Source organism: Pseudomonas sp. KU26590, from assembly GCF_026153515.1.
Classification (GTDB): Bacteria; Pseudomonadota; Gammaproteobacteria; order Pseudomonadales; family Pseudomonadaceae; genus Aquipseudomonas.
In genome coordinates this window covers 2,358,343-2,589,028 of record NZ_CP110644.1, presented here as the reverse complement: position 1 = coordinate 2,589,028, position 230,686 = coordinate 2,358,343, and the positions used below count along the sequence as shown (strand labels likewise).

Sequence of the window (230,686 nt, the reverse complement as noted above, 5' to 3'; positions counted from 1 at the left end):
GCGCACTGGCCGCAAGGTCGGCCGGGTTGCTGCCGCCCAGTTGCAGGGCCAGCGGATGCTCCGTCTCGTCGTGGCGCAAGAAGCGCTCGGTGTCGCCGTGGAGCAATGCGCCGGTAGTGACCATCTCGGTGTACAGCAGCGCCTTTTTCGACAGCAGACGCAGGAAGAAACGGCAGTGACGGTCCGTCCAGTCCATCATGGGGGCCACGGAAAAACGCCGCGAGGGCTCGGACGACAGGCGGTCGGTACGGGGTTCTGTGATAGGCAGCATGGGAGCAATAAGCAGGTCGGGCGAAGAGGACGCGCATTCTAACAGCTCGCACGCCCGGCTGAAGCCGATCCTGCTGAAAACACGCGCCCTGCAGAACCGGGCTTCAGCCAGAAAGTAATTACGCAGGTGGTCAAAACTTATGACAACTTAATTCACACCCCACAGCCTTACACTTAACGATCACCCTAAGCATTAGTAAGCTAACAACCCTCTTTCAAACGCACTTCTTTACACATCAATAGACACTGACTTTATTAAGCTATCTTCCGGCAAATTATTTGACGCCATTAATTCGCACCCCTGTTACTCCACTACGCCCTGAACAGTATTAGTTAAATAAGAACGGAAGTTGACGCCAACAAAATAAATGAACTTTATTTTAATCAACCACTGGCAAAGTATTTTTATTGAGATATAACAAGTAACAACCTGCACACACGAACGTACAAACATGACAACCCTAAAGGTTATTTGCCTGTGGCTGTTGCTCCTGTGCGCCGCCACCACGGCGTTTGCCCAGCCCAGCGTGAACACTTCCGCGACGGTTGAACAACACAGGACGCTTAACCACCGGGACGTCGGCGGCATTGTGATCGGGCAGACCATGACCCTGGCAGGTCGGACGTTTTATGACAGTTTCGCCAATACCTGGCGTGAGAAAGATGAAGCGGAAACGTTCACCGTCACCATTACTGAACGACCCACTGCGCGCTTAGGCAGTCAGGTGTTCGTGGATTACGGCAATCGCCGGTTGTTTCAAATGTTCCTGCCACCTAACCGCACGCTTATTCCGGCCATTGCAGCCGACGCGGCCGGTCAGGTGTACCAGGCCATTCTTGATTATCAATTGGCACAATTCTTTGGCGACCCGGACATGGGGCGAGACGAACTATGAAAGCACTCACTATTAACCGCAGTGTGTGGGTTGTTGGCAGCCTCGCCTTTATGGCCGGTATCTGCTCAAGCGTCCAGGCCAGCGAACTGGCGTATGTGCCGAACAACCCGTCGTTTGGCGGCAATCCGTTGAACGGCCCGGTGCTGCTCAATCAGGCCCAGGCGCAAAACCATTACGTCGAAAAGTCTTCATCGTCCGGCGCCTACGCCGGGCAGACCGCGCTGACCCAGTTCAACAGCATGTTGCAGAGCGCCATTCTCAGCCGGGTGTCGTCGGCAGTGACGTCCAGCATCGTCGGCGCCAACGGCCAACTGGTGCCGGGCACCGTCGAAACCACTGACTTCCGCATCGCAATCACCAACCTGCAAGGCGGCCTGCTGCAGATCGTCACCACCGACAAGAACACCGGCCAGACCACCCAGTTTCAAGTGAATCAACCGTAAGACCCGTCGCACTCGCAATACCCACAACTACAACATTGAATAAGGAAGATCACCATGCAAGCACGCAAATCCTTACTGTCTCTGGCCATCCTGTTTGCTGTCTCCGGTGCGGCCATGGCCGACTCGAGCACCGTCAACACCACCCAGGCAGGTTCCGACAACAAACTTGGCGTCGAGCAGCAAGGCGCCACCCAGTCCACTGTCACCGTCAATCAGAACGGCGGCCGTAACGGCGCAAGCGCTATCAACCAGACGGCCACTTACAGCAACCTGACGATCAATCAGACCGGCTATTACAACATCACCAGCGCCAAACAGGCGGGGAACAACAATACGGGCTCCATCACTCAAAACGCTGGCGGCCCTCAACCGCAGATCGCCAGGCTGGATCAATCCGGGGGCTACAGCAAAGCGACGATTGATCAACAAGGCAACTACAGCACCGGCGCCTACGTCACCCAGGGCGGCGGCAACAACAACACCGCCAGCACCTCGCAAACCGGCAACAGCTCGCGCGTCAGCGCGTCCATCTCCCAGGCCGGCAGCTACAACCAGGCGAGCGTTTCGCAGCAGAAAAACAACAACACCGTGACAGGCACAGTCACCCAGGCGGGCAACGGCAATACCGGGACTGTTTCGCAACAGAATAACTCCCCTCTGGTGTCCGCTACCCTGCAGCAGAACGGCAACAATAATAGTGGCTCGATTCAGCAGACGGGCACTTCCTTCACCACCGTCGCCAACGCCCAGCAGCGCGGCGACTTCAACACCCTCTCGATTTCCCAGACCGGCATGTCGATGAAGGCAGACGTGCAGCAGTCCGGCAACAACAACTACGCGTCCAGCACCCAGACCGGCCTCAACAACGAAGATACCCTGCTGCAGACCGGCAACAACAACCGAGCGATCTTGAGCCAGAGCGGCGCCGGGACGTATCAGTCCGTCAACCTGATCGGCGTGACTCAATCCGGCAACAACATGGTCGCCAACGTCAGCCAGACCGGCGGCAGCGGCAACGTGGCAACGATCTACCAACACTAAGATGATGTACCCCGCCAGGGTCTGGCGGGGTTTTCTTGCGGGAAGAGAAAGTATGCGCGTCCGTCCCCTCATGTTGATGTTCACCGCCGTCATGCTGATTGGCGGCTGTACCACGTCTCGGCCTGCCGCGACCATTTCCCCGGCCACGCTGTCACCTGCGACCCAGAGCCTGCGTGACCTGACCCACCTGCCGCCCCCCGCTGGCCCCATCAGCGTTGCGGTGTACGGCCTGCGCGACCAGACCGGGCAGTACAAACCGTCGCCCGACAGCTCGTTCTCCACCTCGGTGACCCAAGGCGCCGCGTCGCTGCTGATCAGCGCCCTGCGCGATTCACGCTGGTTCAAACCGGTGGAGCGCGAGAATCTTCAGGACCTGCTCACCGAGCGCAAAATCATCCGCGCGCTGGAGCAGCCCCAGGATCAGGCCCAGGTGCAACTGCCTGCGCTGCGGCCGGCGAACATGATCATCGAAGGCGCCATCGTCGCCTACGAAAGCAACGTGCGCACCGGCGGCATCGGCGTTCGTTACCTCGGTGTCGGGCCCTCGGAGCTTTATCGCCAGGATCAGGTGACCGTCAACCTGAGGGCGGTGGACATCCGCACCGGTGACATCATCCAGAGCATCACCACCACCAAGACCATATTCTCGATTCAGGTCGATTTCGGCATCTTTCGATTCGTCTCCCTCAAGCACCTGCTGGAGGTCGAGACCGGGGTGTCGCGCAACGAGCCCGTGCAGCAATGCGTGCGCGAGGCCATCGAAACCGCGCTGATCCACATGATTGCCCAAGGTGCGCGGGACGGCAGCTGGAACCTGAAAAACCCTGCTGACCTGAACAAACCGCTGCTGCAGAGCTATCTGCAGAGCTACGACGAACAGATGACCACCTTGCCGCTGGCTGATGCGGACAAGGACATCGTTGCCACAGGAGAGAAGAATGAAACGCAACGCTAAAGAATTCGGCTGGATCGCAGTGGCACTGCTGCTCACCGGCACGCTCGCCCAGGCGCAGGATCTGGTGCGCGAAGACCGCTATGCGGACATCACCGTCGGCAACAGCGTCGCCACCATTTTGCAGATCGGCACTTATAACAATGCTCGCGTTGATCAAAGCGGGGCGCGACAGAATCAGGCAGTGAGTCAGACCGGGAGTCGCAACCAGGCGGTGGTCAACCAGAGCGGCGTCAACAATGCCATCACTGCGCAGCAGACCGGCACGGCGAACACCGCGCAGGTCAGTCAGTCGGGCAACAGCAACCAGACCGGCGTGACGCAGCAGGGCTCTGACAACGCCGCGAGCGTGGTTCAGAGCGGCGCCTACAATCAAGCCTTCGTCGGGCAGTACGGCCAGGCCAACCAGGCCAGCGTTACCCAGGCCGGATTCGGCGGCGCCGTCTCCATCAAGCAGTTCGGCGACAACATGAACGCCAGCGCGACCCAACGGTGACCTTGATGATGGACTTTACGCAGCTGGTGGTGACGGTTGACGCCCAGCGCAGCGGCTCGACGGTGGTGATCCGCCCGCACGTGGAGAATCCTGCGCCCCTGACGCTGCAATACCGAATGACCGTCAGGCAGAGCAGCGCGCAGGGCACCTCCGCCATCAATCAGCAGGGCGATCTGCAGAGTGGCGTCGCGGCGAACAGCGTGAGCCTGAACCTGCCGGCCGATGCAACGTGTCAGGTTCATCTGGAAGTCTTCGACCAGACCACGCTGATCAAATCAGTGGACAGCGACTGCGGCGAGACGACCGCTCGCTGATTCCGACCCGAGACTGGTTTATAAGGATTAGCCGCTCAGAGCACCCTGCCCCGGCCAGTCCCTGACCGTCAGCGGATAAGATGCCAGGCGCCGGGAACATCCCGGGCGGTCCGGGCTCCAACCAGTCTGGATCGAGTATCCGCCCTCCTCGGGAACCGACAGACCATGACCCTGCGCCGCCCTCTGAAAAAGCGCGCATCGCCCGGATCATGGCTAACACGCAGGTACGCCGTTTGCGCAAATGCAGGCGTCTAAACCCACGTGTCTGTCGCGGTTTACGCCCTTGAGTGACCGGCGGCGCTCGGGTAATGTCAGCACAACCACAGGACAGAGCACGCTCATGACTTCCAAGCTGGAACAACTCAAGCAATTCACCACCGTCGTTGCCGACACCGGCGATTTCGCCGCCATCGAAAAACTGAAACCCGTCGACGCCACCACCAACCCTTCGCTCTTGCTCAAGGCCGCTTCCAGCGAGAGCAACAGCGACCGGTTGAAAGAAGCGTTCACCGGCAGCAACAACGACATCAACGTCGCCAGCGACCGTTTCGCCGTCGCCATCGGCCGTGAAATTCTGAAAGTGGTGCCAGGCCGTGTATCGACCGAAGTGGACGCGCGCCTGTCGTTCGACACCCAGGCCTGCATCGAGCGCGCCGACCGCATCGTCGGTTTGTACGAAGATTTCGGCATCGGCCGCGACCGCATCCTGATCAAGCTGGCGTCGACCTGGGAAGGCATCAAGGCCGCTGAAGTGCTGGAAAAGAAAGGCATTCAGTGCAACCTGACCCTGCTGTTCTCCTTCGCCCAGGCCCAGGCCTGTGCCGACGCCGGTGTGTTCCTGATCTCGCCATTCGTGGGCCGCATCTACGACTGGTACAAGAAAGCCGAAGGCAAAGACTACGTCGGTGCAGAAGATCCGGGCGTGCAGTCCGTGACCCGCATCTACAACTACTACAAGGCCAACGACTACAAGACCGTGGTCATGGGCGCCAGCTTCCGTAACCTCAGCCAGATCGAAGAACTGGCCGGCTGCGACCGTCTGACCATCAGCCCTGACCTGCTGCAGAAACTGGCAGAAGACAACGGCACGCTGGAGCAGAAACTCAAGCCGGGCAACGGCGGCGAACCGCGCGTGACCCTCAACGAAAGCCAGTTCCGCTGGGCTTCCAACGAAGACGCCATGGCCACCGAGAAACTGGCCGAAGGCATTCGCCAGTTCGCCCGTGACCAGGTAGCAATGGAAAAAATGCTGTCCAACAAAGCCTGACGCTTCAGTGTTCAGCCCTGGAACAGGTCTACACCTGTTTCAGCCTCAAAACGCCCGGTGCATCGCATCGGGCGTTTTGCATTTCAGCGATAGACGTGGCCGCTCTTCGTTATGGGGTTGCACTCGCAAACCTGAAGTTTCGATACTCAATTCTGCCAATGTTGTATTTCCTTTCTTCTCCGTTAACGTTAACTAGTTGCAAAAAGTTATCGATCCATTTATTAACTGAAGGTGAAGTGGCAGGCTTACAGTGCCAACTTTGGGATCCAACACTTAACATTTATATCCCTTTCGCGCCGAGGTTTTAATGAATCCAACGATGTCTCGCCGAAAAATGCTGCAGTGCGCTTGCTGCCTGCCAGCAGCTGCTGTTATGGCGCAACTCCCAATAACCGCGTTTGCCGCATTACCGGCTTCTCCGCGCACTGCGCTGACCGCTGATCAAGCGCTGGAGACGCTGCGCGAAGGTAATAAGGCCTTCGTCAGTGGCAAGGAAACCAAGATCGAAACCAACCGCGAAAGACGTCTGGAGATTGCCAAAGGACAAACACCTTTTTGCGTATTGATTTCCTGTTCGGATTCACGTGTACCACCAGAGCTGCTTTTCGGCCGTGGTCTGGGCGAGCTGTTTATTGTTCGTAACGCCGGCAATACCGTCGACACAACGGCGTTGGGCTCGATCGAATATGCAGTGAGTCAGCTCGGCGTGCCGTTGATCGTGGTCATGGGCCACGAAAAATGTGGCGCGGTGGCTGCGGCGGTTTCGGTTGTCGAAGACAACGCCGTCTACCCCGGGGCCATTGGCGAAATGATCGAGCCGATCATTCCCGCAGTGCTCCTTGCCAAGGCTAAAAATACCAACAATTTGCTGGAAGACTCGGTGAAGAGCAACGTGCAGCGAACCGTCAAGCGTTTGCGCACGGCGTCTGAGCCAACACTGGTGAACCCTATCAAGGAAGGCAAGGTTCGCGTGGTTGGCGCCTATTACTCGCTGGAAAATGGTCAGGTTGAATTCTTCGACGTATAAACAGGCTCACGCTCGGAACAATTGCCTCGAACCCATCCTAACCAGCGCGCGTTGACTGACGCGCACTGCAGGGCAAGCTTCTCGAAGGGGATATCGGGCAGTGAAATCGATAACGATGAGCGGCCACATCTACCGCTGATATACAAAACGCCCGATGCGATGCACCGGGCGTTTTAATGTGCTGAAACAAATTTAATCCTGTCTCAGGACCAGAGCGCTCTATTCAGAGGCGGGCGTGTAACTGGCGTTGCTACGGGTGTTCGAGCGCGTTGACCAGATCGCGGAAGGCTTCGCGGTTCGAGTCATTCAAGCCCATCAGGATCTTGTGGGCCTCGAGGACCTTGGCCTTGACCACCTCTTCGCACTGATCCTGGGTCGGCAGGTCGCTCAGGGCTTCAGGACGCGGAATAGGCCGACCGACGATGTTGAACACCTGATCGAAGCCCATGGACTGCAACAGGCGGGTGATGTCTTCGTGGGTGGTGACGACCGTCGGCAACAACCCGGCCTTCTGGCGCGAGAGGATCGACAGCTTGGCCAGCAAACCGAGGGTCGTGCTGTCGATGCTGCGGGTTTCGGTCAGATCGATGACCACCGTCGAGAAATTCATCGAGGTGAAGATTCGTTCAATTGTCGCATCCAACGCCGAGCACAGCGTCAGACGCACTTCACCCACAAACTTGAGGACGAATGTGCCGTCTTGCTCCGCGAACTGGATTCTACCGGTACTCATTAAAGGTTCCTGCTCAACACCAACAAGGCGATATCATCCGGCATCTCCCCTAGCGTGGCCAATCCAAACGTCTGGCGCAGACCATCCAGGCTGCCCCCCGCCGCCTTGACCAGTTCGGGCAAGTTGGCTTCTTTCTCTTTGAGTGTATCACCTGGCAGAAGGTCCAGAATGCCGTCAGACAGCAGCGTCAGACTAAAGGACTCCGGCAGATCAATGACGTGATCCGTGTAAGTGGCTTCGTTGAACAGCCCGACGGGCAGACCACGGCCTTCAAGGTAGTGCGTTTCACCCGGGGTGTAGAACACTGGCAGCGGCAAATGGCCGCCGACGCTGTAGGTCAACTGCCCGGTGTCTTCGTCGATCACTCCGCCCACCATCGTTACATGCTTGCCCAGCTTGCAGCTGATCAACCCGCGATTGATGTGGCCCAGCACGTCAGAAGGTTTGAACTCAGGCAAGCTGCCGCCGCGCTTTGATTCGAACAGCAGGCGCGTGGTCATGAATTTCAACAGCACGGTGATGAACGCAGACGATGCACCATGGCCGGACACGTCCGCCAGGTAGAAGGCGACGCGGCGCTCATCGACCCGGAAATAGTCAACGAAATCGCCCGACAGGTACAGCGACGGGATGATCTCATGTTCGAATTCGAACGCGTCGATGGCCCATGGGCTGGTGGGCAGCATGTTCATCTGCACCTGACGGCCCGCGTCCTGGTCTTCCTGCAGCAAGTGCAGGCTGGCCTCGAGTTCGCGGTTGGCGGTCTCCAGCTTCTGTCGGTATTCCTGGTTTTCGTGGATAAGGCGCGCCCGATCCAGTGCACGGCGGACCGAGTGCTCAAGCACGGCGAGGTCTTCGAGGGGTTTGATCAGGTAGTCGGCAGCACCAAGGCGCAGCGCTTCGACGGCATCGCTCATCACGCCTGCGCCAGACACCACGATGACCGGCGTTTCCGGCGCAAGGCTGGTGACCTGACGAATCAGCTCGAGACCGCCCACCTGCGGCATGCGCAGATCGCAGATCAGCAGATCGGGCTTTTCCTGCTCGAAAGTCTGTAGACCCTGCAGGCCATTACCGGCTTGCAGAACGCTGAACCCACTGTCTTCCAAATAGGCCGCGAGACTCGCGCGCACTACTTCGTCGTCATCGATGATCAGCAGCGTGGCACTGGTTTTTTGCATGTGGGCAAACGGCGCCAGATTAGGTTGGCGTAGGCGGCTGGTTGCAGTCAGCCCGCGTACTGGATTCGCTTCTAGCCTCTCTGGCTCAGGTAGCGGACTTTTGGTCAAACGCTTCACATGACAGAGCTGCCCTTCAAGGCGCAGACGGTACTCCCATCCGCCTGGCGTTTCAAGCGTGGCCCCGCTGCCGAGCGGCGTCTTTACATCGCAAATCGCCCGGAGTTATAAGAACCGTTAAATCACCAATCAAAACAAAGGATGTGCCATGGGCCAGCTCGATCGCGATTACGAAGAAAAACGGGATTACATTCGCATGCGGGTCGATGCGGACATCAGCCTGATCTACGCCGGCCAGATTATCCCGGCGGTCTGCGTGGATTTATCCAGCTCCGGCATGCAGATACAGGCGTCGCGCTCGTTTCAGGTGGGTGACAAGATCAGCGTGAGCATCGACTCCGAGCACGCCGCGCTCAAAGGCCTGGAGGCCGATACCGAGGTGGTCTGGATTGCCGACATCGACGGCGGCGAGCAGAAACTGGGCCTGACGATCCTGGCGATGAAGTGACGGCAGCCCGGAACTCCGTCACAATTTCGAAAAATAGCGAAAATAAAAAGGCGACCCTCAGGTCGCCTTTTTAGCATCGTTTTCCAGACCGGCTGGATCAGAAGTCGTCGACGACCTTGCCGTCTTTGACTTTGAACTCGCGGTTCTGCAGGTAAGCGTTGCGGATGAAGATGTATTTGTCGCCATTGATCAGCTTCTCAGCCGACAGCAGGCTGGCACGGGTATCGACAAGGCTCACGCCCAGCGCGGTGTTGCGCGTCGGCACATGATCAATGTAGCGCCAAGGCTGGGTGTAGGTGTCAGGGTACTTGGCGAAGGCGTCACGCACGGTGCTCGGACCGAACAACGGCAGCATCACGAAAGGACCGCTACCCACGCCCCAATGACCGAGGGTCTGGCCGAAGTCCTCGTCGTTGCGCTGCAGGCCCATCTTGGTGCCGACGTCGAAGAAGCCGAGCAGGCCGAAGGTGGTGTTGAAGATCAGGCGCGCGGTGTCGACGCCAGCGGCTTCAGGCTTGGCCTGGAGCACGTCGTTGGCAAAGTTGGTCACTTCGCCGACGTTCTTGAACATGTTGTGGATGCCGTCTTCGAGGAACTGCGGCGTGATGAACTCATAGCCCTGGGCGATGGGTTTCAGCGCGTAGGTGTCGACGGTGTCGTTGAAACGGAAAATCGCACGGTTGACGCCTTCCCATGGATCTTCGTCTGCCGCGTTTGCAGCCATCGGCGCCACGGCCAGACTGGCCCACACGCACGTTCGAACCAGACGATTGATAAAGCCTGCACCGTTCTCGGGCATAGCTGAGACTCCCAGTCAAAGTAATGAAGCGGGCGCTACGCCCCAAACCAAAGGCGGGAGTATAAAGCCTTCTGTGACTATTTACGTCGCTGAAATGGTCGGGGTTTTGTAGGGCAATAAACATCCTGGATCACTGTCATCATTCAGTCATCGATTTGTCATGGCAATCCCTTAGCGTCAACGGCTTTGAGAGGGAATGCCATGCTCGCCCCGGTCGCCGTCGCTGCTCCGTCGTTCACCGCTGTATTGTTCGGACTCAGCGGATGCCTCGTCGACTTCGGCGCCCAGACGCGCACGCTGCTCGACAGTGATGGCAAGTCTCTTGTCTCAAAGGACGCCCAGCCCTTCGCAATGCTAGCGCCCGGTGCGCTCAACGCGTTGAAGCATCTCAAGCAGCACGGCATTCCCTGCGCCTGGATGGATGAATACCCCTCCTCCATCACCGACCAGCTGGCTGCGCCGCTCAGCGCCCTGATTCTGCCCACGCCCGCGCCGACCAACCGCTGGCCTGCACCTGATGCATGCTGGCAGGCGCTGATGACCCTCGGCGTCAAGCAACTGGACGGCTGCGTGCTGGTCAGCGGCGATCCGCGCCTGCTCATGGCCGGCATCAACGCAGGGCTATGGACGGTCGGGCTCGCGTCATGCGGGCCGCTGTGCGGTTTGTCGCCCGAGCAATGGGCGGCCTTGAGCGATCTGGATCGCGAGCGCCGTCGCGGCCGCGCCACACTTGAACTGTATGCCGCCGGCGCGCATTCGGTCATCGATCATCTGGGCGATCTGGAGTCGTGCCTGGCCGATATCACCCTCCGCCGGCAGAAGTCGGAAAAGCCCTGAGATGACGGGGGTCATGCACAGCGGCCCGGAGTGGATTAGTCTAGGGCGGTCAAGGACCTTTGCTTGCGCATTGCGGTCCATCGAGAGACCCATCAGATTAAGGAAGACCCCATGTCCGTCAGTGACTTGCAACTACAACTCAACACCTTGCGCGAGCAACTTGAGCAGAATCCACAGCTGACTCTGGAGGAGCGCGGCAATCTGACCGAGGTCATGGAGCAGATCCAGGCACAGATCGAACTCGAGACAGTGTCCCAGGACCCGAGCATTGCCGATGGCGTCAACCTGGCGGTCGAGCGATTTGAAGTCGATCACCCCACCATCGCCACCACATTGCGCAATGTTCTGGTGTCGCTGGGCAGCATGGGGATCTGATTCAGGCATCCGCGCGCTCACCTCATTGAAACAGACCGGCTCGATATCGTAGGAGCCGGCTTGCTGGCGAATGCGGCGTGTCAGTCACCCTCGCATCGTCTGAGCATTCGGGTTCGCCAGCCAGCCAACTCCTACGGATCTTGTGTGCGCCGACGATCGCCTGCGTTGCCGAGATCCCCTGTAGGAGCGCGCTTGCCCGCGAATGCGGCGTGTCAGTCACCCTCGCATCGTCTGAGCATTCGGGTTCGCCAGCCAGCCAACTCCTACGGATCTTGTGTGCGCCGACGATCGCCTGCGTTGCCGAGATCCCCTGTAGGAGCGCGCTTGCCCGCGAATGCGGTGGGTCAGTCGACATCTTCGTTTCAGACCCACCGCGCTCACCAGCAAGCTGGCTCCAACAAGTGGGGGCAACAATGCCTCACTGCCGCGCGAGACGCCCGTTCTCCAGCGTCAGCATTTCGGTGCTGCGGTACGGGTTGATGTCCAGCCCGCCCCGCCGCACGTAACGCGCATACACCGTCAGTTTCTCCGGCTTCAGCAAGCGCTGCAGGTCCATGAATATGCGTTCCACACACTGCTCATGGAAATCCGAATGCTGGCGGAAGCTGACGATGTACGCCAGAAAACTTGCGTGATCCAGCGCCGCGCCGCGGTACTCCACCGCGACACTGCCCCAGTCAGGCTGGCTCGTCACCGGGCAGTTGGATTTGAGCAGATGGCTGTGCAGCGCGTCGTCCACCACACGCGATTCATCGCAGCGCAGCAGTTCGGGCTGAGGACGGTCGTAGCTTGAAATGCTGACGTCCAGGTTATCGACACACACACCCGGCACCGCAACGATACCCTCGGCCTCGATGTCCTTCAGACTGCGAATGCGCACCCCAACCGGTTTGCCTGCGGCGGCTGACAGGTCTTTCTCCAGGGTGGCGATCAGTTCGGCTTCAGACGCGAACGCGGTCTGGTTGAGCGAGTTCAGGTACAGCTTGAACGACTTGGATTCGATGATATTCGCCGAGTCAGCCGGAATGCTGAACTCACCAATGGCCACCACTGGCTTGCCCGACGGTAGCAGCCACGACAGCTCGTAACAATTCCAGAAATCGACACCCTGATAAGGCAGCGTCTCGGCGGTCAGTCCCAGCTCCGCCCACTTGGCGGCGCGCGGAATCGGGAACAGCAGCGACGGGGTGTACGTGGCGATGTATTCGCTGGACTTGCCCAGCGGCGAGTGTTCGGCTGCGGGATGCATGACGGGACCTGAACCTGAAAAAAGCGGCTGTTAAAACCAAGGCCGCGAAGTTTATCGGGTTCGGCCCGGGTTTTCAGCGTTTACTGACTGATCGCCACCTTGCCGACCATGCCCGCCTGATAATGCCCGGGAAGATTACAGGCGAACTCCAGGCCCGTGGCGTCGTTGAACGTCCAGGTCAGCTCCGTAGTCTCGCCGGGTTCGACCAGCACACTGTTAGGGTCGTCGTGCTTCATGGCCCCCTCGGCGTGCGACATACCATGGTCCATCCCGGCCATGTCGTGCTTCATGCCGGTCGGGGTGAGCATGCCGCTGGCAACCATCTTCAGCATTTCCTGCTGGTGGGCCGCGTGCATCGCCGCATCACCGAGGTTGAACTCGTGCAACAGCCGGCCCTTCTTGACCAGCACAAACCGCACGGTCTCGCCCTTTTTCACGTCCAGGGATTTTGGCTCGAAATAGATATCGCCCAGCGTCACGTCCACCGTACGCGTTGCCTGAGCGGCATCGGCAGCCTGCCCGAAGGCGAATTGCTCGCCAGGGGAAGCCTGCGATGAGACGCTCACACCCAGCAGCACGGCAGCAGCGAAAAGACGAGGCAACATGGGCATCTCCTATTCGTAGCGCAACGCGTGGGCCGGCTGGATCTGTGCAGCGCGGTAGGCCGGGTAGATCGTTGCCAGGAAGCTGAGGATAAACCCGGCACTGCAGATCAGCGCCACATCACTGCCTTCGAGCTGCGACGGAAGATTGCTGATGAAGTACACGTCCGAGGTGAAGATGTGCTGGCCTGTCACGCGCTCGACCCAGCCGACGATCTGACTGACGTTGATCGCTGCGATCACGCCCAGCACGCCACCTATCACAGTGCCGACGATGCCGATGACGGTACCCTGCACCATGAAGATGGTCATGATCTGCCCAGGGGTGGCGCCAATGGTGCGCAGGATTGCGATGTCGGCGCCCTTGTCGTTCACCACCATGATCAGCGTGGCGATGATGTTGAACGCCGCCACGGCAACGATCATCAGCAGCAACAGGCCGATCATGGTCTTTTCCATCTTCATTGCGCTGAACAGGCTGCCCTGGGTGTGGGTCCAGTCATCGGCCTTGTAGTCCGCACCGAGGCCGGCGGCAATGGCCGTGGACACCTGGGGCGCGGCGTACAGATCGGTCAGCGCCAGGCGCACGCCCTGCACCTGATTGGGCTGCCAGCGCTGGATGACCGCGGCATCCGCGACATTGACCAGCGCCATGGAACCGTCCAGCTCGGCGCCCACTTTAAACACGCCCACCACCGTCAAACGCTGCAGGCGCGGGGTGATGCCGCCCGGGGCACTGCTGATTTCCGGGACGATCAGTGTCAGCTTGTCGCCGACGTTCAGGCGAAAGCGCCGGGCCGTGATTTCGCCGATCACCACACCAAATTCGCCCGGCTTCAAGTCCTGCAACCGGCCCTGCACGATGTGCTGGGTGACGATGGAGACTTTGGATTCCAGCGCCGGGTCGACGCCGTTGATTTGAATCGGCTGCATCGAGCCCTTGTACGACAGCATGCCGTCCATTTCAGTGAACGGCACGGCGGCCGTCACTTGTGGGTTCTTGAGCGACGCCTTTGCGGCCGGCTGCCAGTCGTCCAGCGGCTTCACGCCGGAGATCACTGCGTGGGGCACCATGCCGAGGATCCGCGAACTCATTTCCTGCTGGAAACCGTTCATCACGGACAGCACCACGATCATCGCCAGCACGCCCAGCGCCAGCCCGATCATCGAGGTCATGGAAATGAACGAGATGAAGTGGTTGCGACGCTTGGCCCGCGTGTAGCGCGTACCGATAAAGATGGATAACGGTCTGAACATTCGTGGAGCACCGTAACTAAGCAGCTAAAAGTGAAAAAGCCGATGCCCGAGAGACATCGGTTGTGTGGGTCAGGCTTCGACCAGACGGCCGTCTTCGAGCCGCCACACGCGGTCCATCTGCCGGGCCAGCGTCATGTCGTGGGTCACCACCAGAAACGCGGTGCGCGACGACGTGCTCAGCTCCAGCATCAGGTCCTGAATCCCTTGTGCGGTGTGGGAATCGAGGTTACCGGTTGGCTCGTCGAGCATGACCAGACCCGGCTGGTTGACCAGTGCGCGGGCAATCGCCACCCGTTGACGTTCGCCGCCCGACAACTCAGATGGCTTGTGCGCCAGGCGATGCTTGAGCCCTACCCGCTCCAGCAGCGCGGTCGCGCGCTGACGGGCTTCAGGAATCGGCGTCTTGCCGATCAGCAGCGGCATGCAGACGTTTTCCAGCGCAGTAAATTCGGCCAGCAAATGGTGGAACTGATAGACGAAGCCCAGAGCGCGATTGCGCAGCAGGCCGCGAGCCTTTTCGTTCAGCGCCGAAAGCTCTTCGCCCGCCAGCCAGACACTGCCTTCGGTGGGCGTGTCGAGGCCGCCAAGCAGGTTGAGCAAGGTACTTTTGCCCGACCCCGAACTGCCGACGATCGCCACGCGCTCGCCGGGGTGCAACTCCAGTTGCAGGCCCGACAGGACGACCACGGATTCCGGACCTTCCTCGTAGGATTTGCCCAGGTTGCGGCAGCTCAGTACAGCTTTATCACTCATGCCCGACTCACTCATAACGTAGCGCCTCCGCCGGCTGGGTGCGCGCAGCACGCCAGGCTGGATACAGGGTGGCGAGGAAACTCAGGACCAGCGCCGCGCCGCATACCAGCAGCACGTCCTGGGCCATCAATTGCGAAGGCAGATAGTCGATGAAATAGACATCCGCATTGAGAAACTTGTGGCCGATCAGGCCTTCCAGCGCCGAAATCGCCGAACTGACGTTGAGCGCCGCAAGAATGCCGACCCCGGCACCGATCAGCGTCCCGACCACACCGATGACCGTACCCTGCACCATGAAGATCGCCATGATCTGGCCCGGGGTCGCGCCCAGCGTGCGCAGAATGGCGATGTCACCGCGTTTGTCGTTGACCACCATGACCAGCGTGGAAATGATGTTGAACGCCGCGACCGCCACGATCAGCAACAGCAGCAGGCCGATGATGGATTTCTCCATGCCGATCGCCTGATAGAGGTTGCCGTGGGTGCGCGTCCAGTCGCGGGAGTAATACTGGTGCTCGCCGAGGTTCTGGGCGATTTCATATGCCGTGCGTGGCGCCTTGAACAGATCGGTGAATTTCAGGCGCAAGCCCTGCACCTGATCCGGCTTCCAGCGGTGCAGGCGCGCCAGATCCTGCAGATTGGTGACGCCCAGGTAGCCGTCCAGCTCGCCGGCGCCGACATGAAAGATGCCGACCACGGTGAAGCGCTTCATGCGCGGGAACATGCCGGCAGGTGTCACGGTGACTTCAGGGGAGACGAAGGTGACTTTGTCGCCCATTCCGACACCGAGCTTGGTCGCGGCCTTGTCGCCGATCACCACGCCGAAGCCGCCCGCGACCAGATCGTCAAGACTGCCCTGCTTCATGAAGCCGTCGATGATCGACACCTTGCGCTCCTGCGCCGGGTCGATGGCATTGAGCAGGATCTTCTGCACATTGCCGTTGTTGGTCAGCAGGCCTTGCATCTGGGTGAACGGCGCAACGGCTTCAACCTGTTTGTTCTGTTTGACGCGGGCAGCCAGGGCCTGCCAGTCATTGATCGGCTCGCCGGACTCGATGGTGGCGTGGGGCACCATGCCCAGCACGCGGGTGCGCATCTCATGGTCGAAGCCGTTCATGACCGAGAGCACGACGATCATCACGACCACGCCCAGGGCGAGGCCGATCATCGACGTCAGGGAAATGAAGGAGACAAAATGATTACGGCGCTTTGCACGGGTGTAGCGCGTGCCGATGAATACAAAAAGAGGTCTGAACATGTAGGGGCTTGTTCGAAGGAATGGGAACGTCCTTGTGGCGGGCCTGGGCAAGCGGCTTTACACTCGAATCACCGCCCGATCTTGCTCGAAAAGCTGAGCTATGATTTTGAGCAATCACTCTGACAACCGCCGCTAACACGGGTTCGCCATGCCGACACTAGATGAAGAAGAACGCCGCGAATACTACCGTATCGAGGACAGCGTCGCACTGGAAATTAACCGCATCGCCGGCCCCGGCACGGGAGATGAACCTGGCCATCACGACACGTCCACGCTGTTCGATCTGCTGAGCGAATTACACGTCGCCGAGTTCGAATCCCAGCACCTGCTGCGCCAGCTGGATGATCGCGACCGCACCACCAACAGCTTCCTTCGGGCCATGAGCAAGCGCATCGACCTGCTCGGCCAAGTGGTTGCGCACACGGCGCTGGGCAAGCTCGGCGCCCCGCAGCGCGTGATCATGTCCGAAGGCGGCCTGCAATTCGAGACCCCTCAACCCTTCCCGCCCGGCACCCTGCTGTCGGTGAAAATGGTGCTGATGCCCCAGGCTTCAGGGATGATGCTGCGCGCCCGGGTGACGCAGTGTCATGCGTTGACCATCGGCGATTTTGACGTCGGCACCGAGTGGATCGACCTCACCGACGCCCAGCGCCAACTGCTCGCCCGACACATCCTGCAACGACAAGCCGCGCAACGGCGACTGGCCCGGGAGCAGACCGACCCCGACGCAAAGCCGAACTGATTCCAGCGCGACCTGTTCCAGCCCGACTTATTCCAGCGCTATGCCTACCAAGGAGTGATTGTGACCATTATTTACGGCCACCGCGGCGCCAAGGGCGAAGCACCGGAAAACACCCTGACCAGCTTTCAGGAATGCCTCAAACACGGCGTCAAACGCTGCGAACTGGATCTGCACCTGTCCCGCGATGGCGAACTGATGGTGATCCACGACCCGACGCTCAAGCGCACCACGGACCGGCGCGGCAAGGTCGTCGAACACGATGCCGCTGATCTGGTCACCTACGACGCGCGCAAGGGCGGTCCCGGTTGGGTACAACCCTGCCCCATTCCACGGCTGGAAGAGCTGTTCGAGAAATGCCCCTTCGATCACTGGCAGCTGGAGGTCAAAAGCGCGTCGCGCACCCGTGCGGCGACAACGGTGCTGGCCATCCGCGAAATGGCTCAGCGCCACGGGCTGCTGGACAAAGTGACGATCACGTCGAGTTCTCGGGAAGTGCTGCGCGCGGCGCTGGAGCTGACGCCGGACATTTCACGCGGACTGGTGGCCGAATACGCCTGGCTTGACCCGCTGAAAGTGGCGCAAGGATACGGCTGCGAAATACTCGCGCTGAACTGGACGTTGTGCACGCCAGAGCGCCTGAAGAAAGCCCAGAACCAGGGCCTGCATGTGTCGGTGTGGACAGTCAACGAGCCCGCGCTCATGCGCAGACTCGCCGACTTCGGCGTTGACAGCCTGATTACAGACTTTCCCGGTTTGGCCAGCGCCACCCTTGGGAAGTACTGAAATCGGTCTCCCCGGCCGGCTCAGGCCACCGGCCGGAGCCGCTCAAAAAAGCCGGTTGAGGCCGTCGTACGCCGCGACCCGGTAGGCCTCGGCCATGGTCGGGTAGTTGAACGTGGTGTTGACGAAGTACTTGATGCTGTTCAACTCCCCCGGCTGGTTCATGATCGCCTGACCGATGTGCACGATCTCCGATGCCTGGTCGCCGAAGCAGTGCACGCCGAGAATCTGCAGGGTTTCCCGGTGAAACAGGATTTTCAGCATGCCGACCGGCTCGTTGGAAATCTGCGCGCGGGCCATGCTCTTGAAAAACGCCTTGCCCACTTCGTACGGTACCTTGGCGATGGTCAGGTCGTGTTCGTTCTGGCCGATGGAGCTGATCTCAGGGATGGTGTAGATCCCGGTCGGCACGTCGTTGACGAACCGCCACGCGCCGTTATCGACCGCGCTACCGGACGCCGACCGGCCCTGGTCGTACGCCGCACTGGCCAGACTCGGCCAGCCGATCACGTCGCCTGCGCCATAAATGTTCGGCTGGCTGGTGCGATAGGCTTCGTCGACATCGATCTGCCCGCGACCGTTGGCCTTGATGCCGACGTTCTCCAGACCCAGCTTGTCGGTGTTGCCGGTACGGCCGTTGCACCACAGCAAGGCGTCGGCCTTGACCTTCTTGCCGGACTTGAGGTGCAGGATCACACCGTTGTCCAGCCCTTCAACGCGCTCGTATTCCTCGTTGTGGCGAACCATCACGTTGTTGTTGCTGAAGTGATAGCTCAGGCCCCGGGAAATTTCCGAGTCGAGGAAGCTCAGCAACTGGTCACGGTTGTCGATCAGTTCGATCTCGACACCGAGACCGCTGAAGATCGATGCGTATTCACAACCAATGACCCCTGCGCCGTAGATGATCAGTTTGCGTGGCGTGTGACCGAGGCTGAGGATGGTGTCGCTGTCATAGATACGCTTGTGGGAAAAGTCGATATCGGCGGGGCGATAAGGCCGCGACCCAGTGGCGATAATGATCTGATTGGCGACCAGTTTTTCCACGATACCGGTATTGCACACCACGTCGATGCTGCGCTCATCGGCAAAGCTGCCGGTGCCGAAAAACACGTCGACACGGTTGCGCGCGTAGTAACCGGTGCGCGACGCCACTTGCTTGGCGATGACCCTCTCGGCGTTCTTCAAAACGTCCGGGAACGAAAACCAGCGCGGCTCGCCAATGGCGCGGAACATCGGGTTGGTGTTGAACTGGATGATCTGCTTGACCGAGTGACGCAGGGCCTTCGACGGGATCGTGCCCAGGTGCGTGCAGTTGCCGCCAACCTCGCGACGGCTATCGACCATGGCAACCTTGCGCCCGGCCTTGGCAGCGTTCATCGCCGCGCCTTCACCCGCCGGGCCTGAACCCAGCACTACCACGTCGTAGTTGTAGACAGCCATGCGTACTCCTCAGAACTGGCCGAGACACCACTCTGGTGCCTCCGGCTGAATCATGCCGCTGCTGGCGGCATGAAGGATCGAAACTCGCGGCGCAGTCTAGTCTCACCGAACGGAAACGACCATTAACCCTTGGTCGCGTCCCCGGCAGACGTCTCTGCGCTGCCGCAGGTCGAGTGCGGGAAACCACACTCGACTGCAGAATTGCTGCGGATGATAAATCCCCTGCGTGACGAATCCTAAAAAAATCGCACGCCCAGGCATCTGTCTCTACAGCGGCTCGAGGAATTCACTCAGCCAGATGCAGGAACAAGCGCTGCGCAAGCTCCTTGCCAATGGTGCTGCGATAAATGCTCACCACTTCCTTGTTGTCCTTGGCGGCCTTGAGCAACGCCCTGTAACCCAACAGGCGTTGCTGCGGAAGCTTCAAATGGGCAGCGGTAAACTTATCCGCTGCGGCATCTGCGCTCCCATAGTGAAAGTGGGCCCACCACAGCAACTGACCGTCTTTGTCACGGATGGCATATTCCTGCACGAAGTCGTCGCGTCGAGCCCCCGACATGTTTTTTCGACCGTCGAAACTGGAGATATTCACTTCCCGCTGCCGATCCAGATAACTGACGCGGCTGGCCGTCGGCGGTTGGCGCTTGATCATCTCGATTCGCAACTGACGGCCCTGCTCACGCAGCCGAGCCTCCCCGGCCCGCAGCTGCGCCATCATCCCTTCCAGCGCTTGAGAAGCGCTCTCCCCGGCATAAGGATCATTCCCATGAACCTGCAGCTTCTGCACGAGGTCCCGAAGCTTGTCGGCTTTTTGCCCGAGAATATCTTCCATGTCCTCGGGCTCGTTGGCGCGCCTCGATTGGCGTACGGCATTGGCGATGTCCGGTTCGACGCGCTCCAGCAGGGCCTGTGCGCGGCGCATAAGCTCTGTCAGCGGCACAAGGCTGTCACGACTGACAGGCCTGGGCCTCTGCGCCTCCAGCTCGACCCACTCGCCTTCGGCGTGCTGGTGATAGGCGCCAATGACTCGATCACCTGTGGCTGCCTGGACTTCGACCACCTCGCCCAGGGCAGGCTCCTCACCCTCGCGCAGACGGCCGATCAAGGTGCGCTGGCCGCGGGTCTTGATCACTCGTTTGCGCGTCTGCATCACCCTGGGGACATACTCGGCCGGTGTGTCTGCGGGTTCCTCGCTCTCGCGAATGAGGTCCGAAAGCCGGTGCTCGGCGCGATCGGAAATGACCGACAGATCATCGAAGAAACGCTGGAAATGCTCGGTGTTCATGGCCTCCGGCTCGCTTTCGAACGCGGCCAGCGCAACCATCGACGCGCGGTCGTACTCGCGCAGTGAACTCTCCAGTACACAGATCTGTTGGGCGATCGAATAATCGTGCGGCTTCTCGAGTTCGGCCTGGGAGATGAGCGCCCCATGCAGGTCGTCGTCATTGAGCAGGCGCTTGAAGTTGACCGCTTTATGGCCATCAATGATGCTTTCAGGCTTGAAGCACAACTCAAGGGACGACCACATGCGGCTGGCCCTCCAGTCGAGCATGGCAAACATGCGGCTGTTATAGAACTCCAGCGCTTCCGTGCGCCAATAGGCTTCACCGACTTTCGGAACAGCCCGCAGCCTTTGCCACAGGCCTTCCCTGACAAGTGACCACTTCACGCCGGTCTCTTGCAGCACCAGCGACTTTTCAAACAGTGCCAGATAAAGCCCGACATTCTCGGCAGAGACCTGGTTCGACAAGGCACGCATCTGCACCAGGTCTTCCTTGGCCAGGGTCAGCATGTCGCTCAACAGCACGCCCTCCAGCAGGCAAATGCGCCGTGCAATGCCTTGCAGATCTTTTGCGTAGACCTTGTCGCTGGTTCGGTCGGCAGGCCTTAGCTGCTGGTCGAGTTCGGTTTTGCGGTCAATGATCGTGATCACTTCGCGGATGTCCGTCTCAAGCGCCGAAATCACCGCCGGGTGCTGGTCGATTGGCAGACTGTCGAAGCGGTTGTCGTTTTCGACGATCCTGGCGTAAAGCTCAGTCTGGCGCTGGATCAGCTCGGCCTTTTGCGCATTGACCCGCTTGAGCCGGGCAGCGTTTTCCAGGGCCAGTTGCCGAGCGCTACGCTTGGGCCCTCCTCCGTTAAGGCGCAGGGTCAGGTCCAGGCGCCAACGCTCGCCGTCCCGCGCAAGCCGAGGCCCGGTGCGGTGCGCATTGTGGGGATCAACAATCTGCACTTCGTTGTCGCTGACCCTGACTTGATAGACGGCCTCATCCAGGGGCGCATACAAAGCGCCGTGCCACTCATAGAGACCTTGGGTGCCAGCGGCGGATGACGCCTCTGTGAGTGGGGGTTTCGGCACGACTTCGAACGTTTGCAGGGCTGCCCGCTGGGCGGTGTTCAGTCTCAGATCGGGCCGTGCCCAGGAAAACTCCAGCCGGGCGCTGAGGCTTGCAGGCGGTGAAACAGCCACAGCGGCGGGCTTGGGTGCAGACACCGGGCGCGCTGCGAACAGCTCGGCCAGGGTCGGCCGGGCGAGCAAGGGCGTGTACCGGCGGCCCGGGCTCGCGCCATTGCCCAATCCGTTGTGCAACAACAGCATCGCCACGGTCAGCAGCAGGGTGGCCATGGATTCGGCGCGCTTGCTTGCGCCGGCATCGCTGCCGGCAGACACCGCGGCTTGCGCATCGGCCATGAGCTGCACCAGCCACAGCGCAGTACTGACCGGCCCGGAGACGAGAGGCATGACCATGCCCAGCGCCAGCCAGCCGCCACGCTTGAGCAACGCCCAGCGACTTTCGGCGTTGGAGGTTGACTGCCTGTCCGCCAGGTCAATCAGCGCTGATGTGTTTGCCCTGTACAACGCCATCAGCGGCTCACCTGCGACCTCGTCGAGCGCCAGCTGCGCAGGCGACGGCGTTTCCAGAGGCGCGAATTCCGAGCCCTGACCGAAGCGCAGCACATGCGGCTGATCGAATCCGCCATTGGCGTACACCTGCCGTGCGTGATCGGTCATCCAGGTCAGGACCTCTTCCTGAAGTTCGCCTGCTTCGGCGATTGCCCCACGCAAGGCCTCCAGGGAGCTGTATTCGCTCAACGATTGACGCGAAAGCGGCCGATACAGCACCACCGGGCCTCTGCCAGGGTCACGATCGCCGATCACGAACATGTTCGTCACCACGTCGGCCGGGGCCCCTGCGCGGGCGCGAAAGGCCAGCGGACGCAGCGTGGTGTCGCGCAGCGCCGACGGGCGCTGATCCTGGGGCAGCACCAGCGCGGCCACCAGGCCATACGCCGCGGCACAAAAGTGCGAGGCGGCGCGAATTTTCTGCTCCAATGCCTGAAGGGGCAATTGGGCGCGCAGTTGATCGATATAAAGCGCCTGGCGCCTGGCGGACTCACTGGCGTCATTCAGCAGAACTCGCGCCACCAGCGCAGGATAATCGCGCCCGATGTTCACTTGACACACCAGCAACCTCAGGTAGTCCGCCGTGAACCACGCGGGCACTGGCTTGCCGTCCCGACGCACCACCTTCAAGGCACCGGCCGGCTGACCCGAAAGGTTGTCCAGCGCAAATTCGGCGACGGTGAGGCGTATCGGCTCGACAGCACCTGAGGTGATGACCTGACCACCGCTTGGCACTGCCACGGCAACTACTTTGCTGATAACGACCTGCAGATCGGCGACCGACACATCGGTGGCCTCTGGATGGTCGGCCAGCAGTGCCCGCTGCAATTGCTGATGGGCGTAGTCGAGAAGCGGCGGCAAGCCTTCATCAAAGGTTCTTCCACCCGACCTCGCCTGAGCGTCCGCCAATGCGATCACCCGTCGGCTGAAATCCATGCGGTCAGTCGCACTGGCGCCCTGCAACCACGGCGCAAGTGTTTCAGCGCTTTCCATGCCGGGAACCCGAGGCAGCAAAAGAGGCGTGATGTCTGTCACTGCCGCGAGGCGCTGCTCGACGCTGGCGAAATCCTGCACTGCGGCACGACCCGCGTTACCGACACGCCACAGTTGCCGCTCAAGCACCGCCCCGGCCAAGGCGTCGAATATGTCGTGCTCTGGCTCACGCAGCGTCCAGGAGGCGGGCTGCGCCTCTGTGTCGACAAGGTTGAAACTCGACAGGAGGTCAGCGTGGGACGCATGCCTGACCACTACGCCCGGCGGATGCCAGGTGAGAAACACTTCAACGCCGCGCCAGACACCGATGACGACCAGCACTGGCAACGCGACGTCCTGGGAAGAACTGCCGAGACCTTGATAAGGAATGCAGGCACGAATGACGTCGTCCGCACGGGTCTTGTCGAGCGCGACCATGAAGTCCCGTTGAGTCTTGTCGGCGAAACCCGCGATGGCGCGCAGTAATTCGCGCTCGCTCTGGTGGAGGCCCGGGGTGTCGGCCAGTGCTTTCGAATAATGTTGCTTGAGCGCATCGGACATCCCCGCCCAAGGACTTTGACTGCCCGTCGTCGCCCAGAATGCAACAAGCGCCTGTTGAAAGTGCTCGATCAGCTCCAGAGAAAGGGTGTCGACCAGCAGGTTCAGTCGTTCGAAATCGATCGGCGTGCCTGTCGCGCCGGGGACCTCGGGCTGCAGCACCAGCGTGTTGACCGTGGTGTTCCAGCGCGGGGTTTTACCACTCAGAAACGCCTGCTGCATATTTCTCAAAAGGGTTTCCGCGTGCTGAGCACCGCCAGGGGTTGACCGGGTGATGACGCACGTACGAGGGTCAATATCAAGGTTCGGGAATTCCTGATCCAGCGCCTTGCGCAGCCGTGCAAGGGTGATATCGCCCAACACAGGACGTCGGGAAAAAACATGAATCAAATCGATAGTCGGGCTCATTGGCCAGTTAACTCGTGCAGTTGGGTGAGAAACACTCAACGACCCTTCGGCCACTGAGTGCATTTGCGGCGAGTTAAATCGGGAATGGGCTCATCGGTGGGATACATAGATATTGTTTTTATAAGGGCCGAGGGCATAACCCGTCGTCAGCGAGTGGGGGTTCCGATTGCCAACCGCCAGCTTTACACATATCGTTACAAATCTGCGGCACGCGAGGCCAAGCTCGGGCGCCGCAGCAGAGGACGCATAAATATAACGGATCCCCCCAGCTAGACAGCTTAAGTGAGTAATTCCAGATGGCCTCGAACACGGGCAAAGGCAAGGCGATATTTCGCGTTGTCAGCGGCAACTTCCTTGAAATGTTTGACTTCATGGTCTATGGCTTCTATGCCACGGCCATCGCCAAAACCTTCTTCCCCGCCGACAGTGAATTCGCATCATTGATGCTGTCGCTGGCGACCTTCGGCGCCGGCTTCCTCATGCGCCCGCTGGGTGCAATCTTCCTCGGCGCCTACATCGACCATCACGGCCGGAAAAAAGGCTTGGTGATTACGCTGGCGATGATGGCCATGGGCACGGTGTTGATTGCCTGCGTGCCGGGTTACGCGACCCTGGGCGTTGCCGCACCGATCCTGGTGTTGATTGGCCGCCTGCTGCAAGGCTTCTCGGCCGGCGTTGAGCTGGGCGGTGTTTCGGTCTATCTGGCAGAAATTTCCACGCCGGGCCGCAAGGGCTTCTTCGTCAGCTGGCAGTCGGCTAGCCAACAGGCAGCCGTCGTTTTCGCAGGTCTTTTGGGCGTGGGCCTGAACCATTGGCTGAGCCCGGAAGACATGGGCCAATGGGGCTGGCGCGTGCCGTTCCTGATCGGCTGCCTGATCGTTCCGGCGATTTTCGTGATCCGCCGTTCGCTCGAAGAAACGCCCGAGTTCGAAGCCCGTGCTCAACACCACCGCCCAAGCCTGGGCGAAGTGGTCAAGTCGATCGGTCAGAACTTCGGTCTGGTCATCGCCGGTATGGCGCTGGTGGTCATGACCACCGTGTCGTTCTACCTGATCACCGCCTACACCCCGACGTTCGGCAAAAACGAGCTGCACCTGTCCGATCTGGACAGCCTGCTGGTGACCGTCTGCGTCGGTATTTCGAACTTCATCTGGCTGCCGGTGATGGGCGCGCTGTCTGACCGGATCGGCCGCAAGCCCCTGCTGCTGGCGGCGACCATTCTGGCCATCATCACGGCGTACCCTGCCCTGTCCTGGCTGACCGCCAACCCGAGCTTCGGCAACCTGCTGATGGTCGAGCTGTGGCTGTCCTTCCTGTACGGCTCGTACAACGGCGCGATGGTGGTCTCGCTGACCGAAATCATGCCAGTCGAAGTGCGCACCACCGGTTTCTCCCTGGCCTACAGCCTGGCGACCGCGACGTTCGGCGGTTTCACGCCGGCGGCCTGTACCTACCTGATCCACGTGCTGGACAACAAAGCGGCACCGGGCATCTGGCTGAGCGGCGCTGCCGTAATGGGCCTGATCGCCACGCTGGTGCTGTTCCGCAAGGGCCAGACGCGGATCCAGGGCGTGACGGCGGTAGGCTGATCGCCGGGAGCTACAAGCAGCAAGCAGCAAGCAGCAAGTAAAAAAAACGCCCCGACTGGTTCGGGGCGTTTGGGTTTTGAATGACGATGAATTCCACTGTAGGAGCCGGCTTGCTGGCGAATGCGTTGGGTCAGTGCGTGCAATAGTGGATGACACGCCGCCTTCGCCAGCAAGCCGGCTCCCACAGGTTGAGGTCTCCGGTGTAATGGGCCGCGGCGCCAGCCGCAGAACAATGTAGGAGCGCGCTTGCCCGCGATGGCGGTGGGTCAGTCAAAGTATCCAGCGGCTGACACGCCCCGATCGCGGGCAAGCGCGCTCCTACAGGTGATCGGTGTTGAATCCGGAAGCCGCGCCAGGTCAGGACCAAGGAGCCGGCTTGCTGGCGAATGCGTTGGGTCAGTGTGTGCAATATTGGATGACACTGCGCCTTCGCCAGCAAGTTGGCTCCCACAGGTTGAGGTCTCCGGTGTAATGGGCCGCGGCGCCAGCCGCAGACAATGTAGGAGCGCGCTTGCCCGCGATGGCGGTGGGTCAGTCAAAGTATCCAGCGGCTGACACGCCCCGATCGCGGGCAAGCGCGCTGCTACAGATGATCGGTGTTGAAGCCGGAAGCCGCGCCAGGTCAGGACCAAGGAGCCGGCTTGCTGGCGAATGCGTTGGGTCAGTGTGTGCAATAGTGGATGACACTGCGCCTTCGCCAGCAAGCCGGCTCCCACAGGTTGAATGCGCATGGCCCGGTCTTACGCCGAGCACAGCGACCAACAAAAACGCCCCGAACCAGTCGGGGCGTTTTTTTTGCTTCGCAGTACGGCTTGCAGCTTGCGGCTTACCGCTTGCCGCTGCTTTCAACCTACTTCGGGAAGGCTGGCGGGTTGACCCCGGTCATTTCTTCCATCACGCGGACCACCTGGCAGCTGTAACCGAATTCGTTGTCGTACCAGACGTACAGCACGACGCGGTTATCCATGGCGATGGTCGCTTCAGCATCCACCACACCGGCGTAACGCGAGCCGACGAAGTCGGTGGAGACCACTTCCAGGGAGTTCACGAAGTCGATCTGTTTGTGCAGATCGGAATACAGCGCGGTGTGACGCAGGTACTCGTTCATCTCATCCCGGGTGGTTGCTGTCCCCAGGTTGAGGTTGAGGATGGCCATGGACACGTTCGGCGTTGGAACGCGGATCGCGTTACCGGTCAGCTTGCCGGCCAGCTCGGGCAATGCCTTGGCTGCAGCGGTAGCCGCACCGGTTTCGGTGATGACCATGTTCAGCGCGGCGCTGCGGCCACGGCGATCGCCCTTGTGGAAGTTGTCGATCAGGTTCTGGTCGTTGGTGTACGAGTGAACCGTTTCAACGTGACCATTGACGATGCCGAACTTGTCGTTGACCGCCTTGAGCACCGGCACGATGGCGTTGGTGGTGCAGGACGCCGCCGAGATGATCTTGTCATCGGCGGTGATCTGCTGATGATTGATGCCGTGCACGATGTTCTTCAGTTTGCCCTTGCCCGGCGCGGTCAGAACCACGCGGTCGATGCCCGGGCATTGCAGGTGCTGGCCCAGGCCCTCGGCATCGCGCCACACACCGGTGTTGTCGACCAGCAGCGCGTCCTTGATACCGTACTGGGTGTAATCCACCTCGGCGGGGTTCTTGGCGTAGATCACCTGAATCAGGTTGCCGTTGGCGCAAATGGTGTTGTTGGCTTCATCGATGGTGATGGTGCCGTCGAAAGGACCGTGGACCGAGTCACGGCGCAGCAGGCTCGCGCGCTTGACCAGATCGTTTTCAGCGCCTTTGCGGACCACGATGGCGCGCAGACGCAGGCCGTCGCCGCCACCGGTTTTTTCGATCAGGATGCGCGCCAGCAGACGACCAATGCGACCGAAGCCATACAGTACGACGTCAGTGCCCTTGCGCTCGCCGGAGTTCTGCTGGCCGATGACTTCGGCCATTTCTTCGCGGACGAACTCTTCGGCGGTGCGGCCATTGCCTTCGGCCTTGAACTTGACGGCCAGCTTGCCCAGGTCCACCGAAGCGGCGCCCAGTTTGAGCTCGCTCATGGCTTTGACGAGGGGGAAAGTCTCGTGTACGGACAACTCGCTGGCGTCGGCCTGGCGGTGACGCGCAAAGCGGTGTGCTTTGAGAATCGCGATGACTGAACGGTTGATCAGGCTGCGGCCATAGATCGAACTCACCACATTATTATTGCGGTAGAGCTGACCGATAAGCGGGATCATCGCCTCGGCGAGGGCTTCACGATCGATCCATTCACCAAGACACTGGTCGGGCTTCTGAGTCACGGGAACCTTCCACATGTAGGGGCTGAAAAAAGGGACTACATTATGCACAGGCCTTTGTTTATGAGCAATCCAGAGTTTCCTCGACCTGGAGCACTACATAATTGCGAGCGCACAAAACTGACAGCCTCTCTGCGGATTAGTTACACTCCAAGGCTTTGCCGCAACGCCTGGAGCTTTACCTTCCGTGCCCGTTCTGCGCCTTCCGATTCTGCCTGCTGCGGCAGGCAAACAACATTGGGGTAATCTCCCCGGTGCCGCCCTGAGTCTCGCCATCGCCGAGGCTGCCAGCGCCGCGAAACGCTTCACCCTGCTGCTCACCGCAGACAGCCAGAGCGCCGAGCGACTGGAGCAGGAGTTGAAGTTTTTCGCCCCTGATCTGCCGGTCCTGCATTTCCCCGATTGGGAAACCCTGCCCTACGATCTGTTCTCGCCCCATCAGGACATCATCTCCCAGCGCATCGCCAGCCTTTACCGGCTGCCGGAGCTGGTGCACGGCGTGCTGGTGGTGCCGATCACCACTGCCCTGCACCGGCTGGCGCCGACCAGCTTCCTGCTGGGCAGCAGCCTGGTCCTCGACGTGGGCCAGAAGCTCGACGTCGACGCCATGCGCACCCGCCTCGAAGCCAGCGGTTATCGCTATGTCGACACGGTGTACGAGCACGGCGAGTTCACCGTCCGTGGCGCGCTGATCGACCTGTTCCCGATGGGCAGCAAGCTGCCTTACCGCATCGACCTGTTCGATGACGAAATCGAAACCCTGCGCACCTTCGAGCCGGAAACCCAGCGCTCCATCGACAAAGTCGATTCGGTGCGCCTGTTGCCGGCCAAAGAATTCCCGCTGCAGAAGGAAGCCGTGACGCGCTTCAAGGCGCGCTTCCGCGAACGCTTCGACGTCGACTTCCGCCGCAGCCCGATCTTCCAGGACTTGAACAGTGGCATCACCCCCGCTGGCATCGAGTACTACATTCCGCTGTTCTTCGAAGAAACCTCCACGCTGTTTGACTACCTGCCCCAGGACACCCAGGTGTTCTCGATGCCGGGGATCGAAGCAGCGGCCGAGACGTTCTGGAAGGACGTGCGCAACCGCTATGAAGAGCGCCGTGTCGATCCCGAACGCCCGTTGCTGCCACCGGCCGAGCTGTTCCTGCCGGTCGACGACTGCTTCGCCCGCCTGAAAAACTGGCCGCGTGTGGTCGCCAGCCAGGACGACGTCGAAAGCGGCGTTGGCCGCGAGCGCTTTCCGGCGCAGGTGCTGCCTGATCTGGCGATCGAAGCCAAGGCCAGTCAACCGCTGGCGGCGCTGTCGAAATTCCTCGGCGAGTTTCCCGGCCGCGTGCTGTTTACCGCTGAGTCCGCCGGTCGCCGTGAAGTGCTGCTGGAACTGCTCGAACGCCTGAAGCTGCGCCCGAAAACCCTGGACAGCTGGCAGGAGTTCGTCGACAGCAAGGAGCGCCTGGCGATCACCATCGCACCGCTGGACGAAGGCCTGGTGCTGGAGGAGCCGGCGTTGGCGCTGGTGGCGGAAAGCCCGCTGTTCGGTCAGCGGGTCATGCAGCGTCGCCGCCGAGACAAGCGCGCCGACAGCCACGCCAGCGATGCCGTGATCAAAAACCTGGCCGAGCTGCGTGAAGGCGCGCCGGTGGTGCACATCGATCACGGGGTCGGCCGCTACCTCGGGCTGGCGACACTGGAGGTGGAAAACCAGGTCATGGAATTCCTGATGCTCGCCTACGCCGAGGAAGCCAAGCTGTACGTGCCGGTAACCAACCTGCACCTGATCGCCCGCTACACCGGCAGCGATGACGAGCTCGCGCCCTTGCACCGCCTGGGTTCCGAGACCTGGCAGAAAGCCAAGCGCAAGGCCGCCGAACAGGTGCGCGACGTGGCCGCCGAGCTGCTCGACATCTATGCCCGCCGCGCAGCCCGCGAAGGGTATGCGTTCGCCGATCCGAAGCTGGACTACGAAACTTTCAGCGCCGGCTTCCCGTTCGAAGAAACCCCGGATCAGCAGACCACCATCGACGCCGTACGCGCCGACATGCTTGCGCCCAAGCCCATGGACCGGCTGGTCTGCGGTGACGTCGGTTTCGGCAAGACCGAAGTGGCCATGCGTGCGGCGTTCATCGCCGTACACGGTGGCCGCCAAGTGGCGATTCTGGTGCCCACCACCCTCCTCGCCCAGCAGCACTACAACAGTTTCCGCGACCGTTTCGCTGACTGGCCGGTAACGGTTGAAGTGATGAGCCGCTTTAAGTCGGCGAAAGAAATCAACGCCGCCGTGGCCGATCTGGCCGAGGGCAAGATCGACATCGTCATCGGCACCCACAAGCTGCTGCAGGACGACGTCAAGATCAAAAACCTGGGGCTGGTGATCATCGACGAAGAGCACCGCTTCGGTGTGCGTCAGAAGGAACAACTCAAGGCCCTGCGCAGCGAGGTCGACATCCTGACCCTCACCGCCACGCCGATCCCGCGCACCCTCAACATGGCCGTGGCCGGCATGCGCGACCTGTCGATCATCGCCACCCCGCCCGCGCGTCGGCTGTCGGTGCGCACCTTCGTCATGGAACAGAACAAGCCGACGGTCAAGGAGGCGTTGCTGCGTGAGTTGCTGCGCGGCGGTCAGGTGTACTACCTGCACAACGACGTGAAGACCATCGAGAAATGCGCCGCGGACCTGGCCGAACTGGTGCCGGAAGCGCGCATCGGCATCGGCCACGGGCAAATGCACGAACGTGATCTCGAACAGGTGATGAGCGACTTCTACCACAAGCGCTTCAACGTGCTGATCGCCTCGACCATCATCGAGACCGGCATCGACGTGCCGAGCGCCAACACCATCATCATCGAGCGTGCCGACAAATTCGGCCTGGCCCAGCTGCACCAGTTGCGCGGCCGGGTCGGGCGCAGTCACCACCAGGCCTACGCCTACCTGTTGACGCCGCCGCGCAAGCAGATCACCCCGGATGCCGAGAAGCGTCTGGAGGCGATCGCCAACACCCAGGACCTGGGCGCGGGCTTCGTGCTCGCCACCAATGACCTGGAAATCCGTGGCGCCGGCGAACTGCTCGGCGATGGCCAGAGCGGTCAGATTCAGGCGGTGGGTTTCACCCTGTACATGGAAATGCTCGAACGCGCGGTCAAGTCGATCCGCAAGGGCGAGCAGCCCAACCTCGACCAGCCGCTGGGCGGCGGTCCGGAGGTCAATCTGCGGGTGCCGGGGTTGATTCCGGAGGCCTATCTGCCGGACGTGCACACGCGCCTGATTCTGTACAAGCGCATCGCCAACGCCGCCGACGAAGAGGGCCTCAAGGACCTTCAGGTCGAGATGATCGACCGCTTCGGCCTGTTGCCCGAGCCGACGAAAAACCTGGTGCGCCTGACCTCGCTCAAGCTCAAGGCCGAGCAGCTGGGCATCAAGAAAGTCGACGCCGGGCCCCAGGGTGGACGCATTGAGTTTGCAGCCGATACGCCGGTAGACCCGCTGACGCTGATCAAGCTGATCCAGAGTCAGCCCAAGCGCTACAAGTTCGAAGGCGCCACGCTGTTCAAGTTCATGGTGCCGATGGAGCGTCCCGAGGAGCGCTTCGCGACGCTGGAGGCGCTGTTAGAACGCTTGACCCCGCAGTCTTCCAAAAAATCGGTTTAAGGATTCACCATGCGTCTGTTGCGCTTCTTCACCCTGCTGCTGGTGCTGTTTGCCCCTACGGCGTTTGCCGATGGCACCTATCAGGTGGAACTGATCCTGTTCCGCCAGAACGGCGAGCCGGCGGCGACCAATCAACCCGCGCCGGAAGACTGGGCCGCCGGGGCGCAACGGCTGGGCGCTGACAGCCAGACGCCGACGGCGCTGGACACGCTGGTGACCAAGCTGGAATCAAGCGACGGCTATAAGGTGCTGCTGCACAAAGCCTGGCAACAAGACCTCAGCGCCACACCGAGCAAGGTGGCAATCAGTGACGGTCAGGAGCAGTTCGGCCACTTTCCCATTGAGGGCACGGTGAGCCTGGGTCTGGCGCGTTTTACCGACATCGATGCGAACATCTGGGTCAACCAGCTCGACAGCCACGGCGTTCTGGTGACCAGCGAGCGCATGCGTCAGGCCACCCGGGTCAGAAACGGAGAACTCACTTATATGGACAACGGAAGCCTCGCCATGCTGATCAAGGTTTCTCCCGTCCAGCCAGCGCGTTGACGCAGGCCTAGACGTGGCGTCCCTACTGGAAAAAGCCCTCGCCCTGCCGTGGGAACCGCTGTTCAAAACGCAATCAGTCGAGCGCGGTCTGGAATACGCGCGGCAGAAGCGCGTGATGCTCGACCACTTGAGCGGCGATGTCGTGCGCACGGTTTGCCGGGGCTCGAGCCTGGAGATCTACACCCAGACGCTGTTGTTCAAGGACCCGGAGCGCACGCGCAATTTCATTGTCGGCAAATGCACCTGCCCGGTTAGAAACAACTGCAAGCACTGTGCGGCGGCGCTGTTCTTTTTGCAGGACCCGGAAAACAGCCCCGGGATTCTCGCCGCGGTGGACGGCGAATCGGTTGCACGCAGGCCGAAAGTCGTCGAGCAGAAACCCAAGCTGCCCGAGCGCCTGGAAAAGAACATCAAGCCGGAGCCGCGGCTGATCCTCGCCAGCTTTGAGTACAGCGCCTACGAGCCGCGCAACGGCAAGATGCAGCGGCACATCCAGCACCGCGCGGCACTGGCGTTTCGCTACCGCGAATCCTATGTGTCCGGCGTGCCCGCCCCCGGCCGTGGCGGCGACATCCTCTGGCATCTGCCGGACGAGACGCTGCGCATGCGCCGCCATCCGGAGCGTGAAGGCGAATACCGCAAGCAGCTTCAGGAGCTGGGCTTTCGCATCGCCACCCGGCAGAGCAAGGCGCTGCCCGACAGTGCCGGCGAGATGTTCGAGCTGCCTACCGACAAGGCCTGGCTGAGCTTCATTCTCGACGAGTTGCCCCGGCTGCGCGCCGAAGGCTGGCAGATCGAGATGAGCGAAGACTTCGGCTTCGACGTGACGCCGGTGGACGACTGGTACGCCGTCGTCGACGACGAGCCGGAGCGGGACTGGTTCGATCTGGAGCTGGGGATCATCGTCAACGGCGAGCGGCTGAGCCTGCTGCCGATTCTGATCAACCTGCTGCGCACGCACCCGGAATTGATGACCGCCAGCGGCATCGCCAAGCGTCGGGACGATGAGCAGTTGCTGGTGCAGCTCAACCATTTCACCCAGCGTGGCGGCGTGCCGATTCAGGTGGCGCTGCCTTATGGCCGGCTGAAACCGGTGCTGGCGACCCTCGGTGATTTCTACTGGCGCGAGGACGGCAACAACGCCATTCGCCTGAGCACCGCTGACGCCGCGCGACTCAGGCAGCTCGATGACCTGCCGCTGGTGTGGCAGGGCGGTGACCGGCTGCGGCAGTTTTCCGAGCGACTGGTGAACATCAAGGATGTGCGCGGTGAGGTGCCGGAGGGCCTGAATGCGACGTTGCGGCCTTATCAGCTGGAGGGCCTGAGCTGGATGCAGGCGCTGCGCGAGCTGGAAGTCGGCGGCGTGCTCGCCGATGACATGGGCCTGGGCAAGACCCTGCAAACCCTGGCGCACCTGCTGCTGGAAAAACAGGCCGGACGCCTCGACCGGCCGGCTTTGGTGGTGATGCCCACCAGCCTGATCCCCAACTGGATGGACGAGGCGAAGCACTTCACGCCGCAACTCAACGTGCTGGCGCTGTTCGGCACCCAGCGCCATCAGGACTTCAAGCGTTTGCAGGATTATGACTTGATCCTGACCACCTACGCGCTGCTGCCCCGGGACGTCGAGGTGCTCAGCCAGCAACTGCTGCATGTGCTAGTGCTCGATGAAGCGCAATACATCAAGAACCCCAACAGCAAAGCGGCCCAGGCGGCGCGTCAGCTGAATGCACGGCAGCGCCTGTGCCTGAGCGGTACGCCACTGGAAAACCACTTGGGCGAGCTGTGGTCACTGTTCCATTTCCTGATGCCCGGCTGGCTGGGGGATGCCAAGCAGTTCAACAGCAATTACCGCACGCCGATCGAGAAGTTCGGCAACGAGCAGCGCCTGGAGCACCTCAACGCGCGGATCAAGCCGTTCCTGCTGCGCCGGACCAAGGAGCAGGTGGCCACCGAGCTGCCGCCCAAGACCGAGATCGTGCATTGGGTCGAGCTCAACGACACCCAGCGCGACGTGTACGAAACCATGCGTCTGGCGATGGACAAGAAGGTCCGCGACGAGATCACCCTCAAGGGCGTCGGGCGCAGCCAGATCATCATTCTTGAAGCGCTGCTCAAGCTGCGTCAGGTCTGCTGTGATCTGCGGCTGGTCAACAGCGCGCCGGTCAATCCGCGGCAGTCGAGTTCGGCCAAGCTGGACAGCCTGATGGAGATGCTGGAGGAGTTGTTTGCGGAGAACCGCAAGATTCTGTTGTTCTCGCAGTTTACGTCGATGCTGGAGTTGATCGAGGCGGAGTTGAAGCAGCGCGGGATCGCGTATTCGCTGCTGACCGGGAAGACCAAGGATCGGCGGGTGCCGGTGCAGGATTTCCAGAGCGGCAAGCATTCGATTTTTCTGATCAGTCTGAAGGCGGGCGGCACGGGGCTGAATCTGACGGCGGCCGATACGGTGATTCACTACGATCCGTGGTGGAACCCTGCGGCGGAGAATCAGGCGACGGATCGGGCGTATCGGATTGGTCAGGATAAGCCGGTGTTCGTGTACAAGATGATTGCGCGGGGGACGGTGGAGGAGAAGATTCAGCATTTGCAGCGGGAGAAGGCGGCGCTGGCGGCGGGTGTGCTGGATGGGCGCAAGGCCGGGGACTGGAAGTTGCAGGATGATGATATTGCGGCGTTGTTTGCGCCGTTGCCGGCGGTGGCGAAGAAGGTCAAGCGGTAGTCGGGTGTGCTTTAGATCAAGATCAAGGGCGTCTGCCTGGAGGCAGACTGTTTCGCCTTCGGCGAGTTACTTGGAAAAGCACCCCAAGTAACCAAAGGTGCTTGCTCCTGGTTAGGTCCCTCCTCCGTCGGGATACCCTCACTCCGACGACGCTCCGTGGGCCCGCGCCGAACGGACATCCATGTCCTAACGGCGCTCTCGCCGCATCCATGCGGCTCGGCCCACTGCGCATCGTCTACGTTCGGCCTGCACCCAAGTCGCGATTTGTGGTGTTTGGGCTTTTTGCGTATGAAGATCAAAAGCAGATCAGAAGCTTCCTGGCTAAAGCCGGTCCTACAGGGGATACCGGGTGCTTTTAGTGGGACCGGCTTTAGCCGGGAAGAGGCCAGTGTGGGCGCTGACAATGTTGCGGATGTACGGGATCGGGAAAACCGGTGTCACCCGGCAGCCAGCACTTCTTCTTCCGCCCATTTCACGTAGCACACCACCACGGGCATTTCATGTTCGGTACAGAAGTCGATCCAGCGCAGTTGGTTGTCTTGCAGGCGGTCGCCGGGGCCTTTGACTTCGATCATTCGGTAGCGGCGTTGTTCGGGGTAGAACTGGATGAGGTCGGGCATGCCGGTGCGGTTGGCTTTGATGTCTTGCAGCAGGCGTCGGAACCAGCGTTTGAGGTGTTGCGCCGGGAGGCAATGCAGCGCCTGGTCCAGCAGTTCGGGGGTTAGGGTGCCCCAGAACACGAAGGGCGATTGCAGGCCGAACTTGCTGAGGTAGGTGTCGCGGATCACCGCTTCGTAGCGCTGGTCGTCGAGCTGCGACAGGCATTCGTCGAACAGGCCCGCCCGGCGTTGGTAGAAGTCAGGGCTGTAGAGGTCGCTCGGTGCGCTGTGGAAGGGGTGGAAAAACGCCCCCGGCAGCGGCGCGAAAATCGCCCGCCAGCAGAGCAGGCCGAACAGCGAATTGACCAGCGCGTTCTCGACGTAGTGCACCTCGCTGCCCTCTTCTGCCAGGTGCTGCTGGATCAGCCGTTCAACGCTGTGATCGGGCAGCGGCAGCACGCTCAAATCAAGCCGAGTGACGGTTCGTTTCAACCGCTTCTGCACGCTGCCCTCGCCCAGCTTGCGCTTCAGACGCGGCTGGATGCGCAGCAGGTGTTGGGTTTCTTCGTCGTTTTCCGGCGCCGATTGCGCTTCCAGCAGCAACGTCATCGCCTCGATGAATTGCTCGCTGCGTTCGAGCACGCGAATCCTGCGCACACGGGCGCCGGGGTAGCTGGACTGCGCATAGACGCTGAGCGCCAGCGGCCAGTCCTGCTCGAGTTCTGCCTTCTGGCCGATCTTGAACAACAACTTGGCGCGACGCATGGCCAGCCAGGGATTGTCGGTTTTGACCGCCAGCGCCTGCGGAGCCAGGTCGGCCAGTGCCATGCCCTCGTCCAGCGCCTGTCGGCAGGTGTGCAGATGCAGGCAGATGTCGATGTCGGCGCGCTGGTTGATGCCACGGGATTCGACGGAAAATTCGACTTTTTCGTAGCGATAGATGCCCAGGTCCGCCAGCACAAACTCCGACCATTCCTGATACAGGTTGCCGAAGTACAGCAGGCGAAGCCGGTCGCACAGGGGCATGACCTGGAGGGCAAAGATCACTTCTTCGAACCCGGCAAACCAGTGCTCCAGGCGCTGGGGCGATTCGTAGATCGGCAGCAGGCGCTGCAAGAGGTCGGATTTTTTCTCGGCGCTTTTGACGCCGTGGGCCTTGAAACACTGGCCCAGCTCGTCTTTGCGCAGCAACGCGAACAGGGCGTGAAGATCCAGATGGGGCTGGCCGTCGACCCAGCCGGATTCCAGCAACGGCGCGGCAGCCAGTCGGACATCGCCAATTTCTGCGTAATCCAGCTTGCTGGCGCGAAACAGCGTGCCCTTGCGCATGACCATGCGCACCAGCAAAGCCTGTGCAGGTTGCGGCAGTTGGCCAAAGTCGTCGATGAAACGACGCTCGTCTTCATCGAGCAGATCGTCGTAGCGCTGGGCGATCCAGTTCAGCACCTGGCGGAAGTTTTCCAGGTAGTAAAACGGATTGTCGAGGGGGGAAAGGCTCACGGCGCGGTCACGTAAAGGCTGACGGAAGAGGATCAGGATACTGGTTATCCGTACAGATTCCAGCGCTGCCTGCTGTAGGATGGCGCCGGCCCGATCAACGGCGCGGACCAAAGGGCCCGGCTCACCCGCTACACTCTATCAACGCATTTTCAGGAGATCGCCATGCCTTCCGCCGGCAAACCCCTCGTTTATCTCGCTGGCTTCGACGTGTTTCGCGCCGACGCCATCGAGCACGGCCGCGCTTTGAAAGCCCTGTGCGACCGGCACGGTCTGGAGGGTTTGTACCCCTTTGATAACGAAGTGCCTGAGGAGCTGATGCCTGAAGAAGCCGCCGCCGTCATTTGCAACGCCAATATCGCGATGATCAAAGGCTGCGACGCGGTGCTGGCCAATCTGAACGCGTTTCGCGGCGCCGAGCCGGATTCAGGTACGGCCTTCGAAGTCGGCATGGCCGTTGCGTTGGGCAAACCTGTCTGGGCGTATTTCGCGGCGAATGGCGCGTTGCGCGAGCAGATCGCCCATGACGCGGCCGGCTTCGATGGGCAGGGGTTTCAGGTAGAGGATTTCGGTTTGCCGCGTAACTTGATGCTGGCGTGTACCTGGGCCGGCAGCAGCGAGACGGCCGAAGAAGCGATCGGGGCGTTGGCTGCACATCTCGCTGACTGAACCCATACCCCGGTCGCTCCTACAGGTTATCTGACGGCAGATCCATCTGCGGTGTCGTCACTAGGGTCATGCGATCGCCAACGCCCTCGCCTATTCCAGGTTCGACGAACTGATGTCCAGCTTGTCAGCGTCGGCAAACTCGTCCAGATCCAGATCGCTCAGGTCCAGCTCGCCCTCGGGGTCGCGGTCTTCGTCGGAATCGGCGTCGTTGAGGGGCGACTGGTCGCCGCCGAAATGCTCGCCATCGTGTGCCAACCAGGTCATTGCGTGGATGTCCGGCTGGCTTGTCTGTACCTGCATCTGTACCTGCATCGTTGACGCTCCGTAGGTGAATGTCTCTGCGCAGGCTAACCCACCCGACGGGGTAAAAGCACAGGTCACGACCAATTGAGGAAGGATCCGCCGTCGTCGCGCAGCATTTGCACCATGGCGTGGGCGGCAGGCGACAGGTAGCCCTGGCGGCGCAGCATGACGCAAATGGTCCGCGTCATGGTGGTCTGCTCCAGGGGCACTTCGCGCAGGTCCTGCATGTTCTTGCCGAACTCCAGCGTCTCCCGGGCGATGAAACTCAGCAGGCTGGTCTGGGCGATCAACCGGGGCAGCAAGGAAATCGAGTTGGACTCGATCTGCACTTCCGGCAGCGGCAGGTCGTGGCGGGCGAAGGCGTCGTCGACCCAGATGCGCGACGACACGCCGGACGGCGGCAACACCCAGCGGTAGCGACACAAGTCACGCATCTCGAACGGCGCCGTGAAGATCGGATGATTGCGGCTGGCGATCACCACCGCTTCGTCAGTCAGGATCGGATAATAGGTGAATTCCTCCTCGGCACTGCGCTGGGCGCAGATGATCATGTCCAGATGCCCGGAGCGCAGCTGCTCGCGCAGCATGTCGTCCTGACCGATCACCAGCTTGAGCGTGACCTGCGGCGAGCGTTTGAGCAGCGCGCTGGTCAGTTCCGGCAGCAAGTACTCGGCCATGGTCGCCGCACAGCCCAGGCGGATATCCCCTACCGCGCCACTGGCGAAATCCCGCACCTCGCGTTGGGTCTGGGCGATGCTTTGCCGCAACACCTTGCCCCGTGCCTGCAGCAGTTCGCCGACGGGTGTGAGCTTGATTCTGCGACCGTCGCGCTGGAACAGCTTGGTGCCGAAGGATTCCTCCAGCCGCTGGATGCTTTTGGTCAACGCCGGCTGGCTGCGATTGAGTTTTTCCGCCGCGCGCCCCAGATGACCGAGCTCGGCGATGGTTTCGAAATAGGTCAGGTCACGCAGGTCCATATATCAACCAAAGTTATCAATTCATGATTATTAGAAAATAGACTTGATCGATTGCGCTGTCGATACTACCCGGCATTGGAAATGCACTCGGCATGGAAGCATTCAGGTCACGCCTTATCAGGAAAAGCCAATGCTCTGGAGATCCGCGTTGCCACGCCCCGCCTCGTTCGCCCTCGCCCACCAGCACCCGCTCACCCAATGGTTGCTGCTCATCCTCATGGCCGGTAGCGCCGGCCAACTGTTCAAATATTTCCACATCCCCGCTGCACTGTTTCTCGGGCCCATGCTGGTGGCGATCAGCTTCGGCGTCGCCGGGGCCAGCGTTCGCCTGAACAAGCAGGTGTTCCGCCTCGGTCAGGGCACGGTCGGCGTGCTGGTCGCCCACTCCATGACCGTCGGCGTACTGCTTGCGGCGATGCAGTCGTGGCCTGTGATGGTCTTCACCACCGTGCTCACGGTCGCCTTGAGCGCGGTGGTCGGCATCGCCATGGCGCGCTGGGGCGGCATTCAGAGCAGCACGGCGGCGTGGGGGACTTCGCCCGGCGCGGCGTCGGCGATGGTCGCGATGGCCGAGGATGACGGCGCCGACTCCCGCGTTGTCGCCACCATGCAATACGTGCGGGTGGTGTGTGTGGTGGTGGTCGGCGCGCTGGTCAGCCGGCTGATCGGCGCCGATGCCGGCGGTTCGCAGGCCCACAGCACGGACGCGCTGCTGCACGGGATGAACCTGCTCAATCTGGGTCTGAGCCTGCTGGTGATCGTGGTCGGCGTGATACTCGGCAGCCGGTTGCCAGCCGGGGCGTTGCTGGTGCCCTTGCTGCTCGGCGGCGCGTTGCAGTTGAGCGGCGTGCTGCAGATCACGCTGCCCACTTGGTTGCTGGCGATTGCCTACGGCGCCATCGGCAGTTACATCGGACTGCGCTTCGACCGGGTGACCATCGCCTACGTCTGGCGGCGGCTGCCGGCGATGATTGCCGGCGCCCTGGTGCTGATCCTGCTCTGCGCCCTGTCGGCCTGGGGCATCGCCGAGATGATGGGCAAGGACTTTCTCTCGGTGTACCTGGCCACCAGCCCCGGCGGCCTTGATGCCATGGCGATCATTGCCATCGACACCCACTCGGACGTCGGCTTCGTATTGGCGATGCAGACGCTGCGGCTGTTCGGCGTGATTGTCACCGGTGCCTACATCGCCCGGCAGGTGATTCGGGTGTCGCAACGTTTTGCCTGACTTCGCTTAGCCAGAATCAGGCGCGCGCAGTCCGATGGAATCTTCATCGATCCGGCGGCCTCCAACCCTTCACACTCATTGGAGGGGAACGCCATGGCCACGCTGAAAATCGCCACGTTCAACATCAACGGCATCCGCGCGCGTTTGCCCATTCTGTTGCAGTGGCTGGAAAAGGAAACGCCCGACATCGTCTGTCTGCAGGAGCTGAAAGCCGCCGACACGGCCTTCCCCGCCGACGACATCCGCAAGGCCGGCTACGGCGTGATCTGGCAGGGAGAGCCCTCGTGGAACGGCGTGGCGATTCTGTCTCGGGACAGTGAGCCGCTGGAAATTCGCCGGGGTCTGCCGGGCAATGAAAAGGACAGCCACAGCCGTTACCTGGAGGCTGCGGTGCAGGGGGTGATCGTCGGCTGCCTGTACCTGCCCAACGGCAACCCGCAGCCGGGGCCGAAGTTCGAGTACAAACTGGACTGGTTCGAGCACTTCATCCAACACGCCGACTCGCTGTTCAAGAGCGAGCATCCAGTGGTGCTGGCCGGGGACTACAACGTTATCCCCACCGATGACGACATCTACAACACCCGCTCATGGCTGAAGGATGCGTTGCTGCAACCGGAAAGCCGCGCCTGCTTCGAGCGTCTGTTGGACCAGGGCTGGACCGACGCCCTGCGCGCGACATTCCCGGACGAGCGGATCTACACCTTCTGGGATTATTTCCGCAACCACTGGAAGACCAACTCCGGCCTGCGCATTGACCACCTGCTGTTGAGCCAAGATCTGGCGCCCAAGCTCAAGAATGCAGGCGTGGATGCCTGGGTTCGCGACCTGCCCCACGCCAGTGACCATGCGCCGACGTGGATTGAGTTGAAGGTGTGATGGGGTGGCGAGTGCTTTACTGATCGAGTTGAGTCAGGCACAGAGGCGTCGCCTGATTTGCTGTCGCTTCGCGCCAGATCGCGGGCAAGCGCGCTCCTACAATTGTTCAACTTCGGATGAGTAATTCTTACCGGACTCTATATACCCCGACGATTGTGTGCGTTGCCGAGATCCACTGTAGGAGCGCGCTTGCCCGCGAATGCGATCTGTCAGCGCCATAGATTCAGCCTGACCCAGCGCATTGGCCAGCAAGCCGGCTCCTACAGTGGATTTCGACAATCCCTGGCTCAGCTGCCGACTACGCCCTGTGCGCCAACGCCGTCGCCAGGCTTTGCTCCAGCGGCAACACCGGCAGCAGCGTCGCCTGATAGGCGTGGTACAAGTCCGGCTTGCCGGCCCAGATGTCGGCGCTGGGCTGGTTTTGCGGGTTGAGCTCGTGGCGCCAGCTGCCGTGTTGGAGGTCGATAAACAGGGTTTCGTTGAATTCCCAGAACGTTCGGTACCAGTCTTCGTATTGCTGCTCGCGGGTGCGTTGCAGCAGTGCGGCGGAGGCTGCGGCCGCTTCGGCGTGGGTCCAGTGCAGGCGATGGCGGACCACCGGGCGGTTTTCCCAGTCTAGGGTGTAAACGATCCCCGGCGCGCCATCGACGTCCCAGCCATAGCGGCAAGCGTTTTCGAATAATCCTCGCGCGTCTTCCAGCAACCAGTTCGGCGTCTGCAGACCGGCCTTGCGCCGCGCCGCTTCCAGGTGCAGCACCAGCCGCGCCCACTCGAAGGCATGGCCGGGTGTCGTGCCGTAGGGGCGAAAACCGTCGTCGGGCTTGTCGACGTTGTAGTCGAGAATCGGCTGCCACTGCAGGGTGAAATGCTCGATCACCTGATGATTATTGCCAGCGGCGTGCTGATGAATGACCCGCTCGACGATGCTCAGCGCGCGATCCAGCCAGCGCGCATCGCCGGTGACGTCGGCCAGGGCGAGAAACGCTTCGGTGCTGTGCATGTTGCTGTTGGCGCCGCGATAGCGTTCTTCGGTGCTCCAGTCGCGGTCGAAGGATTCACGCATGGCGCCTTCTTCCTCGCTCCAGAAGTGCCCGGTGATCACGTGGATGGCTTGTTCCAGCAGCGCCTGTGCGCCGGGGCGACGGGCAACCACTGCCGAGCTGGCGGCCAGGGAGACGAAGGCGTGAAGATAGGCGGCTTTGCCGGTGTCGGCGCTGTGCTCCAGCGGTTTGGCGAACCAGCCGCCGTGCTCGGCATCGCGCAACGGCCCGGCCAGCGCCGCGATGCCGTGATCGACCAGTGCGGCGCAACCGGGAATGCCGTTGATGTGGGCCATGGCAAAGCTGTGGGTCATGCGGGCGGTGTTCATGGTTTCGGCCACGGCATCGGCGGGGAGCCGGCCGAAGTCATCCAGATTGCCGAAGCCCTGGGGCAGCTTCGAGGCCTTGGCAAACGCCAGCAGCCGATTGCCCTCCTCCATCAGCCAGGCCTTGTGACCCGGGGAGCGCAGCCAACTGCTGAAATCGCGATTCACGTCATCCATTGCCCTTCACCTATCTCGTCGGCAGGTTCGGCCCGCCAGGAATTATTAGTCGGGGCGAATCATGCAAGCCGAGGGCAGCGACAGGCAAGTGAATGAGGTGAAACGGTGCCGTTCTTGGCCTATTCCCGGCTAAAGCCGGTCCTACTAGACACCGCGTGCAGTCTGTAGGACCGGCTTTAGCCGGGAAGCATTTAAAGCCAGCCATCAGACCCGAAAGCGTGTCACCACCTGATTCAACTCCGCTGCCAGCCGGGACAGTTCGTTGCTCGACGCGCTGATCTGGTTGGCGCCGGACGACGATTGCATCGACAGGTCACGGATGTTGACGATGTTGCGGTCCACTTCCCTGGCGACTTGCGCCTGCTCTTCGGCGGCGCTGGCGATGACCAGGTTGCGCTCGGAGATTTCGTTGATCGACGTGGTGATCCGGCTCAGCGACTCGCCGGCACCCTGGGCCAGACCCAGTGTTTCGGTGGCGCGGGAACGGCTGACCGACATCGATTCCAGCGCCTCGGTGGAACCGCTGCGCATGGTCGTGACCATCTTGTCGATTTCCAGGGTTGATTGCTGAGTGCGGTGGGCCAGTGCGCGCACCTCATCGGCGACCACGGCAAAGCCACGGCCGGACTCGCCCGCCCGTGCTGCTTCGATGGCGGCGTTCAGCGCCAGCAGGTTAGTCTGCTCGGCGATGGAACGGATCACGTCCAGCACCTTGCCGATGTCCTTGGACTGATCGGCCAGGGTCTGCACCAGGTCCGAGGTGTGTTGCACGTTGCCGGACAGGGTCTGGATCGAATTGACCGTGTCGATGACCCGGCTCTGGCCGTCGCGGGCTGCGGTGTTCGATTCGCTCGACGCCTGGGACGTCGACACCGCGTTGCGTGCGACTTCCTCGACCGCCGAGGTCATCTCATTCACCGCCGTGGCGGCCTGTTCGATTTCGGCGTTCTGCTGGTGCAGGCCGCGATGGCTGTCTTCGGTCACCGAATTCAGTTCGGTGGCGGCCGACGACAACTGGCTCGCCGAGTTGCCGATCAGGCTCAGGGTCGAGCGCAGGTTGGTCTGCATCTGCTGCAACGCGCTCTGCAAGCGGGTGACTTCGTCGTTGCCTTCGACGCGGATGTCGTGGGTCAGATCGCCCTTGGCGACGTATTCGGCGGCATCAACCGCTTCCTGCAGCGGACGCACGATGCTGCGGGTCAACCATACCGCCAGCACAACCGTCGCCAACGCCGCGATCAGCACGAACACCAGCACCACGTTTCGGGACTTGCCGTACTGCGCTTGTGCGGCGGCGCCTTCGAGCTCGACCTGATGGGAATAAAAATCGCCGAGTTCGCCCAGCTGCGCGCCGGAGTTGTCAACGGCGGTTTTCATGTCCACCAGCAGCAGCTGGTTCAGCGCCTTGAGGTCGCCGCTCTCGGCGAGCACGAAGGACTGGGTCAGACCGCGCTGATAATCGGCCAGGGTCGCGCGGAATTTGCCGTACAGCACCTTCTCTTCCGGGGTGTCGATGAAGGTGTCGAGGCTGGTGAGTTTTTCATCGAGGATCTTCGCGCGCGCGTCCATCTGACCTTTGTAGACCCCGACGTTTTTCGGATCGCCGTCAAGGGCCACCCGCAGGGAAATCGTGCGGATGCGCAGCATGGCTTCGCGGATGTCATTGACCAGACGCATGCTCGGCATCCAGTTGCTCTCGACCGCCACCTCGCTCTCGCGAATCGTCGACATCTGGCTCAAGGCGAACCAGCCCAAGAACGCGACCAACAGGGAAATCAGGGTAAACCCAAGGCCGGCGCGGCGGGCGATGGTCAGGTTGCGTAGGCTCATAACGGTGGGCTCGTTGTTGTAGGGGCGGGACGCAAAGTCGTCGTATGACTACCGCTTATCGACATTACCGCTGGGTTCTTGAGCCGCCGCCCCATGAAGAATCCGAACGCCTGTTCGAGAAAACATCGAACCCCGCCCGCTTGAGAGGTCTAGACCCTTAAGCCCGACATCCTATTTAAGCGGAGGTGAATCATGCATCTGGAAGGTTCCTGCCATTGCGGCGCCGTCGAATTCAGCCTGACGAGCGCCCATCCCTACCCCTATCAACGCTGTTACTGCTCGATCTGCCGCAAGACCCAAGGCGGCGGCGGTTACGCGATCAACCTGGGCGGCGACGCGAAAAGCCTCGACGTCAAAGGCAAGGACAGCATCGCGATCTATCACGCAAAAATGCGCGACGATGAGGGTCACCAAACCCACATCAGCAGCGCCGAACGGCATTTCTGCAAGCTGTGCGGCAGCGGGCTGTGGTTGTTCAGCCCCGAATGGCCGGAACTGATTCATCCCTTCGCATCGGCCATCGACACGCCGTTGCCGACTCCGCCGGAGCATACGCACCTGCTGCTGAACTCCAAAGCGCCGTGGGTGGAAGTCGCCGCAGGGCCCCATGACCAGCAGTTCGAGGAATTCCCTGAAGAGTCGATTGCCGACTGGCATGAGCGGCTGAAGTTGACGCAATAGCCTGGCGCGGTGGAATGAATACGGACTTCGGGCGTTCCTCTGGCAGTTGAAGCGGACGGAGCGCCCGACCGACCACCCGATATTCCCCTGAACCTCTCCCCTGACGGCTGACTCCCAACTAGAAGCCCATAAGCCCAATAAAAAAGCCCACGAGGAAGCGCACATGCCCCTGCATCGAGTCGCCACCCTGACCGATCTTCAGCGAGACCGGGGTCTCCAGGTCGAGTTTGGCGAAACCAAGGCGCTGCTGGTTCTGCACGGCGATGAAGTCCGTGCGTTTCAAGCCTTCTGCCCCCACGCCGGTGCCCCCTTGACGGATGGCGCCATCTGCAACGGCCATCTGATCTGCCCCTGGCACAAGGCTGAATTTTCCATCGACGACGGCCACCTGTGCGAACCCCCTGCACTGGATGGCCTTATTCGCTACCCCGTTCAACTCATCGATGGCCATGTGCACGTCGATGACCAGCCCATCACCGCTCGCGCGCCGACGCTGGCCGAAGACAGTCGCTGCTTCGTGATCGTCGGCGCAGGCGCAGCGGGCACAGCGGCTGCCTGCGCGCTGAGGGAAAAAGGCTTCAACGGTCAAGTGCTGCTCATCGACCGAGAGGCCGCGCCCGGCTACGACCGCACCGCACTGAGCAAATTTGTGCTGTCGGCCGAAATGGGGACCGATGAGATCCCCGCCCTGCGCGACGACGCGTTCTACCAAAGCAACCGTATCGAACGGGTCCACGGCGAAGTGATGAAGCTGGACGTGATCAACAAGCGCGTGACACTGGCGGACGGGCGCCGCTTTGACTACGACGCAGCGCTGGTCACCACGGGCGGCGAGCCCCGCGCGTTGTCCCTGGAGGGTGCTGATCTGCCGCAAGTGCTCACCCTGCGCAGCCGCGATGACGCCAGCCGGATTCTTGCGGCGGTCCACCCCGGCAGCCACGCGCTGATCGTCGGCGACAGCTTTATCGGGCTGGAAGCGACGTCCGCGTTGCGCACACAGGGCGTGAACGTGACAATTCTGGCCCATCATGAGGTGCCGTTTGCCGGCCAGTTGGGCGAGCGCATCGGCAAGGCACTGCGGGCGTTGCATGAGCAGAACGGCGTGCTGTTCCGCACCCACCTCGACGTCAGTCATTTCGAGGGCATTGAGCGGGATGGCCATCAGGTGTTGCAGGCAGCCGTGCTCAGCAACGGTGAGCGGCTGCAGGTGGATCTGGCGTTGGTGGGTGTCGGCGTGAACCCGGTGACGCACTTCATCGACGGTATTGAGCGAGAGGACGATGGCTCACTGGCCGTCGATGACGGCATGCGCGCCGGCAAAGACCTGTGGGCCGCGGGCGACATCGCGACATTCCCGCTCGACAACCGCCCGCGCCGCATCGAGCACTGGCGCCTTGCACAGCAGCAGGCGCGCATCGCCGCAGGCAACATGCTTGGCGAAGACCGGCATTACACCGACGTGCCGTATTTCTGGACCTACCACTTTGAAAAGCGCCTGGATTACCTCGGCCACGCAGAAAAGTGGGACGACATCGTCTACCTGGGAGAACCGGAGCAGTTCGATTTCCTGGCACTGATCTGCAAGCAGGGCGTTGTGGCGGCCGTGGTCGGCTGTGGGCGCGAACGGGCCATGGCGATGCTCGCCGAACGCATGAAACAACCGTTGTTCAAAGATGAAGCGCTGATGCTGATCGAACAGATCGAACAGATCGACGATTAAGTACGCACTTCAGAGTCATTCATTCAGCCGCACACCGGAGGGCGCCATGCCTGATAAAGAGTCCAACCGCGAAGACCTCGACCACAAACCTGAAAACGCAGGCAAGGTCGGCGAGGAACACAAGCAAGCCAATCAAGGTGGTGAACAGCAGCGACCACCGGAAACGGAGCATCCTGCAGACTCTACGGATGCCAAACCTTGAAATAGCGGAATCAGCCGCGGGTGGTGGCCTGCCGCCCATCACCCCGCTGCTTTGGGCAGCGGTCGGTCGCAGGCTCGGCAGCCTTGTCCACCTTCAGCCACCACGCTTCGCCCCGGCTGGGATACTGCACATAAAACGGCTGACCCATCTCCGGCGTGGTGATGGAAATGCTGCGGTCCCACGCCAGCGCGAGAATCCGGTCGAACGGCTCGTGCCAGGCGTGCATCGCCAGGTCGAAGGTACCGTTGTGGATCGGCAGCAGCCATTTGCCGCGCAGGTCGATGTGCGCTTGCAACGTCTCTTCAGGCTGCATGTGCACGTCCGGCCAGTCTTCGTTGTAGGCACCGGTTTCCATCAGGGTCAGGTCGAACGGGCCATATTGCTCGCCAATCAATTTAAAGCCGTCGTGATAACCCGTGTCTCCACTGAAGAAGATGCGCTGATCGCCGTCGAGAATCACCCACGACGCCCACAGCGTCTGGTTGCCGTCACGCAACGTCCGGCCTGAGAAGTGCTGCGCCGGCGTTGCCACAAAGCGAATGCCATGGATATCGGTCGACTGCCACCAGTTCAACTGTTGAACCTTGGCCGCCGGTACGCCCCACTCAATCAGCGTGTCCCCCACCCCCAGCGGCGTGATGAAATGCTCGGCCTTGTCCTTGAGCACCTGAATGGTCATGTGATCGAGGTGGTCGTAATGGTTGTGGGAGAGGATCACGGCCTTGAGCGGCGGCAGGTCTTCCAAGCGGATCGGCGGCTGGTGGAAGCGCTGCGGACCGGCCCATTGCACGGGCGATGCACGCTCGGCAAACACCGGATCGGTCAGGAAGTATTCACCGCGCAGTTTCAGCAGCACCGTGGAGTGGCCGAGCCGGTAGACCGTGTTGTCGGGCGCCGCGAACAGTTGCTGGCGCGACAGCGGTTGAACCGGGATCTCCCCGGCCGGGCGGGTGTAGTGGGGTTTGTTGAACACGGCGTTCCAGAAGATGCGCAGGGTTTTGCCAACGCCTGAGCGCTCCATCGGCTTGTGATTGAAATAGCGACCTTCGCGCCGAGTCAGGACCGGCAGCGCAGGATTTGAATCAAGGTTTTTTTCGATCGAGGCCATGAGGGTGCTGACTCCATGAAACGGGTGAAGGTGGCGATGCGCTGCGCGAGCTGCAAGCTGCAAGAGCATGGCGTACGCCTTAAGCTTTCGCTGTGGCTTTAGCTTGGAGCTCAAAACTTGTAGCTTCCAGCTGCTCTTACACTACACAGTGTAGTTTCAAGCTTGCACGATGGGCAAAGAGAAGTAAACTGCCCGGTGTAATTTTCTTGTCGGGAGATTTCGTTGCCCGGCTCACCTCACAGAAGCGAACCCATGACTGCCCCACTGCGACTGACCGACCGTAAACGCGAAGCCATTGTTCAGGCGGCGATAGCCGAATTCCGCGACAACGGTTTCGAGGTCACGAGCATGGACCGCATCGCCGCCAGGGCCGAGGTCTCCAAGCGCACGGTCTACAACCACTTCCCCAGCAAGGAAGAGCTGTTCTCCGAAATGCTCCATCGCCTGTGGTCCAGCGCCGCGACGCAGACCGATGCGGTGTACAAGCCCGGCGTAGCCCTGCGCGATCAACTGCGCGAATTGCTCGACGCAAAGATGAAAACCCTCGGCGACAGCAACTTCATCGACCTGGCCCGCGTGGCCATCGGCGCGACCATCCACTCTCCCGATCGTGCGCAGATCTGGGTCAGCCGCCTCAATCAGCGCGAAGAAACCTTCACCGTCTGGGTGCGCGGCGCCCAGCAGGACGGCCGCCTCAAGGCCGTCGAGCCGGTGTTCGCCGCGTCGCAGATCCATGCGTTGCTCAAGGCCTTCGCCTTCTGGCCGCAAGTGACCCTCAACGAACCCCTGCTCGCGCCGGACAAGCAGCGCGAAGTGGTGGAGTCGGCCCTTGACCTGTTCCTGTGCTGGTATGAAATCCCGCTTGATCAATCTCCGGTCCAGTAGCGCCCGTTAATCCATGGCCGCCGCGACGCGTTCGACAATCTGCCGACGGGCGAGCAGTCCGGACATGGCGCGATCGGTCGCAACGGCGAGGATATTCGCGGGGGCCGTGTCCGGTCGGCCGGAGTCGTAAGGCGGGGCCGGTGCGTACTCCAGTTGCAGTTGGATGGTACGGGACGTATCCGCGTCGAACACTTCGCTGATCAGCGTCAGCGCAAAATCGATACCCGCCGTCACGCCGCCACCCGTCATCAGGTTGCCGTCGCGCACCACGCGCTCGTGTACCGGAATCGCGCCGAATTGCGCCAGCAGCGAATGGGACGCCCAATGGGTGGTGGCGCGGCGGCCTTTCAACAGCCCCGCTGCGCCGAGCACCAGCGCGCCGGTGCAGACAGAAGTGACGTATTGCGCCGTGGCCGCCTGATGCTGGATGAACGCCAGGGTTTCCGCGTCTTCCATCAATGCATCGACGCCTACACCGCCCGGCACGCAGATCACGTCCAGGTCCAGGCAGTCAGCGAAGGTCGCGGTCGGCACCAGCGTCAAGCCGGTGCTGGACTGCAGCGGCTCCAGGTTTTTCCAGACCAGGTGCACAACCACGCCGGGCATGGTGGCGAAAACATCGTAGGGACCGGTCAGGTCCAGTTGCTGGACTTTGGGGAATACCAGCAGGCCGATATGCAGGGTCATGGTGTGTTTCCTTGTTCTAAAAGTGATTCATCTGACGGTATGAAGTGGCGCTGCCGATGGGGCTCCCGGTCAGCGACTGGACGAAACCACTGTAGCGAGCTAGCCTCTGGCGGATACGCCATAAAGCCAACGATTCACGCCAATATTAACGCCACTCCTCACGACGAGCCTGCCATGCCCCACCCGCCCAAAACGGTTCATGTTCTGGCCTTCCCCAACGTTCAATTGCTCGACGTCACCGGACCGCTGCAGGTGTTTGCCTCGGCCAACGTCATGGCGCAGGACGCTGGCCAGAAAACGCCTTACCGGCCCGAGGTGATCGCCCGGGAATCCGGTAGCGTGGTCTCGTCCGCCGGGCTCGGCCTGCTCACCCACCCACTGCCGTCCACGCCTTCGGACACGCTGATCGTCGCCGGGGTGGCGGCGTACATACCGCGCTGCTGGATCCGGTTTTGGTGGAGTGGGTGCGAACGCAATCCGCCAGCGCGCGGCGGGTGGCGTCGGTGTGTACCGGCGCCTTTTTGCTCGCGGCCGCCGGCGTGCTGGACGGTCATCGGGTGGTCACTCACTGGGACAGTTGCGACGAACTGGCGCGGCGCTTCCCGCAACTGCGCGTCGACCCGGACCCGATCTTCATCAACGAGAACAAACTGTGGACGTCGGCCGGGGTGACGGCAGGGATTGATCTGGCGCTGGCGATGGTAGAGGCGGACCTGGGACGCAACATCGCACTGGCCGTCGCGCGGGATCTGGTGGTGTTTCTCAAGCGCCCGGGCGGGCAATCGCAGTTCAGCACGGCGCTGTCGATGCAGCACCAGACCCGCGACCAAGGCAGCCGCTTTGGCGACCTGCACGCCTGGATTCTCGACAATCTGGCCAGCGACCTGTCGGTCGGCACGCTCGCGGCGCAGGTCGGCATGAGCGAGCGCAGTTTCGTCCGCCACTACCGCGCCCACACCGGCAACACGCCGGCGCGCGCGATCGAGCAATTGCGCGTCGAAGCGGCGCGGCGTCTGTTAGGAGACAGTGCGCTGCCGATCAAGCGCATCGCCGATCGTTGCGGGTTTGGTACTGAAGAGACCTTGCGCCGCAGCTTTATGCGCGCGGTATCCGTAACGCCCCAGGCGTATCGCGAGCGGTTCAGCGCGGGGTGAACCGGCTGAAATCTGAATGTTGCTCGCAGGTGCTACTGACTGACGAAATCCACTGTAGGAGCTTGCCCGCGAATGCAATTTGCCTGTGCCATTGATTTCGGCTGACCCACCGCGTTCGCGGGCAAGCGCGCTCCTACGGGATCTCGGCAAAGCAGGCAATCGTCGGCGCACTCCGAATCCAAGGAGCCGGCTTGCTGGCGAACCGGACGTAACAGCTGACGGCGATGTGCCTGGACGGACGCCTTCGCCAGCAAGCCGGCTCCACAGATCCCGTGCCTGACGCTGAACCTCGCCCAGCCAGATTCCCTGTGGGAGCGCGCTTGCCCGCGAATGCAATTTGCCTGTGCCATCGATTTTGCCTGACCCACCGCGTTCGCGGGCAAGCGCGCTCCTACGGGATCTCGGCAAAGCAGGCAATCGTCGGCGCACTCCGAATCCAAGGAGCCGGCTTGCTGCGGGCCGCGATCCGACGAACGCGGTGGGTCTGAAACGGAGATGTCGAATGACACACCGCATCGCGAGCAAGCTCACTCCTACAATAGATCACGGCAAAGCACGCAATCTTCCGCGCACACAGAATCTGTGGGAGCGCGCTTGCCCGCGAATGCAATTTGCCTGTGCCATCGATTTCGCCTGACCCACCGCGTTCGCGGGCAAGCGCGCTCCTACAAGGGATCTCGGCACAGCAGGCGATTTTCGGCGCACATAAAATCCGGAGGCGTAGCGAGCAAAATACGGGGATAAGCGTGAAGAAATTAATTTTCATTAATTGATAGTTTTATCCTGTTTCGTGTAATTTAATTTTCATCACGAAATCAGAGATAACAATAATGACTGCCTGTGATCGTCCCGCCCCCGCTTTTCTTTCGCCGTTGATGGCGCTTGCAACACCCACTGCCGAGATTGTTTTCACCACCTGGCTGCGCACCGGTTAACGCCATTGCGCGGATGAGTTCTGCCCTGTTTTAGCTCGACAGGACCAGCCCGCCGCTGCCAAAGCCCTGACCTCCTCATTCTCAGCAAGGAATCCGTTGCATGCCTCCGTCAACCGGCCTGTCTCTGTTGGTCTATGCCGCCGTCGCGATCATCGCCCTGATCGTGCTCATCGCGCGCTTTCGTCTCAATCCGTTCATCGTCATCACCTTGGTGTCCGTCGGCCTTGCGCTGGTCGCCGGCATGCCGGCCAATGCCGTCGTCGCGTCTTATGAGGGCGGCGTCGGCAAGACACTGGGGCACATCGCGCTGGTCGTGGCGCTGGGCACCATGCTCGGCAAAATGATGGCCGAGTCCGGCGGCGCCGAGCAGGTGGCGCGCACGTTGATCGACCGCTTCGGCGAGCGCAACGCGCACTGGGCGATGGTCTGCATCGCGTTTCTGGTGGGGCTGCCGCTGTTCTTCGAAGTGGGTTTCGTGCTGCTGGTGCCGATCGCGTTCACCGTCGCACGCCGGGTTGGCGTGTCGATTCTGATGGTCGGCCTGCCGATGGTCGCCGGCCTCTCGGTGGTTCACGCCCTGGTGCCGCCGCACCCGGCCGCGATGCTGGCGGTGCAGGCCTATCAGGCGTCAGTCGGCCAGACACTGTTCTACGCAATCCTCATCGGCATCCCCACTGCGATCATTGCCGGCCCGATCTACGCGCGCTTTATCGTGCCGCACATTCATTTGCCCGATGAAAATCCGCTGGCCAAACAATTTCTCGACCGTGAACCCCGCGCTCAACTGCCGAGCTTCGGCATTACCATGGCGACCATTCTGTTGCCCGTGGTGCTGATGCTGCTGGGTGGCTGGGCCAACCTGATTTCCACGCCCGGCAGCGGCTTCAACAGCTTCCTGCTGTTCATCGGCAACTCGGTGATCGCGCTGCTGCTGGCCACGTTGCTAAGCTTCTGGACCTTGGGCATTGCGCAGGGTTTCTCCCGCGATTCAATCCTGAAATTCACCCAGGAATGCCTGGCACCAACCGCCAGCATCACGCTGCTGGTCGGTGCCGGCGGCGGTCTCAACCGGATTCTCGTCGACAGCGGCGTGACCAACGAGATCGTCGGTCTGGCGCAGGATTTTCACCTGTCGCCGCTGCTGATGGGCTGGCTGTTCGCCGCACTGATGCGCATCGCCACTGGCTCGGCCACGGTGGCAATGACCACGGCGTCCGGCATCGTGGCCCCCGTGGCGCTGGGCCTGGGCTACCCCCATCCGGAGCTGCTGGTGCTGGCGACCGGTGCGGGCTCGGTGATTTTTTCCCACGTCAACGACGGCGGGTTCTGGCTGATCAAGGAGTACTTCAACATGACCGTGGCACAGACCTTCAAAACCTGGACGGTGCTGGAAACGCTGATTTCAGTGATCGCTTTCGTCCTGACCCTTGGGCTGGCGCAGGTGATCTGAGTGGACATTCTTTACCAGATCCGCGCCCGTCAGGCGTCGTTCAGCGCCGGCGAAGGCCGCATCGCCAGGCTGGTGCTCAGCGACGTGGCGTTTGCCGCCAGCGCCAGCCTTGACGACCTCGCCGCCCGCGCCGAAGTCAGCAGCGCCACGCTGTCGCGCTTCGCCCGCACCGTGGGCTGCAAGGACCTGCGCGACCTGCGCATGCAACTGGCCCAGGCCAGCGCCGTGGGCAACCGCTTCCTCACCGCGGAGCAGGCGCCGGAACAGTCGGCGTTTTTCACCCAGATCGTCGGCGACATTGAATCCACCCTGCGTCAGCACCTGGCCGGTTTCGATGAATCGCGCTTCCAGGCAGCGGTGGCCTTGCTGACGCCGGCGCGGATGATTCACAGCTTCGGCATGGGCGGCGCGTCCAGCCTGTGCAGCGAGGAACTGCAGACCCGACTGGTACGCCTTGGTTACCCGATTGCCGCCAGCCGCGACCCGGTGATGATGCGCCTGATCGCCGCGACCCTCGGCCCGGAGCACAGCGTCATTGTCTGCTCACTGAGCGGGCGCACCCCTGAGCTGCTCGACGCAGTTGATCTGGCCCGCAGCTATGGTGCGAAGATTCTCGCCATCACCCTGCCCGGCTCACCGCTGGCGGAACGGGCGGATGTCCTGCTGCCCCTGCAGATCGCCGAAACCAATTTCATCTACAAACCCACGGCCGCGCGCTACGGCATGCTGCTGACCATCGACGTGCTGGCCACCGAACTGGCCCTGACTGCGCCTGACGCCAACCGCGAACGGCTGCGGCGGATCAAGCTCGCGCTGGATGACTACCGCGGCGGCGACGACGGCCTGCCCCTTGGAGACTGACCCCATGCTTTACGACCTGATCATTCGCGACGCGCTGGTGATCGACGGCAGCGATACCCCCGGCTACCGCGCCGACGTAGCCCTCCACGAAGGCCGCATCCAGCGCATCGGTGACCTGCACGACGTATCCGCCCGCGAGGAAATCAACGCCGCCGGCCGCGTGCTGGCGCCGGGTTTCATTGACGTGCACACCCACGACGACACCGTGGTGATTCGTCAGCCCGCGATGCTGCCGAAGATCACCCAGGGCGTGACCACGGTGATCGTCGGCAACTGCGGCATCAGCGCCTCACCCGTTTCGCTGTCGGGCGATCCGCCGGACCCGATGAACCTGCTCGGCCCCGCCGCTGCATTCGTTTATCCGCGCTTCATCGACTACCGCAACGCGGTGGACGCGGCGCGGCCGGCGGTCAATGTGGCGGCGCTGATCGGCCATACCGCCCTGCGCAGCAATCACATGGACGATCTTTTTCGAACGGCGCGCGCTGATGAAATCAGCGCCATGCGCGGGCAGTTGCGCGACAGCCTGGCCGACGGCGCGCTGGGCCTGTCCACCGGTCTGGCCTATGCCTCGGCTCACTCGGCTGAAACCGACGAAGTCAAACAGCTGGCCGAAGAACTCACGGCGTTCGGCGCGGTGTACACAACGCACCTGCGCAGCGAGTTCGAGCCGGTATTGGAGGCCATGGACGAGGCGTTCTCGATTGGCCGTCACGCCAGATCCCCAGTGGTCATTTCTCACATGAAGTGCGCGGGCGCAGGCAATTGGGGCCGCAGTCCGCAGCTGCTGGCGTCCCTGGAAAACGCCGCGCTGACCCACCCGGTGGGCTGCGATTGCTATCCCTACGCGGCCAGTTCTTCGACGCTGGATTTGAAACAGGTCACCGAGGCGTTTCCGATCACCATCACCTGGTCGACGCCGCACCCGGATCAGGGCGGCCGCGAGCTGAAAGACATCGCCGCCGACTGGGGCCTTTCACTGGTGGACGCCGCGCAAAAACTGCAGCCGGCGGGCGCTGTGTATTACGGCATGGACGAGAACGACGTTCAGCGGATCTTGAAACACCCGCTGTCGATGATCGGTTCGGATGGTCTGCCGGAAGACCCGTTCCCGCACCCGCGCCTGTGGGGTGCGTTTCCTCGGGTGCTGGGGCATTTCAGTCGTGACTTGGGGTTGTTTGCGCTGCACACTGCCGTGCACAAGATGACCGGACTGACCGCCACACGCTTCGGGTTGCATGATCGAGGGTTCGTGCGCGAAGGGTATTGCGCGGATCTGGTGTTGTTCAACGCGGACACCGTTTGCGATGTGGCGAATTTCAAAGAACCAAAGCGCGCGGCCGAGGGCATTGATGCGGTGTGGGTGAACGGGCATTTGAGCTATGCCGAGGGCAAAGCGCAGGGGGAACGGCAAGGGAGGTTCTTGCCGAGAAGTGGGTCGCTGGTGGGTGGGTTTAGCTAATCTCTGTAGGACTGGCTTTAGCCGGGAAGGCTTCAGGCGGCATACCGCAAATCTGAGCTGTACACACTGGCCTCTTCCCGGCTAAAGCCAGTCCCACTATAAGGATGCGGTCTGTAGGACTGGCTTTAGCCGGGAAGACGTCAGGCGGCACTCCGCAAATCTGGGCTGTACACACTGGCCTCTTCCCGGCTGAAGCCGGTCCTACTAAAAGCATGCGCTGTGTCCGTAGGACTGGGTTTATCCAATCACCACCCCACGGCACTCGCCAAAGCCGATGCTCACTTCTCCCTCCTTGCGGCAGCGGGCTTTGAGGATCACCTCGTCGCCGGCCTCCAGAAAGGTCCGGGTCTCACCGTTGGGCAGCTCGATCGGGTGTTTTCCGCCTTCGGTCATCTCCAGCAGGCTGCCGAGCTGGCCGGGCTGCGGGCCTGACAAGGTGCCGGTGCCGAACAGATCCCCCGCTTGCAGCTTGCAGCCGTTGACGCTGTGGTGGGCCACCATTTGCGCGACGGTCCAGTACATGTGCAGCGTGTTACTCAGGCCCAGGCGCTGGGGTCCGATGCCCTGCTCTTTCATCTGCGCGGTGAGGAGCAGCACTTCCAGTTCGATGTCCAGCGCACCGCTGGCCTGATCCTGCGCGTCGAACAGATAGGCCATCGGCTGCGGGTCACCCTCGGAACGCGCCGGCTGGGCCGCGCGAAATGGTGCCAGCGCCTCGGCCGTGACCACCCAGGGCGAAATGCTCGTGGCAAAACTCTTCGACAGAAAGGGCCCCAGCGGCTGGTATTCCCAGGCTTGCAGGTCACGGGCCGACCAGTCGTTCAGCAGACAGAAACCGGCGATGTGCTCGCCCGCCTTGCCGATGGCGATGGGATCACCGGCCTCGTTGCCCTGCCCGATCCACACGCCCACTTCCAGCTCGTAATCCAGGCGCTTGCTCGGCCCGAAATCCGGGGCCTCGGCACCTGGTTTCAAGGTTTGCCCGCTGGGGCGCTTGACCGGCATCCCGGACACACCGAGCGTTGATGCCCGCCCGTGGTAGGCAATCGGTACGTATTTGTAGTTGGGCAACAGCGGGTTGTCCGGGCGGAACAACTTGCCAACGTTCATGGCGTGATGAATGCCGACGTAGAAATCGGTGTAGTCGCCAACCTGAGCCGGCATGTGCATCTGGCAGTCCGCCATCGGCACCAGCAGACGCTCGCCCATGGCCTGCAAGCGTTCCCGCTGCAGGGTTTTTTCGTCGAGCAGGTGCAGCAATTCGTTGCGCAGCGCCTGCCGGGACGACCCACCCAAGGCGAAAAAATCGTTCAACTGCCCGCGACAGGCGGCTTCCACGGCCACGCGTGCGGCGCCGTTGAACAGGCTGGCCTCTAGGGCCGTTTGCAGATCGAGAATGAAATCGCCGATGGCGACGCCGCCACGCTTGCCGAAGCCGGGGCGGCTGAATACGCCCAGCGGCAGGTTTTGCAGGGGGAAATCAGTATGGTCGTTGGCGCTGGCAACCCAGCTGCGCGAGTGCTGTGAAGTGCTCATCGTTGGCTGTCCGTGTCGAGAGGCTTGAACGTTCTGGCGATGCCGTTCCAGCAGGCATCGTAGTCGCTTTGCAGCTGCGGGCATTCCAGCGCGTGATAGCTGGGGCGCAGGACTTTGCCGGTCTCGAACATGAAGGCCATGGTCTGCTCGATCTTGTGCGGCGTGAGCTCGGCGGCGATAGCCTTCTCGGCGCTGGCGTTGTCCGGGCCGTGGGCGCTCATGCAGTTGTGCAGCGACGCGCCGCCGGGCATGAAGCCTGCGGCCTTGGCATCGTAGGCGCCGTCGATCAGGCCCATGAATTCATTCATCAGGTTGCGGTGAAACCACGGTGGCCGGAAGGTGTTTTCCGCCACCATCCAGCGCGGCGGGAAGATCACGAAATCGACGTTGGCCTGCCCCGCCACCGCGCCCGGGGAAGTCAGCACGGTGAAGATCGACGGATCGGGATGGTCGTAACTCACCGTGCCCAAGGTGTTGAACAGGCGCAGGTCGTATTTATACGGGACGTTGTTGCCGTGCCACGCGACGACGTCGAACGGTGAATGACCCAGCGGGGTCGCCCACAGTTCGCCAAGGAATTTCTGCACCAGCACGGTGGGCTGCACGCTGTCTTCGAAATGCGCATGGGGCACCTGGAAATCCCGGGGATTGGCCAGGCCATTGCTGCCGATCGGCCCGAGGTCCGGCAGGCGCAGGGCGCAACCGTGGTTCTCGCAGATATAGCCCCGCGCTGTGCCGTCGAGCAGTTCGACGCTGAATTTCAAACCCCTCGGCAACACGACGATTTCTTGCGGTTCCACATCGATCAAGCCCAGTTCGGTGGTGATGCGCAGTCGGCCCTGCTGGGGGACGATCAGCCATTCGCCGTCGGCGATGAAGAACGCGCGCTGCATGGAACGGTTGGCGGTGTAGACGTAGACGCTCACGCCCTCGGCCTGCTCGGCAGACGAGGTGCTAGCCAGTGCGTGCAGGCCATCGATGAAATCAGTGGGTTCGGTGGGGATGTCGAAGGCATTCCAGCGCAGGCGATTGGGGGTCACGGGGCCTTGCTGCTGGCCGGTAATCTGCCGCTCAAGGCGCTGAAAACGCGGATGCGCAGCGGACGGTTGAATGCGGTAGAGCCAGGAGCGTCGGGCGTCGGCGCGGGGCACGGTGAACGCGGTCCCGGAGAATTGCTCGGCATACAGGCCCAGCGGGTGATGTTGCGGCGAGTTCTGCCCGTGGGGCAAACCACCCGGCATCGCCTCGCTACTGAATTGATTGCCGAAGCCGTGCTGATAGCGCAGGGGCTCGGACCGGGGTGCTGTCGACATGGCGACCTCTTATTGTTTTTTTTCGTAAGCGTGTTACGCATAACGTAATTTGAGTTTGAAGAAGGGTCAAGCTATAAAGCAGCCTTTCCAGACCGGGGGCCTCCCTTCCATGACCGACGATTCCACCCCCGCCACCGCGCCACGCCAACAGAAAGTCCAGTCGGCAGAAGTCGGCGTCGGCATCCTCAAGGCGTTGGCCGAACTGGCGCCCGCCACCTCGCTGTCGAAACTCGCCGAGTACGTCGGCATGCCGGCCAGCAAGGTCCACCGCTACCTGCAAGCGCTGGTGGACAGCGGTTTTGCCGAGCAGGACCCGGCCAGCAATCACTATCGTCTGGGGCGTTCGGCGCTGCAGGTCGGCCTGGCGGCGTTGAGCCAGCTGGATGTGCTCAAGACCTCTGCCCCGGCATTGATCGCGCTGCGCGATGAACTCAACGAAACCTGCTTTCTGGCGGTGTGGGGCAACAAAGGCCCGACGGTTGTGTACGTCGAGCAGTCGCTGGGGGCGGTCACGCTGGTCACGCAGATCGGTTCGGTGCTGCCGCTGCTCAGTTCGTCCACCGGGCTGGTGTTCGACACCTTTCTGTCGCCGACCGAAACTGCCGTGTTGAGAGAGGCAGAATCAGCCTCGTTGAACGCAGCCCAAATGAAGGAAATTGACCGGCACATCGGCGAGATCCGCAGCACCGGGGTGCATCAGATTCATGGCTTGTTGATGGCCGGCGTCAACGCGGTGTCGTCGCCGGTGTTTGCCATGGGCAACAAGCTGGTGGGTGTGGTGACGGTGGTGGGTTCGGCGTCGGTGTTCACCGATCAGCGTCAGGCCCTTGCCGCACAGAAACTGCTGCAGACGGCACAGGCGATCAGCGCGCGAATGGGTGGGGAAATACCGCAGTTGGAATGACTCTTCAGGATCACAATCGTAGGAACGCGTGCATTGTAGGACTGGCTTTAGCCGGGAAAGCGTCGGCGGTCACACCACAACATTGATGGTGTCCAAACCGGTCCCTTCCCGGCTGAAGCCGGTCCCACTAACAGCGCGCGTGCATCTACATCAATCCACCGCCAACACACCTCTGCGCACTTGATCGCGCTCGATCGACTCGAACAACGCCTTGAAATTGCCCTCGCCGAAGCCATCGTCGCCCTTGCGCTGGATGAATTCGAAGAACACCGGCCCCATCAGGGTTTCCGAGAAGATCTGCAGCAGCAGACGCTTGTTTCCGCCGTCGGAATTGCCGTCCAGCAGAATCCCCCGCGCCTTGAGCTCGTTCTCCGGTTCGCCGTGGTTGGGCAGACGGCCTTCGAGCATCTCGTAATAGGTCTCCGGCGGCGGGGTCATGAAGCGCATGCCCATCGCCTTGAGCCGGTCCCAGGTGTCGATCAGGTTTTCGGTGAAGAACGCGACGTGCTGAATCCCCTCGCCGTTGAACTTCATCAGAAATTCTTCGATCTGCCCGGCGCCTTTGGACGACTCTTCGTTCAGCGGGATGCGGATCATGCCGTCCGGCGCGGTCATCGCTTTCGAGGTCAGGCCGGTGTACTCGCCCTTGATGTCGAAATAACGCAGCTCGCGGAAGTTGAACAGCTTCTCGTAGAAGTTCGCCCAGTAGGCCATCCGACCGCGGTAGACGTTGTGGGTCAGGTGATCGATGAACTGCAGGCCGGCGCCCTTGGGGTGACGGTCGACGCCTTCGATGAACACGAAGTCGATGTCGTAGATCGACGTGCCCTCGCCAAAACGGTCGATCAGGTACAACGGCGCGCCGCCAATCCCCTTGATCGCCGGCAGGCGCAGTTCCATGGGCCCGGTGCCGATCTCGACAGGCTGCGCGCCGAGTTCCAGTGCGCGCTTGTAGGCCATTTGCGAGTCCTTGACCCGGAAGGCCATGCCGCACACCGAAGGGCCGTGCTCCGCAGCGAAGTAGGACGCTTCGCTGTTGGGCTCGTTGTTGAGGATGATGTTGATCGCGCCCTGACGGTACAGCGACACGTTCTTGGAGCGGTGATGGGCGACTTTGGTGAAGCCCATGATCTGGAACACCGGCTCCAGCACGTTCGGGGTGGGCGAGGCGAATTCGATGAATTCAAAGCCCATCAGGCCCATCGGGTTTTCGTAGAGATCAGTCACGGTCTTGCTCCTGCTAAATAGTGAGAGGCACAGCGGCTCGGATCACGATTCAGCGGGTGGCGCGCAGGAAATCCCCCGCACGCTGCGGGCGAGGAAGTCGCCGAAGATCAATTGCAGACCGAAGCTTTTCATGGGGGAAAGATTACTCCGGCTTGTCGGATTGCGCATCGGGATGGGCGGTCCGAAACGCGGGATGCTGCAAGGCCAGCGCTTCGACCCGGCAAATACGCGGGTACGGGCTCATGTCCACGTTGAAGCGCCGCGCCGCGTACACCTGGGGCAGCAGGTACACATCGGCCAGGCCAATGGTGCCAAAACAATATTTAACGTCGCCAAGCAGGGCTTCCACTGCGGCGAAACCTTCGCCGATCCAGTGGCCGATCCACGCCGTCACATCACCTTCATCATGCCCCATGCCGCGCAGGCGATTGAGCACCGCTACGTTGTGCAGCGGATGAATGTCGCAGCCGATCAGGGCGGCAACCTGCCGATGGCGCGCGCGGTCGAGCAGCGCGTCGGGGAGCAATGGGTGTTGGGGGGAGAACTCTTCGAGGTATTCGATGATCGCCATGGACTGGATGATCACCTCACCGTCGTCCAGCCTCAGGGCGGGAACGCGGCCCTGGGGGTTGATCGCCAGGTAGTCGGCCTTGTGATGTTCGCCGCCGTTGCGGATCAGGTTGACCGGCAGTGCGTCGAACGCGAGACCTTTCAGCGCCAGGGCAATGCGCACCCGGTAGCTTGAGGTCGATCGGTAGTAGGTGAAAAGATCCACGGAGATGGCCTGTTATTGTTGTTCTGGTTTTTCACTACGGCGTAAGCGGCTTACGCAATGCGTAAACTGCGGCAATGCGGGAGGCCTGTCAAGCTCAGGTCCAGCCAGGCAAAGCGCCAGCGTGGCTCAGCTTGAGCCTAAGCCCAACCCTCCAGCCGCAGGGTAGCGCGCACCAGTCGCTGCTCCTCGCTTTCGATCTCCCGCAGGTTGTCGCAGATGTTCTGGATGTGTGCCACCGCCGCCTTGCGCGCCTGCTCGGGCAAACGCCCGGTCACTGCGTTATAGAGCCGGGCGTGGTGGCGGTCGATCTGGCGCTTCTGGGCATCACGGTGATACAGGTTGTTGACCGAGGCGAACACCGTGTTGAGCAGCAGATCCGTCAGCGAACGGAGGGTCTGCACCAGCACCGGGTTGTGCGACGCCTCGCAGATGGCCAGGTGAAACGCGTGGTCGAGCCGTGCGTGTTCGGAGGCGGGCAAGGGGTGATAATGGCCAGCCACCAGCGCGTCGTAGGCCCGGGTGATCAGCACGAAATCCGCGTCGGTGCCACGCAATGCCGCCAGTCGGGCGGACTCCCCTTCCAGCAGGCTGCGCACCTCGAACAGGTCGTACAGGGTGCGTGGCTGGGAGGCGAAGAGGTGCATCAGCGGCGAATTGGCGGTCAGCCCGAGCCCGCCGATCTGTGCGACGAACGAGCCCTTGCCCTGGCGGGTTTCGATGATGCCCCTGGCGCGCAGCAGCTGCAGGCCCTCGCGCAGAGCCGTGCGCGACACCCCGAGTTTTTCGGTCAGCCGCCGCTCGGAAGGCAGTAGCTGACCGACCTTGAGCACCCCGTCGACGATCAGCCGCTCAATGCGCTCGCTGACGACATCGGCGACCTGCTGCGGGCGTTTTGTCTGCGGATTTTCCATGGACAGATTTCCTTGAGTAAGAGCCGTGTGCGGGCTGCCGGGCCGAATCGATCCGTAGGCGCAGGCTTGCTGGCGAATGCGTTTTTTCAGGCGCCGCCAAGGCGAATTGGATACACGGTTCGCCAGCAAGCCGGCTCCTACAGGGTTCTCGTTGGCCCATTGAACGTGGCGAACGCGGGGTATTCACTGGTATGACCACAGATAGCCACCCGAACCTCAATAAGCGCGAAGAGAGCTATGTCACTGGTATTAAACGCTATTAGCCGACAATTTCACGATCCATCATCGCGAAACTGGTTCGACCACTGCTCCACCCTGTAGACACTAAGCCCCGCTGAGCCAATGATGCAAGCCAGCCATTCACGTTCCGCCATGGAACGGGCCTCCAATAAAAACAAAACAGGGTTGCGAACCCACCATGAATATCCTGTACGACGAACGCGTCGACGGCGTTCTGCCGGTCATCGACAAACAACAGCTGCTTCAAGCTCTTCAAGCCCGCCTGCCTGATCTGGACATCCTCCACCGTGAGGAAGAACTGCGCCCTTACGAATGCGACGGCCTCTCCGCCTACCGCACGACGCCGATGCTGGTGGTGCTGCCCCAGCGCATCGAGCAGGTGCAGACGCTGCTGAGGGTCTGCCACGAGCGCGGCGTGCCGGTGGTGGCGCGCGGTGCCGGGACCGGACTGTCCGGCGGCGCCCTGCCGTTGGAAAAAGGCGTGCTGCTGGTGATGGCGCGCTTCAACAAAATCCTGCACATCGACCCCGCCGGGCGCTTTGCCCGCGTGCAGCCCGGCGTGCGCAACCTGGCCATTTCCCAGGCCGCCGCGCCCTACGATCTTTATTACGCGCCTGATCCTTCCTCGCAAATTGCCTGCTCCATCGGCGGCAACGTCGCGGAAAACGCCGGCGGCGTGCACTGCCTGAAATACGGCCTGACCGTGCACAACCTGCTCAAGGTCGACATCCTCACGGTCGAGGGCGAGCACATGGTGTTGGGCTCGGACGCGCTGGATTCACCGGGCTTCGACCTGCTGGCGCTGTTCACCGGTTCCGAAGGCATGCTCGGCGTGATCACCGAAGTGACCGTCAAACTGCTGCCCAAACCGCAGGTGGCGCGCGTGTTGCTGGCCGCCTTCGACTCGGTGGAAAAAGCCGGTCGCGCGGTCGGCGACATCATCGCCGAAGGCATCATCCCCGGCGGCCTGGAAATGATGGACAACCTGGCCATTCGCGCCGCTGAAGACTTCATTCACGCCGGCTACCCGGTCGACGCCGAAGCCATCCTGCTGTGCGAACTGGACGGCGTAGAAGCTGACGTTCACGCCGATTGCGACCGGGTCCGCGCGGTGTTGGAGAACGCCGGGGCGACCGAAATTCGCCAGGCGAAAGACGAAGCCGAACGGGTGCGATTCTGGGCCGGGCGCAAGAACGCTTTCCCGGCAGTCGGTCGGCTGTCGCCGGATTACTACTGCATGGACGGCACCATCCCGCGTCGGGAATTGCCGGGCGTGCTGAAGGGTATTTCCACGCTGTCGGAAGAATACGGCCTGCGCGTCGCCAACGTTTTCCACGCCGGGGACGGCAACATGCATCCTTTGATTCTCTTCGATGCCAACCAACCCGGTGAACTGGATCGCGCCGAAGCATTGGGCGGAAAGATTCTGGAGCTGTGCGTGAAAGTCGGCGGCAGCATCACCGGCGAGCACGGCGTGGGTCGCGAAAAGATCAATCAGATGTGCGCACAGTTCAACAGTGACGAGCTGACCTTGTTCCACGCCGTAAAAGCCGCGTTCGATCCGGCCGGCACCCTCAACCCCGGGAAAAACATCCCGACCCTGCACCGCTGCGCCGAGTTCGGTGCCATGCACGTGCACATGGGCAAGCTGCCCTTCCCTGAACTGGAGCGTTTCTGATGGATGCCCAACGTCAGCCCGCCTTCGTGGCCTTGGAGCGCGATGCCAGCGATGCGCTACTGGAACAGGTCAATCAAGCGATTCAGTCCGCCCGGCCGCTGCGCATTCAAGGCGCCAACAGCAAGGCATTTCTCGGTCGCGAGGTGGCGGGGGAAGTGATCGACACGCGCATCCACACTGGCATCGTCACTTACGACCCGACCGAATTGGTGATCACCGCCCGCGCCGGCACGCCATTGTCGGTGCTGAATGCCGCGCTGGAAGAAGCCGGTCAAATGCTGCCCTGCGAGCCGCCGAGCTACAGCCATGGCGATGCAGGCGATAGCGGCGCAGGGGATGGGACGGTAGGCGGGATGGTTGCAGCGGGTTTATCCGGGCCGCGCCGGCCGTGGTCAGGCTCGGTGCGGGATTTCGTCCTGGGCACGCGGGTGATCACAGGCCTGGGCAAGCATCTGCGCTTCGGCGGCGAGGTGATGAAAAACGTCGCCGGTTACGACCTGTCTCGCCTGATGGCGGGCAGCTTTGGTTGCCTGGGCCTGATCACTGAAGTCTCGTTGAAAGTCCTGCCCAAGCCGCGACTGTGCACCAGCATTGCACTGGAGATGGACAGCGCCACCGCCCTCGCCCGCCTCGCGCAATGGGGGCAAGAACCCTTGCCGATCAGCGCCGCCAGCCACGACGGACGCGTGCTGCGCTTGCGTCTTGAAGGCGGCGAAGGTTCGGTCGCGGCGGCCCATGACCGGCTCGGTGGCGAATCCATTGACCCGGCTTACTGGCGCGCGCTGAACGAACACCGCCTGGAGTTCTTCACCGATGGGCGTCCGTTGTGGCGCTTGTCATTGCCCATCAGCACAGCCGCGCTGGACCTGCCGGGGGATCAACTGATCGACTGGGCCGGTGCGCAACGCTGGCTGAAATCAGACGCCAGTGGCAGCGAGATTCGGCGCATCGCCAGCGCTGCAGGTGGTCACGCCACCTGTTACAGCCATGGCCTGGAAGACAGCCCATTTCAGCCGTTGGCCACGCCCTTGCTGCGCTATCACCGCCAGCTCAAGGCGCAACTTGATCCGCACGGAATGTTCAATCCGGGCCGAATGTACGCGGAGATTTGAACCATGCAGACGACCCTGAGCGAACACGCTAGAAGCCTGCCCCGTGGCGAAGAAGCGGAAAGCATTCTGCGCAGTTGCGTGCACTGCGGTTTCTGCAACGCCACCTGCCCGACCTATCAATTGCTCGGCGACGAGCTGGATGGCCCGCGCGGGCGCATTTACCTGATCAAGCAGGTACTGGAAGGCAAGGAAGTCACCGAGAAAACCCAGCTGCACCTGGACCGCTGCCTGTCCTGCCGCAACTGTGAAACCACCTGCCCTTCCGGGGTCGATTACCACAACCTGCTGGACATTGGCCGGGAGGTGGTCGACGCCGCTGTGCCGCGCCCATTGGGCCAACGCCTGCTGCACGACAGTCTGCGCGCGGTGGTGCCAAACGCCGGTCTGTTCAAATCCCTGACTCAACTGGGCAACTCATTCAGGCCCCTGCTGCCCGGCGCCTTGAAGACCAAGCTGCCGGGCAATATCCGCCCGGCCAAGGCCCGGCCGACCCGGCAGCACGCGCGGCAGATGCTGATACTCGAGGGCTGCGTGCAACCGGGCTTGTCACCCAACACCAACGCCGCCACGGCGCGGGTGCTCGACCGATTGGGCATCAGCGTCACATCCATCGCCCAGGCCGGTTGCTGCGGCGCCGTGGATTACCATTTGAATGCGCAGGAACAAGGCCTGCAGCGCGCGCGCAGGAACATTGATGCGTGGTGGCCCAGCATTCAGGCCGGTGCCGAAGCCATCGTGCAGACCGCCAGCGGCTGCGGCGCCTTCGTCAAGGATTACGGCCACCTGCTGCGCCACGACCCGGCTTACGCAGAAAAGGCCGCTGCCATCAGCGAACGCACCAAAGACCTGATCGAAGTGCTGCGCGCCGAACCCCTGGAACAGCTCGGCGGTTGCACGCGCCAGACCCTGGCCTTCCATTGCCCGTGTACGCTGCAGCACGCGCAGAAACTCGGCGGCGCCGTGGAGTCGGTGTTGACCCGGCTGGGCTTCAATCTCACACCGGTGCCCGACAGTCACTTATGCTGCGGCTCGGCCGGCACCTATTCGATCACCCAGCCGGTGCTGGCGAAACAGCTGCGGGACAACAAGATGAACGCGCTAGAGAGTGGCAACCCGGACGTGATTGCCACGGCCAACATAGGCTGTCAGACCCATCTGGCCAGCGCCAACCGCACACCGGTCAAACACTGGATCGAACTGATCGAGGATGCCTTGCCTCCAAGTTGAGTGCAGGCGCCCTGGCTCCGTATCAGACCGACACTCATGACACCCTTTGCCCTTAGGATATCTGCATGAAAACCAAATCCGTACTGACCCAGACCGAAGTCACCCAGATCCTCGCCGCGGCACGCACCGAGGCGCAGAACAACGGCTGGGCAGTGTCCATCGCCGTCACGGACGACGGCGGTCACCTGCTGGGCTTCGAGCGCCTGGACGGCTGTGCGCCGATTGGCGGCTACATCGCCATCGAAAAAGCCCGCACCTCGGCGCTGGGTCGTCGCGAATCCAAGGGCTATGAAGAAATGGTCAACGGCGGCCGCACTGCATTCGTCACCGCCCCGCTGCTGACTTCGCTGGAAGGCGGCGTGCCGGTGATCATCGACGGCCAGACCATCGGCGCGGTGGGTGTGTCCGGGGTAAAAGCCGATCAGGATGCGCAAGTGGCCAAGGCCGGCGTTGCAGTGGTGAGCGCGCAGTAACGCCTGCAGCGATCCCCAGCAGCAACGGTGCAAACCCAATTCATGATGGAGACCCGAGATGACCGAGTTCGTCAATTGCCACAACCTTAAAGTGGCGGCCAACCTCAAGCGCTTTGTCAACGAGGAAGTGATTCCCGGGACAGGCCTGACCCCGGAACTGTTCTGGGCCGATTTCGACTCGCTGGTCCACGACCTCGCGCCGATTAACCGCGAACTGCTGAAAGAGCGTGACCGCATACAGGCTCAGTTGGACAAGTGGCACAAATCCAATCCGGGCCCGGTCACCGACATGCCGGCGTACATCGCGTTTCTCGACAGCATCGGCTATCTGAAGCAGGTGCCGGCGCAGGTTCAGGTTTCCACGAACAAGGTGGACATCGAAGTCAGCGAACAGGCCGGTCCGCAACTGGTGGTGCCCGCTGCAAACGCCCGTTACGCCCTGAATGCCGCGAATGCGCGTTGGGGTTCGCTGTACGACGCGCTGTACGGCACCGATGCCATTTCCTCGGCCAACGGCGCCGAAATCAAAGCGGGCTATAACCCGCTTAGGGGCGAGAAAGTCATCGCCTTCGCCCGTGCCTTGCTGGATGAAGCCGCGCCCCTGGCGTCGGGTTCCCACGTCGGCGCCAAGGCCTACGCGGTGGACAGCGGCGAGTTGCTGGTCACCCTCGCGAACGGCAGCCAGTCCCGCCTTGCCCAGCCCGAGAAATACGTCGGTTATCAAGGCGAGCCGCGCCAGCCGAATGCAATCCTGCTGAAGAACAACGGTCTGCACATCGAAATCCAGATCGACCCCGCCAGCCCGATCGGTGGCACCGACCCGGCCGGGATCAAGGACCTGCTGCTGGAAGCCGCGCTGTCGACCATCATCGACTGCGAAGACTCGGTCGCCGCCGTCGATGCCGACGACAAGCTCGTGATCTACCGCAACTGGCTGGGCCTGATGAAGGGCGACCTCACCGAAGCCCTGGTCAAGAACGGCAAGACCATCACCCGTCGCCTCAACGCCGACCGCCAGTACACGGCCGCCGATGGCAGCGATATCACCCTGCACGGGCGCTCGTTGCTGTTCATCCGCAACGTCGGCCACCTGATGACCAACCCGGCGATTCTCTACGACGGCAACAAGGAAATCCCCGAAGGCATTCTCGACGGTGTCATCACCAGCCTGATTGCCCTGCACGACCTGCACAACCGCACCAACTCCCGCGCCGGCAGCGTGTACATCGTCAAACCGAAGATGCACGGCCCCGAAGAAGTTGCGTTCACCAATACGCTGTTCAGCCGCATCGAAGACGTGCTGAAAATCCCGCGCAACACCCTGAAGATGGGGATCATGGACGAAGAGCGGCGCACCAGCGTCAACCTCAAGGCGTGCATCGAAGCGGCGTCGTCCCGGGTCGCGTTCATCAACACCGGCTTCCTCGACCGCACCGGCGACGAGATGCACAGTTCGATGGAAGCAGGCCCGATGCTGCGCAAGGGCGACATGAAAGCCACGCCGTGGATCAAGGCGTATGAGCGCAACAACGTGCTGGTTGGCCTGGCCTGCGGGCTGCGCGGGCGTGCGCAGATCGGCAAGGGTATGTGGGCGATGCCTGACCTGATGGCCGACATGCTGGAGCAGAAGATCGCGCACCCGAAATCCGGCGCGACCACCGCCTGGGTGCCCTCGCCGACTGCCGCCACCCTGCACGCGCTGCATTACCACAAAGTGGACGTGAAAGCGGTGCAGCAGGAGCTGGAACAGGTCGATCTGGACAGCATCAGCGAAGACATTCTGCTGGACTTGCTGACCATTCCCGTCGTCGAGAAAGCCGAGTGGAACGAGGATCAGATCCGCGAAGAAGTGGAGAACAACGCCCAGGGCCTGCTGGGTTATGTGGTGCGCTGGGTGGAGCAAGGCGTCGGCTGTTCGAAGGTGCCGGACATCCACAACGTCGGCCTGATGGAAGACCGCGCGACGCTGCGCATTTCCAGCCAGCACATCGCCAACTGGCTGCGCCACGGCGTGGTCTCAGAGGACTATGTGAAAGACGCTTTGAAACGTATGGCGAAGGTGGTCGACCGGCAAAACGCCGGGGACTCGGCTTACACGCCAATGGCCGGTAATTTCGAGAAGTCAGTGGCCTTCCAGGCCGCCAGCGCGCTGGTATTCAAAGGGCGCGAGCAGCCGAGCGGCTACACCGAACCGCTGCTGCACGAGTTCCGGTTGGCGTTCAAGAAGGCGCATTGATCGGCCGGTAGCTGAGGCCAGGCACCGCAGCAGCTGTGAAGGCTGCTGTGGCTTACGACCTGGCGAGCAGCAATGTGCCTGACGCAACGCGTTCGCCAGCAAGCCAGCTCCTTGGATTTTGTGCCCGACCCGGCCTCATCGCTCGCCGCAAACCACCGTAGGAGCCGGCTTGCTGGCGAACGCGTCAGGTCTGAACGCATCAACAGTCGAGGTTAAACCCAATCACCCGCAAGCCTGCCCCGCAACACCAAGTCCCGTCAGGTGCTTTCCCGCACCACCAGTTCAAACCCCAGGTCAACCTGCGCTTCGTGAACCGTGCCATCCAGCAAGCCGAGCAATAACTGCGCGGCGCGCTGACCGACCTGTTCGCGCGGGGTGCGGATGGAGGTCAGGCGCGGCACCATGTGCGCCGAACCCGGCAGGTCGTTGAAGCCGATCAGAGACACCTGCTCAGGGATGCGGATGCCCTGCCGCAGGGCTTCCAGCGATGCGCCCTGGGCCAGGTCGTCATTGCAGAAAAACACCCCGTCGACGTCAGGATGCGCGTCCATCAATCGGGCGAATAGCTCACTGCCCAGACCAATGGACGACGGCAGCGGCGAGGCCATCTGCAAGGCCTCGTCATACAGCCCTTCCTGCTCCAGCACGCCGCGAAAGCCGACGCCACGTTGGATCACCCGTGGGTCCAGTTGCGCCGACACATACGCCAGTCGCCGACGGCCACGGCTCAACAGATGCCGCGCGGCCTCGGCACCTGCCTGTTGCTGGGAAAACCCCACACACGGCTCGGCGCGGGTCGGGTCCAGCTCCATCATGTGCACGCACGGCACGCCGCTGGACGCCAGCAATTGCTGCGCCGCCGCGCTGCGGTCAAAGCCGGTCAGCAGAATGCCACGCGGCCGGTGCGACAGATGGCTGCGCAGCAGGTTCTCTTCTTCTATGGGCGAGTAGTGGTAATTACCGATCACCACGTCCAGCCCGCGCGGACGCAGAACCGTCTGAATGGCTTCAAGGGTTTCGATGAATAACTGGTTGGAAAGCGACGGCACCAGCACCACCACCGACTGACTGTGCGAAGACGCCAGCGCCCGTGCGGCAGGATTGGTGACATAGCCTAGACTCAGCGCAGCAGCGCGAACTTTTTCCACCAGCGCCGGGGCCACGGTGGCCACGCCACGCAAGGCCCGGGACGCGGTAATCGGCGACACGGCAGCCAGTTTTGCGACTTCGTTGAGAGTGGGACGACCGGTGGAGCGGGAACCAATACGTGTCATGCGTTGCCAACTGATTGGAAGAAAGCTGCGGGGGTTGCGATTGTGTGGGATGGGCTCTAAGGTAGCGCTATCTCACGGAGGCCCGCAACTTTTCGATCGATTCCACGACCGGGTTTTGCATCTCATGGATCAGCGAGATACCCATAACAATGACTACACCTGGAAACAGTCTTGCCGGACTTGCACACTATTCGGCGAAGACAGCGCTGTCTCCGGGACGAGGTTTTTATGACTACTGCTCCACATGCTATTTCCGCCATCGTGGTAATGGGTGTTTCCGGCTGCGGCAAGAGTGCCGTCGGCGAGGCCATCGCTAAAAACAGCGGCGGCCGCCTGATCGAGGGTGATGCGTTCCATCCTCCTGCCAACATCAAGAAGATGACCGAAGGCCATCCCCTCGACGACAACGATCGCGCCGGCTGGCTGACCCGCCTCGGTGAAGAAGTGGCCGCCGCTGTAAAGAACGGCGAAAAGCCCGTTCTGACCTGCTCCTCCCTCAAACTCATCTACCGCGAACGTCTGCGTGCAGCCGTGCCGGGGCTGGGTTTCGTGTTTCTGGAGCTGACCAAAGAACTCGCCACCGAACGCTGCTCCCATCGCCCGGGGCACTTCATGCCGGCCAGCCTGGTCGACAGCCAGTTCGCGACCCTCGAGCCTCCGTACAACGAAGACCGCACACTGGTGGTAGACGCGACCAAATCGATCGAGACCATCGGTCAGGAAGCAGCCACGTGGTGGAGCGAGTCTGGCGCCGAATCGCAAACCCCATCTGTCACCGCGCGCACCGGCTCTTGATCCTCGATCAGGCGTGAGCGGCAAAGGTAGCGCTGTCTCTGATGACGCTGCCCTCGCTTCACAGGGCAGAGAGCAACAGCGTTAAGCCGAAGCTCCAAAAAAACAAAATACAACGGAGAGACACCCCATGTTCGGTATGAGTCAAGACACGTATCTGCTGGTCGATGCGTTGGTGACCATCATTGGCCTTGTGCTTCTGATCACCAAGTTCAAAGTCCACCCCTTTATTGCATTGACCATCGCGGCCGGTTTTCTCGGACTGACCTCCGGGATGCCGGTCGACAAAGTGATGAAATCGTTCCAGGACGGTTTCGGCGGCGTGCTCGGTTTCGTCGGCATCATCCTTGGCCTGGGTACCATGCTCGGCAAGCTGATGGCCGACTCCGGCGGTGCTGACCAGATCGCCCAGACGCTGATCCGTCGCTTCGGCAAGGACCGCGTGCACTGGGCCATGATGTTTTCGGCGTTCCTGGTGGGCATCCCGCTGTTCTTCGAAATCGGCTTCGTGCTGTTGATCCCGCTGGTGTTCATCGTTGCCCGTCGCAGCGGCGTGTCCATCGTCAAGATCGGTATCCCTTTGCTGGCAGGTCTGTCGGCCGTCCACGGTCTGGTGCCTCCGCACCCGGGTCCGTTGCTGGCAATCGGCATCTTCAACGCAGACATCGGCAAGACCATTTTCTACGGTCTGATCGTCGCGTTCCCGACTGCCATCATCGCCGGTCCGATCTACGGTAAGTGGATTGCCAAGCGCATTCCGGGTAACCCGTCGAAAGAGCTGATGGATCAGATTGCCAAAGAATCGACCAACGACAACCTGCCAAGCTTTGCCATCACCCTGGTGACAATCCTGCTGCCGGTGTTCCTGATGCTGCTCAAGACGTTTGCCGACGTCGCGCTGCCAGCAGGTCACATCTTCCGCATCTGGATGGACTTCATCGGTCACCCGATCGCGGCCCTGCTGTTCGCCCTGCTGCTGGCGTTCTACACCTTCGGTTCGGCCCGTGGTTTCAGCCGCGACCACATCATCAAGCTGCTCGACCAGAGCCTGGCGCCCGTCGCCGCGATCGTGCTGATCGTCGGTGCCGGCGGTGGCTTCAAGCAGATGCTGGTGGACAGTGGTGTCGGTAACCTGATCGGCCACATGGCCGTGCAGGCGCAGATCTCGCCGATTCTGCTGGCGTGGCTGGTGGCTGCAGTGATCCGCATCGCTACCGGTTCCGCGACCGTCGCCACCATCACCGGTGCCGGTATTGTTGCGCCGGTGGTTGGCATGATCCCTGGCGTGAACCGCGAACTGCTGGTCCTGGCCACCGGTGCCGGCTCGCTGATCCTGTCCCACGTAAACGACGCAGGCTTCTGGCTGGTCAAGCAGTACTTCAACATGACCGTGGCCGAAACCCTGAAAACCTGGACCGTGATGGAAACCATCCTTTCGGTGGTAGGCATCATCCTGATCATGCTGCTGTCGATGGTCGTCTGATGCATTGATCGCGGCATATTGACGCGGCGATCACCCCGTTGCACCCATGCCCACCCTCGCGGTGGGCATGTTGTTTCTGGCGCCTTTGAAGCCTTCCAGCAAGATTGCCCTGGCCATGAACCTCACGCCTGCCCTCCTGTGAATGCGGTCTGATACAAAACCGTTCACCCATCCCGTCATCAATTCGATTAAAGTTACGGCGTTTTGCCGGTACTCGTTTCAGAAGTCTCCTACACTCCTTTCAGAGAACTCGTACGGGGTAATCTAATGAAAATTTCATCGCCTCCCGGCATGAGTTCTTTGCAATAAAGACCAAAGGGGTGTGGAATAGGCGCCGCCCGGAATCCGGCTATCACTGCGATAGCCGATTTGCACGGGAATTCACCGCCAGCATCAGGCAAAATTCGCATGCCGTTGGACCCAGGAGCGACGCTAACTGTGACGAGACGATGAACCTGGGGAATTAAAATCGTACCAATGGCGTCATACTGATGAACGCATTTGGATGCAATCGGCAATCACCATCACCCAAAGGCTCACGCCAGCCTCCCGGTAGAAGCGCTTCATGAGGCCATCAAGGAAAAGATTATGTTGATACTCACCCGTAAAGTCGGCGAAAGCATAAACATTGGTGACGACATCACTGTCACCATTCTGGGCGTTCAGGGCCTCCAGGTCCGTCTTGGCATCAACGCTCCGAAAGATGTTTCAGTGCACCGCGAAGAAATCTACAAACGCATCAAGGCCGAGGCTGCACCCGACCAGGATCCGCAATAAACCCACCGGTTTATGCTTATTCGATAACTGTCAGCGGCCGCCCGGAGCTGACAGATCGGCGACGGCGACTGACCAGACGCCGTTTTTTTTCGTCTGAACTTTGGATCCATTGAAAACGCCCCGCTGACAACTAAGCGTGAGCGAACACTCAGATCCAGCGTATTGGACGATGCACTTCCGGATGCCGCGACAAGTTGTCAGACATCGGGTATCGCCAACTAAAAACGGCCGACCTCCATAAGAGATCGGCCGTTTTAGTTGCTACCGTTTTTAACGCTACAAGGCCGCCGCAATCAGCTTGCCGTGTCCAGATGCCTGGCGATGGTGTCTTTGGCCTGCAGCCGCTTTTCCTTGAGTTTCTTCAGTTCATCGTCGGAGACATCGCCCGCCTGTTCGACGCTGACGATATGGCCGTCCAACTCATCGTAATGATCGACCAGGGCATTGAGCTTCGCGTCGTTGCTTTTACGCTTGGCGAGCTCTTCTTTGGTGATGCTCAGGTCCGCGTACAAATCGTGCTTAACCGGCATGGGATGCCTCTCCTCTGATGACTGACGTAGGAATGTTGAGGGTAGCCCAGCCTGAAGGTTCGGCGTTTTTGCCGATGTGAATAACGCGTTTTGACATGCACGATCCTGTACAACGGGCTAGGGTATCGGTCGAACCCCTCTCATGCCGCATCAAGGATCGACCATGACCTCGCCGCTTTCCCGTTCTCTTCTCGCCAGCGCGCTGGCCTTCGGTATCGCCTTTGGCGCAGCAGTCCCTGCCTTCGCCGAGCCCAACAAACAGGTCCAGGCGGATGCCGAGCAATCCAGGGACGAAGCGCTGAAGCTGCTGGAGCAGCTGGTCAATATCGATTCAGGCTCCGGCTACGAGCCGGGACTGACCCAAGTGCGTGACATCGTCGTCGCACAGCTCAAGGCGCTCGGCGCAACCATCGAGATGATCCCCAACACCGCGCCGGACAAGAGCGAGCATGTGGTCGCGACGCTCAAGGGCAGCGGCAAGGCAAAGATCCTGCTAATGGCGCACATGGACACCGTGTTCAAGGAAGGCTCCGCCGCCGCTCGCCCGTTCCACATCAAGGACGGCCGTGCGTACGGGCCTGGGGTGATGGACGACAAAGGAGGCATCGTCGCCGGTCTTTACGCGCTGAAGATTCTGAAGAAGCTCGACTTCAAGGACTACGCGCAGATCACCTTCCTGCTGGACGCCAGCGAGGAGACCGGCTCGGCTGCCGCCACCGCGCTGATTCAGAAGGTCGCCAAACAGCACGACGTGACCCTGAACCTGGAACCGGGACGCCCCGCCGACGGCCTGGTGATCTGGCGCAAAGGCAGCGCCACCGCAGTGGTCGAGGTCAAGGGCAAGGCGTCCCATGCCGGCGTCGCGCCGGAACTGGGGCGCAACGCGGCCATGGAAGTAGCGCATCAGATCCTGCAGCTGGGCAAGCTGGGCGATGCCGAGAAGAAGACCACGATCAACTTCACCGTACTCAACGCGGGCGATCGCACCAACGTGATCCCCGATCAGGCGACGGCCAAGGCCGATGTGCGCGCCGCCGTGCCGGAAGAATTCGACCGCATCGAGAAGGATCTGGCGCGGGTGTCGGCTGACAAACTGATCCCGGACACTGAGGTGACAACGCGCCTGGAGCGCGGTTTGCCACCGATGCCCCAGACGCCGGAAACCGACAAGCTGGTCGATATCGCCCAGGGCATCTACGGCGAGATCGGCCGCAAGCTGACCGTCGAAGGCAGCGGCGGCGCGGCCGATGCGAGCCTCTCGGCCGGGGTCGGCGTGCCCACACTGGACGGCTTCGGCATTGTGGGCGGCAACATTCACACGCCTGAGGAATATGCCGAAGTCGACAGCGTGTCGCCGCGCATCTACCTGCTGACGCGTATGATCATGGAGCTGGCGACGCACACTCCGGGCAAGTGAGCGACGCCTGCTCCCCGACCTTTAGGTGAGCCGTCGCGCCTCATAGGCGCGCAGGTGCAGATACACGTAGTCGAGTGCCGACAGTGATGCTTCAGCTGCCCTGTCGGCGCCTGGCCGCCGGGCAATCAGCTCACCGAACACATGCTGCACTTCAATCGGCGCACCGCGCTCGATGTCCCGGAGCATCGAGGCGGTCATCGTCGAGCCGGGCGCGGTCAGCATCGTCTCGAACCGTTGCCGGACCTCGCTGCGCAGCGGGTGCCCGACGTGGTTTGCCACCTCGGCGCACTCCTCCAGCAGTTTCAGAATCAGCCCTTCCCCACCACTGGCGACCACGTCGCCGATACTCGCGCGCATGGATCCGGTAATGCCGGCCCCGGTTGCGATGAAGCACCATTTTTCCCACATCTCCTGAGTGATCTGCTCACTCAGGATCGCGTCGAATCCTGCATTGCTCAGCGCCTCGGCAACGTGCTGAATGCGCGGGGTCAGTTCCCCGTCTCGTTCGCCAAAAGAAACCTGATTAGTGTCGTTCAAGTGCAGGATGGCGCCCGAGGCATCGCGGTCCAGGGAAATCAGGCATTGGCCGCCGAGCACGTTGGCGGGAGAGAACCGCTCGGCCAGGCGATCCAGATGCGCCATGCCATTGAGCAACGGCAGGATCAGCGTCTCCGGCCCCACCGCAGGCGCGAAGGACTCCATGGCGGTGCCGAGGTCGTAGGCCTTGCAACTGAGGATGATCAGGTCAAAGGGCGTGTCGAGCATCGCCGCCATGACCTGCGGCGGCGAAGGGTACTCGATGTTACCCAGCGGGCTGCGCACGATCAGCCCGTCGCGCTCCAGTTCCTGCGCGCGCGCTTCGCGCACCAGGAATGTCACGTCTCGCCCGACATCCAGCAATCGGCCGCCGAAATAGCCGCCGATCGCACCCGCGCCCACTACCAAAATACGCATTGGTCAGTTCCTGTTCGATGCAACGTCGAGGGTCAGGGAAAGAGAATAGATGAGCAGCCGGACTCTGGCGAACTGTCTATATGACGGCCCACATATATTTTGTTCAGGCTGCGTTACGGGCAAAAAAAATCCCGGGCTGCCTAACCAAAGGAGCGCCGGGATTCGCGTGTTGCAAGCAGAATCAGGATTGCGCGTTGACCAGCACGGGCCAGAGGAACGGCAGGCGTTCTTCGCTGCGACTGGACACCAGCCGCGGCGTCGCAGGGATCGGCTGCACGGCCGGGGTCTGCAAGCGGGTCAGGACTGAGTCGATCACCACGCCGCTGGCGTCGTGATGAAACTGCCAGACGCCGTAGATGCGGCCGTCAAACGACGCTTCGCTGCCCAGTCGCGGATCGACCCCCAGCCCTGCCCCGAGACCAAACAGGTGCAGGCCATGCAGACGCTGACCACTGACATCGAGCGGACAACCCGAAGGATCGGAATCCAGCCCGCCCTTGACCTCCATCAGCGTAATGGCCTCGCCACCGGCATGACTCAATGCCGGCAGCAACGGCTGATAACCGGTGCACTGAACGACAATGTCGGCTTCGGCCAGCGCTTGACGCGCGCGCTCGAATTGATCCGCCGGCCCCTGATGGGTTTGCAGCAACTGCACGCGCACACCGGTCTTGCCGATCTGTCCTTTGGACAGGGCTTCTCGCCCCACGTCCAGCGCCCGGTAGCGCAAACCGCCTGACCGGTTGACCCGACCCGACACCGGGCAGACATCCCTGGCCGCATCGAACACATAGCCCGCATCCATCGCCGCCTGAGCGGTTTCGTAAAACAGGCGGATTGGGGAACGGTGGACCAGCGTGACCTCCTCCAGGCCGGCAAACTCCAGGGCGTCGGCCAGGTTTTCCAGCACCGAGAACGCGCTGTGGGAGCCGCCTACGACGCACACCCGGCCCTTGGCCGCCAGCGTGGTCGCGAAGAGGTGGCGCAGTTGCACGGCATTCATTCTCAGCAGTGCATCGGCGCTCTGGATCTGCGCAGAAGGCGGCACTGCCAGGCTTTGATCCGCCAGGCTGTCGAGCAAGTGCTGCGGGTCCTGCCAGCCACCCAGATTGAGCACGACTGCGCGGCTGCGAATGCGCCGACTGCGACCTTCGGACTCGACCCACACTTGGTAATCGTCGCCTTCGCGCACGATTTCGGTGATCGTTGTGCTGCGCCATACCTTCACGCCGTAGCGTTCGACGATAAAGTCGAGCACCAGCTTCGAGGCTTCCGCCAGCAGTTCAGCGACATCCGCCAATTGCGGCGCGCTTTGCGCCTGACGACGGATGCGCCAGTAGGCAGGCGAATGTTCGAGGGGTTCGAAGACATCACGCAAAGCGGGGTCGCGCAGGCAATCAAGGAACACATCGCCCACCGAGTTGGCGGTGATCCGGTAATCGCCCAAACGACCCGTGCCCGGCGTGGGACTTGCGTCGACAATGATTAAACCTTCCTTGGCCAGTTCTGGCATGGCGCCACTTTTCAACGCATTGAAAAGCAGTCCCATGCCTGCAGGTCCGGCACCTCCTACTACGCAACCGCAAACGGTTTCCAGATGATCTCCTTGCATAACTGTCACTCCACGCTGGGTCGTTACCGTATCGCCGCTTGCGTTATAAACCGCCGCACTTACATGCGCGTTCAACCGCTACCGCTGAAGCGATGTCTGGACTTTCAAGTTGAAAAAATAAATAAGCCGTTACTGAACTACTGCACTTTAAGGCATGACTACCGCTGTGATTTGGGTGACGTTGGCGGCCGTGGTAGGCCGATGATCAACGCGTGGTCGAACAATCGGCGCAGGCTCTGGAACGACGCTTGCCGGGGGGCGGCTCATCTTCCGAGCCCGCACGGGTGCCGATTATTTGCGCTGTCCGTTCTCAGGTTTCCCGGGAGACGCTACCGCCAACTCATCGCGCGTCTGAAAGAATTAATCCTGGAACAGGAAGTTCGTGCGCTTGCACTAAGCGCAGTTCATCTAAGTTGAAAACGTAACGTGATGGTGGCAAAGAACAGACGAAGTGTCAATTTTCTGAAACCACATTAAAACGCACAATTCAATGACCTAACTCATTGATTTAATTTGTGATTTAAAATATGACGCCATTAAGCCGTCGCCGTGGCGTGCGCCCATGGATTAATAAAATAAGAAGGTTTGGCAATTTAATGTGAGGTGACGGGTCGCTAATTGATATAAGTGGCTTTCTTTGCAACATGCACCCTGCTTTAGCGTCAGCCTTCGTGTGCACTTTTATACTGTTGAGGTTCCGTCGTATTTATTGACGTCAGCATTATTAATCCTACTGACTACCCTCACTCTCTTCGACATCAGAGGCAGGCACAGCCATATCCGATGAAATGAAGAGGATGTTAACTGGCGATGAGGGCTATTCCCTGTTCGTGAGCACGATGCTGTTCGAGACTAAGGCGAAGAGCAGTACACGCTGCTCTTCGGGCATGAGCACCGTCGCCGGATGCATTGAGGGAGGTTGGCTCTACTGCCTGTCGTTATGCACGTGGATCGCCTGCGCGATACCCAGCGGCTTGCCGGCGCGATTATCAGGAGCGCCAAGGGGTGAAGGGTGTAGAGGCGGCGAACTGAACAGCCGCGTCGCTGCCGAAGCTGACGCTTCTTCAGGGGTGGCGTACTCGGCGCTCGTGGTTTGATTCGGCGGCAGAATGGCGGCGCCGTAGCGCAGGCCTTCCACCTGAGGCTTGACTTCCAGCACCGGCTCGGGCGGCAGCAGCTGTTCCCGCTCCAGGGACGTCATAGGCGGTCGAAAGCTGGCATTTCGCGTTTCCAGATGCTCAAGCATCGTGACAATCGTCGCCGCGCCCACCACCACAATACTCAGCAGGCAGCCGACGCCGATCATTATCTTGCGACGACGGCGCGACGGCGCGGCTCGTTCCTGCTGTTTTAACGCCTCGATCTCGGGTTGCGCGTGGGCCATGCAAATCCTCAATATCCCGCCTGGCCGCTTCGGGCCGATGCAGACCAACATAAGGCCGAACGGCGATTATTGCTAGAGCCCAGCGCTCAGCTCGCCAATGCGTGGGGGTAATGCCTGGCCTTCTCGAGTTCAGCCTGCAGGTCACGGATCAGCACGCACAAGGCGTGGCTGTTATCGAGGGAGTCCAGGGCAATATTGGAAGCGAACAGTTCAACATGCTCGGTGGCGGGGTCGACGATTTCAACCGTCATCCGATCCTCCAGCACGGTGCAGTTGCAACGCATGGGTAGAAACGCGCTTTCTATGATGCTGCGCAGTTCAAGGTTAGAGAGCGTACAGGCAATCATCGTCAATCCTCCACAGGCAGGACTGGGTGATGCGTTCAGCCACTCGCCTGACTATAAATAACCACTTCCACAACCGTGGAAATGTTTCCCATGCCCCGGTCGGCATTGCGCGCCGCATTCGGGGATATCCAAGTTATACGCCGCGCCCCAACGTGAAGCAAACAGCCGCCATCGCCCGTATTTAAGTGCGCCAGACGCAGGATGTCTCTACAAAATCGATTCACCGGAGCAGAACGTTCCGCGTTAATCGTTTAATTGGCGGGGTAAGGGGATTAATCAGCGAGACCGAGCGAAAGATTTGCTCAGCCATTCGTCGGTCATTCCTGGAACGACCGACGAATAACGTCATTTACCGGTTGCGAGGATCAGCTGCGAGGCAACTTGAGATGAATGAGGGCAACGCGAGCGCCCTTCTTGTCCAGACGCTCTTCAATCGCGAAAGGTTTGAAACCCAGCTTGGGGTAGAAGAGCAGTCCGGGGACGTTATGGTTGAAGCACGAAGCGGTCAGTTCCGCCGCTTCGTGTTTGCCAAACGCCAGTTCCATCATGCAGCCGATCATGTAGCGGCCGACGCCTTTGGAGCGAAAGCGCGGGTCAATGATGACGTTGCCCATGGAGCAACGGCCTCTGAAGTCATAGCGGGAGAAGTTCGCAAATCCTACGACCTGGCCGTCCAGCTCGATGACCGTGTTGTCCGAGCGCTGCTCAATGGATTCGTTGAGCTGATCCGGCGTCAGCGGGAAGACCGCCTTGGGGAACATATAGAAGAGCTCGTCAATGCTCTGGGGCATGTCGCAGATGAAAGGGACGTCTTTTTCTTCCAGGGGGCGATGGACAAACATGCTGGGTTACCTCTCGAAGAAACAGGAGCCGTGGGCGGACTATAGCTGTCAACCCGCGGGGCTGAGGTTATAAGACACCAATCAGGCGCAAATGTGCCGGAATGTTGCGAGTGGGCGGAATTCGCCGCAGGAGATTGTCGCAAACCTCTGACAGTCATGGAAATCCCGTCACCGGGCAGAACGCATCCGCTGTTTTGAGAGGTTCATGCAATTTGCACGGATCTTTGCAGCGCATATTTTTTCAGGTCATTGATTTAATTGGAATTTTATTAGGATTCGGGACTGGCACAGGCGATGCACCATATTGGGGAGAAGTACAACATCATTCGCACGGAGCAGCACAATGAACGTCTCACCTGATTCTTATCCTGCCGCTGTAGAAGAATCCACCTCGGTCTCAGGCGTGTCCTGGGGTGCCATCTTTGCTGGCGCTGCCGGCGCCGCCGCGTTGTCGCTTATCCTGGTTCTGCTGGGATCCGGCCTTGGTTTCTCGGCGATGTCGCCATGGGCCAACGAAGGCGCCAGCGCGAAGACCATCGGGATTTCCACTGTTGTCTGGCTCGCGCTGACGCAAATCGTCGCCTCCGGTCTTGGCGGTTACCTGGCCGGCCGCCTGCGCGTCAAATGGGCCAACATGCACGGTGACGAAGTCTACTTCCGTGACACCGCGCACGGCTTCCTGTCGTGGGCTGTCGCTACGCTGGTCGCTGCCGTGTTGATCGTCGGTTCGGTCAGCGGCATCGTGGGCAGCGGCGTAAAAGCCGGCGCCACTGCGGTGGCCGGTGTTGCAGGTACTGCCGCCACCGCGGCCGGTTCTGCAGCGGGCAATACCGGCAGTGATCAATATGGCTACTACATTGATTCGCTGTTCCGCGATGATCGCCCTACGTCAGTGAGTGATGATGCTGCCCACGGCGTTGTGGTGCGTATTTTCACCAAGACCATGGCCAATGACGGTCAGCTGGCGCCGGAAGACCGTACTTATCTGGCACAGCTGGTCGCTCAGCGTACCAATCTGAGTCAAGCCGATGCCCAGGCCCGTGTTGATCAGGTTTACGGTCAGGCCAAGCAGGCTGTTGCGGATGCCAAGTTGAAAGCTCAACAGGCCGCCGATGCTGCCGCGAAGGCCGCTGCGATGGCTGCGCTGTGGACATTCGTTTCGCTGCTCTGCGGTGCATTTGTGGCAAGCCTCGCTGCCATCTGGGGTGGTCGTCGCCGTGATGCAGTGACCTATGTCGAAACCCGTGCTTATACCAATACTTCCAGCATTCGCTGATTAAGGAGAGTCATCATGCGTTCACTACTTCTGTGGTTCCTCGGCATTCCAATCCCGATCATTATTTTGATTGCACTGTTTGTGCATTGATTGAGTGATTGATTAAAGATCCGCGCTGTTCTCTCAGAGGCAGCGCGGATTTTTTTCGTCTGATGGAAAGTGAGCTTGTGAGTGTTAGAGATCAGGAGCATCTGCCTGGGGGCAGATTGTTTCGCCTTCGGCGACTTACTTTTGAAAAGCACCAAAAGTAAGCAAAAGTGCCTGCTCTCGGTTGGGCCCTTCCTTCGTCAGGGTTCCTTCACTCCGGTCCCGCTCCGTGGGCACGCGCCGAACGGACATCCATGTCCTGACGGCGCTCTCGCCGCATCCATGCGGCTCGGCCCACTGCGCGAGACCTGCGTTCAGCCTGCACCCAAGTCGCGATTGGTGTCGTCTGAACTATTTGTGTACAAAAATCAAAAGCATTGCGCAGATCAAGAGCTTCCCGGCTGAAGCCGGTCCTACAGTCGGGGATACCGCACTTTCATTGTCTGATCGTTTCTGATCGTTCCCACGCTCCGCGTGGTAACGCAGGCCCAGACGCTCCGCGCCCCTCACACCACGCGCAGTCGACCTGGAGAGTGGACGCGGAGCGTCATGAAATGCATTCCCACGCGTAGCGTGGGAACGATCAAAGAAAGTCCTTCGGCGTGATGAAGATATTCTGTAGGAGCGCGCTTGCCCGCGAATTGCGGTGGGTCTGCGGCACCTGTGTGGCTGACAGGATGCCATCGCGGGCAAGCGCGCTCCTACAGTGAATGTGCATGCGGTCAGTGGGACCGGCTTTAGCCGGGAAGCCTTCGATCTGCTCTTGATCTTCCTGCGCAAACATTTCAGACGACGCGAAACGCGACTTGGGTGCAGGCCGAACGCAGACGACGCGCAGTGGGCCGAACCGCATGGATGCGGCGAGAGCGCCGTTGCGGACATGGATGTCCGTTCGGCGCGGGTCCACGGAGCGTCGTCGGAGTGAGGAAACCCTGAGGAACGAAGGGCCAAACCAGGAGAAGGCACCCTTGGTTACTTGGGGTGCTTTTCCAAGTAACTCGCCGAAGGCGAAACGTCTGCCCCTAGGCAGACGCCTGTGATCTTGATCTTAGCCACGCCATCCATCAAGGCATCCCCAACCAGTTCGGCAGCGCCAGAGAGATGAAGGGCACGTAGGTCACCAGCAGCAGGAACACCAGCAGGATCGACAGCCATGGCAACGCCGCGCGAATGGTCTCGCCCAAGGTCAGGCCGGTCACCGCAGACGTCACGAACAGGTTGAGCCCCACCGGTGGGTGAACCAGTCCGATCTCCATGTTGACCACCATGACGATGCCCAAGTGAATCGGGTCGATGCCGAGCTTCATCGCGATCGGGAAGAAGATCGGCGCCAGGATCAGGATGATTGCCGACGGCTCCATGAAACTGCCGGCGACCAGCAGGACGATGTTCACCATGATCAGGAAGCCGATCGGGGTGAGGCCTTCGGAGATGACCCAGGCAGTGATCTGCTGCGGGATCTGCTCCGTGGTCAGGACGTGGGCGAAGAGCATGGCGTTGGCAATGATGAACATCAGCATGATCGACAGCCGACCGGACTCCAGCAGCACTTTCGGGCAGTCCTTGAAACTCATGTCCTTATAGACGAACAGCGCGATGAACGCCGAGTAGACCGCCGCCACCGCCGCCGCTTCGGTCGGGGTGAACATGCCGCTGTAGATCCCGCCGAGGATGATCACCAGCAGCATCAAACCCCAGAACGCACGTTGCGCCGTGTGCAGCCACTGGCGAAAGGTCACCCGTGGCTGGGCCGGAAGCTTTTTGACCCGGGCGACGATGTAGATCACCACCATCAGCGCCAGGCCCAACAGGATGCCGGGGATCACGCCGGCGATGAACAACTTGCCGACCGAGGTCTCCGTGGCAGCGGCGTAGACCACCATCACGATGGATGGCGGAATCAGAATGCCCAGCGTACCGGCGTTGCAGATGATCCCGGCGCCGAACTCCTTGGGATAACCTGAGCGCACCATGCCGGCAACGGCGATTGAACCCACGGCGGCAACGGTGGCAGGCGATGAACCGGACAACGCCGCAAACAGCATGCACGCCAGCACCGCCGCAATCGCCAGGCCACCACGGATGTGGCCGACGCAGGCGTTGGCGAAATCGATCAGCCGCTGCGCGACGCCGCCGGTGGTCATGAACGCGCCGGACAACAGGAAGAACGGAATCGCCAGAAAGGTATAACTGTCGGAGGTTTCGAACAGTTTGATCGCCAGCGAACTCAACGAGTCCGGGCTGAACAGCAGGATCGAAACAGCGCCGGCCAAGCCCAGGGAAATGGCGATGGGCACGCCCAGGAACATGAAAACGAATAACAACAGGAACAGGCAGATAACGGTCATCAGTGCTGCTCCTCGGCAGGGTTGGCGAGTTTGCTCGCTTCAGCTGCTTCGTCAGCCAGACCCAACCCGGTCTGCCGGTGCGTCCAGATGCGGTAAAAGATTTCCAGGTAGCGAGCGATCACAAGGCCAAAGCCGATCGGCACGATGACCGTGATATACGCGACCTTGATGCCGAACCGATCAAGGTCCTCGGCACCGATGCCGGCGACGAACAGCGCCGACACCCACTTGTAGCTGGCGACGAGGAACAATCCGGCGTACGCCAGGCAGCAGCCGCACGCCAGCAGGGCGAGCACCCGCTGCACCGGCTTGCTGGTCTTCTTGACCAGCGCGTCGACGCCCAGGTGGCCGGCGGTACGAACGCCGTAGGAAATGCCGAAGAAGATCAGCCAGCCAAACAGGGCTTTGGTCAGCGACACGCTCCAGGTCATGGTTTGGGCGTAACCCATCAGGTGGTCGCCGATGCCGGCAAAGAAATTGCTGCTGACCGCCCATTGATCGCTGAGGGAGTAAAACACGGTGTAGATGTTGTTCAACGCCACGTAGACGAAAGTCACGAGGGTCATGGCAGCCAGCAGGAAGGCGATGATGCCCTCCTCCAGATGCTCCCAGAGTCGCGTCAGCGGGTGCATAAGCATTCTCCGAACGAAGCCGAACGTAGCCGGGTGTAGAGACGGCCGTGGAGGCGGACACGCATGATTCAAGTGGCCGCCGGGCCGTTACGGTCTGTATCGAGAAACGGCTGGAGGGCTCAAGGCGCCTTGTTCGAATCGTCAGCGGCCTTGATCAGGTCGGCACCGATTTCGTCGGAGAATTTGTCCCAGACTGGTTTCATGACATCCCGCCATTTGCCGCGCTGCTCGGGGGTAAGCGTCACGATTTCGCTGGTCTTGGCATCGATGATTTTCTGCTTGGCCGTCTGGTTCAACGCTTCGGCCTGCTTGTTCACCTCGACCGTGACCTGATCCATGATCTTTTGCAGTTCGTCACGCACGTCCGGCGGCAGACCGTTCCAGAACTTGGAATTGGTGATCACCATGTAGTCGATCAGGCCATGGTTGGACTCTGTGAAGAACGGCTGCACCTCGTTGACCTTCTGGCTTTCGTAGTTGGACCAGGTGTTTTCGGTGCCGTTGACGGTGCCGGTCTGCAGGCCCTGATAGACCTCGGCGAAGCTCATCTTGCGCGGGTTGGCGTGCAGGGCGACGAATTGGGCCTCAAGCACGCTGGACGCTTGAACACGGAATTTCAGGCCACGGGCATCTTTGGGTTCAACCAGTTTTTTGTTGGCGGACAGTTGCTTCAGCCCGTTGTGCCAATAGGCCAGACCATGAATGCCTTTGTCGTCCATCGAAGTCAGCAACGCCTTGCCCTGGGGACCCTGCTGGAAGCGATCGACGGCGGCGAGGTCGTTGAACAGGAACGGCAGGTCGAAGATTTGTACTTTCTTGGTGTACTGCTCGAATTTGGCCAGGGACGGCGCAAGCATCTGCACGTCGCCGAGCAGCAAGGCTTCCATTTCCTTGCCATCACCGAACAGCGAAGAGTTGGGATAGACCTCGACTTTGACTTTGTCTTTCAAGGCCGGGTCGGCGGCGACCATCTTCTGGAAGAGCAACGCGCCCTGCCCCTTTGGCGTGTTTTCCGCCACCACATGGGCAAACTTGATCGTGATCGGGTCCGCGGCCTGTGCGAGACTCGCCACGGACATCGCAGCCGCGCAGAAGAGCGCTTTGGTCAGCTTCAACATCGATATCACCTTTTTATTTTTGTATGAACTTATGTTGGCAGGAGCAGGTTGAGCCCATGAGCATAGTGCAACTCCACCATGACGAAGCCCCGGTGTTTAGAGAATCTGCTTTTGTGTAAACCGGCGTTCATCAAAGCCGAACGCTGACAACAGCGGGTGTAAGTCGAAAAAACCCTGGCTCATCCCGCCGCCTGCGCAAGCAAACGCTGCGCCCGCAGCAACACCGGCGCGTCGACCATTTGCCCTTCGAGCTGAAACGCACCTGCCCCCTTGGCCGCTGCGCTGGCCTTGATCACCTTTTGCGCCCAGTTCAAGTCATCGGCGCTGGGTGCCAAGGCGGCATGGATCACCGGCACCTGCGCCGGATGGATGCACAGCGCGCCGCCATAACCCATGTCGTAGGCGTGGCGAATGGCACGGTGCAAACCCTTCGGGTCGCCGATGGCCGGGTGCACGCCGTCCAGCGGTGGCAACAGGTCAGCGCCCCGTGAATGCAGTTGCACCGACATCCGCGCCTGATCGAGAAACATCTGCGCGGCGTGGGTGCCGCTGTTGAGGTTCAGGTCCAGCGCCAGGTCGAGCCCGCCAAACGACAAACGCTCGACACCCTCGGCATGGGCGATCTGCTCAAGGGCCAGCAAGCCCTTGGCGCTTTCGATGATCGGCAGGACCGGTTTGCCTGTCTGCCAGACCGCCGCGACGTGAGCCGCGCTTTCGACTTTCGGCAGGAGCACCCCGGCCACGCCAGCGTGCTGTCGGCAAAACGCTAGATCATCGGCGTGTTCGGCATGACTCGGCGCATTGACCCGCACCCACACGGAGGCTTGCGGGTTGCCGTTCAAGAACGCCGCAAGATTGTCCCGGGCCTGGCGCTTGAGGGGTTCTTCGACGGCGTCTTCGAAATCGACGATCACCGCGTCAGCGCCCGCCGCCAGCGCCTTGGCAAAACGGTCGGGCCGACTGCCGGGGACGAACAGCGCGGAGCGGATGGTGGGTTGTGGCATGGTCGAAGCTCCTGAAAAAGGGTTGTCATCGCGACGCTGTGGGCGCTTGCTCGCAATGACTGCATTCCATCCGTTAAAGCTGTGGCGGATGTTGCAGCCATTTCGCGGGCAAGCGCGCTCCTACAGTTGCGGGGGGCGACGGCGAATCCGCACGGCAACGGAGAGCTTCAGACCACCCCGCCCGCCGCCATCCGCGCCTGGTCTTCAGCCGAAAACCCCAGCTCGCCGAGGATGCTGCCGGTGTGCTGGCCCAGGCCCGGCACGCCCTCCATGCGCGGCGTGAACGCGGTGTTGTGGCCCGGCGGCAGCAGCGACGGCAGCGGGCCGGACGGGCTGTCGACTTCGCGCCAACGATCACGCGCCTTGAGCTGCGGGTGGTCCCAGACGCCTTGCATGTCGTTGACCCGGGCGTTGGCGATCTGCGCGTCTTCCAGGCGGGCAACCACGTCATTGACGCTCAAGTCGGCGAAACCATCGACGATGATCTGCCGCAGTGCCTCGCGGTTTTCCGAGCGTTTGAAATTCGCGGAAAATCGCTCGTCGTTGGCCAGCGCCGGATCGAGCAGGACCTTCTCGCAGAACAGCGCCCACTCGCGCTCGTTCTGCAGGCCCAGCATGATCGTGCCGCCCCCGCCGGTGGGAAACGGCCCGTAAGGATAGATCGTCGAGTGTGAGGCGCCAGCCCGTGGCGGTGGCGGCGCGCCGTTGTAGGCGTAATACATCGGGTAGCCCATCCACTCCACCAGGCTTTCGAGCATGCTCACGTCGATGCGGCTGCCCTCCCCGGTTTTGTCCCGCAGCATCAGCGCCGACAGAATCCCGGTGTAGGCGTACATGCCGGCGGCGATGTCGGCGATGGAGCAACCGGCCTTGGCCATCTCGTTTTCGCCGGGGCCACCGGTGACCGACAAAAAGCCGCCTTCGCTCTGGATCAACAGGTCATAGGCCTTCTTCTTCTCGTAAGGCCCGCCTTCGCCGTAGCCGGAAATGTCACAGACGATCAGGCGCGGGAAGCGCTCATGCAACGTTTCGAATGACAGCCCCATGCGAGCAGCGGCGCCGGGCGCCAGATTCTGTACCAGCACGTCAGCCTTGGCGAGCAGTGACTCAAGAATGTCGCCGGCCTCGTCCTGCTTGAGGTCCAGGGTCAGGCTTTCCTTGGAGCGATTGGTCCAGACGAAATGCGAGGCCAGGCCGTCGACGCGCTGGTCGTAGCCACGGGCGAAATCGCCGACGCCGGGGCGCTCGACCTTGATCACGCGGGCGCCCAGATCCGCCAGTTGCCGGGTGCAGAACGGCGCCGCAATGGCGTGCTCGAGGCTGACGACGGTGATGCCATCCAGAGGACGCGGGGGTTGTTGAGTCATGTTAGTAAACCTCTTCACAGTCCCTTGTAGGAGCGTGGCTTGTCCCGCGATCTGCTGCGAAGCAGCAGCAAATCAGGAAATCCGGGTATGCCTGACACCACTCGGTGTCTGGTTTTGCTGCCGGTGACCGGCAGGTCGCGGGACAAGCCACGCTCCTACAAGGGGAATGCGTGTGCTGTTAGATCAGGTCGGTCAAATCCTGCGCGTCGCGCAGCTGCCAGATCCGCTGGATCAATGCCGCGCCCTGCTCCACCGTGCGTGCGCCGGAGAACGCCAGCAGGCGCTGAACCTTGTCCTCCAGTTCAGGACGCGACAGGGTGTTGCCCGGATCGCCCTTCGGCTCATCAATACCAGCGCTCAGAATCCGGCCATCGGTGGTGGTCACGATCACCCGACCCAGCCAGCGCGCCGGATAGGCGCCATCCACTTCCGGGTCCAGCTCCATCGTGACCTTTTCGCGGAAGGCGGCGACGTCGGCATCGGTCAGGGCCAGGTCGCGGAATTCGATCAACTGCGCACTGCCGTGGACCGCAATCAGTCCGAGCACCGCGCCCATGGAAAACTTCGCCTGATGCACGGTCTGCGGCACGTCGACCCGGCCGAGCACATCAATGGCGCCCTGATGAACCCGTGTGACCACCTTGGCGATCTGCTCATGGCGCAGGCCTTCGCGCTGCATCAGGTGCAGCAACGCATCAGCGGCCGGATGGGTATGGCGGCACGAAGCGTGAAACTTGAACGAGGTCTCGACCAACGCCCAACGGCTGCCGAGGCGATCGGACAGCTTGGCGGGATCACTGTCGCTGGACATCCCTGCCGCCATGCCCTGATCGCCTTCGAGAATATTCCGTGCGCCGGTCAGGCCGTCTTCGGTGAGGTACGCCGCCAGCAGGCCATCGGCCGCAGCCTTGGCGGTGTGCAGCTGTTTGGAGTCGGCTGCGTCACGCAGAAACTCCCACAGCCCGGCGGCCTGGGTGCCCGCCGTGCCCAGCAGGTTGATGAACTGCTCTTTGTCGAAGTTCAGCAGCTTGCCGACCCCCACCGCAGCAGCCAGGGTGCCGACCGTCGCGGTGGTGTGGAAAATGCGGTAGTGGGAGCGGCCCATGAATTCGCCGATGCGGATGCCGGCTTCGTAACCGGCGACCGAGGCCAGCAATACATCCTGGCCGGTCTTGCCGAGGTCCTGGGCCGCTGCGAGCACCGCCGAGAACACCACCGTCGCCGGGTGCAGCACCGAGCTGTTGTGCAGATCATCCTGCTCGACCAGGTGCGACGACGCGCCGTTGACCAGCGCGGCGAAGTAGGCCGAGGTGCCGCGACCGCTGACCAGAATCTTCGCCTTGCCTTCTCGCGGGCCCATGCGTTCGGCGTAGCGCTCGAACAGCGGGATCGGCCGCGCGCCCTGGCTGGCCAGCGCCGAACCGATCCAGTCGAGGAACAGGTCTTCGGTGCGATCCAGCACGACGCCGGGAATCTGCTCGTAGGTCAGCTCGGCGAGGAAACCCGCCAATGCCTGGGTATGGCTCATCTCGGCGCCCTCAGAAGCTGCGTGGCAGGTCGAGCAAGTGCTCGGCGACGTAGGAAAGAATCAGGTTGGTGGAGATCGGCGCGACCTGATACAGGCGGGTTTCGCGGAATTTACGCTCCACGTCGTACTCGCAGGCGAAGCCAAAACCGCCATGGGTTTGCAGGCACGCATTGGCCGCCTCCCATGACGCTTTTGCCGCGAGGTACTTGGCCATGTTGGCGCTGGCACCGGCGTTCCTGCCGCTGTCGTATTCCTCGCAGGCACGCCAGCGCATCAGGTCCGCCGCTTCGATTTCGATGTGCGCTTCAGCGATGGGGAACTGCACGCCCTGGTTCTGCCCGATCGGGCGGCCAAACACCACGCGATCGCGGGCGTAGGCCGCCGACTTCTCGATGAACCAGCGGCCGTCGCCAATGCACTCGGCCGCGATCAGGGCGCGCTCGGCGTTAAGGCCGTCGAGGATGTAGCGGAAGCCCTTGCCTTCTTCGCCGATCAAGCTGTCTGCCGGCAGTTCGAGGTTGTCGAAGAACAGCTCGTTGGTCTCGTGGTTGACCATGTTGGCGATGGGCTGAACGGTCAGGCCGTTGCCGATGGCGTCGCGCAGGTCGACGAGAAAGATCGACATGCCTTCGGACTTCTTCGTCACCTCGGCCAGGGGCGTGGTGCGCGCCAGCAGGATCATCAGGTCGGAATGCTGCACCCGGGAGATCCAGACCTTCTGGCCGTTGATCACGTATTTGTCGCCCTGCTTCACCGCCGTGGTCTTTATCTTGGTGGTGTCGGTGCCGGTGCTCGGTTCGGTCACGCCCATGGATTGCAGGCGCAGTTCGCCGCTGGCGAGCTTGGGCAGGTAATAGCTTTTCTGCGCGTCGCTGCCGTGACGCAGCAGGGTGAACATGTTGTACATCTGGCCGTGCACGGTGCCGGAATTACCGCCGCAGGCGTTCACTTCTTCGAGGATCACCGAGGCTTCCGCCAGGCCCAGCCCGGACCCGCCGTACTCTTCGGGAATCATCGCCGACAGCCAGCCTTCATCAGTCAGCGCCTTGACGAAGGTTTCCGGGAAGCCTTTCTGTTCATCGATCTTGCGCCAGTATTCGGCGGGAAACTGCGCACACAGCGCGCGCACGCCGTCACGGATGGCATTGAGGTCTTCGTTTTCGTAGGGGTTCATGGTGTCCACTCGCATCGGCCGGCCCCCATAGGGTCGGCGCGCCTGGCTGTATAAAAGAAGGGTTCAGTCAAAAACGACTTCGGCGCTCTGGGCGACGCCGGCGTCATTGCCGGCCCACAGCTGCGCCTTGCCCGGCTCGACGATTCGTCCGCCCACGCGGAAGGCAGCAGGCACGTTCAACGGGCGCACACCGCGATAGGCGAAATGCCGCACACGCTTGTCGGGATGGGCGCGAATGAATGCACGCAGATTGAACGTAGCGATCATCGGCCCGTGCACGACCAGGCCGGAATAGCCTTCGGTGTCGGTGACGTAGGGGTAGTCGTAGTGAATGCGGTGGCCGTTGAAGGTAACGGCCGAGTAGCGGAACAGCAACGTCGACGTCGGCTCGATGACCTCGCTCCACTCGCCCTGCTCCGGCGCGTCGCCGCTGTTGAGTTTCGGCGGATTCGGCTCGCGGTAGACGATGTCCTGTTCTTCACGCACGCACAGCTCGCCGTGTTGCGAGTAGTCGTGGCGTACCGTCACGAAAAGCAGCGAGCCGGTGCGGCCGTGCTTTTCTTCTATGTGCAGAATCGTCGACAGGCGATGGGCATCGGCGCCGATTTTCAACGGCTGAATGAACTCGACGCGGCCACCGGCCCACATGCGATTACGATTGTCCGCCGGGGGCAGAAAGCCGCCACGGGCCGGGTGACCGTCGCCGCCGAGCTGCGCTTCGAACACTGGCTCCTGAAAAAAACACCACTGCCACAGCGGCGGCAATGCATCACCCACCGCGGGCGTGGGCTCGCCAAAGGTGGCCGCGATGCGCTTGATCAGGTTGACGCTCAGATGATCCTCGGCTTCTTCGGTGCGGCCAATCCAGGCGGTGAAATCCACGGGTGACTCTGCAGCGCTCATGGGCGGGAACCCTCAGGGTTTGTTGTTATGGCCCGATCATGGAAGTGCGCCGGCATTCTGTGAATTTGCATTTGCGTATAGCGGCGTTCGGGTATTGTGAACGCCCATTGCATCGCCTGGAGTCTCCCATGCATTTCGACCTGGCTGACTTGCGCCTCTTCATTCACATCGGCGAATCACCGAGCCTGACCCAAGGCGCGCGCCGGGCCTTTCTCTCACCCGCGGCGGCGAGCGCGCGTATCAAGGCGCTGGAAGGTCAACTGGGCACGCGCCTGTTGTACCGCGACAGCCGTGGCGTTGAGCTGACCCCAGCCGGTCAGCGCCTGCTCAAACACGCGCGGCTGATCATGAGCCAGGTGGACTACCTGAAAAGCGAGTTCACCAGCTACGGGACTGATTCGGCCGGGCACATTCGCATCTTCGCCAACACCACCGCCGTCACCGAGTTTCTGCCCGAAGTGCTGGCAGGGTTTCTGGCGCAACGGCCCGGCGTCACGGTGGATCTGCAAGAGCGTCTGTCCCGGGACATCGTGCGCGGCGTGCTCGACGGCAGCACCGACATGGGCATCATCGCCGGTCCGGTGGAAGCAGCGGGTTTGCAGGTCATCCACTTCAGTACCGACCGCCTGGTGCTGGCGGTGCCGGTGGGCCATGAGCTGGCGGCCGAGAAAAAGGTCACGTTCAAGCAAACCCTGGCGTTTCAGCACATTGGCCTGCATGAGGGCAGCACACTGCTGAGTTTTCTGCGCGATCACGTCGAGCGGCTGGGGCAAAGCCTGTCGCTGCGGATTCAGGTGTCGAGCTTCGAGGCCATTTGCCGGATGGTCGAAGCCGGGGTGGGCATCGGGGTCATCCCGGAATCGGCGGCGTTGCGGCATAGCCGGACGATGGAGCTGGTGACCATCGAGCTCGACGAGCCCTGGGCGGTCCGCGAGCGGAGCATTCTGGTCCGCGAACTGGACGCCCTGCCGGGGGTGGTCAGGGCATTGATTTCGGTGTTGCTGCCGGAGCCTGAAGCCGCAAAGTCTGAGGCGTGATCAGATCCAGACGTCGTTCTGCGCCGTGCGGTCGTTGGTGTCGTCGCCGGTGTTGATGACGCCGCTGGGCTCGATCAGCATCAGCTTCACTTCCTTCTCGGCGTAGGGTTTGTGCTCGACCCCCTTGGGCACGACATACAGCTCACCCGCGTTGAGCTCGACGAAACCGTCACGAAATTCGATGCGCAAACAGCCTTCGATGACGATGAAGGTTTCGTCGGTGTGAGCGTGGCTGTGCCAGAGAAACTCCCCTTCCAGCCGCGCCAGCTTGAACTGGTAGTCGTTCATCTGCGCGATAACCTTTGGCTGCCACTGCTCGGTGAACAGGCTGTATTTCTGGGCGAAATTGATGGGGCTGTGTTGGGTGTTGGACGTGGACACGAGGGCGGCTCCGATGGGGTTGATGTAGAGCCAATGTAAGCGTCAGGGCCGGCGGGGTCTTGTACGTTATTGCACGGTGCATCCGGTTTTGCGGTGTTGCAGCTGACGCTTTCCCGGCTAAAGCCAGTCCTACAAAAGCGCGCGGTGTTTCACGGGGTATGCGGTGTCTTCGTAGGACCGGCTTTAGCCGGGAAGAGGCCCTTGTGTACGCCATCAGTTTTGCGGCGTGACGCTTGACGCTTTCCCGGCTAAAGCCGGTCCCACCAGGTAATCGCGGTGTGCAGTGAGTGCTTAGCGAACCGCCAACATCCTCAACCACCGCCCTGGCGGATAGCCAAAGGTCTTCACAAAATGCCGCGTCATGTGGCTCTGGTCGGAGAACCCCGCCATCACCGACGCATCGCTCAGCGACACGCCCAACGATATCGAGTGCCGGACCAGGTCAAGCCGGCGCAGGGTCAGGTAGCGGTAAGGCGTGGTGCCGAACAGCACGCGGAAATCCCGGGACAGGCGCCAGCGGTCTGTGTCGCTGGCCTGTTCCAGATCGGTCAGGCTGACGCCCTGTTCCAGACTGGCCATGAGCATTTCCCGCGCACGTTGCGCGCCGGCGTAATTGACGGTGTGGCGGCCCTTGCGCACGCCGGCGGCCGCTTGCAGGGCAATGGCGAGGTCGTAGATGGCGTCGTCCAGTTCGAGAGGATCCAGCGCGGTGTTCAGGTCGGCCAAAAGCGTTTGGGTCGCGTTGAATAACCGCGGATCATTCGACGCCCCGCCTTTGATGAACGGCAGCGGCTTGCCGCCGAGCACCTGCTGAATCATCGCCGGCTCCAGATAGAACATCCGGTAGCGAAAGCCGTCCTCAGTCCCGGCGTGGCCGTCATGGGCTTCGTCGGGATGCAGCACCATGGTCTGCCCCGGCAGGTTATTGACCCGCTCCTTGCCGTACTGAAAGCTCTGCACCCCCGACATGGTGTGGCCGATGGCGTAGGTGTCGTGGCGGTGCATCTCGAAACCGTGCCCGTGAAAATACGCCTCGATCCGCTCGATCTGCGGCAGCGGCGCGGCACGCAGCACCCAGTCCCGCGTGGAATGGGTCAGGTGGGCGTCTTCGTCTGCGTGTGTGTCCATCGGCAGCGCTCGCGGCGATTGACGGCAGGTGCTTTGGGAAGACACCTTCCGCCGTCGTGAAAAAGGGGCTAACCGGGCTGCTTGAGCAACACCGCCGATGCGTTGGATGCATGCACCGCCGGCGGCTTCTCGCTGAGCAGATTCTGGATCGCCTGGCTGTAGGCCTCGCGCCCGAGAATCATGCTGTTGTTGTGGTTGCCGCCCGGCACCATCAGCAGGTTCTTCGGCTCCTGCGCGGCCTCGAACAGCGCTTCGCTGAACTGCGGCGCGACGAACTGATCCTCCGTGCCATGCACGATCAGCACCGGCATGTGCACGTCGGCGATCTTGTCGATGGAGTCGAATTTCTGCGAGATCAGCCACCGCACCGGCAACGAGGTGCGTTTGCTGGCGACAGAGGACGCGACATCGGCGAGGTTGGTGAAGGTCGATTCGATGATCAAGCCCCGCGCCTGAATCGGCCCGTCGCCTTTTTGCGCATCCTGGCCCAGTTCGGCGGCGAGGTCGACAGCCACGGCGCCACCCAGCGAATGCCCGTAGATCAGACGCTTTTGCGGGTCGGGTTGAATCTGCTTCAAGCGTTCCCAGGCAATGCGCGCGTCTTCATAGACCGACGCTTCCGACGGCAACTGGCCCTTGCTCTGGCCGAAGCCGCGGTAGTCGATGGCGAGGATGGAAAAGCCCAAGGCGCGCAGTTGTTCAATGCGAAACAACTGGCCGGTGAGGTTCCAGCGCGAGCCGTGAAGGTACAGGATCGCCGGGGCGTCCTTCTTCTCCGAAGGCCACCACCAGGCATGGATGTTCTGCCCGAGGCCGAACGACGGCCCCTTGAGTTCAAGCTCTTGCACATCGGACGGCAGGCCGTGGTACCAGCTTGCCGTGCCGGGCTCGATCATGAAGACCAGTTCACGCTCCTTGTGCTGCAACGCTGCGCAACCGACCGGCAGACCAACGACGATCAGCACCATGCACAGCCAGAAGAACCAGCGGGCCTTGAGCCGCGCCAGGGAGAATGTTCGCATTGAGAAAGGTGTCCGGTGCAGAAGTGAGTGCACCGGCAGTTTGCCACTCATTGGCGGGGTGGGTCCTGTTCTTTTCGGCGAAAGACCTTCTGTCGCGAGCCTCTGTCGAGAGGCCCAGACCAACCGGGAACGGTGCCACGCCGGTGGCGGCACCGAACCGCGGCAGAATCAGTAACCCGAGCCCGACGCCGCCGCGCCACTGACGATCGCGATCCCGGAACTGGTGCCCAGTCGCGTCGCGCCCGCTTCGATCATCGCCACCGCCGTCGCATAATCACGCACGCCGCCGGACGCTTTCACGCCAACGGTCTGGCCGACGACCTTGCGCATCAGGGCGACGTCTTCCAGGGTCGCGCCGCTGCGGCTGAAGCCGGTAGAGGTCTTGACGAAAGCCACGTTGAGGTCACGGCAGATCTCGGCGGCGCGGGTTTTCTGCGCGTCATCCAGCAGGCAGGTTTCGAAGATCACCTTCAGCGGCACCGCGCCACAAGCGTCTTTAACGGCAGCGATGTCGTCGCGCACTTCGTCGAACAGGCCGTCCTTCAGCCCGCCGATGTTCAGGACCATGTCGATCTCGCCCGCGCCGGCTGCGATGGCCTGCTTCGCTTCGAAGGCCTTGGTGTCGCTCAGCCCGGCACCCAATGGAAAGCCGACCACGGCACAGACTTTAACGGCCTGGCCTTTCAGCAAAGACGCGGCATAGGGCACCTGGCCAGAGTTCACGCACACCGAATAGAATCCGTGCTCCTGGGCTTCGCGGCACAGGGTTGCGATCTGCTCGCGGCTGGCGTCGGCGGCCAGCAAGGTGTGGTCGATATACTGGGCGAGTGCTGCGGGTTCGATCTTCATGGCAAATCGTTTCCTGATAGTGAGGCGGTCACAAGCGACACGCTTTAAGCTTCATGCCTGAGTGCATCATTTTATGTTGTAAATATAACAATGAATGTTATTTTTTTACCATATCCATTCGACAATCGGAATGCCCGTGGACAGTAAAAAATCCGACCGTATCAAGTTGATCCAGCAAGCCCTTCACGATCAGAAGGCCATTCACCTGAAGGAAATGGCCGCCCTGCTGGACGTTTCGGAGATGACCCTGCGTCGCGATCTGACCCGGCACCCCGACAAATTCCACTTGTTGGGCGGGCACATCACCCTGGCGTCTGATCCATCCCAGGCAAGTGACTACAAGGTCACCGAGCAAGGCACACGCCACGTCGAGGAAAAGCGCCGGGTCGGCAAGCTCGCCGCCGCGTTCATTCAACCCGGCGATACGGTGTTTTTCGACTGCGGCACCACGATCCCTTTCGTCATCGACTTCATCCCGGACGGGCTGGAATTCACCGCGGTGTGCAACTCCCTCAACGTGTTGCTCAAGCTGCAGCAGAAGCCCAATTGCTCCATCGTGCTGTGCGGCGGCACCTTTCATCGCAAGAATCAGGTGTTCGAGCACCACAGCGAAGCGACCATTCTGGATGGCATCCGCCTGACCTGGGCGTTCGTTTCCGCGGCCGGGGTCAGCGACGAGCTGGGCGTGACCTGCTTTAACTTCAATGAAGTAGAGGTGAAGCAAAAAGTCCTGCGCCAGGCCCGGCACTGCATGTTGCTGGCCGATCATTCCAAATTCGATGCCGTGCGCACGGCGCATTTCGCGACGCTGCAGGACTTTCATGTGGTGGTGAGCGACAAGAAGCTGCCCAAGGTTTATCGGGATTTGATTGAGGGGTATGGGGCGCGTTGGGTGGTTTGAGTAACACGCCACCTTGTTTTGGCGAGCGCCGAATCTGTAGGAGCCGCCGGGGTGGCGCTCCACCTTGCTGGCGAACGCGACCTGTCTGTCAGCGGATGCGCAACTGACCCACCGCGTTCGCCACTGTCGTAACCTCCAGCAGCTCCTACAGGGACCGCGCACCCACTCGACATTTGGTCGACAAAAAGGCCGTCAGCGTTTCAGATCGCTTTCCAGCTGCAACACCTCTTCAGCCCCCAGATACCCCGTCGTCACGCTGAACGACGCGCTCTCCCCCGCGCCCAACAAACGCACATTGCCTTTGGCCTTCTCCGCCAGATAACCCTCGGGCTCACAGGTCGCAGGCAACACAAACGCCGCCACTTGCTGATCAGCGTTGTGCAGGATCCACCTCGCCCCATGATCGAACTGCGCCGGCTGATAACGCGTGTAAAACGCCGGACCTTCCGGGTGTTTGAGCAGGAAATGCGCATTACCCTGTGCATCCGCGTGCACGCCGTCGAAGAAGCAGACGATCTCCGGGTCGTACAGCTCAGGCGTACTCAGGCTTTCCAGCCGCGATGGGTCTTCCGTCAATTGGGCCATGTACGCCGACCACGCCGGCGTCGGCTTCACGTGGGCCGGCACGCTGCTGCGAACCCGCGTGCGCGCCATGCCCAGTGGCTCGACGAAACGTGCGCCGTCGACGTAGGCATAGTTCATGTGCGCCATGTACATCAGCTCCATCGGCTTGCCGGCCAGGTTGCGCACGTCCATGCCGATGTCGAACAGCGCCGAACCCGGGCGCAAGGTCACGCTGGGCCTGGCGCGGTAGTGGTCGCCAAAGCCCATCACGTATTCATACTCGCCGCCGATGCGCAGAAACGCGCCGCCCGCGTCCTCGCCGACTTCTAGCCAGGCGCTGTCCATCGGCGCGCAGGGCATTTCGCCGTGCAGCGGGTGATCGTCTTCCGGCGTCGGGCAGCCATTGCGCAGCAGGCCGCTGTGGAACATGAAGCAGCCGTAGGTGCCGATCACCGTCGGGCTCGGGCGCGGCTGCTCGAACATGTTGCGCATGGTCAGGTCGCAGCCATCGAACACCGCCGACCAGACCATCTGCCCCTGATAAGGCAGCACCACGACCCGGCCGCGGTCATTCTCCAGCGCCAGGGCTTTCACGCCGCTGGGGTAGGTCCAGGCCAGCACGCGGAACTCCGCGGACTCCAGCAGCGTTTTTTCATCGCCGCTGAACAGCTCCGGGTACAGCGAAATCGTGGTGCGCTTTTCGCTCGCTCTCATGATGCCGTCACCGCACCCACCGATGCCTGGGCCGGCAGCGGATCACGCATGCACTTGATGGCATACGCGACGATCGCCACGAAGCACAGCAGCGGCACGGTGTAGGCGATCTGCATGTTGCCGCCGGTGGCGTCGGAGAGCAGGCCCTGGAAGATCGGCATCACGCCGCCGCCCACGATACTCATCACCAGCAGCGAACCGCCGACGCCGGTGTCTTCGCCCAGACCGTCGATGGTCAGGCCATAAATGGTCGGCCAGCACGGACCCAGGAAAATACTCACACCCACCGCTGCATACACCGCGCTGATGTTCGGCACCAGAATCGTGTAGGCCAGCAGTACGATGGCCAGCACGCCGTAGATCGCCAGCACCTTGGCCGGGGACATTTTGCGCATCAGCAAATTGGCGACCATCTTGCCGACGAAGTAAGCGGCGAATGTGGTCAGCAGGAACCACGAGGCGCTGCGTTCGTTCATCCCGCCCATCTGCATCGCCAGGCGAATGGTGAAACTCCACACGCCCACTTGCGCGCCCACGTACAGAAACTGTGCCAGCACGCCGAAGGTAAAACGCGGGTTGCGCCACAGACGCGACAGGCTCTGGCCGATGCTGCTGGATTTGACGTTGGCCGTGACCTTGCCCTTGCACGCCGGAAACTTGGTGAAGGCGATCAGCACGAACATCAGGACCAGCACCGCGATCATCCATTTGTACGGCAGCAGCGTGGACTGGATCATCTGCAACTGCTGGATCGCCGCATCTGACGCGCTCATCTGCGTCAACTGCTCGCGGGTGGCGTCGGTGTCTTTGAACATCACGAAGCTGCCGACGTACACGCCAGTCATCGCGCCGAACGGGTGGAAGGTCTGGGAAATGTTCAGGCGACGGGTGCCGGTTTCACGCGGCCCCATCAGCGTCGAGTAGGTGTTGCAGGCGGTTTCGAGGAAGGCCAGGCCGGCCGCGATGACGAACAGCGCCATCAGGAACATGCCGTATTTGGCCATCGATGCCGCCGGAAAGAACAGCGAGCAGCCCGCCATGTACAGCACCAGACCGATGAGGATGGTGGTCTTGTAGCTGAAACGTCTGACGACCATCGCCGCCGGAATCGCGACGAAGAAGTAACCGAGGTAGAACGCCGACTGCACGAAGGAGGTCTGCACATCGCTGAGCAAAAAGGCTTTCTTGAAGTGCGCGATGAGTACGTCGTTCATGCTCGCGGCCGCCGCCCACAGCGCGAAGCAGCAGCACAGCAGCAGGAAAGCGAACCACGGCGTGCGGTTCAGGTAGAACCCGTCCGAGGATTGTTGGAGCGCGGGCTTTGTCATTGTTGTTCTCCGGGAAGTACAGGAAATACCCCGCCCCGCCGATCAAGGGATCGGCAGGGCGCGGCGGCTCAAAGGGTGTCGAGAAAGTGGCTGAACGCGGCAGCGTCCGGGTAGGAACTCTGGGTGCCAAGGCCGGTAACCGAGCAGGCGGAATAGGCCACCGCATGGGTCATGGCGTTGCGCATGTCGCCGTCCTCGCTCCAGTGGCGGGCGAAGCAACCGATGAAGGCATCGCCAGCGCCAGTGGTGTCGCGGGCATCGACCTTGATGCCTTCGACGCGAAACTCGCCTTCTTCGCCGACATACAGCGCGCCCTTTTCGCCCAGGGTGACGATGACGTGACGAATGCCGTCCTGCACCAGTTGCAGGGCGGCCGCGCGGGCCGATTCGATGGAGTCGACGGTCTGACCAGTGATCAGCGCCAGTTCGGTTTCGTTGGGAATGAAAAAGTCCAGCTGCGACAGGTGCTCGCGGCTCAAACCCTTCACCGCAGGCGCCGGATTGAGCAGCACCGGAATGCCGTTGGCTTTGGCAAAATCGATGGCGTAGTAGACGGTTTCCAGCTCGATTTCCAGCTGCAGAACCATGAGCGTGCAGTCGCGCAGCGCAGCCTGGGCAGCGTCGACGTCCGCAGGTTTCAGGTGCGCATTGGCGCCTTTGACGATGAGGATGCTGTTGTGGGAATCGCTTTGCACGAAGATCGGCGCGACGCCGCTGGACACCCCAGGCACGCGCTGGACGAACTGGGTATCGATGCCATAACGCTTGAAATTGGCCAAGGTGTTGTCGGCGAACATGTCGTCGCCGACCTTGCTCAGCATCAACACATCAGCGCCCAACTTGGCCGCTGCAACGGCCTGATTGGCGCCCTTGCCGCCGCAGCCCATGGCGAAATTCGGTGCTTCAAGGGTCTCGCCCTGCGCCGGCATCCGGTCGATGTAGGTGATCAAATCCACCATGTTGCTGCCGATGACCGCGATCTTGTTCATGTGTGTGAGTACCTTGTTCACGCGCTGGGCCCGAAAAATGAGCCACTGTCGCTGTTTTATTTTTGTTATTTAAATAACATTTTGTGTGACTATTCAACCTATTTCTTCGGAGCAAGACATGCGGCTTGTTGTCTTGGTCAGAAAGCACTACCCGAAAGCGTGTGGTAAGCCCTGAGGCAGAGGGTTTGCAGCCACTGGTCGTACAGACCACGGATTCGCGCAAACGTTTGCGATGAGGGGATTTATTACGGGATGAAGGAGTGTGTGAACCGCAAGGAGCAGCGTTGGTAGTGCTCCAAAATGACGAGGTCGCCTGGTTTTTGCTGCCGCTTCGCGCCAGATCGCGGGCAAGCGCGCTCCTACGGAGGACCGCGTTCAACTGTAGGAGCGCGCTTGCCCGCGAAAGCGTCCGGGCAAGCGCTGCAACTGCATCAGGAAATGAGGTCACTACATCAGGAAATACAGCAGCAGAATATTCGCCACCAGCATCGCCAGCGCGGTGGGGATTTGCGCTTTGATCACGGCGTACTTGTCGGGCAATTCCAGCAGCGCCGCAGGAATCAGGTTGTAGTTGGCCGCCATCGGCGTCATCAGTGTGCCGCAGTAGCCCGAGAACATGCCGATCGCTGCCATGACCGCCGGGTTGGCGCCGTACATGCCCACTAGCACCGGCACGCCGATGCCGCCGGTCATCACCGGAAACGCGGCGAAGCCGTTGCCCATGACAATGGTGAACAGCGCCATGCCCAGCACATACACCATCACCGCGACGAGGCGGAAATCCAGATTGATGTAGGCCGTCGCCAGGTGCGCCACCGCCTTGCCGACACCGGCATCGTTGAACACCAGGCCGAGCATCGCCAGCATCTGCGGCAGCACCAGCGCCCAACCCAGCGCTTCGGTCAGGCGGCGCGATTCGCGCATGGCCTGCACCGGCGTGTCGCGGGTCAGCCAGCAGGCCAGTCCAAGCGCCACCAGACTGCCAATGCCCAGCGACACGAACGTACTGTTGGCCGGGTCCAGCAAAAAGACATCGCCAAACTTGATGTTCTTCAGCAGCACTGCACCGATCACCGTGACCAGAGGAATCGCCAGCGCCGGAATGAACAGCTTGTTCTTAAGGCGCCCTGCACTCTCGCGCCGCGCCCGATCGTTGAGGTTCTCATGCTGACCAAAACCCACGCCGCCGAACCCTGCGATCACCGCCATGACGATCACCCCGACGCCCACCCACACCGGTGGCAGCTTCTCGCCGACCAGAAACGCGATGGCGAACAGCCCCCAGAACAAGCCCGTGGTCCAGCGCTTGGGATTAGTCCGATCGGTCGCGGTCATGAACGCCGTGATCGCCAGAATCACGCCTGCCAGCCAGTACAGGTATTGAATGGAAATAATCATCGCACCAGCTCCTTGTCGACAGCGGAGGCCGGCGGCAGCACCGTCAGCTCACGGTTCAGGCGCTGATCGAAACGGTGCAGGCGGATGGCGTGGATGACGAACGCGCAGATCGCCGTCGGTATCCCCCAAAAGGCGATGTGCATCGGGTCGACATCAATGCCGGAGCCGAGCAGAAAGGTGTGCATCAGCGCGATCGCGCCAAACGCGACGAAGATGTCTTCGCCGAAGAACAGCCCGACATTGTCGGTCGCCGCGCACAACGCCAGCAGTTTGATACGCAGCGTCTCGGGGAGCTTGCCGAAACGCGATTCAGCGGCGCCTTCGGCCATGGGCGCGAGCAGCGGCCGCACCATCTGCGGGTGGCCGCCAAGGCTGGTCAATCCAAGGGCGGCGGTGGTTTCACGCACGAAGAGGTACGCGATCAACAGCCGTCCGGCCGTGGCGCCGGTAAAGCGGGCGATCCAGTTCTGCGCATGCAACCGCAGGCCGTGGCGCTCCAGCAGGCCGATCACCGCCAGCGGCAAGAGGATGATCAGCGGCAGCGTGCGGGTCTTGATGAAGCCCGTGCCGATGGTAGCCAGAATGGTTTCCAGCGGCATGCTGGCGGCAAGGCCGGTGGCCAGGGCGGCGAGCGCCACGACCAGCATGGGATTGAAACGCAGGACGAAGCCCAGAACGATGACCAGCACGCCAAGCAGCGGCCAGAGGTTGATAGCGGTTTGCATGATGGGGTTCTCGTTGGCAGTGGCGGTACCTTGCTGGGGCACGAAGGAGAAACAGGATTGAGAAACGAGCGGATGGCAGCACGTATGCTCAGGCCAGGCTCAGCCCAGGCTCGACGAGTTCACCGTGCCGCTGCCCCATGGCACCGCAGTCACGCCGGGGCGTCCAACGGGAAAAACCCGCTATGGGCCATAAGATTTTCTGTTGCCGGGGTGGCATGTAACCTGCTGTTCCCGTGCTCAGTTTGCACAGGTCGTGCCGGCCAGGATGTGTCGATCGCAGGTCATGCTGAATGTCAGCCGGCGCTCAATTGCTCAAGGAACCCCCTCGGTGAATCTCAAGTTTCTGGAAACCTTCGTCTGGGTCGCACGGCTGAAAAGCTTTCGTCTGACGGCGGAAAAACTGTTCAGCACCCAGGCCTCCATCTCCAGCCGCATCGCCGCGCTGGAGGACGAAATGGGCGTGCGGCTGTTCGTCCGGGATTCCCGGGGGGTGTCGCTGACGCACGAGGGAACGCGCGTGCTCGAATACGCCGAGCACATCATGGACACCATGCAAAGCATGAAAGCGGCGATCAGGGACCCGAGCCAGGTGCGCGGCCGCATCCGCATCGGCGCCATGGATACGGTGATACACACCTGGCTCAGCCCTTTGGTAACACGCCTGATGAAGTGTTACCCGAACCTGGAAATCGAGCTCACTGCCGAGACCGCCAGCAACCTCTGCTCGCAGCTGGAAAAGGGCTATCAGGACATCATTTTCCAGACCGATGTGCTGCGTTTCGACAGCGTGCGCAACGCGATACTGGCACGCTACCCCCTGCGCTGGGTGGTGCCGACGGGCTCTGCATTCGACCGCCCGGACGTGACCCTGGAAGAGATCGCCGAAGCGCGCATCGTCACGTTCTCGCGCAACTCGCGGCCGCATCAGGACATCCTGAACATGCTCCACACCGCCAACATCGTCACGCCGCGGATCAATTGCGTGAACTCGGCGTCGGCCATTACCCGGTTGGTCCGTGACGGCTTTGGCATCGGCGCGCTGCCAGTGACGCTGGTGCACGGCGAACTGGCCCAGGGCGCGTTGACGCTGATCGACAACGTGCCCCTGCCGCCGCTGATGGACATCGTCGCCAGCTGGCGCACAGGCGCGGGCATGGAGTTGGTGGAAGACATCGTCGGCCTGACCCGCGAGGTGGTGAACGCGTTCGCCCAGGAGATGCCGGCGGGGTTTGTGCTGGAAGGAAGTCAGGATTAGACCTGCAGCTGTAGGAGCGTGGCTTGTCCCGCGATCGGGGACGCAGTCGCCGTAATGACTGGCGCCGGAATAGCCTGGTAAATCTGATTGACCCATTTGCTGCCACTTCGCGGCAGATCGCGGGACAAGCCACGCTCCTACAGGACAGGGTCGCAGGTGCAACATGCAGCCTCTTTCAATACCCGCCCCGCCCCTCCAGCAGCGTATCCAGCAACCACGTCCCCGCCGGGCCCAGGCTTTTTTGCCGGGACCAGATCACGTCGACCGCTGAACTGCGCGGCCAGCCCGGCACCTTGAGCTCCTTCAACCGGCCCTGAGCGCAGGTGCTGACCAGCCAGCGCGGCAGCGCCGACCAGCCGAATCCGAAGATCGCCATGTCCATCAGCAGCAGGTAATTGGGCGCCGACCAGCTGCGTCGCGCGCCGCTGGGCAGGTCGTCGGTGGGCACGCTCTCGTCGACGATGGTGTTCAGGCGTAATGCCCGATGCTGCGCCAGATGGCGGTAATCAACGGCCTCTTCAGCGGCCAGCGGGTGGTTGTGGGAAACAAAGATGCCGAAGTCGGCGCGCTCGACGATGGTCGCGTAACCCACCTCCGGCGGGTACGAGGCCTGGGCCGACAGCAAACCCAACGATGCCCGACCGGTCTGGATCAAGTTGATCGCGTCGCCGTGTTCGGCAAACACACATTCCAGCTCCAGCTCCGGAAAACGCTGATCGAGCTCGGTCATGCGTGTCTGGAATTCAGCGAACTGGTTGGCGTCGGACAGCACCAGCGTCAGGCGCGGCTCCATGCCCTCGGCCAGACGCCCCGCCGCGCGGCGCAACGTATCGGAGGCGGCGAGCACGTCCTCGATGCGCCCTTCCAGCGCCCTGCCCGCCTCGGTCAACGCGGGGTGGCGGGTCGAGCGATCAAACAGTTCCAGGCCCAGGTCGATCTCCAGCCGCGAAATCGCCTCACTGATGGTCGACTGGCTCTTGCCCAGGCGCCGTGCGGCGGCGCTGAACGAACCCAGCGCGATGGTCTGGGCGAATGCTTCGAGTGCTTCGGGGGAATAGCTCACGGTGGACACCTCAGAGGAGCGTGTGGCGTCGCCATCGGTTTTTCCGATGGGACCGATTTTCACTCTAGCCCATCGCACCACGACAATGCACACCTGCCCCGAAAAAGTGATTATTCACATGCCCCTGCACACCCTGACGTCCAACAAGACCGCGAAGCCGGTGGTTGCGAAAAAGTCCCTCAAAGAGCGCGCCCTCCATGCGCTGCTGTTCGAGCTCATCGGCGTGCTGATGTTCGCGCCCGGGCTGGCCTGGGTACTCGGCCAGTCCATCGGCAAGATGGGCGCGATGACGGTGATGATTTCCACGGTCGCCATGCTCTGGAACATGGTCTTCAACGCCGGGTTCGACCGTCTGCGCGCCCGCCTGGGGTTCGCGCTGACGTTCAAGGCGCGGGCGCTGCATGCCATCGGCTTTGAAGCGGGACTGATTTTTTTGGTGGTGCCGATGGTGGCGTGGTGGTTGTCGGTCCCATTGCTGGAAGCCTTCCTTCTGGACATCGGTCTGGTGCTCTTGTATCTGCCGTACACGATGCTGTTCAACCTGGCGTATGACCGGATTCGCGAGCGTCTGCTCGCCCGTCCGCAACAGTGCGCCGCTGATCGATAGCGGCGCAATTGGTCTCCGGTAAACCTCCTTGATTGGCTATTCGACGGGCCGCAGCGCGGGCGTAACATTTCGCCACGTCCAGCGGCTTCCGCCGGCCACTTTGAAGAGAGCACCCACCATGAACACCCGAATCGCCTGGGCCCAGAAATCGCCGGAAGCCTACAAAGCCATGGTCGGTCTGGAGACCGCGCTGAGCAAATCCGGGCTGGACCATTCGCTGCTGGAGCTGATCCGTCTGCGTGCCTCGCAGCTCAACGGCTGCGCCTATTGCGTCAACATGCACGCCAATGACGCACGCAAGGGCGGCGAAACCGAGGCCCGTCTGCAGACCCTCAGCGTGTGGGAAGAAACCGAATTCTTCACCGAAAAGGAAAAAGTCGTACTTGCCTGGGTTGAAAGCCTGACCCTGCTGCCCGTGCACCGCGCGCCACAGCATCAATACGAAGCGCTGCTCACGCATTACAGCGGAGCCGAGGTGGTCAGCATCACTTTGGCCGTCGCCACCATCAATGCCTGGAACCGCTTCGGCGTGGGCTTTGCGATGATGCCGAGCTGATTCATCATTCGCGGGGAAACATCGCCGGCACGCGCGCTTTCAAACAAACGCGTCAGCCTGCGATGAGCATCAAACCCGCAAAAACCGCCCGCTGACCGCCACACCCAGCAGCATCACGGCGATGATCATGAAGGCCGCGCCGAGGCTGCTGAGGTGGGCGACGAAACCGATCCCCGCCGGCCCCATCAAAATACCGATGTAGCCCAGTGTAGTAATCGCCGGCACCGCGACATTCTCCGGCATGGTTTTCTGCCGACCGACCGCGCTGTAGAACACCGGCACGATGTTGGAGCAGCCTATTCCTACAAGCGCATAGCCGCACAGTGCCGCTTGCCACACCGGAATCAACGTCGCGACGGTCATCCCGGCAGCCGCGCACAGCCCGCCAAACAGGATGATCTTGTGCACACCGAGACGCCGGACGATCGGATCGCCGCACAGACGCCCGATCGCCATGGCCAGCGCGAACACCGCATAGCCGAACCCTGCGTAAGACGGTTCCACCCCGCGTTGAGCGCTGAGGAACACCGCACTCCAGTCGAGCATCGCGCCTTCGGTGAGGAATACCGTGAAGCACATCAGGCCGATGAACAGCACCACGCCCCGGGGAATCGCAAACGCCGGTCCTCCCGGTTCGCTGCCGTACGGCAACAAGTGGGGCGCGGCTTTGTACAGCGCGAAGGCGATGAACAGCCCAACGACGGCCATCGCCAGCCACGGCCAGACGCCGACGCTCAACAACGCCGACACGCCCGCCGCCCCGAGAATCCCGCCGCAACTGAACAGGCCATGAAACCCCGACATCATGGTCTTGCCGCTCGCCCTTTCGACGATGATCGCCTGAATGTTGGTCACGCAGCCAAGGGCGCCCATGCTCGCACCGTAGACGAAAAGCGTGGCGACCATCAGCGGAACCGAGCTGAGGGTCGCCAATAAAGGCAGGCACACACAGGCGATGAGCCCCGTCATCACGATCAAACGCCGACAGCCATAACGCACCGTCATCGCCCCGGCCAACGGCATGGAAACGATCGAACCAATGCCCAGGCACAACAGCAACAGCCCAAGGCCGGCGTCGTCCAGACCAAGGCGACTTTTCGCATAAGGCACCAGCGGCGCCCAGGCCGACATGCTGAACCCGGTGACAAAAAAAGCGATGCGCGTCGAAAACTGCTCCAGCCGCCCCGGCAAAACGGGCGCTGCGGTGCTGATGGACGTCATTGCCGCTCCCTTGAAAACAGCGGCCCGTCATGGCCCGCTTCAGGACCAGCCTAACAAAGCTTGGAACAATGCCGAAGAAAGGATATTGAAGGGAATGCCCTCAGGAACCCCTCAACCGACCTTGAAAACACCGACGCGGAGCGTCAAAGGGTGCATTACCACGCGGAGCGTGGGAACGATCAACACGCCTCACATTGCTTCAGCCGGGAAGAGGCCTGTGTGCTCGCCATCCATTTTGCGGCGTGACGCTCGACGCCTTCCCGGCTAAAGCCGGTCCCACTAAACACCGCCTACACCTGTGGGACCGGCTTCAGCCGGGAAGCTATTGCTCTGCTGTTGATCTGCTTTTGATCTTCGTACACAGAAAGTCCAGACACCGCCAATCGCGACTTGGGGGCAGGCTGAACGCAGACGACGCGGAGTGGGCCGAGCCGCATGGATGCGGCGAGAGCGCCGTTGCGGACATGGATGTCCGTTCGGCGCGGGCCCACGGAGCGTCGTCGGAATGAGGGAATTCCGACGCAGGAGGAACCCAACCAGGAGCAAGCACCCTTGGTTACTTGGGGTGCTTTTCCAAGTAACTCGCCGAAGGCGAAACAGTCTGCCCCCAGGCAGACGCCTTTGACCTTGATCCTGAAAAGCGCGGGATCAACTCCCGCTAAACCAGTTGTACCCCTGATCCTCCCAATACCCCCCGGGATTATCATTACTCACCACAATCTCGACGATATGCTTCGGATTCTTGAACCCCAACTTCGTCGGCACCCTCACCCGCAACGGATAACCATACTCCGGCGGCAGCGCCACCTCGGCAAAATCCAGCGCCAGCAGCGTCTGCGGATGCAACGCCGTCGGCATATCCAGACTCGAGTAATACCGATCCGCACACTTGAACCCGACAAACTTCGCCGTCGTATCCGCCCCCACATGCTCCAGGAACGTACGCAACGGCACACCGCCCCACTGCCCGATCGCGCTCCAGCCCTCCACACAAATCAACCGCGTGATGTCGCTGCGCTGCGGCAGCTTGCGCAGCCCTTCCAGCGTCCACGGCGCCTTGTCCCGCACCAGCCCCGATACACCCAGCTTCCAGTCCGCCGTGTCCAGCTCCGGAATATCATCCTCGCTGTAAAACGCGTTGAACGGAAACGGATTGCGGACCTGATCCTTGCTGAACGTCGGCGCCAGCTTCTGCCCGCTAAACAGCCAGGCCTGAACCCGATCGTTCCAGCGCGACATGCTCCACAGCACCTTGTCCACCTGATCGCCGTCCTGCAGATTGCAACCGGTGAGCATCGCCATCGCGCCCACGGTCAGGCCGCCTTTCAGGAAATGCCGACGCTGCAGGCTTTCCAGCTGGATCTGCTGGGCCGGCTCCAGCTTGATGCGCGCAATGGCGCGTTTTTTTGGCTCAATCATGCTCGACCTTCCCGCTCTCAATCCCACGCGTGCCACCGGTGATCATCGGCATCAGGGTTTTCGGCACCATCAGCACCAACGCCAGATGCACCACCACGAACGCGCCAATGAACGCCATCGCCGCAAAATGCACGTACCGGGCGAAGTCGTATCCGCCGAACACCGCAGTCAATTCCTGCAACTGAACCGGCTTCCAGATCGCCAGCCCGGTCAGCACGATCAACACGCCCGCGGCCAGCACCAGCCAATACATCAAGCGCTGCACGGCGTTGTAGACGCCCTTCTCGTGCTTGAGACGAAAGCGCAGGGCGTCGAGCATGTCGCGCTTGACCGCTGTGGGAGTGACCGGCAGAAAGTCGCGCTTGAAGTGCCGCGTGAACAGGCCATACAGCACGTAGATCAGGCCGTTGACGACCAACAGCCACATCACGGCGAAGTGCCACGCCAGCGCGCCGCCCAGCCAGCCGCCCAGGGTGAAATCCCGGGGGAAGGAGAAGCTGAACAGCGGTGACGCGTTGTAAATGCCCCACCCGCTCATGAACATGCAGACCATGCCGAAGGCATTGATCCAGTGCGTCAGGCGGATGGGCCATGAATGAATTCTGGTTTTTTTCATGGTGCGAGACTCATCACGGATTCGGTGAAAGCGGCGCCGTGAGACGCCGCGACCCGCTTACATCGGCGGCTGGAAGCCGTCCTTGCCGACCGCGACACCGCGTGCGGTCTTGCCGTCTTCGCCCGGGAACACGACGATTTTCGCGCCCTTGACCAGCTCATCGACCTTGCCTGGCTGCACGTAGGCGATTGGCACGTCTTCCGGCACGACCAACTGCTTCTCGCCGCCTTTGTAGCCGACGCTCAGGGTACGGCCGTTGGCCTTGCTCAGCTTGCCGACGGTGCCGTTGGTCATGGTGCCGGTGCTGCCGTCAGCGTTTTCCCAACCGTAGTGACCTTCACCGCTGCCTTTCAGGCTCGGTTCGAACACGGTCACTTCCAGCGCCTTCAGCGTGCCATCGGCCTGGGGGATCGCGGCGGAGCCGATGAAGCTGTCGGCTTTGATCGATTCGATGTCAGTCTTGGAGACCAGACGGATGCCGGTCTTGTCGGTCAGGCCGATGCTCTGATGGGCGCCGGAGCGGGTGGTGAAATTCAAGGTGTTGCTGTCGACGCTGTCGACCGTGCCGCGCAGTGGCTTGACCACCGGCATATCAGCGGCAGACGCCATGACGGCGGCGCTGAGCATCAGCATGCCGAAGGTGGTGGACAGCGTTGTCTTCATCTTCATCGGTGACTTCCTTGGGGCAGTGAGTAAGGGTGAGCCTGAGTGTGACTGTGTTGCATGACGGCCATCCTGTACCCGCCACCGGCACCCGACAATGACCGCCCGATTACATTTTTGTCATTCAAGCACACCTCCGTGGAGTGCGCCGGTTCCAGCGTCGATCAATGACAAAAATGTAACCGACCGCGCGCCGTCCGTTGGTTACACTCCACACCCGGCGCGGCCTACAGCGCTTGCCGCCTCATCTGTCCAGTCTGACACCCTATCCTGACAGCCCAACCTGACACCCCACGCCGGCGACGCTGCCAATGACGTGAAGCGAGCCTGACCGACGATGCACATTCTGCTTATCGAAGACGACACCAAGACCGGCGAGTACCTGAAGAAGGGCCTCACCGAGTCCGGCTACAACGTCGACTGGACCCAGCACGGCACCGACGGCCTGCACATGGCCCTTGAGCACAGCTACGACTTGCTGGTGCTCGACGTCATGTTGCCGGGCATCGACGGCTGGCAGATCATCGAAATCCTGCGGGCGAAGCAGGACGTGCCGGTGCTGTTTCTCACCGCCCGCGATCAGTTGCAGGACCGCATTCGGGGCCTGGAACTGGGTGCCGACGATTACCTGGTCAAGCCGTTCTCGTTCACCGAATTGCTTCTGCGCATCCGCACCATCCTGCGTCGGGGTGTCGTGCGCGAGGCCGATCATTTTCACCTCGCCGATCTGGAACTGGACCTGCTGCGCCGTCGGGTCACGCGCCAGCAACAGGTCATCACCCTGACCAACAAAGAATTCGCGCTGCTGCATCTGCTTCTGCGTCGCGAGGGCGACGTGCTGTCCAGGGCGCAGATCGCTTCGGAAGTCTGGGACATGAATTTCGACAGTGACACCAATGTCGTCGACGTGGCGATCAAGCGCCTGCGCAGCAAGGTCGACACGCCTTACCCGAGCAAACTCATCCACACCGTGCGCGGCATCGGTTACGTCTGCGAGGTGCGGCCATGCGAGCCCGACGCCAGCCATCCCTGACCCTGCGCGCGACCCTGGCGTTTTCGGTGGTGGCCATGCTCGCTGTCGGCAGCGCCGGGATGTACCTGTACGAAACCATGAAGGGCGCGGTGATGACCCGCAGTGACCATGCGGTGCTGGCGCGACTGGATCACTTTCGCAAACTGCTGCAGTACGACCTGACCCTGACCACGCTGCAAAGCAGCCCGCAGCTGTTCGAAAACATGCTCGACAGCGAGGACGACATTTTCATCATTTCCGAGCCGGGCAAGCCGCCGGTGATCATGGTCAATCCGCTGCACGCGCCGCTGCCGCCAATGCCGGTGGTGCCGGCCAATAGGCCGCTGAGCGTGGCCGACATGCGCAGCGGCATGCTGGACTCCGGAGTGCCGATGCGCGCGGCGACGGTCGAGGCGGTGTCCGGCGGCAAGATTGTGCACCTGACGGCGGCGCACATCGCGGTCAAGGAAATGGCCACGCTGGCAGGTTTCCGCAATCGCATCCTGCTCGCCGTTTCACTGGCGTTCGTGCTCACTGCGCTGCTCGGTTATGTGTTGCTGCGCCGGGGTCTGCGGCCACTGCGCAGGATGGCCAGCCATGCCGCGGCCATCACCCCGGCGCAACTGGACAGCCGCATGGACAACCGCGACACGCCGGTGGAGCTGCAACAACTGGGTGAGGCGTACAACGCGATGCTCGACCGGCTCGCCGATGGCTATCAGCGGCTGACGCAGTTTTCCGCCGACCTGGCCCACGAGATCCGCACACCGGTGGGGTCGTTGATGGGGCATTGTCAGGTGGCGCTGCGCCAACCGCGCACCGAGGACGAATATCAGGCGCTGCTGGCCTCGAACCTGGAGGAGCTGGAACGCATCTCGCGGATGGTCGAAAGTATCCTGTTCCTGGCGCGCGCCGATGAAGCCCAGTCGGCGCTCAATCGCCAGACGCTGAATCTGGCCGACGAGATGCAGCGGGTGGCGGGTTATTTCGAGGGGCTGGCGGAAGAACGTGAAATCACCCTGCACACCGAAGGCGACGCGCAGATCGAGGCCGATCCCTTGTTGTTGCGCAGGGCGCTGAGCAATCTGGTGGCGAACGCGATTCGCTACGCCGATGAAGGCAGTGCGATCAAAATTCGTGTGAGGGAAAGCGCCAGGCACTGCCGTCTGGAAGTGGAGAATCAAGGGCCGACGCTGGACGACGCGACCCTGGGCAAACTGTTCGACCGCTTCTATCGCGGCGATGCCTCACGCCACCAGAGCTCCGACTCCAACGGCCTGGGCCTGGCGATCGTGGCTGCAATCATGCAGCTGCATGGGGGCGACGTGAGCGTTGACCAACCTGCGCCGGGGCGGATCTGTTTCGGGCTGGTGTTTCCACGCTAGCCCGCAGGCCGACTGCAGCAGATTTAAATCTTCGCTACCCGTAAATCCATTGCCAGGCCGAGGACCCTGTAGGAGCGCGCTTGCCCGCGAAAGCAGTGGGTCAGGCAACACTGATAGCTCAGGCATATCGCATTCGCGGGCAAGCGCGCTCCTACACGGGTTTTTGTGTCGGCCAATATTTCGGGATGTGCCGCTAACTGATCACTCCCGCATCCGCACCGAAAACCTCACGCCTTCTTGTCGTGGGTCGCCACCAGTTTGTAGAACGTCGCCGCCCCGCCTTCGGTGGCGTAGCCGGTGTTGTCCTGGGTGTACACGCCCGCTTTGAAGTACAGCGGCTTGCCGCTCCACGACGGGTCGAGCTTGGTACCCCATTGCATTTCGTGGGCGTTGACCGTGAGGTTGCCGGCGGCGGTCAGGTGGATGGTGTAGGTGAAGCGCTCCTTCATCAGCACGCCGGTCGCGACCTGAATCACTTCAGGCTCGGAGGTCGGCGTCAGGCGAAACTTGACGACGATGTTGCCGCTCTTGAGTTTTTCCTTGTACTGGTACTCGAGCTTGATCAGCGGCTCGGTGCTGCCGTAGCAGTGGATCTGGCCGATGACGATCTTGCCCGTCGATGGCACCTGATCCACGGTCAGCGCCGCGCGCAGGAAATTGTCCCCCTGGGAGTAGACCCAGTTGTGCACCGCACCGTTGGCGTAGGTTTCACGCAACTCGGTACGGGGATAGATCGCGTTGTCAGTCCTTGACCCGGTGACCGGAGCCCAGAAGAACAAAGTGTCCCCTGAACGGAAGTAACCATCCTGGTAGCCGCCGACCAATTTTGGTGTGTCGATGGTGGCGGCCGGGATACCGACCGGTACAGAAAGATTCCAGATGGCGAGATCAATCATGGTGCACTCATGGTGCGCGATGCGCACAGCAAAGAAGGTGTCTGGAACAGGGCTGTCACTGCCGTTCCCGTCATCTTTGCTATCGGCTGAACCGTTTGATCTTTAGTCGTCCCCGGAGTCAAGAAACCGCCGAGGCGACTGGAGACATGCATAAGGCCATCATAATGCCACCAGCCACTCAAAGTGGCCTATTGCCTCCCATTTTTGCCAAACCAGCGGAACTAGAGGCGTGATGGCTAGAAATTTGGCGCCATTTTTTTGGAGACCGCTTAGACGGTGCTGAAAAAATTAGTTCAGCCAGTGAAGACGCACCCGACAGACGGTATCGGAAAATTCCCACCCCACTGCCCTCCTTCGCCTTACTCAGCAGCCAGAAGCGTCTGGCGCGCCCCTGGCGTGCAACTGAACTTCCGGCCAACCCCACCTGCGGCAATCCGCCCGACCCGACCTACCCAGATTCCATTTGACGAGACCATGGTGTAACAAGATATTATTAGTTAGCAGCCTAATAATGCAGCGCCTAATCATTCAGCTCCTAACCAAACCCACGTCCCGCTTCAATGGCCCTTCATGAACCCTGACACCCTGCAAATGCGCATCACTGGCGGCGTCGTCGCAGCCTCCCGGCAGTGGCGTCGCGTCTGCCAGACCACGCTGATCAACGTTGGCGTCACCGAAGCCTGCGCCGGCCCGTTGCTGATGATCGCGCGCCTGGGTGAAGGCGTGCGTCAGGTCACGGTGGCCCAGGCCTGCGGGCTGGAAAGCCCGTCACTGGTGCGCCTGCTTGATCAACTGTGCAAAGCCGGGCTGGTGCAGCGAACCGAAGACCCCACCGACCGCCGCGCCAAGGCCTTGAGCCTGACCGACGAGGGCCGCGCGCTGGCCAATTCCATCGAGGAGGAGTTGATCCGCCTGCGTCGCGACATCTTCAGTCACGTCGACCCGGCGGACCTGGAAGCGACGTTGCGCGTGTTCAACGCCATTGCCCAGGCCACGCCGATGGCGCCGGAGTCGTCATCTTGAGCGGCATGTTCAAAGGCTTTTTCGACGGTGTACCGCCGGGCCGCGACTGGTTCTACGGCGTGCGCACGTTCGCGGCGTCGATGGTGGCGCTGTATATCGCGCTGATGATGGAACTGCCCCGCCCTTACTGGGCGATGGCGACGGTCTACATCGTCTCCAGCCCGTTCGTGGCGCCGACCAGTTCCAAGGCGCTGTACCGCGCCGCCGGCACCCTACTCGGCGCGGCCGCTTCGGTGGTGCTGGTGCCGATGTTCGTGCAGACGCCGTTTTTGCTGGCGGTGGTCATCGCGCTGTGGACCGGCACCCTGCTCTTCCTCTCCCTGCATTTGCGCACCGCCAACAGCTACGCTCTGATGCTGGCCGGCTACACCATGCCGCTGATTTCCTTCCCCGTGGTGGACAACCCGCAAGCGGTATTCGACATCGCCGTCTCGCGCACCGAGGAGATCTTTCTCGGCATCGTCTGCGCCGCGGTGGTCGGCGCGATGTTCTGGCCACGTCGGCTGGCGCCGGTGCTGGTCGATGCCATGGGCAAGTGGTTCAAGGACGCCTCGGCCTACAGCGATCTGTTCCTGTCCCGCGGCGCCACCCCGGAAGCGGTCGGCGGCCTGCGCACGGCCATGGTCGGCACGTTCAACAGCCTGGAGCTGATGATTGGCCAGTTGCCCCACGAAGGCGCCCATCGCCAGACCGTGCGCAACGCCAAGGAGCTGCGCGGACGGATGATTCACCTATTGCCCGTGATTGATGCCCTGGACGACGCGCTTTGGGCGCTGGAACGACGTTCGCCCGAGCACGTAGCCGACCTCGCCCCGCTGTTGATCGAATGCCGCGACTGGGTCGAGCAGACCGCCGAAGGCGCGCCAATCAAGTATTGGAAGGCCCTGCACACCGAGCTCGACCGCCTGCAACCGACGCCCGTGCAAATCGACGATCGCCGGCAACTGTTGCTGTCGAACGCGCTGTATCGCCTGGGCGAGTGGATCGACCTGTGGCAGGACTGCCGTAGCCTGCAGCACGCCATCGAGACTGACGATCATTCGTCGTGGCGCGCGGTGTACCGCCATTGGCGGCTGGGTCGGCTGTCGCCGTTTCTTGATCGCGGCATGATGCTGTATTCGGTGGCCACGTCGGTCAGCGCCATCATAGTCGCCTCGGTGCTGTGGATCCTGCTCGGCTGGCAGGACGGTGCGAGCGCGGTGGCCTTGGCGGCGGTGTCGTGCAGCTTCTTCGCGGCGATGGACGACCCGGCGCCGCAGATCTACCGGTTCTTCTTCTGGACCATGATGTCGGTGATCTTCGCCAGCCTCTATCTGTTCGTGGTGCTGCCCAACCTGCACGACTTCCCGATGCTGGTGCTGGCGTTTTCGGTGCCGTTTATCTGCGTCGGCACCCTGACCGTGCAGCCGAAGTTCTACCTCGGCACGCTGCTGACCATCGTCAATACCTCGTCCTTCATCAGTATCCAGAGCGCCTACGACGCCGATTTCGTCAACTTCGTCAATTCCAACCTGGCCGGGCCGGCGGGCCTGGCATTCGCCTTCGTCTGGACGCTGATCGTGCGGCCGTTCGGCACCGAAGTGGCGGCCAAGCGCCTGACCCGTTTCAGCTGGCGCGACATTGTCTCCCTCAGCGAAGAAGCCAGCCTGGCCGAGCACCGCCAGATGGGCGTGCGCATGCTCGACCGCCTGATGCAGCACCTGCCGCGCCTGGCGATCACCGCGCAGGATTCCACCAGCGCACTGCGCGAAGTGCGCGTCGCCCTGAACATGCTGGATTTGCTGGCGTACATGCCGCGGGTCGACACGGCGCCGCGCCAGTTGCTGCGCCAAGTGGCGACCGAAGTCGGCGCACATTTCCGCGACTGCCTGAAAGCCCGGGAGCGTTTGCCCGCCCCTAAAGGTCTGTTGATGACCATGGACCGCGCCCGTCGCGCCCTGACCTTCAACGGCGTGGGCGACGACGACGCGCGGATGAATCTGCTGCACGCCCTCAGTGGCTTGCGCCTGGCGCTGCTGCCGGGTGTGGAGATTGTCGATGTGCTCGCCGAACAGGAAGAACAACCGCCCTATGGCATCGATGGAGCGCCGTTATGATCGGTGACGTAGACATCAACGGGATTTTCCTGCCGACCTTTCTGGTGCTGATGGGCATCGCTTACCTGATTTTTCTGGTGGTGCACGCCGTGTTGACGCGCGCCCGCTTCTACCGCCTGGTCTGGCACCGGGCTTTGTTCAACGTCGGTCTATACGCTCTGTTGCTCGGCGTCGTGGATACCCTAAGTCGATACCTGATGAAATGAAAAAACCTCTACTGACGCTGGGCCGCGTGGTCCTGACCCTGCTGGTTGTCACCCTCGCCGCGATCGTCGTCTGGCGCATGGTGATGTATTACATGTACGCGCCCTGGACCCGCGACGGGCACATCCGCGCCGACGTGATCCAGATCGCCCCGGACGTTTCGGGGCTGATCGAGAAGGTCGCGGTGAGCGACAACCAATGGGTCAAGAAAGGCCAGTTGCTGTTCACCATCGACCAGGACCGCTTCCGCCTTGCCTTGCGCCAGGCCCAGGCCACGGTCGCCGAGCGCAAGGAAACCTGGGAACAGGCCCAGCGCGAGAACCGCCGTAACCGCAGCCTCGGCAATCTGGTGGCCCGCGAGCAATTGGAAGAAAGCCAGTCCAAGGAAGCCCGCGCGCTGTCGGCCCTGAACGAAGCACAGGTGGCCGTCGATTCGGCGCAACTGAACCTGGACCGCTCGGTGATCCGCAGCCCGGTGGACGGCTACCTCAACGACCGCGCGCCCCGCGACCGCGAATTCGTCAGCGCCGGGCATCCAGTGCTGTCGGTGGTGGACAGCAACTCGTTCCACATCGACGGCTACTTTGAAGAAACCAAGCTGGACGGGATTCACATCGGCTCCGGCGTGGACATCCGCGTGATCGGCGACAACGCGCGCCTGCGTGGCCATGTGGTGAGCATCGTCGCGGCCATCGAAGACCGCGACCGCAGCAGCGGCTCGAACCTGCTGCCCAACGTCAACCCGGCGTTCAGCTGGGTGCGTCTGGCCCAGCGGATTCCGGTGCGCATTGCGTTTGATGACGTGCCGGCGGACTTCCGCATGATTGCCGGGCGCACGGCGACGGTGTCGATCATCGATGACGCACGGGCGAACGATTCCTCGCGCGCTCAGGCAAATGACCAACCCGTCCAGCCAGGAGCGCTGAAATGAAACACCGCGCACGCCTGCTGACCGTGGGCATGGGCTTGCTGCTGTCGGCTTGCACCGTGGTCGGCCCGGATTACACGCTGCCCGATAAAGCCGCCGTGAATCGCCCCGATCTGCAAGGCGAGCTGGCCGGCTCGTCGACCAACGTGATCTCGGCGCCGGTGCCGGCTGACTGGTGGCGGCTGTATCACGATCCGAAACTCGACGAGCTGGTGGGTCAGGCGCTGGTGTCGAGCACTGACTTGCGCGTCGCGGCGGCGAACCTGCAACGGGCGCGTTTCCAGATGAGCGAGGCGGATGCCGCGGGTGGCTGGAGCGGCAAGGCCAAAGCGGGGGCGCAGCGCTTGCAGGAGTCCGGTCAGGCTTATCTGCAACCGGAGAAAGTGCCGGTGGCCAACGTCGGCGATGTCGGGCTGACCACGTCGTACCAGTTCGACCTGTTCGGCGTGCTGCAGCGCGGCATTGAAGCGGCCCAGGCCAACGCCGACGCGACCCAGGCTGCGGCCGACACGGCGCGCATCACCTTGGTTGCCGACGTGGTGCGCGCGTACACCCGGGTGTGTGCCGCCAACGAAGAGCGTAACATCGCCCTGCACTCCCTTGACCTGCAGAAGCAAAGCCTGAACCTGACCCAACGCCTGCGCGATGCCGGCCGTGGCGATGAAACCCAGGTGACGCGCTCGCAAACCCAGTTCCGCTCGCTGCGTGCCGATTTGCCGCGTTACGAAGCGGCGCAGAAGTCGGCGCTGTATCGCCTGTCGATGCTGCTCGCCCGTCCGCTGAACCAACTGCCTCAAGGGGTGGCGGAATGCGCCGAGCTGCCGCACATCGCCCAAGTCATGCCGGTGGGCGATGGTGCTGCGCTGCTCAAGCGTCGCCCCGATGTGCGCCAGGCAGAACGCCGGCTGGCCATGTCGACGGCGGCCATTGGTGTGGCGACGGGTGAGTTGTATCCGGATATCAGCATCGGCGCGACGGTGGGCACGGTGGGGATTCTCGATGAACTCGGTGACCCGTCGACCAACCGCTGGGGCTTTGGTGGGGTGATCAATTGGACCATCCCGTCCAATGGCGCGCGGGCGCGGATTCATGTCGCCGAAGCGTCGAATCAAGCGGCGCTGGCGCGCTTTGACGGCGTGGTGTTGAACGCCATACGCGAGGCCCAGACCGGGCTGTCGCAATACACCGCGTTACTGGAACGCCGCGATGCGTTGATTGAAACCGAGGAGTCGGCGCGCCAGGCGGCGGACCAGACCCACCGGTTCTTCCTCGCCGGCCGCGAATCCTTCCTCGCCGACCTGCAAGCCACCCGCACCTACACCGACATCACTGCGCAACTGGCGACGGCAAATACCCAAGTGGCGATGGGACAGATCGACCTGTTCCTGGCATTGGGCGGGGGTTGGGAGAATGGGCATAAGTGAAATGTACGGTGCTCATGCTGGCCTCTTCCCGGCTGAAGCCGGTCCCACTCATTGACCGCGTGCATCCAGTGATAATGGCGGGAACACCATTGTAGGACCGGCTTTAGCCGGGAAGGCGTCATGTGTCACACCACAAAATGATGGTGCTCACACAGGCCTCTTCCCGGCTGAAGCCGGTCCTACTCATTGACCGCATGCATTCAGCGGGATCGCGCGCATGTTGTAGGACCGGCTTCAGCCGGGAATGCGTCGGTGGTCACACCGCAAAATTGACTTCGCTCAAACGGACCTCTTCCCGGCTGAAGCCGGTCCTACAATGGATAGGCGATCGCACTCACTCGCCGCGTATTCGCTTGGAATTGAACCCCTGCCGGCCAGCACTGCCTGAGTTTTTAATCACACAGTCCTATCCGCCCGGAGGCACCCCCGATGCGCACGCTTGAACTGGCAGACAAAACCGTCCCCGTCATCGGTCAGGGCACCTGGCACATGGGTGAGGATCGCCATCAGTTCGAGGCGGAAGTCTCGGCGTTGCAACTGGGCATTGACCTGGGCCTGACGCTGATCGACACCGCCGAAATGTATGGCGAGGGCGGCGCCGAAAAAGTCGTCGGCCAAGCCATCGCCGGGCGCCGCGACGAGGTCATGCTGGTGAGCAAGGTGTATCCGCACAACGCCAGCCGGGCGGGCATTGCCGCGGCGTGCGAGCGCAGCCTTCAGCGCATGAAGACCGATTACATCGACCTGTACTTGCTGCACTGGCCCGGTCAGTACCCTCTCGAAGAAACCGTCGAAGCCTTCGAACGTCTGCGTGAAGCGGGCAAGATCGGCCGTTGGGGCGTCTCGAATTTCGACGTGTCCGACCTGCTGGAGCTGGACGCGCTTGGCCTCGGCGGCGGCTGTGCCACTAACCAGGTGTTATACAACCCGGAAGAACGCGGCATCGAGTACGACCTGCTGCCGTGGATGCAAACCGCGCGGATGCCGCTGATGGCGTACTGCCCGATCGGCCAGGCCGGCAATCTGTTGATGAACCCTGCCATCCTCGAAGTCGCCGAACGACTCGATGCCACCCCGGCGCAGATCAGCCTGGCGTGGGTGCTGCGGCAGGACGGCGTGATCGCCATTCCCAAGGCCGTCACGCCCCATCATCTGGAATTGAACGCCGCTGCGGTGGATATCGAGCTCTCGATTGAGGATGAATTGTTGATTGATTCCTCCTGGCCAGCGCCACTGCGCAAGACGCGGTTGTCCATGGTCTGATGGCCCCGCGTTTGTAGGAGCGCGCTTGCCCGCGAATGCAGACTGCCCGCCAACATATATTTCGCTGACTGAATCTTTTCGCGGGCAAGCGCGCTCCTACAATGAGCGCAAGCGAATCGTAACCATCTGATACAAACCGTCACAAAACTGTCAAAAAGCCTTGCGATGATGCCGCTTTCGATCTCGTGCCCTGCGGGGCACTCTCCGTCTGCGAGCCTTCATGAATCAACGCATTGCGCACCATCAGGATTCCGATCTGTTTGGCTTGCTGTACGGCTACCGTTTTCGTCCCGGCGATCCTGGTCGCGAGCTGGATTCGACGGCCGCGCTGGAATGCCTGCGCCAACCGACCGAGCCCGACGAGTTCGTCTGGCTGCACCTGAACCTGGCCCACGCCAGTTGCGAGCGCTGGCTGAAAACCAACCTCGACCTGCCCGACGAGTTTCTCGAAGCCCTGCACGAAGGGTCACGCTCCACGCGCATCGAACACGTCGACTCCGCCCTGCTCGCGGTGGTCAACGACGTAGTCTTTGACTTCAACCGCATCTCCACCGACATCGCCACCTTGTGGGTCTGTGTGCGCAGTAACCTGATGATCTCCGCGCGTCATCAACCGCTGCGCTCGGTGGACCGATTGCGTTCCTCGGTCAAACAGGGCGAAACCTTCCGCTCCCCGCTCGAATTGCTCGCCCACCTGCTGCGCGACCAAAGCGACGTACTGAGCCAGTTCATGCGCAAGACCAGCCTCAGCGTCGACAAGATCGAAGACCAACTGCTCTCGCAACGCCTGAGTAACAACCGCTCGGAACTGGGCGCCATGCGTCGGGTACTAGTGCGCCTGCAACGGCTGCTGGCCCTGGAGCCCGGCTCGCTGATGCGCCTGCTGCATCGTCCACCCCAATGGCTGCTGGAGGACGACTTGCAAGAACTGCGGCAATCCACCGAAGAGTCGGCGTTGGTGATCAGCGACCTCACCGCCCTCGGCGAACGAATCAAACTGCTGCAGGAAGAAATCGCCGCCAACCTCAACGAACAGAGCAGCCGCACGCTGTTCACCTTGACGGTGGTCACGGTGCTGGCGCTGCCCATTAATATCGTGGCTGGTTTTTTCGGGATGAATGTCGGGGGCATTCCACTGGCCAGCGATCCCCACGGGTTCTGGGTACTGGTGGCGCTGGTAGCGACCTTTACGTTTATCGCCGGCCGCTGGGCGTTTCGAAAAAGTCGGGAGTATTAAACGCCGTTAATCATAAATCTGACGACCTGCCCCGACCGTCATGGGTAAAGGCGAGAAGTCAGACTTATGTGAGTGGGGCGAACTTATGCCGCAGGAAGCCGGGACCTAAGCTCGCTGATAGCTACTTAACAATATAGCTGTCACCCTCAAAGTTTTTCCCAGAATTAAATGTTCTGAGATCTTTGCCTTGCTTGATGAACTCTTGAAATTCGTGCTCAGCGCCCTTGGTGTTCTGGATAAAAATAAAGTAAGCCGTCACCTTGCCGGGTTTGACATCGGACCGCAGCTGGATGGATTTAGATTTGATTGGCTCGTCAGGGCCAACGGGCGTTTCCGGTGCAATCAGTACCGGGTCGGTGGAAGCAGCACGACCATCGTCGTCAATCAGGCAAAGTACATACTTGTAGATCTGAATTTGATTGGTAAATACTTCAACCGTGAAATCAACGTCTCGTTCAATAACATCTCCCGGGTTCTTCCCTGTCACGTAGGGCTTATCGTATGGGTGTTGGGTTTTATCATTAGCGACCATGACTGCAATCCTTAGCAAGTAACATAATTAGATAAATTGAGTGAGGACTGAACCTCGTTTTCACACTAGCCTATTGAGCCATACAGGCTTCAAATTTCCCGTCAACAAGGACGAATGGTTAGAACAATTCGCGATGACTTAAATAACTAAACATTAAACCTTGAGCGAGCTTTAATACTGGCGGTATCCGTCTGCGGACCTGAAAGCCGGTCTAGACAACGCATCCGTTGGTCTGGATCTCGATCTATCCACGCATTGCTTGATCAACGTCGCATTTTTGTCACATTTTGAAATGATCATGTCTGCCATCCCCCCTCGACAGGATCGTGACCCATGGCAACCCCCACACTGGCTCAACGCCCCCTGCAACAGGGGCCCGGACTGAGTGCTCAATTCGGCCGCAAGCCTGGCGTGACGACGATGGTGATTTTCTTCGTCGTGCTGGTATTGGGCCTGTTTTACACCGGCTACAGCCTCAAGCAGGACATGGACGATCTGGGCACCGTGGTGCTGACCTGGACGCCGTTCATTTTGCTGGGCGTGGCGCTGGTCATTGCGCTGGGCTTTGAGTTCGTCAACGGTTTCCACGACACCGCCAACGCCGTCGCGACGGTCATTTACACCCACTCCCTGCCGCCGAACTTCGCCGTGGTCTGGTCGGGAACGTTCAACTTCCTGGGTGTGCTGTTTTCCAGCGGCGCGGTGGCGTTCGGCATCATTGCCCTGCTGCCGGTCGAGCTGATCCTGCAAGTTGGCTCGTCGGCGGGCTACGCGATGATCTTCGCCCTGCTCATCGCGGCGATCCTGTGGAACCTCGGCACCTGGTGGCTGGGTCTTCCGGCGTCGTCTTCCCACACGCTGATCGGCTCGATCATCGGTGTCGGCATCGCCAACGCATTGATGCACGGCCGTGACGGCACCAGCGGCGTGGACTGGTCCCAGGCGACCAAAGTCGGCTATTCGCTGCTGCTCTCGCCGCTGGTGGGCTTTACCTGCGCCGCGCTGTTGCTGATGGCGCTGCGCATGTTCGTGAAGAACCGCGCACTATATAAAGCGCCGGAAGGCAACAAGCCGCCGCCGATCTGGATTCGCGGTCTGCTGATCCTGACCTGCACCGGTGTGTCCTTCGCCCACGGCTCGAACGATGGCCAGAAAGGCATGGGCCTGATCATGCTGATTCTGGTGGGTACGCTGCCAATGGCTTACGCGCTGAACCGCGCGATGCCGGCCGATGAGTCGGTGCAGTTCGCCGCAGTCGCGCAAGTCACGCAACAGGCTCTGACCAAAGCGGCGCCACTGCCCGCGCCGGCCGATTCCCGCCAGACACTGTCCGTTTACATCCGCGACAAGCAGGCGACCCCTGACCTGATCCCGGCGCTGGCGGTGATGGCCGGCAAGATCGGTGATCAGGTTGCCAGTTACGGTTCCCTGGCCAAGGTGCCCGCCGAGGCCACCGCCAACGTACGAAACGACATGTACCTGACGTCGGAAGCCATCCGCGTGATGGACAAGAACAAGGTCGGCAACTTTGACGCCGACACTCAGGCCAAGGTCGATCAGTTCAAGCAGCAGATCGACACCGCGACGCGCTTCATTCCGCTCTGGGTCAAGGTGGCCGTAGCGATCGCGCTGGGCCTGGGCACCATGGTGGGCTGGAAACGCATTGTGATCACCGTCGGTGAGAAGATAGGCAAGACCCACCTCACCTACGCCCAGGGCGCTTCTGCTGAAATGGTCGCGATGCTGACCATTGGCGCGGCGGACATGTATGGACTACCGGTGTCGACCACCCACGTCCTGTCTTCCGGGGTGGCCGGCGCCATGGTCGCCAACGGCTCAGGGCTGCAGATGCGCACGCTGCGCAACCTGGCGATGGCATGGGTGCTGACCCTGCCTGCCGCGATCCTGTTGTCGGGCAGCCTGTACTGGTTGTTCACCCAGATTTTCTGATTTCGAAGAGTCTCCCGTACTCTCTTTCAGGCGCTTCGGCGCCTGTTTTTTTGCGTGCCGTTTACCAGGCCTGCGGTTGATCAGAGGGCTTATAACCCTGTAGGAGCGCGCTTGCCCGCGAAGAGGTGTGTCAGACGACGCAGCGGTCACAGGTAAATCGCATTCGCGGGCAAGCGCGCTCCTACAGGTTGTAGCCCGGCAGGCGTTCTCCAAAGGCCCCTCAGAACGAAGAAACCGGGCATATCTCTAACGGTTATAAAAATATGGAATTCAGTTCTTTTACGGAATAAATCGAAGCCTTTATAACGGGTGCACTTGTCAAAAGCCCACCGATTCCGCTCGAAGGATTTCTCATGGATGTTTTCTGGTTTCTACCGACACACGGCGACGGCCATTACCTGGGCACGACCAAGGGCGCGCGCCCGGTCACGCTCAATTACCTGAAACAGGTCGCCCAGGCGGCGGATGATCTGGGTTACCACGGCGTGCTGATTCCGACCGGTCGCTCCTGTGAAGACTCCTGGGTGATCGCATCGGCCCTTGTGCCGTTGACCGAGCGTTTGCGTTACTTGGTGGCGATTCGTCCGGGGATCATCTCCCCCACCGTTTCGGCACGCATGGCCGCGACGCTGGATCGTCTGTCCGGCGGACGCCTGCTGATAAACGTCGTCACCGGTGGCGATCCGGACGAGAACCGTGGCGATGGCAGCTTCCTCGATCACAGCGAGCGCTACGAAGTCACCGACGAATTCCTGCAGATCTGGCGCCGCGTGTTGCAGGGCGAAGCCGTGGACTTCGAAGGCAAGCACCTGAAAGTCCAGAACGCCAAAGCCCTCTACCCGCCGATCCAGAAGCCCTATCCGCCGCTGTATTTTGGTGGCTCCTCCGAGGCGGCCCATGAACTGGCCGCCGAGCAGGTCGACGTTTATCTCACGTGGGGCGAGCCCCCTGCCGCCGTGGCCGAGAAGCTGGCGGACATCCGTGAGCGCGCCGCGCGCAATGGTCGTACGGTCAAGTTCGGCATCCGCCTGCACGTGATCGTCCGTGAAACCAGCGAAGAAGCCTGGAAAGCCGCCGACACCCTGATCGAGCACATCAGCGACGACACCATTGCCGCTGCGCAAAAATCCTTCTCGCGTTTCGATTCCGAAGGGCAACGGCGCATGGCCGCGCTGCACGACGGTCGGCGCGACAACCTGGAAATCGCCCCGAACCTGTGGGCGGGTGTCGGCCTGGTAAGAGGCGGTGCGGGCACAGCGCTGGTCGGTAATCCGCAGGAAGTCGCGGAGCGAATCAAGGAGTACGCGGACCTGGGCATCGAAAGCTTCATCTTCTCCGGCTACCCGCACCTGGAAGAAGCCTATCGCTTCGCCGAGCTGGTCTTCCCGCTGCTGCCCGAGCCGTACCGCAGCCTGGCAGGCCGCGGCATCACCAACCTCACCGGCCCGTTCGGCGAGATGATTGCCAACGACTTGCCGCCGCAGAAATAGCATCGCAATCGCCCCACCTGTAGGAGCGCGCTTGCCCGCGATCGCGGTGTGCCTGAGAGGACATCATTGCCTCATAGGCCGAATTCGCGAGCAGGGTGGAGCGCCACCCCGGTCACTCCTACAGGGACTGCCCGTTTGCTGTGCGACCGCGACAAGGAGTCCTTCATGACAGCCAGCGTACCGTTCCAACCACAAGTGATCCCCATGCAGCTATTGACCCTACCGCCCTCGCCGGCCCTGGCCACCTCGATCCGCGCCACCGCGCAGGTGTTCGAAGACCCGAGGTCCCAGGCGCTGCTGGCCCACATCCAACAAGTCGCGCCCAGCGACGCCAGCGTGCTGATCATCGGCGAAACCGGCACTGGCAAAGAGTTGGTGGCGCGCCACATTCACAACCTGAGCAGCCGCCGTCACCAGCCGTTCGTGGCGGTCAACTGCGGCGCGTTTTCGGAATCGCTGGTGGAAGCCGAGCTGTTCGGCCAGGAAAAAGGCGCCTTCACCGGCGCCCTCACGGCCAAGGCCGGCTGGTTTGAAGAAGCCAACGGCGGCACCCTGTTTCTCGACGAAATCGGCGATCTGCCCCTGGCGATTCAGGTCAAACTGCTGCGCGTCCTGCAGGAGCGCGAAGTGGTGCGGCTGGGCTCGCGCAAGAGCACGCCGATCAACGTGAGGGTGCTGGCGGCGACCAATGTACAACTGGAACGCGCCATCAATGCCGGGCACTTTCGCGAAGACCTGTTCTATCGCCTGAACGTCGTCAATCTGGCGCTGAGCACGCTGCGCGAACGGCCGGGCGACATCATGCCGCTGAGCCGGCACTTCATCGACGTCTACAGCCAGCGACTGGGGTGCGGACCGATCCAGATCAGCCCCGATGCCGAGCACAAGCTGCGCACCTACGGCTGGCCGGGGAACATCCGCGAGCTGGAAAACGTCATTCACCACACCCTGCTGATCTGCCGCAACGGCGTGATTCAGGCCAGCGATCTGCGCCTGTCGAACCTGCGCCTTGAGCGTCAGGAAGACTCAGCCCCCGCCGTCGATGATTCAACCGAAGCACTGCTCGCCCGGGCGTTCCAGCGTCTGTTCGAGGAGCAGGCCGGCGCGTTGCACGAGAAGGTCGAAGACGCCCTGTTGCGCGCGGCCTATCGCTTCAGTCACTGCAATCAGGTGCACACCGCCCAGTTGCTCGGATTGAGCCGCAATGTCGTGCGCGCGCGGCTGATCAAAATCGGCGAACTGGCCGTCAACAAGCGCCGCCCCGGCGAGCAGACCCAGGGTGAACGGATGCTGCACTTGTCGGTGTGAGCCCACAGCGACGCAATGTATGGGACTGCGTTCACCCCTAACGCGGTCCTACGACTTCACCCGCCACTTCGTACGCATTAAAGATCATCGACGTCGCCCGGTGTCGACGAATCAACTCCCAAATGTCCCCTTCGCCCTGCTCGGCGTTCTCGAACGCGCGCTCGCAGTCGGTCTTCGACAGCCATTGCACATGGCTCAGCACCCGCTGACGGTCTTCGCTGACCTGCACGCTGGCGCGGACAAAGCCTGGGTAGGTGCGCGTGAAGCGCTCGAAACGTTCGTTGAGCGCCCCGACCAGCCCGGCCTGATGCTGCGGGTCGACGGCGAACTCAACGAACTGACTGAACGGAAGATGAGCGGCTGCTGGTGTCATGAAGGTTCTCCACGGATGACGGTTGTTGCTGAACAGGATGCTGCGCAAACCGGCGTTGACCCATACGTTTCTTGCGCCGGTGCGCCACTTGCCAAGTCCATCGGGGCAAGGGATGCTGCGCAGGGTAAAACCTCCAGTTAACTGGAGGTCAAGCGTCATCTGGCACACAGGAAGATTGCATGCTCACCCAGGACATCCCGCCCACCGCCCGCGAACTCACTGTTGGCCAGTTGTCCGCCCGCAGCGGCGTGGCCATCACCGCGCTGCGCTTTTATGAGGCGAAAGGCCTGATCAGCAGCCAGCGCAACGCCGGTAATCAGCGTCGCTATCCCAGGGATGTGCTGCGTCGGGTGGCGTTGATCAAAACCGCCCAGCGCCTGGGCATTCCGCTGGCGACGATACAGACCGCGCTGCAGACCCTGCCCCAGGGCCGCCCGCCCAGCCTTGACGACTGGACGCGGCTGTCCGAGCGCTGGAAAACCGATCTGGATGAACGCATCAACCGCCTCACCGCCCTGCGCGACCAACTCAATGGCTGCATCGGTTGCGGCTGCCTGTCGATGGAGGCCTGCCCGCTGCGTAACTTCGGCGACAGCTTGAGCGAGCAAGGCGCCGGGCCGCGACTGCTGGATCAGGATTGAAGGTTTTGCGGACTGACCAGGGTGCCGGCAAGGGTCTGATCGGCCAGTGACAGATGCATCTGCTGCATCGCTTGATTGAGCTGGTTGGTGGCCTGCATGAGCGAGTTGGTCATGGCCATGATTTCCATCTGCAACTGGCGCATTTTGCCTTCCCGGGCGCGGGGCGAGAGCGAGCGATCGCTCATGAACGCCTGCATGTCCTGCATGCGTTTGGCAATGCGCTCCTGAATCGAGCGGATCAGCTTGAGCTGCTCTTTGATCCGGTCAGGCAGGTGCGTGGCGTCGATGTCAGCGTTCTTGTCGCCCTTCTTCGCCGCCTTCTGCGCGTCTGCGGAAAGCAGCACTTCGATGCCCTGACGCACCTGATCGGCGGCGCTGAGGTTTTGCTGCGGATCGTCAGTGCCGAGGGGGTTTGACGCAACAGTTGGCGGCAGGAACAGCGCTGCTTCTGCGGGATTTCTGAAACTCAAGCTCAACATGAAAGATGGCCTCCATAGCCCTGTGCAATCGCTGACGTCCCTGTCGCCTCGCGATGCAAAGCTGGCGGTCTTACCGGGTCGATAATGGGCTTTCGGCCCGTTCGGAGGGTGCTTGAGGAGGGGCCGCGGAAATTGTGTCGCAGTCGACACAATCTCCTGTCCATTCAGCTCGGCACGTTGCTCGCCGCCGCCAGTCGCGCCGCCAGCAGCTTGGCCTGCAGGGCCACGTCGGTCACGGCGGTGCTTTCCCACCACAGCCCGCGCAAGGGCGGGCCCATGGCGAACAACCGCGACGAGTGGCGCCCATCGGCGTCCATGACGGCGCCTGCAGCATCGGCGGCGATCCCCAGCGCGAGCGGCCCCGGCTGAATCAGGCCGCGCGCCAACAGGTTACGCGGCAAGGGACGATCGACACGGCGCCAGTCGTATTGAATGCCGGTCGAGTTGATCAGCGCTGCGCCGCTCTCCGTGGTGGCGTTGTCCTGGCCGCGATAGCGAATGCTTATGCGGACTTGTCCGGCCTCGGCGCCCTCCACGCTGAGCAATGAGGCGGCGTGGATGTTCAAGCGCCCTTCACCGATCAGCCGATCCAGCAAGTGCGCACTGGGCGGTGGCGAGCGGTGGTGATGGCTTTCCCACCACGGCCGGACGTGGCGTACGAATTGGCGCCGTTGCAAGTCAGACGCCTGACTCCACAGCCGTGGAATGTGCACGCGCACGGTGTCGAGCGGCGCCTGCCAATCGATGCCCTGCTCCGCCGCTCGGGCGCACTGCTGGCGCAAGGCCCTGACCAGTTGCCGGGTGCTGCGAATGTTCGGATCAGCAGCGAGGAAATCCGGCCACGTCGGCGGCTGACGGCGCACGTGGGGCAACAGACCGTGGCGGGAAAACACGCCGATGGGCCCGCGATGCCCTGCTTGTTCCAGCGAGACCACAGCGTCGACCATGGTCAGGCCCGAGCCGATGATCAACACCCGGCCCTGAGGATCGAGCTGGCGCATGGCGTTTACGTCCCACGGATCAACGGCGGCGGCGTTGAGGCCGTTTGAATCACGCTGAGGCGTGCGGGCGGCGGCGAACATGCCCGTGGCCAGTACGCCAAAGCGGCCGGTCAGGTGCTCACCATTGGCGAGGGTCAGTCGCAGGCCGGCGGCGTCAGTCTGCAGGTCGGTGACTTCGCCGCGCACGTGCTTGACGGTCGAGCCGTGCCGCTCGCCGACCACCCGGGCCTCTTCCAGGCGCTGCTGAACGTACAGACCGAAAATTCCGCGGGGCGGAAACAGCTCGGCCACCGGCACCTGCTGCTGATCAGACTCCGGCCAGCCGCCGGCGGCGATATAGTCGGTCAGCCAGCGGGTGAGATCGTCGACATCGTCCGGGTCGACACTCATGCGCGCGGCGTTGCCGTTCAACGTATGGCCCAGCTCGGTAGCGCTGTAGGCCTCGCCCCGGCCCAACTCGCTGCGTGACTCGACGATCAGGATCCGCCGCTGGCCCGGCAAGCGCAGCAGCTGCACCGCGAGCATCGTGCCGCTGAGGCCACCGCCGACGATGAGGATGTCGGCGTCAGGCCCATTGTGTTCAGCGCTCATTGCTTCTCCCTTTCTCTTCGCCACCAGGGCGCACCCGGCTGATTATGGACAGCGTGTCCGTGCGCGTCGATCAGAGACGATTTGAGATAACGCCTGGCGCGAAAAAACGTCACGCCAAATAGTCAACTCCGTAGGAGCCGGCTTGCTGGCGAACGCGATGGATTAACCACGAATTTTGACCTGACACCCCACAAACAATTGTAGGAGCGCGCTTGCCCGCGAATGCGGTGGGTCAGGTGTAAGGAGGTCGTCTCATCAACCGCGTTCGCCAGCAAGCCGGCTCCTGCGGGGACCGGCGCACTATCGAGAATCGTCAGCGTGAGCGAGGTCGTCGCACTACCGAAATCCAAAGGCGTCTACGGGTCCGTAGCAACACGTGGGATCGTCGTCATACCCACCGTCCGTAGGAGCCGGCTTGCTGGCGAACGCGATGGATTAACCACGAATTTTGACCTGACACCCCACACACAATTGTAGGAGCGCGCTTGCCCGCGAATGCGGTGGGTCAGGTGTGAGGAGGTCGTCTCATCAACCGCGTTCGCCAGCAAGCCGGCCCCTACGGGGAACGGTGCACTATCGAGAATCGTCAGCGTGAGCGAGGTCGTCGCACTACCGAAATCCACAGGCGTCTACGGGTCCGTAGCAACACGTGGGATCGTCGTCATACCCACCGTCCGTAGGAGCCGGCTTGCTGGCGAACGCGATCGTTCTGTCACTCACGCAGCGCCTGAAACACCGCATTCGCGGGCAAGCGCGCTCCTACAATGATCGGCGTCTGGCGCGATGTGTCAGACGCGTGATGGGCGGATCAGCCCTTGCGCTTCATGTCCAGCCTGCGCAAATGGCAGGTCACTTCTTCGCGGTCGTGGTACAGCTGCTTGCAACCGATGGCGACCTTGACGCCGCGCGCCTTGAAGCCGTCTTCGATGCGCTCCAGCAGGCGTCGCACTTCGGCGTAACGTTGCTTCATCGGCAACTTGAGATTGACCACCGCCTCGCGGCACAGACCTTCACCCAGCCAGGTTTCCAGCAGCGCGGCGTTGCGTGCGGGCTTTTCGACGATGTCGCAGACCATCCAGTCCACCGGCTGACGCGGCTTGAAGGTAAAGCCGTCCGCCATCAAGTGCTGCACCAGCCCGGTGTCCATCAGGCTTTCGGCCATCGGTCCGTTGTCGATCGCGGTGACCAGCATGCCGCGCCGCACCAGCTGGTAGGTCCAGCCGCCGGGTGCTGCGCCGAGGTCGACCGCAGTCATGTCGCCCGACAGGCGTTCGTCCCACTGATCGCGAGGGATGAAGTGGTGCCAGGCCTCTTCAAGCTTGAGGGTCGAGCGGCTGGGCGCTTCCCGGGGAAATTTCAGGCGCGGAATGCCCATGGGCCACATCGCCGAGTTATTCGCGTCGGCCAGCCCGAGAAACACCTCGCGCCCGCTTTTGAAGGTCAGCAGCAGGCGCGGCAGGCTCGGGTTGTCGACCAGTTTGCCGGCCTTCTCCAGGGCCTTGCGCAACGGCGCTTCGAACTTGCGGCAGAAGGTCGAGAGCTCTTTGCCGTCGTTGGTGTCGACCACTTCCAGCCACAGGCTGCCGCACGGCGTAAAGCCGGCCATGTGTTCGAGGATCACGCTGATGCGGTCGGTTTCAGGCAGCTGGACAAACACACCACGGGCCCACTGCCGGGGGAAAATCAGCTCGCGAAACTTCAGGCTGTTCATCAACCGCTCGGCGCCATCGGCCTCGGTGCAGATGAATTCGGCAAAGGCGGCGTCGGTCTTCGCCTTGGCGTAGCCGGACACCTCAAGGCGGGCGGCGTGCTCGCTGAGTTCCGAGCAGACCTCGCTTTCGAAGCCGGGGCGGCAATGCATGAAAAGGGTGTTCACGGGACGGTCTCCTCGCGCGCCACGACTCGGGTCGCGGCGCAAGCTGTACATGAGGACTAACCTCAATGACTCGAAAGCGGCGCATGATAGCCGAATCAGGAACCACTGGCTCAGCCGGCGGGTCCAGTACTACTCAATGAGCATTTAAAAGCGCCGACCAGAGCGCTGCAGCAAGACCCGTCTTACCGTCGATCGCCCGTCCGCGCGTGCTGCACGGACCGTCAAGGAGTCAGTCATGCCCTCCCTCGATAGCCTGAAAAGCCTCAAGACACTCGAAGTCAGCAATAAGACCTACCACTATTTCAGCCTCCCGGATGCCGCGCGCACGTTGGGCGATCTCGACAAACTGCCGATGTCGCTCAAGGTGCTGCTGGAAAACCTGCTGCGCTGGGAAGACAACCACACGGTGACCGGCGACGACCTCAAGGCCCTCGCCGACTGGCTGATTGAGCGCAAATCCCATCGGGAAATCCAGTACCGCCCCGCGCGCGTGCTGATGCAGGATTTCACCGGCGTCCCGGCGGTGGTTGACCTCGCCGCCATGCGCGCCGCCGTGGCCAAGGCCGGTGGCGATCCCCAGCGCATCAACCCGCTGTCGCCGGTGGATCTGGTCATCGATCACTCGGTCATGGTCGACCGGTTCGGCGACGACAAGGCCTTCGGCGAGAACGTCGACATCGAGATGCAGCGCAACGGCGAGCGTTACGCGTTCCTGCGCTGGGGCCAGAACGCGTTCGATAACTTCAGCGTGGTGCCGCCGGGCACCGGCATCTGCCATCAGGTCAACCTGGAATACCTCGGCCGCACCGTGTGGACCAAGGAAGAAGACGGCCGCACCTACGCCTTCCCGGACACGCTGGTCGGTACCGATTCCCACACCACAATGATCAACGGCCTCGGCGTACTCGGCTGGGGTGTCGGCGGCATTGAGGCGGAAGCGGCCATGCTCGGCCAACCGGTGTCGATGCTGATTCCGGAAGTCATCGGCTTCAAGCTCATCGGCAAACTGCGCGAAGGCATCACCGCCACCGACCTGGTGCTGACCGTGACGCAGATGCTGCGCAAGAAAGGCGTGGTCGGTAAATTCGTCGAATTCTATGGCGACGGCCTGGCCGACTTGCCGCTGGCGGATCGCGCCACCATCGCCAACATGGCCCCGGAATACGGCGCGACGTGCGGCTTCTTCCCGGTCGACGACGTCACGCTGGAATACCTGCGCCTGTCGGGGCGTCCGGACGAAACGGTGAAATTGGTCGAGGCCTATTGCAAGGCCCAGGGTCTGTGGCGCCTGCCCGGTCAGGAACCGGCGTTCACCGATGCGCTGGAGCTGGACATGGGTACGGTGGTCGCCAGCCTCGCCGGCCCTAAACGTCCCCAGGATCGCGTCGCCCTTCCCGATGTATCCCAGGCGTTCAGCGACTTCCTCGGGTTGGCCGTCAGCCCGAGCAAGCACGAAGAAGGCCGACTGGAAAGCGAAGGCGGCGGCGGTGTCGCAGTGGGCAACGCCGCCCAGGTGGGCGAGGCTGAGTATGAATACAACGGCCAGACCTATCGCCTGAAGAACGGTGCGGTGGTCATCGCTGCCATCACGTCCTGCACCAACACCTCCAACCCCAGCGTGATGATGGCGGCCGGTCTGCTGGCGAAAAAAGCCGTCGAGAAAGGCCTGCAGCGCAAACCGTGGGTGAAGAGTTCGCTCGCACCCGGCTCCAAGGTCGTGACCGATTACTACAACGCCGCTGGTCTCACGGAGTATCTCGATAAGTTGGGCTTTGACCTGGTCGGCTACGGCTGCACCACTTGCATCGGCAACTCGGGGCCATTGCCCGATCCGATTGAAAAAGCCATTCAGCAGTCGGACCTGACGGTCGCGTCGGTGCTGTCGGGCAACCGAAACTTTGAAGGACGGGTGCACCCGCTGGTGAAAACCAACTGGCTGGCCTCGCCGCCGCTGGTGGTCGCTTACGCCTTGGCCGGCACCGTGCGCACCGACCTGAGCAGCGAGCCCCTGGGCGAAGGCAGCGACGGCCAGCCGGTTTATCTGCGCGACATCTGGCCGACCCAGCAAGAGATAGCCGACGCCGTGATGAACGTCAGCACCAGCATGTTTCACAAGGAATACGCCGAAGTCTTCGCCGGTGACGCCCAGTGGCAGGCGATTCAGGTGCCGGAGGCGGCGACCTACGTCTGGCAGCCGGACTCGACCTACATTCAGCACCCGCCGTTCTTTGAGGACGTCGCCGGTCCTTTGCCGGTCATCGCCGACGTGCAGCAGGCTCGCGTACTGGCGGTACTGGGCGACTCGGTGACCACTGACCACATCTCCCCCGCCGGCAACATCAAACTCGACAGCCCGGCCGGTCGCTACCTGCGCAGCAAGGGCGTGGAGTACAAGGACTTCAACTCCTACGGTTCGCGGCGCGGCAACCATGAAGTGATGATGCGCGGCACCTTCGCCAACATCCGCATTCGCAACGAAATGCTCGGCGGCGAAGAAGGCGGTTACACGCTGCACGTGCCCACCGACGAGAAGCTGCCGATCTATGACGCGGCCATGCGTTACCAGGAAGAAGGCACGCCACTGGTGGTCATTGCCGGTCAGGAATACGGCACGGGCTCCAGTCGCGACTGGGCGGCGAAAGGCACGAATCTGCTGGGCGTCAAAGCGGTGATCGCCGAGAGTTTCGAGCGCATTCACCGTTCCAACCTGGTCGGCATGGGCGTCCTGCCCCTGCAGTTCAGGGCTGGCGAAAGTCGCAAAACCCTGGGCCTGACGGGCAAGGAAGTGCTGAACATCACCAGGCTCACCGGTGCCACCCTCAAGCCAGGCATGAGCCTGGCGGTGCAGATTACCCGCGAGGACGGCCAGCAGGAAAACATCGACGTGCTGTGCCGGATCGATACCTTGAACGAGGTGGAATACTTCAAGGCGGGAGGGATTCTGCATTACGTGTTGCGGCAGTTGATTGCTTCCTGAGCCTCATCCCGGCTAAAGCCGCCCGCTGTCAGTGGGACTGGCTTTAGCCGGGAAGGGTCAGTTTTTACAGCCTAGATCTTCTGGTGTTCAAACCGGCCTCTTCCCGGCTGAAGCCGGCCCTACAACACCGCGCGCACCTGTGGGACTGGCTTTAGCCGGGAAGACGTCATATGGCCCCACCAAAAATGGGGCCAGTGTCCAACCCAAATCCCTCGTCATCAGAAACGCCCTACATGCCCTCCGCCCTGCATCAACAAAACATTCGGACCGACTTCCCGTTGGTCCGACATACACCCGCGTTTAATCAACGCTAAAATCGCCAGCCTATTCCGACGCCCAAGGACGACTTCATGTCGGCGCAACGCTGGACAACCCTCTTTCTGCTGTCTCTCGGCTACGGTGTGGCGCTGCTCTACGGCCAGCTCAGCGTTCCCGTGGTTATCACGTTCGGATTGCTGATCATGGCCGGCATCTGCGCCAGCCATTTCCAGCACCGCGCCGTCCGCCTGTTCGGTCACGCCCTATTTATCGCCATTGCCGCGGGACTGGCCAGTCACTGGTTACCCGGTTTCATCAGTGCACGGGCGATTGCCGGCGTGCGCCTGAGCCCCGAAGCCACGCCGTATTCGATGTACCTGAATCTCGACAGGCCCCTCATTGGCTTCTGGATCGCAATTGCCTGCCCCTGGGTGTTTGTCGCGTTTAGTCCACGACGGTGGCTGGGCGTCACCAGCATCGCCCTGCCCGTCACCGCCGCAGCGTGTTTATCAACAGCGCTATTGCTGGGCCTCGTCGGCTGGTCGCCAAAGTGGCCCGGGCAAACGGGCATCTGGGCGCTGAACAACCTGCTGCTGGTCGCGCTGACCGAGGAACTGCTTTTTCGGGGTTACCTGCAAGGGAGCCTGAAAAAATGGCTGCAACACTTGCCTTACCACGACGCAATGGCAATCGGGATGGCGTCGGCACTCTTCGGCCTTGCGCACATCGGCGGTGGCTGGGAGTGGGCGCTTCTGGCGGGCATCGCAGGCGTAGGGTATGGAGTGGCTTATCGACTGGGCGGCCTGCCCGCCGCCGTGCTCACCCACTTTGGTGTGAATCTGCTGCATTTCAGCCTGTTCACCTATCCGATGTTCGACCGGTAAGCGCGTTTCAGGACCTCGAAACATGAAGCAGTTCACAAAAGCTTCATTTTTCTCCCTCCAGGCCGATAACCGCTCACAGCCTTCCTGGATCGAATAGCTCATGCGAAATAACCAGCCCATCACTCAACGCGAACGGACCTTCCCGGCGCAGCAGCGGTTGATCTCCACCACCGATGCGCGCGGCGTCATCACCTATTGCAACGACGCCTTCATTGAAATCAGCGGTTTTTCCGAAGATGAACTAATCAAATCGCCCCACAACACCGTCCGCCATCCGGACGTGCCGGCGGCGGTCTTCGAGCACATGTGGACCACGCTCAAGCAGGGCCTGCCGTGGATGGGGATCGTCAAGAACCGCTGCAAGAACGGCGACCACTATTGGGTCAACGCCTACGTCACGCCGGTCTTCGAGAACAAACAGGTCGTGGGCTTCGAGTCCGTGCGCATCAAGCCGACAGCTGAACAGGTGCGTCGCGCCGAAGCCCTCTACAAACGCCTGAACAGCGGCAAGAGCGCTGTGCCAGGCCGTGACAAATGGCTGCCGATATTGCAGGACTGGCTGCCGTTCATCCTGGTCAGCCAGTTGAGCTTTCTGATTGGCGTCTGGCTGAATTCCCATTGGGGTTTCGTGCTCGCCGCCGCGCTGTCGGTGCCGCTGGGCCTGCTGGGCTTGAGCTGGCAGCAGCGTGGCCTCAAGCGCCTGATGCGTCTGGCCGAGCAAACCACGTCCGACCCGCTGATCGCGCAGATGTACACCGACAGCCGCGGCGCACAGGCGCGGCTGGAGATGTCGATTCTCAGCCAGGAAGCGCGTCTCAAGACCTGCCTCACCCGCCTGCAGGACACCGCCGAACACCTCAACGCTCAGGCGCGTCAGTCCGACAGCCTGGCGCAGGCCAGCTCCACCGGCCTGGAACGTCAGCGCGTCGAAACCGAACAGGTCGCCACCGCTGTCAACCAGATGGCCGCGACCACGCAAGAAGTCGCCAATCACGTGCAGCGCACCGCTGACGCCACGCAGCAGGCCAACGAGCTGACCCGTCGCGGCCGCGAGATCGCCAGCGACACACGCGAGGCGATTCAGCGCTTGTCCACCTCGGTGGGAGAAACCGGCCTGACGGTGACCCAGTTGGCGAAAGACAGCGACGAAATCGGCGGCGTTGTCGATGTCATCAAAGGCATCGCCGATCAGACCAACCTGCTGGCCCTCAACGCCGCCATCGAAGCCGCCCGCGCGGGCGAAATGGGTCGTGGCTTTGCCGTCGTCGCCGATGAAGTCCGCCAACTGGCCCAACGCACCACCGAATCCACCGGCCAGATCCACGCCCTCATCGCCAAGCTGCAACAGACGGCCACCAACGCGGTGCAGACCATGAACACAGGTCGTCGCCAGGCAGAAGAAGGCGTCCAGCAGGTCATGGAGGCCGACAAGGCGCTGGTGGGCATCAGCGACGCAGTGGCCAACATCACCGACATGACCACGCAGATCGCGGCCGCCACTGAAGAGCAAAGCTCGGTGGCAGAAGAGGTGAGCCGCAACATCAGCACCATCGCGCACCTGGCCGACCAGACCTCTGAGGAAGCACGTCGCTCTGCCACGCTCAGTGCGGAGCTGACCCACACAGCCAACACGCAATACTCACTGGTGGAGCGCTTTAACCGCTGAGTGATTGATGGGTTAGGCCAAGGCCCCAGCAGATCGTCTGCCGGGGCCTTTTTGTTTTAATTAGGATTTAAGTAGGACATTTCTGAAAATCGTTTGGGAGAGCAGTTTTTGGTTTGGCGCGGGAGGTTGGGTGTTGACAGGATTTGTAGAACTCTATTAGTTGATTATTGAAAGACGATAAATAGTTACCACCATGGGTGGGGTATTTTTTGATCTGGATAACTAATTCAATGGGCACTCTCTACGAATAGAGCGTAGCGGTGCGTCAAATGGAGATACACATGAAGTCTACAGGGCTAGTTGCACCTTCTATACCCGTGGCTGCTATCGATGGCCTCATACCGCTCGCTGATCTAACCCGGGATATTTCTGTGGTTGTGGAGACATGGACGTACTCGGATGAAGGAGATGTTTTTCAGCTAATGATTAACGGCATTATGGTTGGGCCGATTCAAACAATGCCCGTTCCGCTGCCGGCGCCAGGAACGCTCTTATCACTTACATTACCCATTGAACAACTGGAGAATGACGGATCCTACGAAGTCGCTTATACGGTCACAAACATGACAGGTGGCATTACCGTTGAATCGCCGTCGACCACAATTCGCGTCGACCGCACCAAACCCGGCGCTACCCTCCTCGCTCCCCTCATCTTCCCCACCGCCACCTTCGGCGATCAACTCATTGGCCTCCTCCCTGGCTATGCGGGCATGGCACCGGGCGATGTCATCCAGACATTACTCAACGGCGTTGCAGGCCCGGCCCATCAGGTCCAGGCGGAAGAGCTCACCCTCCGGTCCGTCGAAATCACTTTCAGCCGCGAACACCTGCAAGCCCTTGCAGCGGAAAACGTGTCCATCGAGTATTTCGTGACCGACCGCGCGGGCAATGTATCCATCACCAGCCTGCCGACGCTGGTTTCACTTAAATTGTAACCAGCGTTCAGGCTATTCAACTGAATACCAAAAGTAACCACCTCCACGCTTATGCGTGGAGGTTTTGTCAATAAATTCGCCCGGGAAAAATATTTTCAATTATTTTTTGGTGCTTTCATTCCACAAAACCTACATCTCCGTAGGAAGTGTCTGATGGACTATCAAATTTTTATAGACTACGCGCGATACATAGTTATTTAAATCACCCAAAAAAGCCGCGAAAACTGCCGCACTCACACATCAAGGACATATTCAACTGTGAAAGTTTTTCGAAGAAGCCATGCAATCCCATGCACTTCGCTTGTTTGACAGTAATATTTTTCGAATTGATCATAGGCATGTGCAGCGCCGCAGTCCTACAAGCATGCGCACAACACCCCATCCTGTAATCCTCGCACTAGCGATCTGATCAAGGAGTTCCAATGGAAGATGAAACGGATATCCAGCCGCCACCCCACTCACACCCGACCGAGTCAGATAACAATAAAAAGCCAACAGTGCCAAACCCGAAAAATACCCGCAGGACCAAACGAAAATCACCCGGCAAGAGTTCAATCCCGCTCTACGAAGATCTGCAAGCAGTGCCGCCCGTGGGCAAGAGTGCGGCTGAACAGGCGATGGTCTACGCCGGCCAGCTTCAGAACGCCCCGGGATTCCCATGGCATCACGAGATGAAGCACCCGCCTCCGCCGCCGGTATTCGAAGCGCCCTACATCACCGGTGCCGACCCCGAGGGCCCTACCGACGCCCAGCTGAACGTGGGCATCTACATCAACATCCCGCGCTCTCCGAAGCTTTGGTTCGGGGATCACCTGAAGCTGCGCTGGGGCCACAACACCTTCTACACCACCATCGGCAAGGTAGAGGGCCGAAAAGGCCCTCGCCTGGTTCAGTACCTCAACAATGAAACCCTGGCGGACTACGAAAGTGGACGTGTCGAGGTGCGCTACGAAGTGGTGCGGCGCGCCAAGCTCGTCGGCATTTCGGAAACGTTGACCGTCAACTTGCCCCGGCTGAGCAAGCGACGCGGCAAGGGCTCGACCCCGGGCCGTCCGCCGCGACGGCGCCGGATGCAGCCCAAACCGTAAACCCACGTAAAAAAGCCCCGACTGCATTGCTGCAGCCGGGGCTTCAAAACCGCGTTTCAATCAACTGACGCGAATGTCAGAACGCCAGGCGCACACCTACGTTCGCACCCCAAGGCTGCTCAACATGCTCACCCTTCATGTAATCGAAATCAACGTGTACCTGAAGTCGCTCGGACAACGACACCGACACACCTGCGCCCAGTTCAGCGCGAGAGCCAAAGAGGTCGTTGTCAAAACGCTGACCGTTCACGCTGACGTCATTACTGCGGGAAAACTCGTGGGCCAACGCCACCCGTGCGTAGGGCTTAACAACACCGCCGTCCTTCAGGGCGAAGCTGCGCCCCACGGTACTGCCGACCTTGCCCAGCACCGACTGAGTCTGGTTGGTCCTGGCCTGCATGCCGTTGTCCAGCGTGTAGCGGCTGCCATCGATCCAGACGCTGGACACCTGCGCGAACGGCTCGACGAAATACTCATCGCCCAGCTTTACATGCTTGCCGACTTCCAGCGAGCCGCCCAGCGCCTTGCTGCTGTAGTCGCCTTTGGCTTTGGTGCCATCGCTCATCGCCACCTTGGACTCGTTATGGAACTGGTTGAGTTTCAGCACGCCGTCCAGGTAATAGCCGCCCTCCGACAACCACGTGCCATACGCGCCGACGTAATAGCTGTCGACCTGACCCGAAGTGCCTCGGCCAATGTCCAGATCCGACTTGCTGTAACCGCCCATCAATCCGAGCAACAACTGACCGTTGCCAACCGGCACAGGCGCGTCAGCACCAAACGACAGACCCTGCTGCTTCTGGCTGTAGTCAACGCCGGAATCCAGCGACGCATTGAAGCGACTGCCATAGGTACGCATCCAGCCGCCGCCCTGCTCCTGACCCCGCACTTCCCCCATACGACTGCGCAACGTCGTCAACTCGCTGTTCCACACCGTTGGTGCCGTGTTGAACAACGCCAGCGCACTTTTGGTGGAAGGACTGATCTCCTTGCCGGACCCGACGATGAACCAGTCCGTCCCCTGGCGCTCAAGCGCGTAGGAATACACCCCGAGATCCGCCCGACCGCCCACCAGCCCGAACTCGGCATCCCCGCCTTCGGTGTGAACCACCCGAAGCGGGTCGAACTCGGCGGGGACGGCTTCGGTGCCGGTGTTTTGAATACGCAGACGATGCCTGCCCGAGGCTTCCCCGTTCACGCTGAGCAAATCGCCGGTGCCGTCGTCCAGGTTGATACGCATATCGAAAAGCCCGGAGCCGGACAGCTTGCCCAGCGAAAGCGAATGAAAGCCGTCTCCGGTGAAGCCAACGCTGCCGCCGTCCAAAACCATCGAGCCGATTTCGGTCTGCCTACTCATGAACCATTTCGAGTCGATACCAATGGTCATTAAATTAACCCCAAATACGTTGCCTGTAAGGATTGATCCATTGGTAAGCCCGACATCCAACAAGCTGTCCGGATCAGAATGCAAATCACCAATCAGCTCGCTTTTGTCGGATCTAAAAGACACATGGCCGCCCTTGACAACCTCTAAGATACGACCGTTACCTGCGATTATGGTGGCACCATTTTTAATCTGTATGTCGGTGAAAGCATCATCACCTAAAACATTCTCAACTTTTATGGCAGCTCCCTCGATTGACCTCAAGGCTGCATGTTCAATGATGAGGCTGCCGGTATTGAAAGTTTTGGTTTGTCCAGCGACTCTTCCGGACGAAAGATACGCGCCGTTCTGGAGTCCCACCACGTCACTTTCCTCAGCTATATTCAGCGTACCTCCGAATACTCCGACCCCCCACCCGTACCCTGACGCGTCGGACTTCAATGCGGTGACTGATGAATTCGATATATTAACGGTGCTAAGCGCCACCGAACTAACGGCAAGGCCGCCGCCCTCTATCAAGCTACCAGTGATATTACCGACGCCGCCCTCTTGGACGACGACCGCAACATTCGAATCCCCATGAACAACTGAACCTACAACGTCCAGCCATTTACCAGCAACGATACCCTGTCTCACGAAGCTGCCATCGTGGATGGCAATGGTCCCACCGTATGCTGTGACTCTGTCAACGGTTCCACCAGACACATCCAGCTTTCCGAATGCACCAATCGCATATGAGTCTGGCTGATCATCAGGCCCGAGATAAATGGAGTTGTTGCCGATGTCAATCCGCTCAAACTCTGACGCACCTGCCTGCACGCAGGTGAGAACACTAGCAATACTTAAACCTAAAGATGTCACAACTCGACGTTTAAAAAACTGTTTCAATGCACCCGCTCCTGTAATGAGCGGCGATCATAGGAGCATCACGAATCATCGCTAGATATTTAGTTGGACACAAGAAATAGTCTTCTTCCTATTCAACTGAGTTTTTTTCCTACAGACAAATCCCAGTTTGCCTGTAGGAAATTTCGCAAAATGTAGATTAGGTAATTTAAAAGAAATCTCGCCCTTGACGGCGCTCCAGAAAACCTATTGCTTCAACAGGACTGAAGTGGAGCAATACCTTTCAGGCACGAGAACCTGATCGCTAAAAAAACTTTGGTCAAGGTTCCATTTGCAATCCGAGAAACGAATAACGGTGACTAAAATGTGCAAAACCAGAACACGCTCTACGGCGAAAAGCCCTTATAAAATGCGAAAAGCCGAGCTTGAATTACCGATCCCTCACGTTCCTGTGGCGGACCCCATCGACGGACTTATTAAAACTGAAGATCTGAACGACGATGTGATTATCGAGATTACTATCTGGGAAGGCGCAAAGCCAAATGATTCTCTGCACCTGACCCTCAACGGTTTTAGAGTCGGAAAGCCATACACACTTGATAACCCTATTGAGGGCGCAATCATCGAGCTCGCTATACCTGTGGACACCGAATTGACAACAGATGGCGTCTACGAACTGCGGTATGTAACCAGCTCGTTTCCTGGTGGTAATACGGCGGAATCTCCTGTGGTGGACATCAAAATCGACAGAACCGCACCTGGGGCACACCAGCTCGGATATATGGATTTTCCAGAAGAGGCGAAGGACGGCCTCACCGCGGCAGAACTCGGGGCCATGGGCGACACGCTGACAGGTCGCATCTACGGATATACCGGCTTAACCGGGGGCGACACTATTTTTACTTACTGGGGAAGTATCCCGGGCCCCGAAATTGTCCTCACCGGCAACGAGAATGGTGATAAGCCTATCGAAGTACCTTTTGACAAAGATTTTTTGTTGTCACTCGGAAACAATCCTGGGGCGACGTACTACAAGATTAAAGACCGAGCTGGTAACCTCTCGGCCCCGTCTAGAGAAGTAACCATCCCTTTATTTCTCACCGAAGTCATCACTGATCTTTCGCCTCCAGTCGTTGAGAACTACGACGGTTTAATCGACTACGTAGACGCACTTTCGAATGTGAAGGTGGGTATTCCATCCACCACTATCCTGCAAGATGGGGACGAGATACTTCTACGATGGGGCGCAATTCCGATTGGGCCGTACCCGGTAGACGAAGAAGATTTGAGCGAAGAGTTCGTTCTCATATTCGATGTTGCGTACGCGACCATCGCGCAGGCGGGTGATGGAGTACGTCAGTTGCGTTACGACGTCCTGCGCGACGGGCATCTGGTAGGAGTTTCGGAAACAGTCGATGTAAATGTCAAAATCGAATTGCCTGTACCTGGCCCTCTAGAAAAACCCACCATCAAGGGTGGTAGTAGCACTCCGAGTGCTGAGGACAATGTCATTGACGAAAATGATTTCGAACTTGATGCTACCGTTATTCTCGGCTGGAACGAAAACTTCAACGCCGGCGATAACATTCAAATCTACTGGAGTGGACAAGAGGTTTTAATTCCTCCATACATTATTACCAATTCCGACACTGCTGCAGGACGCCCCCTGCTGCTAACCATTCCAAACTCGGCATTCAAACCTATTGGGACCGGAACCGACATTCGCGTCTACTACACGGTTTCACAAACGGACAATCCTAACCAATCAATTTCTGAAGAACGCGGAATTATCGTGCGATCCAAAGATGAGCTTCCGGGTGGATCTGATGGTTTGGATGCTCCTCAATTTGAGCAACTGAATTCTAATGGAGCCATCAATAGAGAGAATTCTGTAAATGGCGCCCCGGTGTACATCAAGCCATTTCTGAACATCAGCAGAGGGCAAACAATCGTTTTCACATATGAGGCGTACAGCGATCTGGTATCGGATGAGCTCAGTTTCGCATGGACTCATACGTCCGCGCCCCTTACTTCTGAGCAGGTCATAGATGGCTACAGATTCTCCGTCCCCCGCAGCGAACTTATGCGCCACTGCTACGGCCATGCGGAAGCAACTTACCAAGTAATCAGTGACAAAGGTACTGGCAACTCAAAAAGGGCGAGCGCTTACGTCGACCTTCGTGTTGCTGGTGTTTGTACCGCTTAATACATCGGCGGGCCATTGGCCCGCCATCTTTTAGAAGGGAATATCGTACATGCAGATTAACAAGAGCTTCACATTACCAAACCCGACAATTTTGAGCTTTGACCATGCCGGAGTCGGTGATGTCGATGTGGCAGACCCCGCGAAATCATTGGAGGTACTTGTAGGCCCTTTGAAGCTTAGCCCGAAGGACCAGATCGAGCTTTACTGGGGAGCTAACGAAGCCCCCGTATCGTCTTATACACATACATCGGATTCAGCCATTAGTGACGGGATATTTACGCTGCTCGTTGACACCCATTGGATTAAGCCGGGCCTGACTGACGTTAAGTACATCTATACTCCGTTTCCCTCGGCAATCCCTGAGCAGTCCAATGTCATACAAGTATTGGTCAAGCTTGATATTCCGGGAGGCAAGGACCCAAACCCGGCTACGCCGTACGAAAACGAAACTCTGGGAACGCCTACGATCTCCCCACCCGGCATCATCACCTCACCGGAAGGCGTCTCAGTAGAAATCGCCCCTTACGTGAACATGGCTGTCGGCGATGACATCAAGCTTTCATGGCATGGGCAGTTCGTTCGAATGGTCATCACGAGTGAGGCTGAGATCGGTAAGCCCGTCATCATTCAAGTGCCCAAAGGCGCCATCGAATTCGCGGGCAGTTCGGACATGATTGAAGTCCGCTACGAAATCCGCGACGTGGTGAACAACTGGTCGCGCTGGTCACTGCCAACGTATGCGCAGGTGGAAATCGGCCGGGATACGTTGCCTGCACCGGTCGCACCGCAGGCGCCTGACATGGAACTTGATCTTGAAAAGCTGGATGGCGCGCCGGTCCAGATCCTGGTGCTGTCCAACCCCCAGATTGCCAAGGACGATGAGGTCATGTTGTCCGTCGAACGTGAAACGGGTGCTGGCATACCTCTGGACACCTATCGAACGACGAAAGTGGTTCAGAACCCGTTCGGGTTCTTGGACTTTTCGATTCCAAACGATCTTTTCCAACCGATCAGCCAAGGCCGCGCCCGCATCAAATACCGGGTAATGAAAACCACCGGCCAAGCGTTGCTATCGAAAAATCTGCCGTTGAAAATCATCGGGAAGATGATGGAACTGGATCCGCCACGAATCCCCTTGGCCGAGCAAAACGAAGGGGTACTGGATCCGACTGCTCATAACGTGTTGGTCGAGGTACCCCCTTACTACTTCATGCTTCCTGGCCACGACGTCAATCTGGTGTGGATGGGTAAGACGGCGGCCGGCGCGAATGTCATGCATGAGGAGCGTAAGAATCTCAGCCATGGTGACATCGGCAACACGTTGCAGTACGCGATTCCCGACATGAAGGTCAGCGCATTGGCGGGCGGTTCATTGGAGGTTTACTACACCGTTACGTCATTCGAGAGGGAGTTTTTCAAGTCTCCCGTACTGAATGTGCTGGTGGGCGATGACACTGGGGTTTCATTTCCAGCGCCCTCAATTGACGAGCTGGACAGCAGTGGCGTGCTGGACCCGGCGAACATTGCCCTTGAAGCCACGGTACGCATCGCACGGTATCCGGGCATGGCAGTGGATGACCAGGTCACCCTGCATTGGGACGGCCAAGGATCCAGCGGCAGTTACAGTGATTTCACCGTAATTAACAGCGGTACCGTCAGCAGAGAGGTGATTTTCAGGGTCAACAAGCGCTTCGTAGAGGCAAATACAAACAGCGAAGTGACCGCTTGGTACGAAGTCGATCGAGGAACGCAGAAGTTCGTCTCCGCGCAACTGCGATTCCGTGTGGGTAGCATGGTGTACGCGCCGTTGCCCAATCCCACTGTCAAAGAAGCCAAGGGCGACACGCTCGATCCGGCTGATGCACCTGACGGCGCGACAGTCTTAATAGCTTCCGACGCGAATCTGGCTAATGGAGATATCGTTGAAACGCGCTGGAGCGGCCCGAAAGGGAGCGGGACAAAGAACAACGTCATCACCGCCGAGGAGGCATTTCGCGAGCTATCGGTCGTGTTTGCTAGCCAATTGGTGAGTGCAAACGATGGCCAAACGGTCAACGTCTCATACACCGTGCAACGCGCTGCTGGGGTGCAACACTCCGACATCGTGAGCCTGCAAATCATGAGTTCAGTGCTCGAGTTGCCGGCACCTGCCATGGACTCAGTAGGCGCTGACGGAATTTTGCGCCCCACATTGATTCCGGAATCTGGCGCAACTGTTCGCGTCAGTTACCGCAACATGGCGCCTGAGGATCATGTCACCGCTCGCTGGTCTAGCGTCTCGACATTTGATACCGCCACGCAAACTGTTGGAGACCAACAAGCTCTCGTTTTCAACGTGCCTAAATCACAGATCTCTGCAGCTGAAGGCCGTACGGCAATACTGAGCTACGAAGTCATTCGAAACGGCGTACCTCGCCGTTCTGAAGAACTGTCGCTAAGTGTTATCAAAGGTCTGGAATTCGACACATCTCCAGCCACCCTGGACGGAAAGATTTATCTGCTTCCGGCACATCCCGAACTGCTTCCGGTTTTCCCGACCGGAACTACGATCAAGCGGGTAGCAGCTGGCGGCAAACCACCTTATACCTACTCGTCGAGCATGCCGAATGTGGCACATGTTGACGCAACGGGCCTGGTCTCGGTACGCAGCAGAGGCGGCGCAATCATTACGGCGACTGATGCATCTGGAGAGAGAAAAAGCTTTACCGTCTCGGTCACCGGCGTCATCGAATGCCACGGTGTGGGCTCTGGCAATTACACCCAGATGTCCAACGCCGCCAACCGCATCGGCGGGCGTATCCCGAGCATCCACCAGCTGATCGAGATCTATAACGCCTACGGCAACCGCTGGCCGATGGGCAACGCCAATTACTGGTCCTCGACCGTCGCCAAGAACGTGTTGGGCGCGAAGTGGTACTACGTGAAGAACCTCAACACCGGCAAGGATTACAAACTGCTGCACATCAATTCCAGCCTGGGCGTCGCGATTCGCTGATCTGCCACTGTCGTTAGCGATGCAAGCCTCAGACGTGTAAGCAGCACCCCCTTTCAAAGACGTCGTCGTCACCCGACGGCGTCTTATAAATGCGCATCGCACTCCAAACCACTCCTAAAACCCATTCACGGACACCTCAGAAAAATGCCCGCAAAACCTCCTCTCCAACGCCCGCAGGCGCCGGCGGCCCTGGGCACGTTCAGCGCCACCGTCAACGGCCACCCGTTCATCACCCACAGCCTGAGCGCCATGGCGTGCCTGCGCCCGGGCCGGTCAGATCCGCTCACGTGCCGAATCTGGAAGATCCTCGCCACCGGCACGGTTCGCCGGCACCGCACCATGATCGGCCTGTTCATCGACGAAACGGTGCAGCCCGGCAGCTACAACCTGCTGCGCAACGAACAGATCACGGTCATCTATCACCTCACCCCCACGCGGATGGCGAAGATCTATCATTCCCGCGACTTGCAGCAAGGCAACCTGACGCTGCTCGGCTGCGATGCAGCCGCCGGAGCGCTGCACGGCAACTTCGAGTTTGCCGTCCCGACCAAGAACTTCCACGTAACCGAAGGCCTGTTCGACCTGGTCTGTGACCCAAACGCCGAGGAGCACCCCGCTATCCGATCAGCCGGCGCGCCATAAGCTCGGCGATTTCCTGCATGCACGCCTCGACACTGAGGCCCGATGATTTCAACGGTTTGAGGTCGTGGTTGGCCGTCGGCACCCAGTGCACGTCGATGCTCTTCGACAACTCGTACCCTTCAACCGCCTCCCGATTGCCCAACGCATCGCGTTCGCCTTGAACAATCAGCGTCGGCGTCCGCAGTTCCGCCAGGTGCGCGACCCGCGGCTTCTCGGGTTTACCCGCCGCGTAAAACGGATAGCCCAGACAGAACAACCCATCGACTTCCACGTCGTCAGCAATGACGCTGGCCATGCGTCCGCCCATGGATTTGCCACCGATCGCCACTCGCCCGCTCACACCCGCACGCACCGCGGTGTACACCCCATGCCAGCACTCCAGCAACTTCGGTTGGGGGTTGGGAGGCCGTCTGCGCCCGTCGATTCGGCGCTGCGCCATGTAAGGGAATTCAAAGCGCAGCACGCCAATCCCCAGGGTCGCCAGACGGTTGGCGAAGTCGTTCATGAAGTCGCTGTCCATCGGAGCACCCGCGCCGTGGGCGAGAATCAGCGTCGAGGGCGCGTCCGCCGCAGGGCCGGTGGGCGCGTTCCAGATCCAGCCCTGTTCTTGCGCCAAGTGCGCGCAGTGATCGGCCGTTCGCTTCGCCGCGTGTTGTTTGCTCATGCAGGTCTCTTTTACAAAACATCGATCACCCGCCGACTAAGGCGGGCACCACGGCCGCCATTATGCAGCAACGTCGGAGTGTCATGACCCTGCACAATCGCTTGCCCTGTCCCGACAGCAAAGGTTCAGCTCCCAAGCGTTAGTCTGGTGCGGCACTTCGGCAACGAGCACCGAACCCTGAGCGCCCCAACCTGCACACAACCGGGCGGTTTCATCGACGGAATATGCTTTTTGTCCGCTCCGGACGATCACCCGTGACGATCGCCGGCCTTTCTGCCAGCTCGGGCCAAATATTTTTGGGCAGATTAAAGTGCCAATGTCAGCGGCTTTTTGTATACAACTTTGTTGTAGAAACGCTCTCTCGACGCACAGGAACGGCAGGCAGAGAACCGTTTCAGCTATCTCCGGAAATGGTTGATCGCCGCGTCCTGCCAAGGACGCGGCAACTTCATGCCACGCGCGGCCAAGTGTCGCAGGTGCTGCGCCAAAGCCTTCCCTCCGCGATCATTCGCGTCTAAGCTGTGTCCGCACAGTGGACCGGCGACAGCTAGCCACAGGCCCAGCAACAAGATTGTGCCCGGCAACGCACCCCTCTTGCAGACAAGCAGCCCCAGCGCTGTTTTCACCCGCAGGGTTGTATCCAATCCCTCCCACTCACGCGCGCGATCCTGCTCGACCTGTCTTCCTTCCCCCAGGCCACTCAGCCAGAACCCGCTCACGCTTCGGCGACCGAGCCTCTGCGTGCACCGCGTCTATCGCCTTCCTCGATCCCCTCACGCCACTGCGTGACGGGTACGCGCGAACGAAGGCGCGGCTGTGACCACACTAATAAAATACACACCGTGGAACCTGACATGAGCACAGCACCCAGCCCGACTGCTTATAACTACAAAGTCGTCCGCCAGTTCGCCATCATGACGGTGGTCTGGGGCATCATCGGCATGGGCCTGGGCGTCTTCATCGCCTGCCAGCTCGTGTGGCCTGACCTGAATTTCGGTTTACCGTGGACGACATTCGGTCGCCTGCGCCCCCTGCACACCAACCTGGTGATTTTCGCGTTCGGCGGCTGCGCGCTGTTTGGCACCTCTTATTACGTGGTCCAGCGCACCTGCCAGACCCGGCTGATTTCCGACGGCCTGGCGGCCTTTCATTTCTGGGGCTGGCAGGCGGTGATCATCGGCGCCATCGTCAGCCTGCCGATGGGCTACACCACCACCAAGGAATACGCCGAGCTCGAATGGCCGATCGCGATCCTGCTGACGATTGTCTGGATCGCCTACGGCGCGGTGTTCTTCGGCACCATCGTCAAGCGCAAGACCAAACACATTTATGTCGCGAACTGGTTCTACGGTGCATTCATCGTGGTCACGGCGATGCTGCACATCGTCAACCACATCTCGCTGCCGGTGAGCCTGTTCAAGTCGTACTCGGCCTATGCCGGCGCCACCGACGCGATGATCCAGTGGTGGTACGGGCACAACGCCGTGGGCTTTTTCCTCACCACCGGCTTTCTCGGGATGATGTATTACTTCGTGCCGAAACAGGCCGAACGCCCGATCTATTCCTATCGGCTGTCCATCGTGCATTTCTGGGCGCTGATCACCCTTTACATCTGGGCCGGCCCGCACCATTTACACTACACCGCCCTGCCCGACTGGGCGCAATCGCTGGGGATGGTGATGTCGATCATCCTGCTGGTGCCGAGCTGGGGCGGCATGATCAACGGCATGATGACCCTGTCGGGCGCGTGGCATAAGTTGCGCACCGACCCGATTCTGCGCTTCCTCGTGCTGTCGCTGGCGTTCTACGGGATGTCGACGTTCGAGGGGCCGATGATGGCGATCAAGACCGTCAATGCGCTTTCTCACTACACCGACTGGACCATCGGCCACGTGCACTCCGGCGCGCTGGGATGGGTGGCGATGATCACCATCGGCGCCGTCTACCACATGATCCCGAAACTCTACGGCCGCCCGCAGATGCACAGCATCGCGCTGATCAACACGCACTTCTGGCTCGCCACTGTCGGCACCGTCCTCTACATCGCCGCGATGTGGGTCAACGGCATCACCCAAGGGTTGATGTGGCGGGCGATCAACGACGACGGCACCCTCACCTACTCGTTCGTCGAGGCCCTGCAGGCCAGTCATCCGGGCTACATGGTCCGCGCGTTGGGCGGCGCAATTTTCGCCAGCGGCATGCTGTTCATGGCCTACAACGTGTTCCGCACCATTCGCGCAGCCAATACGGAAGAAGCCGACGCCGCCGCGCAGATCGCCGTTGTGGGGGCCCACTGATGATCAAGCACGAAGCACTGGAAAAGAACATCGGCCTGTTGTCGATCTTCATGGTCATCGCCGTGGCGATCGGAGGGCTGACGCAGATCGTTCCGCTGTTCTTTCAGGACGTCACCACCCAGCCCGTCGAAGGCATGAAGCCGCGCCCGGCGCTGGAGCTCGAAGGCCGCGACGTTTATATCGCCAACGGCTGCGTCGGCTGCCATTCGCAGATGATCCGGCCGTTCCGCGCCGAAACCGAACGCTACGGGCATTACTCGGTGGCCGGTGAAAGCGTCTGGGATCACCCCTTTCTCTGGGGTTCCAAACGCACCGGCCCGGACCTGGCCCGGGTCGGGGGTCGCTACCCGGATGACTGGCACCGCGTCCATTTGAACAATCCACGGGACCTGGTGCCGGAATCGATCATGCCGGCCTACCCCTTCCTGGCGGACACCAAGCTCGACGGCACGCTGACCGGCAAAAAGATGGAAGTGCTGCGCAGCCTGGGCGTGCCCTACACCGATGCCGACATCGCCGGCGCGAGCGACGCGGTGAAGGGCAAGACTGAAATGGACGCGCTGGTGGCCTACCTTCAGGGCCTGGGCACCCTCATCAAGAGCAAACGGTGATCGCCATGGACATGGGAACGATTCGAGGCCTGGGCACCGTTGTGGTGATGGTGGCCTTTATTGGACTGGCGTCATGGGTGTACAGCCCGCGGCGCAAGGCGGAATTCGACGATGCAACGCTGCTGCCGTTTGCCGATGACCCCGAGGCGATTGCGCAGGTAAGGCGAGCGCAAGAGCAGACCAAAGCAGAAGCACATACCCCGGGGAGCCCGAAACCATGAGCACCTTCTGGAGCATCTACGTCACGGTGCTGACCCTGGGCACGATCTTCGCGATGGGCTGGCTGCTGCTCGCCACACGCAAGGGCCAGCGCGCCGACACCACCGATGAAACCGTCGGCCATTCTTTCGATGGCATCGAGGAATACGACAACCCGCTGCCCAAGTGGTGGTTCTGGTTGTTCATCGGCACGATCATTTTCGCCCTGGGTTATCTGGTGCTTTACCCGGGCCTGGGAAACTGGACCGGCCTGCTGCCGGGTTACGACTACGCCGACAACGACAAGAAAATCCAGTTTTCCGACGGCACCACGGGCTGGACCGGCGTGCACGAATGGGAAAAGGAGATGGCGCAGTCCGAGGCGCGTTTCGGGCCGATCTTCGCCAAGTTTGCGGCGATGCCCATCGAGGAAGTGGCCAAAGATCCGCAAGCGCTGAAGATGGGCGGTCGGCTGTTCGCGTCCAATTGCTCGGTCTGCCACGGCTCCGACGCCAAGGGCGCTTACGGCTTCCCCAACCTGACCGACGCCGACTGGCGATGGGGCGGCGATGCGCAGAGCATCAAAACCACCATCATGAACGGCCGTCATGCGGTCATGCCGGCGTGGGGTGCGGTGATTGGCGATCAAGGCGTGCGCGACGTGTCAGCTTACGTGCTGACCCAGCTGTATAGCCGCACCCTGCCCGCCGACGCGAACGCCGATCCGGTGGCGGGCCAGAAAATCTACGCCACCACTTGCGTCGCCTGCCACGGGCCGGAGGGAAAAGGCGTTGCCGCACTGGGCGCGCCGGACCTGACCCACCCCGGCGCGTTCATCTACGGTTCCAGCTTTGCCCAGCTGCAACAGACCCTCCAGTACGGCCGCCAGGGCCAGATGCCGGCCCAGGCATTGCTGCAAGGCAACGACCGGGTGCACCTGTTGGCGGCGTACGTTTACAGTCTGTCCCATGGCGAAGCACCGGCGGAAAAGCAGCAATGAAGGATATCGCCGTCGCACACGCTGATGGTTCGGCCCCAAGGGCCTAGGACGCTGCCATGAAAAATCAGATTCCGCTGCACAACGTCACGCCGCCGCCGGATAACGACGGCGACACGGTTGACCTGTATGCCTCGCGGGAGAAGATCTATACCCGCGCGTTCACCGGGGTGTTCCGCAATCTGCGCATGGGTGGCGGCGCCGTGCTGTTCCTGCTGTATTTCGGCACGGTCTGGCTTAACTGGGGCGCGCATCAGGCGGTGTGGTGGAACCTGCCGGAGCGCAAGTTCTACATCTTCGGCGCGACGTTCTGGCCACAGGATTTCATCCTGCTGTCGGGCATCCTGATCGTCAGCGCATTCGGCCTGTTCTTCATTACCGTGTTCGCCGGGCGCGTCTGGTGCGGTTACACCTGCCCGCAAAGCGTGTGGACCTGGGTGTTCATGTGGTGTGAAAAGGTCACCGAAGGCGACCGCCATCAGCGCATCAAACTCGACAAGGCGCCCATGGACGCCAACAAATTCGCCCGCAAGGCTGCCAAGCACAGTCTCTGGCTGTTGATCGGCCTGGTCACCGGCCTGACCTTCGTCGGCTACTTCTCGCCCATCCGCGAACTGCGGGTGGATTTCTTCACCGGCCAGGCCGATGGCTGGGCGTATTTCTGGATCGGCTTCTTCACCCTCGCCACCTACGTCAACGCCGGCTGGCTGCGCGAACAGGTGTGCATTTATATGTGTCCCTACGCGCGCTTTCAGAGCGTGATGTTCGACAAGGACACCCTGATCGTTTCCTACGACCCACGACGTGGCGAGCCACGGGGTACGCGCAAAAAGGAAACGGATTACAAGGCTGAAGGCCTCGGCGATTGCATCGATTGCACGATGTGCGTGCAGGTCTGCCCGACCGGCATCGACATCCGCGACGGCTTGCAGATCGAATGCATCGGTTGCGCGGCGTGCATCGACGCCTGCGACGCGATCATGGACAAGATGGACTACCCGCGCGGCCTGATCAGCTACACCACCGAACACAACCTTTCCGGGCAGGTGACCCATACACTGCGCCCCCGGTTGATCGGCTATGGTCTGGTGTTGCTGGTGATGATCGGCGGGCTCACTGGCGCGTTTCTCACGCGCTCGCTGGTGGGTTTCGACGTCAGCAAGGACCGCGTGCTGTACCGGGAAAACGCCGAGGGCCGGATCGAAAACGTTTACAGCCTGAAGGTGATGAACAAGGATCAGATCGACCACACGTACGTGCTCGACGCCACCGGGCTGCCGGACCTGAGGCTGCAAGGCCGGCGCGAGATCAAGGTGCCCGCTGGCGAAATCATCAGCCTGCCGGTGGAGCTGTCGGTCGCGCCGGAGCAACTGCCCTCGAGCAGCAATGAGGTCAGTTTCATCCTCAGGGAAATCAAGAACAGCGACATTGAGCACAGCGACACTAAAGTCCACGCCAAGAGCCGCTTCATCGGCCCGCCCATTCGCTGAGAGATGTCGGAAATGACCGCAGTCACCGCAGCAAGTCCCTGGCACCGGCATTTATGGCCGTGGATCATCATTGCCATTCTGACCTGCTCGGTGGCATTGACCCTGGCCATGGTCACCATCGCCGTCACCCACCCGGACAACCTCGTTACTGACAACTATTACGAGGCCGGGAAAGGCATCAACCGCTCCCTCGACCGCGAGTTGCTGGGTCAGTCCCTCAACCTGCAAGCCCGCGTGGGCCTCGACGAGCTGACCGGTGAAGTGGATGTGCAACTGAGCGGCGCCAGTCAGCCGGAAACCCTGGTGCTGAACCTGATCTCCCCGACCCAGCCGGACAAGGACCGCAAAGTGGTGATGGCGCGCACGCCTTCGCAGCCAGGGCGTTACGTCGGGCAGCTGGGCGACAGGGTCGACGGCCGGCGCTTCGTCGAATTGCTGGGCGTGGAAAACGGCCAGACCTGGCGCCTGTTCGAGGAAGAACGGATCGTATCCGGGCAGCCACTGACCCTGGGCGACGAGCCGATTCAGGGCGCGGACCGGCATTGACGTGAAAGCCACTCAAACGAAAACCCTGCAGTTTTGCTACCACTGTGCGTTGCCCGTCCCGGCGGACGGGCGCTTCGTGGCTTCGGTGCTGGGTGAGGCGCGGGAATTCTGCTGCCCCGGTTGTCAGGCCGTGGCCGACGCCATCGTCGCCGGCGGCCTGGAGGGCTATTACCTGCATCGCAGCGAAGCGTCGGTCAATCCTCAGGTATTACCGACGCCTTTGGCCGACGAACAGGCCCTCGTTGATCGGCCCGACGTCCAGGCGCCCTTTGTCCGCCATGACACCTCCGCTGGCGATGTTGCCGGCGATGTGGCTGAAACGACGCTGATGATCGAGGGCATCACCTGCGCGGCCTGCGGCTGGCTGATCGAGCGGCATCTGCGCACGCTGCCCGCTGTGGTCGAGGCGCGGCTGAACCTGTCCAGTCATCGCCTGCACCTGCGCTGGCACGACCAGCCATTGCCCTTGAGCGAGGTGCTGTCCGAGCTGCGCAGCATCGGTTACGCCGGCCACCCTTATCAGGCGGATAAAGCGGCCGAGCATCTGGCCCGGGAAAACCGTCGCAGCCTGCGTCAACTGGGCGTCGCCGGGCTCCTATGGTTTCAGGCGATGATGGCAACCATGGCGACTTGGCCGGAATTCAACATCGACCTCAGCCCCGAGATGCACACGATCCTGCGCTGGGTGGCGATGTTTCTGACGACGCCCATCGTGTTTTACAGCTGTGCGCCGTTCTTCAAAGGGGCGCTTCGCGACCTGCGCGCGCGCCATCTGACCATGGACGTTTCGGTGTCCCTGGCCATTGGCGCGGCGTATCTGGCGGGCCTCTGGACGGCGGTCACCGGCGTTGGCGAATTGTATTTCGACGCCGTCGGCATGTTCGCGCTGTTCCTGCTCACCGGCCGTTACCTTGAGCGTCGCGCCCGGGAACGCACCCACTTAGCGACGGCGCAACTGGTCAATCTCCTGCCCGCTTCGTGCCTGCGCCTGAGCTCGGACGGTCAGACCGAGCGCGTCCTGACTGATCAACTGCGTCTGCACGATCACGTGCTGGTGCACCCCGGCGCGCTGTTGCCGGCGGACGGCCGAATCATCGCGGGTCGGTCGAGCGTCGACGAATCGCTGCTCACCGGCGAGTACCTGCCGCAGCCCCGTCAGGTGGGCGACGCCGTCACCGCCGGCACCGCCAATATGGAAAGCGTGCTGACGGTGGAAGTGCTCGCCCTCGGCGCTGACACGCGTCTCTCTGCCGTCGTCCGACTGCTGGAACGCGCACAATCGGAGAAACCGCCCCTAGCGCAAATGGCAGATCGCGCGGCGCAGTGGTTTTTGCTGATTTCGCTGGTGCTGGCGGCGTGTGTCGGCGTGGTCTGGTGGCAGCTCGATGCCGGTCGCGCGTTCTGGATTGTGCTGGCGATGCTCGTCGCCACCTGCCCGTGCGCCTTGTCGCTGGCGACGCCGACTGCGCTGACCGCCGCCACCGGCACGCTGCACAGACTCGGATTGTTGCTCACCCGTGGCCATGTGCTGGAGGGGCTGAACCGGATCGACACGGTGATCTTCGACAAGACCGGCACGCTGACCGAAGGGCGCCTGACGTTAAGGGCAATTCGCAGCCTTGGCGCGCTGAGCAGTGACGACTGTTTGAGCCTGGCGGCGGCGCTGGAAAGCCGTTCCGAACACCCCATTGCTCGCGCATTCGGCAAGACGCCGCTGACCGCTGAAGGGGTGGTCGCTACGCCGGGGTTGGGGCTGGAAGGCGTCGTTAATGGGCGCCCGTTACGCATCGGTCAACCCGCGTTTGTCTGCGCCTTGAGCGGCGTCGCCGTTCCATCGATGCCGCATGAGCCCGGTCAGTGGTTGTTGCTGGGAGATGACACCCAAGCCCTCGCCTGGCTGGTGCTGGATGATCGGTTGCGGGACGACGCGGCGGCGCTGGTCGAGGCGTGCAAACAGCGCGGCTGGCAGACGTTGTTGTTGTCCGGCGACAGCTCGCCCATGGTGTCCAGCGTCGCGACTCAGTTGCAGATCGATGACGCCCGGGGCAGCCTACGGCCGGATGACAAGCTCGCTATTCTTCAACAGCTGCGCGCCGAGGGCCGGACCATTCTAGTGATCGGCGACGGGGTCAATGATGTGCCGGTGCTGGCGGCGGCCGACATCAGCATCGCCATGGGTTCGGCCACCGATCTGGCCAAGACCAGCGCCGATGCGGTGCTGCTGTCGAACCGGCTGCACGTGTTGGTGGATGCTTTTGCCCTTGCTCGGCGCACACGGCGGATCATTCTGGAAAACCTGGCGTGGGCGGGGCTGTATAACGGGCTGGTTCTGCCCTTCGCGGCGCTGGGCTGGGTGACGCCGTTGTGGGCGGCGGCGGGGATGTCGGTGAGTTCGCTGGTGGTGGTGTTGAACGCGTTGCGTCTGACGCGGATGAAGCTGCTTTCTGCAGAATCCATAGCTGCCCATCAGGCGGTGACCCCATGAACACACGAACCTATCCGGAGGCCCGATGCCTGCGCTCTACATCATGATTCCGGTGGCGCTGCTGATTGTGGCGGTGGCGATTTACGTGTTTTTCTGGGCGGTGGACAGCGGTCAGTACGACGACCTGGACGGCCCGGCCCACAGCATTCTGTTCGAAGATCAGGATCCGGGGCACAAGGCCGGGGTGGATGAGGCTTCGGGGAAAGGCAAAGCGGACCATGAGGGGGATCTGACCCAGTGAGTCAGTTGGTTTATGCAGCGCGTTTGAGTAAGCCATCGCGAGCAAGCTCACTCCTACACTGGAATGCGATCCCCTGCAGGCGCGCGCTTGCCCGCGATGACGCCGGCACAAACAGCGCAGGACTTCCAGGTCTCACCGATGTCTGACCTCCTCCCCCAACTCCTCTCCGCCCTTGTCCTGGGCCTGCTCGGCGGTGGCCATTGCCTGGGCATGTGCGGCGGCCTGATGGGCGCGCTCACTTTTGCAATCCCTAAGGAGCAACGCGGACAACGCCTGCGCCTGCTGATGGCCTACAACGTCGGGCGTGTTTTCAGCTACGCCTGCGCGGGATTGCTGATCGGCATGCTCGGCTGGGCCGTCGCCAACAGCCCGGGGGCGATGCTGTTGCGGGTGATAGCGGGGTTGCTGATGATCACCATGGGCCTGTACCTGGCCGGATGGTGGAGCGGCCTGACCCGCATCGAAGGCCTGGGCCGTGGGGTCTGGCGCTACCTGCAACCGATGGCCCGCCGCCTGATGCCGGTGTCGACGATGCCCCGGGCTTTACTCCTTGGGGCGGTGTGGGGCTGGCTGCCGTGCGGGCTGGTTTACAGCACGCTGCTGTGGTCGGCGAGCCAGGGCAATGCGCTGCACAGCGCGTTGCTGATGCTCGCGTTCGGCGTCGGCACCTGGCCAGTGCTGCTCGCCACGGGCCTGGCCGCCGAGCGCATCACCGCCCTGCTCCGTCGGCGCAGCGTGCGCGTGGCGGGCGGGCTGCTGGTGATTCTGTTCGGCCTGTGGACACTCCCCGGCCCGCATCAACAGTGGCTGATGGGGCACACGCCTCACACGATGGGTCACGGAATGAATCAGGGAATGAACCCCACCATCAATCATGCAGGCATGGAGCACGAGTAATCGCTGCCCCCATCCATTGACCCAGATCAACGCCCTCACCTGAGCGCTCCCTACACTGCCCGCACCGCCATCCTTCTCGGGAATGCCCCCATGCTCGACGACCTCCGTTGGGATTCTGAACTCATCCGCCGCTACGATCTGGCGGGGCCGCGTTACACGTCCTACCCCACCGCCGTGCAATTTCATACGCAGGTTGGCGCCTTCGAACTGCTGCAGGCGCTGCGTGACAGTCGCAAGGCGTCACGGCCGTTGTCGCTGTACGTGCACATCCCGTTCTGCGCCAACATTTGCTACTACTGTGCCTGCAACAAAGTCATCACCAAGGACCGCGGTCGCGCCCAGGCCTATCTGCAACGCCTGGAGCGCGAGATCAGCCTGATCGCCGCCCATGTCGATGATCGTCAGGTGGTCGAGCAATTGCACTTCGGCGGTGGCACCCCGACCTTTCTCAGTCACCTCGAACTGCGCCAGCTCATGGCTTATCTGCGCCAGCACTTCACCCTGCTCGATGACCACTCCGGCGACTACGGCATCGAGATCGACCCCCGCGAGGCAGACTGGTCGACCATGGGCCTGTTGCGCGAGCTGGGCTTCAACCGCGTCAGCATCGGCGTGCAGGATCTTGATCCGCTGGTGCAGCGGGCGATCAACCGTTTGCAGAGCCTGGAAGAGACCCGCGCCATCGTCGAAGCGGCGCGCACCTTGCAGTTTCGCTCGGTGAACATCGACCTCATCTACGGCCTGCCGCTGCAGACGCCCGAAGGTTTTGCCCGCACCGTTGACCAGGTGATCGCCCTGCAGCCCGACCGGCTTGCGGTGTTCAATTACGCGCACCTGCCCGAGCGTTTCATGCCCCAGCGGCGCATCGACGCGGCGCAGTTGCCCAGCCCTGAGCAGAAGCTGGAGATGCTCCAGCGCACCATCGAGCAACTGACCCGTGCGGGCTACCGTTACATCGGTATGGACCATTTCGCCCTGCCCGATGACGACCTGGCCATCGCCCAGGAAGAAGGCACGTTGCAGCGCAATTTTCAGGGCTACTCCACCCATGGCCACTGCGACCTGATCGGCCTCGGCGTCTCGGCCCTCAGCCAGCTCGGCGAGCTGTATGCGCAAAACACCAGCGATCTCACCGAATACCAGACCCTGCTGGCCAGCGACCAACTGGCGACCAAACGCGGTCTGCGCTGCAACGAGGACGACCAACTGCGGCGCGCCATCATCGGGCAACTGATTTGCCATTTCCGCCTCGATTTCGCCCCCGTCGAGGAACAGTTTTCCATCCACTTTCGCGAATATTTCCGCGAGCAGTGGCCGCAATTGCTGACCATGGCCACGAATGGGCTGATTCATCTGGGCCCGACAGGTATCACCGTCACGCCGGCGGGACGACTGCTGGTGCGCTCGATCTGCATGGTGTTCGACGGGTATCTGGGCACGCAGAACCGTCAGCGCTATTCCCAGGTGATATAGGCCCAGGTGATACAGAAACGTTCCGCCTGGCGCGGAGGAATCATTTCTGGCCATGGAAGGCGCGTGGTAGTCGCAGGGTTGACCGCTGAGTTACCCTTACGACTTATGTGTGTTTCTGCAAAAGGAATTACCCGATGTCTGAGCCAGTCAAACTGCGCGCTCACACCCAGACCCACTGCAAGGATTGCAGCTTGGCCCCGTTGTGCCTTCCGCTTTCATTGAACATGGAAGACATGGATGCACTGGACGAAATCGTCAAACGCGGGCGCCCGCTGAAGAAGGGCGATTTCCTGTTTCGCCAGGGCGAGAGGTTCGACTCTGTCTACGCCGTGCGCTCCGGCGCGCTGAAGACCTTCAGCCTCAGCGACAGCGGCGAAGAACAACTCACCGGTTTTCACTTGCCCAGCGAACTGGTCGGGCTGTCCGGGATGGACGCCGAGGCCTACCCCGTCACGGCGCAGGCCCTGGAGACCACGTCGGTGTGCGAAATTCCCTTCGAACGGCTGGACGAATTGTCGGTGCAACTGCCGCAATTGCGTCGCCAGCTGATGCGGGTGATGAGCCGGGAAATCCGCGATGACCAACAGATGATGCTGCTGCTCTCGAAGAAAACCGCCGACGAGCGCATTGCCACTTTTCTGGTCAACCTTTCTGCCCGCTTCCGCGCCCGGGGGTTCTCCGCCAACCAGTTCCGCCTGAGCATGTCGCGCAACGAGATCGGCAACTACCTGGGCCTGGCGGTGGAAACCGTGTCCCGGGTGTTCACCCGCTTTCAGCAGAACGAGTTGATCGCCGCCGAGGGCAAGGAAATCCACATCCTCGACCCGATTCAGCTCTGCGCGCTGGCCGGAGGATCGCTGGAAAGCTGATGCATCATGGCCCGGGCGGGCTTAGACTGACGTCTTTTGAGTCATGTCCTGCCCGAGATCCTTATGATTTTCGACGAATTGAGCATCAAATCCCTCATCCGCCCCGTGGTGGACTTCCCCAAACCCGGCGTGATTTTTCGTGACATCACCCCTCTGTTCCAGTCACCCAAGGCCCTGCGCCTGGTCATCGACAGCTTCATCCAGCGTTACATCGATGCCGAGTTCACCCACGTCGGCGCCATGGACGCACGCGGGTTTCTCATCGGCTCGATCGTCGCCTACGAACTGAACAAACCGCTGGTGCTGTTTCGCAAGCAAGGGAAATTGCCGGCCGACGTGCTGGCCGAGGCCTATCAGACCGAGTACGGCGAAGCGCTGCTGGAAGTCCACGCCGACAGCCTGTGCGACGGTGATTCGGTGGTGATGTTCGATGACCTGATCGCCACCGGTGGCACCCTGGTCGCCGCCGCCAACCTGATCCGCCGCATGGGCGCCAAGGTTCACGAAGCCGCCGCGATCATCGACCTGCCTGAGCTGGGCGGCTCACAACGCCTGCGCGACATGGCAATCCCGACGTTCTGCCTGACCGAGTTTGCGTTGACGGATAAATAACGCCGCGACTACCTCGGGCGATCGGTTCTACTTGATCGTGCCCACGCTTTGCGTGGACATGCGTCCCGTGACGCTCCGCGTCACCTTGTACAGGGCTTGAGATGTCGGGCGGATGCCCCGGCGCCTTGGCGGCTAAAGCCATTCCCACTAAGTGCGCGGGGTGTCTGTAGGACCGGCTTCAGCCGGGAATGGGCCAGTGTGGGCACCCTGGATTCGGGGTGTGACACCTGCCGCCTTCCCGGCTAAAGCCGGTCCTACATCCGAGCTCGCTCCGACAGATATCCAGTAGCTTGAAGACCGGGGTTTTGACTACAACTGAATCGGCTTGCGCCCTGCGAACGAGTGGGCGAGCGTGCCGCCGTCGACCAGTTCCAGCTCGCCACCCAGCGGTACGCCGTGGGCGATCCGTGAAGTGATGAGGCCTTTGTTGGTGAGCAACTGGGCGATGTAATGCGCCGTCGCTTCGCCTTCAACCGTCGGGTTGGTGGCGAGGATGACTTCGGTGAACGAGGCCTGCTCTTCGATCCGCGCCACCAGCTGCGGGATGCCAATGGCCTCAGGCCCCAGACCGTCCAGCGGCGACAGATGCCCCTTGAGCACGAAGTAGCGCCCCCGGTAACCGGTCTGCTCCACCGCATACACGTCCATCGGACCCTCGACCACGCACAGCAACGTGTCGTCGCGCCGGACGTCCGAGCACTGCGGACAGAGTTCTTCTTCGGTGAGGGTGCGGCATTGTTTGCAGTGACCGACGCCTTCCATCGCCTGACTCAGCGCCTGGGACAGACGCGAGCCACCGCTGCGATCGCGCTCCAGCAGCTGCAACGCCATACGCTGGGCGGTTTTCTGACCGACGCCGGGCAGGATGCGCAGGGAGTCGATCAACTGGCGAATCAGGGGGCTGAAGCTCATTGGAGAAACGTCCGACAAAAACACGAGACGCGGTTTATACCCGCGCCTCTGATTACCGTCAAATCAGGGTCATGAGACCTTGACCACCAGCTTGCCGAAGTTCTTGCCGTCGAGCAGGCCAATGAACGCATCCGGCGCGTTCTCCAGACCTTCCACCACGTCTTCGCGGAATTTCACCTTGCCGTCCTTCACCAGCGGAATCATGGCCTGCATGAATTCTTCCAGGCGGTGGTAATACTCTTCGTAGACGATGAAGCCCTGAATCTTCGCGCGCTTGGTCAGCAGCGTACGCATCAACAGCGGCAGCCGATTCGGCCCCTCTGGCTCGCTCTGCGCGTTGTAATGGGCGATCAACCCGCACAACGGCACTCGCGCACGTTCGTTGAGCAGCGGTATGACCGCTTCCAGCACCTTGCCGCCGACCAGTTCGAAATAGATGTCGATGCCGTTCGGAACAGCTGCTTTCAGCTGCTCGGCGAAATCATCACTGCGGTGATCGATGCAGGCGTCGAAGCCCAGCTCGTCGACCACGTAACGGCACTTGTCTTCACCACCGGCAACGCCCACGACGCGCAGGCCGTTGAGCTTGGCCACTTGGCCGACCACAGAGCCGACTGCCCCCGAAGCCGCAGCGACGACCAAGGTCTCGCCCGCTTGCGGCTTGCCGATGTCCATCAAGCCCATGTAACCGGTGATGCCCGGCATGCCGAGCACGCCCACGGCCATTGACGGGCTGGGCAGGTCTTTCGGCGCCATCAACAGGTTGCTGCCGTCGGAAATGCTGTGGGTCTGCCAGCCGGTCTGACCGACCACCAGATCGCCTTCCTTGAATTTCGGATTGCGCGACTGCTCCACCACGCTGACTGCGCCGCCTTCCATAACCGCGTCGATTTCCACCGGCGCCGCATAGGACGGGGCGTCGCTCATGCGACCACGCATGTAGGGATCAAGGGACAGATAGAGCGTGCGCAACTGCACTTGGCCGTCTTGCAGGTCAGGCAGCGCCTCGCGCTCGAGACGGAAGTTTTCCGGGGTCGGTGCGCCTTGGGGACGGGACGCCAGGACTACGCGCTGGTTGAGGATCAATTCTTGCGTCATCGGAATGGGCTCCATGATGAAGGGTTGCGAGGGTATAGAAAGCAGACCGTCGGCAGCGAGACGCGTTCGGTCGGATGTGGGGCTCCATATGACGCGCGTAATGCGGGGCGGACTTGGCGCCGTCCCCAAACAAGAATGCCAGGCACGAGGGCCTGGCATTCGGGTGTCGCAAAAGCCGCTCGATCAGAACGGCATTTTCATGCCCGGCGGCAGCTGCATGCCGGCTGTCATGCTGGCGGTCTTTTCCTGGCTGGCCGCTTCGATCTTGCGCACGGCGTCGTTGACGGCTGCAGCGATCAGGTCTTCGAGAATTTCCTTCTCTTCTTGCATCAGGCTGTCGTCCAGGCTGACGCGCTTGACGTCGTGACGCCCGGTCATGACCACGCTGACCAGACCGGCGCCGGATTGGCCCGTCACTTCAGCGTTGGCCAGCTCTTCCTGCATCTTGGCCATTTTTTCCTGCATCTGCTGAGCCTGCTTCATCAGGCCTGCCATGCCACCTTTCATCATGGGAGTTACTCCTCGGAAGTCATTGGATAGAAAGTCATTGAACAATACGGGGCGCCCCATCAGCTTAGCGCCCCCGAAAATCGTTGGCGCTAAACCGGCGCCTGTGCCGGCGCATCCACCGGCGCAATCGTATCCTCGCGGATCGACGCACCGAACTGCTGCATCATCTGCTGGATGAACGGATCGCCGTGAATCGCCGCCTCGGCCTGCTTCTGCCGATCGGCACGCCGGCGCGCCGCTGCCTGAGCCGGGGTTTCCTGCTCGGGCTTGATCAGTTCGATACTCAGGTTGAGGGTGCGTTCATGGTATTGGTTCAGCGCGTCATTCAAGCGGCGCTGCTGGGTCGAGTTGAACAGCGCGCTGTGGGCCGGATCAAGGTGCAGCAGCCAGTTGTCGCCTTCCACCGAAATCAGCGTGCAGTTGGCGGCGATGCTGCCGGTCATGCCGGAGATCGGCAGTTTCGGGAACAGCTCCAGCCAGTCCGCCGCAAGACCGGTGGCAGGCTTGGAGGCCGGCAGCAGCTCGGGCTCCTTCTCCACCGCTTCGACAGCTTCGTGGGCCAGGTCATCGAGGTAAGCGAACGACGCCGGATCGATGTCGATGTCCGGCTCGTTGTAGTCATCATCGGGCGGCGGCTCGTCATCGCGCTCCATCGGCGCCGGCACGTAAGGTGCGGCGTCAGGCACGTGCTCGATCATCTGCGGCGTCACGGCGTCGGCGGCGGCTTGCAACTGCTCTGACGATGCGACTTCGGGCGCGTCGGGCACCGGGCTCGCGGGGGCTGGCGCCGGCATTGGCGTCAGATCCGGCTGCTCGGCGACGGTATCGAGGACGGGCTCGGGAATCTCGGCGACGGATTCTGAAGCAGGCTGCGCAGACGGCTCTGATTCGGGCTCGTTAGCAGTGGCTGGCGGCGCGACTTTTGGCTCGTTCCACGGAAGATCTACTTCTTCCTCCGCCACGGCCGCTGGCGCAGGTTGAGCGTCAGGCACGGCCACCGGAGCAGGCTTGTCGATAACAGGCGCTGGCGACGGGGCGGTGACGGGGTTGGATGCTGCGGATGCTGAACTCGCCACCGCTGTCCGGGAATCAACCGTGGCCGGGTTGATCCCCACTGACTTTAACGGCTGGGTCGGCGCGTTGTCGGCATCTGCCGGCCGGAACGCCAGCATGCGCAGCAGGACCATCTCGAAACCGCCACGGGGGTCCGGCGCCAACGGCAAATCACGGCGACCGATCAGGCCCATCTGGTAATAGAACTGCACATCTTCGGCGGGGAGCGCCTGGGCCAGCGCCAGCACGCGATCCCGGTCGCCGTGGCCGTTATCAACCCCTTCAGGCAGCGCCTGGGCGATGGCGACCCGGTGCAGCACGTTGAGGATCTCCGAGAGCACGCCGCTCCAGTCAGGCCCCTGCTCGGCCAGATGGCGCACGGCTTCAAGCAACGAGCGGGCATCGCCCTCGATCAACGCCGCGAGCACATCGAACACCTGACCGTGATCCAGCGTGCCGAGCATGGCGCGCACGTCGGCCGCCAGCACCTTGCCTTCGCCGAAGGCAATCGCCTGATCGGTCAGGCTCATGGCGTCACGCATCGAACCATCGGCAGCGCGACCCAGCAGCCACAGCGCGTCGTCTTCGAACGGAACATTCTCCACGCCCAATACGTGGGTCAGGTGCTCGACCACACGCTCAGGGGTCATGTTTTTCAGGGAGAACTGCAGGCAGCGCGACAGAATCGTCGCAGGCAGCTTCTGCGGATCGGTGGTCGCGAGGATGAACTTGACGTAGGGCGGCGGCTCTTCCAGCGTTTTGAGCAACGCATTGAACGAGTGGCTGGAGAGCATGTGCACTTCGTCGATCAGGTAGACCTTGAAGCGGCCGCGACTGGGTGCGTATTGCACGTTGTCGAGCAGCTCGCGGGTGTCTTCGACCTTGGTACGGCTGGCGGCGTCGATCTCGATCAGGTCGACAAAGCGGCCCTCGTCGATCTCGCGGCACACCGAACATTCGCCGCAGGGCGTTGAAGTGATACCCGTTTCACAGTTCAGGCACTTGGCGATGATCCGTGCAATGGTGGTCTTGCCGACCCCCCGCGTGCCGGTGAATAAATAGGCGTGGTGCAGGCGCTGACTGTCCAGCGCGTTGATCAGGGCCTTGAGCACATGGGTCTGGCCGACCATTTCGCGGAACGAGCGCGGACGCCATTTACGTGCAAGAACCTGATAACTCATTGAAAACCGTCGCGACTGGGTTGCGGAAGACCGCCAATGCTAGCGGAGCAGGGGCAAAATTGCATCTGGTGTCCGACGCTTATCGCTATTATGGCTGGCCTGACTCCGCAACACGGCTCCGCGAGATGGTTCCCTCACAAGGTTCCGCACCTGGATTGCGAAGACACAGCAGGCCTGAAACGTCGCACTGTTACTTCGAGGGATCCGAATGCGAGTGTGGGTAATGAGTGCCATGGGGCTGTTGAGCGCGACTGCGGCTGCAGAAGGCCCGCCGTTGCGCTTTGCCGTGGCTGACAGCTGGTCGATGCCGCTGATGCAGGTGGGCAGCAGCGGGCCCGAGGCCGGCATTCTTTTTGACATCATGGAAAGCCTGGCCCGACAGATCGGCCAGACCGCTCAGTACCGCGTTTATCCACGGATGCGCATACAGGCGGCGACCGAGCGCGGTGAAGTCGATGTGCGCTGCTACGCCGCGCAGTCCTGGTTGCCGGATATGTCCGGCGACTACACCTGGAGCCTGCCGCTGCTGACCCAGCGCAATGTGATGGTCGGCAGCGCCTACGACACCGCACCCTTTCAGTTGAGCGCAATTCTCGGCGATCACATCGGTACGGTGCTGGGCTACTCCTATCCTGTGCTGGACCCGCTGTTTGCCACCCGGGATCTTATCCGCGAAGACGCGAGGTTGCAGGAGCAGGTTCTGCAAAAGCTCTCGGCCCACCGCTACCGTTATGCAGTTGACACACAGTGGTCGCTGGACTGGTACAACCGCGACCGGAAAGCCGACGAGAAACTCAGGCCCGTGTGGGTCATCGATGAACAGCCAGTGGGCTGCGTCGCCCGCAACGACCCGAGCGTGCCGGCCCAGCGGATCATGCGCACGCTGCTGAGGATGAAGATGTCCGGGGAGATTGAGCGGATTGTCGAGCGGTATCAGGTGCATTCGGGTAATCCGGACGATCCCTATTGAGGCTGCGCCGCTTTTCTATTGTGTGCCCGGCTGCGACTTTCTAGGTGGGACCGGTGCCGACTGTGGGACCGGCTTCAGCCGGGAAGGCGTCATGTGACGCACCGCGAGACTGATGGCGTACATGCTGGCGCCTTCCTTGTAGGACTGGCTTTAGCCGGGAAGGCGTCTTGCGTCACACCGCTAATTTGATGTCACCCGCGCTCGCCTCTTCCCGGCTAAATCCGGTCCCACTAAAAGATCGCGCGCACTCAGTGGGGCCGGCTGCGACTTTCTATGTGGGACCGGCTTTAGCCGGGAAAGCATTGGGTGGCACAACACAAATCGGACGTCGCCTATCGCTGTAGCAATCCCGTCATATTCCCTCGCTAGGCTCCGGCGACATATGTTGTAACAACTTGACCTGCGAGCGCCCCGCCATGAGCAAGAAACCGGAAGATCCAGCACAGGCTTCAACCACTCAGGCGCCGGTGGATGGCAGCCGCCGGCGCTTCCTTGGGGGCGTTGCGGTACTGGGCGCTGGTGCAACCCTCAGTGGCGTGGTGGGCGCGGCCGAAGCAGCCGTTGAAGGCAAGCCTGCAACGGCCACCATGCTGACCGGCCCGGCGCTGGACAAGGCGCTGCAGGACAACGTCAAAACCATCGTGGTCATCTACGGCGAGAACCGCAGCTTCAATAACCTGTTTGCCAATTTCCCCGGCGTTGAGCAGCCGCTCTCCGCCGTGAAAGCCGACCAGTACCGCCAGCGTGACCGTGACGGCAAGGTCCTCGACACCCTGCCGCAGTGCTGGGGTGGCGTCTGCCAGATCGGCCCGCAGAGCGTCGACGGCGTGACCTACGCCACAGGCGTGCAGTACCAGGAAAACCTGCCCAACGCACCCTTCCCCCTCAAAGGTCCAAGCGGCGAGGACCTGCCACTGAGCATCGTCACCCGCGACCTGTGGCACGTGTTCTATCAGAACCAGATGCAGATCAACGGTGGCAAGAACGACGCTTTCGTGGCCTGGGCAGACTCCGGCGGTCTGACCATGGGCTACTACGCCCAGACCCAATATTCCCTGCGCTTGTGGGACGTCGCCAAAGAGTTCGTGCTCTGCGACAACTTCTTCCAGGGCGCCTTCGGCGGATCGTTCCTCAACCACCAGTACCTGATCTCGGCCCGGGCGCCCTTCTACCCGGACGCGGCGAACTCCCCGGCCAAGTCGCAGATCGCCGCGCTGGAAAGCAGCGATCCGCTGGACTATCGACTCAAGCCGCTGGAGAAATCACCGGCCAGCGCCATGACCGGCCCGCCGCAATTCGGCCCGAGCGCCTTGACGCCGGACGGCTACGGCGTCAACACCATGGCTCCGCCCTACTGGCCGACCTGGCTGCGCGACAAGGAGAAGCCGGACTACTCGCAGCCGGGGCTGGCCAACGTGCTGGTGCCGCAAACCCACGACCACATCGGCGACAAACTGTCGAAAAAGAACGTCGACTGGGCGTGGTACGCCGGTGCCTGGCAGGTGACGCTGGACGAGTACAAGGACTCGACCGGCATCCCGAAGATCCCGAACTTCCAGTACCACCATCAGCCGTTCAACTACTTCAAGCAGCAAGGCCCCGACAATCCGGCAGAGCGCAAGAAGCGCCTGCGCGACGGCGGTCTGGGCGACGAGTCCTCTACCAATAAATTCCTGGCCGACGCTGAGGCTGGCAAGCTGCCCGCGGTGACCTTCTACAAACCCCAGGGCAACCTCAACATGCACGCCGGTTATGCCGACATTGCGGCCGGCGACCGACACATCGATCGCGCGATCAAAGTGCTGCGCAACAGCCCGCAGTGGAAAAACATGGTGATCGTCATCACCGTTGACGAAAACGGCGGCTGGTGGGACCACGTTGCGCCACCGAAGGGCGACCGCTGGGGACCGGGCACGCGGGTGCCGGCAATTGTCATCTCACCGTTCGCGCGCAAAGGCACGGTCGACCACACGGTGTACGACACCGCCTCGATCCTGCGTCTGATTACGCGGGTGCATGGTCTGGAGAAACTCGAAGGATTGACCGAGCGCGACAACGCCATGGCCGCGCGCGGTCAGGCGCCGATGGGTGATCTGAGCAACGCGCTGCAGTTTCCGGTATAGAGCGGGGGCATCCGCTGTCGGCACACGTTCGATGACGGTACACAACACCCTGTAGGAGCCGGCTTGCTGGCGAACCCGGTGGGCCAGACACGCAGGTATCGGCAGACAGACCGCTTTCGCCAGCAAGCCGGCTCCTACACTGGATTTACGTCAAACACGCCATCGCCGTCGGACCCAAAACCTGTAGGAGCGCGCTTGCCCGCGAATGCGGTGGATCAGGCGCATGGATGTCGCGGGCTGATATTTTTCGCGGCCAAGCGCGCTCCTACCGTTGATCTCGGCACCCTCTGCAATGCTCGGCGTACGCATACTCCCGGAGCCGGCTTGCTGGCGAACACGGTGGGCCAGACATGCACATATCGGAAGACGGCCTTCGTTCGCCAGCAAGCCGGCTCCTATACTGGATTTACGTCAAACACGCCACTGGCGGCGGGCCCAAAACCTGTAGGAGCGCGCTTGCCCGCGAATGCGGTGGATCAGGCGCATGGATGTCGCGGGCTGATATTTTTCGCGGGCAAGCGCGCTCCTACAGTTGATCTGGGCAACATCTGCAACGTTCGGCGTACGCATACTCTGTAGGAGCCGGCTTGCTGGCGAACCCGATGGGCCAGACACGCAGGTATCGGCAGACAGACTGCCTTCGCCAGCAAGCCGGCTCCTACGGATGGGTGGCGTGCTCACTGCTCATGTCAGAGCTACCACGCTCGTTCGGCAAACAAACCGTCAACACCGCCAGCACAACCGCGACCCCCGCAATCACCCCATACACCGCAACGAACGAACCACTCACGCTCGCCAGCAGCCCGGCGCAGTAATTGCCGAGCATGCCGCCGACGCCCTGCATGATGTTGGCGATGCCGAAGATGGTCACCGCCAGGGCCGCACTGGTCGCCATCTTCGACACATAAGCGGGAATCAGCCCGAAGATCGGGTAGAACGCCACGGCGAACACGACGCCTGCCACCAGCGGCCAGTAGCCGGTCGGCGCAATGACCAGGATCACCGCTGCCGTCGCCACGCAGACGTACACCAGCAGCATGGCCGCACGCAGGCCGATGCGGTCCGACAACGCGCCGAGGGCCAGGCCGCTGAACATTCCGACAAAGCCGATGCTGGCCCAGATCTGCGCGGTGTACTCGACGCCGAAATGCAGCTCCGTTCGCAAGTAGGACGACAGATAGTTCTGAAACGGAAAGGTCGAAAAGCCGATCAGAAAATTCATCGACCAGACTTTGTACACCCAGCCCTGCAGCGCCTCACGCAGCACGCCTTTGCGTGGCGCGCCATCACTGGCGCTCTCATCGTTGCGCATAAAGAGCCGCGCACGTTTGAACACCAGAAACACACCGACGACGAGCAACACGGTGATCAGCCCGACGATCCACCACACCGTGCGCCACTGGCCCTGGGGCGCATACAACGGCACCAGCAGGCTGTTGATGAACACGCCATAACTGGTGCCGCTCGACACCAAGCCCATGGCCATCCCACGGTATTTGTAGGGCACGGACCGCGATATCACATCGACCATCGGCACAAACACCGTCGCCGCCGTGCCAGCCAACACCGTCAGCAGCAGACCGATCAGCACCACGTTCTGCGCCAGGGGCATGAGCAGCAAGGCCAACGCGCACACGGCACCCGATCCGAAGATCACCCAGCCGCCGCCAACACGAGGCGTCAGCCAGGCCGCCAGCAACGCACTGGCGAGAAACCCCGCCTGCCCCGCTGCGGTAATGGTGCCCACGTAAGCGATGTCGAAGCCCAGACTGGCGCGCATGTCTGGCACCAGTTGAGCGAAGAGGTAGATTCCGAAGCCGTAAGTGGCAGCCACGAGCCCCGTGAGTAACAGCACAATCAGTGCATTGACACGCATCGTCGGCATCCTTGCTGAAGGCCGTCGCAGACGCGGCGGCACGGCTCGACCCGGAGGATTACTTCCGGATCAAGCAACAGGCTAGCGTAAAACGTGAGGGTTACTGGCAGGGAAAGGCGTTTTTCAGCGCAGCGACGACCAACACGGATTCATTCAGATGCAGGCTCTCGGGGTGTGCTTGCAACGACTGCACAATGATGCGCATGGACTGAATCATCGGAATCCCGCCTTCGGGCACACACACCAGCCGTGGCAGTCCGCCCGCTTCGTGGAAAAGGTCCAGCGTGTCCATCGTCGCTTGCAGCACCCCGACGCAGTGGCCGACACCCACGCCGTTCTGTGCCACGCCGCCGCTCATGCTGTTGATCCCGTCCTGGCACTCGAGCAGCAACTTGTTGCCGTCCGCCAGAGCGCCAGCGCTGACGCACAGCGCGAATAACGCCGACGCGCCTGCGATCAATTTACTCATCAGCGCAGCCACAATTCCTTGACCGAATGATCCGACGCCTTACGCACCACAAGGCTGGCACGCTCACGGGTCGGCAGGATGTTTTCCAGCAGATTGGGCCGGTTGATGTCGTGCCAGATCTTGCGCGCCGCGTCGGGAGATTTCTCCGGCGGCAGGTCGGCCAGCTCGCGGAAATAGGCGCCTCGCGCACGAAACGCGGTGCGTTGCAGCATCAGAAAGCGCTCGACGTACCAGCGCTCGATGTCGCCCTCCTCGGCGTCCAGATAGATGGAAAAATCGAAGAAGTCCGAGACGATGCTGCCCGGCTTCTGCCCATCGTTGCCCTCGGTCTGTAATACGTTCAGGCCTTCAAAAATCAGGATGTCGGGCTGGCTGACCTTGAAGAACTGGTCTGGGACGATGTCGTAGCTGATGTGGGAATAGACCGGGGCGCTGATTTCAGGCGTGCCAGCCTTGAGATCAGAGAGAAACTTGACCATGCGCTTGCGATCGTAGCTTTCCGGAAAGCCTTTGCGGTGCATGATGCCGTCGGCGACAAGCCGGGCATTGGGGTGCAGAAAGCCGTCGGTGGTGATCAGATCAACCCGCGGATGATCCGGCCAGCGCGCCATCAGCGCCTGCAACACCCGGGCAAACGTGCTCTTGCCCACCGCGACGCTGCCTGCCACCGCGACCACGTAGGTCTGGCGTGTGGCGGGGCGCCCGAGAAAGGTGTCCTTGATGCTGTCGAGATTGCGCGCAGCGCTGACGTGCAGATTGATCAGGCGCGACAACGGCAGGTAAATGTTGGCGACATCCTCCAGCGAGATGTCCTCGTTCACGCCTCGCAATGCCGCCAGATCTTCTTCGGACAACGTCAATGGTGTACTGGCACGCAGCCCCGCCCACTCCGCGCTGCTCATTACCAGATAGTCATCAGGGGCCATCAATCGCGTTCCAGTCAGGTGTCCGTATCAACAATGGTGCGAAGACTATCGTATTGGTCCAAATGGAGGGCAGATTTATTTGGATCTGTCCGGGCGACTGGCTTACCTCACTGACGTCATTTCCGCCAGGTCCGCTGCCAGGATTTCCAGCCTAGGCCGCATGATCAGACGCATTCAAGGCATCCAGCGCCAGACGATGCGGCGGCAAGTACGGCTGATGAAAGTCGGCTATTTCAGAGGTAATCGGCTCTGAGAAACGAAATGGCGATTTCCTTGCGCAGGGCAGGACATCAGGAGGGTCCCGATCCGTCCAATTCGCCCCGGAAAACTGTTCTCAAAAAAGGATGCACGATGAAATCTCCAACTCAAGAGGGAACACCGTACGAGGTTGCTATCTGCTGAAATCAAGCTTCTGCTCGCCCTTCAGGCAGGACAGTCTTTGGTCAAGGGTGACGACGTGCACACACTGCGCCATCTGATCGCCAAGGGGTATGCAATTGGGAAGGACGCCTCTGATGGAGACGGGGACGAGTACGTCGAAGTGCGTCTGTCGCCATCAGGCCGGGAGGTTGTGAGCGACCTTTACACAGACGAATGACGGCACAGTTGCCTTACCGCGAGGTCAGCGCCTGATCGCAGCAGCACGGGAAGATTGTTCGGCGACTTGGAAGATGTCAGCACGCGTTACGGCTGCACCACTTCGGCATGCCTGAGCATTGTCATACTTCGATATTTTTTGCTGCGAAATCCCTGCAGAGATGCGGGACTTGGAGAGAGGATGCGTTATGGAGGCAACCCCACCAGCCACACCCCGGCACACAATGTTCCCGCTGTGGCTGCTGCCTTCCGGCTCTGACCAGGTTCACGGGTAATCGTTGCGGGGGGACCGATGGGGTCACCATAACGACGCTCGCCAGTGGCGAGCCGCGCCATTGTACCGGTCTCGCGCGAAGTTACAACCTCTTGTTTCAGATTAAGATTTTGAGCGTATCCGAGCCCTCACGGCCTGTGCGATGCAGCGGCTGAGGCGCCGAATGCGGCACAATGGCGCCTGAATTTTCGCCGCCCGTCAGCAAGTGGCTTGCCCCCTGCCCGGCCCCGCCAAGGCGCAAGACACAGGAACCACCGATGCACTTCGCGCTCACCCGCTATGAATCGCTCTCCCCCACGCAACAGCGCCAGTTGCTGGACATCGAACTGCTCCCCGAGCAGATCCGTCACGTCGGCGACATTCATGGCGGTCTGCACACGCTGACCGCCCGTCCCGTCGTCGACCGGCAAGGCTTCGTGCTGTTGATCGACGACATCCCTCGGGGCTTTTTTGTGCTCAAGCGCAGGTCGCTGCTGCCGGATTGGGCACGTGACCACGCGAGCGTGACCACCACGCTGCACGCGCTGATGATTGATAACCGGTTTCAGGGCCAGGGGTTGGGCAAGCAATGCCTGCGCGCGCTGCCAGAATTGACGCAGCAATTATGGCCAGACACGGAGCAATTGATGCTGGCCGTGGAGACCGGCAATCACCCGGCGCGCCAGCTGTACCTGGCGCTCGGTTGGCAGGAATTGCCCGAGCGCGACGCGGATCAGCCCGGCTTTGAGCGGTTGATGCTTCTCACACTGTAACGCTCACTGCGCCAGTGATTGCAACTGCCGGATCTTGCTGCTGCGCTCGACGCTCATCCAGTGTTCCAGAGCGCTGACGTTCATGGGCCGCGCTACGAGGAAGCCTTGCACTTCGTGGCAACCCAGTTCGCAGAGAATTTCGTAGACGCCTTCGGTTTCCGCGCCTTCCGCGACCACGCGATAACCGAGGCGCTTCGCCAGATCGACGATGGCTTCCACCAGGCCGCGATCCTTGTCGTTGGTGTCGATGTTTTCCACCAACGACTTGTCGAGCTTGACCGTGGTGGCCGGCAATTGCCGCAGGTAGGTCCAGTTGCTGTAGCCGGTGCCGAAGTCATCAATGGCGATGTCGATGTTCAAGCCGCGCAGGCGCTCCAGCTGAAGACGGGTCACTTCAGGGTTGTCGCACAGGGCGCTTTCGGTGAATTCAAGCTCGAAGCCACTCGGGTCGAGACCGCTGACAGTCAACTGCTCGAACAACGCGTCGCTGAACGATGAGTTGGCCAGATCGATTGCCGACACGTTCATCGCCACTTTGAAGGCGTAGCCCTGCGCCTGCCAGATCGCCGCCTGGGCAACGGCCTTTTTCAACACCCAGAGGCTGAGCGAGCGAATCAGTGCGGTTTTCTCCGCCAGCGGAATAAACTCCACCGGACTGATCGGCCCCAACACCGGGTGCTGCCAGCGCAATAGCGCTTCGACGGTGACGATGCGGCCGGTCGCCACTTCAAGCCTCGGCTGATACACCAGCGACAGTTGATCGGGGCTGCGCACGGCCTCGGCCAGCGCGGCCAATAGCAAAAAGGCCCGCTGCTGGGCGAAGTCCAGGTGGGGCTCGTACCAGCGCCAGCCTGTCGACTTGCCGCGGGCTTCGTCCGCCGCACTGACCACCAGCCGGATCCAGTCGTGCTCATCGCAGCGGTCCAGGCCCAACCGCAACACGCCGATGCCAACGTCCATCTGAATGGGAATGTTGCGGCAGATCAGCGGCTGCCGAAAATGTTCAAGCAACTGCCGGAATTGCTGTTCCGACTGCTCGGGGCGGGCATGACGGGTGATCAGCGCGATGCGCGTCGGGCTGACCTTGTACAGCGCGGTGTCGGCAGGCAACTGGCTGCGGCAGTTTTCGATCATGCAGCGCACCAGCTCCTGGGCGAAGCTGTAACCCAGGGCTTTGACGATGCTGTCGAGAAACGCTGGCGCGACCATGTCCAGCGCGACCAGCACGTATTTGCGCCGATCGGCCAGCGCTGCGAGGTCTTCTTCCAGGCGCAGACGGTTGAACAATCCGGTGGGCTGATCGACGTAACTGGCATGGCGCAGGTTGTTGAGGCGCTTCATCACCAACTGGCCGTACATCTCAAGCATGGCCTGGTCACGCGCAGACAGCTGGGGCCGGGGCACGTGGTCGATGATGCACAGCGTGCCCAGAGCCAGACCCTCGGCGGTCACCAGCGGCACGCCGGCGTAAAAACGGATGCGCGGGTCACCGGTCACCAGGGGGTTATCGCTGAAGCGCGGGTCAAGCATCGCGTCGGGGACCTGGAAGGTCTCGTGGCTGAGGATGGTGTAGGCGCAGAAGGCAATCTTACGGGCCGTCTCCCGCTCTTCAATGCCTGAGCGTGCGCGGAACCACTGGCGGTGCTGACTGACAATGGAAACGAGGGCAATGGGGACCTCAAAGTAATGGGTCACCATCGAAATAATGTGATCGAGCACATCGTCCGCAGTCGCATCGATCAGCCCCATGTGGGTGATGCGCGAAAGCCGGCAACGCTCGTTTTTGGGGAATGGAGCACCAGAGGCCATAACTGAAATCCCTTTTAGACCGCTTCGCAAATCGCTTCGCCAGTAGTATCAAAACGATATGTATAGGGAAAATAGCACCCCTTTTTCTCCCGTGCAGGCACCGCAGACAAGCGGTGAAATCCCTTTCATCGCTTTGTACTAATGGCTTTTTGCGACCACTCACATGAAGTGATTACTGCACTTGCAGCACGTCGTCGGCCTTGCCTCCTGCACCTTGTATAACCAAATGGATGAAATGCAGCTTGGTGATGACCGCCGGCGGCAGCACGAACGGATAGAAATCTGCCTGACCCATGGCACGGGATAACTCGTTGAGCATGCCCGCCAGTTCTATCCACGCGTTGACGAACGAGAGGAACGCCGGACCGCCCGGATGCTGAGGGTCGTAGAGGGTTTCCAACGGAAACGGCTGGTAGTCGAGGTCCATGTCCCGGGCACTCATGCCCAGGCTCAGCGCAGTGTCGACGGCGTCCATCATGTGCAGATAATGCGCCCAGGTCTCCGCCCAGTCTTCCCATGGGTGCATGGTCGCGTAGGCGCTGACGAAACTCTGCTGCCAGTCGGCCGGCGCGCCATTCTGGTAGTGATGATCAAGGGCGTCGGCATAGCTGGCGCGGTCGTCGCCGAACAGGTTGCGGAAACCGTCCTGCCAGTGGGTGTCGGCGATCAGACGATCCCAGTAGTAATGCCCGACTTCATGACGGAAATGCCCAAGCAGCGTGCGGTAGGGTTCGTGCATCTGCACGCGAACCTTTTCACGAATGGCGTCGTCCGCTTCTTCGACGTTGAGGGTGATCAGACCGCTGGCGTGGCCCGTCGTTGGCAGATTGCCTTCCAGATCGACGCCGAGAAATTCAAAGGCCAGCCCGCGCTCTTCATCAACGCTTTTGGGGACGACCTGAAGGCCGAGGGTGATCAACTGCGCAACCAGTCGGCGCTTGGCGGTCTCCAGCTTGCCCCAGCGCTCGGGGTTTTCCGGCACCGAGAGATCGGGGATGGTCTTGTTGAGGCTACACGGGATGCAGAATTCTCCGGCGTTCAGCGCCGGAAACACCCAATTGCATGCCGCAGGTGTGTCGAGGTTGGCGCAACGGCGGTAGAGCCCGGCCTGGGGCTCGTCGCTGAGACGCCAGGTCTGCGGCTCGGGGCCCGGTTCCAGCGCGGCAATCTTGCTTTGCTCGGGCAGATAACCCAACGCTGCTGAGCAGGCCAGGCACTGGCTGTTGCGGAAAAACACCGACTGGCCGCAGTGGCACTGCCAGACCTTGCTGTTGCGTTTGCTTTCGCCGGCGAACGGCGCCGCGATCCGTGTGCTGAGTTGCTCGAAGAACTGGAACATGGCGATATCCTGATGGGGCTGCTAGCACTAGATCGTCAAGGGTGGCGGGGGTTCCGTTTTTTGCGCAGTCTTCCCTCCCGCCTAACGGCGGGACATTTCGCCTTCGGCGACTTACTTTTGAAAAGCACCAAAAGTAAGCAAAAGTGCCTGCTCCTGGTTTGGCCCTTCCTTCGTCAGGGTTCCCTCACTTCGACGAGGCTCCGTGGGCCCGCGCCGAACGGACATCCATGTCCTAGCGGCGCTCTCGCGGCATCCATGCCGCTCGGCCCACTCCACGTCGTCTGCGCTCGGCCTGCACCCAAGTCGCGATTGGCGTTGACCGGACCTTCGATGTACGAAGATCAAAAACAGATCAGAAGCAGATCAGAAGCAGATCAAGGGCTTCCCGGCTAAAGCCAGTCCCACGGGGTGCGCGTTGTTTCAACGATCTTTGAGCGGTCATCGTCGTACCTGACAGAACGCATTTTTTCGTAGGAGCCGGCTTGCTGGCGAATGCATCTGTCAGTCGATATCTTCATACCCGACCCACCGCGTTCGCCAGCAAGCCGGCTCCTACAGTGCGGGCTGGGTACAGTCAGTGGGACCGGCTTTAGCCGGGAAGCTGTTGATCTGCTTTTGATCTTCAAATGCAAAAGGCTCAGTCACCGCCAATCGCGACTTGGGTGCAGGCTGAACGCAGGTCTCGCGGAGTGGGCCGAGCCGCATGGATGCGGCGAGAGCGCCGTCAGGACATGGATGTCCGTTCGGCGCGGGCACACGGAGCGAGACCGGAGTGAGGGAACCCTGACGAAGGAAGGGCCCAACCGAGAGCAGGCACTTTTGGTTACTTTTAGTGCTTTTTAAAAGTAACTCGCCGAAGGCGAAACCCGAGGCCCCTAGGCCGACGCCCTTGATCTTGATCTAGGTTAAATCGACGCCGTGCTGTTTAAGAAACCCCACGAACGCCGCTTCATCCAAAACCGTAAGCCCCAGCTCATTCGCCTTGGTCAACTTCGACCCCGCCCCCGGCCCGGCCACCACCGTGTGGGTCTTCGCCGACACCGAGCCGGACACCTTCGCCCCCAAGCCCTCCAGCTTCTCCTTCGCCACGTCCCGGCTCATCAACTCCAGCGAACCGGTCAGGACCCACGTCTGCCCGGCCAGCGGCAGCCCCTGCACCACCTTCTTCTCGCTCTGCCAGTGCATGCCGAAATCCTTCAGCTGCTGCTCGATCGCCATGGCCCGCTGCGCATGCTCAGGGACATCGAAAAACGCCCTGACCGCCTGCGCCTGCTTCTCCGGCAGCGTCTGCCGCATATCCAGCCAGTCCGCCGAAACCACCGCCTCAAGGGTGCCGAACTTGTCCGCCAGCTTCTGCGCAGCACCTGGCCCCACCGACGGAATGTTCAACTTATCCAGCATCCCGCCCAAGGTCGCGCTCGCTGCGAACTCCGCGCCCAGATCACCCGTGTCCTGCAGTTGCATCTGGCATTCGCCGAGCAAGGCGCCGATCACCTTCTGGTTGTGCTCGTCCTCGAAGAAACTGTGAATCTCATGGGCGACTTCCAGCCCCACGTCCGGCAGATACGTCAGCACCTCCGGCAGCGCCCCAATCACCCGATCCAGCGAACCCAACGAGCGCGCCAGCACCTTGGCCGTCTCCTCGCCCACGTCCGGAATGCCCAGCGCATAGATGAAGCGCGCCAGCGTCGGCTGCTTGCTGTCATCGATGGCTTTGAGCAGCTTCTTGCTGGAGATGTCGGCAAAACCCTCAAGATCGATGATCTGCTCGTACTTCAGCTTGTACAGATCGGCCGGCGAGCCGATGAGCTTTTCGTCCACCAGTTGCTCGATGGTCTTGTCGCCCAGCCCTTCGATGTCCATCGCCCGGCGCGAGACGTAATGGATGATCGCCTGCTTGAGCTGCGCGCCACAGGCCAGACGGCCGACGCAGCGATACACCGCGCCTTCGCTGATGGTTTCCTTGCCCTTGCTGCGCTTGATCAGTTGCGTACGCTCGACCTGCGAGCCACACACCGGGCAGGTTTGCGGTATCTCAACAGCACGCGCGTCTTTCGGGCGGCGCTCCTGGACGACCTGCACCACCTGGGGAATCACATCGCCGGCGCGGCGGATGATCACCGTGTCGCCAATCATCAGGCCCAGACGCGCCACTTCGTCCATGTTGTGCAGCGTCGCGTTTGCGACGGTCACGCCGGCGACTTTCACCGGTTTCAAACGGGCCACCGGCGTAACGGCGCCGGTGCGGCCGACCTGGAACTCGACGTCGAGCAGCTCGGTGAGTTCTTCCATGGCCGGGAATTTGTGGGCGATGGCCCAGCGCGGTTCGCGGGCGCGGAAACCCAGTTCGCGCTGGGACGCAATGCTGTTCACCTTGAACACCACGCCGTCGATTTCGTACGGCAGCGACAGACGTTTCTCGCCGATGTCGTGGTAGTACTTCAGGCAGTCTTCGATGCCGTGGGCGATTTTCATCTCGCGGCTGATCGGCATGCCCCACTCTTTCAGCTGCTGTAGGTTGCCGGTGTGGGTGTCGGCGATGTCGTGGGACACTTGGCCGATGCCATAGCAGCAGAATTCCAGCGGACGGTTGGCGGTGATTTTCGAATCCAGCTGGCGCAGGCTGCCCGCCGCCGCGTTACGCGGGTTGGCGAAGGTCTTGCCAGCCACTTCAAGCTGACTGGCGTTCAGGCGCTCGAAACCGGCCTTGGACATGAACACTTCGCCGCGTACTTCGAGGGTGTCCGGCCAGCCCTTGCCGTGCAGCTTCAGCGGGATATTGCGGACGGTGCGCACGTTGACGCTGATGTCTTCGCCGGTGGTGCCGTCGCCGCGGGTGGCGCCGCGAACCAGCGCGCCGTTCTGATACAGCAAGCTCACCGCCAGGCCGTCGAGTTTCGGCTCGCAGCTGTATTCAACCTTCTTCGAAGCAGCGGGCAGGTCCAGCCCTTCGTTGACCCGACGATCGAACTCGAGCATGTCGGTTTCTTCGAAGGCGTTGCCCAGGCTGAGCATGGGGATTTCGTGGCGCACCTGAGTGAACGCCGACAGCGCCGCACTGCCCACCCGCTGGGTCGGCGAGTCCGGGGTCACCAGATGCGGGTTCTCCGCCTCCAGCGCCTTGAGCTCGTGGAACAGCCGGTCGTACTCGACGTCCGGGATGCTCGGCTCGTCGAGGACGTGATAGCGGTAATTGTGCTGATCCAGCTCAGCGCGCAGTTCAAGGATGCGGGTTTCGGCGGCTTTCATAAGTGTGTTCTCGAAATGCAAAAGAGCAGCCGAAGCTGCTCAATCGTGGTACGTGCATAACCTGTGGGAGCGTGGCTTGTCCCGCGATCGGCTGCGCAGCAGTCGCAACTCATCCAACGCGGTGTACCTGAAATACCTCATCCGTCAGATCTACTGCCGCTTCGCGCCAGATCGCGGGACAAGCCACGCTCCTACAGAATTGCATCGTCCAATAAACGTGCAGCCAATCAACGACGCTGGGTCAGGGCGCGGCGTTCGAACTCGACGATGCGCTGACGGTAGTGCTCGATGGTCTGCGCGGTCATGACGCTGCGCTGGTCATCTTTCAATTCACCGTTCAGCTCGTGGGCCAGCTTGCGAGCGGCTGCGACCATCACATCAAAGGCCTGCTTCGGATGACGCGGCCCTGGCAGACCCAGGAAGAAGCTCACGGCGCGGGTGCTGAAATGGTCGATATCATCCAGATCGAACACGCCCGGCTTGACCGCATTGGCCATCGAGAACAGCACTTCGCCGTTGCCGGCCATGCTTTCGTGACGGTGGAAAATGTCCATCTCGCCGAAGCGCAGGCCGCTTTCCAGAATGTTCTGCAACAGTGCCGGGCCTTTGAAGCCGCTTTCGTCCCGGGAGATCACGCTGATCACCAGCACTTCTTCCACCGGTGGCAGGTCCTTGTCCTCGGTGATGCGCTGGTTCGGCTTGTCATCCGGGAAATCATCGTCGCGAGCACTGAACAGGTCAGGACCAGCACTCAGGTTGAGGTCACCCTGATGCGGCTCGTCCTTGCGCTTGCCGCGTCGCGGTTCACGTTCGGCGCGCTCGCGGGGCGCTGCACTCATCGTCGGCAGGTCGTGCTCGTCGAGTTTCGGTTCTTTATGGGTGTCCAGGACGCGCGCAGGGCCCAACACTTCGGCGGACGTTGGTTCGTCGTCGTCCTGTGCATTGGAGAAGCTGCGGTCCAGCCTGAATTTCAATTTGCCCTTGCCGCCGCGCATACGGCGCCAGCCGTCAAACAGAATACCGGCAATGACAATAATGCCGATGACGATCAGCCACTCTCGCAGACCGATTTCCATGTAGTCCCGTGCCTCTAATGAAATTCTGAAAAGTAAGGGCGTTAAACCCCTTTAAAACGTGGAGCCAACTCTATGTTCTGAATGGCCTTTTACCCACGCGAAATGGAAAAGTGGACATTAAGCTAGCACGACCAAAGGCAACTTTACACCGTCTGTTACATCTGGCAGGTCACAAGCATCTGTCACGCTGCGACGGCGGTTCCTGTACTGGACGCCCGTGCGCCACTTTTCCCTGCAAATCTGCATGATCTCCACGCGATCAACTGCGCATCCTGCTATGACTCCACCAGCGCCATCGCCTCCTCTACGTCCACCGCCACCAGCCGTGAACAACCCGGTTCGTGCATGGTGACGCCCATCAACTGGTCAGCCATTTCCATGGCGATCTTATTGTGGGTGATGTAGATGAACTGCACCGTCTGTGACATCTCTTTGACCAACCGGGCGTAGCGCCCCACGTTGGCGTCGTCCAGCGGCGCATCGACTTCGTCGAGCATGCAGAACGGCGCCGGGTTGAGTTTGAAGATGGCAAAAACCAGCGCCAGCGCGGTCAGGGCTTTCTCACCCCCGGACAGCAAATGGATCGTGCTGTTTTTCTTGCCGGGAGGACGCGCCATGATCGTCACCCCTGTATCGAGTAAATCTTCGCCCGTCAGTTCCAAGTAAGCGCTGCCGCCACCGAAAACTTTTGGAAAAAGTGCCTGAATTCCGCTGTTTATCTGATCAAAGGTCTCTTTGAAGCGGTTACGGGTTTCCTTGTCGATTTTGCGGATGACGCTTTCCAGCGTGTCCAGCGCTTCCACCAGATCGGCGTCCTGGGCGTCCAGATAGCGTTTGCGCTCGGACTGCTGCTGATACTCGTCGATGGCTGCAAGGTTGATGGCGCCCAGACGCTGAATCCGCGCGGCGATACGTTCGAGTTCTTCTTCGGCGGCCTTCTCGTTGGCTTCGGCGGTCAACGTCGCCAACACGCCATCCAGGTCGTAGCCGTCTTCGTGCAATTGCTCCTGAAGCGCTTTGCGTCGCACGGTCAGCGATTGCCATTCCAGGCGCTGCTGCTCCAGTTGCCCACGCAGCAGCTGCGATTGCTGCTCGGCCTGGTTGCGACGTTTCTCGGCTTCGCGCAGTTCGCGGTCGGCGTCTTCCAGGGCGTTCTTGGCCGTGCGCATTTCCTCGTCGACGACCATGCGCTTTTCCAGCAGCTCTTCGAGCTTCATGCGCAGCTCTTCCAGCGGCGCTGCGCCCTCCTCCAGATTGAGGCTCAGTTGCTCGCGCTTCTCGGTCAGGCGCTCGGACTGCATCTCCAGGCGCTCCAGGGCCTGGCGCGTGGAATCATGTTGAGCGCGCAGCGAACCCAGGCGCACGGCCAACTGGTTGGCGTGATCTTTATGCTGGCGTGCCTCCTGACGCACCCGGTCCAGACGCTCGCGCAGGCTGTCGCGCTGGGCCAGCAGCAACTCGCGCTGCTCGGTGTCCAGCGCCATGCTATCGAGGGCTTCCTGCAATTGCAGGCGGGATTCGCCGAGGGTTTCGTGCTCCATGGCGCGCTGTTCGGCGAGCTCGGTCAATTCTTCGTCGAGCCGCGTGCGGCGCAGGGTCAGCTGCTCGACCTTGGCTTTGGCGGCGGACAACTGCGCCTTGAGCTCGCTCTGCTGACGGGCTTCGTCCTGCAAACGACGGCGCAGTTGCTCGCGGTTGTCTTCCTGAGTGCGTTGCTGCTCGCGCTGGGTCGACAGTTGCTCGTCCAGCGCGGCGAGGGTCGCCTCACGTTCTTCGCGCTCGGCCTCCAGCCGCTGCAACTCCTGACCCCGGGCCAGCACGCCGCTTTCGGCCTCGCTGGCACGGCGCACGCGCAGGAAATCCCGCCCGACCCAATAGCCGTCGCGGCTGATCAAGCTCTCACCGGCGCCCAGTTGCCCGCGCAGCGCCAGCGCATCGTCGAGGGTTTCAACGGGTTTGACCTGGCCCAGCCAGTGGGTCAGATCGACCTCGGTGTCGACCTTGTCCAGCAAGCTGCCGGGTATGCGCGTGACGTCAGCGCCAGGACTCACCAGGCGCAGATCGCCCTGACTGAATCCGGCCAGATCGAGCCCGGCGAAATCATCCACCAGCACCGCATTCAGGTCGGCGCCGAGCACGGTTTCCACGGCCATTTCCCAGCCCGCCTCGACGCGCAGCCCTTCGGCCAAACGCGGACGCTCACTGAGTTGATGATCGCGCAGCCACTCGGCGGTGCCGGTGCCCGGATCAAGTGCCGCCTGTTGCAGCGCCTCCAGCGAAGCGAGGCGGCCGTTCAACCGCTGCAGATCGCCTTGGGCCTGCTGTTGCGCCTGGGTGGCCTGTTGCAGATCGACGCGCAGTTGCTCAAGGCGCTCGATCAGGTGTTCTTCTTCGGCGGTCAGTTCTTCGAAAGCCATCTCCCGCGCGGCGAGGTCTTCGCTGAGTTCGAGAATCGCCGCGTCTTCCGGGTCGGCTGCGAGCAATTGACGCTCTTCGCCCAGACGCCGCTGACGCTCGGCGAGGCGCTCCAGGCTGGTTTCCAGCTGTTGAATGCGCGACTGCTGCACTTCCGCCTGCCGCCGGGGTTCGGCGGACGTGAGGTTGAAAGCGTCCCACTGTTCCTGCCAGCCGTGCATGGCGGTTTCGGCGTCTTCCAGCGCGGCGGCGGATTCTTCGGCCGCCGCGAGGGTGATCTCCTGCTCCGGCTCAAGCATCTCCAGCTCTTCGCCCAATGTGGCCAGCAACGTGCGGTCGTGGCCCAGGTGGGATTCAGTCTCCAGGCGCGCGCGCTCGGCTTCGCGCAGGTCGTCCTGCAGCTGACGCAAGCGCTGCTGGCCGTGCTGAATGCTCTGCTCGACCCGGGCGATGTCGCCGCCCACGGAATAGAAACGCCCCTGCACCAGGTTGAATCGCTCGGACAGGTCGTGATGACCGTCGCGCAGGCGCTCGATGGCCGCGTCGGCGCTGCGCTGGTCGGCGACCAGTGACTCGAAGCCGACTTCCTGATTGCCGATCACCGATTCGCGCTGGGCCACTTGCTCGTTCAGCGCCTGCCAGCGCAACGCCGACAGTTGCGCCTTGAGCTGACGCTCTTCGGCTTTGTATTCCTGATACTTCTCGGCCGCCTGGGCCTGACGCTGCAGACGCTCCAGTTGACGACCCAGTTCTTCGCGCAAATCGGTCAGGCGCGCGAGGTTCTCGTGGGTGCGGCGAATGCGGTTTTCCGTGTCGCGGCGGCGCTCCTTGTACTTGGAGATGCCCGCGGCTTCTTCGATGAAATTGCGCAGGTCTTCGGGCTTGGCTTCGATCAGTTTGGAGATCATGCCCTGCTCGATGATCGAGTAGCTGCGCGGACCCAGGCCGGTGCCGAGGAAGATGTCGGTGATGTCACGGCGACGGCATTTGGTGCCGTTGAGGTAATAGCTGTTCTGGCTGTCGCGGGTGACTTTGCGGCGAATGGAGATTTCCGCGTAGCTGGCGTATTCGCCGACCAGGGTGCCGTCGGAGTTATCGAAGACCAGCTCGATGCTCGCCTGGCTCACCGGTTTGCGGCTGGTGGAGCCGTTGAAGATGACGTCGGTCATCGACTCGCCGCGCAGGTTCTTGGCCGAGCTTTCGCCCATGACCCAGCGCACCGCGTCGATGATGTTGGATTTGCCGCATCCGTTGGGGCCGACCACGGCCGCCATGTTGCTGGGGAAGTTCACCGTCGTCGGGTCGACGAACGATTTGAACCCGGCCAGCCTGATGCACTTGAGGCGCATGAATCAGCTGGCCGCCAGGGCAGACAGCACCGATTGGCAGCTGCGCTCGGCGTAGCAGGTCAGCACGTCGCGGATGCGCGCCAGATCCCGCGCCACCACCGCTTCGAGCAATTGGCCGAAAAGGGTCAGGTATTCGCTCATTTCCGTCTGGCGTTGATGCAGCGCGAGGAAGTAGAAGCGGCTCATGGAGGGCTGCAGGTTCTCGACGGTCTCTTCCAGGTACGGGTTATTGGCGAACGGATAGGCCGCGCGCATGACATTGAAGCTCTCTTCGACGAAGCCCTTGACGTCCTGGCGCTCGCAACTGGCGATGAGCCGCTGCTGAATCTGCTGGAACGGCGCGAGGTCAACGGGCTCCTTCCAGCTTCGCGCAACAGCGAGACCGAGCAGGATGTACATCTCGCTCATCAGGGCGCAGAGGCTGGTGATGTTGTGCGGGGTCAGGACCGAGACCTGCGCGCCGCGACGGGGCAGGATCACGATCAGGTGGCGACGCTCGAGAATCAGCAGCGCCTCGCGCACCGAGCCACGGCTCACGTTCAGTGCGGCCGTGACCTTCTGCTCCTGAATCCGCTCCCCTGGCTTGAGCTCGCCGCGGATGATGCGCTCGGCAAGGTGGTGAGCGATCTGCTCGGCGAGGCTGTCAGGTGCCTTGAACGTCATTTCTTACCTTCAACTTCTTGGGTCGCATACAAGCGGCGGAGTGTATCGCACTGCACGTCTGTGGCGCAGGGCCATACTGTGGAAACTGGCACGAAATAAGCAGAAACACGGACATGTTCTGATCACAAGCACGCCGTCTTTAAACGTCATCGTCAGGTGGGTTATCGGCAATTTCAGGAAATAATGAATTTCTTGACCTTTGAGTCAGATATTAATTGACCCGATAGTCAGAGCTGATAGATTCATCGACATGTTCGATGACCCTTCCGCCGGCACCTGTGACCAGTGCTTTTTAACGACAAGAACGAGGCGCGACCCGTGATCCAGTTTCTCCTGAACCAAGCGCTGAAAACCGAACAGGCTCTGGACCCGAACGTCACGGTGCTCAATTACCTGCGCGAGCACCTGCACAAGTCCGGCACCAAAGAAGGCTGCGCCAGCGGCGATTGCGGCGCGTGCACCGTGGTCGTTGGCGAGCTGACCACCGATGCAGCGGGCCGGGAGCAACTCAGTTATCGCAGCCTCAATTCTTGCCTGACCTTCGTGGCCTCGCTGCACGGCAAGCAACTGATCAGCGTTGAAGACCTCAAGCATCAGGGCCGCTTGCACAGCGTTCAGCAGGCGATGGTCGACTGCCACGGTTCCCAGTGCGGGTTCTGTACGCCGGGCTTTGTGATGTCGCTGTTCGCGCTGCAAAAGAACATCGCCGAATCCGCCTCCCCCGAAACCAGGCACGCCCAGGCTCACGAAGCCCTGGCGGGCAATCTGTGCCGCTGCACCGGTTATCGACCGATCCTCGCAGCGGCCGAGCAATGCTGCAGCCAACCGCAGGCAGATCAGTTCGATGCCCTGACCGCCCAGACCATCGCCCGCCTCAAGGCCATCGCGCCGACCCAAACCGGCGAGCTGAACAGCGGCGACAAGCGCTGCCTGGTGCCGTTGACTGTGGCCGACGTGGCTGATCTCTACGATGCCTATCCCCAAGCCCGGCTGCTGGCCGGCGGCACCGACCTGGCCCTTGAAGTGACGCAATTCCATCGCCCGCTGCCGGTGATGATCTACGTCGGCAACGTCGCCGCGATGAAGAAGATCGAGCATTTCGAAGACCGCATCGAGATCGGCGCGGCCACGGCCCTCACCGATTGCTACGAAGCACTGAGCCGCGAGTACCCGGATTTCGGCGAATTACTGCACCGTTTTGCATCGCTGCAGATCCGCAATCAGGGCACCCTCGGCGGCAACATCGGCAACGCTTCGCCAATCGGCGACTCCCCGCCCCTGCTCATCGCACTGGGCGCGAAGATCGTGCTGCGCAAGGGCGAGCAGACCCGCACCCTGGCGCTGGAGGATTACTTCATCGATTACCGCGTGACGGTGCGTCAGGAAAGCGAGTTCATTGAGCGCATCATCGTGCCCCGAGCCAACGCCCGGCAGACGTTTCGCGCCTACAAGGTTTCAAAGCGGCTGGACGACGACATCTCGGCGGTGTGCGCAGCGTTTCGCGTGCAGGTCGAGAACGGTGCCATCGTCGACGCCCGCGCGGCCTTCGGCGGCATGGCGGCGATCCCCAAACGCGCGGCCCATTGCGAGCAGGCGCTGCTCGGCCAGCCGTGGACATCCGCCACTATTGAGCGCGCCTGCGCCGCACTGGCCGAGGACTTCACGCCGCTGACGGACTTTCGCGCGAGCAAGGAATACCGCCTGCTCAGCGCGCAGAACCTGCTGCGCAAATACTTCATTGAAGTGCAAACGCCCCACATCCAGACGCGGGTGACAGCTTATGTCTAACCATCATTCAGCCAGGTCCCAGGAAGAAATGGTCGCCCTGTTTCAACAGGACCTGACCACCGGCGTCGGTCGCAGCGTCAAGCACGACAGCGCCGACAAGCACGTGTCCGGCGAAGCGATCTACATCGACGACCGCCTCGAATTCCCCAATCAGTTGCACGTGTATGCGCGGCTGTCCGACCGTGCCCATGCGCGCATCGTCCGCGTCGACGTGTCGCCCTGCTACGCCTTCGACGGCGTGCGCATCGCCATCACCCATGAAGACATTCCGGGCCTCAAGGACATCGGCCCGCTGCTGCCCGGCGACCCGTTGCTGGCCATCGACAAGGTCGAGTTCGTCGGTCAACCGGTGATTGCCGTGGCGGCCCGGGATCTGGAAACCGCACGTAAGGCAGCGATGGCCGCGATCATCGAATACGAAGACTTGGAGCCCGTGCTCGACGTCGTCCAGGCCTACCGCGACAAGCATTTCGTGCTCGACAGCCACACCCACCAGCGCGGCGATTCGGCGACGGCGCTGGCGTCCGCGACACACCGCATTCAGGGCACGCTGCACATCGGCGGTCAGGAACACTTTTACCTGGAAACGCAGATTTCGTCGGTGATGCCCACCGAAGACGGCGGCATGATCGTCTATTGCTCGACGCAGAACCCGACCGAAGTGCAGAAGCTCGTCGCCGAAGTGCTGGATGTGTCGATGAACAAGATCGTCGTCGACATGCGCCGTATGGGTGGCGGCTTCGGCGGCAAGGAAACCCAGGCCGCGAGCCCCGCGTGCCTGTGCGCGGTGATTGCGCGCCTGACCGGCCAGCCGACCAAGATGCGCCTGCCGCGCATGGAAGACATGATGATGACCGGCAAGCGTCATCCGTTTTACGTCGAGTACGACGTGGGCTTCGACAACGACGGGCGCTTGCACGGCATTCAGCTGGAGCTGGCGGGCAACTGCGGTTATTCGCCGGACCTGTCGGCGTCCATCGTCGACCGCGCGATGTTTCATGCCGACAATTCCTACTACCTGGGCGACGCCACCATCAATGGCCATCGCTGCAAGACCAACACCGCGTCGAACACGGCGTATCGCGGCTTCGGTGGCCCCCAAGGGATGGTCGCCATCGAGGAAGTGATGGACGCCATCGCCCGGCATCTGGGCAAGGACCCGCTGGCGGTGCGCAAAGCCAACTACTACGGCAAGACCGAGCGCAACGTCACGCACTACTACCAGACCGTCGAGCACAACATGCTCGAAGAAATGACTGCCGAACTGGAAGCAAGCAGTGATTACGCAGAGCGGCGCAAAGCGATCACGGCCTACAACGCCCACAGCCCGATTCTGAAGAAAGGCCTGGCGCTGACCCCGGTGAAATTCGGTATTTCCTTCACCGCCAGCTTCCTCAATCAGGCCGGCGCGCTCATCCACATCTACACCGACGGCAGCATTCATCTCAATCACGGCGGCACCGAGATGGGCCAGGGCCTGAACGTCAAGGTGGCGCAGGTGGTGGCCGAGGTGTTTCAGGTCGACATCGACCGTGTGCAGATCACCGCGACCAACACCGACAAGGTGCCAAACACGTCGCCGACGGCAGCCTCCAGCGGAGCGGACCTGAACGGCAAGGCCGCGCAGAACGCTGCGGAAATCCTCAAGCAGCGGCTGGTGGAATTCGCGGCGAAGCATTACCAGTGCGATGAATCGCGGGTCGAGTTTCGCAACGGCCACGTGCGCGTCGGCGAGCAGGTCATCAGCTTCGACACCCTGGCGCAGCAGGCGTGGATGGGTCAGGTGTCGCTGTCGAGCACCGGCTATTACAAGACGCCGAAGATTTTCTACGACCGCAGCCAGGCGCGCGGCCGGCCCTTCTATTACTTTGCGTTTGGCGCGGCCTGTACCGAGGTGCTGGTCGACACCCTGACCGGTGAATACAAAATGCTGCGCACGGACATTCTTCATGACGTCGGCGCCTCCCTGAACCCGGCCATCGACATCGGCCAGGTCGAGGGCGGCTACATTCAAGGGATGGGCTGGCTGACGACCGAGGAACTGGTCTGGAACGACAAGGGCAAGCTGATGACCAACGGCCCGGCCAGCTACAAGATTCCGGCCGTGGCCGACATGCCGGCGGACCTGCGTGTGAAGCTGGTGGAGAACCGCAAGAACCCCGAAGACACGGTGTTTCATTCCAAAGCCGTGGGCGAGCCGCCGTTCATGCTGGGCATCGCCGCCTGGTGCGCGATCAAGGATGCGGTGGCGAGTCTGGGTGATTACAAGCATCAACCGAAGATCGACGCGCCGGCGACCCCGGAGCGGGTGTTGTGGGGGTGTGAGCAGATGCGGGCTTTGCGGGCTGCGATGCCGGAAGCGGAAGGTGTCGCCCATGAGTTGACGGTTTCCTCGGTTTGATTTTCGTCGGCGCAGATGACGCCTTCGCGGGCAAGGTGGAGCGCCACCCCGGTCGCTCCTACAGTCGGAATGCGGTTCTCTGTAGGAGCGCGCTTGCCCGCGATGAGGCCAGCACAGACACCACAGATTTTGATCGTCGCAACAACGATCAGGAGACACACATGAATAACTGGATCAGTGCCCTCGCCGACTTGCAGCACCAGGGCGAGGCCTGCGTGCTGGTGACCATCATCGAGGAGCGTGGCTCGACGCCGCGCAATGCGGGCTCGAAAATGGTCGTCAGCGCCGGGCGCATCTTCGACACCATCGGCGGCGGTCATCTGGAATACAAGGCCATGGAAATCGCCCGGGAGATGCTCGCCAGCGGTAGCCAGCAAACCCGTCTGGAGCGCTTCAGCCTTGGCGCCAGCCTGGGCCAGTGCTGCGGCGGCGTGAACGTATTGCTGTTCGAGCCCATGGGCCAGCCCCAGGCGCACATTGCGGTGTTCGGCGCCGGCCACGTCGGGCGGGCGCTGGTGCCGCTGCTCGCCAGCCTGCCCTGCCGCGTGCGCTGGATCGATTCCCGCGAGGCTGAATTTCCCGCGCACATGCCGGAAGGCGTGACGCAGATCCTCAGCGAGGACGTCATCGAAGAAGTCGATCACCTTCCCGCTGGCAGCTATTGCATCGTCATGACCCACAATCATCAGCTGGACCTGGAACTCGCCGCCGCCATTCTCAAGCGGGGGGATTTCAGCTATTTCGGCCTGATCGGCTCGAAAACCAAGCGCGTGAAATTCGAGCATCGTTTGCGGGATCGCGGCTTCGACGCTGCGGTGCTGCAGCGCATGCGTTGTCCGATGGGACTGACCGAGGTCAAAGGCAAGCTGCCCATGGAAATCGCCGTGTCGATCGCCGGCGAAGTGATCGCCACCTACAACGCTCATTTCGGCGAGCAAAGCACCACTGCCGAACCTGTCGCCAAGCTGCTGCCGGTGTCCCGCCGCAGCCAGGCCCAATGAATCCCGGAAGAACGATCAACTGACATGACTCTTGATATCAGCAACGCTAAAAAGGCCTACCGCGCCGCCATCATTCACAGCATCGCCGACCCTGCCGACGTGGCGGTGGAAGCGTCGTACGAGTATTTCGAAGACGGCCTGATGCTGGTCGAAAACGGCAAGATCGTCGCCCTCGGCAATGCCGAAGACCTGCTGAAGACCCTCGCCGACGACGTCGAAATCGTCAGCTATCAGGACGCGCTCATTACCGCCGGTTTCATCGACACTCACATTCATTTGCCGCAGACCGGCATGGTCGGCTCCTACGGCGAGCAGTTGCTCGACTGGCTGAACACCTACGTGTTTCCCTGCGAGAAGCAGTTCGCCGACCCCGAGCATTCGGCGCAGGTGGCTGACATCTTTCTCAAGGAATTGCTGCGCAACGGCACCACCACCGCGCTGGTGTTCGGCAGTCGGCACAAGGAGTCGGTGGACGCGCTGTTCAGTGCCGCCGAGAAGCTCAATCTGCGCCTGATCGCCGGCAAGGTGATGATGGACCGCAACGCGCCGGATTATCTGGTGGACACCGCCGAATCCAGCTACGTCGACAGCAAGGCGCTGATCGAACGCTGGCATGGCAAGGGCCGTCTGCATTACGCCGTGACCCCGCGTTTTGCGCCGACCAGCACCCCTGAACAATTGACCCTTGCCGGCCAGTTGTTGACCGAATACCCCGACCTGTACATGCAGACCCACATCAGTGAAAACCTGAAGGAAGTCGACTGGGTCAAGGCACTGTTCCCGGAGCGCAAGAACTACCTGGACGTGTACGACCATTTCAACCTGCTCGGCGAGCGCTCGGTGTTTGCCCACGGCGTGCACCTGTGCGACCAAGAGTGTCAGCGCCTGGCGGAAACCGGGTCAGCCATCGCCTTCTGCCCGACCTCCAACCTGTTCCTCGGCAGCGGCTTGTTCAATTTGCCAATGGCGGAAAAGCATAAGGTCAATGTCGGCCTGGGCACCGATGTCGGCGCCGGGACGAGTTTCTCGCTGCTGCACACGTTAAACGAGGCGTACAAAGTCATGCAGCTGCAAGGCGCCAAACTGAGCCCGTTCAAATCGCTGTACCTGGCGACACTGGGCGGCGCACGGGCCCTGCGGCTGGAGGACAAGATCGGCGACCTGCAACCGGGCAGCGAAGCGGACTTCGTGGTGCTGGACTTCAACGCCACCCCGCTGCTGGCCTACCGCATGAGTCAGGCGACGAGCATTGAAGAGCAGTTGTTTGTGTTGATGACCCTGGGGGATGACCGGACCGTGAGCGAAACGTATTCGGCGGGGGCGTTGGTGCATAAGCGCTAAAAACAATGGAATGTCCGCAGGTTTGTTTCGGACTCGCCCTCACAAACGCCGCACTGTAGGAGCGCGCTTGCCCGCGAATGCGGTGGGTCAGCAACATATAGGCTGGCTGAAATAACGCGTTCGCGGGCAAGCTGCTACAGGTGCTGCGCTCGCCGAAAATGATGTGCTTGACGCCGGTGAGGTGTACGCCGCGAACTGCACGGCTTACTGCAGGCATCACACCGCCGTGCTGCGCCCTGCTTTCGTTAGCACGCTCGCAGGTATTCGGTCGGACCGGTAATTCCCCATCCCCACCGAACGTTGTAGGAGCGCACTGCCCGCGAATGCGGTGGGTCAGCAACATATAGGCTGGCTGAAATAACGCGTTCGCGGGCAAGCGCGCTCCTACAGGTGCCGCGCTCGCCGAAAATGATGTGCTTGACGCCGGTGAGGTGTACGCCGCGAACTGCACGGCTTACTGCCGGCATCACACCGCCGTGCTGCGCCCTACTTTCGTTAGCACGCTCGCAGGTATACGGTCGGACCGGTAATTCCCCATCCCCACCGAACGTTGTAGGAGCGCGCTTGCCCGCGAATGCGGTGGGCCAGCAACATATAGGCTGGCTGAAATAACGCGTTCGCGGGCAAGCGCGTTCCTACAGGTGCTGCGCTCGCCGAAAATGATGTGCTTGACGCCGGTGAGGTGTACGCCGCGAACTGCACGGCTTACTGCAGGCATCACACCGCCGTGCTGCGCCCTGCCTTTTTCTTCGGCAGCATCAGGTGCGAGAACACGGCGTGGAGGTCGTCGGAGGCGCTGTCTTCGTCGAGGTTGAGCTTGCTGTCGATGTGATCCATGTGATGCATCATCAGGCTTACCGCCAACGTTGCATCCCGGGCTTCGATGGCATCGATCAGTTGGGTGTGTTCATCGTACGAGCAGTGCGAGCGGTTGCCGCTTTCGTACTGGGCGATGATCAACGAGGTCTGCGACACCAGGCTGCGCTGGAAGCTGATCAGTGGAGCGTTTTTCGCCGCTTCCGCCAGCTTCAGATGAAATTCCCCCGACAGACGAATCCCCGCCCCGCGATCCCCTTTCGAAAAACTGTCGCGCTCGTCGCTGACCATCTGACGCAGCTCGCTCAGCTGTTCCGCCGTGGCGTGCTCGACCGCCAGTTCAGTGATCGCCTTCTCCACCAGACGCCGGGCGAAGAACACCTGTCGTGCCTCTTCGACGCTCGGGCTGGCCACCACCGCGCCACGGTTCGGGCGCAGCAACACCACGCCTTCGTGGGCGAGACGCGACAATGCGCGGCGAATGATGGTGCGGCTGACGCCGAAGATTTCACCGAGGGCTTCTTCGCTCAGCTTGGTGCCGGGCGCCAGACGCTGTTCGAGAATCGCCTCGAAAATGTGCGCGTAGACGATGTCGTCCTGGGTCCCGCTGCGGCCAGATTTGGCCGTGCGTGGGTGTTTCTTGAGAGGTTGCAACTGATCGTTCATGGGCACTCGTGGTAACGGAATCCGGCGCGGGGCCTTGCCGTGATCAGGGCGGGTACGACCACTGTTGGAGCAACCAATAGCAGATATCCCGGCAAAGTCACAGTAAAAGTAATGGCGCATTGTACACAGCCGGTCAAGTCTGCACAGGTCCCGAAGTGACGGGCCGTTATGCACACAATCCGACAAATATTCAGCGCACGATCGAAAACATTATTTGCATTATTTGTATACAAAAGCATAATCCCCTGGCGCACGTTTCTGACCTTTCAGTCAACAAATCAGCCTGACAGCTCCACCCGCCTCCCGGAGCCGGCAACCGGCTTTGTCATAACAACAAAAACGTCCCGAGGATTTCACTGTGGAAAGTCGCAAAACCGAAGCCACGCCCCTGGATCTCACGCTGCCGCGCAAAGGCCTGCTTGAACGCCTGTTCAAGCTGAGCCTGCACGGCACGACCGTCCGAACCGAGCTGCTGGCCGGGCTCACGACCTTCATCACCATGGCTTACATCATCTTCGTCAACCCCAACATCATGGCCGACGCCGGCATCGATCATGGCGCGGCGTTCGTTGCGACCTGCATCGCCGCCGCGCTGGGTTGCCTGCTGATGGGGCTGTACGCCAACTGGCCGGTGGGCCTGGCGCCGGGGATGGGCCTGAATGCGTTCTTCACCTACACCGTGGTCGGCACTATGGGTTACAGCTGGGAAACGGCGCTGGGCGCGGTATTTGTCTCGGGCGTGATCTTCATGATCCTGACCCTGTCGCGCGTCCGCGAATGGCTGCTCAACAGCATCCCGGTCAGCTTGCGTTACGCCATGGGCGCGGGGGTCGGGCTGTTTCTCGGGCTGATTGGCCTGAAGACCGCCGGCATCGTGGTCGACAGCCCGGCGACGCTGATCAAGCTCGGCTCGCTGCGTGAACCCGGTCCGCTGCTCGCCGCCATCTGTTTTCTGATGATTGCCGTGCTCAGCTATCACCGGGTGTTCGGCGCGATCCTCATCAGCATCATCGCCGTGACGCTGGCCGGCTGGGGCCTGGGGCTGGTGCATTACGACGGCATCTTCTCCATGCCGCCGAGCCTGGCGCCGACCTGGATGGCCATGGACCTGGCCGGCGTGTTCAACGTCAGCATGATCAGCGTGGTGCTGGCGTTTCTGTTCGTGCACATGTTCGACACAGCCGGCACGCTCATGGGTGTGGCACAGCGCGCCGGTTTAGTGCGCGAAGACGGCCGCATCGAAAACCTCTCGCGGGCCTTGAAGGCCGACAGCGCGTCCAGCGTGTTCGGCGCAATGGTCGGTGTGCCGCCAGTCACCAGTTACGTGGAAAGCGCCTCGGGCGTGGCGGCCGGGGGGCGGACGGGGCTGACCGCCGTGACCGTGGGTGTGCTGTTCGTGGCGGCGATGTTCTTCGCCCCGCTAGCCGGGATGATTCCCGCTTACGCGACGGCAGGTGCATTGATTTACGTGGCGATGTTGATGATGGGCGGCATGGCGCACATCGACTGGGACGAAGCCACCGACAGCATTCCGGCGATCGTCACCGCGATCATGATGCCGCTGACGTTCTCAGTCGCCGACGGCATCGCGCTGGGCTTCATCACTTACGTAGTGCTCAAAGCCGGGACCGGCAAACACAGACAGATTTCGGTCAGCCTGTGGGCGCTCTGCGTGATCTTCATTGCCAAGTTTGTGTTTCTGTAAATCAATAGCCGGCGGCTGCGCCGTTGCCACGCGGGTCGAAAGCGCCTTCAAAGCTGCCATTGACCAGACGCACCGCAGCCCCGGCATGCCCCATGGTTTCAGTGAAGGCCTCAAGCAACTCGACCTCGTGGCCACGGCGCTTGAGTTCATCGACAACGGATTCCGGGAAACGCGACTCCAGTTTCAGGGTGTCCGACGTGTCTCCCCAGGTCCGCCCCAGTAACCAGCGCGGCGCCGTCACCGCCTGCTGCAATGGCTGACCAAACACCGCGTACCGGCTGAACACCGCCGCCTGCGTCTGCGGCTGACCGTCGCCCCCCATGGTGCCGTAGACCATGGCGCGGCCATCCTCCAAGCGGGCCGCCGCAGGGTTGAGCGTGTGGAACGGCTTCTTGCCCGGCTTCAAGACCAACAAGTGCTCAGGGTCGAGACTGAACGAGGCGCCGCGGTTTTGCCAGTTCAGGCCCGAGCCCTGCAACACCACGCCGCTGCCGAATTCGTGGTAAATGCTCTGAATGAAGGAAACCGCAAGCCCGTCGTTATCGATCACCCCCATCCAGATCGTGTCGCCCGGCCCCTTGCCTTCACCCCACGGCGCGGCTTGCTGCGGATCAATGCGCGCTGCCAGCGCTTGCAGGTTGTCCGGCGCCAGGCAGCTCTGAGGGTCGATAGTCATGTGCTCGGGGTCCGTTATGTGGCCATCGCGCAGTGCGAATGCGAGCTTGGTCGCCTCCACCAGGGTATGAATATGGTCGGCCTCGTCCGCGGCATGTGAGGCCAAACCTGCGTGATCGGAAATCCCCAGGATCAGCTGCGAAACCAGCCCCTGGCTAGGGGGCGTCAGGTTGTAAACCGTACCTGCGCTGTGGTTCAGCTCAAGGGGGCGCACACGCCTGGCCCGGTAACTGGCCAGATCGGCACGGGTCACCGGCGCGCCCAGAGCCTCCAGATCATGGGCAATGGAATCGGCAAGCGCCCCACGATAGAAACTGTCCAGACCGTCGTCGGCCAAGGCTTGCAGCGTGTCCGCCAGACGCGGTTGCCGGAACAGACTGCCGGCTTGCGGCGCTGCGCCGTTCGGCAAAAACGTCTCTGCAAAACCCGGCACATGCTGCAACTCAGCCTGCTTGGTAGATGTGGCGACGTGTTGGGAGACGGTGGTGGGAATTCCAGACCGTGCGTAGTGGATCGCGTCTTCGAGCAGGCGCGGCAAAGGAGTATGGCCACCCCATTGCGCCGAAACTGCCAAGGCCTCCTGCCAGCCGCCTACGGTTCCCGCCACGGTCAGCGCCGCATCGACGCCACGGGTCGGGATTTTGCTCATGCCTTCGTAGCGGCTCAGGGTCGCCAGACTGCCAGCCGGACCGCTGGCGTCAATGGCCACCGGCTCGCCCTGGGCAGGCATGATCAGCCAGAAACCGTCGCCGCCCAGGCTGTTCATGTGGGGGTACACAACCGCAATCGTGGCGGCTGCCGCGACCATCGCCTCGATCGCGTTACCGCCCTCGCGCAATACCGCCAGCGCCGATTGTGCAGCGAGACTGTGAGGCGCAACGGCAATGCCGCGAGCGGCCAGTGTGGTGTTCAACATGCGCAGATTCCTTTTTATAAAAATTACAGAGCGTGTGCGGCAAGCCAGTTCATACGCATGCGTTTGAGCACGAAGAAGGCCAGCAGAGCGGTGACGATGTCAAAGCTGATGGCCACCGCAAAAACCGGGTACCAGCTACTTGTGTACTGGTGCAGCAGCGCTGCAACCGGACCGCCAAACACCGCGCCAATCCCCTGCGCCATGTACAGAAAACCGTAGTTGGTGGTGGCGTGGCGGGTGCCGAAGGTGTCGGTCAGGGTTGAGGGGAACAGGGAGAATATTTCACCCCAGCCCAGGAACACGACACCCGACAACAGTACGAACAGCACCGGGTTATCACTGGTCAGCAACCACAGCGTCATGGCTACACCTTCAAACAGAAACGCGAACGCCATGGTGTTTTCGCGGCCGAAACGGTCGGAAATCCAGCCGAACAACGGCCGGGTCAGACCATTGCAGACACGGTCAATGGTCAAGGCCAGTGGCAAGGCCGCCATGCCCATCACCATGACGGTGGTCATGCCGAAATCCTTGGCGAAGCTGGCCATCTGCGAAGTCACCATCAGGCCGGACGTGGACATCATGGTGAACATGGCAAACATCAGCCAGAAGACTGGGGTCTTGAGCATCTCGCGGGGCGCGACATCAGAAACGGTCTGCGCCGTTTGCGCCACCGCCGTATCACGCAACAGTGCCGGTGGTTGACGCAAAAACCGCGACGCGGCAAGCCCGACCACGCCCAGCACGAGGCCGAACGTCATCATGGTCTGTTCCATGCCAGCACTTTGCAGACTGTTGCTGATAGGAAACGTGGTGAGCATTGCGCCCATGCCATAGCCTGCGGCCACGGCGCCTGCCGCGAAACCGCGACGGTCAGGGAACCAGCGCACCATCAGACCGACAATGCCCACATAGACAATCCCGGTGCCCAGGCCACCGACCACGCCATAACTCAAGTACAGCATGCTCAGAGAAGAAGCCTGACTGGCCAGCACCCAACTAAGGCCGGACAACGTGCAACCCAGACCGACCAGCAGGCGAATGCCAAAACGATCGACCAGATAGCCCTGCACCGGGGAAAAGAATGTCTGCAAAATAATCAACAGGGAAAAGGTGATTTGCACTTGCGCCAGCGAAACACCGAGTTTGTTGGTCAGCGGGCCGGTAAACAGCGTCCAGACATATTGCGGACTGGAAATCGCCATCATGCACACAACACCGATGACAAGTTGATACCAACGGGCGGTCGCAACAGGCGCACGGGCGCCTTCAATAATGTATTGATCACTGCTCATGGCATTAGGCTCGAATGTGAGTTTATCGAGCCAAGGTCAAGAGCAAACCGCATGCCAGTTACTTAAAGCACCTCAACTTTTCTGTTTATTAAAAACTAAATGTATGCCCATAAAAACTTTCGTCCGCGCGTCAGCCTTTCGGTTATTTATCCGAAATATAATTTATATATAAGTCCAACTAAACAATGAGTGGAAAACAACGTACGCGCCCTGCATAGGCTTGTCTATCGCTAAAGGGCCGACCTATAGCGCCTAACGGACACGCGCAAAATACGGAGTCACCTCATCGCCCGACGCCGGTGCAGCGACGCACGCAGTGCACCAGGCTGAAACGGTTTACAACGCCAGCAACGGTATTACCGGGTATGAGAAGAGCGATCCGAACACGGCCGCCCTCTTCATTCATAGCGCACGCCGGGAATAGATCCAGCCACCTTGCCGAGTGTGAACTTCACGCCCGCTCGAATACGATCTCTTGAGCACCTTCCCATAACGTCTTCACGCCCAGGGCGCGCAAGTTTTCCTTGCCTTGCACGATGGTCAGAAAGTGATTGCCCGCCAGTTGCCCCATTTTGCTGGCAAAGCAGCAAGAGCCGTAAGCCACGAGAATTTCGGTTTCGCTATAGGGACCGGGGTAGAAAAGAATGTCACCCACGGAAGGATGACTGGTGTGATTCTCGAAGCCGATGGGCTCCTCGCCCTTCAGAAGTTGATACTCACCCAATGGCACCCAGCATCCCTCGCCACTCCAACGCACGTGAATAAGCTTCTGACGATAGGGGAGCAACGCGAGAAACGCCGCGACAGTTTGCGGGGCATCGGGGTTGGTTTCGGCGAGAAACTGATACCCGCCTGCGGTGATTTTAAGCGTGGTCATGCAACGTTATCTCCTCAATAGGCATGGCGGTGATCCGAGGGGTTGCCCCCCTAGCTCCCTCGATAGGTCGAATAACTATAAGGCGAGATCAGCAGCGGCACGTGATAGTGGTCCTGCGCGGCATCAATGCCGAAGCGCAGCACGACGACATCAAGAAACGCGGTGTCGGGCAGTTGAACCCCTTTGGCGCGGTAGTAATCACCCGCGTGGAATTGCAATTGGTAGACGCCTGAACGGTAATCATCGCCCTGCAACAATGGCGCGTCGCATCGACCGTCGGCGTTAGTCACGGCGTCGGCGACTTTCTCCAGCCGTTCGCCTTCAACCCGGTAAAGCGCGATGTGAATGGCGCTGCCGGGGCACCCGTGAGCGGCGTCCAGTACGTGTGTGGTCAGTCGTCCCATGCTTGTCGGGGCCTCGCTTGAGAAGTGGAAGTCAGGCACACGCACCGATTAAGGGCTCAATGGATGCGGGCGATGAGTGATTAAGACACTTTGAACATAAATTGTACACAATAGATGTCGTTTAATAGCCCGTTTTGCTCGTCGCGTCTGGATAACCGGTATTTCACAGCGCAGTGAGGAAATTATTAGGTTTTTTCTAAAGATCCTGACCAATAAGGCAGGTTTCTTGCAGCACGAGCCTTCGTAAGAAAAGAAAAAACAGGCTTACAAAATGCGGTCAAGGTTGTATACAATATTTTCACCGCAACGGCAGTCCACTGCATCGTATTGCAATGTCAGACAGCCACTGCAACATACAACACGCACAGAAGGAATCTCGCAGTGAGCGCCGACTACCCACGCGACCTGATCGGTTACGGCAGCAACCCGCCCCATCCGCACTGGCCAGGCAATGCCCGTATCGCGCTGTCGTTCGTGCTCAATTACGAGGAAGGCGGCGAGCGCAACATTCTGCATGGTGACAAGGAATCCGAAGCGTTCCTCTCCGAAATGGTCGCCGCGCAACCGCTCCAGGGCCAGCGCAACATGAGCATGGAATCGCTCTACGAATACGGCAGCCGTGCCGGCGTGTGGCGGGTGCTCAAACTGTTCAAGCAATTTGATATCCCGCTCACCGTTTTCGCCGTGGCCATGGCCGCGCAGCGTCACCCGGACGTGATCCGCGCCATGGTCGACGCCGGCCATGAGATCTGCAGCCACGGCTACCGCTGGATCGACTACCAGAACATGGACGAGGCGCAGGAGCGCGAGCACATGCTCGAAGCCATCCGCATCCTCACCGAACTCACCGGCGAACGGCCGCTGGGCTGGTACACCGGGCGCACCGGCCCCAACACCCGGCGGCTGGTGATGGAAGAAGGCGGTTTTCTCTACGACTGCGACACCTACGACGACGACCTGCCCTACTGGGAGCCGAACAACGCCACCGGCAAGCCGCACCTGGTGATCCCCTACACGCTGGACACCAACGACATGCGCTTCACCCAGGTGCAGGGTTTCAACAAGGGCGACGACTTTTTCGATTACCTGAAAGACGCCTTCGACGTGCTATACGCCGAAGGGGCCGAGGCGCCAAAAATGCTGTCGATCGGCCTGCACTGCCGCTTGATTGGCCGCCCTGCCCGACTGGCCGCCCTGCAGCGTTTTCTTGAGTACGTCAAAGGCCACGAGCAGGTCTGGTTCGCCCGCCGTGTGGAAATCGCGCGGCACTGGCATCAGGTTCATCCCTTCAATGGAGCCGCCGAATGAGCCGTTTTCAAACCCTGACGCCCTCCGCCCTCAGCCGCGACGAATTCGTCCACGCCTTCGGGGATATTTACGAACACTCGCCCTGGGTCGCCGAACAGGCCTATGACCGGGGCCAACTGCACGAGCTCGACGACATCGAGACGCTGCATGCACGCATGAGCGACATCCTGTTGAGTGCCGATCACGCCGCGCAACTGGCGCTGATCAACGCTCACCCTGACCTTGCCGGCAAAGCCGCCGTGCAAGGCCAACTGACCGAAGCCAGTACCTCCGAGCAAGCTGGCGCCGGTATCCACCACTGCACGGCCGAAGAGTTTCAGCGCTTCACCGAGCTGAACGACGCCTACAAGGCGACGTTCGCGTTCCCCTTCATCATGGCGGTGAAAGGCAGCAACCGGCATCAGATCCTGGCGGCCTTCGAGACGCGCATTCACAACTCGACCGACGTCGAGTTCGCCTGCGCGCTGGCCGAGATCAACAAGATTGCCCTGTTTCGCCTGCAAGCCCTCTGACCGACCTTTCCCACGCCCCCTATCAAAGGCAGACAAAAAGAATGAAAGCTTACGCCGCACCCTTCGAGAAGTTCGTCAACCTGGCCGATGCGCGTCTGGGGACGAAGATCCTGTCCGTCACCGATGACTGGTTCGCGGACGCCAACCGCCTGTTCCAGCCGACGCCTGCGGTCTGGAAAGAAGGCGTGTTCGACGACAACGGCAAGTGGATGGACGGCTGGGAGTCGCGCCGCAAGCGCTTCGAAGGTTACGACACCGCCGTGATTCGTCTGGGCGTCGCCGGTTCGATCAAGGGCGTGGACATCGACACCTCGTACTTCACCGGAAACTACCCGCCCTCGGCCTCGCTGGAGGCGTGCTTCCTGGCATCGGGTGAGCCGGATGAAAACACCGAATGGACAGAAGTGCTGCCGGCCGTCGAGCTAAAGGGCGACAGCCACCATTACCATGAGATCGCTGACGCCAAGGCCTACAGCCACCTGCGTTTCAATATTTACCCCGACGGCGGCGTGGCGCGTTTGCGCGTGTACGGCGTGCCCCATCGGGACTGGACGGCGGTGGGCGACAACGAGCAGATCGACCTGGCCGCCGCGCTGAATGGTGGTCGTGCGCTGGCCTGCTCCGACGAGCATTTCGGGCGCATGAGCAACATCCTCAACCCGGGCCGTGGCGTGAACATGGGCGACGGCTGGGAAACCGCACGTCGCCGCACCCCTGGCAATGACTGGGTGATCGTGGCGCTGGGTCATGCTGGTGAAGTGGAACAGATCGTCGTCGATACCCTGCACTTCAAAGGCAACTACCCGGACAGCTGCTCTATTCAGGCGGCGTTCGTCAAAGGCGGCACCGACAGCCAGATCGAAACCCAGAGCCTGTTCTGGCGCGAACTGCTGCCAAGCCAGAAGCTGGAAATGCACGCCGAACACACCTTCGCCGAGCAGATCAAGGCGCTGGGGCCGATTACCCATATTCGCCTGAACGTGTTCCCGGACGGCGGCGTGAGCCGGTTGCGGGTGTTGGGCAAGGTCGCGAAATAACACCTGACCCTGTGGGAGCGTGGCTTGTCCCGCGATCGGCGACGAAGTCGTCGCAATAGCGGCAACTGCGCTCTGTCTGATACACCGAGTGCGCCGGTCTTGCTGACGCTTCGCGCCAGATCGCGGGACAAGCCACGCTCCTACAAAAGATTGCGTAGACCAAAGACCACAGTGTTTTCATTTACGAATAACGAGAAAGAAGGCCCCGCATGCGCACACTGATCATCGAGCCGTTGACCAAGGCAGCCTTCGCCCCGTTTGGCGATGTCATCGAAACCGATGGCAGCGATCATTTCATGATCAACAACGGCTCTACCATGCGCTTTCACCGTCTGGCCGAGGTTGAAACGGACGACAAGGCGATCATCAGCATCTTCCGCGCCGAGGCGCTGGACATGCCGTTGACCATCAGCATGCTGGAGCGCCATCCGCTGGGCAGCCAGGCCTTTATTCCGCTGCTCGGCCATCCTTTTCTGGTCGTGGTCGCGCCCCTTGGCGATGCACCCGAACCCGAGTTGACCCGCGCCTTCATCACCAATGGCAGGCAGGGTGTTAATTACCATCGCGGCGTCTGGCACCACCCGGTGCTGACGATCGAAAAGCGGGATGACTTCCTGGTGGTTGATCGCAGTGGCAGTGGCAATAACTGCGATGAGCATTTCTTCGAAGAGAGTCAGAAGATGGTTCTCGATCCCCAACTATAAGAAGGGTCTGACCACCCGTTAAGGGGTGGAAGGCAAAGGGTAAGACTGTGGCTGCACATCTGATGGAATGGCTGAATCTGGGCGTGCGCTGGATTCACATGATCGTCGGGATCGCCTGGATCGGCGCGTCCTTTTATTTCGTCTGGCTGGAGAACAACCTTAACCGCGCCAACCCTCGTGACGGTCTGTCGGGCGACCTCTGGGCGATTCACGGCGGCGGTATTTACCACCTGGAAAAGTACAAGCTGGCCCCGCCCACCATGCCGGACGACCTGCACTGGTTCAAATGGGAAGCCTACTGGACCTGGATGTCGGGCGTCGCGTTGCTGTGCATCGTGTTCTATTCCAACCCCACGCTGTACCTGCTGGCACCCGGCAGCACGCTGAGCGGCGGCGCAGGCATCGCCATCGGCGTCGGCTCATTGATCGCCAGTTGGACGATCTACGACATCCTGTGTGATTCGCCGCTGGGCAAGCGCCCTGCCCTGCTGGGCCTGGTTCTGTTCGTGCTGATCATCGCGGCGTGCTTCGGCTTCAGCCAGGTGTTCAGTGGCCGTGCGGCTTACCTGCACACGGGTGCAATCATCGGCACGATCATGGTCGGCAACGTGCTGCGCATCATCATGCCGGCCCAGCGAGCATTGGTCGCCGCCATCGCCGAGAACCGCACGCCGGATCCGTCGCTGCCCGCCAAAGGATTGCTGCGTTCGCGGCACAACAATTACTTCACCCTGCCGGTGCTGTTCATCATGATCAGCAACCACTTCCCGAGCACCTACGGCAGTCAGTACAACTGGCTGATCCTGGCCGGGATCGCGGTGTGTGCGGTGCTGGTGCGTCACTACTTCAACACCCGTCACAACAGCCACAAATACGCCTGGGCCCTGCCGGTTGGTGCGCTGGGGATGATGTGCCTGGCGTACGTCACCGGCCCGGCGCCAATGTCGCGCGGCCCGGACGTGGCGGCGAACATCCAGTACCAGCCACTGCCGGGCACAGCCATCGGAGGGCATCGCGCCGACGAGCCGAAGCCTGACGTGGCGCCAGCGCCTGTTGAAGCTGTGCCTGTGCCTGCGCCTGCACCTGCACCTGCCGCACCGGCTGCCGCCCAACCGGCGCAGGCCAGCACCGGCGGCGTGGATTTCGAGAAGGTCCACAGCGTGATTCAGGAACGCTGCACCGTCTGCCATTCCGCCAAGCCCACCAGCCCGCTGTTCAGCAGCGCGCCGGCCGGGATCATGTTCGACACCCCGCAGCAGATCCAGCAACTGGCCCCGCGCATCCAGGCCCAGGCCGTGACCGCGCAGATCATGCCGCTGGGCAACATCACCCAGATGACCCAACAGGAACGTGACCTGCTGGGGCAATGGATCGATGGAGGGGCGCAGACGAACTGACTGACTGGCCGCAGGTTCATGAACAAATGAATCTCCTGTAGGAGCGACCGGGGTGGCGCTCCACCTTGCCCGCGAATGAGGTGGGTCAGCTAAGCCTGTGCTGACTGACGAGATGCATTCGCGGGCAAGCGCGCTCCTACAGGGATCGTATCAATCCCCCCGACGTTAGCGTTCCACCGCCCTGCCGCACCGGGCGTACTCATAAAATAAAAACAATGAGGTGTTGCATGTCAGAGTCAACTCACGCGCGCATCCCTGCCGCGCCACCACGACAGCCCCTGCCCTTGCTGCAACTGATTCTGGTGGGCCTGCAACACGTCCTGTTGATGTACGGCGGTGCCGTTGCAGTGCCGCTGATCATCGGCCAGGCCGCCGGGCTTTCACGGGAAGACATCGCCTTTCTGATCAACGCCGACCTGCTGGTCGCCGGCATTGCCACGGTGGTGCAATCCCTTGGCATCGGCCCGCTGGGCATTCGCATGCCGATCATGATGGGCGCCAGTTTTGCCGCCGTCGGCAGCATGGTGGCGATGGCCGGGATGAGCGGCGTCGGCCTGCCAGGCATCTTCGGCGCGACCATCGCGGCGGGCTTCTTCGGCATGCTGATCGCCCCGTTCATGTCAAAAATCGTGCGCTTCTTTCCGCCGCTGGTGACCGGCACCGTGATCACCTCGATTGGCCTGTCGCTGTTCCCGGTGGCGGTCAACTGGGCGGGGGGCGGCAGCAAGGCAGTGAGCTTCGGCGACCCGGCCTACCTCGGCGTTGCCGCGCTGGTGTTGCTGACCATCCTGCTGATCAACCGCTTCATGCGCGGGTTCTGGGTGAATATCTCGGTGCTGATCGGCATGGGCCTGGGCTACATCCTCTCCGGCTTCATCGGCATGGTCGACCTGAGTGGTCTGGGTCAGGCCGAATGGCTGAAGGCGGTCACGCCCCTGCACTTCGGCATGCCGCAATTCAGCCTCGCGCCGATCCTGTCCATGTGCCTGGTGGTGGTGATTATCTTTGTCGAATCCACGGGGATGTTCCTCGCCTTGGGCAAGATCACCGACCGCGACGTCACGCCCGGCATGTTGCGCCGGGGGCTGCTGTGCGACGCCGCCGCCTCGTTTCTTGCGGGCTTTCTCAACACCTTCACCCATTCCTCATTTGCGCAGAACATCGGCCTGGTGCAGATGACCGGCGTGCGCTGCCGCTCGGTGACCATCGTCGCGGGCGGTTTTCTCATCGTGCTCAGCCTGTTGCCGAAAGCGGCGTATCTGGTGGCCTCGATTCCGCCTGCCGTACTGGGCGGCGCGGCCATCGCCATGTTCGGCATGGTCGCCGCCACCGGGATCAAGATCCTCCAGGAAGCGGACATCGCTGATCGGCGTAACCAGCTGCTGGTCGCGGTGAGCATCGGCATGGGCCTGATCCCGGTGGTGCGCCCGGAGTTCTTCAGCCAGCTGCCACAGTGGATGGGCCCGATCACCCACAGCGGCATCGCCATGGCGACGTTGAGCGCCGTGTTGCTGAACCTGCTGTTCAACGTCCTCGGCGGTGCCGGACGCGATGCGATGGCCGGGCCGCTGCACTCACACTGAGGGGTTGCCCTGTTTTCGACGGGAGTGCTCTGTGACAGAGCACTTGAGCCCGGCTGCGCGAGTCAGTATCCTCCGCCGCCGCTCGAATTCAGTCCAATAACAACACTGCAACTAACCTGACTGACCGGACAACTCTCCGATCAGCCCGTGCATCTTCCAAACGGCATCGATAAATCGACCCATCGACTGTTATTTAAACAGCCGACAGGGCTTTTTTGTCTTTTTTCAAGGTGTTGGCTCAGCTCTTGCTATCCACTCGAAGCTGACCAAACAGACAACTTAGTCAGTTAAAACCAAGGCGCCATAACAGAGCGTCAGTTCGCAAAAAACCACGACGTCAATCCAAGGGAGTATTTACATGAACCGCACGCTTTCCAGCCTGATGGCCGCCAGTAGTCTGCTTGCCGCTGCGCCGGCCATGTCGGGTGATCTGCTGCAGTGGCAGAGCAACAGCCTGACTTATCTCTACGGCAAAAACTTCGCCGTGAACCCTGAGAACCAGCAGACGTTCACCTACGAACATGCCGATGGCTGGAAATACGGCGACAACTTCGTCTTCCTCGATTACATCAACTACAACGGCAAGAAAGACGGCGGCCTGGGCAACGCCTCGACGTACGGGGAAATCTCCCCTCGCCTGTCCATGGGCAAGATCTTCGATCAAAAATTTCAGCTCGGCCCGATCACTGACGTGTTGCTGGCAACCACTTACGAGTTCGGCGAAGGCGATGTCGAGTCGTACCTGATCGGCCCCGGTTTTGACTTGAAGATCCCCGGCTTCGATTACTTCCAGCTGAACTTCTACAAGCGCTACACCGACGGCCACCGCGCCGGTTACGGCGCCTGGCAGATCACCCCGGTCTGGTCTTACACGATTCCAGTGGGCAAGTCCGACATTCTTATCGACGGTTTCATGGACTGGGTCGTGGACAACAAGCAGTCCAACAGCAAGGGCGATTACCACTCCAACCTGCACTTCAACCCGCAGATCAAGTACGACTTGGGCAAGGCGCTTAATCTTCCGGACCGACAGTTGTACGTGGGCGTCGAGTACGACTACTGGAGCAACAAGTACGGGATCAACGACACGCGCTCCTTTGACACCGACCAGAACACCGCCAGTTTGCTGGTGAAAGTCTTCTTCTGATCGCTTCGGGACGGTGCTAGCAAGCGCCTTCGCAAGCAGTTCACCTGACGGACTTACTGCAGAATGTCCGGAGCATTGCGCTCCGGTCAATTCATGCGCTTTTCATTTTCATACGACCGATTTTTAACTTCCGCTCCGGGATGATAGGCACCGTCGGCCACTGTCGGGCAGACACTCGAACCTCCCTGTCTGAACCACCCGGTAATCACAATGAACAAACTTCCGCAGATCACGCTCGCGTTCTGGGTCATGAAAATCTGTGCCACCACGTTAGGCGAAACAGCAGGCGACTTGCTGTCAATGACCCTCGACGTTGGCTATCTGATCAGCTCCCTTATTTTAATCAGCGTGTTTGTCGTCACGCTCATCACGCAACTGGCCTCCAAACGCTACAACCCGGCGCTGTACTGGTTGGTGATTCTTTCCACCAGCACGGCGGGCACCACCATGTCCGACTTCATGGACCGCACGCTGGGGCTCGGTTACGCGGCGGGTTCGGCCATTCTCGTGGCGATCCTGCTGGCGATCTTCTCAGCCTGGTACTGGAGCGAACGGTCGTTGTCGGTGAGCCGCGTCACGACGCTGAAAGCCGAGCTGTTCTACTGGTTCGCGATCCTGTTCTCGAACACCCTGGGCACGGCGCTGGGCGACTTCCTGGCGGATGACTCGGGGTTGGGCTTCATGGGCGGGGCACTGCTGATCGGCTCGGCGATTGCCGTGGTCGTGTTGCTTCACTACACCACCCGGTTGTCGTCGGTGGCGTTGTTCTGGATCGCCTTCGTGCTGACTCGCCCGTTCGGCGCAACGTTGGGCGACGTGCTGACCAAACCCCATGAAAAAGGCGGGCTGGACTTCGGCACGGTGGGTTCTTCGATGGTACTGCTGGGCATTCTGGTGCTGCTGGTGGGCGCCGCCATGTATTACAACCGCAAGCCCGCGCCGGCCTTTGCGGCGATCAGCGACAAGTAAGGGCAATCGGCAGATAGAAATAAAGCGCGCTTGCCTGGTACTGAAGCACTTCAGCCATCGCTACCCAGGCTGATGTTCAACGGTCACAGGCAAACGCGGCGAGGGTCACCCGCTCAGGAATGCCCTTCCCACGGCAGCGGCTTGCCCGCTCGCACCCTCGCATTCAGCGAGCGCAACAGGTCGAGGGGATCACGGTCCTTCATCGCATGACTCTGCTCGTCGACCCAGGTCATGACCTGCTGCCGGTCGAGGGTCGGCCGGCGATGCAGGATTTCCACCAGCTGCCGCTCGCAATGCTGGGCATACGCAACGACGCTGGAAAACAATGGGCTGTTCATGCTGCCAACACCTCGCCACCGAATACGCGTTCAGCCTTGATAAGGCGCCAGTTCTGATCGTGCTGCTCTGCTAATGCTCCCGGTACTACTCTCGGTACAGCCATCCGCCACACAATACCACTGGCGCGCGGTCGCGACAGTGACAAGCCGGTGCGGGAAAGGGATGTCGTTGCGTGGGAGTGGCAATGTTGAGCCTGCCGCGAGGCCGGTGCTAACATTCGCCACCGCCGAGCAGGCAAGGACATACCGGTTTATGAGCAGCATCCGCGAGCGCAACAAAGAACTGATCCTGCGCGCAGCCAGTGAAGAATTTGCCGACAAGGGATTCGCCGCCAGCAAGACCAGCGACATCGCCGCCAAGGCGGGTGTGCCCAAGCCCAACGTCTATTACTACTTCAAATCGAAGGACAACCTGTACCGCGAGGTGCTCGAAAGCATCATCGAGCCGATCATGCAGGCATCGACGCCGTTCAATCGTGAGGGTGTGCCGGCAGAAGTGCTCACGAGCTACATTCGCTCGAAGATCCGCATCTCCCGCGACCTGCCCTTCGCTTCAAAGGTGTTCGCCAGCGAGATCATGCACGGCGCGCCGCATCTGACGTCCGAACAAGTTGAACAGCTCAATGGCCAGGCCAGGCACAACATCGAGTGCATCCAGGGCTGGATCGATGACGGCCTGATCGCGCCCATCGACCCCCATCATCTGATGTTCAGCATCTGGGCCGCCACCCAGACCTACGCCGATTTCGACTGGCAGATTTCTACAGTGACGGGTAAAGCGACCCTGGACGACGCTGATTACGAAGCGGCCGCCCAGACCATTATCCGGCTGGTGCTTAAAGGGTGCGAGCCGGACCGCTGAGGGTCACAGGCTTTCGTCTTTGTCGTAGCCCAAGGCCCTGTTCACGCCCTGTAAAAGCTGGCCGAAGCTCCAGGGTTTGCGAATGAACACCACCGGATGTACGACGCCAGAGCTCTCCGGTGTCTCGTGACCTGACATGATCAGAATCGGGATGTGCGGATACTTGTTGCGCGACAGGTTCGCAAGGTCTGCACCGTTCAAGGTGCCCGGCATGAGGATATCGGTCAGAAGGAGCGCCACGTCGGCCGAGCTGCTCTCGAGGTAATTCGCCGCCTCGTCTGCCGTCTCCAGCGCATGGGTGGTAAAGCCTTCATCCTCGAGGATCTCGCACACGAACTCACGAATGATTTCCTCGTCCTCAACCACCAGAATGAGTCCCATGTTTGGTACGTCTGCTGCCATTTGCGCCACATCCACAATAATTATTTCCCATGCCTGCCCGGCCGGCCCTGTCCTGGACTCGGGTGTAGTCCGTACTGTGAGCGGCGCGAGCGCCGGAAATTCCATTGGGAAACAACATTTGGTCGAAACGTCGTACAGATTCGGTAAATAAATGCAGTCGAAAGGTCCTTCACCAAATCGCAGGCAATAAAAAAACCCGCCGAAGCGGGTTTGTGCAACACCGTCCAACTTCCTGTTGGCCGCCAATGCCTGGCAACGGTCGATCATCCTTGATCCTGCAGCGGTCCGTTGCTGCAGTTGATGGATCCAATGTACCGCGCCGAGGTGTTTCAGCCTAGAGCCAAGTTCCTCAGAGCGTGTAAGCCTTTCGCTATACCTGTGTCCGTAACTTGCGCCCACACTCAGGTTTATAACCGTCAGGCCGAGATGCTTAATGACACCGCATCCTCTGTCTGTCGTTCGACGGTCATCGATCCGCTGTTGCGCACCCGGTTTGCCCGGCGCGCTACCCCTAAGCCTGGCCCAATAAAAAGAACAAAGAAACGGAGTGACGATCATGAATATGCGCAATCTCTCGATCAGCAAGCGCTTGTGGCTGATTCTCATCGTCGCGGTAGTGATGCTGTTTACGCTGGCGGGGGCGATGCTCAAGCAGATCCACGACGATCTGTACGAAGCCAAAACCGTCAAGACCATGCACGTGGTGCAGACCGCCAGTGGCCTGCTCGATTACTACCATGGCCTGGAAACCGCCGGCACCCTGACCCGCGAGCAGGCGCAGCAGCAGGCGATGGATGCCATTCGCGGGCTGCGCTACAACCAGACCGACTACTTCTGGATCAACGACCTGCGCCCGGTGATGATCATGCACCCGGCCAATCCCAAGTTGGTTGGCCAGGACCTTTCCGCCATCAAAGACCCGGACGGCTTTCAGGTCTTCAATGAAATGGTCACGCTGGCCAAAGCCAAAGGCGCCGGCATGGTCAACTACCGCTGGCCCAAGCCCGGCGCCACTGACGCGGTCGGCAAGACTTCGTACATCTCGCTGTTCGCACCGTGGGGCTGGATCATCGGCTCCGGCGTTTACATCGATGACGTGCAGGCCGAGTTCTACAAGCAAGTCGTCAAGGCGCTGTCGATCAGTGCCGGCATCATTCTGGTGATGGCGCTTGTGCTGATTCTGATTGCCCGCAGCATCGCTGGCCCGCTTAAAACCACCGTCGAGGCGATGGCCAATATTGCCAGCGGCGAAAGCGACCTGACCCGCACCTTGGCAACCGAGGGCAACGACGAGGTCACGCAACTGGCCCGGCATTTCAACGCGTTCACCGCCAAGCTTCGGCGGGTGGTCAGTGAGTTGCAGTCGTCTGCGGTCGGTCTCGGTCAGGCGTCGAGTGAGCTGGGCAGCAATGCCATTCAGGCCCAGGAGCGCAGTCAGCAGCAGTCGTTGCAGATGGAACAGGTGGCCACCGCCGTCAATGAAGTCACTTACGGCGTGCAGGACGTGGCGAAGAACGCCGAGCACGCCGCCAGCGAGATGCGCAACGCCGAATCCCAGGCGCAGCAGGGTCAGGCCAACATCGACAGCAGCCTGGAGCAGATCGGGCACCTGTCGGGGACCATCGATCAGGCTGTGGAAGTGATTCGCACGCTGGCCAGCGAAAGCACGCAGATCGGCGGTGTGTTGGAGGTGATCAGCTCGATTGCCGACCAGACCAACCTGCTCGCCCTGAACGCCGCCATCGAAGCCGCCCGCGCCGGTGATCAGGGCCGTGGCTTCGCCGTGGTCGCAGACGAAGTGCGCCTGCTGGCCCAGCGCACGCAGAAATCCACCGCAGAAATCCAGACGATGATCGAGCGCCTGCAAGCCCATTCGGACGCTGCGGTGAAAGTGATCGCCGACAGCAGTCGTTCCTCGCAACTGACCATTGAACAGGCCAACCTCGCCGGCCAGAGCCTGACCTCGATCAGCCAGGCACTGCGCAACCTCAACGGCCTCAACGCCTCCATCGCCAGCGCGACCCTTGAGCAATCCCACGTGGTGGAAGACATCAACCAGAACGTCACCCAGGCGGCGCAACTGTCCCAGAGCACCGCGGTGGCGGCGGAACAGTCCAGCGCAGCGAGCAATCAGCTCAAGGGGTTGAGTGAACAGCTGAACGGGTTGTTGCGGCAGTTTCGGGTTTAGGCGACTGGAGCCTTCCCGGCTAAAGCCGGTCCCACAGGGATCGTGGTAGCCAGTTCCATCGGGTGTACGCAATGCTCTCCGTAGGACCGGCTTCAGCCGGGAAGAAGCCAGCATGAACGCCATCAGATGTGCGGTGCGACGCCTCAGACGTTGCGCTCCTGAGCGCTTTGTCCCACGCTCTGCCGACCTTGCACGCGGAACGACCCCATGGACACCAACATCAGCTGGCGCGAACAGCTACGCATCATCGTTTTTCAGAGTGACACCAAACCCGGCCGACGCTTCGACAAAATCCTGCTGGTGCTCATCCTTTTCAGCCTGCTCGTGGCGATCATCGACAGTATCGAGGCCGTGCACCGCAATTACGCCGCGCCGCTGGCCTGGATCGAATGGGCGTTGACGTTCATTTTCGCGGTCGAGTATCTGGTGCGCCTGTACTGCTCGCCCAAGCCCCTGAGGTACGCGTTCAGCTTCTACGGGCTGATCGACCTGCTGGCCATCGTGCCGGGCATCCTGGCGATCTATTACAGCGACGCGCAGTACCTGCTGATCGTGCGCGTGGTGCGCATGCTGCGGATCTTCCGGGTGCTCAAGCTCAGCCCGTATCTGAAACAGGCCAATTACCTGCTCGCCGCCCTGCGTGGCAGCAAGCAGAAGATCATCGTGTTTCTGGCCACCGTGTCGACGCTGGTGACGGTGTTCGGCACGCTGATGTACGTCGTCGAAGGCCCGGAGCACGGCTTCACTAGCATTCCCAAGGGCATCTACTGGGCGATCGTCACGCTGACCACGGTGGGCTTTGGCGACATCGTGCCGAAGACGCCGATCGGGCAGATCCTGTCGTCGCTGGTGATGATCACCGGTTACTCGATCATCGCCGTGCCCACCGGGATTTTCACCGCCGAACTGGCCAATGCCATGCGCGGCGATCAGCTGCAGCACGACTGCCCGGTCTGCGCCAAGAACGCCCATGAACCTAACGCGGCTTTCTGTTCACGCTGCGGCAATGCGCTGTTTCCCAAGCTCGACGCGATGCCTGCACCGGCAGACGCGCAACGGGACATAAGCACATGAGTTTTTGATCTATTGAGCCGCCGGGGACTTTGGTTATAGTCGCCAGCCATTGGCCATCTTGCCTGGTTATAACAACGGCTCTTTCAAGAGCGAATCAATAAACGCCTCATGCTCAACGCCACAAGGAATCCACAGTGAAAAAGATCTTCGCCGCTTCTCTGCTTGCCGCAGGACTGGCTCTGGGCAGCGCTGCACAGGCCGCCGCGCCGTCGCTGCTCAACGTTTCGTATGACGTGATGCGCGATTTTTACAAGGACTACAACGCCGCCTTCCAGAAGCACTGGAACGCCGAGCATCAGGAAAGCCCGACGATTCAGATGTCCTTCGGCGGATCGAGCAAGCAGGCGCGTTCGGTGATCGATGGCCTGCCCGCCGATGTCATCACCATGAACATGGCCACCGACATCAACGCCCTGGCCGACAACGGCAAACTGGTTCCGGATAACTGGGTCACCCGCCTGCCGAACAACAGCGCGCCGTTCACCTCGGCCACGGTTTTCATCGTGCGCAAGGGCAACCCGAAGGCGTTGAAAGACTGGCCCGACCTGATCAAAGACGGCGTCGAAGTGGTGGTGCCCAACCCGAAAACCTCCGGCAACGGGCGCTACACCTACCTCTCGGCGTGGGGCTACACGCTGAAGAACGGCGGCGATGAAGCGGCGGCGAAGAAGTTCGTCGGCGAGCTGTTCAGCCACGTGCCGGTGCTCGACACCGGCGGCCGCGGCGCGACCACCACGTTCATGACCAATCACATCGGCGACGTGCTGGTGACCTTCGAGAACGAAGCGGAAATGATCGCCCGCGAGTTTGGTCGTGATCAGTTCGAAGTGGTCTACCCAAGCGTTTCCGCCGAAGCCGAGCCGCCAGTCACCGTGGTGGACAAAGTGGTCGACAAGAAAGGCACCCGCGCGGTGGCCGAGGAATACCTGAAGTACCTGTGGTCGCCAGAAGGCCAGGAAATCGCTGCCGCCAACTACCTGCGGCCTCGGGACCCGGCGGTGCTGGCCAAGTACACCGACCGCTTCCCGAAGGTGGATTTCCTGTCGGTGGAAAAAACCTTCGGCGACTGGCGTACCGTGCAGAAGACGCACTTCAATGATGGTGGGGTGTTTGACCAGATTTACCCGGCGAAATAAAGCCCGGTTTTAGACCTGCGGCGTGGCTTGGAAAGATCAAGAGCGTCGGCCTAACGGCCTCGGGTTTCGCCTTCGGCGAGTTACTTGGAAAAGCACCCCAAGTAACCAAGGGTGCTTGCTCTCGGTTGGGCTCCTCCTTCGTCGGAGTACCTTCACTCCGGTCCCGCTCCGTGGGCCCGCCGCCATCCGCCATCCATGGCGGGGGCGGCTCTCGCGGCATCCATGCCGCTCGGCCCACTCCGCGAGACCTGCGCTCAGCCTGCACCAAAGTCGCGATAGGTGTCGTCTGGAAGTCATGTGTTTGAAGATCTAGATCAAAAACAGATCAACCGCTTCCCGGCTGAAGCCGGTCCCACTAACAGACCGTGCGCTCCCGTAGGACCGGGTTTAGCCGGGAAGTCTTGATCGTTCCCACGCTCCGCGTGGGAATGCATCCCGTGGCGCTCCGCGTCACCTCCCCAAACCTTAATGCGCGTCGTCTGCGGGACGCGTAACGTCCGGGGTGGCGTTACCACGCGGAGCGTGGGAACGATCAGAGAACACGTCGCGGGATGATGCAAAAACGGCGACCTGAAGAGGTCGCCGTTTTTATTTGGGCCGGATGCCGGGCTGTCGAACGCTGAAAACCTGTAGGAGCGCGCTTGCCCGCGAATGCGCTGGGTCAGACAACCTGGATGTCACAGACAGACTGCGTTCGCGGGCAAGCGCGCTCCTACACTGAACGTGGCATGGGGCTAAATCTCCGTTGACGCTCCGCGTCACCTCTCCGGGCCTTGATGCGCGTCGTCTGCGGGACGCGGAGCGTCCGGGGTGGCGTTACCACGCGGAGCGTGGGAACGATCAAAACATTGCAGAATGTTCGGTGCTCACACCGGCCTCTTCCCGGCTAAAGCCGGTCCCACTAACAGACCACGCGCTCCGGTAGGACCGGCTTTGGCCGGGAAGCATTTGATCTGCTTGTGATCTGCTTGTGATCTGCTTGTGATCTGCTTGTGATCTGCTTTTGATCTCCCTACGAAGCAAGTCCAGCCACCGCAGAACGCGACTTGGGTGCAGGCTGAACACAGGTCTCGCGCAGTGGGCCGAGCCGCATGGATGCGGCGAGAGCGCCGTCAGGACATGGATGTCCGTTCGGCGCGGGCCCACGGAGCGGGACCGGAGTGAAGGAACCCTGACGAAGGAAGGGCCCAACCAGGAGCAGGCACTTTTGCTTACTTTTGGTGCTTTTCAAAAGTAAGTCGCCGAAGGCGAAACAGTCTGCCCCCAGGCAGACGCCCTTGATCTTGGCGTACTAAGCCCCACCGGCAACTTAGTTCCCGAACTGCTTGCTCAACCCCGGAGGTACCCCGCTGGCATCGGTCTCTTGCCACGGGCCGCTTGGCGAGGTCGACCAAGTCCAGCCGTCGTTCCAGCGGTAATAGGTCCGCTGGCGGTAGAACGTGTTCGGCACGTTATCCAGCACATGCACGCCCAGGCGCGCATCCCAGTGACTGTTCCCACCCGGCGGCGGGGCGAAGTGCGAGGAGGTTTTCGGGCCTGGCGCCGGGATCGGCATGGAAGGCGGCGTCTCTGGCGCCGTGCGCGGGGTTCCCGGCTGCGGGGTCGGCGACGGGCCGGGCATGGTTGGGATCGGCTCGGAACTCTGTGGCCCCGGATGCTGCACCGCACAGGCTGCGGTCAATCCCACTACCAGACTCAACAAGGCAAAACGGGCGACGCGATACATAAGGGCTCTCTACTCGCTGCGTTAACGGGATTACTGATCGGGGCTGTCGATGGTCAGGGCCTGCAGCGCCGTCACGTTGCTCGGCAACGGCTGGCTGCGACCGATCCACTCACCCGCCGTGGGCTGACCGGCGCGGGACACCCGGGCCACGAGTTGGACTTCGGCGAAGTTCGACAGTTTCAGCTGCGGCATCATCGCGTCGGCGTCAGTCAGCTCGACTTCCACTGGCAAGTCGGCCACGGTCACGCGCTTGACCGCCAACGGCGCCGGCGGACCTGACACCGCGCGGGCAAACACAAACACCGTGTCGCCTGGCTGCACCTTGGCTTTCAACGCCTCCGACAGCGTGACACGCACCTTCAGATGCGCGCCCTGCACCGCCACCGGCGGGGTGTCTTCCAGCGTGCCGCCGCTTTGCACGAGCTTGTCACTGGCGCGTTTGATCCCGCCTTCCAGCGCCCCGCGGGAGGGATCGTTCGGCGGCAATACCGCCAGCAGCCGCGTCCAGTAGCTCACCGCCTCGTCGAAATGCTGGCTTTCGAAGGCGTTGATGCCCATCAGGCCCAGGCTGGTGACTTCCTTGGGATTGAGCTTCAGCGCTTCTTCGGCAATCCCTTGAATCTGCGGGGTCCAGGCCTTGTTGCCGGCGAAGTACAACGCCTGGGCCCACTGCCCGAGCAGTTCGGGCTGACGGCCGGCCAGCTTGGACGCGCGCTCGAACATCCGCGCTGCATCGGCCGGGCGATCCTGGGCCATGTAGGTCCGGGCGAGGAAATACGCGCTCTCGGCGGAATCAGGCTGCGCCTTGACCGCACGCTCCAGCCGCTCGGTCATCTGCGCCAGCGAACCCGGCGGCTGGGAGAACTCCCGGGTCAGCTCGACCTTGTCCGACGCGCCGAAATGCAGATACAAACCCAACGCCAACACCGGGACCAGAATCGCGGCGAGCAATGGCAGCGGCTTGCCCAGACGCGTCACCCGCTCGGCGCCCACCCCTTCGGTGTCGGCGAGCAGTTCGCGCGCAGCCTCGGCGCGACCGCCGTCCATCTGCGCCGCCGAGAGCACGCCCTCCTCCTGCTGCGTTTGCAGCTCGGCGATGCGCTCCTGATACAAGGCGACGTTAAGGGCAGTGCGATCTTCCTCAGTCTGTGCGCGACGGCCGCGCACCACAGGGATCAGCAGGAAACAAAGAGCCACCAGCAACAACAGGCCGGCGGCCATCCAGAAATCAATCATTCGCGGTTCTTATCCAGCAAGTGGGCGAGGCGCTGACGCTCCTCGTCGGAAAGCACATCGGCGTCGTCGCGGCCGGAGCGGCGACGACGCACGACGATCACACCAATCAACACCGCGCCGCCCAGCAGCAAGCCGGCCGGACCGAACCAGAGCAGCCAGGTGTGAGCATTGAGCTCAGGCTTGTAGCGCACGAACTCGCCGTAGCGATCGACCATGAAATCGATGATCTGCTGATTGCTCTGGCCTTCGCCGAGCATGCGGTAGATCTCTTTGCGCAGGTCGGCGGCGATGGGCGCGTTGGAATCAGCGATGTCCTGGTTCTGGCATTTCGGGCAGCGCAACTCACGGGTCAGCTCGGAGTAGCGAGCCCGCTCGGCGTCGTCCTTGAAGGTGTAAGCATCAATGGCGGCCTGGGCCACCCCTGCAAAACCCAACGCCAATACCGCAGCGGCAATCAGCCGCCGCACCCCCTGTAGGAGCGCGCTTGCCCGCGAAGAGGCCCGACCAGCCGGCACATCATCGCGCCTGATCATTGCGAGCCCTCATCAACCAGCGCCTGGTACTGACCGGCCAGTTTCTCGCGCCAGACAGTCTCGTCGATCACGCCCACATGCTTGTAGCGAATGACCCCCTTGGCATCGATCAAAAAGGTCTCCGGCGCGCCATACACCCCCAGGTTCAAACCCAGGCTGCCGGCTTCATCGTTGATGTTCAGCTGATACGGGTCGTGAAAATCCTTGAGCCACTTCAGCGCATCGGCATTCACATCCTTGTAATTAACGCCGTAGATCACCACGCCCTGCTGGGCCAGTTTCGTCAAAACCGGGTGCTCGTCGCGGCAGGCCACGCACCAAGTGCCCCAGACGTTGACCAGCGCCGGTTTGCCAAGCAGATCGGTGCGGGTCAGCGGCTTGCCATCCTGCACCGCAGGCAAGCTGAATTCAGGGAATGGCTTGCCGATCAGCGCCGACGGTAATTCCGACGGATCCAGATACAAGCCTCGGTACAGCAACCCAGCCATGCCGAGAAACAGCACCAGCGGGATCAGCAACATCCAGCGCTTCATACCGCCGCTCCCGTCATGCCCAGCGCGTCACGCACTTTCGCGCGGACCTTGACGCGGTAACGTTTGTCCAGCGCCGCCAGCAGCCCGCCCAGCGCGGTGATCAGCCCACCGAACCAGATCCAGCGCACGAACGGCTTGACGTGCACGCGCACTGCCCACGCACCGTTTTCCAGCGGTTCGCCCAGCGCCACGTACAGATCGCGGGTGAAACCGGCGTCGATGCCGGCCTCGGTCATCATCGAACGCTGCACCGTGTACAGGCGTTTTTCCGGGTGCAGCACGGTGATTTCCTGGCCGTCTTCCAGCACGCGAAGGGTGCCGCGATCGGAGGTGAAGTTCGGGCCTTGGTAATGCTGGGCGCCCTCGAACACAAACCTATAACCGCCCAGCTCCACCGACTCGCCGGGGGCCATGCGCAGGTCACGTTCGGCGCTGTTCTGGCTGGACAACACCACGCCCAGCGCCAGCACCGCGATACCGAGGTGCGCCACTTGCATGCCCCAGTAACTGCGGGTCAGCGAGCGCATCCCTTTAAGCAGACCCTTGTGCCGCGTCTTGTCGAACAGGTCGCGCACGCCGGCCAGCAACACCCAGGCCGCCAGCAGGCAAGTGGCAAGCACGGCCCAGTGGAAGTCGGCCATGGCAAAACCGGCGATCACTGCCAGCACCGCGCTGCCGACCAATACCGGCGCGAGCATGCTCAGCAGCCACTTGACCGGCGTGTCCTTCCAGCGCACCAGCACGCCCACCGCCATCACCGCCATGAGCAAGCCCATCAGCGGCACAAACAACGCATTGAAATACGGCGGGCCCACCGACATCTTCGCCCCGCTCAGGGCATCCAAAACCAGCGGATAAAGCGTGCCGAGCAGAATCATCGACGCCGCCACCACCAGCACCAGGTTATTGCCCAGCAGCAAGGTTTCCCGCGACCACAGGCCAAAGCCGACATGGCTTTTCACCACCGGCGCGCGGATGGCGAACAGGGTCAGTGAGCCGCCGACTACCATCAGCAGGAAGATCAAGATGAACACGCCACGGGCCGGGTCAGAGGCGAAGGCATGCACCGATGTCAGCACGCCGGAGCGCACGAGGAAGGTGCCGAGCAGGCTCAGGGAAAACGCCGCGATGGCCAGCAGCACGGTCCAGCTCTTGAACACGCCGCGCTTCTCGGTGACCGCCAGGGAGTGAATCAGCGCCGTGCCCACCAGCCAGGGCATGAACGAGGCGTTTTCCACCGGATCCCAGAACCACCAGCCGCCCCAGCCGAGTTCGTAATAGGCCCACCACGAACCCAGGGTGATGCCAATGCCGAGGAAGGCCCAGGCGACGATGGTCCAAGGTCGCGACCAGCGCGCCCACGCCGCATCAAGACGACCGCCGAGCAGCGCGGCGATGGCGAAGGCGAAGGCCACCGAGAACCCGACGTAACCCATGTACAGCATCGGCGGGTGGACGATCAGGCCGATGTCCTGCAGCAACGGGTTGAGGTCGCGGCCGTCCTGGGGAATTTGCGGCAGGATGCGGCTGAACGGGTTGGAGGTGAGGATCAGGAATAGCAGAAAGCCGATGCTGATCATGCCCATCACCGCCAGTACGCGGGCCAGCATGACCTGGGGCAGTTGCCGGGAAAAGATCGACACGGCGAAGGTCCAGCCGCCCAGGATCAACGCCCAGAGCAGCAACGAGCCTTCGTGCGCGCCCCAGACGGCGCTGAATTTGTAATACCACGGCAAGGCGCTGTTAGAGTTCTCGGCGACGTAGGCCACGGAAAAGTCGTCGACCATGAACGAGTGTGTCAGGCAGCCAAAGGCAAACACCAGGAAAGCAAACTGCCCCCACGCGGCGGGCTGCGCGAGGCTCATCCACAGACGGTCGCCGCGCCAGGCGCCCAGCAGCGGCACGATGGCCTGCACGATGGCGAAGCACAGGGCCAAAATCATGGCCAGATGGCCGAGTTCGGGAATCATGATTTACCCCTGTTTTTCCGGGAGAGCGGCGGGCGTGGCGGCGGGCGCGGGCTGGCCGCTGTCTTTCAGCGCTTTCGCGACTTCCGGCGGCATGTATTTCTCGTCGTGTTTGGCCAGCACTTCATCGGCGACAACCACGCCGTCGCCATTGAGCTTGCCGAGGGCGACGATGCCCTGCCCTTCGCGGAACAGGTCCGGGAGGATGCCGCGATAGGTGATGGGGACCGACTTGTTGAAATCGGTGACGACGAAGCTGACGTCCAGCGAATCGCCCGAGCGCTGCAGTGAGCCCTGAACGACCATGCCACCGGCGCGAATCCGCGTGTCACGGGGCGCTTCGCCGTCGGCGATCTGGGTCGGGGTGTAAAACAGATTTATGTTTTCCTTCAGCGCGCTGAGTGCAAGGCTGACCGCGATGCCGAGCCCGGCGAGGATCGCCAGGATGATCAACAGGCGCTTTTTTCGCAGCGGATTCACGTAATGCTCTCCCGGCGCAGACGGCGCGCCTCTTGTTGCAGGTAACGCCGACGCGCGAAAACCGGTGCCAGGACGTTGATCGCCAGCACGATGAAACAGATGCCATAAGCCGACCAGACATACAGCCCGTGCTTGCCCATGGCGAGAAAATCACTGAAAGACTCGAAGCTCATCGTTCGGCTCCGTGGCGAGGGGGCGCTGTGTGGCCAAGGTGCTTCATTACCAGATCCTTGACCCACCCGGTGCGGGCCTCGCGCTTGAGCACTTCCAGGCGCATGCGCATCAGCAGCACCGCCCCGAAGAAGCAGTAAAACCCCAGCACGGTGAACAGCAGCGGCAGCCACATTTCAGCGGGCATGGCCGGCTTTTCGGTCAGGCTGAAGGTCGCGCCCTGGTGCAGGGTGCTCCACCATTCCACTGAATACTTGATGATCGGGATGTTGATCACGCCAACAATGGCCAGCACGGCGCAGGCTTTGGCGGCGCTGTCGCGGTTGGTGATGGCGTTGCCCAGCGCAATCAGGCCGAAATACAGAAACAGTAAAATCAGCATCGACGTCAGCCGCGCGTCCCAGACCCACCACGAACCCCACGTCGGCTTGCCCCAGATCGCGCCGGTGACCAGCGCCAGGGCGGTCATCCACGCACCGATGGGCGCTGCGCATTGCAGGGCGACGTCGGCCATCTTCATCTTCCAGACCAGCCCGACAACGCCGCACACCGCCATCATCACGTAGCAGGACTGGGCCAGCATCGCCGCCGGCACATGGATATAAATGATGCGAAAGCTGTTGCCTTGTTGATAGTCAGGCGGCGCAAACGCCAGGCCCCAGACCACGCCGATGCCAATCAACAGGGCTGCAGCGATGCTCAGCCACGGCAGCAGACGACCGCTGATGCCGTAAAACCATTTGGGCGAACCGAGTTTGTGGAACCAGGCCCAACTCATGCCGCCTTTAGCCTTGGCGCTTGTGTTCATCACGCTGCCTTTTCATCACGGTGCTTTTTAATACGGTGCTTGTCATCACAGTGCGTCCCAGCAAGAGGCGCTATCAGGGCAAGGCGCTTCTTATGGCTGAAGCGTCCAGGACCTGCCGACGGAAAAACTGTCCGCGCGGTCAGGGTGCGATTATTCGCCAACGCTAATCTTCAAACCAGCGGCAATTGCAAAGGGCGTCAGGGTAACCGCCAGTGCGGTGAGGCTGCCAAGCCACAGCAGATAACCGGTCGCGGGCATGCCCTCAAGTGCAGCCTGCAAGGCGCCGCTGCCGAGAATCAGCACCGGGATGTACAGCGGCAGAATCAACAACGCCAAGAGCAGACCGCCGCGCTTGAGCCCCACGGTCAGCGCCGCGCCCACCGCGCCGAGCAGGCTCAGCACCGGCGTGCCCAGCAGCAGCGACAGCAGCAGCACCGGCAAACATGCGCTGGGCAGGCCCAGCATCAGCGCCAGCAGCGGAGACAGCAACACCAGCGCCAGCCCGGAAAACGCCCAGTGCGCCAGCACTTTGGCCAGCACCAGCAGCGCCAGCGGTTGCGACGACAGCACCCACTGTTCGAGGGAACCGTCTTCGAAATCGCTGCGAAACAGGCCGTCCAGCGACAGCAGCACGGACAACAGCGCCGCCACCCACACCAAGCCCGGCGACAGGCGCTGCAGCAGTTGCGTGTCAGGGCCGACAGCCAGGGGAAACAGCGCGATGACGATGGCGAAGAACACCAGCGGGTTGAGCAACTCGGCCGGGCGCCGAAACAGCAGGCGCGCTTCACGGGCAATCAGCAGGGTAAACACGTGACTCATGCGGCCCACTGCCCCAGGTCCAGATCGCGATAACGCGAGGGCGTGCGGCTCAGCGTGTGGTGGGTGGTCAGCACCACGGCGCCGCCGCTTTCACAGTGCGCCGCCAGGTGCGCTTCAAGTTGTTCGACGCCCTGCTTGTCCAGCGCGGTGAAGGGTTCGTCGAGCATCCACAGACCGGGCCCGGGCAAATACAGGCGGGCCAGTGCCACCCGGCGCCGTTGACCGGCCGACAAAGTGTGGCACGGCACGTCTTCAAACCCGCGCAGGCCAACGGCTTCGAGGGCGCGCCAGATGTCGGCGTATTCCACCGGCGTATGCAGCGCGCAGAGCCAGGCGAGGTTTTCCAGAGGCGTAAGCACGTCCTTGATGCCGGCGGCGTGGCCGATCCACAGCAGGTGGCGGGTCAATTCGCTGCGCTGGCTGGCGAGGGGTTTGCCATCGAGCAGCACGCTGCCGGCGGTGGGCTGCATCAGCCCGCACAACAGGCGCAGCAGGCTGGTCTTGCCGCTGCCGTTGGGGCCGCTGATCTGGACCATGTCGCCCGCGCTCAACCGCAGTTCGAGGTGCTCGAACAGCAGGCGCCAGTCACGCTCGCAAGTCAGCGCCACGGCTTCAAGAACGGGGATGGACATGAAGGACCTTCTTTTCAGGTGCAGCGGCACGGCGGTTCAAGTCGGGATCATGACGGCCGTTATACTGATGCAGCTTAACGGTGGACCGCCGACGCAGTCGGTGCCGGATTATACATACCCGGACCCGCCACCCGGAGCGCAAATTTACCGAGTCGGGATCTGATGACAGGCGATATACCCAATCTTTCTCCAGTAACAGCAGCCACGGCCTTGCTGCGCGCAGGCGTGCCCGCAGGCGAAGTGCTCAAGCTGATGGAGCCCCGCGAAGGGCTGTTGACCTCGGGTCAGGTCGCCAGCGCTGAAGTGGTGAGCCTCAAGCAATTGGGGCAGGACTTCCAGCTGTTGCTCAAGCTGACCCTGGACAACGGCCGGCAAACCACCCTCCCCGTCAGCAGTTCGCTGCCGCTGACGCCCGGCACCAGCGTGAACGTCGCCCAAGGCTCGGCCGACACCCTGACCATCAGCGTGCAGGACATGCAGAAAGCCGTCACCAACAGCCTGACCAGCATGGACTCGCGGCAATTGCCCGCCGGCACGCTGCTGCAAGGCAAGGTGCTGACCACGCAAGTCGCCGCGCAGAACGTCGCGCAATTGGCGGGGCAGACAGCGGGACAATCGTCAGGCAGCGCGCAACCGACAACATATCGCTCCATCGTTATCCTCCTCAACACGGCCCTGGCCGGCACCAGCCTGACCGTCGACAGCCCGCAGCCGCTGCGGGTCGGCAGTCTGCTCAGCGCCCAGGTGCAAAACAGTCAGGCGCTGACGTTTGTTGCTCTGCCCAATCGTCTGGACGAACTCGCCCTGGCCCAGCAGTTATCCACCCAGCAAAGCCGTCAGGGCTCGTTGCAGGGCCTGATCACGGCGCTGCAAAACATGCCGCCGCCGGCTGCCGATGGAGATGGCGATAACCTTTCGCCTTCGCTGCGGGCGAGCATCGAGCAACTGTTGGCCGACCTGCCGGACATCCCGCAGATGACCACCGCCAGGGGCGTCGCCCAGGCGCTGAATGCCAGCGGGCTGTTCATGGAATCGCGCTTGCTCGCCGGGCAGAACCCGACGCTGGTGCCGGACATGAAGGCCAACCTGCTTCGCCTGATCACGCAAATATTGCCGGGCCTGCCGGACAACGTCAGTTATGACGCTGCCGCCGCCGGCAATACCCTGGCGCGGGCCATGCCCAGCGTCTTGCGCAGCGCATTTGGCACCTTGGGGCTGGTGGCGCCGCCGAGCGATCCGATCAACTTCCCATTACCACCGCGCACCCTCGGCCATCCGGAAAGCAAAGACGATCTGGAGATGCTGCTGAAGCTGGCGGCGGGCGCGATTTCGCGCCTGCAAAGCCATCAGTTGGGCGGGCTGGAGCAGACGCGCACCCACGCCGACGGCACCCAGGTGACCACCTGGCAGCTGGAGATCCCGATGCGCAACGCCCACGACATCGTGCCGTTGCAGGTCAAGGTGCAGCGCGAGGACACGCCTGAGCGCGACGACTCTTCCGATACGCCGGTGCAGGAAGCCAAGGAGCGAGAAAAGCTGTGGCGGGTGGAACTGGCGTTTGATCTGGAGCCCCTCGGCCCGCTGCAAGTGCAGGCGCAATTGATTGCCGGCAGCATCGCCAGCCAGTTATGGGCTGAACGGGAGGGCAGCGCCGAGTTGATTTCCAGCGAGCTGGACAATTTGCGCGGGCGGTTGGTGGCGTGCGGTTTGAACGTCAAGGAACTGGAATGCAATCGCGGCGTGCCGCCCCAGGGGCCACGCACTGTGCTCGAACAACGCTGGATCGACGAGAACGCCTGATGAGCAGACCCGAGCAGACACCGCGTCAGGCCATTGCCCTGAGCTACGACGGCCACCAGGCTCCGACGCTGACGGCCAAGGGCGATGACGCCCTGGCGGAAGCGATACTGGCGATCGCCCGGGAATACAAAGTCCCGATCTACGAAAACGCCGAACTGGTGAAAATGCTCGCCCGCCTGGAACTGGGCGACAGCATCCCCCAGGAGCTGTACCTGACCATCGCCGAAATCATCGCGTTTGCCTGGCACTTGAAAGGCAAGTTTCCGGTGGGCTTCGACCCGAATGCCGGGCCGGTGGAGCGGGATATCACACCGCGTTAATTTCGGCTCAGCCGGCCATATGCACCACGCCAATGGCCGGTTGGACACAAATTTACTGTAGGAGCGCGCTTGCCCGCGAAGGCGGCGTGTCAGTCGCCGAACAGTCCACAGGCAAATCGCGTTCGCCAGCAAGCCGGCTCCTACGGATCGTGCGGACAACCGTGACCAGTTAAACGCTGCAAAACCCATTGTAGGAGCGCGCTTGCCCGCGAAGGCGTCGGCACGGACGATCAATATGCGTCGGCTGTACTGGCCTCTTCGCGGGCAAGGTGGAGCGCCACCCCGATCGCTCCTACACCGATCAGCGGCGGATCATGAATGCTTGTGTTGCACGCACTGGCCCCTTCCCGGCTAAAGCCGGTCCCACTGACACACCGCAAACCATGGTAGGACTGGCTTTAGCCGGGAAGGCCTCGGGTATCACGCCGCAGGGCTAATGCCATACACCAGATGCGGCGCCTAAGGATTGCGCGTACAACCGCGAGTAGTGAAACGCTGCAAAACCCATTGTAGGAGCGCGCTTGCCCGCGAAGGCGTCGGCACGGACGATCGATATGCGTCGGCTGTACTGGCGTCTTCGCGGGCAAGGTGGAGTGCCACCCCGGTCGCTCCTACACGGATCAGCGGCGCATCATGAATGTTTGTGTCGCACGCACTGGCCTCTTCCCGGCTAAAGCCGGTCCCACTGACACACCGCAAACCATGGTAGGACTGGCTTTAGCCGGGAAGGCCTCGGGTATCAAGACGCAGGGCTAATGCCATACACCAGATGCGGCGCCTAAGGATTGTGCGTACAACCGTAAGTAGTGAAACGCTGAAAAACCCAGTGTAGGAGCGCGCTTGCCCGCGAAGGCGGCGTGTCAGTCGCCGAACAGGCCACAGGCAAATCGCGTTCGCCAGCAAGCCGGCTCCTACGGATTTTGCGTACGGCCGTGATGTTTCGAACCCTTCGAAACCATTGTGGACATGTCGCTGCGAGGCAGCGACGCCCCCCTCACCTACCGATTATTACCATGCAACTTGGTCATCAGCTGCGCTTCGGCCTGGGTCAGGCCGCAGGATTGGGTGAGTTCGTCGATGCTGGCGCCCATGCCGACCAGGCGCGCGGCCTGGGCGAAGGACAGGGTCGAGGGATCGCGCTGCTCGAGGGCAGTGATCTTGTCCGGCAACAGCGCGATGGTGGAACGCAACTCGTGCAGTTCCTCCCCCATTCTCACCGTGCCACTCTGGTAATTTTCCAGGCGCCGGGCCAGCTCGCGGATGCGCTGATCACGCAGCGAATCCGCCTCCAGCTGCTGCGTGGCCAGGGTGCGCAAGCGCTTGGTGTGGGCCATGAACATTACGACGCTCGCGACCCACAACACCGCCAGAAAAATGACCGCCACATCAAAAATCAATCAGATGTTCTCCAGCTCGGACCACTCTTCCTCGGACATCATCTTGTCCAGTTCCACGAGGATCAGCAGTTCGCCGTTCTTGTTGCACACGCCCTGGATGAATTTGGCGGATTCGTCGTTGCCCACGTTCGGCGCGGTTTCGACTTCCGACTGACGCAGGTAAACCACTTCAGCCACGCTGTCGACCAGGATCCCGACCACTTGCTTGTCGGCCTCGATGATCACGATACGCGTGTTGTCGCTGACTTCAACCGGCGGCAGACCAAAGCGCTGACGGGTGTCGATGACGGTGACGACGTTACCGCGCAGGTTGATGATCCCCAGCACGTAGCTTGGCGCGCCCGGGACCGGAGCGATCTCGGTGTAACGCAGCACTTCCTGAACCTGCATCACGTTGATGCCATACGACTCGTTGTCCAGGCGGAAGGTGACCCATTGCAGAATCGGATCTTCGGAACCCTGTGCTGACGACTTCTTCATACCCCTAACCCCTTGCGTGTTGTGCCGTGCGGTCGACGTTTCGTACGCCGGCCTGTGTTTATGTGATGTTCGTTATAACTGATGCTATTTGAGCTTCTGCATCTGCTTGACCGCGCCACTGGCGATCAGCTCGGCCAGCTCGGAAACGTCGAGCAGCGCGCACATGTGCTCGATCACCGTCCCGGCAAGCCAGGGCCGCTGACCACGATGGGTGCGCCATTTGATTTCGTTGGGGTCCAGGCGCAACGAGCGGCTGACCTGATGCACCGCCAGCCCCCATTCATAGCCCTGAACCGAGATCACGTATTGCAAACCCTGACGGAAATCGTCGCGGTAGCGGTCCGGCATGATCCAGCGTGCAGTGTCCAGCACCTTCAGGTTGCCGGCCTGGCTGGGCAGGATCCCGAGAAACCAGTCGGGCTGACCGAACAGCGGCGTCAAATCATGGCCCGCCAACGGATAAATCGAACCGAGGCACACCAGCGGCACTGCGAGGGTCAGACCGGCAACGTCGAACAGCAGGCATTCGAACGGCTCGGCAGCCCAGGCCGGGCGCTCATCACCCGTGGGCGGCGGCGTCGGTGTGCGCTGCGCCGAACGATGCACGTCAACGACCGGCTCGACCAGCGCCTCTGGCGGCTCATCCACAACCGGTGCTTCAACAATCGGGGCCTCAGCCACCGGCTCAACCACCGGAACGATGGCTGGCGGCAGAATCACCGGTGGCAAGACCACGGGCCGTTCCATCACCCGCGCGGCGGCCGGTTCAGGCTGAGCCGACCAGGCGAGCGACACCGGCGCAGGCCGGCTCATCGGCGCGGGCTGCGGCACGGGCAGAGCAGCAGGCAACGCAGCAGCAACGGCCGCCGCTACCGCGGAACGCATGCGTGCGTCATGGGCCTGCTCTTCGAGCACGGCCGCTTGAAATTCATCGACGGACTCGACGACCTGCAGCTCCTCGGTCGCGTCATACAGCAACGCGTCCAGGTAGTTCTGCAGCGCCAGTTGTGGTCGTGTAGCGATGTCCAGGGGGCGGTTCATACGGGAGCCCGAAAAGTAGTGATGCGATTGCCGCCTGATACAGATATCGGCTGCATAGCCGATGGACTTGAGCGTGCAGGCGCGCCGCTCGACAAATAATGATCAGCGGCCACTCAGGCCACCTGCCCGACAAGCTGTTCGGTGAGCATGTGCTTGAGCAACGCGCGGTAGGCCAGCACGCCACGGCTCTTGTTGTCGAACTGTGACGGCGTCAGGCCGGCGCGGCTGGCATCGCGCAGTCGCGTGTCCACCGGAATGAAGGCATTCCAGACGTGCTCCGGGTAACTGTCGCGCAGCAGCTTGAGCGTGCTCATCGAAGCCTGGGTGCGGCGGTCGAACAGCGTCGGCACGATGGTGTACGGCAGCGGCACCTTGCGCGAGCGATTGATCATCGCCAGCGTGTTGACCATGCGCTCCAGGCCCTTCACCGCGAGGAATTCAGTCTGCACCGGGATCGCCAGTTGCTGGCTGGCCGCCAGGGCGTTGACCATCAACACGCCGAGCAACGGCGGGCTGTCGATGATCGCGTAATCAAAGTCCTGCCACAGCTGCGCCAGACTCTTGGCAATCACAAGGCCCAGGCCGCTCTGCCCCGGCGACTGGCGCTCAAGGGTGGCCAGCGCGGTGCTCGACGGCAGCAGCGAAATGCGCTTGTCGCTGGTGGGCAACAACAGTTGCCCCGGCAAACCGTCCGGCACCACGCCCTTGTTGAGGAACAGGTCGAAGCTGCTGTGTTCCAGGGTGTCGGGATCTTGCCCGAAATAGCTGGTCATCGAGCCGTGGGGATCGAGGTCCACCACGACCACGCGCTTGCCCGCCTCCGCCAGTAACCCGGCTAAAGCGATGGAGGTGGTGGTCTTGCCGACCCCGCCTTTCTGATTGGCTACTGCCCAGACTCTCATGAACTCGTTTCCCCCCGACCAAAGCGACGACCGGGTTTAAGGGGCAGATGACGAAGATTTGACGCCTTGTGGCGGCTTGGTCGGGACCGGTGCAGTTTGTGTGCCAGCACGGCGCAGCGCAGCATCGGGTTTTGCGTTGGCCGTGGTGCCTGAGCCCGTCAGGCTGCGGCGCACGTCCAGGTTGCGCGAAATCACCAGCACCACGCGACGGTTGCGCGCGCGGCCATCAGCGGTGGCATTGGAGGTCAGCGGCTGGAATTCGCCGTAGCCCACCGAGGCCAGCCGCGCCGGATTGATCCCGTCCATAGCCAGCATGCGCACGATGCTCGACGAGCGCGCCGCCGACAGTTCCCAGTTGGTCGGGAATTGTCCGGTGTTGATCGGCTGGTTATCGGTAAACCCTTCAACGTGGACGGGGTTGTCGAACGGCTTGATGATTTTCGCGACCTTGTCGATCAGGTCGAACGCCTGATTGCTCGGCATCGCGTCGCCACTGCCGAACAGCAGACTGGAGTTAAGCTCGATCTCGATCCACAGCTCGTTGCCGCGCACGGTCATCTGTTTGGAAGCGATCAGGTCGCCGAACGCCGCGTTGACGTCATCGGCAATTGATTTCAGCGGGTCGTCGGCGGCCTGACCCAGCGCGGCGTCGGTCTGCTCGCTGTCCTGAACCAGTGGATCGGCAGGTCGCACGGTCTGCGGTTTCTGCTCGCCAATGGGGATCGGCTTGACGCTGCGCTCAGGCTCGTTGAAGACCCCGACCAGCGCCTCGGACAGCACCTTGTATTTACCTTCGTTCAGCGACGAGATGGAATACATGACCACGAAAAACGCGAACAGCAAGGTGATGAAGTCCGCGTAGGACACCAACCAGCGTTCGTGATTTTCGTGCTCTTCGTGGCGACGTCGGCGGGCCATCAGTCCATCACTCCATGAAGCCTTGCAGCTTCAATTCGATCGAGCGCGGGTTCTCGCCTTCGGCAATCGACAGCAGGCCTTCGAGGAGCATTTCCCGGTAGCGAGACTGACGGATCGCCACGGCTTTGAGCTTGTTCGCCACCGGCAGAAGAAACAGGTTGGCGGACGCCACGCCATAGATGGTGGCAATAAACGCGACGGCAATCCCGCTCCCCAGTTGATTGGGGTCGGCCAGGTTGCCCATGACATGGATCAGGC

Annotated in this window: 195 protein-coding genes, 1 other RNA gene and 3 pseudogenes (2 of these 199 running past the window's edge); 99 read left to right on the top strand and 100 right to left on the bottom strand. The window is 61.4% G+C overall.

Annotated elements, in window-relative coordinates:
• Nucleotides 1-271: the start of a tRNA dihydrouridine(20/20a) synthase DusA gene (gene dusA, locus OKW98_RS11510; protein WP_265389265.1), read on the bottom strand. It extends 740 nt beyond the left edge of the window; the window shows 271 of its 1,011 coding nt (coding positions 1-271); its start codon is at nt 269-271; its stop codon lies off the left edge, out of view.
• A 451-nt stretch (nt 272-722) separates the two neighbouring features.
• Here dusA and OKW98_RS11505 point away from each other — a divergent pair, with 451 nt between their 5' ends.
• The 8 genes from OKW98_RS11505 to OKW98_RS11470 all read left to right on the top strand — a co-directional run bounded on the left by OKW98_RS11505 (nt 723) and on the right by OKW98_RS11470 (nt 6,706).
• A complete protein-coding gene (locus tag OKW98_RS11505) occupies nt 723-1,166 on the top strand; it encodes a CsgE family curli-type amyloid fiber assembly protein (RefSeq protein ID WP_265389264.1) in 444 nt (147 codons plus the stop codon).
• Nucleotides 1,163-1,609: a curli assembly protein CsgF gene (locus OKW98_RS11500; RefSeq protein WP_265389263.1), complete on the top strand. Its 447-nt coding sequence runs from the start codon at nt 1,163-1,165 to the stop codon at nt 1,607-1,609. The genes OKW98_RS11505 and OKW98_RS11500 overlap by 4 nt, the downstream gene beginning before the upstream one ends.
• A 54-nt stretch (nt 1,610-1,663) precedes the next feature.
• On the top strand, nt 1,664-2,650 hold the full coding sequence (locus tag OKW98_RS11495) for a hypothetical protein (RefSeq protein WP_265389262.1): 987 nt from the start codon (nt 1,664-1,666) through the stop codon (nt 2,648-2,650).
• Between the two features lie 52 nt (nt 2,651-2,702).
• A complete protein-coding gene (locus OKW98_RS11490) occupies nt 2,703-3,605 on the top strand; it encodes a CsgG/HfaB family protein (protein WP_265389261.1) in 903 nt (300 codons plus the stop codon).
• A complete protein-coding gene (locus OKW98_RS11485; RefSeq protein WP_265389260.1) occupies nt 3,589-4,098 on the top strand; it encodes a curlin-associated protein in 510 nt (169 codons plus the stop codon). The genes OKW98_RS11490 and OKW98_RS11485 overlap by 17 nt, the downstream gene beginning before the upstream one ends.
• Before the next feature lie 5 nt (nt 4,099-4,103).
• On the top strand, nt 4,104-4,412 hold the full coding sequence (csgH, locus tag OKW98_RS11480) for a curli-like amyloid fiber formation chaperone CsgH (RefSeq protein WP_265389259.1): 309 nt from the start codon (nt 4,104-4,106) through the stop codon (nt 4,410-4,412).
• A 340-nt stretch (nt 4,413-4,752) separates the two neighbouring features.
• Nucleotides 4,753-5,679 carry a transaldolase gene (gene tal / locus OKW98_RS11475; RefSeq protein ID WP_265389258.1) on the top strand — a complete coding sequence of 309 codons (927 nt, stop codon included), beginning with the start codon at nt 4,753-4,755 and terminating at the stop codon, nt 5,677-5,679.
• A gap of 307 nt (nt 5,680-5,986) precedes the next feature.
• Complete coding sequence (locus tag OKW98_RS11470; protein WP_265389257.1) at nt 5,987-6,706, top strand: carbonic anhydrase; 720 nt, start codon at nt 5,987-5,989, stop codon at nt 6,704-6,706.
• A 250-nt stretch (nt 6,707-6,956) separates the two neighbouring features.
• Here the strand turns inward: OKW98_RS11470 and rssC are convergent, their stop codons facing one another.
• Nucleotides 6,957-7,439: an anti-sigma factor antagonist RssC gene (gene rssC / locus OKW98_RS11465; RefSeq protein WP_265389256.1), complete on the bottom strand. Its 483-nt coding sequence runs from the start codon at nt 7,437-7,439 to the stop codon at nt 6,957-6,959.
• The gene (gene rssB, locus OKW98_RS11460; protein ID WP_265389255.1) at nt 7,439-8,620 is read right to left on the bottom strand and encodes a two-component system response regulator RssB; all 1,182 of its coding nucleotides are present in this window, start codon (nt 8,618-8,620) and stop codon (nt 7,439-7,441) included. Before rssB ends, rssC begins: the two co-directional genes overlap by 1 nt.
• Nucleotides 8,621-8,885: 265 nt before the next feature.
• On the opposite strand from rssB, the gene OKW98_RS11455 reads away from it, so the two are divergent.
• Nucleotides 8,886-9,185, top strand: coding sequence for a PilZ domain-containing protein (locus tag OKW98_RS11455; RefSeq protein ID WP_265389254.1), 300 nt, complete (start codon nt 8,886-8,888; stop codon nt 9,183-9,185).
• Nucleotides 9,186-9,282: 97 nt separating this feature from the next.
• On the opposite strand, the gene OKW98_RS11450 is transcribed toward OKW98_RS11455, so the two are convergent.
• On the bottom strand, nt 9,283-9,984 hold the full coding sequence (locus tag OKW98_RS11450; protein ID WP_265389253.1) for a VacJ family lipoprotein: 702 nt from the start codon (nt 9,982-9,984) through the stop codon (nt 9,283-9,285).
• A gap of 201 nt (nt 9,985-10,185) precedes the next feature.
• Between OKW98_RS11450 and OKW98_RS11445 the strand changes: the two genes are divergently transcribed.
• The gene (locus OKW98_RS11445; protein WP_265389252.1) at nt 10,186-10,821 is read left to right on the top strand and encodes an HAD family phosphatase; all 636 of its coding nucleotides are present in this window, start codon (nt 10,186-10,188) and stop codon (nt 10,819-10,821) included.
• A 111-nt stretch (nt 10,822-10,932) separates the two neighbouring features.
• Nucleotides 10,933-11,196: a DUF4404 family protein gene (locus OKW98_RS11440; RefSeq protein ID WP_237253984.1), complete on the top strand. Its 264-nt coding sequence runs from the start codon at nt 10,933-10,935 to the stop codon at nt 11,194-11,196.
• Nucleotides 11,197-11,614: 418 nt separating this feature from the next.
• Here OKW98_RS11440 and queF read toward each other — a convergent pair whose 3' ends face one another.
• The 5 genes from queF to OKW98_RS11415 all read right to left on the bottom strand — a co-directional run bounded on the left by queF (nt 11,615) and on the right by OKW98_RS11415 (nt 16,315).
• Entirely contained in the window at nt 11,615-12,445 is an 831-nt protein-coding gene (gene queF / locus OKW98_RS11435; RefSeq protein ID WP_265389251.1) for an NADPH-dependent 7-cyano-7-deazaguanine reductase QueF, read from the bottom strand.
• Between the two features lie 80 nt (nt 12,446-12,525).
• On the bottom strand, nt 12,526-13,056 hold the full coding sequence (locus OKW98_RS11430) for a cupredoxin domain-containing protein (protein WP_265389250.1): 531 nt from the start codon (nt 13,054-13,056) through the stop codon (nt 12,526-12,528).
• A 3-nt stretch (nt 13,057-13,059) separates the two neighbouring features.
• Nucleotides 13,060-14,304 (bottom strand): lipoprotein-releasing ABC transporter permease subunit, encoded by a 1,245-nt coding sequence (locus OKW98_RS11425; protein ID WP_265389249.1) that lies wholly within the window; start codon nt 14,302-14,304, stop codon nt 13,060-13,062.
• A gap of 69 nt (nt 14,305-14,373) precedes the next feature.
• Complete coding sequence (gene lolD, locus OKW98_RS11420) at nt 14,374-15,057, bottom strand: lipoprotein-releasing ABC transporter ATP-binding protein LolD (protein WP_265389248.1); 684 nt, start codon at nt 15,055-15,057, stop codon at nt 14,374-14,376.
• A gap of 7 nt (nt 15,058-15,064) precedes the next feature.
• The gene (locus OKW98_RS11415) at nt 15,065-16,315 is read right to left on the bottom strand and encodes a lipoprotein-releasing ABC transporter permease subunit (protein ID WP_108119677.1); all 1,251 of its coding nucleotides are present in this window, start codon (nt 16,313-16,315) and stop codon (nt 15,065-15,067) included.
• A 148-nt stretch (nt 16,316-16,463) separates the two neighbouring features.
• On the opposite strand from OKW98_RS11415, the gene OKW98_RS11410 reads away from it, so the two are divergent.
• Nucleotides 16,464-17,057, top strand: coding sequence for a PilZ domain-containing protein (locus tag OKW98_RS11410; protein ID WP_237253978.1), 594 nt, complete (start codon nt 16,464-16,466; stop codon nt 17,055-17,057).
• Between the two features lie 60 nt (nt 17,058-17,117).
• Nucleotides 17,118-17,840 (top strand): glycerophosphodiester phosphodiesterase, encoded by a 723-nt coding sequence (locus OKW98_RS11405; RefSeq protein WP_133776925.1) that lies wholly within the window; start codon nt 17,118-17,120, stop codon nt 17,838-17,840.
• Between the two features lie 42 nt (nt 17,841-17,882).
• Here OKW98_RS11405 and sthA read toward each other — a convergent pair whose 3' ends face one another.
• On the bottom strand, nt 17,883-19,277 hold the full coding sequence (sthA, locus tag OKW98_RS11400) for a Si-specific NAD(P)(+) transhydrogenase (RefSeq protein ID WP_265389247.1): 1,395 nt from the start codon (nt 19,275-19,277) through the stop codon (nt 17,883-17,885).
• Between the two features lie 286 nt (nt 19,278-19,563).
• Nucleotides 19,564-24,120: a dermonecrotic toxin domain-containing protein gene (locus OKW98_RS11395; RefSeq protein WP_265389246.1), complete on the bottom strand. Its 4,557-nt coding sequence runs from the start codon at nt 24,118-24,120 to the stop codon at nt 19,564-19,566.
• A gap of 296 nt (nt 24,121-24,416) precedes the next feature.
• Between OKW98_RS11395 and OKW98_RS11390 the strand changes: the two genes are divergently transcribed.
• Nucleotides 24,417-25,709, top strand: a complete 1,293-nt coding sequence (locus OKW98_RS11390) for an MFS transporter (protein WP_265389245.1) — start codon at nt 24,417-24,419, stop codon at nt 25,707-25,709.
• A gap of 850 nt (nt 25,710-26,559) precedes the next feature.
• Here OKW98_RS11390 and OKW98_RS11385 read toward each other — a convergent pair.
• Nucleotides 26,560-28,023, bottom strand: coding sequence for a glyceraldehyde-3-phosphate dehydrogenase (locus tag OKW98_RS11385; protein ID WP_265389244.1), 1,464 nt, complete (start codon nt 28,021-28,023; stop codon nt 26,560-26,562).
• A 169-nt stretch (nt 28,024-28,192) separates the two neighbouring features.
• On the opposite strand from OKW98_RS11385, the gene mfd reads away from it, so the two are divergent.
• From mfd to OKW98_RS11370, 3 genes are read left to right on the top strand one after another with little or no spacing between them, the layout of a single operon-like run.
• Nucleotides 28,193-31,657, top strand: coding sequence for a transcription-repair coupling factor (gene mfd, locus OKW98_RS11380; protein ID WP_265389243.1), 3,465 nt, complete (start codon nt 28,193-28,195; stop codon nt 31,655-31,657).
• A 9-nt stretch (nt 31,658-31,666) separates the two neighbouring features.
• Entirely contained in the window at nt 31,667-32,203 is a 537-nt protein-coding gene (locus OKW98_RS11375; protein ID WP_265389242.1) for a CsiV family protein, read from the top strand.
• Between the two features lie 13 nt (nt 32,204-32,216).
• On the top strand, nt 32,217-34,925 hold the full coding sequence (locus OKW98_RS11370) for a DEAD/DEAH box helicase (RefSeq protein ID WP_265389241.1): 2,709 nt from the start codon (nt 32,217-32,219) through the stop codon (nt 34,923-34,925).
• A 437-nt stretch (nt 34,926-35,362) separates the two neighbouring features.
• Here OKW98_RS11370 and OKW98_RS11365 read toward each other — a convergent pair whose 3' ends face one another.
• Complete coding sequence (locus OKW98_RS11365; protein ID WP_265389240.1) at nt 35,363-37,024, bottom strand: VRR-NUC domain-containing protein; 1,662 nt, start codon at nt 37,022-37,024, stop codon at nt 35,363-35,365.
• A gap of 162 nt (nt 37,025-37,186) precedes the next feature.
• Between OKW98_RS11365 and OKW98_RS11360 the strand changes: the two genes are divergently transcribed.
• Nucleotides 37,187-37,690, top strand: a complete 504-nt coding sequence (locus OKW98_RS11360; protein ID WP_265389239.1) for a nucleoside 2-deoxyribosyltransferase — start codon at nt 37,187-37,189, stop codon at nt 37,688-37,690.
• Between the two features lie 90 nt (nt 37,691-37,780).
• Here OKW98_RS11360 and OKW98_RS11355 read toward each other — a convergent pair whose 3' ends face one another.
• Together OKW98_RS11355 and OKW98_RS11350 are read right to left on the bottom strand one after the other, a co-directional pair.
• Nucleotides 37,781-38,002: a hypothetical protein gene (locus OKW98_RS11355; RefSeq protein ID WP_265389238.1), complete on the bottom strand. Its 222-nt coding sequence runs from the start codon at nt 38,000-38,002 to the stop codon at nt 37,781-37,783.
• A gap of 65 nt (nt 38,003-38,067) precedes the next feature.
• A complete protein-coding gene (locus tag OKW98_RS11350) occupies nt 38,068-38,970 on the bottom strand; it encodes a LysR substrate-binding domain-containing protein (protein WP_265389237.1) in 903 nt (300 codons plus the stop codon).
• A gap of 130 nt (nt 38,971-39,100) precedes the next feature.
• Here OKW98_RS11350 and OKW98_RS11345 point away from each other — a divergent pair, with 130 nt between their 5' ends.
• Together OKW98_RS11345 and OKW98_RS11340 are read left to right on the top strand one after the other, a co-directional pair.
• Nucleotides 39,101-40,198, top strand: coding sequence for an AbrB family transcriptional regulator (locus tag OKW98_RS11345; protein ID WP_265389236.1), 1,098 nt, complete (start codon nt 39,101-39,103; stop codon nt 40,196-40,198).
• 93 nt (nt 40,199-40,291) lie between these two features.
• Nucleotides 40,292-41,074 carry an exodeoxyribonuclease III gene (locus tag OKW98_RS11340; RefSeq protein ID WP_265389235.1) on the top strand — a complete coding sequence of 261 codons (783 nt, stop codon included), beginning with the start codon at nt 40,292-40,294 and terminating at the stop codon, nt 41,072-41,074.
• 298 nt (nt 41,075-41,372) lie between these two features.
• Here the strand turns inward: OKW98_RS11340 and OKW98_RS11335 are convergent, their stop codons facing one another.
• The 3 genes and pseudogenes from OKW98_RS11335 to OKW98_RS27475 form a co-directional block, all read right to left on the bottom strand.
• On the bottom strand, nt 41,373-42,617 hold the full coding sequence (locus OKW98_RS11335; protein ID WP_265389234.1) for an AGE family epimerase/isomerase: 1,245 nt from the start codon (nt 42,615-42,617) through the stop codon (nt 41,373-41,375).
• Between the two features lie 204 nt (nt 42,618-42,821).
• Nucleotides 42,822-43,418, bottom strand: a pseudogene (locus tag OKW98_RS27480) (methyl-accepting chemotaxis protein); the annotation flags it as partial.
• 309 nt (nt 43,419-43,727) lie between these two features.
• Nucleotides 43,728-44,447, bottom strand: a pseudogene (locus OKW98_RS27475) (MCP four helix bundle domain-containing protein); the annotation flags it as partial.
• Nucleotides 44,448-44,639: 192 nt separating this feature from the next.
• Between OKW98_RS27475 and OKW98_RS11325 the strand changes: the two are divergent.
• The 3 genes from OKW98_RS11325 to OKW98_RS11315 all read left to right on the top strand — a co-directional run bounded on the left by OKW98_RS11325 (nt 44,640) and on the right by OKW98_RS11315 (nt 47,050).
• Nucleotides 44,640-45,128, top strand: a complete 489-nt coding sequence (locus OKW98_RS11325) for a GFA family protein (protein ID WP_265389232.1) — start codon at nt 44,640-44,642, stop codon at nt 45,126-45,128.
• A 163-nt stretch (nt 45,129-45,291) separates the two neighbouring features.
• The gene (locus tag OKW98_RS11320; protein WP_265389231.1) at nt 45,292-46,848 is read left to right on the top strand and encodes an FAD-dependent oxidoreductase; all 1,557 of its coding nucleotides are present in this window, start codon (nt 45,292-45,294) and stop codon (nt 46,846-46,848) included.
• Nucleotides 46,849-46,894: 46 nt separating this feature from the next.
• The gene (locus OKW98_RS11315; RefSeq protein ID WP_265389230.1) at nt 46,895-47,050 is read left to right on the top strand and encodes a hypothetical protein; all 156 of its coding nucleotides are present in this window, start codon (nt 46,895-46,897) and stop codon (nt 47,048-47,050) included.
• Between the two features lie 10 nt (nt 47,051-47,060).
• On the opposite strand, the gene OKW98_RS11310 is transcribed toward OKW98_RS11315, so the two are convergent.
• Nucleotides 47,061-48,158 carry an MBL fold metallo-hydrolase gene (locus tag OKW98_RS11310; protein WP_265389229.1) on the bottom strand — a complete coding sequence of 366 codons (1,098 nt, stop codon included), beginning with the start codon at nt 48,156-48,158 and terminating at the stop codon, nt 47,061-47,063.
• Between the two features lie 252 nt (nt 48,159-48,410).
• Here OKW98_RS11310 and OKW98_RS11305 point away from each other — a divergent pair, with 252 nt between their 5' ends.
• Nucleotides 48,411-49,043 (top strand): TetR/AcrR family transcriptional regulator, encoded by a 633-nt coding sequence (locus OKW98_RS11305; RefSeq protein ID WP_265389228.1) that lies wholly within the window; start codon nt 48,411-48,413, stop codon nt 49,041-49,043.
• 6 nt (nt 49,044-49,049) lie between these two features.
• On the opposite strand, the gene OKW98_RS11300 is transcribed toward OKW98_RS11305, so the two are convergent.
• The gene (locus OKW98_RS11300; protein ID WP_265389227.1) at nt 49,050-49,730 is read right to left on the bottom strand and encodes a DJ-1/PfpI family protein; all 681 of its coding nucleotides are present in this window, start codon (nt 49,728-49,730) and stop codon (nt 49,050-49,052) included.
• Nucleotides 49,731-49,904: 174 nt separating this feature from the next.
• Between OKW98_RS11300 and OKW98_RS11295 the strand changes: the two are divergent.
• From OKW98_RS11295 to OKW98_RS11280, 4 genes and pseudogenes are all read left to right on the top strand, one after another.
• Nucleotides 49,905-50,884: pseudogene (locus OKW98_RS11295) on the top strand (GlxA family transcriptional regulator).
• Nucleotides 50,885-51,919: 1,035 nt separating this feature from the next.
• On the top strand, nt 51,920-53,269 hold the full coding sequence (locus tag OKW98_RS11290; RefSeq protein WP_237253793.1) for a gluconate:H+ symporter: 1,350 nt from the start codon (nt 51,920-51,922) through the stop codon (nt 53,267-53,269).
• Nucleotides 53,270-54,130 carry a MurR/RpiR family transcriptional regulator gene (locus OKW98_RS11285; protein ID WP_265389226.1) on the top strand — a complete coding sequence of 287 codons (861 nt, stop codon included), beginning with the start codon at nt 53,270-53,272 and terminating at the stop codon, nt 54,128-54,130.
• Between the two features lie 4 nt (nt 54,131-54,134).
• The gene (locus OKW98_RS11280) at nt 54,135-55,592 is read left to right on the top strand and encodes an N-acyl-D-amino-acid deacylase family protein (protein WP_265389225.1); all 1,458 of its coding nucleotides are present in this window, start codon (nt 54,135-54,137) and stop codon (nt 55,590-55,592) included.
• 237 nt (nt 55,593-55,829) lie between these two features.
• On the opposite strand, the gene fahA is transcribed toward OKW98_RS11280, so the two are convergent.
• Both fahA and hmgA read right to left on the bottom strand, forming a co-directional pair.
• Nucleotides 55,830-57,128 (bottom strand): fumarylacetoacetase, encoded by a 1,299-nt coding sequence (gene fahA / locus OKW98_RS11275; protein ID WP_265389224.1) that lies wholly within the window; start codon nt 57,126-57,128, stop codon nt 55,830-55,832.
• Nucleotides 57,125-58,441, bottom strand: coding sequence for a homogentisate 1,2-dioxygenase (hmgA, locus tag OKW98_RS11270; RefSeq protein ID WP_265389223.1), 1,317 nt, complete (start codon nt 58,439-58,441; stop codon nt 57,125-57,127). The genes fahA and hmgA overlap by 4 nt, the downstream gene beginning before the upstream one ends.
• 109 nt (nt 58,442-58,550) lie before the next feature.
• Here hmgA and OKW98_RS11265 point away from each other — a divergent pair, with 109 nt between their 5' ends.
• Nucleotides 58,551-59,345 (top strand): IclR family transcriptional regulator, encoded by a 795-nt coding sequence (locus OKW98_RS11265; protein ID WP_265389222.1) that lies wholly within the window; start codon nt 58,551-58,553, stop codon nt 59,343-59,345.
• Between the two features lie 150 nt (nt 59,346-59,495).
• Here OKW98_RS11265 and hppD read toward each other — a convergent pair whose 3' ends face one another.
• The 3 genes from hppD to glcC all read right to left on the bottom strand — a co-directional run bounded on the left by hppD (nt 59,496) and on the right by glcC (nt 62,258).
• The gene (gene hppD, locus OKW98_RS11260) at nt 59,496-60,572 is read right to left on the bottom strand and encodes a 4-hydroxyphenylpyruvate dioxygenase (protein WP_265389221.1); all 1,077 of its coding nucleotides are present in this window, start codon (nt 60,570-60,572) and stop codon (nt 59,496-59,498) included.
• A 142-nt stretch (nt 60,573-60,714) separates the two neighbouring features.
• Nucleotides 60,715-61,347 carry a maleylacetoacetate isomerase gene (gene maiA, locus OKW98_RS11255; RefSeq protein WP_265389220.1) on the bottom strand — a complete coding sequence of 211 codons (633 nt, stop codon included), beginning with the start codon at nt 61,345-61,347 and terminating at the stop codon, nt 60,715-60,717.
• A 137-nt stretch (nt 61,348-61,484) separates the two neighbouring features.
• Nucleotides 61,485-62,258, bottom strand: coding sequence for a transcriptional regulator GlcC (glcC, locus tag OKW98_RS11250; RefSeq protein ID WP_265389219.1), 774 nt, complete (start codon nt 62,256-62,258; stop codon nt 61,485-61,487).
• A 418-nt stretch (nt 62,259-62,676) separates the two neighbouring features.
• Here glcC and glcD point away from each other — a divergent pair, with 418 nt between their 5' ends.
• From glcD to OKW98_RS11225, 5 genes are all read left to right on the top strand, one after another.
• Nucleotides 62,677-64,176: a glycolate oxidase subunit GlcD gene (gene glcD / locus OKW98_RS11245; RefSeq protein WP_265389218.1), complete on the top strand. Its 1,500-nt coding sequence runs from the start codon at nt 62,677-62,679 to the stop codon at nt 64,174-64,176.
• Nucleotides 64,176-65,288 (top strand): glycolate oxidase subunit GlcE, encoded by a 1,113-nt coding sequence (gene glcE, locus OKW98_RS11240; RefSeq protein ID WP_265389217.1) that lies wholly within the window; start codon nt 64,176-64,178, stop codon nt 65,286-65,288. Before glcD ends, glcE begins: the two co-directional genes overlap by 1 nt.
• 3 nt (nt 65,289-65,291) lie before the next feature.
• Complete coding sequence (gene glcF / locus OKW98_RS11235; RefSeq protein ID WP_265389216.1) at nt 65,292-66,515, top strand: glycolate oxidase subunit GlcF; 1,224 nt, start codon at nt 65,292-65,294, stop codon at nt 66,513-66,515.
• 65 nt (nt 66,516-66,580) lie between these two features.
• Complete coding sequence (locus OKW98_RS11230; RefSeq protein WP_172611609.1) at nt 66,581-66,988, top strand: heme-binding protein; 408 nt, start codon at nt 66,581-66,583, stop codon at nt 66,986-66,988.
• Between the two features lie 58 nt (nt 66,989-67,046).
• A complete protein-coding gene (locus tag OKW98_RS11225) occupies nt 67,047-69,224 on the top strand; it encodes a malate synthase G (protein WP_265389215.1) in 2,178 nt (725 codons plus the stop codon).
• Nucleotides 69,225-69,481: 257 nt separating this feature from the next.
• Here OKW98_RS11225 and OKW98_RS11220 read toward each other — a convergent pair whose 3' ends face one another.
• Nucleotides 69,482-70,498 (bottom strand): LacI family DNA-binding transcriptional regulator, encoded by a 1,017-nt coding sequence (locus OKW98_RS11220; protein WP_265389214.1) that lies wholly within the window; start codon nt 70,496-70,498, stop codon nt 69,482-69,484.
• Between the two features lie 267 nt (nt 70,499-70,765).
• Here OKW98_RS11220 and OKW98_RS11215 point away from each other — a divergent pair, with 267 nt between their 5' ends.
• The 3 genes from OKW98_RS11215 to csrA all read left to right on the top strand — a co-directional run bounded on the left by OKW98_RS11215 (nt 70,766) and on the right by csrA (nt 73,550).
• The gene (locus tag OKW98_RS11215) at nt 70,766-71,293 is read left to right on the top strand and encodes a gluconokinase (RefSeq protein WP_265389711.1); all 528 of its coding nucleotides are present in this window, start codon (nt 70,766-70,768) and stop codon (nt 71,291-71,293) included.
• Between the two features lie 127 nt (nt 71,294-71,420).
• Nucleotides 71,421-72,773 carry a GntP family permease gene (locus tag OKW98_RS11210; protein ID WP_265389213.1) on the top strand — a complete coding sequence of 451 codons (1,353 nt, stop codon included), beginning with the start codon at nt 71,421-71,423 and terminating at the stop codon, nt 72,771-72,773.
• 588 nt (nt 72,774-73,361) lie between these two features.
• Nucleotides 73,362-73,550 carry a carbon storage regulator CsrA gene (gene csrA / locus OKW98_RS11205; protein ID WP_065989520.1) on the top strand — a complete coding sequence of 63 codons (189 nt, stop codon included), beginning with the start codon at nt 73,362-73,364 and terminating at the stop codon, nt 73,548-73,550.
• Between the two features lie 293 nt (nt 73,551-73,843).
• On the opposite strand, the gene OKW98_RS11200 is transcribed toward csrA, so the two are convergent.
• Nucleotides 73,844-74,080: a DUF465 domain-containing protein gene (locus OKW98_RS11200; protein ID WP_265389212.1), complete on the bottom strand. Its 237-nt coding sequence runs from the start codon at nt 74,078-74,080 to the stop codon at nt 73,844-73,846.
• Nucleotides 74,081-74,243: 163 nt separating this feature from the next.
• On the opposite strand from OKW98_RS11200, the gene OKW98_RS11195 reads away from it, so the two are divergent.
• Nucleotides 74,244-75,497 (top strand): M20/M25/M40 family metallo-hydrolase, encoded by a 1,254-nt coding sequence (locus OKW98_RS11195; RefSeq protein WP_265389211.1) that lies wholly within the window; start codon nt 74,244-74,246, stop codon nt 75,495-75,497.
• Nucleotides 75,498-75,518: 21 nt separating this feature from the next.
• Here the strand turns inward: OKW98_RS11195 and OKW98_RS11190 are convergent, their stop codons facing one another.
• The 5 genes from OKW98_RS11190 to OKW98_RS11170 form a co-directional block, all read right to left on the bottom strand.
• Complete coding sequence (locus OKW98_RS11190; RefSeq protein WP_265389210.1) at nt 75,519-76,451, bottom strand: ketopantoate reductase family protein; 933 nt, start codon at nt 76,449-76,451, stop codon at nt 75,519-75,521.
• A gap of 181 nt (nt 76,452-76,632) precedes the next feature.
• Nucleotides 76,633-78,000 carry a pyridine nucleotide-disulfide oxidoreductase gene (locus tag OKW98_RS11185; RefSeq protein ID WP_416148307.1) on the bottom strand — a complete coding sequence of 456 codons (1,368 nt, stop codon included), beginning with the start codon at nt 77,998-78,000 and terminating at the stop codon, nt 76,633-76,635.
• A gap of 988 nt (nt 78,001-78,988) precedes the next feature.
• Nucleotides 78,989-79,447 carry a hypothetical protein gene (locus OKW98_RS11180; protein WP_265389208.1) on the bottom strand — a complete coding sequence of 153 codons (459 nt, stop codon included), beginning with the start codon at nt 79,445-79,447 and terminating at the stop codon, nt 78,989-78,991.
• 86 nt (nt 79,448-79,533) lie between these two features.
• Nucleotides 79,534-79,794 (bottom strand): DUF1652 domain-containing protein, encoded by a 261-nt coding sequence (locus tag OKW98_RS11175; RefSeq protein ID WP_265389207.1) that lies wholly within the window; start codon nt 79,792-79,794, stop codon nt 79,534-79,536.
• A 365-nt stretch (nt 79,795-80,159) separates the two neighbouring features.
• The gene (locus OKW98_RS11170; RefSeq protein WP_265389206.1) at nt 80,160-80,636 is read right to left on the bottom strand and encodes a GNAT family N-acetyltransferase; all 477 of its coding nucleotides are present in this window, start codon (nt 80,634-80,636) and stop codon (nt 80,160-80,162) included.
• A 343-nt stretch (nt 80,637-80,979) separates the two neighbouring features.
• Here OKW98_RS11170 and OKW98_RS11165 point away from each other — a divergent pair, with 343 nt between their 5' ends.
• Nucleotides 80,980-81,912: a hypothetical protein gene (locus OKW98_RS11165; RefSeq protein ID WP_265389205.1), complete on the top strand. Its 933-nt coding sequence runs from the start codon at nt 80,980-80,982 to the stop codon at nt 81,910-81,912.
• 670 nt (nt 81,913-82,582) lie between these two features.
• Here the strand turns inward: OKW98_RS11165 and OKW98_RS11160 are convergent.
• From OKW98_RS11160 to OKW98_RS11120, 9 genes are all read right to left on the bottom strand, one after another.
• Nucleotides 82,583-82,906 carry a hypothetical protein gene (locus OKW98_RS11160; RefSeq protein ID WP_265389204.1) on the bottom strand — a complete coding sequence of 108 codons (324 nt, stop codon included), beginning with the start codon at nt 82,904-82,906 and terminating at the stop codon, nt 82,583-82,585.
• Between the two features lie 157 nt (nt 82,907-83,063).
• Entirely contained in the window at nt 83,064-84,347 is a 1,284-nt protein-coding gene (gene dctM, locus OKW98_RS11155; protein WP_265389203.1) for a C4-dicarboxylate TRAP transporter large permease protein DctM, read from the bottom strand.
• Nucleotides 84,347-84,979 carry a TRAP transporter small permease gene (locus OKW98_RS11150; protein ID WP_265389202.1) on the bottom strand — a complete coding sequence of 211 codons (633 nt, stop codon included), beginning with the start codon at nt 84,977-84,979 and terminating at the stop codon, nt 84,347-84,349. Before OKW98_RS11150 ends, dctM begins: the two co-directional genes overlap by 1 nt.
• A 119-nt stretch (nt 84,980-85,098) precedes the next feature.
• On the bottom strand, nt 85,099-86,097 hold the full coding sequence (locus OKW98_RS11145) for a TRAP transporter substrate-binding protein (RefSeq protein WP_265389201.1): 999 nt from the start codon (nt 86,095-86,097) through the stop codon (nt 85,099-85,101).
• A 179-nt stretch (nt 86,098-86,276) separates the two neighbouring features.
• On the bottom strand, nt 86,277-87,101 hold the full coding sequence (locus OKW98_RS11140; protein ID WP_265389200.1) for an HpcH/HpaI aldolase/citrate lyase family protein: 825 nt from the start codon (nt 87,099-87,101) through the stop codon (nt 86,277-86,279).
• 167 nt (nt 87,102-87,268) lie between these two features.
• Complete coding sequence (locus tag OKW98_RS11135; protein WP_265389199.1) at nt 87,269-88,468, bottom strand: CaiB/BaiF CoA transferase family protein; 1,200 nt, start codon at nt 88,466-88,468, stop codon at nt 87,269-87,271.
• 178 nt (nt 88,469-88,646) lie between these two features.
• A complete protein-coding gene (locus OKW98_RS11130) occupies nt 88,647-89,996 on the bottom strand; it encodes an MmgE/PrpD family protein (protein WP_265389198.1) in 1,350 nt (449 codons plus the stop codon).
• Between the two features lie 10 nt (nt 89,997-90,006).
• A complete protein-coding gene (locus tag OKW98_RS11125) occupies nt 90,007-91,170 on the bottom strand; it encodes an acyl-CoA dehydrogenase family protein (protein ID WP_265389197.1) in 1,164 nt (387 codons plus the stop codon).
• A 63-nt stretch (nt 91,171-91,233) separates the two neighbouring features.
• Nucleotides 91,234-92,073: an FAS1-like dehydratase domain-containing protein gene (locus OKW98_RS11120; RefSeq protein ID WP_265389196.1), complete on the bottom strand. Its 840-nt coding sequence runs from the start codon at nt 92,071-92,073 to the stop codon at nt 91,234-91,236.
• 128 nt (nt 92,074-92,201) lie between these two features.
• Here OKW98_RS11120 and OKW98_RS11115 point away from each other — a divergent pair, with 128 nt between their 5' ends.
• Nucleotides 92,202-93,110, top strand: coding sequence for a LysR family transcriptional regulator (locus OKW98_RS11115; RefSeq protein ID WP_265389195.1), 909 nt, complete (start codon nt 92,202-92,204; stop codon nt 93,108-93,110).
• Here the strand turns inward: OKW98_RS11115 and OKW98_RS11110 are convergent, their stop codons facing one another.
• The 4 genes from OKW98_RS11110 to deoC all read right to left on the bottom strand — a co-directional run bounded on the left by OKW98_RS11110 (nt 93,111) and on the right by deoC (nt 96,490).
• Nucleotides 93,111-93,491 carry a cupin domain-containing protein gene (locus OKW98_RS11110; protein WP_265389194.1) on the bottom strand — a complete coding sequence of 127 codons (381 nt, stop codon included), beginning with the start codon at nt 93,489-93,491 and terminating at the stop codon, nt 93,111-93,113.
• Nucleotides 93,492-93,782: 291 nt separating this feature from the next.
• Nucleotides 93,783-94,619, bottom strand: a complete 837-nt coding sequence (locus OKW98_RS11105; protein ID WP_265389193.1) for an AraC family transcriptional regulator — start codon at nt 94,617-94,619, stop codon at nt 93,783-93,785.
• Between the two features lie 68 nt (nt 94,620-94,687).
• Nucleotides 94,688-95,641 (bottom strand): alpha/beta hydrolase, encoded by a 954-nt coding sequence (locus OKW98_RS11100; RefSeq protein ID WP_265389192.1) that lies wholly within the window; start codon nt 95,639-95,641, stop codon nt 94,688-94,690.
• A 168-nt stretch (nt 95,642-95,809) separates the two neighbouring features.
• Complete coding sequence (gene deoC, locus OKW98_RS11095; protein ID WP_265389191.1) at nt 95,810-96,490, bottom strand: deoxyribose-phosphate aldolase; 681 nt, start codon at nt 96,488-96,490, stop codon at nt 95,810-95,812.
• A 130-nt stretch (nt 96,491-96,620) separates the two neighbouring features.
• Between deoC and deoR the strand changes: the two genes are divergently transcribed.
• Nucleotides 96,621-97,391, top strand: coding sequence for a DNA-binding transcriptional repressor DeoR (gene deoR, locus OKW98_RS11090; protein ID WP_265389190.1), 771 nt, complete (start codon nt 96,621-96,623; stop codon nt 97,389-97,391).
• Nucleotides 97,392-97,583: 192 nt separating this feature from the next.
• Here deoR and OKW98_RS11085 read toward each other — a convergent pair whose 3' ends face one another.
• From OKW98_RS11085 to OKW98_RS11065, 5 genes are all read right to left on the bottom strand, one after another.
• The gene (locus OKW98_RS11085) at nt 97,584-98,669 is read right to left on the bottom strand and encodes an aldose 1-epimerase family protein (RefSeq protein ID WP_265389189.1); all 1,086 of its coding nucleotides are present in this window, start codon (nt 98,667-98,669) and stop codon (nt 97,584-97,586) included.
• On the bottom strand, nt 98,666-99,997 hold the full coding sequence (gene fucP, locus OKW98_RS11080; protein WP_265389188.1) for an L-fucose:H+ symporter permease: 1,332 nt from the start codon (nt 99,995-99,997) through the stop codon (nt 98,666-98,668). The genes OKW98_RS11085 and fucP overlap by 4 nt, the downstream gene beginning before the upstream one ends.
• 68 nt (nt 99,998-100,065) lie before the next feature.
• Nucleotides 100,066-100,986: a ribokinase gene (rbsK, locus tag OKW98_RS11075; RefSeq protein ID WP_265389187.1), complete on the bottom strand. Its 921-nt coding sequence runs from the start codon at nt 100,984-100,986 to the stop codon at nt 100,066-100,068.
• 447 nt (nt 100,987-101,433) lie between these two features.
• Complete coding sequence (locus OKW98_RS11070; RefSeq protein WP_265389186.1) at nt 101,434-102,384, bottom strand: DUF979 domain-containing protein; 951 nt, start codon at nt 102,382-102,384, stop codon at nt 101,434-101,436.
• A complete protein-coding gene (locus OKW98_RS11065; protein ID WP_265389185.1) occupies nt 102,381-103,109 on the bottom strand; it encodes a DUF969 domain-containing protein in 729 nt (242 codons plus the stop codon). Before OKW98_RS11065 ends, OKW98_RS11070 begins: the two co-directional genes overlap by 4 nt.
• Before the next feature lie 328 nt (nt 103,110-103,437).
• Between OKW98_RS11065 and OKW98_RS11060 the strand changes: the two genes are divergently transcribed.
• The gene (locus tag OKW98_RS11060) at nt 103,438-104,364 is read left to right on the top strand and encodes a LysR family transcriptional regulator (RefSeq protein ID WP_265389184.1); all 927 of its coding nucleotides are present in this window, start codon (nt 103,438-103,440) and stop codon (nt 104,362-104,364) included.
• Between the two features lie 175 nt (nt 104,365-104,539).
• Here the strand turns inward: OKW98_RS11060 and OKW98_RS11055 are convergent, their stop codons facing one another.
• A complete protein-coding gene (locus tag OKW98_RS11055) occupies nt 104,540-105,427 on the bottom strand; it encodes a LysR family transcriptional regulator (protein ID WP_265389183.1) in 888 nt (295 codons plus the stop codon).
• Between the two features lie 118 nt (nt 105,428-105,545).
• Here OKW98_RS11055 and OKW98_RS11050 point away from each other — a divergent pair, with 118 nt between their 5' ends.
• Together OKW98_RS11050 and OKW98_RS11045 are read left to right on the top strand one after the other, a co-directional pair.
• Nucleotides 105,546-106,034: a multidrug/biocide efflux PACE transporter gene (locus OKW98_RS11050; protein WP_265389182.1), complete on the top strand. Its 489-nt coding sequence runs from the start codon at nt 105,546-105,548 to the stop codon at nt 106,032-106,034.
• A gap of 118 nt (nt 106,035-106,152) precedes the next feature.
• A complete protein-coding gene (locus OKW98_RS11045) occupies nt 106,153-106,590 on the top strand; it encodes a carboxymuconolactone decarboxylase family protein (RefSeq protein ID WP_265389181.1) in 438 nt (145 codons plus the stop codon).
• Between the two features lie 69 nt (nt 106,591-106,659).
• On the opposite strand, the gene OKW98_RS11040 is transcribed toward OKW98_RS11045, so the two are convergent.
• The 4 genes from OKW98_RS11040 to OKW98_RS11025 form a co-directional block, all read right to left on the bottom strand.
• The gene (locus OKW98_RS11040; protein WP_265389180.1) at nt 106,660-107,811 is read right to left on the bottom strand and encodes an MFS transporter; all 1,152 of its coding nucleotides are present in this window, start codon (nt 107,809-107,811) and stop codon (nt 106,660-106,662) included.
• 648 nt (nt 107,812-108,459) lie between these two features.
• Nucleotides 108,460-109,230 carry a molybdopterin-dependent oxidoreductase gene (locus tag OKW98_RS11035; protein WP_265389179.1) on the bottom strand — a complete coding sequence of 257 codons (771 nt, stop codon included), beginning with the start codon at nt 109,228-109,230 and terminating at the stop codon, nt 108,460-108,462.
• Nucleotides 109,223-109,846: a cytochrome b/b6 domain-containing protein gene (locus OKW98_RS11030; protein WP_265389178.1), complete on the bottom strand. Its 624-nt coding sequence runs from the start codon at nt 109,844-109,846 to the stop codon at nt 109,223-109,225. Before OKW98_RS11030 ends, OKW98_RS11035 begins: the two co-directional genes overlap by 8 nt.
• Nucleotides 109,847-109,903: 57 nt before the next feature.
• Nucleotides 109,904-110,509, bottom strand: a complete 606-nt coding sequence (locus tag OKW98_RS11025; protein WP_265389710.1) for a hypothetical protein — start codon at nt 110,507-110,509, stop codon at nt 109,904-109,906.
• A gap of 337 nt (nt 110,510-110,846) precedes the next feature.
• On the opposite strand from OKW98_RS11025, the gene OKW98_RS11020 reads away from it, so the two are divergent.
• Nucleotides 110,847-111,542: a heavy metal response regulator transcription factor gene (locus OKW98_RS11020; protein WP_265389177.1), complete on the top strand. Its 696-nt coding sequence runs from the start codon at nt 110,847-110,849 to the stop codon at nt 111,540-111,542.
• Complete coding sequence (locus OKW98_RS11015; protein WP_265389176.1) at nt 111,515-112,906, top strand: heavy metal sensor histidine kinase; 1,392 nt, start codon at nt 111,515-111,517, stop codon at nt 112,904-112,906. Before OKW98_RS11020 ends, OKW98_RS11015 begins: the two co-directional genes overlap by 28 nt.
• A 227-nt stretch (nt 112,907-113,133) precedes the next feature.
• Here OKW98_RS11015 and OKW98_RS11010 read toward each other — a convergent pair whose 3' ends face one another.
• Nucleotides 113,134-113,802 carry a polysaccharide lyase family 7 protein gene (locus OKW98_RS11010; protein ID WP_265389175.1) on the bottom strand — a complete coding sequence of 223 codons (669 nt, stop codon included), beginning with the start codon at nt 113,800-113,802 and terminating at the stop codon, nt 113,134-113,136.
• 570 nt (nt 113,803-114,372) lie between these two features.
• Between OKW98_RS11010 and OKW98_RS11005 the strand changes: the two genes are divergently transcribed.
• The 7 genes from OKW98_RS11005 (at nt 114,373) to OKW98_RS10975 (ending at nt 121,977) form a co-directional block, all read left to right on the top strand.
• The gene (locus OKW98_RS11005; protein ID WP_265389174.1) at nt 114,373-114,825 is read left to right on the top strand and encodes a MarR family winged helix-turn-helix transcriptional regulator; all 453 of its coding nucleotides are present in this window, start codon (nt 114,373-114,375) and stop codon (nt 114,823-114,825) included.
• 5 nt (nt 114,826-114,830) lie between these two features.
• Complete coding sequence (locus tag OKW98_RS11000) at nt 114,831-116,921, top strand: FUSC family protein (protein ID WP_265389709.1); 2,091 nt, start codon at nt 114,831-114,833, stop codon at nt 116,919-116,921.
• Nucleotides 116,918-117,127: a DUF1656 domain-containing protein gene (locus OKW98_RS10995; RefSeq protein ID WP_265389173.1), complete on the top strand. Its 210-nt coding sequence runs from the start codon at nt 116,918-116,920 to the stop codon at nt 117,125-117,127. Before OKW98_RS11000 ends, OKW98_RS10995 begins: the two co-directional genes overlap by 4 nt.
• On the top strand, nt 117,124-118,056 hold the full coding sequence (locus OKW98_RS10990) for an HlyD family secretion protein (protein WP_265389172.1): 933 nt from the start codon (nt 117,124-117,126) through the stop codon (nt 118,054-118,056). Before OKW98_RS10995 ends, OKW98_RS10990 begins: the two co-directional genes overlap by 4 nt.
• A complete protein-coding gene (locus OKW98_RS10985; RefSeq protein WP_265389171.1) occupies nt 118,053-119,477 on the top strand; it encodes an efflux transporter outer membrane subunit in 1,425 nt (474 codons plus the stop codon). The genes OKW98_RS10990 and OKW98_RS10985 overlap by 4 nt, the downstream gene beginning before the upstream one ends.
• A 429-nt stretch (nt 119,478-119,906) precedes the next feature.
• Entirely contained in the window at nt 119,907-120,740 is an 834-nt protein-coding gene (locus OKW98_RS10980) for an aldo/keto reductase (RefSeq protein WP_265389170.1), read from the top strand.
• Between the two features lie 220 nt (nt 120,741-120,960).
• Nucleotides 120,961-121,977, top strand: a complete 1,017-nt coding sequence (locus OKW98_RS10975; RefSeq protein WP_265389169.1) for a transporter — start codon at nt 120,961-120,963, stop codon at nt 121,975-121,977.
• Nucleotides 121,978-122,098: 121 nt separating this feature from the next.
• On the opposite strand, the gene OKW98_RS10970 is transcribed toward OKW98_RS10975, so the two are convergent.
• Complete coding sequence (locus OKW98_RS10970; RefSeq protein WP_265389168.1) at nt 122,099-122,509, bottom strand: hypothetical protein; 411 nt, start codon at nt 122,507-122,509, stop codon at nt 122,099-122,101.
• Between the two features lie 333 nt (nt 122,510-122,842).
• On the opposite strand from OKW98_RS10970, the gene OKW98_RS10965 reads away from it, so the two are divergent.
• The 3 genes from OKW98_RS10965 to OKW98_RS10955 all read left to right on the top strand — a co-directional run bounded on the left by OKW98_RS10965 (nt 122,843) and on the right by OKW98_RS10955 (nt 127,257).
• Nucleotides 122,843-124,459 carry an inorganic phosphate transporter gene (locus tag OKW98_RS10965; protein WP_265389167.1) on the top strand — a complete coding sequence of 539 codons (1,617 nt, stop codon included), beginning with the start codon at nt 122,843-122,845 and terminating at the stop codon, nt 124,457-124,459.
• 353 nt (nt 124,460-124,812) lie between these two features.
• Nucleotides 124,813-125,949: an FMNH2-dependent alkanesulfonate monooxygenase gene (gene ssuD / locus OKW98_RS10960; protein WP_265389166.1), complete on the top strand. Its 1,137-nt coding sequence runs from the start codon at nt 124,813-124,815 to the stop codon at nt 125,947-125,949.
• Nucleotides 125,950-126,153: 204 nt separating this feature from the next.
• Nucleotides 126,154-127,257, top strand: coding sequence for a sigma-54 interaction domain-containing protein (locus OKW98_RS10955; protein ID WP_265389708.1), 1,104 nt, complete (start codon nt 126,154-126,156; stop codon nt 127,255-127,257).
• Nucleotides 127,258-127,294: 37 nt separating this feature from the next.
• Here OKW98_RS10955 and OKW98_RS10950 read toward each other — a convergent pair whose 3' ends face one another.
• Entirely contained in the window at nt 127,295-127,630 is a 336-nt protein-coding gene (locus OKW98_RS10950) for an antibiotic biosynthesis monooxygenase (protein WP_265389165.1), read from the bottom strand.
• A gap of 179 nt (nt 127,631-127,809) precedes the next feature.
• On the opposite strand from OKW98_RS10950, the gene soxR reads away from it, so the two are divergent.
• Complete coding sequence (gene soxR / locus OKW98_RS10945; protein ID WP_265389164.1) at nt 127,810-128,271, top strand: redox-sensitive transcriptional activator SoxR; 462 nt, start codon at nt 127,810-127,812, stop codon at nt 128,269-128,271.
• On the opposite strand, the gene OKW98_RS10940 is transcribed toward soxR, so the two are convergent.
• The 3 genes from OKW98_RS10940 to rlmM form a co-directional block, all read right to left on the bottom strand.
• Nucleotides 128,262-128,750, bottom strand: coding sequence for a hypothetical protein (locus OKW98_RS10940; protein ID WP_265389163.1), 489 nt, complete (start codon nt 128,748-128,750; stop codon nt 128,262-128,264). The genes soxR and OKW98_RS10940 overlap by 10 nt on opposite strands.
• Before the next feature lie 164 nt (nt 128,751-128,914).
• Nucleotides 128,915-130,342, bottom strand: coding sequence for an FAD/NAD(P)-binding protein (locus OKW98_RS10935; protein WP_265389162.1), 1,428 nt, complete (start codon nt 130,340-130,342; stop codon nt 128,915-128,917).
• 808 nt (nt 130,343-131,150) lie between these two features.
• Nucleotides 131,151-132,218: a 23S rRNA (cytidine(2498)-2'-O)-methyltransferase RlmM gene (gene rlmM / locus OKW98_RS10930; protein WP_265389161.1), complete on the bottom strand. Its 1,068-nt coding sequence runs from the start codon at nt 132,216-132,218 to the stop codon at nt 131,151-131,153.
• A gap of 235 nt (nt 132,219-132,453) precedes the next feature.
• Here rlmM and acnA point away from each other — a divergent pair, with 235 nt between their 5' ends.
• The 5 genes from acnA (at nt 132,454) to OKW98_RS10905 (ending at nt 140,026) form a co-directional block, all read left to right on the top strand.
• Nucleotides 132,454-135,195: an aconitate hydratase AcnA gene (gene acnA, locus OKW98_RS10925; RefSeq protein ID WP_265389160.1), complete on the top strand. Its 2,742-nt coding sequence runs from the start codon at nt 132,454-132,456 to the stop codon at nt 135,193-135,195.
• Nucleotides 135,196-135,545: 350 nt separating this feature from the next.
• Nucleotides 135,546-136,337 carry a CPBP family intramembrane glutamic endopeptidase gene (locus OKW98_RS10920; protein ID WP_265389159.1) on the top strand — a complete coding sequence of 264 codons (792 nt, stop codon included), beginning with the start codon at nt 135,546-135,548 and terminating at the stop codon, nt 136,335-136,337.
• Between the two features lie 100 nt (nt 136,338-136,437).
• Nucleotides 136,438-138,003 carry a methyl-accepting chemotaxis protein gene (locus tag OKW98_RS10915; RefSeq protein ID WP_265389158.1) on the top strand — a complete coding sequence of 522 codons (1,566 nt, stop codon included), beginning with the start codon at nt 136,438-136,440 and terminating at the stop codon, nt 138,001-138,003.
• Between the two features lie 281 nt (nt 138,004-138,284).
• Nucleotides 138,285-138,938 (top strand): hypothetical protein, encoded by a 654-nt coding sequence (locus OKW98_RS10910; protein ID WP_265389157.1) that lies wholly within the window; start codon nt 138,285-138,287, stop codon nt 138,936-138,938.
• A gap of 422 nt (nt 138,939-139,360) precedes the next feature.
• Nucleotides 139,361-140,026, top strand: a complete 666-nt coding sequence (locus tag OKW98_RS10905; protein WP_265389156.1) for a hypothetical protein — start codon at nt 139,361-139,363, stop codon at nt 140,024-140,026.
• A gap of 76 nt (nt 140,027-140,102) precedes the next feature.
• On the opposite strand, the gene OKW98_RS10900 is transcribed toward OKW98_RS10905, so the two are convergent.
• Nucleotides 140,103-142,298, bottom strand: a complete 2,196-nt coding sequence (locus OKW98_RS10900) for an autotransporter outer membrane beta-barrel domain-containing protein (protein WP_265389155.1) — start codon at nt 142,296-142,298, stop codon at nt 140,103-140,105.
• A gap of 322 nt (nt 142,299-142,620) precedes the next feature.
• Here OKW98_RS10900 and OKW98_RS10895 point away from each other — a divergent pair, with 322 nt between their 5' ends.
• The 3 genes from OKW98_RS10895 to OKW98_RS10885 all read left to right on the top strand — a co-directional run bounded on the left by OKW98_RS10895 (nt 142,621) and on the right by OKW98_RS10885 (nt 148,099).
• Complete coding sequence (locus OKW98_RS10895; protein ID WP_265389154.1) at nt 142,621-144,462, top strand: hypothetical protein; 1,842 nt, start codon at nt 142,621-142,623, stop codon at nt 144,460-144,462.
• A gap of 49 nt (nt 144,463-144,511) precedes the next feature.
• Nucleotides 144,512-147,457, top strand: coding sequence for a hypothetical protein (locus OKW98_RS10890; protein WP_265389153.1), 2,946 nt, complete (start codon nt 144,512-144,514; stop codon nt 147,455-147,457).
• A gap of 144 nt (nt 147,458-147,601) precedes the next feature.
• Nucleotides 147,602-148,099, top strand: coding sequence for a hypothetical protein (locus OKW98_RS10885; RefSeq protein WP_265389152.1), 498 nt, complete (start codon nt 147,602-147,604; stop codon nt 148,097-148,099).
• Here the strand turns inward: OKW98_RS10885 and OKW98_RS10880 are convergent.
• Entirely contained in the window at nt 148,074-148,763 is a 690-nt protein-coding gene (locus OKW98_RS10880; protein WP_265389151.1) for an alpha/beta family hydrolase, read from the bottom strand. The two genes, OKW98_RS10885 and OKW98_RS10880, sit on opposite strands and share 26 nt — an antisense overlap.
• An 854-nt stretch (nt 148,764-149,617) precedes the next feature.
• On the opposite strand from OKW98_RS10880, the gene ccoN reads away from it, so the two are divergent.
• From ccoN to OKW98_RS10820, 12 genes are all read left to right on the top strand, one after another.
• A complete protein-coding gene (ccoN, locus tag OKW98_RS10875) occupies nt 149,618-151,060 on the top strand; it encodes a cytochrome-c oxidase, cbb3-type subunit I (protein WP_265389150.1) in 1,443 nt (480 codons plus the stop codon).
• Entirely contained in the window at nt 151,060-151,671 is a 612-nt protein-coding gene (gene ccoO, locus OKW98_RS10870) for a cytochrome-c oxidase, cbb3-type subunit II (protein WP_265389149.1), read from the top strand. The genes ccoN and ccoO overlap by 1 nt, the downstream gene beginning before the upstream one ends.
• Before the next feature lie 5 nt (nt 151,672-151,676).
• On the top strand, nt 151,677-151,892 hold the full coding sequence (locus OKW98_RS10865) for a cbb3-type cytochrome oxidase subunit 3 (RefSeq protein WP_265389707.1): 216 nt from the start codon (nt 151,677-151,679) through the stop codon (nt 151,890-151,892).
• On the top strand, nt 151,889-152,869 hold the full coding sequence (ccoP, locus tag OKW98_RS10860; RefSeq protein WP_265389148.1) for a cytochrome-c oxidase, cbb3-type subunit III: 981 nt from the start codon (nt 151,889-151,891) through the stop codon (nt 152,867-152,869). Before OKW98_RS10865 ends, ccoP begins: the two co-directional genes overlap by 4 nt.
• Nucleotides 152,870-152,925: 56 nt before the next feature.
• Nucleotides 152,926-154,356, top strand: coding sequence for a cytochrome c oxidase accessory protein CcoG (gene ccoG, locus OKW98_RS10855; RefSeq protein WP_265389147.1), 1,431 nt, complete (start codon nt 152,926-152,928; stop codon nt 154,354-154,356).
• A 12-nt stretch (nt 154,357-154,368) separates the two neighbouring features.
• A complete protein-coding gene (locus OKW98_RS10850) occupies nt 154,369-154,902 on the top strand; it encodes a FixH family protein (protein ID WP_265389146.1) in 534 nt (177 codons plus the stop codon).
• 25 nt (nt 154,903-154,927) lie between these two features.
• A complete protein-coding gene (locus OKW98_RS10845; RefSeq protein ID WP_265389706.1) occupies nt 154,928-157,387 on the top strand; it encodes a heavy metal translocating P-type ATPase in 2,460 nt (819 codons plus the stop codon).
• Nucleotides 157,388-157,412: 25 nt separating this feature from the next.
• Nucleotides 157,413-157,628 carry a cbb3-type cytochrome oxidase assembly protein CcoS gene (gene ccoS / locus OKW98_RS10840; protein ID WP_265389145.1) on the top strand — a complete coding sequence of 72 codons (216 nt, stop codon included), beginning with the start codon at nt 157,413-157,415 and terminating at the stop codon, nt 157,626-157,628.
• 138 nt (nt 157,629-157,766) lie between these two features.
• Nucleotides 157,767-158,525, top strand: coding sequence for a sulfite exporter TauE/SafE family protein (locus OKW98_RS10835; RefSeq protein WP_265389144.1), 759 nt, complete (start codon nt 157,767-157,769; stop codon nt 158,523-158,525).
• 90 nt (nt 158,526-158,615) lie between these two features.
• The gene (gene hemN / locus OKW98_RS10830) at nt 158,616-159,998 is read left to right on the top strand and encodes an oxygen-independent coproporphyrinogen III oxidase (RefSeq protein WP_265389143.1); all 1,383 of its coding nucleotides are present in this window, start codon (nt 158,616-158,618) and stop codon (nt 159,996-159,998) included.
• Between the two features lie 134 nt (nt 159,999-160,132).
• Nucleotides 160,133-160,867, top strand: a complete 735-nt coding sequence (gene fnr, locus OKW98_RS10825) for a fumarate/nitrate reduction transcriptional regulator Fnr (protein ID WP_265389142.1) — start codon at nt 160,133-160,135, stop codon at nt 160,865-160,867.
• Nucleotides 160,868-160,930: 63 nt separating this feature from the next.
• On the top strand, nt 160,931-161,479 hold the full coding sequence (locus OKW98_RS10820) for an adenine phosphoribosyltransferase (protein WP_265389141.1): 549 nt from the start codon (nt 160,931-160,933) through the stop codon (nt 161,477-161,479).
• 309 nt (nt 161,480-161,788) lie between these two features.
• Here the strand turns inward: OKW98_RS10820 and recR are convergent, their stop codons facing one another.
• The 4 genes from recR to dnaX form a co-directional block, all read right to left on the bottom strand.
• The gene (gene recR / locus OKW98_RS10815) at nt 161,789-162,391 is read right to left on the bottom strand and encodes a recombination mediator RecR (protein WP_265389140.1); all 603 of its coding nucleotides are present in this window, start codon (nt 162,389-162,391) and stop codon (nt 161,789-161,791) included.
• Between the two features lie 69 nt (nt 162,392-162,460).
• A complete protein-coding gene (locus tag OKW98_RS10810) occupies nt 162,461-163,489 on the bottom strand; it encodes an NADP-dependent oxidoreductase (protein ID WP_265389139.1) in 1,029 nt (342 codons plus the stop codon).
• A gap of 183 nt (nt 163,490-163,672) precedes the next feature.
• On the bottom strand, nt 163,673-163,999 hold the full coding sequence (locus tag OKW98_RS10805; RefSeq protein WP_065988699.1) for a YbaB/EbfC family nucleoid-associated protein: 327 nt from the start codon (nt 163,997-163,999) through the stop codon (nt 163,673-163,675).
• 89 nt (nt 164,000-164,088) lie between these two features.
• Nucleotides 164,089-166,233, bottom strand: coding sequence for a DNA polymerase III subunit gamma/tau (gene dnaX / locus OKW98_RS10800; RefSeq protein ID WP_265389138.1), 2,145 nt, complete (start codon nt 166,231-166,233; stop codon nt 164,089-164,091).
• Between the two features lie 208 nt (nt 166,234-166,441).
• Between dnaX and OKW98_RS10795 the strand changes: the two genes are divergently transcribed.
• Entirely contained in the window at nt 166,442-167,203 is a 762-nt protein-coding gene (locus OKW98_RS10795) for a substrate-binding periplasmic protein (RefSeq protein ID WP_265389137.1), read from the top strand.
• A gap of 416 nt (nt 167,204-167,619) precedes the next feature.
• A complete protein-coding gene (gene acpA, locus OKW98_RS10790; RefSeq protein WP_265389136.1) occupies nt 167,620-169,326 on the top strand; it encodes an acid phosphatase in 1,707 nt (568 codons plus the stop codon).
• Nucleotides 169,327-169,984: 658 nt separating this feature from the next.
• Here the strand turns inward: acpA and OKW98_RS10785 are convergent.
• From OKW98_RS10785 to ffs, 4 genes are all read right to left on the bottom strand, one after another.
• Entirely contained in the window at nt 169,985-171,202 is a 1,218-nt protein-coding gene (locus tag OKW98_RS10785) for an MFS transporter (protein WP_265389135.1), read from the bottom strand.
• 100 nt (nt 171,203-171,302) lie between these two features.
• Complete coding sequence (locus tag OKW98_RS10780; RefSeq protein WP_265389134.1) at nt 171,303-171,671, bottom strand: Rap1a/Tai family immunity protein; 369 nt, start codon at nt 171,669-171,671, stop codon at nt 171,303-171,305.
• The gene (gene coaA, locus OKW98_RS10775; protein WP_265389133.1) at nt 171,671-172,597 is read right to left on the bottom strand and encodes a type I pantothenate kinase; all 927 of its coding nucleotides are present in this window, start codon (nt 172,595-172,597) and stop codon (nt 171,671-171,673) included. Before coaA ends, OKW98_RS10780 begins: the two co-directional genes overlap by 1 nt.
• A gap of 795 nt (nt 172,598-173,392) precedes the next feature.
• An RNA gene (gene ffs, locus OKW98_RS10770) (signal recognition particle sRNA small type) lies at nt 173,393-173,489 on the bottom strand.
• Nucleotides 173,490-173,725: 236 nt separating this feature from the next.
• Here ffs and OKW98_RS10765 point away from each other — a divergent pair.
• A complete protein-coding gene (locus tag OKW98_RS10765) occupies nt 173,726-174,220 on the top strand; it encodes a GNAT family N-acetyltransferase (protein WP_265389132.1) in 495 nt (164 codons plus the stop codon).
• A gap of 3 nt (nt 174,221-174,223) precedes the next feature.
• Here the strand turns inward: OKW98_RS10765 and OKW98_RS10760 are convergent, their stop codons facing one another.
• From OKW98_RS10760 to OKW98_RS10735, 6 genes are all read right to left on the bottom strand, one after another.
• On the bottom strand, nt 174,224-176,029 hold the full coding sequence (locus OKW98_RS10760; RefSeq protein ID WP_265389131.1) for a putative bifunctional diguanylate cyclase/phosphodiesterase: 1,806 nt from the start codon (nt 176,027-176,029) through the stop codon (nt 174,224-174,226).
• Nucleotides 176,030-176,201: 172 nt separating this feature from the next.
• Nucleotides 176,202-177,368, bottom strand: coding sequence for a zinc-binding metallopeptidase family protein (locus OKW98_RS10755; protein ID WP_265389130.1), 1,167 nt, complete (start codon nt 177,366-177,368; stop codon nt 176,202-176,204).
• Nucleotides 177,369-178,268: 900 nt separating this feature from the next.
• A complete protein-coding gene (gene ligA / locus OKW98_RS10750) occupies nt 178,269-180,617 on the bottom strand; it encodes an NAD-dependent DNA ligase LigA (RefSeq protein ID WP_265389129.1) in 2,349 nt (782 codons plus the stop codon).
• 227 nt (nt 180,618-180,844) lie between these two features.
• Nucleotides 180,845-181,693, bottom strand: coding sequence for a cell division protein ZipA (gene zipA, locus OKW98_RS10745; RefSeq protein WP_265389128.1), 849 nt, complete (start codon nt 181,691-181,693; stop codon nt 180,845-180,847).
• A 275-nt stretch (nt 181,694-181,968) separates the two neighbouring features.
• Nucleotides 181,969-185,457 carry a chromosome segregation protein SMC gene (gene smc, locus OKW98_RS10740; RefSeq protein WP_265389127.1) on the bottom strand — a complete coding sequence of 1,163 codons (3,489 nt, stop codon included), beginning with the start codon at nt 185,455-185,457 and terminating at the stop codon, nt 181,969-181,971.
• A gap of 3 nt (nt 185,458-185,460) precedes the next feature.
• A complete protein-coding gene (locus OKW98_RS10735) occupies nt 185,461-186,120 on the bottom strand; it encodes a GntR family transcriptional regulator (protein WP_265389126.1) in 660 nt (219 codons plus the stop codon).
• 318 nt (nt 186,121-186,438) lie between these two features.
• On the opposite strand from OKW98_RS10735, the gene xdhA reads away from it, so the two are divergent.
• From xdhA to guaD, 4 genes are all read left to right on the top strand, one after another.
• Complete coding sequence (xdhA, locus tag OKW98_RS10730) at nt 186,439-187,908, top strand: xanthine dehydrogenase small subunit (RefSeq protein ID WP_265389125.1); 1,470 nt, start codon at nt 186,439-186,441, stop codon at nt 187,906-187,908.
• Entirely contained in the window at nt 187,901-190,309 is a 2,409-nt protein-coding gene (gene xdhB, locus OKW98_RS10725; protein ID WP_265389124.1) for a xanthine dehydrogenase molybdopterin binding subunit, read from the top strand. The genes xdhA and xdhB overlap by 8 nt, the downstream gene beginning before the upstream one ends.
• A 161-nt stretch (nt 190,310-190,470) precedes the next feature.
• Complete coding sequence (gene xdhC, locus OKW98_RS10720; RefSeq protein WP_265389123.1) at nt 190,471-191,310, top strand: xanthine dehydrogenase accessory protein XdhC; 840 nt, start codon at nt 190,471-190,473, stop codon at nt 191,308-191,310.
• A 24-nt stretch (nt 191,311-191,334) separates the two neighbouring features.
• The gene (gene guaD / locus OKW98_RS10715; protein WP_265389122.1) at nt 191,335-192,651 is read left to right on the top strand and encodes a guanine deaminase; all 1,317 of its coding nucleotides are present in this window, start codon (nt 191,335-191,337) and stop codon (nt 192,649-192,651) included.
• A gap of 717 nt (nt 192,652-193,368) precedes the next feature.
• On the opposite strand, the gene OKW98_RS10710 is transcribed toward guaD, so the two are convergent.
• Nucleotides 193,369-194,133, bottom strand: a complete 765-nt coding sequence (locus OKW98_RS10710; RefSeq protein ID WP_265389121.1) for a GntR family transcriptional regulator — start codon at nt 194,131-194,133, stop codon at nt 193,369-193,371.
• A gap of 358 nt (nt 194,134-194,491) precedes the next feature.
• Here OKW98_RS10710 and OKW98_RS10705 point away from each other — a divergent pair, with 358 nt between their 5' ends.
• Nucleotides 194,492-195,838, top strand: a complete 1,347-nt coding sequence (locus OKW98_RS10705) for an NCS2 family permease (RefSeq protein WP_265389120.1) — start codon at nt 194,492-194,494, stop codon at nt 195,836-195,838.
• Nucleotide 195,839: 1 nt separating this feature from the next.
• Here OKW98_RS10705 and OKW98_RS10700 read toward each other — a convergent pair whose 3' ends face one another.
• The 4 genes from OKW98_RS10700 to uraH all read right to left on the bottom strand — a co-directional run bounded on the left by OKW98_RS10700 (nt 195,840) and on the right by uraH (nt 200,005).
• Nucleotides 195,840-197,429: a gamma-glutamyltransferase family protein gene (locus OKW98_RS10700; RefSeq protein WP_265389119.1), complete on the bottom strand. Its 1,590-nt coding sequence runs from the start codon at nt 197,427-197,429 to the stop codon at nt 195,840-195,842.
• 23 nt (nt 197,430-197,452) lie between these two features.
• Complete coding sequence (gene oxlT, locus OKW98_RS10695; RefSeq protein ID WP_265389118.1) at nt 197,453-198,724, bottom strand: oxalate/formate MFS antiporter; 1,272 nt, start codon at nt 198,722-198,724, stop codon at nt 197,453-197,455.
• A 451-nt stretch (nt 198,725-199,175) separates the two neighbouring features.
• Nucleotides 199,176-199,601, bottom strand: coding sequence for a DUF3830 family protein (locus OKW98_RS10690; RefSeq protein ID WP_265389117.1), 426 nt, complete (start codon nt 199,599-199,601; stop codon nt 199,176-199,178).
• 50 nt (nt 199,602-199,651) lie between these two features.
• The gene (uraH, locus tag OKW98_RS10685; protein WP_265389116.1) at nt 199,652-200,005 is read right to left on the bottom strand and encodes a hydroxyisourate hydrolase; all 354 of its coding nucleotides are present in this window, start codon (nt 200,003-200,005) and stop codon (nt 199,652-199,654) included.
• 381 nt (nt 200,006-200,386) lie between these two features.
• Between uraH and puuE the strand changes: the two genes are divergently transcribed.
• From puuE to OKW98_RS10645, 8 genes are all read left to right on the top strand, one after another.
• Nucleotides 200,387-201,313, top strand: coding sequence for an allantoinase PuuE (puuE, locus tag OKW98_RS10680; RefSeq protein WP_265389115.1), 927 nt, complete (start codon nt 200,387-200,389; stop codon nt 201,311-201,313).
• The gene (gene uraD / locus OKW98_RS10675) at nt 201,310-201,825 is read left to right on the top strand and encodes a 2-oxo-4-hydroxy-4-carboxy-5-ureidoimidazoline decarboxylase (RefSeq protein ID WP_265389114.1); all 516 of its coding nucleotides are present in this window, start codon (nt 201,310-201,312) and stop codon (nt 201,823-201,825) included. The genes puuE and uraD overlap by 4 nt, the downstream gene beginning before the upstream one ends.
• Nucleotides 201,826-201,866: 41 nt before the next feature.
• On the top strand, nt 201,867-202,862 hold the full coding sequence (gene alc / locus OKW98_RS10670) for an allantoicase (RefSeq protein WP_265389113.1): 996 nt from the start codon (nt 201,867-201,869) through the stop codon (nt 202,860-202,862).
• 209 nt (nt 202,863-203,071) lie between these two features.
• On the top strand, nt 203,072-203,566 hold the full coding sequence (locus OKW98_RS10665) for an ureidoglycolate lyase (protein ID WP_265389112.1): 495 nt from the start codon (nt 203,072-203,074) through the stop codon (nt 203,564-203,566).
• Between the two features lie 47 nt (nt 203,567-203,613).
• A complete protein-coding gene (locus OKW98_RS10660) occupies nt 203,614-204,963 on the top strand; it encodes a urate hydroxylase PuuD (RefSeq protein ID WP_265389111.1) in 1,350 nt (449 codons plus the stop codon).
• 227 nt (nt 204,964-205,190) lie between these two features.
• Nucleotides 205,191-206,546 carry a nucleobase:cation symporter-2 family protein gene (locus tag OKW98_RS10655; protein ID WP_265389110.1) on the top strand — a complete coding sequence of 452 codons (1,356 nt, stop codon included), beginning with the start codon at nt 205,191-205,193 and terminating at the stop codon, nt 206,544-206,546.
• A 358-nt stretch (nt 206,547-206,904) separates the two neighbouring features.
• A complete protein-coding gene (locus tag OKW98_RS10650) occupies nt 206,905-207,693 on the top strand; it encodes a hypothetical protein (RefSeq protein WP_265389109.1) in 789 nt (262 codons plus the stop codon).
• A gap of 210 nt (nt 207,694-207,903) precedes the next feature.
• A complete protein-coding gene (locus OKW98_RS10645) occupies nt 207,904-208,662 on the top strand; it encodes a hypothetical protein (protein WP_265389108.1) in 759 nt (252 codons plus the stop codon).
• A gap of 113 nt (nt 208,663-208,775) precedes the next feature.
• Here OKW98_RS10645 and OKW98_RS10640 read toward each other — a convergent pair whose 3' ends face one another.
• Entirely contained in the window at nt 208,776-209,000 is a 225-nt protein-coding gene (locus OKW98_RS10640; RefSeq protein WP_065988731.1) for a hypothetical protein, read from the bottom strand.
• 253 nt (nt 209,001-209,253) lie between these two features.
• Between OKW98_RS10640 and OKW98_RS10635 the strand changes: the two genes are divergently transcribed.
• Nucleotides 209,254-209,862, top strand: a complete 609-nt coding sequence (locus OKW98_RS10635) for a TetR/AcrR family transcriptional regulator (RefSeq protein ID WP_265389107.1) — start codon at nt 209,254-209,256, stop codon at nt 209,860-209,862.
• Nucleotides 209,863-209,865: 3 nt separating this feature from the next.
• On the opposite strand, the gene OKW98_RS10630 is transcribed toward OKW98_RS10635, so the two are convergent.
• Nucleotides 209,866-210,264 (bottom strand): response regulator, encoded by a 399-nt coding sequence (locus tag OKW98_RS10630; RefSeq protein WP_265389705.1) that lies wholly within the window; start codon nt 210,262-210,264, stop codon nt 209,866-209,868.
• A 556-nt stretch (nt 210,265-210,820) separates the two neighbouring features.
• Here OKW98_RS10630 and OKW98_RS10625 point away from each other — a divergent pair.
• The 3 genes from OKW98_RS10625 (at nt 210,821) to OKW98_RS10615 (ending at nt 214,662) form a co-directional block, all read left to right on the top strand.
• Nucleotides 210,821-212,452 carry a methyl-accepting chemotaxis protein gene (locus OKW98_RS10625; protein ID WP_265389106.1) on the top strand — a complete coding sequence of 544 codons (1,632 nt, stop codon included), beginning with the start codon at nt 210,821-210,823 and terminating at the stop codon, nt 212,450-212,452.
• 207 nt (nt 212,453-212,659) lie between these two features.
• Nucleotides 212,660-213,526, top strand: a complete 867-nt coding sequence (locus OKW98_RS10620) for an ion transporter (RefSeq protein WP_265389105.1) — start codon at nt 212,660-212,662, stop codon at nt 213,524-213,526.
• 134 nt (nt 213,527-213,660) lie between these two features.
• Nucleotides 213,661-214,662, top strand: a complete 1,002-nt coding sequence (locus tag OKW98_RS10615) for a sulfate ABC transporter substrate-binding protein (RefSeq protein WP_265389104.1) — start codon at nt 213,661-213,663, stop codon at nt 214,660-214,662.
• A 1,309-nt stretch (nt 214,663-215,971) separates the two neighbouring features.
• Here OKW98_RS10615 and OKW98_RS10610 read toward each other — a convergent pair.
• The 10 genes from OKW98_RS10610 to ccmA form a co-directional block, all read right to left on the bottom strand.
• Nucleotides 215,972-216,388: a hypothetical protein gene (locus OKW98_RS10610; RefSeq protein ID WP_265389103.1), complete on the bottom strand. Its 417-nt coding sequence runs from the start codon at nt 216,386-216,388 to the stop codon at nt 215,972-215,974.
• Between the two features lie 30 nt (nt 216,389-216,418).
• Nucleotides 216,419-217,624: a c-type cytochrome biogenesis protein CcmI gene (ccmI, locus tag OKW98_RS10605; protein WP_265389102.1), complete on the bottom strand. Its 1,206-nt coding sequence runs from the start codon at nt 217,622-217,624 to the stop codon at nt 216,419-216,421.
• The gene (locus OKW98_RS10600; protein WP_265389704.1) at nt 217,621-218,091 is read right to left on the bottom strand and encodes a cytochrome c-type biogenesis protein; all 471 of its coding nucleotides are present in this window, start codon (nt 218,089-218,091) and stop codon (nt 217,621-217,623) included. Before OKW98_RS10600 ends, ccmI begins: the two co-directional genes overlap by 4 nt.
• A gap of 62 nt (nt 218,092-218,153) precedes the next feature.
• Complete coding sequence (locus OKW98_RS10595) at nt 218,154-218,690, bottom strand: DsbE family thiol:disulfide interchange protein (RefSeq protein ID WP_265389101.1); 537 nt, start codon at nt 218,688-218,690, stop codon at nt 218,154-218,156.
• Nucleotides 218,687-220,660: a heme lyase CcmF/NrfE family subunit gene (locus tag OKW98_RS10590; RefSeq protein WP_265389100.1), complete on the bottom strand. Its 1,974-nt coding sequence runs from the start codon at nt 220,658-220,660 to the stop codon at nt 218,687-218,689. The genes OKW98_RS10595 and OKW98_RS10590 overlap by 4 nt, the downstream gene beginning before the upstream one ends.
• A gap of 3 nt (nt 220,661-220,663) precedes the next feature.
• A complete protein-coding gene (ccmE, locus tag OKW98_RS10585; RefSeq protein ID WP_265389099.1) occupies nt 220,664-221,137 on the bottom strand; it encodes a cytochrome c maturation protein CcmE in 474 nt (157 codons plus the stop codon).
• Complete coding sequence (ccmD, locus tag OKW98_RS10580) at nt 221,134-221,310, bottom strand: heme exporter protein CcmD (RefSeq protein ID WP_265389098.1); 177 nt, start codon at nt 221,308-221,310, stop codon at nt 221,134-221,136. The genes ccmE and ccmD overlap by 4 nt, the downstream gene beginning before the upstream one ends.
• A complete protein-coding gene (locus tag OKW98_RS10575) occupies nt 221,307-222,086 on the bottom strand; it encodes a heme ABC transporter permease (protein WP_265389703.1) in 780 nt (259 codons plus the stop codon). Before OKW98_RS10575 ends, ccmD begins: the two co-directional genes overlap by 4 nt.
• Nucleotides 222,087-222,266: 180 nt before the next feature.
• A complete protein-coding gene (ccmB, locus tag OKW98_RS10570; protein WP_265389097.1) occupies nt 222,267-222,938 on the bottom strand; it encodes a heme exporter protein CcmB in 672 nt (223 codons plus the stop codon).
• On the bottom strand, nt 222,935-223,570 hold the full coding sequence (gene ccmA / locus OKW98_RS10565; RefSeq protein ID WP_265389096.1) for a cytochrome c biogenesis heme-transporting ATPase CcmA: 636 nt from the start codon (nt 223,568-223,570) through the stop codon (nt 222,935-222,937). Before ccmA ends, ccmB begins: the two co-directional genes overlap by 4 nt.
• 162 nt (nt 223,571-223,732) lie before the next feature.
• Between ccmA and OKW98_RS10560 the strand changes: the two genes are divergently transcribed.
• Together OKW98_RS10560 and OKW98_RS10555 are read left to right on the top strand one after the other, a co-directional pair.
• Nucleotides 223,733-225,370, top strand: coding sequence for a flagellar hook-length control protein FliK (locus OKW98_RS10560; protein WP_265389095.1), 1,638 nt, complete (start codon nt 223,733-223,735; stop codon nt 225,368-225,370).
• A complete protein-coding gene (locus OKW98_RS10555) occupies nt 225,370-225,690 on the top strand; it encodes an EscU/YscU/HrcU family type III secretion system export apparatus switch protein (RefSeq protein ID WP_265389094.1) in 321 nt (106 codons plus the stop codon). The genes OKW98_RS10560 and OKW98_RS10555 overlap by 1 nt, the downstream gene beginning before the upstream one ends.
• A gap of 998 nt (nt 225,691-226,688) precedes the next feature.
• Here the strand turns inward: OKW98_RS10555 and OKW98_RS10550 are convergent.
• The 6 genes from OKW98_RS10550 to OKW98_RS10525 form a co-directional block, all read right to left on the bottom strand.
• On the bottom strand, nt 226,689-227,087 hold the full coding sequence (locus OKW98_RS10550; RefSeq protein WP_265389093.1) for a DUF2802 domain-containing protein: 399 nt from the start codon (nt 227,085-227,087) through the stop codon (nt 226,689-226,691).
• The gene (locus OKW98_RS10545; protein WP_065987319.1) at nt 227,088-227,567 is read right to left on the bottom strand and encodes a chemotaxis protein CheW; all 480 of its coding nucleotides are present in this window, start codon (nt 227,565-227,567) and stop codon (nt 227,088-227,090) included.
• Between the two features lie 84 nt (nt 227,568-227,651).
• Entirely contained in the window at nt 227,652-228,608 is a 957-nt protein-coding gene (locus OKW98_RS10540; RefSeq protein WP_265389092.1) for a CheW domain-containing protein, read from the bottom strand.
• A 113-nt stretch (nt 228,609-228,721) separates the two neighbouring features.
• Complete coding sequence (locus tag OKW98_RS10535) at nt 228,722-229,510, bottom strand: ParA family protein (RefSeq protein ID WP_265389091.1); 789 nt, start codon at nt 229,508-229,510, stop codon at nt 228,722-228,724.
• A gap of 36 nt (nt 229,511-229,546) precedes the next feature.
• Complete coding sequence (gene motD, locus OKW98_RS10530; RefSeq protein ID WP_265389090.1) at nt 229,547-230,428, bottom strand: flagellar motor protein MotD; 882 nt, start codon at nt 230,426-230,428, stop codon at nt 229,547-229,549.
• A gap of 7 nt (nt 230,429-230,435) precedes the next feature.
• Nucleotides 230,436-230,686: the end of a flagellar motor protein gene (locus OKW98_RS10525; protein ID WP_265389089.1), read on the bottom strand. Its footprint extends 490 nt past the window's final position; the window shows 251 of its 741 coding nt (coding positions 491-741); the start codon falls outside the window, past its right edge — the gene reads right to left on this strand; its stop codon occupies nt 230,436-230,438.

What these genes read in the sequence shown, in the direction of transcription:
- OKW98_RS11505 (WP_265389264.1), top strand. Translation starts at nt 723, where the DNA reads ATGACAACCCTAAAGGTTATTTGCCTGTGGCTGTTGCTCCTGTGCGCC.
- OKW98_RS11500 (WP_265389263.1), top strand. Translation starts at nt 1,163, where the DNA reads ATGAAAGCACTCACTATTAACCGCAGTGTGTGGGTTGTTGGCAGCCTC.
- OKW98_RS11495 (WP_265389262.1), top strand. Translation starts at nt 1,664, where the DNA reads ATGCAAGCACGCAAATCCTTACTGTCTCTGGCCATCCTGTTTGCTGTC.
- OKW98_RS11490 (WP_265389261.1), top strand. Translation starts at nt 2,703, where the DNA reads ATGCGCGTCCGTCCCCTCATGTTGATGTTCACCGCCGTCATGCTGATT.
- OKW98_RS11485 (WP_265389260.1), top strand. Translation starts at nt 3,589, where the DNA reads ATGAAACGCAACGCTAAAGAATTCGGCTGGATCGCAGTGGCACTGCTG.
- csgH (WP_265389259.1), top strand. Translation starts at nt 4,104, where the DNA reads ATGATGGACTTTACGCAGCTGGTGGTGACGGTTGACGCCCAGCGCAGC.
- tal (WP_265389258.1), top strand. Translation starts at nt 4,753, where the DNA reads ATGACTTCCAAGCTGGAACAACTCAAGCAATTCACCACCGTCGTTGCC.
- OKW98_RS11470 (WP_265389257.1), top strand. Translation starts at nt 5,987, where the DNA reads ATGAATCCAACGATGTCTCGCCGAAAAATGCTGCAGTGCGCTTGCTGC.
- rssC (WP_265389256.1), bottom strand. Translation starts at nt 7,439, where the DNA reads ATGAGTACCGGTAGAATCCAGTTCGCGGAGCAAGACGGCACATTCGTC.
- rssB (WP_265389255.1), bottom strand. Translation starts at nt 8,620, where the DNA reads ATGCAAAAAACCAGTGCCACGCTGCTGATCATCGATGACGACGAAGTA.
- OKW98_RS11455 (WP_265389254.1), top strand. Translation starts at nt 8,886, where the DNA reads ATGGGCCAGCTCGATCGCGATTACGAAGAAAAACGGGATTACATTCGC.
- OKW98_RS11450 (WP_265389253.1), bottom strand. Translation starts at nt 9,984, where the DNA reads ATGCCCGAGAACGGTGCAGGCTTTATCAATCGTCTGGTTCGAACGTGC.
- OKW98_RS11445 (WP_265389252.1), top strand. Translation starts at nt 10,186, where the DNA reads ATGCTCGCCCCGGTCGCCGTCGCTGCTCCGTCGTTCACCGCTGTATTG.
- OKW98_RS11440 (WP_237253984.1), top strand. Translation starts at nt 10,933, where the DNA reads ATGTCCGTCAGTGACTTGCAACTACAACTCAACACCTTGCGCGAGCAA.
- queF (WP_265389251.1), bottom strand. Translation starts at nt 12,445, where the DNA reads ATGCATCCCGCAGCCGAACACTCGCCGCTGGGCAAGTCCAGCGAATAC.
- OKW98_RS11430 (WP_265389250.1), bottom strand. Translation starts at nt 13,056, where the DNA reads ATGCCCATGTTGCCTCGTCTTTTCGCTGCTGCCGTGCTGCTGGGTGTG.
- OKW98_RS11425 (WP_265389249.1), bottom strand. Translation starts at nt 14,304, where the DNA reads ATGTTCAGACCGTTATCCATCTTTATCGGTACGCGCTACACGCGGGCC.
- lolD (WP_265389248.1), bottom strand. Translation starts at nt 15,057, where the DNA reads ATGAGTGATAAAGCTGTACTGAGCTGCCGCAACCTGGGCAAATCCTAC.
- OKW98_RS11415 (WP_108119677.1), bottom strand. Translation starts at nt 16,315, where the DNA reads ATGTTCAGACCTCTTTTTGTATTCATCGGCACGCGCTACACCCGTGCA.
- OKW98_RS11410 (WP_237253978.1), top strand. Translation starts at nt 16,464, where the DNA reads ATGCCGACACTAGATGAAGAAGAACGCCGCGAATACTACCGTATCGAG.
- sthA (WP_265389247.1), bottom strand. Translation starts at nt 19,277, where the DNA reads ATGGCTGTCTACAACTACGACGTGGTAGTGCTGGGTTCAGGCCCGGCG.
- OKW98_RS11395 (WP_265389246.1), bottom strand. Translation starts at nt 24,120, where the DNA reads ATGAGCCCGACTATCGATTTGATTCATGTTTTTTCCCGACGTCCTGTG.
- OKW98_RS11390 (WP_265389245.1), top strand. Translation starts at nt 24,417, where the DNA reads ATGGCCTCGAACACGGGCAAAGGCAAGGCGATATTTCGCGTTGTCAGC.
- OKW98_RS11385 (WP_265389244.1), bottom strand. Translation starts at nt 28,023, where the DNA reads ATGTGGAAGGTTCCCGTGACTCAGAAGCCCGACCAGTGTCTTGGTGAA.
- OKW98_RS11375 (WP_265389242.1), top strand. Translation starts at nt 31,667, where the DNA reads ATGCGTCTGTTGCGCTTCTTCACCCTGCTGCTGGTGCTGTTTGCCCCT.
- OKW98_RS11360 (WP_265389239.1), top strand. Translation starts at nt 37,187, where the DNA reads ATGCCTTCCGCCGGCAAACCCCTCGTTTATCTCGCTGGCTTCGACGTG.
- OKW98_RS11355 (WP_265389238.1), bottom strand. Translation starts at nt 38,002, where the DNA reads ATGCAGGTACAGATGCAGGTACAGACAAGCCAGCCGGACATCCACGCA.
- OKW98_RS11350 (WP_265389237.1), bottom strand. Translation starts at nt 38,970, where the DNA reads ATGGACCTGCGTGACCTGACCTATTTCGAAACCATCGCCGAGCTCGGT.
- OKW98_RS11345 (WP_265389236.1), top strand. Translation starts at nt 39,101, where the DNA reads ATGCTCTGGAGATCCGCGTTGCCACGCCCCGCCTCGTTCGCCCTCGCC.
- OKW98_RS11340 (WP_265389235.1), top strand. Translation starts at nt 40,292, where the DNA reads ATGGCCACGCTGAAAATCGCCACGTTCAACATCAACGGCATCCGCGCG.
- OKW98_RS11335 (WP_265389234.1), bottom strand. Translation starts at nt 42,617, where the DNA reads ATGGATGACGTGAATCGCGATTTCAGCAGTTGGCTGCGCTCCCCGGGT.
- OKW98_RS11325 (WP_265389232.1), top strand. Translation starts at nt 44,640, where the DNA reads ATGCATCTGGAAGGTTCCTGCCATTGCGGCGCCGTCGAATTCAGCCTG.
- OKW98_RS11320 (WP_265389231.1), top strand. Translation starts at nt 45,292, where the DNA reads ATGCCCCTGCATCGAGTCGCCACCCTGACCGATCTTCAGCGAGACCGG.
- OKW98_RS11315 (WP_265389230.1), top strand. Translation starts at nt 46,895, where the DNA reads ATGCCTGATAAAGAGTCCAACCGCGAAGACCTCGACCACAAACCTGAA.
- OKW98_RS11310 (WP_265389229.1), bottom strand. Translation starts at nt 48,158, where the DNA reads ATGGCCTCGATCGAAAAAAACCTTGATTCAAATCCTGCGCTGCCGGTC.
- OKW98_RS11305 (WP_265389228.1), top strand. Translation starts at nt 48,411, where the DNA reads ATGACTGCCCCACTGCGACTGACCGACCGTAAACGCGAAGCCATTGTT.
- OKW98_RS11300 (WP_265389227.1), bottom strand. Translation starts at nt 49,730, where the DNA reads ATGACCCTGCATATCGGCCTGCTGGTATTCCCCAAAGTCCAGCAACTG.
- OKW98_RS11290 (WP_237253793.1), top strand. Translation starts at nt 51,920, where the DNA reads ATGCCTCCGTCAACCGGCCTGTCTCTGTTGGTCTATGCCGCCGTCGCG.
- OKW98_RS11280 (WP_265389225.1), top strand. Translation starts at nt 54,135, where the DNA reads ATGCTTTACGACCTGATCATTCGCGACGCGCTGGTGATCGACGGCAGC.
- fahA (WP_265389224.1), bottom strand. Translation starts at nt 57,128, where the DNA reads ATGAGCACTTCACAGCACTCGCGCAGCTGGGTTGCCAGCGCCAACGAC.
- hmgA (WP_265389223.1), bottom strand. Translation starts at nt 58,441, where the DNA reads ATGTCGACAGCACCCCGGTCCGAGCCCCTGCGCTATCAGCACGGCTTC.
- OKW98_RS11265 (WP_265389222.1), top strand. Translation starts at nt 58,551, where the DNA reads ATGACCGACGATTCCACCCCCGCCACCGCGCCACGCCAACAGAAAGTC.
- glcC (WP_265389219.1), bottom strand. Translation starts at nt 62,258, where the DNA reads ATGGAAAATCCGCAGACAAAACGCCCGCAGCAGGTCGCCGATGTCGTC.
- glcD (WP_265389218.1), top strand. Translation starts at nt 62,677, where the DNA reads ATGAATATCCTGTACGACGAACGCGTCGACGGCGTTCTGCCGGTCATC.
- glcE (WP_265389217.1), top strand. Translation starts at nt 64,176, where the DNA reads ATGGATGCCCAACGTCAGCCCGCCTTCGTGGCCTTGGAGCGCGATGCC.
- glcF (WP_265389216.1), top strand. Translation starts at nt 65,292, where the DNA reads ATGCAGACGACCCTGAGCGAACACGCTAGAAGCCTGCCCCGTGGCGAA.
- OKW98_RS11230 (WP_172611609.1), top strand. Translation starts at nt 66,581, where the DNA reads ATGAAAACCAAATCCGTACTGACCCAGACCGAAGTCACCCAGATCCTC.
- OKW98_RS11225 (WP_265389215.1), top strand. Translation starts at nt 67,047, where the DNA reads ATGACCGAGTTCGTCAATTGCCACAACCTTAAAGTGGCGGCCAACCTC.
- OKW98_RS11220 (WP_265389214.1), bottom strand. Translation starts at nt 70,498, where the DNA reads ATGACACGTATTGGTTCCCGCTCCACCGGTCGTCCCACTCTCAACGAA.
- OKW98_RS11215 (WP_265389711.1), top strand. Translation starts at nt 70,766, where the DNA reads ATGGGTGTTTCCGGCTGCGGCAAGAGTGCCGTCGGCGAGGCCATCGCT.
- OKW98_RS11210 (WP_265389213.1), top strand. Translation starts at nt 71,421, where the DNA reads ATGTTCGGTATGAGTCAAGACACGTATCTGCTGGTCGATGCGTTGGTG.
- csrA (WP_065989520.1), top strand. Translation starts at nt 73,362, where the DNA reads ATGTTGATACTCACCCGTAAAGTCGGCGAAAGCATAAACATTGGTGAC.
- OKW98_RS11200 (WP_265389212.1), bottom strand. Translation starts at nt 74,080, where the DNA reads ATGCCGGTTAAGCACGATTTGTACGCGGACCTGAGCATCACCAAAGAA.
- OKW98_RS11195 (WP_265389211.1), top strand. Translation starts at nt 74,244, where the DNA reads ATGACCTCGCCGCTTTCCCGTTCTCTTCTCGCCAGCGCGCTGGCCTTC.
- OKW98_RS11190 (WP_265389210.1), bottom strand. Translation starts at nt 76,451, where the DNA reads ATGCGTATTTTGGTAGTGGGCGCGGGTGCGATCGGCGGCTATTTCGGC.
- OKW98_RS11185 (WP_416148307.1), bottom strand. Translation starts at nt 78,000, where the DNA reads ATGGGACTGCTTTTCAATGCGTTGAAAAGTGGCGCCATGCCAGAACTG.
- OKW98_RS11180 (WP_265389208.1), bottom strand. Translation starts at nt 79,447, where the DNA reads ATGGCCCACGCGCAACCCGAGATCGAGGCGTTAAAACAGCAGGAACGA.
- OKW98_RS11175 (WP_265389207.1), bottom strand. Translation starts at nt 79,794, where the DNA reads ATGATTGCCTGTACGCTCTCTAACCTTGAACTGCGCAGCATCATAGAA.
- OKW98_RS11170 (WP_265389206.1), bottom strand. Translation starts at nt 80,636, where the DNA reads ATGTTTGTCCATCGCCCCCTGGAAGAAAAAGACGTCCCTTTCATCTGC.
- OKW98_RS11165 (WP_265389205.1), top strand. Translation starts at nt 80,980, where the DNA reads ATGAACGTCTCACCTGATTCTTATCCTGCCGCTGTAGAAGAATCCACC.
- dctM (WP_265389203.1), bottom strand. Translation starts at nt 84,347, where the DNA reads ATGACCGTTATCTGCCTGTTCCTGTTGTTATTCGTTTTCATGTTCCTG.
- OKW98_RS11150 (WP_265389202.1), bottom strand. Translation starts at nt 84,979, where the DNA reads ATGCACCCGCTGACGCGACTCTGGGAGCATCTGGAGGAGGGCATCATC.
- OKW98_RS11145 (WP_265389201.1), bottom strand. Translation starts at nt 86,097, where the DNA reads ATGTTGAAGCTGACCAAAGCGCTCTTCTGCGCGGCTGCGATGTCCGTG.
- OKW98_RS11140 (WP_265389200.1), bottom strand. Translation starts at nt 87,101, where the DNA reads ATGCCACAACCCACCATCCGCTCCGCGCTGTTCGTCCCCGGCAGTCGG.
- OKW98_RS11135 (WP_265389199.1), bottom strand. Translation starts at nt 88,468, where the DNA reads ATGACTCAACAACCCCCGCGTCCTCTGGATGGCATCACCGTCGTCAGC.
- OKW98_RS11130 (WP_265389198.1), bottom strand. Translation starts at nt 89,996, where the DNA reads ATGAGCCATACCCAGGCATTGGCGGGTTTCCTCGCCGAGCTGACCTAC.
- OKW98_RS11125 (WP_265389197.1), bottom strand. Translation starts at nt 91,170, where the DNA reads ATGAACCCCTACGAAAACGAAGACCTCAATGCCATCCGTGACGGCGTG.
- OKW98_RS11120 (WP_265389196.1), bottom strand. Translation starts at nt 92,073, where the DNA reads ATGAGCGCTGCAGAGTCACCCGTGGATTTCACCGCCTGGATTGGCCGC.
- OKW98_RS11115 (WP_265389195.1), top strand. Translation starts at nt 92,202, where the DNA reads ATGCATTTCGACCTGGCTGACTTGCGCCTCTTCATTCACATCGGCGAA.
- OKW98_RS11105 (WP_265389193.1), bottom strand. Translation starts at nt 94,619, where the DNA reads ATGGACACACACGCAGACGAAGACGCCCACCTGACCCATTCCACGCGG.
- OKW98_RS11100 (WP_265389192.1), bottom strand. Translation starts at nt 95,641, where the DNA reads ATGCGAACATTCTCCCTGGCGCGGCTCAAGGCCCGCTGGTTCTTCTGG.
- deoC (WP_265389191.1), bottom strand. Translation starts at nt 96,490, where the DNA reads ATGAAGATCGAACCCGCAGCACTCGCCCAGTATATCGACCACACCTTG.
- deoR (WP_265389190.1), top strand. Translation starts at nt 96,621, where the DNA reads ATGCCCGTGGACAGTAAAAAATCCGACCGTATCAAGTTGATCCAGCAA.
- OKW98_RS11085 (WP_265389189.1), bottom strand. Translation starts at nt 98,669, where the DNA reads ATGAGAGCGAGCGAAAAGCGCACCACGATTTCGCTGTACCCGGAGCTG.
- fucP (WP_265389188.1), bottom strand. Translation starts at nt 99,997, where the DNA reads ATGACAAAGCCCGCGCTCCAACAATCCTCGGACGGGTTCTACCTGAAC.
- rbsK (WP_265389187.1), bottom strand. Translation starts at nt 100,986, where the DNA reads ATGAACAAGATCGCGGTCATCGGCAGCAACATGGTGGATTTGATCACC.
- OKW98_RS11070 (WP_265389186.1), bottom strand. Translation starts at nt 102,384, where the DNA reads ATGATTATTTCCATTCAATACCTGTACTGGCTGGCAGGCGTGATTCTG.
- OKW98_RS11065 (WP_265389185.1), bottom strand. Translation starts at nt 103,109, where the DNA reads ATGCAAACCGCTATCAACCTCTGGCCGCTGCTTGGCGTGCTGGTCATC.
- OKW98_RS11050 (WP_265389182.1), top strand. Translation starts at nt 105,546, where the DNA reads ATGCCCCTGCACACCCTGACGTCCAACAAGACCGCGAAGCCGGTGGTT.
- OKW98_RS11045 (WP_265389181.1), top strand. Translation starts at nt 106,153, where the DNA reads ATGAACACCCGAATCGCCTGGGCCCAGAAATCGCCGGAAGCCTACAAA.
- OKW98_RS11040 (WP_265389180.1), bottom strand. Translation starts at nt 107,811, where the DNA reads ATGACGTCCATCAGCACCGCAGCGCCCGTTTTGCCGGGGCGGCTGGAG.
- OKW98_RS11035 (WP_265389179.1), bottom strand. Translation starts at nt 109,230, where the DNA reads ATGATTGAGCCAAAAAAACGCGCCATTGCGCGCATCAAGCTGGAGCCG.
- OKW98_RS11030 (WP_265389178.1), bottom strand. Translation starts at nt 109,846, where the DNA reads ATGAAAAAAACCAGAATTCATTCATGGCCCATCCGCCTGACGCACTGG.
- OKW98_RS11025 (WP_265389710.1), bottom strand. Translation starts at nt 110,509, where the DNA reads ATGAAGACAACGCTGTCCACCACCTTCGGCATGCTGATGCTCAGCGCC.
- OKW98_RS11020 (WP_265389177.1), top strand. Translation starts at nt 110,847, where the DNA reads ATGCACATTCTGCTTATCGAAGACGACACCAAGACCGGCGAGTACCTG.
- OKW98_RS11015 (WP_265389176.1), top strand. Translation starts at nt 111,515, where the DNA reads ATGCGAGCCCGACGCCAGCCATCCCTGACCCTGCGCGCGACCCTGGCG.
- OKW98_RS11010 (WP_265389175.1), bottom strand. Translation starts at nt 113,802, where the DNA reads ATGATTGATCTCGCCATCTGGAATCTTTCTGTACCGGTCGGTATCCCG.
- OKW98_RS11005 (WP_265389174.1), top strand. Translation starts at nt 114,373, where the DNA reads ATGAACCCTGACACCCTGCAAATGCGCATCACTGGCGGCGTCGTCGCA.
- OKW98_RS11000 (WP_265389709.1), top strand. Translation starts at nt 114,831, where the DNA reads ATGTTCAAAGGCTTTTTCGACGGTGTACCGCCGGGCCGCGACTGGTTC.
- OKW98_RS10995 (WP_265389173.1), top strand. Translation starts at nt 116,918, where the DNA reads ATGATCGGTGACGTAGACATCAACGGGATTTTCCTGCCGACCTTTCTG.
- OKW98_RS10990 (WP_265389172.1), top strand. Translation starts at nt 117,124, where the DNA reads ATGAAAAAACCTCTACTGACGCTGGGCCGCGTGGTCCTGACCCTGCTG.
- OKW98_RS10985 (WP_265389171.1), top strand. Translation starts at nt 118,053, where the DNA reads ATGAAACACCGCGCACGCCTGCTGACCGTGGGCATGGGCTTGCTGCTG.
- OKW98_RS10980 (WP_265389170.1), top strand. Translation starts at nt 119,907, where the DNA reads ATGCGCACGCTTGAACTGGCAGACAAAACCGTCCCCGTCATCGGTCAG.
- OKW98_RS10975 (WP_265389169.1), top strand. Translation starts at nt 120,961, where the DNA reads ATGAATCAACGCATTGCGCACCATCAGGATTCCGATCTGTTTGGCTTG.
- OKW98_RS10970 (WP_265389168.1), bottom strand. Translation starts at nt 122,509, where the DNA reads ATGGTCGCTAATGATAAAACCCAACACCCATACGATAAGCCCTACGTG.
- OKW98_RS10965 (WP_265389167.1), top strand. Translation starts at nt 122,843, where the DNA reads ATGGCAACCCCCACACTGGCTCAACGCCCCCTGCAACAGGGGCCCGGA.
- ssuD (WP_265389166.1), top strand. Translation starts at nt 124,813, where the DNA reads ATGGATGTTTTCTGGTTTCTACCGACACACGGCGACGGCCATTACCTG.
- OKW98_RS10955 (WP_265389708.1), top strand. Translation starts at nt 126,154, where the DNA reads ATGCAGCTATTGACCCTACCGCCCTCGCCGGCCCTGGCCACCTCGATC.
- OKW98_RS10950 (WP_265389165.1), bottom strand. Translation starts at nt 127,630, where the DNA reads ATGACACCAGCAGCCGCTCATCTTCCGTTCAGTCAGTTCGTTGAGTTC.
- soxR (WP_265389164.1), top strand. Translation starts at nt 127,810, where the DNA reads ATGCTCACCCAGGACATCCCGCCCACCGCCCGCGAACTCACTGTTGGC.
- OKW98_RS10940 (WP_265389163.1), bottom strand. Translation starts at nt 128,750, where the DNA reads ATGTTGAGCTTGAGTTTCAGAAATCCCGCAGAAGCAGCGCTGTTCCTG.
- OKW98_RS10935 (WP_265389162.1), bottom strand. Translation starts at nt 130,342, where the DNA reads ATGAGCGCTGAACACAATGGGCCTGACGCCGACATCCTCATCGTCGGC.
- acnA (WP_265389160.1), top strand. Translation starts at nt 132,454, where the DNA reads ATGCCCTCCCTCGATAGCCTGAAAAGCCTCAAGACACTCGAAGTCAGC.
- OKW98_RS10920 (WP_265389159.1), top strand. Translation starts at nt 135,546, where the DNA reads ATGTCGGCGCAACGCTGGACAACCCTCTTTCTGCTGTCTCTCGGCTAC.
- OKW98_RS10915 (WP_265389158.1), top strand. Translation starts at nt 136,438, where the DNA reads ATGCGAAATAACCAGCCCATCACTCAACGCGAACGGACCTTCCCGGCG.
- OKW98_RS10910 (WP_265389157.1), top strand. Translation starts at nt 138,285, where the DNA reads ATGAAGTCTACAGGGCTAGTTGCACCTTCTATACCCGTGGCTGCTATC.
- OKW98_RS10905 (WP_265389156.1), top strand. Translation starts at nt 139,361, where the DNA reads ATGGAAGATGAAACGGATATCCAGCCGCCACCCCACTCACACCCGACC.
- OKW98_RS10895 (WP_265389154.1), top strand. Translation starts at nt 142,621, where the DNA reads ATGTGCAAAACCAGAACACGCTCTACGGCGAAAAGCCCTTATAAAATG.
- OKW98_RS10890 (WP_265389153.1), top strand. Translation starts at nt 144,512, where the DNA reads ATGCAGATTAACAAGAGCTTCACATTACCAAACCCGACAATTTTGAGC.
- OKW98_RS10885 (WP_265389152.1), top strand. Translation starts at nt 147,602, where the DNA reads ATGCCCGCAAAACCTCCTCTCCAACGCCCGCAGGCGCCGGCGGCCCTG.
- OKW98_RS10880 (WP_265389151.1), bottom strand. Translation starts at nt 148,763, where the DNA reads ATGAGCAAACAACACGCGGCGAAGCGAACGGCCGATCACTGCGCGCAC.
- ccoN (WP_265389150.1), top strand. Translation starts at nt 149,618, where the DNA reads ATGAGCACAGCACCCAGCCCGACTGCTTATAACTACAAAGTCGTCCGC.
- ccoO (WP_265389149.1), top strand. Translation starts at nt 151,060, where the DNA reads ATGATCAAGCACGAAGCACTGGAAAAGAACATCGGCCTGTTGTCGATC.
- OKW98_RS10865 (WP_265389707.1), top strand. Translation starts at nt 151,677, where the DNA reads ATGGACATGGGAACGATTCGAGGCCTGGGCACCGTTGTGGTGATGGTG.
- ccoP (WP_265389148.1), top strand. Translation starts at nt 151,889, where the DNA reads ATGAGCACCTTCTGGAGCATCTACGTCACGGTGCTGACCCTGGGCACG.
- ccoG (WP_265389147.1), top strand. Translation starts at nt 152,926, where the DNA reads ATGAAAAATCAGATTCCGCTGCACAACGTCACGCCGCCGCCGGATAAC.
- OKW98_RS10850 (WP_265389146.1), top strand. Translation starts at nt 154,369, where the DNA reads ATGACCGCAGTCACCGCAGCAAGTCCCTGGCACCGGCATTTATGGCCG.
- ccoS (WP_265389145.1), top strand. Translation starts at nt 157,413, where the DNA reads ATGCCTGCGCTCTACATCATGATTCCGGTGGCGCTGCTGATTGTGGCG.
- OKW98_RS10835 (WP_265389144.1), top strand. Translation starts at nt 157,767, where the DNA reads ATGTCTGACCTCCTCCCCCAACTCCTCTCCGCCCTTGTCCTGGGCCTG.
- hemN (WP_265389143.1), top strand. Translation starts at nt 158,616, where the DNA reads ATGCTCGACGACCTCCGTTGGGATTCTGAACTCATCCGCCGCTACGAT.
- fnr (WP_265389142.1), top strand. Translation starts at nt 160,133, where the DNA reads ATGTCTGAGCCAGTCAAACTGCGCGCTCACACCCAGACCCACTGCAAG.
- OKW98_RS10820 (WP_265389141.1), top strand. Translation starts at nt 160,931, where the DNA reads ATGATTTTCGACGAATTGAGCATCAAATCCCTCATCCGCCCCGTGGTG.
- recR (WP_265389140.1), bottom strand. Translation starts at nt 162,391, where the DNA reads ATGAGCTTCAGCCCCCTGATTCGCCAGTTGATCGACTCCCTGCGCATC.
- OKW98_RS10810 (WP_265389139.1), bottom strand. Translation starts at nt 163,489, where the DNA reads ATGACGCAAGAATTGATCCTCAACCAGCGCGTAGTCCTGGCGTCCCGT.
- OKW98_RS10805 (WP_065988699.1), bottom strand. Translation starts at nt 163,999, where the DNA reads ATGATGAAAGGTGGCATGGCAGGCCTGATGAAGCAGGCTCAGCAGATG.
- dnaX (WP_265389138.1), bottom strand. Translation starts at nt 166,233, where the DNA reads ATGAGTTATCAGGTTCTTGCACGTAAATGGCGTCCGCGCTCGTTCCGC.
- OKW98_RS10795 (WP_265389137.1), top strand. Translation starts at nt 166,442, where the DNA reads ATGCGAGTGTGGGTAATGAGTGCCATGGGGCTGTTGAGCGCGACTGCG.
- acpA (WP_265389136.1), top strand. Translation starts at nt 167,620, where the DNA reads ATGAGCAAGAAACCGGAAGATCCAGCACAGGCTTCAACCACTCAGGCG.
- OKW98_RS10785 (WP_265389135.1), bottom strand. Translation starts at nt 171,202, where the DNA reads ATGCGTGTCAATGCACTGATTGTGCTGTTACTCACGGGGCTCGTGGCT.
- OKW98_RS10780 (WP_265389134.1), bottom strand. Translation starts at nt 171,671, where the DNA reads ATGAGTAAATTGATCGCAGGCGCGTCGGCGTTATTCGCGCTGTGCGTC.
- coaA (WP_265389133.1), bottom strand. Translation starts at nt 172,597, where the DNA reads ATGGCCCCTGATGACTATCTGGTAATGAGCAGCGCGGAGTGGGCGGGG.
- OKW98_RS10765 (WP_265389132.1), top strand. Translation starts at nt 173,726, where the DNA reads ATGCACTTCGCGCTCACCCGCTATGAATCGCTCTCCCCCACGCAACAG.
- OKW98_RS10760 (WP_265389131.1), bottom strand. Translation starts at nt 176,029, where the DNA reads ATGGCCTCTGGTGCTCCATTCCCCAAAAACGAGCGTTGCCGGCTTTCG.
- OKW98_RS10755 (WP_265389130.1), bottom strand. Translation starts at nt 177,368, where the DNA reads ATGTTCCAGTTCTTCGAGCAACTCAGCACACGGATCGCGGCGCCGTTC.
- ligA (WP_265389129.1), bottom strand. Translation starts at nt 180,617, where the DNA reads ATGAAAGCCGCCGAAACCCGCATCCTTGAACTGCGCGCTGAGCTGGAT.
- zipA (WP_265389128.1), bottom strand. Translation starts at nt 181,693, where the DNA reads ATGGAAATCGGTCTGCGAGAGTGGCTGATCGTCATCGGCATTATTGTC.
- smc (WP_265389127.1), bottom strand. Translation starts at nt 185,457, where the DNA reads ATGCGCCTCAAGTGCATCAGGCTGGCCGGGTTCAAATCGTTCGTCGAC.
- OKW98_RS10735 (WP_265389126.1), bottom strand. Translation starts at nt 186,120, where the DNA reads ATGACGTTCAAGGCACCTGACAGCCTCGCCGAGCAGATCGCTCACCAC.
- xdhB (WP_265389124.1), top strand. Translation starts at nt 187,901, where the DNA reads ATGTCTAACCATCATTCAGCCAGGTCCCAGGAAGAAATGGTCGCCCTG.
- xdhC (WP_265389123.1), top strand. Translation starts at nt 190,471, where the DNA reads ATGAATAACTGGATCAGTGCCCTCGCCGACTTGCAGCACCAGGGCGAG.
- guaD (WP_265389122.1), top strand. Translation starts at nt 191,335, where the DNA reads ATGACTCTTGATATCAGCAACGCTAAAAAGGCCTACCGCGCCGCCATC.
- OKW98_RS10710 (WP_265389121.1), bottom strand. Translation starts at nt 194,133, where the DNA reads ATGAACGATCAGTTGCAACCTCTCAAGAAACACCCACGCACGGCCAAA.
- OKW98_RS10700 (WP_265389119.1), bottom strand. Translation starts at nt 197,429, where the DNA reads ATGTTGAACACCACACTGGCCGCTCGCGGCATTGCCGTTGCGCCTCAC.
- oxlT (WP_265389118.1), bottom strand. Translation starts at nt 198,724, where the DNA reads ATGAGCAGTGATCAATACATTATTGAAGGCGCCCGTGCGCCTGTTGCG.
- OKW98_RS10690 (WP_265389117.1), bottom strand. Translation starts at nt 199,601, where the DNA reads ATGACCACGCTTAAAATCACCGCAGGCGGGTATCAGTTTCTCGCCGAA.
- uraH (WP_265389116.1), bottom strand. Translation starts at nt 200,005, where the DNA reads ATGGGACGACTGACCACACACGTACTGGACGCCGCTCACGGGTGCCCC.
- uraD (WP_265389114.1), top strand. Translation starts at nt 201,310, where the DNA reads ATGAGCCGTTTTCAAACCCTGACGCCCTCCGCCCTCAGCCGCGACGAA.
- alc (WP_265389113.1), top strand. Translation starts at nt 201,867, where the DNA reads ATGAAAGCTTACGCCGCACCCTTCGAGAAGTTCGTCAACCTGGCCGAT.
- OKW98_RS10665 (WP_265389112.1), top strand. Translation starts at nt 203,072, where the DNA reads ATGCGCACACTGATCATCGAGCCGTTGACCAAGGCAGCCTTCGCCCCG.
- OKW98_RS10655 (WP_265389110.1), top strand. Translation starts at nt 205,191, where the DNA reads ATGTCAGAGTCAACTCACGCGCGCATCCCTGCCGCGCCACCACGACAG.
- OKW98_RS10650 (WP_265389109.1), top strand. Translation starts at nt 206,905, where the DNA reads ATGAACCGCACGCTTTCCAGCCTGATGGCCGCCAGTAGTCTGCTTGCC.
- OKW98_RS10645 (WP_265389108.1), top strand. Translation starts at nt 207,904, where the DNA reads ATGAACAAACTTCCGCAGATCACGCTCGCGTTCTGGGTCATGAAAATC.
- OKW98_RS10640 (WP_065988731.1), bottom strand. Translation starts at nt 209,000, where the DNA reads ATGAACAGCCCATTGTTTTCCAGCGTCGTTGCGTATGCCCAGCATTGC.
- OKW98_RS10635 (WP_265389107.1), top strand. Translation starts at nt 209,254, where the DNA reads ATGAGCAGCATCCGCGAGCGCAACAAAGAACTGATCCTGCGCGCAGCC.
- OKW98_RS10630 (WP_265389705.1), bottom strand. Translation starts at nt 210,264, where the DNA reads ATGGCAGCAGACGTACCAAACATGGGACTCATTCTGGTGGTTGAGGAC.
- OKW98_RS10625 (WP_265389106.1), top strand. Translation starts at nt 210,821, where the DNA reads ATGAATATGCGCAATCTCTCGATCAGCAAGCGCTTGTGGCTGATTCTC.
- OKW98_RS10620 (WP_265389105.1), top strand. Translation starts at nt 212,660, where the DNA reads ATGGACACCAACATCAGCTGGCGCGAACAGCTACGCATCATCGTTTTT.
- OKW98_RS10610 (WP_265389103.1), bottom strand. Translation starts at nt 216,388, where the DNA reads ATGTATCGCGTCGCCCGTTTTGCCTTGTTGAGTCTGGTAGTGGGATTG.
- ccmI (WP_265389102.1), bottom strand. Translation starts at nt 217,624, where the DNA reads ATGATTGATTTCTGGATGGCCGCCGGCCTGTTGTTGCTGGTGGCTCTT.
- OKW98_RS10595 (WP_265389101.1), bottom strand. Translation starts at nt 218,690, where the DNA reads ATGAAGCGCTGGATGTTGCTGATCCCGCTGGTGCTGTTTCTCGGCATG.
- OKW98_RS10590 (WP_265389100.1), bottom strand. Translation starts at nt 220,660, where the DNA reads ATGATTCCCGAACTCGGCCATCTGGCCATGATTTTGGCCCTGTGCTTC.
- ccmD (WP_265389098.1), bottom strand. Translation starts at nt 221,310, where the DNA reads ATGAGCTTCGAGTCTTTCAGTGATTTTCTCGCCATGGGCAAGCACGGG.
- OKW98_RS10575 (WP_265389703.1), bottom strand. Translation starts at nt 222,086, where the DNA reads ATGAGTTGGGCCTGGTTCCACAAACTCGGTTCGCCCAAATGGTTTTAC.
- ccmB (WP_265389097.1), bottom strand. Translation starts at nt 222,938, where the DNA reads ATGAGTCACGTGTTTACCCTGCTGATTGCCCGTGAAGCGCGCCTGCTG.
- ccmA (WP_265389096.1), bottom strand. Translation starts at nt 223,570, where the DNA reads ATGTCCATCCCCGTTCTTGAAGCCGTGGCGCTGACTTGCGAGCGTGAC.
- OKW98_RS10560 (WP_265389095.1), top strand. Translation starts at nt 223,733, where the DNA reads ATGACAGGCGATATACCCAATCTTTCTCCAGTAACAGCAGCCACGGCC.
- OKW98_RS10555 (WP_265389094.1), top strand. Translation starts at nt 225,370, where the DNA reads ATGAGCAGACCCGAGCAGACACCGCGTCAGGCCATTGCCCTGAGCTAC.
- OKW98_RS10545 (WP_065987319.1), bottom strand. Translation starts at nt 227,567, where the DNA reads ATGAAGAAGTCGTCAGCACAGGGTTCCGAAGATCCGATTCTGCAATGG.
- OKW98_RS10540 (WP_265389092.1), bottom strand. Translation starts at nt 228,608, where the DNA reads ATGAACCGCCCCCTGGACATCGCTACACGACCACAACTGGCGCTGCAG.
- OKW98_RS10535 (WP_265389091.1), bottom strand. Translation starts at nt 229,510, where the DNA reads ATGAGAGTCTGGGCAGTAGCCAATCAGAAAGGCGGGGTCGGCAAGACC.
- motD (WP_265389090.1), bottom strand. Translation starts at nt 230,428, where the DNA reads ATGGCCCGCCGACGTCGCCACGAAGAGCACGAAAATCACGAACGCTGG.